Annotated in this window: 146 protein-coding genes and 3 pseudogenes (1 of these 149 running past the window's edge); 78 read left to right on the top strand and 71 right to left on the bottom strand. The window is 67.2% G+C overall.

The window, feature by feature from the left end; all coding sequences use genetic code 11:
• Both AB0L82_RS15475 and AB0L82_RS15470 read right to left on the bottom strand, forming a co-directional pair.
• Window positions 1–833, bottom strand: an 833-nt coding sequence (locus AB0L82_RS15475; protein ID WP_364635912.1) for a hypothetical protein, incomplete at its 3' end; no start/stop codon positions are given.
• A 211-nt stretch (window positions 834–1,044) separates the two neighbouring features.
• A complete protein-coding gene (locus AB0L82_RS15470; RefSeq protein WP_364635910.1) occupies window positions 1,045–2,631 on the bottom strand; it encodes an FAD-dependent monooxygenase in 1,587 nt (528 codons plus the stop codon).
• Window positions 2,632–2,721: 90 nt separating this feature from the next.
• Between AB0L82_RS15470 and AB0L82_RS15465 the strand changes: the two genes are divergently transcribed.
• Complete coding sequence (locus AB0L82_RS15465; protein WP_364635907.1) at window positions 2,722–3,327, top strand: TetR/AcrR family transcriptional regulator; 606 nt, start codon at window positions 2,722–2,724, stop codon at window positions 3,325–3,327.
• Window position 3,328: 1 nt separating this feature from the next.
• On the opposite strand, the gene AB0L82_RS15460 is transcribed toward AB0L82_RS15465, so the two are convergent.
• Window positions 3,329–4,294: a quinone oxidoreductase gene (locus AB0L82_RS15460; protein ID WP_364635904.1), complete on the bottom strand. Its 966-nt coding sequence runs from the start codon at window positions 4,292–4,294 to the stop codon at window positions 3,329–3,331.
• 80 nt (window positions 4,295–4,374) lie between these two features.
• Here AB0L82_RS15460 and AB0L82_RS15455 point away from each other — a divergent pair, with 80 nt between their 5' ends.
• Both AB0L82_RS15455 and AB0L82_RS15450 read left to right on the top strand, forming a co-directional pair.
• Window positions 4,375–4,725 carry a hypothetical protein gene (locus tag AB0L82_RS15455; protein ID WP_364635902.1) on the top strand — a complete coding sequence of 117 codons (351 nt, stop codon included), beginning with the start codon at window positions 4,375–4,377 and terminating at the stop codon, window positions 4,723–4,725.
• A gap of 60 nt (window positions 4,726–4,785) precedes the next feature.
• Complete coding sequence (locus AB0L82_RS15450; RefSeq protein WP_364635900.1) at window positions 4,786–5,481, top strand: GntR family transcriptional regulator; 696 nt, start codon at window positions 4,786–4,788, stop codon at window positions 5,479–5,481.
• Between the two features lie 64 nt (window positions 5,482–5,545).
• On the opposite strand, the gene AB0L82_RS15445 is transcribed toward AB0L82_RS15450, so the two are convergent.
• Window positions 5,546–5,995 (bottom strand): PTS glucose transporter subunit IIA, encoded by a 450-nt coding sequence (locus AB0L82_RS15445; RefSeq protein ID WP_364635897.1) that lies wholly within the window; start codon window positions 5,993–5,995, stop codon window positions 5,546–5,548.
• A gap of 5 nt (window positions 5,996–6,000) precedes the next feature.
• The gene (locus AB0L82_RS15440; protein ID WP_364635894.1) at window positions 6,001–6,231 is read right to left on the bottom strand and encodes a PTS glucose/sucrose transporter subunit IIB; all 231 of its coding nucleotides are present in this window, start codon (window positions 6,229–6,231) and stop codon (window positions 6,001–6,003) included.
• 111 nt (window positions 6,232–6,342) lie between these two features.
• Between AB0L82_RS15440 and AB0L82_RS15435 the strand changes: the two genes are divergently transcribed.
• From AB0L82_RS15435 to AB0L82_RS15405, 7 genes are all read left to right on the top strand, one after another.
• The gene (locus AB0L82_RS15435) at window positions 6,343–7,563 is read left to right on the top strand and encodes a PTS transporter subunit EIIC (RefSeq protein ID WP_364635891.1); all 1,221 of its coding nucleotides are present in this window, start codon (window positions 6,343–6,345) and stop codon (window positions 7,561–7,563) included.
• On the top strand, window positions 7,563–7,826 hold the full coding sequence (locus AB0L82_RS15430; RefSeq protein WP_364635888.1) for an HPr family phosphocarrier protein: 264 nt from the start codon (window positions 7,563–7,565) through the stop codon (window positions 7,824–7,826). Before AB0L82_RS15435 ends, AB0L82_RS15430 begins: the two co-directional genes overlap by 1 nt.
• Window positions 7,816–9,471: a phosphoenolpyruvate--protein phosphotransferase gene (ptsP, locus tag AB0L82_RS15425; protein WP_364635885.1), complete on the top strand. Its 1,656-nt coding sequence runs from the start codon at window positions 7,816–7,818 to the stop codon at window positions 9,469–9,471. The genes AB0L82_RS15430 and ptsP overlap by 11 nt, the downstream gene beginning before the upstream one ends.
• 46 nt (window positions 9,472–9,517) lie before the next feature.
• Window positions 9,518–10,684, top strand: a complete 1,167-nt coding sequence (locus AB0L82_RS15420; protein WP_364635882.1) for an amidohydrolase family protein — start codon at window positions 9,518–9,520, stop codon at window positions 10,682–10,684.
• Window positions 10,672–11,454, top strand: a complete 783-nt coding sequence (nagB, locus tag AB0L82_RS15415; protein WP_364635879.1) for a glucosamine-6-phosphate deaminase — start codon at window positions 10,672–10,674, stop codon at window positions 11,452–11,454. Before AB0L82_RS15420 ends, nagB begins: the two co-directional genes overlap by 13 nt.
• A gap of 238 nt (window positions 11,455–11,692) precedes the next feature.
• Complete coding sequence (locus AB0L82_RS15410) at window positions 11,693–12,043, top strand: serine hydrolase (RefSeq protein ID WP_364635876.1); 351 nt, start codon at window positions 11,693–11,695, stop codon at window positions 12,041–12,043.
• A 51-nt stretch (window positions 12,044–12,094) separates the two neighbouring features.
• A complete protein-coding gene (locus AB0L82_RS15405) occupies window positions 12,095–13,069 on the top strand; it encodes a tellurite resistance/C4-dicarboxylate transporter family protein (RefSeq protein WP_364635873.1) in 975 nt (324 codons plus the stop codon).
• Here the strand turns inward: AB0L82_RS15405 and AB0L82_RS15400 are convergent.
• A complete protein-coding gene (locus AB0L82_RS15400; protein ID WP_364635870.1) occupies window positions 13,002–13,373 on the bottom strand; it encodes a DoxX family protein in 372 nt (123 codons plus the stop codon). The two genes, AB0L82_RS15405 and AB0L82_RS15400, sit on opposite strands and share 68 nt — an antisense overlap.
• A gap of 125 nt (window positions 13,374–13,498) precedes the next feature.
• On the opposite strand from AB0L82_RS15400, the gene AB0L82_RS15395 reads away from it, so the two are divergent.
• The gene (locus AB0L82_RS15395; RefSeq protein ID WP_364635867.1) at window positions 13,499–14,374 is read left to right on the top strand and encodes a class I SAM-dependent methyltransferase; all 876 of its coding nucleotides are present in this window, start codon (window positions 13,499–13,501) and stop codon (window positions 14,372–14,374) included.
• A gap of 68 nt (window positions 14,375–14,442) precedes the next feature.
• On the opposite strand, the gene AB0L82_RS15390 is transcribed toward AB0L82_RS15395, so the two are convergent.
• From AB0L82_RS15390 to mptB, 4 genes are all read right to left on the bottom strand, one after another.
• Window positions 14,443–15,375 (bottom strand): heme A synthase, encoded by a 933-nt coding sequence (locus AB0L82_RS15390; RefSeq protein ID WP_364636123.1) that lies wholly within the window; start codon window positions 15,373–15,375, stop codon window positions 14,443–14,445.
• 133 nt (window positions 15,376–15,508) lie between these two features.
• Window positions 15,509–16,291, bottom strand: a complete 783-nt coding sequence (locus tag AB0L82_RS15385) for an ABC transporter permease (RefSeq protein ID WP_364635864.1) — start codon at window positions 16,289–16,291, stop codon at window positions 15,509–15,511.
• Entirely contained in the window at window positions 16,288–17,220 is a 933-nt protein-coding gene (locus tag AB0L82_RS15380; RefSeq protein WP_364635861.1) for an ABC transporter ATP-binding protein, read from the bottom strand. Before AB0L82_RS15380 ends, AB0L82_RS15385 begins: the two co-directional genes overlap by 4 nt.
• A complete protein-coding gene (gene mptB, locus AB0L82_RS15375; RefSeq protein ID WP_364636120.1) occupies window positions 17,217–18,866 on the bottom strand; it encodes a polyprenol phosphomannose-dependent alpha 1,6 mannosyltransferase MptB in 1,650 nt (549 codons plus the stop codon). The genes AB0L82_RS15380 and mptB overlap by 4 nt, the downstream gene beginning before the upstream one ends.
• A 385-nt stretch (window positions 18,867–19,251) precedes the next feature.
• Here mptB and AB0L82_RS15370 point away from each other — a divergent pair, with 385 nt between their 5' ends.
• Window positions 19,252–19,845, top strand: coding sequence for a TetR/AcrR family transcriptional regulator (locus tag AB0L82_RS15370; protein WP_364635858.1), 594 nt, complete (start codon window positions 19,252–19,254; stop codon window positions 19,843–19,845).
• Between the two features lie 168 nt (window positions 19,846–20,013).
• On the opposite strand, the gene AB0L82_RS15365 is transcribed toward AB0L82_RS15370, so the two are convergent.
• On the bottom strand, window positions 20,014–20,685 hold the full coding sequence (locus tag AB0L82_RS15365; protein ID WP_364635855.1) for a GAP family protein: 672 nt from the start codon (window positions 20,683–20,685) through the stop codon (window positions 20,014–20,016).
• Window positions 20,686–20,883: 198 nt separating this feature from the next.
• On the opposite strand from AB0L82_RS15365, the gene AB0L82_RS15360 reads away from it, so the two are divergent.
• The 8 genes from AB0L82_RS15360 to AB0L82_RS15325 all read left to right on the top strand — a co-directional run bounded on the left by AB0L82_RS15360 (window position 20,884) and on the right by AB0L82_RS15325 (window position 28,169).
• Complete coding sequence (locus tag AB0L82_RS15360; RefSeq protein WP_364636117.1) at window positions 20,884–21,663, top strand: metalloregulator ArsR/SmtB family transcription factor; 780 nt, start codon at window positions 20,884–20,886, stop codon at window positions 21,661–21,663.
• On the top strand, window positions 21,660–23,096 hold the full coding sequence (sufB, locus tag AB0L82_RS15355; protein WP_364635852.1) for a Fe-S cluster assembly protein SufB: 1,437 nt from the start codon (window positions 21,660–21,662) through the stop codon (window positions 23,094–23,096). Before AB0L82_RS15360 ends, sufB begins: the two co-directional genes overlap by 4 nt.
• Window positions 23,096–24,274, top strand: a complete 1,179-nt coding sequence (gene sufD / locus AB0L82_RS15350; RefSeq protein ID WP_364635849.1) for a Fe-S cluster assembly protein SufD — start codon at window positions 23,096–23,098, stop codon at window positions 24,272–24,274. Before sufB ends, sufD begins: the two co-directional genes overlap by 1 nt.
• A gap of 39 nt (window positions 24,275–24,313) precedes the next feature.
• On the top strand, window positions 24,314–25,084 hold the full coding sequence (sufC, locus tag AB0L82_RS15345; RefSeq protein ID WP_364635846.1) for a Fe-S cluster assembly ATPase SufC: 771 nt from the start codon (window positions 24,314–24,316) through the stop codon (window positions 25,082–25,084).
• Window positions 25,085–25,096: 12 nt separating this feature from the next.
• Entirely contained in the window at window positions 25,097–26,350 is a 1,254-nt protein-coding gene (locus AB0L82_RS15340) for a cysteine desulfurase (RefSeq protein WP_364635843.1), read from the top strand.
• A 3-nt stretch (window positions 26,351–26,353) separates the two neighbouring features.
• Window positions 26,354–26,842 (top strand): Fe-S cluster assembly sulfur transfer protein SufU, encoded by a 489-nt coding sequence (sufU, locus tag AB0L82_RS15335; protein ID WP_364635840.1) that lies wholly within the window; start codon window positions 26,354–26,356, stop codon window positions 26,840–26,842.
• On the top strand, window positions 26,835–27,251 hold the full coding sequence (locus AB0L82_RS15330) for a metal-sulfur cluster assembly factor (protein ID WP_364635837.1): 417 nt from the start codon (window positions 26,835–26,837) through the stop codon (window positions 27,249–27,251). Before sufU ends, AB0L82_RS15330 begins: the two co-directional genes overlap by 8 nt.
• A 66-nt stretch (window positions 27,252–27,317) precedes the next feature.
• Entirely contained in the window at window positions 27,318–28,169 is an 852-nt protein-coding gene (locus AB0L82_RS15325; RefSeq protein ID WP_364635834.1) for an alpha/beta hydrolase, read from the top strand.
• On the opposite strand, the gene AB0L82_RS15320 is transcribed toward AB0L82_RS15325, so the two are convergent.
• Complete coding sequence (locus AB0L82_RS15320) at window positions 28,153–29,217, bottom strand: acyl-CoA desaturase (protein ID WP_364635831.1); 1,065 nt, start codon at window positions 29,215–29,217, stop codon at window positions 28,153–28,155. The genes AB0L82_RS15325 and AB0L82_RS15320 overlap by 17 nt on opposite strands.
• A gap of 98 nt (window positions 29,218–29,315) precedes the next feature.
• Window positions 29,316–30,389: an alpha/beta hydrolase family protein gene (locus tag AB0L82_RS15315; RefSeq protein ID WP_364635828.1), complete on the bottom strand. Its 1,074-nt coding sequence runs from the start codon at window positions 30,387–30,389 to the stop codon at window positions 29,316–29,318.
• Window positions 30,390–30,563: 174 nt separating this feature from the next.
• On the opposite strand from AB0L82_RS15315, the gene AB0L82_RS15310 reads away from it, so the two are divergent.
• The gene (locus AB0L82_RS15310) at window positions 30,564–31,091 is read left to right on the top strand and encodes a hypothetical protein (RefSeq protein ID WP_364635825.1); all 528 of its coding nucleotides are present in this window, start codon (window positions 30,564–30,566) and stop codon (window positions 31,089–31,091) included.
• A 12-nt stretch (window positions 31,092–31,103) separates the two neighbouring features.
• Here AB0L82_RS15310 and AB0L82_RS15305 read toward each other — a convergent pair whose 3' ends face one another.
• On the bottom strand, window positions 31,104–31,730 hold the full coding sequence (locus tag AB0L82_RS15305; protein WP_364635821.1) for a hypothetical protein: 627 nt from the start codon (window positions 31,728–31,730) through the stop codon (window positions 31,104–31,106).
• Window positions 31,731–31,818: 88 nt separating this feature from the next.
• On the opposite strand from AB0L82_RS15305, the gene lexA reads away from it, so the two are divergent.
• The 3 genes from lexA (at window position 31,819) to AB0L82_RS15290 (ending at window position 33,774) form a co-directional block, all read left to right on the top strand.
• A complete protein-coding gene (gene lexA / locus AB0L82_RS15300; protein WP_364635818.1) occupies window positions 31,819–32,481 on the top strand; it encodes a transcriptional repressor LexA in 663 nt (220 codons plus the stop codon).
• Between the two features lie 87 nt (window positions 32,482–32,568).
• On the top strand, window positions 32,569–33,024 hold the full coding sequence (locus AB0L82_RS15295) for a DUF4189 domain-containing protein (RefSeq protein ID WP_364635815.1): 456 nt from the start codon (window positions 32,569–32,571) through the stop codon (window positions 33,022–33,024).
• 126 nt (window positions 33,025–33,150) lie between these two features.
• Window positions 33,151–33,774 carry a hypothetical protein gene (locus AB0L82_RS15290; protein ID WP_364635812.1) on the top strand — a complete coding sequence of 208 codons (624 nt, stop codon included), beginning with the start codon at window positions 33,151–33,153 and terminating at the stop codon, window positions 33,772–33,774.
• Between the two features lie 5 nt (window positions 33,775–33,779).
• On the opposite strand, the gene AB0L82_RS15285 is transcribed toward AB0L82_RS15290, so the two are convergent.
• Window positions 33,780–34,352: a GNAT family N-acetyltransferase gene (locus AB0L82_RS15285; RefSeq protein ID WP_364635809.1), complete on the bottom strand. Its 573-nt coding sequence runs from the start codon at window positions 34,350–34,352 to the stop codon at window positions 33,780–33,782.
• 44 nt (window positions 34,353–34,396) lie between these two features.
• Window positions 34,397–35,314: a Ku protein gene (locus AB0L82_RS15280; RefSeq protein WP_364635806.1), complete on the bottom strand. Its 918-nt coding sequence runs from the start codon at window positions 35,312–35,314 to the stop codon at window positions 34,397–34,399.
• A gap of 36 nt (window positions 35,315–35,350) precedes the next feature.
• Here AB0L82_RS15280 and AB0L82_RS15275 point away from each other — a divergent pair, with 36 nt between their 5' ends.
• On the top strand, window positions 35,351–36,508 hold the full coding sequence (locus AB0L82_RS15275; RefSeq protein WP_364635803.1) for an alpha/beta hydrolase: 1,158 nt from the start codon (window positions 35,351–35,353) through the stop codon (window positions 36,506–36,508).
• Window positions 36,509–36,514: 6 nt separating this feature from the next.
• Here AB0L82_RS15275 and AB0L82_RS15270 read toward each other — a convergent pair whose 3' ends face one another.
• Window positions 36,515–37,774, bottom strand: a complete 1,260-nt coding sequence (locus AB0L82_RS15270; RefSeq protein WP_364635800.1) for a hypothetical protein — start codon at window positions 37,772–37,774, stop codon at window positions 36,515–36,517.
• 78 nt (window positions 37,775–37,852) lie between these two features.
• Complete coding sequence (locus tag AB0L82_RS15265; RefSeq protein WP_364635797.1) at window positions 37,853–38,491, bottom strand: SRPBCC family protein; 639 nt, start codon at window positions 38,489–38,491, stop codon at window positions 37,853–37,855.
• Window positions 38,492–38,618: 127 nt separating this feature from the next.
• Here AB0L82_RS15265 and AB0L82_RS15260 point away from each other — a divergent pair, with 127 nt between their 5' ends.
• Together AB0L82_RS15260 and AB0L82_RS15255 are read left to right on the top strand one after the other, a co-directional pair.
• Complete coding sequence (locus AB0L82_RS15260) at window positions 38,619–39,293, top strand: TetR/AcrR family transcriptional regulator (RefSeq protein ID WP_364635794.1); 675 nt, start codon at window positions 38,619–38,621, stop codon at window positions 39,291–39,293.
• A gap of 26 nt (window positions 39,294–39,319) precedes the next feature.
• Entirely contained in the window at window positions 39,320–40,126 is an 807-nt protein-coding gene (locus AB0L82_RS15255) for a maleylpyruvate isomerase N-terminal domain-containing protein (RefSeq protein ID WP_364635791.1), read from the top strand.
• Window positions 40,127–40,132: 6 nt separating this feature from the next.
• On the opposite strand, the gene AB0L82_RS15250 is transcribed toward AB0L82_RS15255, so the two are convergent.
• The gene (locus AB0L82_RS15250; RefSeq protein WP_364635789.1) at window positions 40,133–40,552 is read right to left on the bottom strand and encodes a nitroreductase family deazaflavin-dependent oxidoreductase; all 420 of its coding nucleotides are present in this window, start codon (window positions 40,550–40,552) and stop codon (window positions 40,133–40,135) included.
• A gap of 356 nt (window positions 40,553–40,908) precedes the next feature.
• Between AB0L82_RS15250 and AB0L82_RS15245 the strand changes: the two genes are divergently transcribed.
• The gene (locus tag AB0L82_RS15245; RefSeq protein ID WP_364635786.1) at window positions 40,909–42,336 is read left to right on the top strand and encodes an amino acid permease; all 1,428 of its coding nucleotides are present in this window, start codon (window positions 40,909–40,911) and stop codon (window positions 42,334–42,336) included.
• On the opposite strand, the gene AB0L82_RS15240 is transcribed toward AB0L82_RS15245, so the two are convergent.
• From AB0L82_RS15240 to AB0L82_RS15225, 4 genes and pseudogenes are all read right to left on the bottom strand, one after another.
• Window positions 42,245–43,234, bottom strand: a complete 990-nt coding sequence (locus AB0L82_RS15240) for an EamA family transporter (protein WP_364635783.1) — start codon at window positions 43,232–43,234, stop codon at window positions 42,245–42,247. The two genes, AB0L82_RS15245 and AB0L82_RS15240, sit on opposite strands and share 92 nt — an antisense overlap.
• Before the next feature lie 159 nt (window positions 43,235–43,393).
• Entirely contained in the window at window positions 43,394–44,062 is a 669-nt protein-coding gene (locus AB0L82_RS15235; protein WP_364635780.1) for a hypothetical protein, read from the bottom strand.
• Between the two features lie 56 nt (window positions 44,063–44,118).
• Window positions 44,119–44,621, bottom strand: a pseudogene (locus tag AB0L82_RS15230) (cupin); the annotation flags it as partial.
• A gap of 27 nt (window positions 44,622–44,648) precedes the next feature.
• Window positions 44,649–45,947 (bottom strand): hypothetical protein, encoded by a 1,299-nt coding sequence (locus AB0L82_RS15225; RefSeq protein ID WP_364635778.1) that lies wholly within the window; start codon window positions 45,945–45,947, stop codon window positions 44,649–44,651.
• Between the two features lie 65 nt (window positions 45,948–46,012).
• On the opposite strand from AB0L82_RS15225, the gene AB0L82_RS15220 reads away from it, so the two are divergent.
• A complete protein-coding gene (locus AB0L82_RS15220) occupies window positions 46,013–46,555 on the top strand; it encodes a helix-turn-helix domain-containing protein (RefSeq protein WP_364635776.1) in 543 nt (180 codons plus the stop codon).
• A 3-nt stretch (window positions 46,556–46,558) separates the two neighbouring features.
• Here AB0L82_RS15220 and AB0L82_RS15215 read toward each other — a convergent pair whose 3' ends face one another.
• Together AB0L82_RS15215 and AB0L82_RS15210 are read right to left on the bottom strand one after the other, a co-directional pair.
• Window positions 46,559–48,238 (bottom strand): 5'-nucleotidase C-terminal domain-containing protein, encoded by a 1,680-nt coding sequence (locus AB0L82_RS15215; RefSeq protein ID WP_364635773.1) that lies wholly within the window; start codon window positions 48,236–48,238, stop codon window positions 46,559–46,561.
• Window positions 48,239–48,316: 78 nt separating this feature from the next.
• On the bottom strand, window positions 48,317–49,825 hold the full coding sequence (locus AB0L82_RS15210; protein WP_364635770.1) for a PucR family transcriptional regulator ligand-binding domain-containing protein: 1,509 nt from the start codon (window positions 49,823–49,825) through the stop codon (window positions 48,317–48,319).
• A 162-nt stretch (window positions 49,826–49,987) separates the two neighbouring features.
• Here AB0L82_RS15210 and uraD point away from each other — a divergent pair, with 162 nt between their 5' ends.
• From uraD to alc, 16 genes are all read left to right on the top strand, one after another.
• Window positions 49,988–50,524, top strand: a complete 537-nt coding sequence (uraD, locus tag AB0L82_RS15205; protein WP_364635767.1) for a 2-oxo-4-hydroxy-4-carboxy-5-ureidoimidazoline decarboxylase — start codon at window positions 49,988–49,990, stop codon at window positions 50,522–50,524.
• A complete protein-coding gene (uraH, locus tag AB0L82_RS15200; RefSeq protein WP_364635764.1) occupies window positions 50,521–50,820 on the top strand; it encodes a hydroxyisourate hydrolase in 300 nt (99 codons plus the stop codon). Before uraD ends, uraH begins: the two co-directional genes overlap by 4 nt.
• A 2-nt stretch (window positions 50,821–50,822) precedes the next feature.
• Window positions 50,823–51,695, top strand: a complete 873-nt coding sequence (gene pucL, locus AB0L82_RS15195) for a factor-independent urate hydroxylase (RefSeq protein ID WP_364635760.1) — start codon at window positions 50,823–50,825, stop codon at window positions 51,693–51,695.
• 15 nt (window positions 51,696–51,710) lie between these two features.
• Window positions 51,711–52,583: a xanthine dehydrogenase family protein subunit M gene (locus AB0L82_RS15190; protein WP_364635758.1), complete on the top strand. Its 873-nt coding sequence runs from the start codon at window positions 51,711–51,713 to the stop codon at window positions 52,581–52,583.
• On the top strand, window positions 52,583–53,056 hold the full coding sequence (locus AB0L82_RS15185) for a (2Fe-2S)-binding protein (RefSeq protein WP_364635755.1): 474 nt from the start codon (window positions 52,583–52,585) through the stop codon (window positions 53,054–53,056). The genes AB0L82_RS15190 and AB0L82_RS15185 overlap by 1 nt, the downstream gene beginning before the upstream one ends.
• On the top strand, window positions 53,053–54,435 hold the full coding sequence (locus AB0L82_RS15180) for an 8-oxoguanine deaminase (RefSeq protein WP_364635752.1): 1,383 nt from the start codon (window positions 53,053–53,055) through the stop codon (window positions 54,433–54,435). The genes AB0L82_RS15185 and AB0L82_RS15180 overlap by 4 nt, the downstream gene beginning before the upstream one ends.
• A complete protein-coding gene (locus tag AB0L82_RS15175; protein ID WP_364635749.1) occupies window positions 54,432–56,765 on the top strand; it encodes a molybdopterin cofactor-binding domain-containing protein in 2,334 nt (777 codons plus the stop codon). Before AB0L82_RS15180 ends, AB0L82_RS15175 begins: the two co-directional genes overlap by 4 nt.
• Window positions 56,766–56,885: 120 nt before the next feature.
• Window positions 56,886–58,331: an NCS2 family permease gene (locus AB0L82_RS15170; protein ID WP_364635747.1), complete on the top strand. Its 1,446-nt coding sequence runs from the start codon at window positions 56,886–56,888 to the stop codon at window positions 58,329–58,331.
• Between the two features lies 1 nt (window position 58,332).
• Window positions 58,333–59,541 carry an XdhC/CoxI family protein gene (locus AB0L82_RS15165; RefSeq protein WP_364635744.1) on the top strand — a complete coding sequence of 403 codons (1,209 nt, stop codon included), beginning with the start codon at window positions 58,333–58,335 and terminating at the stop codon, window positions 59,539–59,541.
• Window positions 59,459–59,839 carry a gamma-glutamylcyclotransferase gene (locus AB0L82_RS15160; protein WP_364635741.1) on the top strand — a complete coding sequence of 127 codons (381 nt, stop codon included), beginning with the start codon at window positions 59,459–59,461 and terminating at the stop codon, window positions 59,837–59,839. The genes AB0L82_RS15165 and AB0L82_RS15160 overlap by 83 nt, the downstream gene beginning before the upstream one ends.
• Window positions 59,836–60,633, top strand: coding sequence for a TIM barrel protein (locus AB0L82_RS15155; protein WP_364635738.1), 798 nt, complete (start codon window positions 59,836–59,838; stop codon window positions 60,631–60,633). The genes AB0L82_RS15160 and AB0L82_RS15155 overlap by 4 nt, the downstream gene beginning before the upstream one ends.
• Complete coding sequence (locus AB0L82_RS15150) at window positions 60,630–61,505, top strand: NAD(P)-dependent oxidoreductase (RefSeq protein WP_364635735.1); 876 nt, start codon at window positions 60,630–60,632, stop codon at window positions 61,503–61,505. Before AB0L82_RS15155 ends, AB0L82_RS15150 begins: the two co-directional genes overlap by 4 nt.
• Window positions 61,502–61,702 (top strand): hypothetical protein, encoded by a 201-nt coding sequence (locus AB0L82_RS15145; RefSeq protein ID WP_364635732.1) that lies wholly within the window; start codon window positions 61,502–61,504, stop codon window positions 61,700–61,702. The genes AB0L82_RS15150 and AB0L82_RS15145 overlap by 4 nt, the downstream gene beginning before the upstream one ends.
• Before the next feature lies 1 nt (window position 61,703).
• Window positions 61,704–63,506 (top strand): glyoxylate carboligase, encoded by a 1,803-nt coding sequence (gene gcl, locus AB0L82_RS15140; protein ID WP_364635729.1) that lies wholly within the window; start codon window positions 61,704–61,706, stop codon window positions 63,504–63,506.
• Entirely contained in the window at window positions 63,503–64,678 is a 1,176-nt protein-coding gene (locus tag AB0L82_RS15135) for a glycerate kinase (RefSeq protein WP_364635726.1), read from the top strand. Before gcl ends, AB0L82_RS15135 begins: the two co-directional genes overlap by 4 nt.
• Before the next feature lie 38 nt (window positions 64,679–64,716).
• On the top strand, window positions 64,717–65,739 hold the full coding sequence (alc, locus tag AB0L82_RS15130) for an allantoicase (RefSeq protein ID WP_364635724.1): 1,023 nt from the start codon (window positions 64,717–64,719) through the stop codon (window positions 65,737–65,739).
• Window positions 65,740–65,773: 34 nt separating this feature from the next.
• Here the strand turns inward: alc and AB0L82_RS15125 are convergent, their stop codons facing one another.
• Window positions 65,774–66,628: a glycosyltransferase family 2 protein gene (locus AB0L82_RS15125; RefSeq protein WP_364635722.1), complete on the bottom strand. Its 855-nt coding sequence runs from the start codon at window positions 66,626–66,628 to the stop codon at window positions 65,774–65,776.
• A gap of 93 nt (window positions 66,629–66,721) precedes the next feature.
• A complete protein-coding gene (locus tag AB0L82_RS15120) occupies window positions 66,722–67,822 on the bottom strand; it encodes a lycopene cyclase family protein (protein ID WP_364635719.1) in 1,101 nt (366 codons plus the stop codon).
• 93 nt (window positions 67,823–67,915) lie between these two features.
• On the opposite strand from AB0L82_RS15120, the gene AB0L82_RS15115 reads away from it, so the two are divergent.
• Window positions 67,916–68,905: a hypothetical protein gene (locus AB0L82_RS15115; protein ID WP_364635716.1), complete on the top strand. Its 990-nt coding sequence runs from the start codon at window positions 67,916–67,918 to the stop codon at window positions 68,903–68,905.
• Between the two features lies 1 nt (window position 68,906).
• On the opposite strand, the gene AB0L82_RS15110 is transcribed toward AB0L82_RS15115, so the two are convergent.
• The 20 genes from AB0L82_RS15110 to AB0L82_RS15015 all read right to left on the bottom strand — a co-directional run bounded on the left by AB0L82_RS15110 (window position 68,907) and on the right by AB0L82_RS15015 (window position 88,385).
• On the bottom strand, window positions 68,907–69,128 hold the full coding sequence (locus tag AB0L82_RS15110; RefSeq protein ID WP_364635714.1) for a hypothetical protein: 222 nt from the start codon (window positions 69,126–69,128) through the stop codon (window positions 68,907–68,909).
• A gap of 155 nt (window positions 69,129–69,283) precedes the next feature.
• Window positions 69,284–70,000: a DsbA family protein gene (locus AB0L82_RS15105; RefSeq protein WP_364635711.1), complete on the bottom strand. Its 717-nt coding sequence runs from the start codon at window positions 69,998–70,000 to the stop codon at window positions 69,284–69,286.
• 16 nt (window positions 70,001–70,016) lie between these two features.
• Window positions 70,017–70,754, bottom strand: a complete 738-nt coding sequence (gene fabG / locus AB0L82_RS15100) for a 3-oxoacyl-ACP reductase FabG (protein WP_364635708.1) — start codon at window positions 70,752–70,754, stop codon at window positions 70,017–70,019.
• Window positions 70,751–71,593: a hypothetical protein gene (locus AB0L82_RS15095; protein WP_364635705.1), complete on the bottom strand. Its 843-nt coding sequence runs from the start codon at window positions 71,591–71,593 to the stop codon at window positions 70,751–70,753. The genes fabG and AB0L82_RS15095 overlap by 4 nt, the downstream gene beginning before the upstream one ends.
• Window positions 71,590–72,579 carry a beta-ketoacyl synthase N-terminal-like domain-containing protein gene (locus AB0L82_RS15090; protein ID WP_364635702.1) on the bottom strand — a complete coding sequence of 330 codons (990 nt, stop codon included), beginning with the start codon at window positions 72,577–72,579 and terminating at the stop codon, window positions 71,590–71,592. Before AB0L82_RS15090 ends, AB0L82_RS15095 begins: the two co-directional genes overlap by 4 nt.
• 31 nt (window positions 72,580–72,610) lie before the next feature.
• Window positions 72,611–73,846 carry a beta-ketoacyl-[acyl-carrier-protein] synthase family protein gene (locus AB0L82_RS15085; protein WP_364635699.1) on the bottom strand — a complete coding sequence of 412 codons (1,236 nt, stop codon included), beginning with the start codon at window positions 73,844–73,846 and terminating at the stop codon, window positions 72,611–72,613.
• Window positions 73,843–74,103: an acyl carrier protein gene (locus tag AB0L82_RS15080; protein ID WP_364635696.1), complete on the bottom strand. Its 261-nt coding sequence runs from the start codon at window positions 74,101–74,103 to the stop codon at window positions 73,843–73,845. Before AB0L82_RS15080 ends, AB0L82_RS15085 begins: the two co-directional genes overlap by 4 nt.
• 33 nt (window positions 74,104–74,136) lie before the next feature.
• Complete coding sequence (locus AB0L82_RS15075) at window positions 74,137–74,568, bottom strand: MaoC/PaaZ C-terminal domain-containing protein (RefSeq protein WP_364635693.1); 432 nt, start codon at window positions 74,566–74,568, stop codon at window positions 74,137–74,139.
• Window positions 74,565–75,035, bottom strand: a complete 471-nt coding sequence (locus tag AB0L82_RS15070; protein WP_364635691.1) for a MaoC family dehydratase N-terminal domain-containing protein — start codon at window positions 75,033–75,035, stop codon at window positions 74,565–74,567. Before AB0L82_RS15070 ends, AB0L82_RS15075 begins: the two co-directional genes overlap by 4 nt.
• A 6-nt stretch (window positions 75,036–75,041) precedes the next feature.
• Complete coding sequence (locus AB0L82_RS15065) at window positions 75,042–75,935, bottom strand: acyltransferase domain-containing protein (protein WP_364635689.1); 894 nt, start codon at window positions 75,933–75,935, stop codon at window positions 75,042–75,044.
• Window positions 75,932–76,648: a hypothetical protein gene (locus AB0L82_RS15060; RefSeq protein ID WP_364635686.1), complete on the bottom strand. Its 717-nt coding sequence runs from the start codon at window positions 76,646–76,648 to the stop codon at window positions 75,932–75,934. The genes AB0L82_RS15065 and AB0L82_RS15060 overlap by 4 nt, the downstream gene beginning before the upstream one ends.
• Window positions 76,641–77,444, bottom strand: a complete 804-nt coding sequence (locus AB0L82_RS15055; protein WP_364635683.1) for an aminotransferase class IV — start codon at window positions 77,442–77,444, stop codon at window positions 76,641–76,643. The genes AB0L82_RS15060 and AB0L82_RS15055 overlap by 8 nt, the downstream gene beginning before the upstream one ends.
• Window positions 77,437–79,530, bottom strand: a complete 2,094-nt coding sequence (pabB, locus tag AB0L82_RS15050) for an aminodeoxychorismate synthase component I (RefSeq protein WP_364635680.1) — start codon at window positions 79,528–79,530, stop codon at window positions 77,437–77,439. The genes AB0L82_RS15055 and pabB overlap by 8 nt, the downstream gene beginning before the upstream one ends.
• A 64-nt stretch (window positions 79,531–79,594) precedes the next feature.
• Window positions 79,595–80,584, bottom strand: coding sequence for a diiron oxygenase (locus tag AB0L82_RS15045; protein ID WP_364635677.1), 990 nt, complete (start codon window positions 80,582–80,584; stop codon window positions 79,595–79,597).
• A gap of 20 nt (window positions 80,585–80,604) precedes the next feature.
• The gene (locus AB0L82_RS15040) at window positions 80,605–81,969 is read right to left on the bottom strand and encodes an aldehyde dehydrogenase family protein (RefSeq protein WP_364635674.1); all 1,365 of its coding nucleotides are present in this window, start codon (window positions 81,967–81,969) and stop codon (window positions 80,605–80,607) included.
• On the bottom strand, window positions 81,969–83,072 hold the full coding sequence (locus tag AB0L82_RS15035) for an AMP-binding protein (RefSeq protein WP_364635672.1): 1,104 nt from the start codon (window positions 83,070–83,072) through the stop codon (window positions 81,969–81,971). Before AB0L82_RS15035 ends, AB0L82_RS15040 begins: the two co-directional genes overlap by 1 nt.
• 77 nt (window positions 83,073–83,149) lie before the next feature.
• A complete protein-coding gene (locus AB0L82_RS15030; RefSeq protein ID WP_364635669.1) occupies window positions 83,150–83,512 on the bottom strand; it encodes a nuclear transport factor 2 family protein in 363 nt (120 codons plus the stop codon).
• Between the two features lie 50 nt (window positions 83,513–83,562).
• Window positions 83,563–84,471, bottom strand: coding sequence for a fumarylacetoacetate hydrolase family protein (locus AB0L82_RS15025; RefSeq protein ID WP_364635666.1), 909 nt, complete (start codon window positions 84,469–84,471; stop codon window positions 83,563–83,565).
• A gap of 72 nt (window positions 84,472–84,543) precedes the next feature.
• Window positions 84,544–87,270: an AAA family ATPase gene (locus tag AB0L82_RS15020; RefSeq protein ID WP_364635663.1), complete on the bottom strand. Its 2,727-nt coding sequence runs from the start codon at window positions 87,268–87,270 to the stop codon at window positions 84,544–84,546.
• 350 nt (window positions 87,271–87,620) lie between these two features.
• Entirely contained in the window at window positions 87,621–88,385 is a 765-nt protein-coding gene (locus AB0L82_RS15015; RefSeq protein WP_364635660.1) for an SDR family oxidoreductase, read from the bottom strand.
• Window positions 88,386–88,497: 112 nt separating this feature from the next.
• Between AB0L82_RS15015 and AB0L82_RS15010 the strand changes: the two genes are divergently transcribed.
• Both AB0L82_RS15010 and AB0L82_RS15005 read left to right on the top strand, forming a co-directional pair.
• Entirely contained in the window at window positions 88,498–90,441 is a 1,944-nt protein-coding gene (locus AB0L82_RS15010; RefSeq protein WP_364635657.1) for a KUP/HAK/KT family potassium transporter, read from the top strand.
• A 60-nt stretch (window positions 90,442–90,501) separates the two neighbouring features.
• On the top strand, window positions 90,502–90,639 hold the full coding sequence (locus tag AB0L82_RS15005) for a hypothetical protein (protein ID WP_364636129.1): 138 nt from the start codon (window positions 90,502–90,504) through the stop codon (window positions 90,637–90,639).
• Here AB0L82_RS15005 and AB0L82_RS15000 read toward each other — a convergent pair.
• The 9 genes from AB0L82_RS15000 to AB0L82_RS14960 form a co-directional block, all read right to left on the bottom strand.
• The gene (locus AB0L82_RS15000) at window positions 90,636–91,235 is read right to left on the bottom strand and encodes a hypothetical protein (protein WP_364635654.1); all 600 of its coding nucleotides are present in this window, start codon (window positions 91,233–91,235) and stop codon (window positions 90,636–90,638) included. The genes AB0L82_RS15005 and AB0L82_RS15000 overlap by 4 nt on opposite strands.
• Before the next feature lie 697 nt (window positions 91,236–91,932).
• Window positions 91,933–92,451: a helix-turn-helix domain-containing protein gene (locus AB0L82_RS14995; RefSeq protein ID WP_364635651.1), complete on the bottom strand. Its 519-nt coding sequence runs from the start codon at window positions 92,449–92,451 to the stop codon at window positions 91,933–91,935.
• Window positions 92,452–92,599: 148 nt separating this feature from the next.
• The gene (locus tag AB0L82_RS14990; protein WP_364635648.1) at window positions 92,600–93,307 is read right to left on the bottom strand and encodes a hypothetical protein; all 708 of its coding nucleotides are present in this window, start codon (window positions 93,305–93,307) and stop codon (window positions 92,600–92,602) included.
• 82 nt (window positions 93,308–93,389) lie between these two features.
• Window positions 93,390–94,070, bottom strand: a complete 681-nt coding sequence (locus AB0L82_RS14985) for a hypothetical protein (protein WP_364635645.1) — start codon at window positions 94,068–94,070, stop codon at window positions 93,390–93,392.
• Between the two features lie 374 nt (window positions 94,071–94,444).
• Complete coding sequence (locus AB0L82_RS14980) at window positions 94,445–95,188, bottom strand: anti-sigma factor (protein ID WP_364635642.1); 744 nt, start codon at window positions 95,186–95,188, stop codon at window positions 94,445–94,447.
• Window positions 95,181–95,837: an ECF RNA polymerase sigma factor SigK gene (gene sigK / locus AB0L82_RS14975; protein ID WP_364635639.1), complete on the bottom strand. Its 657-nt coding sequence runs from the start codon at window positions 95,835–95,837 to the stop codon at window positions 95,181–95,183. The genes AB0L82_RS14980 and sigK (AB0L82_RS14975) overlap by 8 nt, the downstream gene beginning before the upstream one ends.
• Window positions 95,838–96,069: 232 nt before the next feature.
• A complete protein-coding gene (locus AB0L82_RS14970; protein ID WP_364635636.1) occupies window positions 96,070–97,341 on the bottom strand; it encodes a cyclopropane-fatty-acyl-phospholipid synthase family protein in 1,272 nt (423 codons plus the stop codon).
• Entirely contained in the window at window positions 97,338–98,105 is a 768-nt protein-coding gene (locus AB0L82_RS14965) for a DUF1365 domain-containing protein (RefSeq protein WP_364636114.1), read from the bottom strand. The genes AB0L82_RS14970 and AB0L82_RS14965 overlap by 4 nt, the downstream gene beginning before the upstream one ends.
• A gap of 25 nt (window positions 98,106–98,130) precedes the next feature.
• Window positions 98,131–99,420, bottom strand: coding sequence for an FAD-dependent oxidoreductase (locus AB0L82_RS14960; protein WP_364636111.1), 1,290 nt, complete (start codon window positions 99,418–99,420; stop codon window positions 98,131–98,133).
• Between the two features lie 373 nt (window positions 99,421–99,793).
• On the opposite strand from AB0L82_RS14960, the gene AB0L82_RS14955 reads away from it, so the two are divergent.
• The 8 genes from AB0L82_RS14955 to AB0L82_RS14920 all read left to right on the top strand — a co-directional run bounded on the left by AB0L82_RS14955 (window position 99,794) and on the right by AB0L82_RS14920 (window position 128,608).
• On the top strand, window positions 99,794–100,432 hold the full coding sequence (locus tag AB0L82_RS14955; protein WP_364635633.1) for a fasciclin domain-containing protein: 639 nt from the start codon (window positions 99,794–99,796) through the stop codon (window positions 100,430–100,432).
• Window positions 100,433–100,557: 125 nt separating this feature from the next.
• Window positions 100,558–101,217, top strand: a complete 660-nt coding sequence (gene sigK / locus AB0L82_RS14950) for an ECF RNA polymerase sigma factor SigK (RefSeq protein WP_364636108.1) — start codon at window positions 100,558–100,560, stop codon at window positions 101,215–101,217.
• Window positions 101,214–101,963 (top strand): anti-sigma factor, encoded by a 750-nt coding sequence (locus AB0L82_RS14945; RefSeq protein WP_364635630.1) that lies wholly within the window; start codon window positions 101,214–101,216, stop codon window positions 101,961–101,963. Before sigK (AB0L82_RS14950) ends, AB0L82_RS14945 begins: the two co-directional genes overlap by 4 nt.
• A 33-nt stretch (window positions 101,964–101,996) precedes the next feature.
• The gene (locus AB0L82_RS14940) at window positions 101,997–103,565 is read left to right on the top strand and encodes a molybdopterin-dependent oxidoreductase (protein WP_364635627.1); all 1,569 of its coding nucleotides are present in this window, start codon (window positions 101,997–101,999) and stop codon (window positions 103,563–103,565) included.
• Window positions 103,566–103,816: 251 nt separating this feature from the next.
• Complete coding sequence (locus AB0L82_RS14935; protein ID WP_364635624.1) at window positions 103,817–127,006, top strand: non-ribosomal peptide synthase/polyketide synthase; 23,190 nt, start codon at window positions 103,817–103,819, stop codon at window positions 127,004–127,006.
• Window positions 127,003–127,215: an MbtH family protein gene (locus tag AB0L82_RS14930; RefSeq protein ID WP_364635621.1), complete on the top strand. Its 213-nt coding sequence runs from the start codon at window positions 127,003–127,005 to the stop codon at window positions 127,213–127,215. Before AB0L82_RS14935 ends, AB0L82_RS14930 begins: the two co-directional genes overlap by 4 nt.
• A complete protein-coding gene (locus AB0L82_RS14925; RefSeq protein ID WP_364635618.1) occupies window positions 127,215–127,808 on the top strand; it encodes a fasciclin domain-containing protein in 594 nt (197 codons plus the stop codon). Before AB0L82_RS14930 ends, AB0L82_RS14925 begins: the two co-directional genes overlap by 1 nt.
• Before the next feature lie 122 nt (window positions 127,809–127,930).
• Window positions 127,931–128,608 carry a hypothetical protein gene (locus tag AB0L82_RS14920; protein WP_364635615.1) on the top strand — a complete coding sequence of 226 codons (678 nt, stop codon included), beginning with the start codon at window positions 127,931–127,933 and terminating at the stop codon, window positions 128,606–128,608.
• Between the two features lie 454 nt (window positions 128,609–129,062).
• Here the strand turns inward: AB0L82_RS14920 and AB0L82_RS14915 are convergent, their stop codons facing one another.
• Together AB0L82_RS14915 and AB0L82_RS14910 are read right to left on the bottom strand one after the other, a co-directional pair.
• Window positions 129,063–131,702, bottom strand: coding sequence for an AAA family ATPase (locus AB0L82_RS14915; protein ID WP_364635612.1), 2,640 nt, complete (start codon window positions 131,700–131,702; stop codon window positions 129,063–129,065).
• A gap of 128 nt (window positions 131,703–131,830) precedes the next feature.
• Window positions 131,831–132,094, bottom strand: coding sequence for a DUF1214 domain-containing protein (locus AB0L82_RS14910; protein ID WP_364635609.1), 264 nt, complete (start codon window positions 132,092–132,094; stop codon window positions 131,831–131,833).
• Window positions 132,095–132,395: 301 nt separating this feature from the next.
• On the opposite strand from AB0L82_RS14910, the gene AB0L82_RS14905 reads away from it, so the two are divergent.
• Window positions 132,396–132,569, top strand: a complete 174-nt coding sequence (locus AB0L82_RS14905; RefSeq protein ID WP_364635606.1) for a CsbD family protein — start codon at window positions 132,396–132,398, stop codon at window positions 132,567–132,569.
• A gap of 86 nt (window positions 132,570–132,655) precedes the next feature.
• Here the strand turns inward: AB0L82_RS14905 and AB0L82_RS14900 are convergent, their stop codons facing one another.
• Together AB0L82_RS14900 and AB0L82_RS14895 are read right to left on the bottom strand one after the other, a co-directional pair.
• Window positions 132,656–133,198, bottom strand: coding sequence for a DoxX family protein (locus tag AB0L82_RS14900; protein WP_364635603.1), 543 nt, complete (start codon window positions 133,196–133,198; stop codon window positions 132,656–132,658).
• Between the two features lie 27 nt (window positions 133,199–133,225).
• Window positions 133,226–134,008 (bottom strand): class III extradiol ring-cleavage dioxygenase, encoded by a 783-nt coding sequence (locus tag AB0L82_RS14895; protein WP_364635600.1) that lies wholly within the window; start codon window positions 134,006–134,008, stop codon window positions 133,226–133,228.
• Between the two features lie 92 nt (window positions 134,009–134,100).
• Between AB0L82_RS14895 and AB0L82_RS14890 the strand changes: the two genes are divergently transcribed.
• A complete protein-coding gene (locus AB0L82_RS14890) occupies window positions 134,101–134,556 on the top strand; it encodes a MarR family transcriptional regulator (RefSeq protein WP_364635597.1) in 456 nt (151 codons plus the stop codon).
• A 10-nt stretch (window positions 134,557–134,566) separates the two neighbouring features.
• On the opposite strand, the gene AB0L82_RS14885 is transcribed toward AB0L82_RS14890, so the two are convergent.
• Complete coding sequence (locus AB0L82_RS14885; protein ID WP_364635594.1) at window positions 134,567–135,628, bottom strand: alpha/beta hydrolase family protein; 1,062 nt, start codon at window positions 135,626–135,628, stop codon at window positions 134,567–134,569.
• Between the two features lie 285 nt (window positions 135,629–135,913).
• Here AB0L82_RS14885 and AB0L82_RS14880 point away from each other — a divergent pair, with 285 nt between their 5' ends.
• On the top strand, window positions 135,914–136,156 hold the full coding sequence (locus AB0L82_RS14880) for a hypothetical protein (protein ID WP_364635591.1): 243 nt from the start codon (window positions 135,914–135,916) through the stop codon (window positions 136,154–136,156).
• Window positions 136,157–136,265: 109 nt separating this feature from the next.
• Window positions 136,266–137,081 (top strand): alpha/beta hydrolase, encoded by an 816-nt coding sequence (locus tag AB0L82_RS14875; RefSeq protein WP_364635588.1) that lies wholly within the window; start codon window positions 136,266–136,268, stop codon window positions 137,079–137,081.
• On the opposite strand, the gene AB0L82_RS14870 is transcribed toward AB0L82_RS14875, so the two are convergent.
• Complete coding sequence (locus tag AB0L82_RS14870) at window positions 137,050–137,889, bottom strand: helix-turn-helix domain-containing protein (protein ID WP_364635585.1); 840 nt, start codon at window positions 137,887–137,889, stop codon at window positions 137,050–137,052. The two genes, AB0L82_RS14875 and AB0L82_RS14870, sit on opposite strands and share 32 nt — an antisense overlap.
• Before the next feature lie 402 nt (window positions 137,890–138,291).
• Here AB0L82_RS14870 and AB0L82_RS14865 point away from each other — a divergent pair, with 402 nt between their 5' ends.
• The 4 genes from AB0L82_RS14865 to AB0L82_RS14850 all read left to right on the top strand — a co-directional run bounded on the left by AB0L82_RS14865 (window position 138,292) and on the right by AB0L82_RS14850 (window position 142,489).
• Window positions 138,292–138,900, top strand: coding sequence for a hypothetical protein (locus AB0L82_RS14865; protein ID WP_364635582.1), 609 nt, complete (start codon window positions 138,292–138,294; stop codon window positions 138,898–138,900).
• Window positions 138,901–138,990: 90 nt separating this feature from the next.
• Window positions 138,991–139,302 carry a hypothetical protein gene (locus AB0L82_RS14860; RefSeq protein ID WP_364635579.1) on the top strand — a complete coding sequence of 104 codons (312 nt, stop codon included), beginning with the start codon at window positions 138,991–138,993 and terminating at the stop codon, window positions 139,300–139,302.
• 90 nt (window positions 139,303–139,392) lie between these two features.
• On the top strand, window positions 139,393–140,997 hold the full coding sequence (locus AB0L82_RS14855; RefSeq protein WP_364635576.1) for an FMN-binding glutamate synthase family protein: 1,605 nt from the start codon (window positions 139,393–139,395) through the stop codon (window positions 140,995–140,997).
• A gap of 22 nt (window positions 140,998–141,019) precedes the next feature.
• Window positions 141,020–142,489: a hypothetical protein gene (locus tag AB0L82_RS14850; protein WP_364635573.1), complete on the top strand. Its 1,470-nt coding sequence runs from the start codon at window positions 141,020–141,022 to the stop codon at window positions 142,487–142,489.
• Here AB0L82_RS14850 and AB0L82_RS14845 read toward each other — a convergent pair.
• The 4 genes from AB0L82_RS14845 to AB0L82_RS14830 form a co-directional block, all read right to left on the bottom strand.
• Complete coding sequence (locus AB0L82_RS14845) at window positions 142,480–142,932, bottom strand: hypothetical protein (RefSeq protein ID WP_364635571.1); 453 nt, start codon at window positions 142,930–142,932, stop codon at window positions 142,480–142,482. The genes AB0L82_RS14850 and AB0L82_RS14845 overlap by 10 nt on opposite strands.
• Window positions 142,933–143,013: 81 nt before the next feature.
• Window positions 143,014–144,501 (bottom strand): DNA mismatch repair protein, encoded by a 1,488-nt coding sequence (locus AB0L82_RS14840; RefSeq protein WP_364635568.1) that lies wholly within the window; start codon window positions 144,499–144,501, stop codon window positions 143,014–143,016.
• Complete coding sequence (locus tag AB0L82_RS14835) at window positions 144,498–146,012, bottom strand: DNA mismatch repair protein MutS (protein WP_364635565.1); 1,515 nt, start codon at window positions 146,010–146,012, stop codon at window positions 144,498–144,500. Before AB0L82_RS14835 ends, AB0L82_RS14840 begins: the two co-directional genes overlap by 4 nt.
• Before the next feature lie 356 nt (window positions 146,013–146,368).
• The gene (locus tag AB0L82_RS14830; RefSeq protein WP_364635562.1) at window positions 146,369–147,523 is read right to left on the bottom strand and encodes an NAD(P)/FAD-dependent oxidoreductase; all 1,155 of its coding nucleotides are present in this window, start codon (window positions 147,521–147,523) and stop codon (window positions 146,369–146,371) included.
• 77 nt (window positions 147,524–147,600) lie between these two features.
• Between AB0L82_RS14830 and AB0L82_RS14825 the strand changes: the two genes are divergently transcribed.
• Complete coding sequence (locus AB0L82_RS14825; protein ID WP_364636105.1) at window positions 147,601–148,275, top strand: TetR family transcriptional regulator; 675 nt, start codon at window positions 147,601–147,603, stop codon at window positions 148,273–148,275.
• Between the two features lie 32 nt (window positions 148,276–148,307).
• Here AB0L82_RS14825 and AB0L82_RS14820 read toward each other — a convergent pair whose 3' ends face one another.
• Together AB0L82_RS14820 and AB0L82_RS14815 are read right to left on the bottom strand one after the other, a co-directional pair.
• Entirely contained in the window at window positions 148,308–149,087 is a 780-nt protein-coding gene (locus AB0L82_RS14820; protein ID WP_364635559.1) for an alpha/beta hydrolase, read from the bottom strand.
• 73 nt (window positions 149,088–149,160) lie between these two features.
• On the bottom strand, window positions 149,161–149,613 hold the full coding sequence (locus tag AB0L82_RS14815; RefSeq protein ID WP_364635556.1) for a VOC family protein: 453 nt from the start codon (window positions 149,611–149,613) through the stop codon (window positions 149,161–149,163).
• A gap of 135 nt (window positions 149,614–149,748) precedes the next feature.
• On the opposite strand from AB0L82_RS14815, the gene AB0L82_RS14810 reads away from it, so the two are divergent.
• From AB0L82_RS14810 to AB0L82_RS14800, 3 genes and pseudogenes are all read left to right on the top strand, one after another.
• A complete protein-coding gene (locus AB0L82_RS14810) occupies window positions 149,749–151,272 on the top strand; it encodes a HAMP domain-containing sensor histidine kinase (protein ID WP_364635553.1) in 1,524 nt (507 codons plus the stop codon).
• 132 nt (window positions 151,273–151,404) lie between these two features.
• Window positions 151,405–152,202, top strand: coding sequence for an RNA polymerase sigma factor SigF (locus AB0L82_RS14805; protein WP_364635551.1), 798 nt, complete (start codon window positions 151,405–151,407; stop codon window positions 152,200–152,202).
• A gap of 196 nt (window positions 152,203–152,398) precedes the next feature.
• A pseudogene (locus AB0L82_RS14800) lies at window positions 152,399–153,076 on the top strand (M23 family metallopeptidase); the annotation flags it as partial.
• A gap of 49 nt (window positions 153,077–153,125) precedes the next feature.
• Here AB0L82_RS14800 and AB0L82_RS14795 read toward each other — a convergent pair.
• Window positions 153,126–154,307 (bottom strand): cation:proton antiporter, encoded by a 1,182-nt coding sequence (locus tag AB0L82_RS14795; RefSeq protein ID WP_364635548.1) that lies wholly within the window; start codon window positions 154,305–154,307, stop codon window positions 153,126–153,128.
• A 161-nt stretch (window positions 154,308–154,468) separates the two neighbouring features.
• Window positions 154,469–155,698: an alpha/beta hydrolase fold domain-containing protein gene (locus AB0L82_RS14790; protein WP_364635545.1), complete on the bottom strand. Its 1,230-nt coding sequence runs from the start codon at window positions 155,696–155,698 to the stop codon at window positions 154,469–154,471.
• A gap of 109 nt (window positions 155,699–155,807) precedes the next feature.
• On the opposite strand from AB0L82_RS14790, the gene AB0L82_RS14785 reads away from it, so the two are divergent.
• The 7 genes from AB0L82_RS14785 to AB0L82_RS14755 all read left to right on the top strand — a co-directional run bounded on the left by AB0L82_RS14785 (window position 155,808) and on the right by AB0L82_RS14755 (window position 162,455).
• On the top strand, window positions 155,808–156,242 hold the full coding sequence (locus AB0L82_RS14785) for an alpha/beta hydrolase fold domain-containing protein (RefSeq protein ID WP_364635543.1): 435 nt from the start codon (window positions 155,808–155,810) through the stop codon (window positions 156,240–156,242).
• Window positions 156,243–156,251: 9 nt separating this feature from the next.
• Window positions 156,252–157,475 (top strand): FAD-dependent monooxygenase, encoded by a 1,224-nt coding sequence (locus tag AB0L82_RS14780; protein ID WP_364635540.1) that lies wholly within the window; start codon window positions 156,252–156,254, stop codon window positions 157,473–157,475.
• Window positions 157,476–157,795: 320 nt separating this feature from the next.
• Window positions 157,796–158,869, top strand: coding sequence for an ABC transporter substrate-binding protein (locus AB0L82_RS14775; RefSeq protein ID WP_364635537.1), 1,074 nt, complete (start codon window positions 157,796–157,798; stop codon window positions 158,867–158,869).
• Window positions 158,866–159,741 (top strand): ABC transporter permease subunit, encoded by an 876-nt coding sequence (locus AB0L82_RS14770; RefSeq protein ID WP_364635535.1) that lies wholly within the window; start codon window positions 158,866–158,868, stop codon window positions 159,739–159,741. The genes AB0L82_RS14775 and AB0L82_RS14770 overlap by 4 nt, the downstream gene beginning before the upstream one ends.
• Window positions 159,729–160,610, top strand: coding sequence for an ABC transporter permease subunit (locus tag AB0L82_RS14765; protein WP_364635533.1), 882 nt, complete (start codon window positions 159,729–159,731; stop codon window positions 160,608–160,610). The genes AB0L82_RS14770 and AB0L82_RS14765 overlap by 13 nt, the downstream gene beginning before the upstream one ends.
• Window positions 160,607–161,677, top strand: coding sequence for an ABC transporter ATP-binding protein (locus AB0L82_RS14760; protein WP_364635530.1), 1,071 nt, complete (start codon window positions 160,607–160,609; stop codon window positions 161,675–161,677). Before AB0L82_RS14765 ends, AB0L82_RS14760 begins: the two co-directional genes overlap by 4 nt.
• A gap of 13 nt (window positions 161,678–161,690) precedes the next feature.
• Window positions 161,691–162,455: a GntR family transcriptional regulator gene (locus tag AB0L82_RS14755; RefSeq protein WP_364635528.1), complete on the top strand. Its 765-nt coding sequence runs from the start codon at window positions 161,691–161,693 to the stop codon at window positions 162,453–162,455.
• Window positions 162,456–162,507: 52 nt separating this feature from the next.
• On the opposite strand, the pseudogene AB0L82_RS14750 reads toward AB0L82_RS14755, so the two are convergent.
• Window positions 162,508–163,640, bottom strand: a pseudogene (locus AB0L82_RS14750) (TauD/TfdA family dioxygenase).
• Between the two features lie 111 nt (window positions 163,641–163,751).
• On the opposite strand from AB0L82_RS14750, the gene AB0L82_RS14745 reads away from it, so the two are divergent.
• The 3 genes in view from AB0L82_RS14745 to AB0L82_RS14735 are tightly spaced (at most 13 nt apart) and all read left to right on the top strand, a layout consistent with a single transcriptional unit that may run on beyond the window.
• A complete protein-coding gene (locus tag AB0L82_RS14745) occupies window positions 163,752–164,936 on the top strand; it encodes an inorganic phosphate transporter (RefSeq protein WP_364635525.1) in 1,185 nt (394 codons plus the stop codon).
• A gap of 13 nt (window positions 164,937–164,949) precedes the next feature.
• A complete protein-coding gene (locus AB0L82_RS14740) occupies window positions 164,950–165,246 on the top strand; it encodes a hypothetical protein (protein ID WP_364635522.1) in 297 nt (98 codons plus the stop codon).
• 4 nt (window positions 165,247–165,250) lie between these two features.
• Window positions 165,251–165,341, top strand: the start of a protein-coding gene (locus tag AB0L82_RS14735) for a DUF3349 domain-containing protein (protein ID WP_364635519.1). It continues 218 nt past the right edge of the window; 91 of the gene's 309 nt are visible here — the first part of the coding sequence; it begins with the start codon at window positions 165,251–165,253; its stop codon lies off the right edge, out of view.

Genomic DNA, 165,341 nt, shown 5'->3' with positions numbered 1-165,341 from the left:
CCCGCCGCCGCGCCCGCGCCCGCCGCCGCACCGCGCCCGCCCGGCTGGTCGGCCGGACCGCCTTCGCGGGACCCTGATCCGGAAGTGCCGGAGCCGCTGACCGATTGGATGCCGGACGCGCCGGCGACGCGCTTCGGCAGTGCCGCCGGAGCCTCGGTCTGCACCGGCACCGAGGGCACCACGACCGTCGGCGCGGCCGACATCGGCAGCGCCGAACTCCGCGCCGATTCCGGCGGCGGGAACCCCTCCGATACGAGATCGGAATACGTTGCGGCGGCGGCGAATCCGAGCGCCCCGAGCGCCTGGCCCACCTGTGCGGCATCCCAGGACGGCGTCGCGCCCTCGGCGATCGTGGTGAAGTAGCTGCGCAGCGACGACGGCCCGTCCCCGATGAGGACGTCGATACCCGGTGGGAGAGTCCCCTTTTCGAGCTTCACCCGGCTGCCCAGCTGCGGCACCAGCAGCACCAGCCCGCTGACCGGAACATTCTCCCGTCCGGGCGCGGAGCGGAGCTGACGGGCCAGATCCATCGTCTGCCGCCGGACCCGTTCGAGCGGATCGGCGTCACCGTCGATGGGCGCGGGTTTGCCGTCGATCGTCCAGGGTTCGCCCTCGGCGCAGGTGAGTGTTCCGGTGACGCGCTCGGCGAAGGCGTGCACGCCCAGCACCACACTGGTCTGCGGCGTCCACACCACGATATCGGCGTCCTGGCATTGCACGATCGCGATTCCGGGTACCGCGTGCGGACCGCTCCAGGATTTGAGCCAGTTCACCACCGTGCGTTCGGTGCCCGACAGCCGCGACGGGTCGTCGTTGCGGACCTTCACCAACATCCAAGACCACCTCTGACCGATGCCTTCACCTGCCGGCCGCCCGAACGGTCGCCGCGACTACCTTACGGTGTTCCGCCAGGGGGTCGCGATGAATCGTCTTGCGCGGCAGCAAGATCATTCTGCACGGTTCCCGATGTTGTCGCTCCCGGGGCGGCCTACCGGCTGGTTCCGGACCAATCCGACCAACCGCCCGGGATGTCCCCGGTCCGGCTCACCGGTTCAGCGTCGCGACATAACCATCGGGCCGAACCAGCACCCGCGCACCCTCGGATACGCCGTAGGCGCGGTAGGCGTGACCATCCGGATCGACCAGCTCCACGCCGGTATCGGCGCGCGCGGACGAAAGCCCGGACCTATTTCCGGGGACGATAGCCCGCCTGTCCGGCGCGGCCTCGCCGTGATCGGGCCGCGTCACGACCACGGTCCGCGCCCGAATGCCGAACGCCTCGAGCGTGCCGGTCTCGACCGTGCTCTCACCCCCGTCCGCCGCATCCGAGTTCGCCTCGTGCGCGCCTGTGCCGAACACCAGCAGCGTCGCGTGTGGTCCCCGGAAGACCTCGAACAGACTGATCTCACGCCCGTCCGCATCGATCAGCGGCGCGTCCGGCGCGCGATCCCCGGCGACGAGATCGGCCCGGACCAGACCTCCGGACTCATTGCCCGCGACGACATCCCGATAACTGATATCGAGCTGCTGTGTGCCCTCGCGGTCCATGGCATCGGGATCGCCCTGCACGGTCTTCTCCAGCAGTGCCGCGCTCAAACCCAGCACCCGCGCCGCCACCGAACGTCGCTCGGTCTCATAGGAATCCAGCAGCGCCTCGGTTTGCGCCCCTGGATTGTGCAGTGCCGCAGCGAGTTTCCAGCCCAGATTGAACGCATCCTGGACGCCGGTGTTCAGTCCCTGCCCGCCGGTCGGCGGGTGCACGTGCGCGGCATCACCCGCGATGAACACCCGGCCGACTCGGAAGCGTTCGGCCAGGCGGATATTCGGCCGCCACACGGTCGACCAGCTCAGCTCCGACAGCACCAGATCCGTGCGCCCGGACCGCGCTTCCAGCAGCTTCTGCAAGGCCGCCAGATCGGTATCCGAATCCTGTTCCAAGGGTGCGCCGAACTGGAACTTGCCACCGCCGGGCAGCGGCGTCATGGCGATGCCGTTCATCGGATTCGCCGCATCGGCGAACCAGTACCCGAACTCGTGATCGAGTGCGTCGGCCCGCACATCGCCGAGCAGCATGCGAATCGACTCATCGGTGGTGCCCTCGAACGCGATACCGAGCGCCTTGCGCACGGTGCTCTTGCCGCCGTCCGCACCCACCAGGTAGTCCGCCCGCACGGTCTCGGTCACGCCGTCGTGCGCCAGTGTCACGGTCACCCCGTCGGCATCGGCGGCGAAATCGACCACGCCCGTGCCGAGTTCGACCCGCACCCCGAATTCGGCCAGCCGATCGCGCAGCAGTCCCTCGGTATCGGACTGCCCCAGCACCCACGGATTCGGATGCGGCACATCGGGAGTGGCCTCCCGGATCGGCGTCATGCGCCGCTCCATCACGAATTCCCCGCCCACGTGCACCCGCATCAGTGGCTGTGGCATTCCCGCCGCCAGCACCGCGTCCAGCACGCCCAGATCGTCGAAGACCTCGAGCGTGCGCGGCTGGATGCCGTCGCCGCGCGATCCGTCGAAGAAGGTTTCGGCGTGATCGACGATGCGGACCGCGACCCCGCGACGCGCCAGATCGATGGCGAGGGTGAGGCCGGTCGGACCGGCTCCGGCGATGAGTACCTGCGTTGACATCGCAACTCCAATTACTGAATCTAGATTCACTGAATGTGGATTCAGTATTGTGGGTGGTAGTTTCCGCTGTCAAGGAGGTGGTCGAAGCACATGGCAGGGCGACGTCAGGAACGGTCGACCGAGACCGAGCAGGCGCTCAAGGCGGCGGCGCGCCGCGTATTCGCCGAACGCGGATACCTCAACACCAAGATCACCGACATCACCGCGGCGGCCGATCGCGCGGCGGGCTCGTTCTACAACCATTTCGCGAGCAAGGAAGAGCTACTTCAGTCCCTGCTGAAAGACCTTGCGGTGGAGGGGGATTCCTCGGCGGAGGCACCCGAGCACAAATCGGATTTCACCGATCCCGAGGCGGTCCGGTACCACGTCGAGCAGTACTGGAGTTTCGCCCGGCGCAATTGGCCGGTACTGCGCGCCATGAATCAGGCGGCGCTGGTCAACGAGCAATTCGCGCAGATGGTGGCCGGTTACGGCGCGGAACAGCGCGCCGATATCGCCGATCACCTGGACGGCTTCCCCGCCGCCGGGCTGAAACTGCCCGGCAGCGTCGACGCCAGCCTCGCCATGATGTTCATGGCGACCACGGGCGTATTGCAGGCCATCGAGGAGGGTGGCCTGGAACTGACCGATGAACAGGCCGTCGATTCGCTGACCCTGTTCATCTATCGCGGCCTCACCGGCCGCGATATGCCCTGACTCAGGGCAGCAGCACGACCGATCCGGTCGTCTTGCGCTCCTGAAGATCCCGATGCGCCTGCTCGGCATGGGCCAGCGGATAGCTCGCCCCCACCCGCACATTCAGTGATCCGTCGGCGATGGCGTTCATGATATCGCCTGAGCGCCACAGCAATTCGGCGCGATTGCGGATGTAGTGCGCCAGCGTCGGCCGCGTCACGAACAGCGATCCGGCCGGATTGAGCCGTTGCAGATCGAACGGCGGCACCGGCCCGCTGGCCGCCCCGTACAGCGCCAGCATGCCCCGCACCCGCACCGAGGCGAGGCTGGCCTCGAAGGTGCTCTTGCCGACGCCGTCATAGGCCGCCGCCACGCCCACCCCGGCTGTGAGTTCCCTTACCCGCGCGGCGATCTCGTCGTCATAGCGCAGCACCTCGGCCGCCCCCGCGTCCCGGGACAGCTTCTCCTTGTCATCGGTCGATACGGTGGTGATCACCCGCACTCCGCGATGGGCCAGCAACTGCGTCAGGATCAGCCCGACACCGCCCGCCCCGGCGTGCACGAGCACGGTCTCATCGGGCTCCGGCTTGTAGATCGACTCAATGAGATAGTGCGCCGTCATCCCCTGCAACAGCGCCGACGCCGCGACCGGCGCGGACACCCCGGCGGGCACCGGAACCGCGAATTCGGCTGACACCAGCACCTTTTCGGCATAGCTACCCGGCGCGGTTGCCCACGCCACCCGATCCCCGACCTGGAAATCACTCACGCCCGCCCCGAGCGCGGTCACCACACCGGTGCCCTCGGCCCCCGGAATGTAGGGCAGCGGCGTGGGATAGAACCCGGTCCGGATATAGGTGTCGATGAAGTTCACACCGATCGCCTCGGTCTCCACCAGCAGCTGTCCCGGCCCGGCCTGCGGGTCCGGAACCTCGGTGAGCCGCAGTACTTCGGGACCGCCGTTTTCGGAAACCTGAATGGCGCGCATAGTCCGTTTCTACACCCGCGCCACTGTGAGCTGTACGGCGGCTCATCGACTCCGTTTTACCGATGGGTAAACTCCTGGGCATGAGCGCTACCACTGCCGAGGCACCCGCCAAGCTGTCGCCGTCCGTCGTGGATTCCGTCAAGGGATTCCTGGCTGAGCACGGTGGTTCCGCCACCGCGGTGCTGCAGCCCATCGGCCGCGTCGGCGTCCGCGTCACCCTGGTCGGCGCCGATGGCGTGCTCGGCGATCGGGTCGTTGGCGATCTGGCGACCGCCAAGAAGCTGGTCGAGACCGTCGACGGGCTCACCGAGGCCGATGAGTGGAACCGCGAGCTGGTTTCCATCGTCACCCCGGCCAAGGGCCACTGGGCCAAGATGGCGGGCTGGGTCGCCAAGCAGAAGCGATTCCCCAAGGCGCGCAACGAGAAGTAGGTCAATGAGCCCGCAATCCGCGGGGGACGTACGCACCCAGAGGACGATGTGTCGGTCCGAGTGACGAAACAGGCGCAACTGCGCTCCGCGCTGACGACGCTGTGCGCGCAGTTGCGTCCCGGTGAGATGCTGCCCAGCGAACGCCAGCTCTGCGATGACTACCGGGTCAGCCGCATGACGGTGCGAGAAGTGCTCGGGCAGCTCGAAACCGAGGGCGTCATCAACCGCATCCCGGGTAAGGGGACCTTCGTCGCCGAGCGGGTGGCGCGCTCACGCCTGCATATGGCGTCCTTCAGTGATGACATGCGCAGGCTCGGCCGCACGCCGAGCACCGTGGTGCTGCACACCGAATACGCTGTGCCGCCGCCGGCTTCGATAAACGCGCTCGCGATCGGGGCCAGCGAGAAGGCTTTTCACCTGGTGCGCCTCCGATTGGCCGACGGCCTGCCGATTTCCATCGATGACGGCTGGTACCGGGCGGATCTGCTGCCCGGCCTGCTCGATCACGATCTGACGCAATCGCTGTATTCGCTGCTGGAGAAGCAGTACGACTGCCCGATCGATCGCGCCGATCAGACCGTGCGCGCGGTCGCGGCCGATGAGCGCGGCGCGGGCTGGCTCGGCACCGATGTGGGTTCACCGCTGCTGGCGTTCGATCGCATGTCCTACTCGCGGGATCGCTGTATCGAGCACGCACATTCCTGGTATCGAGCGGACCGCTATCAGGTCTACATGACCGTCTCGGCGGCCGACTAGTACACCAATGCGACTGAGCCCCAGCCTGATTCAGGCCGGGGCTCAGTTCATTTTCGTCGCTGGTTCAGATGGCGAAAAGCTTATCGCCCACTGCGACCGTACCGGTGACGACGTCCTGCGCCGATCCGGGCGCGGTATCCATCACCACGACCGGCACCGCGGCGCTGAGCCCCAGTCGTCGAACGGCATTCGGCGAGAAGATAACCAGCGGTTCGCCCACCTCGATGCGCTCACCCTCGACGGCCTTGACCTCGAACAGATCGGGCTTGCCGACGGTATCGATGCCCACATGCAGCAGCACCCCGAGACCGTCATCGGAGACGATGACCGCGGCATGCGGATGCAGCTTCACGATCGACCCCGAGATGGGCGCGACGACCGTGATCGGCTCATCGGTATCGGGCGGTTCGATGGCGACGCCGGACCCGACCATCTCCGCCGAGAACACCGGATCGGGTACGTCGGACAGCGCCATGGCGACACCCGGCAGCGGCGCGAGAATCTGTGTGCTCATGGCGATCAGAGCAGATCGTTGATGTCTTCGGCCAGGGCGTCGGCGGTCGGCCCGACCACGACCTGCACGGCCGCGCCCGCCTTGACCACGCCGTGCGCGCCGGCGGCCTTGAGGTCCTTCTCGTTCACCAGGGAAGCGTCCTTGACCTCGACGCGAAGCCGGGTGATACACCCCTCGACCTCGACGATATTGCCGGTACCGCCGAGACCGGCGACGATCTGATCGACTTTCGACATCTTTCCTCCGTGCGTGTCGAGTGGACAAAGCTGGTTATAACCAGTTTACTGTGGTTATAACCAGTCACCATACCTCCGGGTGACCCTATTCACAGACTGAGGACCACCGCTATGGCCGATGCCGCCCAGAGCGCGCGCAAGAAAATCGACCTGTCCGGACTGCAGAAGCTCGGCCGCAGCTTGATGCTGCCGATTGCCACGCTACCTGCCGCTGGCCTGTTGCTACGACTAGGACAGGACGACATGCTCGGCCGGTGGTCGGCGCTCAAAACCGTCGCCAACGTCCTCGCCGGAGCAGGCGGCGCGCTCATCGACAATCTGCCGCTGCTGTTCGCGGTCGGCATCGCCATCGGCTGGGCCAAGAAGGCCGACGGATCCACGGCCTTGGCCGCGGTCGTCGGATACCTGGCCCTGGGTGGCGTTTTCAAAGCCATGTCCCCGGTGGTGCTCGACGGCAAGCTCGACGCCAAGGGTAGCCAGTTGATGATCAACTTCGGTGTCCTCGGCGGCATCGTCATCGGCATCACCGCGGCCATCCTCTGGACGCGCTTCCATCGCACCCAGCTGCCCGATTACCTCGGCTTCTTCTCCGGCCGCCGCATGGTCCCGATCCTGACCGCGTGCGCCGCCGTCGTCATCGGCGTGATCATGGCGTTCATCTACCCGGCCTTCAACTCCGGCCTGACCTGGCTCGGAAACACCGTGGCGGACAATGCCGTCGCCGGTGGCGGAGTATTCGGCTTCGCCAACCGCCTGCTGCTGCCGCTGGGCCTGCACCACATTCTGAACTCGGTCGTCTGGTTCGTCATCGGCGACTACAACGGCGTGCACGGCGATATCCCGCGCTTCCTGGCCGGTGACCCGAACGCCGGCACCTTCATGACCGGCTTCTTCCCGATCATGATGTTCGGCCTGCCCGCCGCCGCGCTGGCCATCTGGCGCAACGCGAAGCCGGAGAACCGCAAGATGATCGGCGGCATCATGCTGTCCACCGGTCTGACCGCCTTCGTCACCGGTATCACCGAACCGCTCGAATTCGCCTTCATCTTCGTGGCCTGGCCGCTGCTGCTCATCCACGCGATCTTCACCGGTTCCGCACTGGCGCTGACCAATTGGCTCGGCATCCACGACGGATTCACCTTCTCCGCGGGCGCCATCGACTATCTGCTGAACTTCGGCAAGGCCACCCATCCGCTGCTGCTGATCCCCATCGGCCTCGGTTACGCGGTGCTGTACTACGTCACCTTCAGCTTCATCATTCGACGCTGGAACCTGCCCACCCCGGGTCGCGAACCCGACGAAGAAGAGATCGAGAAGGAGAACGTCGCGTAATGATCAATCGCACAGCTGTAGTCGCCTCGAAGACCGGTCTGCACGCCCGCCCGGCCGCCATGTTCGCCCAGGCCGCCGCCAAATCGCCCGCCCCGGTGACCATTTCGGCCGACGGTAAGGCTCCGGTCGCCGCCGGGAGCCTGCTCCAGGTGATGACCCTGGGCGTCAAACAGGGCGACGAGGTCATCCTCTACACCGAGGAAGGTAACGAGGACACCCTGGACCAGCTGGTCAAGCTGCTGGAGACCGATCTTGACGCATGAGGTGCGCGGCGTCGCCGCCGCTCCCGGAATCGCCGTCGGACCGGTGAAGTGGCTGGCGTCCGCGCCGGTCACCAGCGCCTCCGATGCGCCCGGCAGCGACGTCGACGCCGAAATCTCCCGTGCCGAAGCGGCTTTCGAGGCGGTGGCGGCGCGGTATTCGGCACAGGCCCTGGACGCCAAGGGCCCGGCCGCCGACATCCTGTTCATGACCTCGGCGCTGGCGGCCGATCCGGCGCTGCTGGATCAGGTGCGCGCGGGCATTCGCGCCGGTGGTCCCACCGCGCATTCGGTCACCGAGGCCGTGCGGCATTTCGCCGATCAGCTGACCGCGCTCGGCGGCATGATGGCCGAACGCGCGTCCGATCTGCGCGATGTGGGCCAGCGCGTGGTCGCCGAACTACTCGGTGAGGATCCGCCCGGAATCCCGGACAGCACAGAGCCTTTCGTGCTCGCCGCACAGGATCTCGCGCCCGCCGATACCGCGACGCTGGATCCGGCCATTGTGGTCGGATTGCTCACCGTCGCGGGCGGTCCCACCTCGCACACCGCGATTCTGGCCAAGGCCCTGGGGATTCCGGCCGTGGTCGCCGCTCCCGGCGCGGCCGATATCGCCGAGAACACCGTCGTCGTGGTCGACGGGACGACCGGCGTGGTCGAGCTCGAACCGGATTCGGCGCGTCGCGAGGAAGTGGCTGCCGTGCGCGCACGGCAGGCAGACGCGCCCACCGGTCCCGGCCGCACCGCCGACGGGCATGCGGTCCCGCTGCTGGCGAATGTGGGCAGCGTGGCCGATGCCGAGCTGGCGGTGGAACTCGGCGCGGAGGGCGTGGGCCTGTTCCGCACCGAATTCCTGTTCCTGGGCAGGCAATCCGCGCCGACGGTGGCCGAGCAGACCGAGCAATACGCGGATATCTTCCGCGCCCTGGGCGACCGGCCGATCACCGTGCGCACCCTGGACGCGGGCTCGGACAAGCCGCTGCCCTTCCTCAACCTGCCGGATGAGGAGAATCCCGCGCTGGGCGTGCGCGGGCTGCGGTTGAGCAGCGTCGATGAGGGGACGCTGCTCGATCAGCTCACCGCGATCGAGGCCGCGCGCGCGGCCACCGGGGCTACCGTGAACGTCATGGCACCGATGGTCGGCACGGTCGAGGAAGCGAACTACTTCGCCGCCCGCGCGCGCGAGGCCGGGGTGCGCTCACCCGGCGTGATGATCGAGATCCCGGCCGCCGCCATTCGCTCGGAACATCTTGGCGCGGAAGTGGATTTCTTCTCCATCGGCACCAATGACCTGTCCCAGTACCTGTTCGGCGCGGACCGTATGTCCTCGACCCTGGCAGCGCTGCACAATCCGTGGCAGCCCGCGCTCGCCGCGACCATCGCCATGGTCGTCGCCGGGGCGGGCAAGAACGATGTGAAGGTCGGCGTCTGCGGCGAATCGGCCTCCAACCCCGAATTCGCCTGTGTCCTGGTCGGTCTCGGCGTCGATACGCTGTCCATGGCACCGCGCTCGCTGGCCGGTGTGCGGGCACAGCTCGCGGCGGTCACGCTGGAACAGTGCCGGGCCGCGGCGGCCGCGGTGCTGGCCGCGCGCACCGCCGATGAGGCGGTCCAGGCCGCGCGATCCGCACTGGGACAGGCGAAATGACCGCGGGAGAGCTCCGCACGACGCCGCGATCGAGGGCGATAGCGCGTTGAGGACGACACTGCGCGGCCGGGTCGTCACCCTCACCGAGGCGGGCGAACTCGCCGACGGTGTGGTGTCGTTCGACGGACCGCTGCTCGACTATGTGGGCCCGGCAACGGGATTCGACGGTGAGCTCCCCGAGAACGCGGGGGAGTCGCCGGTGATCCTGCCCGGGCTCATCGATGTGCACTGCCATGGCGGCGGCGGATTCGGTTTTCCGGAAACCGATTCCGACGGTGTCGCGGTGGCGGCGGACTTCCACCGCCGGCACGGCACCACCACGCTGATCGCCTCGCTGGTCTCGGCCACCGAGGCCGAACTGCGGGAGCGCATCGACGTGCTCGGCAAAGCCATCGATGACGGTCTGCTCGCGGGCATTCACCTCGAAGGCCCGTTCATCAGCGAACACCGCAGGGGCGCACACAATCCCGACCGGATCATCGATGGTGATCCGGCGATGCTGGCACGGCTCATCGACTATGCGAGCGGCCGCATCGTCTCGGTAACCATCGCGCCGGAGACCGCGCATTTCGACGCCCTGGCCGATGTACTCGCCGACGCGAACGTGATTCTGTCCCTGGGGCATACGGTCGCCGACTACACGCACTCCGTGCACGCCATGCGACGTGGCAGGCGGGTGTCCATCACCCACCTGTTCAACGCCATGCCCGAACTCGCGCACCGCGACGCGAACTTCCTCACCGCCGCTATGGCGGCCGCCGGTCGCGGCGATGTGGTGGCCGAAGTCATCGGCGACGGTGTGCATTTGGCCGACGGCACCGTGCGCATGGTGTTCGACACCATCGGCCCGCACAATCTTGCCCTCATCACCGATGCCATGGCCGCCGCCGGGGAACCCGACGGCCGTTATCACCTCGGCAGCCTGGATGTCGTGGTGAAGGACGGCGTATCGCGACTGTACGATCCGCACGGCGAAGGAGCCATCGCGGGCGGCACCGCCTGCGCTGCGGATGTACTGCGCCGCACCGTATTCCACGCCGGGGTCGATCTCACCGCCGCCGCGACCGCGGCCTGCGCGACCCCCGCCCGCCTGCTCGGACGCGCCGGTGAACTCGGCGCGCTCCGCCCCGGTATGCGAGCCGACCTGCTCGTCACCGATTCCCATCTGACCCCACTCACCGTGTACAAGGACGGAACCCAATGGAACTCGTGATCACCGATAACGCGGCCGAAGCCGGAGTACTGGCGGGCCGCATCATGGCCGACCACGTACGCCGCGGCGCCCGCGCCATCGGCCTGGCCACCGGCTCCTCCCCACTCGGCGCGTATCAGGAACTCATTCGCCAATACCGGGCCGGTGAGGTGAGTTTCGCGGGCGTGCAAGCCTTCCTGCTGGACGAGTACATCGGCCTGCCGCCGGGACATCCGCAGTCCTACGCGCAATTCATTCGCGACGAATTCACCGCGCACGTCGATTTCACCGACTCGAATGTGCACAGCCCCGACGGCAATGCCGCCGATATCCCCGCCGCCGCAGCCGATTACGAGCGATCGATCGCCGAAACCGGCCGCATCTCGGTGCAGATCCTCGGCATCGGCGCGAACGGCCACCTCGGCTTCAACGAGCCCGGCTCCTCCCTGCGCTCCCGCACCCGCGTCAAGACACTGACCCCCAAAACCCGCGAGGACAACGCCCGCTTCTTCGAAGACGACCTCACCCAGGTCCCCACCCACGTCCTGACCCAGGGCCTCGGAACCATCAGCGACGCAGACCATCTCCTCATGATCGCCACCGGCGAAGGCAAAGCCGACGCGGTGGCCGCCGCCGTCGAAGGCCCGGTCTCCGCCTTCTGCCCCGCCTCCATCCTGCAAATGCACCCGCACGTCACCGTCATCGTCGACCCGGCCGCCGCCGCCAACCTGAAAGCCGTCGACTACTACCGCTTCGCGGTCGAGAACAAGCCCGCCTGGCAGAGCTTCTGATTCGGACGCTCGCGACCGGGAACGCTATGCTCGTCCTCTTTGAACTGGGGGCGGAACATGGTGTACAACAGTGGATTCGGCAGGTTCGGCCGGGCTTGTGTCTACGGTGTATCCGATATTGCCACCGGTCGCGCCGCCACCGTTCACGATTCGGTCGGAATTGGAAGTGTGACAAAGACTTTCACGCCCACCGCGGTACTCCGGTCGCCGATGAGGGCAGACTCTCACGCGCGCCGGTGTGTGGGATGTCCAGAGCAGTGCCGGACTGAGCGCCCAGCTCATACAGAAGAACCTGGCCACCGAATGGCGCGAGGGCGATACCCTGCGCACCATCATCGAAAATCCGGATCGCGCCACACCGCCCGATACCCGGACCGCGTACTCGAATTCGAACTTCTTCCTGCTGGGCCTGGTGTTGGAGAAGGTGACCGGCAAACCGGTGCGCGAGGTGCTGAACGACCTTCCGTGGTCGTTCCCCTGGTCGCCGAAGACGGCCAATGGCGGATCAACTTGGGCTGGGCCTGCGTGTACGTGCGTGCCGCCCGGGACACCTCACCGGCCTGCGGCTGATCTCAGCTACGCGCGATGAGTTGCCGCGCGTTTGCTTGACTGTGCTGCGTGCTGCCGATGTGATGGGCGCATGACCCAGCGACGCGCCTGGACCGAGATGCCCCCGGCGGCGGGCGCGTTCGTCATGGCCACCGGAATCCTCTCGGTCGGACTGCATCTCACCGACTTCGAGACGCTGTCCCGAATAGCGCTCGCGATGGCGGGGCTCGTCTGGGTGCTGCTGGCCGTGGATTTCGTCACCCGGCTGCTGTGGGATCACTCGCGCTGGGAGACCGAATCCGATACCCCGCCCGCGTTGACCGCAGTCGCGGCCACCACGGTCCTCGGTACCCGAATCGCCCTGCTGGGCTGGCACGCGGCGGGCGCTGCGCTGCTCGCGCTCGCGGCTGTTGTCTGGCCGGTACTGCTGGTTTCGGTGCTCCGGCACTGGAATCGGCGGATGCCGGGTGCGGCATTCCTGGTGTGTGTATCCACCCAGGGCCTCGCGGTCCTCGGCTCGACGCTGGCACTGGCGCATATCGCCGATTGGCTCATGCCTGCCGCGCTGGTGTTCTTCATCCTCGGACTGATCTTATACGCGGCGGCATTCACGCACTTCGACTTCACCCAGATCTGGAAGGGCGCGGGGGATCAGTGGGTGGCGGCCGGTGCCGTGGCGATCTCGACGCTGGCCGCCACCAAACTCACCGCCTGGCCATACTGGACCGGCAACCCGCACAACACATTACGTGTGGTGACCGCGATCCTGCTCACCGTCACCCTGCTCGCCTACGTGATGCTGTGCGTCGCCGAGATCGTGCGCTACCGCCCGGGCTACGACATTCGCCGCTGGGCGACCGTGTTCCCACTGGGCATGACGGTTGTCGCGACGCTGTCCACCGGCGCGGTACTCGATGTACCGTGGCTGCACGCGCTCGGAAAAGCCTTGCTGGCCTTCGCGATCGCCGTCTGGATCCTGGTCGCCGTCGAATGGGCGATCAGTACGCGTACGGGCCGAATCGCCCCCACGCCACGAACACCGCCAGCGCGAACATCACCGCGTTGATCGGCAGCGCCACGTACTCCTTGCGGCGCACGTGCACGACCACCGCGAGCGCCATGATGAGGGCGATACCGCTCGCGGCGATTGGCGTGAGTATCGGAGCGATGCCGGTCCACGCGGGCAGGATGAGCCCGAGCCCGCCCAGGAATTCGGTAATCCCGATGAGCCGCAAGGTATTCGGGGAGACATCCTCCACCCACGGCATCTTCTCGTTCAGTTTCTCCTTGGACTGCGTACTCTTGGCCACGCCCGCGGCGGTGAACGCCAGCCCCAAGATGATCGCGACGATCCACAGCGCAACATTCATGGTGGTCAACCCTTTCGATCTTTCCCGCCCGGGAGAAGGCTAGGGCCGAAACCGCGTACCCGCGCGTCGGAAGGCTCGCGTGTCCGGCGACCCGCCGCCCCGGCGTCTGCTGAATAATGACCCGCATGGCCGAACGCAAGGCAAGTCGGACCGCGGTATTGGTATGTCAGGGCCGCGCGGTGGCGGATGGGCGATTGGCGGTGGGGCGCTTTTCCGATCCGATCGCGCTGGAACTGCTCACCGACAGTGAGCGGGAACTCGTGGCCACCGTGCGCGCGGGGGAGATGCCGAGCGCGCTTGGGCCGCGCATGGAGTTCGAATTGGTCGCGGGCACTTCGGAAATCCTCGCCGCGCGGACCGTCACCATCGATGACGCGGTGCGCGATCGCGGCAATCCGCAACTGGTGATTCTCGGCGCGGGCCTGGACGCGCGCGCCTGGCGGATGAAGGAGCTCGCGGACGCCGCGGTGTTCGAGGTGGATCAGCCTGCCTCACAACAGGAGAAGCGAGAACGGCTGGGGGAGCGGACCGCCCTGGCCGGTGCGGTGCACTTCGTGGCAGTGGATTTCGCCAAGGACTCGCTCGGTGCGGCGCTCGCCGCCGCGGGGCATGATGCCGCCGTCCCGACCACCTGGATCTGGGAGGGCGTCGTTCCCTACCTTACCCCGGACCAGGTGGCGGCCACCGTGGCGGTGGTCGGCGAGCACAGTGCGTCCGGCAGTCGGCTGATCGTCACCTATGCCACGCACTCGCGCCTGAATGCGTTCGGGCGCAGGGCGGTTCAGCGACTCCTGACCCTGACCGGTCGCGACAACCCGCTGGCCGATGAGCCCTTCCGATCCTCCTGGGGGCCGGAGAGCCTGGCAAAGCTGTTGGGCAGGAGCGGATTCGACGTCACCATGGACGTCGATCTGCTCACTGCGGCGCAGGGCCTGGAGATGCCGATCGAACGCACCCGGTTCCTGGGCAGCGGCAGAATCGCCGTGGCCGACACGCACTGAGCCGTGCCAACCAGGCTCGGTCATGACCTACCCGGCGAAGTTCAGCGGGCAGGCATCGAATCGTGCTGTCAGGCCGCCTGAGTCGCGGGTTCGGTGACCTCGGCCGTGACCGATTCCCGGGTGCGCATCGCGGCCCACAGCGCGGCGGTCGCGGCGACGCAGGCGGCCGCGCCACCGACGTGGATCGCCACCAGCGCGGCGGGCACATCGGTGAAGTACTGCACCAGCCCGACCAGCGCCTGACTGCACACCAGCACCAGCAGCACGATCATGCGGGTACGAATCGCCTTGTTCATACCGATCGCGGCCAGCCCGCAGGCCAGGCCAACCAGCAGCGCCAGATAGGCGACCAGCAACTCGGCGTGCAGATGCACCAGCGTCACGATTTCGACCTGGAGCCGCTCGACCGGCTTCTCGATGCTCTTGTCACCGGCGTGCGGTCCGGCGCCCGTGACGAGAGTGCCCGCGATCAGCGTTCCGGTCAGTGCGATCGCGCTCAGCCCGGTCAACAGCCGGAGTGGTTTGGGAACCCGCACCGTCTCGATTCCGGCATCCGGTTCGTTGATCTTGGCGTACAGCAACACCGACAGCCACACCATCAGCATCGACGCCAGCAGATGCAGCGACACCGTCCACCACAGCAGTCCGGTGCGCACGGTGATACCGCCGAGCACCGCCTGCAATACGGTGCCGCCCGGCATCAGCCAGGCGTACCCCTGCACCTCGCGTCGCCGCCGCGCCCGGGTGACCGCGATCACCACCGCGGCCGCGCACAACGTGACCGCGAAAGTCAGCATGCGATTACCGAACTCGACCGCCTGATGGATCGCGGGCACCTCGGCCACCGCGGTCGGCGTGAAGCTGCCGGGGAAGCACTGCGGCCAGGTGGGGCAGCCGAGCCCCGACGAGGTGACGCGAACAATGGCTCCGGTCACCGAGATTCCGGCCTGCGACAGGATCACCGCGAAGGCGATGATGCGCTGCGCCCGCAGGGACGGCATCGGGAACAGGTCGGCGAATCGCTGGAAGGCGCGAGATAGCACGGCAACGATGGTAGCCGGGTGGTGCGCGCGCTCCGCATCCGGCCTACTACAGCGTGTCGTGGAGGGAAGCGCTACCCGTGACTTCCGGGTGTCAATCGAAGCGGAAGAAGCGGGTGGCGAGCCAGCCGCTGACCGCGCTCCAGGCGGCCAGCACGGCCAAGCCGTACCAGTCGATGCTGGTGCGCAGCGCCTGTTCGAGGCATTCCGACAGCGCGCCCGAGGGGATGATCCGGGCGATCAGGCTGACCGCGTTCGGCAGATCATCGGACATGAAGACCAGGCTGGCGGTGCCGAGCATGACGAACCACAGGATATTGGCAAGCGCCAGTACGATCTCGGCCTTCAGGGTGCCGCCGAGCAGCAGTCCCAGCGCCCCGAAAGCGACTGTGCCCAAGGCGATGACGACCGCGCCGAGCGCCAAACCGGCCAGCGACGGCCGCCAGCCGAGCGCGAATCCGATGGCCCCCAACAGGATCGACTGCAACACCACCACGATCAGCACGGCCGAGCATTTGCCCGCCACAATGCCCCAGCGGGGGAGTGGTGTCGCCCCAAGGCGTTTCAGCGCGCCGTAGCGCCGATCGAAGCCCACGGCGATGGCCTGACCGGTGAACGCGGTGGACATGACCGCCACCATCATCACCGCGGGCACGACGCGATCCACCCGGTGCTCGCCCAGCCCGCTCATCGGCAGCAGCGTCAGGCCGATCAACAGCGTGATCGGAATGAACATGGTGAGCAGCAGCTGTTCGCCATTGCGCAGCAACAGGATCAGCTCCATGCGCGTCTGCGCGATGAGCATCTTGGCGCGCGTGGTGGGCTGCGGCGCGGGGGCGAACGTCCCGGGTGCAAAGCGGTTGGTGGTCTCGGTCATCCGCGGATTTCCCGTCCGGTCAGTTCCAGGAAGACATCCTCCAGGCGGCGCTGGTCGATGCGAATATCGGTGGGCAGCACATTGATTCGCGCGCACCAGGCGGTCACGGTGGCCAGCACCTGCGGGGTGATGTCGCCGTGCAGCTGATAGGAGCCGGGACTGGATTCCTTGGGCGTGAAGCCTTCCGGCAGGGCCTGGGCCAGCAGTTCGAGATCCAGATTCGGCGGGGCGGTGAAGGCCAGACGGCCTTCGGCCCCGTGCGAGGTCACCTCGGTGGGCGTGCCCTGGGCGACGATGCGGCCGTGATCGATGATGACCAGCTGATCGGCGAGCTGTTCGGCCTCATCCATGAGGTGCGTGGTGAGCAGCACGCTCACCCCGTCCCGGCGCAGCGCGTCGATCAGCTCCCACACCAAATGCCTTGCCTGCGCGTCCAATCCGGCGGTCGGCTCATCGAGGAAGACGATTTCGGGCCGTCCGACCAGGGCGCAGGCCAGGGCCAGCCGCTGCTGCTGACCGCCGGACAGGCGGCGGTACGGCGTGCGGCGCGCGTCCTGCAGACCGAGTGTCTTGAGCAGCCAGTTCGGATCGAGCGGATTCGCCGAATACGAGGCGACCAGATCCAGCATCTCCCCGGCGCGCGAACCCGGATACGCCCCGCCGCCCTGCAACATCACACCGATGCGCGGGCGCAGCTTGTCCGAATCGGCGATGGGATCGAGCCCGAGCACGCGCACGCTTCCGGCATCGGGGGCGACGAAACCTTCGCACATTTCCGTAGTGGTGGTCTTACCCGCGCCATTGGGCCCGAGCAGCGCCAGCACCTGCGCGCGTTGCAGTTCGAAGCTGAGTCCGTCGACCGCGGTGGTATCGCCGAAGCGTTTGACGACGCCGTCGACTCTGACGGCGGGTTCGGAGGCTGCGGTCACGATGAGACACCGTAAGCCGTGGGTCGCTGTGACGGAGCCGACACCCCCGGCTGATTGCGCCACGGCAGCACATTCCGGGTCAGGAAAATGAACAGCACGCCCACGAGCACGGTGGCGATGGCGGATTCGACGATCTGGAAAACATAGAAGTCCGCACCGCGCGGCATGACGATCATGCTCACCACCACCGAGAGCACCACGGCGGGCACGCGGAACGCGGGCCGGTTCGCCCAGGCGGCGAGGGGAACGATCGCCCACAGCAGATACCAGGGCTGCACCACGGGGAACAGCAGCACCAGCGCGCCGAGGCCGACGCCGAGCGCGCCGATGGGATTGAGGCGTCCGGTCCAGGTGGCCACGAGCATGCGGATGATCACGAATCCCGCCACGATCTCGGCCATCGGGCGAATGAGATCGAGCAGAGCCGTGGTGTGATCGCCGAGTCCGAGCAGTACGCCGCCGAATCCGGTGATGATGCTGACCGCGGTCGGCAGTGACAGATAGCTGCGCACGGTACTGGCTTGATTCAGCGTGTACACCCAGCCGAATCCGAGCCCGCTGAAACCACTGACGAAAGCCGTTGTGGCAATGGCGAGCGCGCCCAATATGGCACCGGCGAGCAGTACCGATCGAATGCCATTGTCCCAGCGCCGGGCGAGTGCCATTCCGACGAAACCGAGCGCGACGATCGAGGTGATTTTGATCGATGACGACAGCGTGATGACGACCGCACCGAATATCAGCATGGCCCAGGCATTCCTGTCGAATACCGGCGAATCGTCAATGGCCCGCAGGCAGAATTCCAATCCGGCCAGCATGAGCCCCAGCATGATCGCGTCATTGTGCACGCCACCGACCAGGTGGAACAGCACGAGCGGATTGGCCGCGCCCAGCCACAGCGCGCTGACCGGTGCGACTCCGCAGCGCCGGGCCAGCCGGGGCAGCGCCCATACGATCAGCGCCACGCCCGCGAGCGCCAGCAGCCGGTGCATCCAAACCCCGGCGATGATATTGCTGCCGGTCAATTCCGCGATACCGCGACCCATCCACAGGAACAGCGGTCCATAGGGCGCGGGCGTCTCGCGCCAGATATTCGGCACATTATTGGTCAGCACATTGCTGAGCCCGAGCCCGTCGACCGGACCGACCTGATAGGGATCCAAGCCCCGCGCCGCGATTTCACTCTGTGCCAGATACGAATACACGTCATTGCTGAACATGGGCGGCGCGACGCTGAGCGGAATGATCCACAGCAGCAATGTCCGATCCATCTGCGATCGGGTGAGCCGATGCCGTGGATTCCCGCCCCAGCCGCCCACCGCGAACCGCCCGAGCAGCAGCCACGCCATCACCACCAGGGTCGCGCCGATCATGCACATGGCCAGCGTCGAGGTATGCGCCCGCGCGAAGAATCCCAGCACCCGCAGTCCGGACGTCGGATTCTGATGTACCGGTTGCGCCCCCACGCCCAGCGCCGAAATCGCCATGATGACCACCCCGGTCGCCCCCAGCAACCGGATCCGCATCAGCTGCAGCGTTTCTCGCCGATCGAGCCCCGGCACCTCGGACTCATTGGTGTGCAACACCGCGATCGTGTGGTCGGACGGCCGCACGTCCAGGCCCAGCACCCGGCGACCCAGCTCCATTACCTTGCGCCCCGCGCCGTCCGCTACCGCCACGGTGGTCAAGCCTAGTAGGGCGGGTACCACCGGACTCTGATCGCCCGGCTGTGCCGAGTGGTGAACCCGCCCGCGCGGACTCGGTGCACGCCCGGAGCGGCGAGGGCGATTGTCCCGCGGCCACCACCCGGCTGTCCTTCGAACTCTCGGAACCGGAATGCCCGCGCGGCGTACCTGTCGGCGGAACCGAACGGCGGGCGGCGTATCCCACCGCCAGCCCCGCGTGGTTCGGCACGGCGGGTGATGGCGCACGGCCTGCGAAAGTGCGCATCGTGCAAAACAATTGAGTGATCTGTGCCGGTTCGGATCGATTCGCGCTGCCGGTGTCGGACCTCGCTCATACGCTTGACGCATGGTTTCCGAGTCGAAGCGGCGGATCGAGGTGGCGGCGGCCGGGCTTTTGGCGCGGCACGGCTATCACGGGTTCGGGTTGAAGAAGCTGAGCGAGGCGGCCGGGTTGCCGTACGGGTCCATCTACCACCACTTTCCGGGTGGGAAGGAGGAAATCGCGGTATCGGCCATCGCGGGGACCGGGCTGCTGGTGGGGCGCATGATCGAGGACGCCCCGGCGGATGTGTTCAGCACGGCGGCAAGCCTGTTCGACTTCATGGCCGCGAAACTCGCTGTCTCGGAATGGACCGACGGTTGTCCGGTCGGCACTCCGGCGCTCGACGGCGGCAGTGATGTGGAGGCGGTGCGCACCGCGTGCGTTTCGGCATTCGATGCCATGGCAGCGGGTTTCGCGGAGCTGCTCACCGAAATGGGCCTGCCCGAAGCGGAATCGCATGAGCTGGCGACCACGGTCGTCGCGGCCTATGAGGGGGCGACCCTGCTGGCGCGGGTGCGGCGGTCGCAGGAGCCGCTGCATACGGTGTCGGCGGCCATGGCCCGGCTCATCCGAGTGAGCCTGGCGGAAATCGCTGTAGCGGAGCAGAACTCACCCTAGGTGAGGTGTATAGAACGATCGTTCTAGGGATGATCGAAGCATGCGGCGACTCATGCTCGACGGCCCCGCCACCGGCTTAGCGGTCGCGCTGGGCGCGTCCCGCACCGTCTATCGATGCCCTCCTGCTGGAAGAGCCCGCCGAATTGGTCGCCGTCCGCGCCTGAACCGCTAGGCGAGCCCGCTGATGCCATCACCCAGTGATTTCGCGCTGAGCAGTGCGAACAGCACCGCCATGATCACGTAGTGATTGCGCACCGTCCATTCCTTCCAGCGTTCGAGGGTGCCCGTCGCGGTCTCGCGTCGTACGAAGTGCAGGGATAGCGGCACCAGCACCCCGGCCGAGGCGATGGCGATGAAAATCAGTGCCGCGCCGACCCTTCCGGCGATATGCGCGGTGGATTCGGCCGTCGTCACCGCGCCCGCGGCGATCTGCGTGACGTTCTTCGGATTGGCCAGTGCCAGCACCACACCCAGCGCCAGGCAGTTCCCGCCCCGGAACTGCTCGAGATGCGCCAGTCGCGCGGGCAGTATGCCCGCGTTCTCCGCCCGGGCCAGTCGCAATTGCCGCAGCGTCATCAGCGCCAGCAGTACGCCGAGAATGAGCCGGAACCACGCCACCCAGGTGCCGGGCTGTCCATCGTGTTCGGCTCCCGCCACGCTTCCGATCGCCAGCAGCACCACGAAAAGCCCGCTGATCGCGAGCACCCAGCCGATCATGAAGGCCACCGCGTTCGAGCGCCCGCGCGGTGTGGCGATCAGCAGAATCACCGCTATCAGCGCGAGCGGGCTGATAGCTACGCCCACCGCATGGCTGAGGAACTGGCCGACCGCGTGTCCCATGGGGTGTCTCCTGTGGGTCGATCCGACTGCTCAATCGGTCAGGTTCGAGGGTAGCCATAAGATTGCCGAACTTTGCGCCGGTCGGACCGCGTGTGGATGGTGTGCAAAGGTTCACACCCCCGGCACCCCAAAGTCAGGTGACCCTTACTGGAACGCGGGAAGTAATTCCGTCACACTGATGTTGTGAAAACCGTGGGTTTGCGGAACGCGAAGGCGGAAACCGGGCGCCAGCTGGGCGCCCGGCCTGCTGTTGTGCCCGCACCGGCCGGTGAGGGCCACACCCGCGAGGCCGTGATCAAGCTACTGCTGGAGGAGGGTCCGATCACCGCGACCGCCATCGGCAAACGGCTCGGCCTCAGCCCGGCGGGTGTCCGGCGGCATCTGGACGCACTCATCGAGTCGGGTGAGGCGCGGGCCGCGCGATCGGCGTCCTGGCAGCAGCAGGGGCGTGGTCGTCCGGCCAAGCAATACCAGTTGACGGCCACCGGTCGCGGCCGTTTGGGCCATGCCTACGATGACCTGGCCGGCGCCGCGATGCGCCAGCTGCGCGAGATCGGCGGGGATAAGGCCATCGTCGAATTCGCGCGCAAGCGGGTCGCCGCGATTGTCGCCGGTATCGGACAGTTGGAGCGGCATACGCCGGAGGCGACCACCGATAAGGCCGATGAGATCGCGGACGCGTTCTCCGAAGCCGGATTCGCCGCCTCCACCCGGAAAGTCGGTGCGGGAGTACAGATCTGCCAGCACCACTGCCCGGTTTCGCATGTCGCCGAGGAATTTCCGGAATTGTGCGCCGCCGAGTTGGAGGCGTTCAAGGAAATCCTGGGTACCCATGTACAAAGACTGGCGACCATCGCCAATGGCGATTGCGCGTGCACCACGCATGTGCCGCTGATGCTTACCCCTAAAAACGCAAAACCCCACGTTGCCCAGCCCGCAACGACTTCTACACACGACTCCGGAAGGAGTGCCGAATGACGACTACGACTGACCAGGTGCAGCCGCTGTCCCAAGAGGAGACCATTGCCTCCATTGGTACGTACGGGTACGGCTGGGCCGACAAGGATGTCGCCGGTGCCAGTGCCAAGCGCGGCCTCTCCGAGGAGGTCGTACGCGACATCTCGGCGAAGAAGAGCGAGCCCGAATGGATGCTCGACTTCCGCCTGAAGGCGCTGCGCATCTTCGAGAAGAAGCCCATGCCGAGCTGGGGTTCGGACCTGGACGGCATCGATTTCGACAACATCAAGTACTTCGTGCGGTCCAGCGAGAAGCAGGCCGCCACCTGGGATGACCTCCCCGAGGACATCAAGAACACCTACGACAAGCTGGGCATCCCGGAGGCGGAGAAGCAGCGCCTGGTGTCCGGTGTCGCCGCGCAGTACGAGTCCGAGGTCGTCTACCACTCGATCCGCGAGGACCTCGAGAAGCAGGGCGTCATCTTCCTGGACACCGATACCGCGCTCAAGGAGCACCCGGAGCTGTTCCAGCAGTACTTCGGTTCGGTCATTCCCTCGGGTGACAACAAGTTCTCCGCGCTGAATTCGGCCACCTGGTCCGGCGGTTCGTTCATCTACGTGCCGAAGGGCGTGCACGTGGATATCCCGCTGCAGGCGTACTTCCGCATCAATACCGAGAACATGGGTCAGTTCGAGCGGACGCTGATCATCGTCGACGAGGATGCCTACGTGCATTACGTCGAGGGTTGTACCGCACCGATTTACAGCTCCGATTCGCTGCACTCCGCGGTCGTCGAGATCATCGTGAAGAAGGGTGGCCGCTGCCGGTACACCACCATTCAGAACTGGTCGAACAACGTCTACAACCTGGTCACCAAGCGGGCCAAGGCCGAGGCGGGCGCGACCATGGAATGGGTCGACGGCAATATCGGCTCCAAGGTCACCATGAAGTACCCGGCCGTGTGGATGACCGGTGAGCACGCCAAGGGCGAGGTGCTGTCCATCGCGTTCGCCGGTGCGGGTCAGCACCAGGACACCGGTGCCAAGATGCTGCACCTGGCGCCGCACACCTCCTCGAACATCATCTCCAAGTCGGTGGCGCGCGGCGGCGGTCGTGCCTCGTACCGCGGCCTGGTGCAGGTGAACAAGGGTGCGTACGGCTCGAAGTCGACCGTGAAGTGCGATGCGCTGCTGGTGGACAACATCTCTCGCTCGGACACCTACCCGTACGTCGATATCCGCGAGGACGACGTGACCATGGGTCATGAGGCGACCGTGTCGAAGGTGTCGGCCGATCAGCTGTTCTACCTGATGAGCCGCGGCCTCACCGAGGACGAGGCCATGGCGATGGTGGTGCGCGGCTTCGTTGAGCCGATCGCCAAGGAACTGCCGATGGAATACGCCCTCGAGCTCAACCGCCTGATCGAACTGCAAATGGAAGGAGCCGTCGGCTGATGACGGTCGAGAATGTAGCCGTTGCTGCCGAGGCTCGTCCTCCGGCGCTGAACAAGGGCGAAGTCTTCGCCTCGTTCGACGTGAACGCGTTCGAGGTGCCTTCGGCGCACGACGAGGCGTGGCGGTTCACCCCGCTGCGCCGCCTGCGCGGGCTGCACGACGGCACCGCCGTTCGTGACGGACAGGCCGTCGTCGAGGTGAATTCCGTCGAGGGCGTCACCGTCGAGACTGTCGATCGCACCGACGCGCGCCTCGGCGTCGCCGGCACCCCGACCGATCGTGTTGCCGCACAGGCGTACTCGGGCTTCGAGCAGGCGACCATCGTGTCCGTCGGCGCGGAAACCGAAGTGGCCGAGGCGGTTACCGTCACGGTCACCGGTCCGGGCGAGGGTAAGACCGCCTTCGGTCACACCCAGATTCGCCTGGGCAATTTCGCGCACGCCAATGTGGTCATCGATCAGCGCGGCAGCGGAACCTACGCGGAGAACGTGGAATTCGTGCTCGGCGACAGCGCCAAGCTGAATGTCATCGTCATCCAGGACTGGGCCGACGATGTCGTGCACCTCACCGCGCACCACGCCAAGCTGGGTCGCGATGCCACGCTGCGGCACACCAATGTCACCCTGGGCGGCGATCTGGTGCGCCTGACCGCGACCGTCCGCTATGACGGTCCGGGCGGCGACGCCGAAATGCTCGGCGTGTACTTCGCCGATGACGGCCAGCACTTCGAGCAGCGGCTGCTCATGGATCACTCTGAGCCGAACTGCAAGTCGAATGTGCTGTACAAGGGTGCGCTGCAGGGCGATCCGACCTCGAAGAAGCCCGATGCGCGCACCGTATGGGTGGGCGATGTGCTCATTCGCGCGGCCGCCGAGGGCACCGAGACCTACGAGGCCAACCGCAACCTGGTGCTCACCGATGGCGCGCGCGCCGATTCGGTGCCGAACCTGGAGATCGAGACCGGCGAGATCGTCGGCGCCGGACATGCCTCGGCCACCGGGCGTTTCGATGATGAGCAGCTGTTCTACCTGCGCTCGCGCGGTATCCCGGAGGAGGTGGCGCGGCGACTTGTCGTGCGCGGCTTCTTCTTCGAGATCATCTCCAAGATCACGGTCCCCGAGGTCCGCGAGCGGCTCGAGGCGGCCATCGAGGCCGAACTCGCCGCCGTCGGCGTCTGATCACCCATACTTCCCATCCCGCAAAGGAATTCGAATTCGATGACCACCCTGGAAATCAAGGACCTGCACGTCGAGGTCGCCAACCCCGACGAGTCCGGCGAGCCCATCAAGATCCTCAAGGGCGTCAACCTGACCGTGCGCTCGGGCGAGACGCACGCGATCATGGGCCCCAACGGTTCGGGCAAGTCGACGCTGTCGTACGCCATCGCCGGTCACCCCAAGTACACGGTGACCTCCGGCTCGATCACCCTCGACGGTGAAGACGTGCTGGAGATGACCGTCGACGAGCGTGCCCGCGCGGGTCTGTTCCTGGCCATGCAGTACCCGGTCGAGGTTCCGGGCGTCTCGGTCTCGAACTTCCTGCGCACCGCCGCCACCGCCGTCCGCGGTGAGGCTCCCAAGCTGCGCACCTGGGTCAAGGAGCTCAAGGAGTCCATGACCGAGCTGGAGATCGAGCCCAGCTTCGTCGAGCGCTCGGTCAACGAGGGCTTCTCCGGCGGTGAGAAGAAGCGCCAGGAGATCCTGCAGCTGGGTCTGCTCAAGCCGAAGATCGCCATCCTGGACGAGACCGACTCCGGCCTGGACGTCGACGCGCTGCGCATCGTCTCCGAGGGTGTCAACAAGTACAAGGAACGGGAGAACGGCGGCATTCTGCTGATCACCCACTACACCCGCATCCTGCGCTACATCGAGCCCGATTTCGTGCACGTGTTCGTGAACGGCCGCATTGTCGCCGAGGGCGGCAAGGAGCTGGCCGAGGAACTCGACTCGAACGGTTACGTGCGCTTCACCTCCGCTGCTGCTGTTTAGGAGCCCCTGCTGATGACCACTACGGTGCCTGCTTTGGACGTCGCCCGCATCCGCGCCGACTTCCCGATCCTGAGCCGCACGGTGCGAGACGGTAAACCCCTGGTCTATTTGGACTCGGGCGCCACCTCGCAGCGGCCCGCGGCGGTGCTGGACGCGGAACACACCTTCCTGACCCAGCACAATGCGGCGGTGCACCGTGGTGCGCATCAGCTGGCCGAAGAGGCCACAGACGCTTACGAAGACGCGCGTGCGGATATCGCCCGCTTCGTCGGCGTGGACGCGCGCGAGATCGTGTTCACCAAGAACGCGACCGAATCGCTGAACCTGGTGACCTACGCGTTCTCCGATTCCCGGTTCCCGTACCACGTGGGACCGGGTGACGAGATCGTAGTCACCGAGCTCGAACATCACGCGAATCTCGTTCCGTGGCAGGAACTCGCACGCCGCACGGGCGCGACGCTCAAGTGGTACGGCATCACCGATGACGGTCGCATCGATCTCGATTCGCTCGAATTGTCGCCCGCCACCAAGGTCGTCGCGTTCACGCATCAGTCCAATGTGACCGGCGCGATCGCCGATGTGCCCGAAATGGTGCGTCGCGCAAAGGAAGTCGGCGCGCTCACGGTGCTCGACGCCTGCCAGTCGGTGCCGCATATGCCGGTGAACTTCCGGGAGCTCGGCGTGGACTTCGCCGCGTTCTCCGGTCACAAGATGCTCGGCCCCTCCGGTGTCGGCGTGCTGTACGGCCGCTACGCACTGCTGGAAGAGACCCCGCCGTTCATCACCGGCGGCTCCATGATCGAGACCGTCACCATGGAGGCCACCACCTACGCGGCCCCGCCGCAGCGGTTCGAGGCGGGCGTGCCGATGACCTCGCAGGTCGTCGGATTGGGCGCTGCCGTGCGGTATCTGGAAGCCATCGGTATGGATGCGGTTGCGGCGCACGAGCATTCGCTCGTAGCCGCTACCCTCGAAGGGCTCGCCAAGATCGATGGTGTTCGCATCGTCGGCCCGGCCGATACCCTGAATCGCGGTGGCGCAGTATCTTTCGTGGTGGACGGTATTCACGCCCACGATGTGGGCCAGATCCTCGATGACGAGGGCGTCGCGATCCGCGTCGGGCACCATTGCGCGTGGCCGCTCATGCGCCGCCTCGGCGTTCCGGCCACCGCCCGTGCCTCGTTCGCCGTCTACAACACCCTCGACGAGGTGGACGCGCTGCTGGCGGCGGTGCGGAAGGCTCAGAGCTTCTTCGGAGTTGCATAGATCATGCGCATGGAGCAGATGTACCAGGAAGTGATCCTGGACCATTACAAGCACCCGCACCACCGCGGCCTACGCGAGCCGTTCGGTGCGGAAGTGCATCACGTCAACCCGACCTGCGGTGACGAGATCACGCTGCGCGTACAGCTGGACGACAATGGCGATGTCACCGATGTGTCCTATGACGGCCAGGGCTGCTCGATCAGCCAGGCGTCCACCTCGGTGCTCACCGATCAGGTCATCGGCCTGCCGGTGCAGCAGGCGCTCAAGGTGGTCGACTCGTTCAACGAGATGATCTCCAGCCGCGGCACCCTCGAGGGTGATGAGGACATGATCGGCGACGGCATCGCCTTCGCGGGCGTGTCCAAGTACCCGGCGCGAGTGAAATGCGCGCTGCTGGGCTGGATGGCGTTCAAGGACGCGGTGGTGCAGATCGCCTCCGCCGAGGAGACCAAGCTGCCGATGTCGAACGGGGAGAAGAAGAACGATGAGTGAGACCACCGGAACTCCGGCCGACGGCTCGGTGAAAGACGCCGACGCCGTGGTCGAGACCACCGAAACCGTTGCGCCGCAGGAACTGAGCGAGGAAGACGCCGCATTCCTCGAGGACCTCGAAGAGGCCATGCGCGATGTCGTCGACCCCGAGCTCGGCATCAATGTGGTCGATCTGGGCCTGGTCTACGGTATGACCGTCACCGACGGCATCTGCAAACTGGATATGACCCTGACCTCCCCGGCCTGCCCGCTCACCGATGTGATCGAGGACCAGTCCCGCAATGCCCTGGTCCGCAGCGGCTTGGTCGAGGACCTGCAGATCAACTGGGTCTGGATGCCGCCGTGGGGCCCGGACAAGATCACCGACGACGGCCGCGAGCAGCTGCGCGCGCTCGGCTTCACCGTCTAGCCATACAGCCTGTCATCACCCCCGCCGGAATCCGGTGGGGGTGATTTCGTGTGGTAGGCATACCGTATGCGGCTTGATGAGTGGATTGCCGGTGGCGGGCATATACAGCTTGGTGGGCATGACATCTTCTACCGGCAGGACGGTCCGGTGGATGGGCGGCCCGTGACGCTGGTGCACGGATTTCCGACCTCATCGCACGACTGGGCGCCGATCGTCCCGGCGCTGGTCGAATCCGGTTGCCGGATAACGACTTTGGACCTGCTCGGGTTCGGAGCCAGTGCCAAGCCCGCACGATACGACTATCGGCTCACCGAGCAGGCCTCGATCATCGAGGAGCTGTGGGAGCGGTTCGAGATCGACAGGACCGCGCTGGTCTCGCACGACTACGGGGTGTCGGTCGCTCAGGAGCTGTTGCACCGCAACGCGAATCGCATTACTTCGGCGGCGTTCCTCAATGGCGGTCTGTATCCGGACCTGCATCGACCGATCCGGATACAACGGTTGCTCCACGGACCCGCGGGCGCGGTGCTGCAACATCTGTCGAGCGAGCCGATGTATCACCGGTCGCTGCACGAGGTGTTCGGCCGACCGGTCAGCGACGAAGCCGTGCACGATATGTGGCTGTCCACCACGATGAACAACGGTAAGCGGGTACAGCACCGGCTGCTCCGCTATATCGACGAGCGGCGCACGCATTCCGACCGCTGGCGCACGGCCCTCGAGAGCTATCCGGGTCCGGTCCAATTCATCTGGGGCCCAGCCGATCCCGTGAGCGGTGCGCATGTGCTGCCGCGGCTGCGCGAACGCCTCCCCGATGCGCACATCCTCGTCCTCGACGAGGATCCGGCGACCGGCCACTACCCCCAGGTCGAGAATCCCGGCCCGGTGGCGGCGGCCCTGGTCAGCTTTCTGCGCTGATTTCCGACTGTCGCAGTGGTGCGCCGACGTGATGCAGGTGCCGCAGCGCCTCGCGGTAGGACGAGACCAGTCCGGTCTCGTGGTACGCCACACCGATTTCGGCGCAGTAGTCGCGCACGATGAGCCGGGCATGCCGCAGATTCGGCGTCGGCATGCTCGGGAACAGGTGGTGCTCGATCTGATAGTTGAGTCCGCCCAGCGCGATATCGGTCAGCACGCCACCGCGCACATTGCGTGAGGTGAGCACCTGGCGGCGGAGGTAGTCGGGCCGTTCGTCACCGGTCAGGGTCGGCATGCCCTTGTGGTTGGGGGCGAAAATACATCCCATGTAGAGACCGAACAGACCCTGATGCACCGCGATGAACGCGAGGCCCTTATCTGCGGGCAGCACCGCGAACACCGCTATCAGGTAGAGCGCGAAATGGGTGAACAGCAGCGCACCCTCCATGCGGCGATGTTTGACCGATCGATTTCCCAGCGCGCGGACGCCCGCCAGATGCAGGTTCAGCCCTTCGAGCAGCAGCAGTGGGAAGAACAGATACGCCTGCGCGCGCCCGACGATCCGGGCGATCCCGCGACTGGACCGCGCCTGCCGCTGCGACCAGACCAGAATGTCCGGTGCGACATCGGGATCGAGGTCCTCGTGGTTCGGATTGGCGTGATGGCGGGTGTGCTTGTCCTGCCACCACCCGTACCCCAGGCCGATTCCGGCATTGCCGACAATCCGTCCCACCAGCTCGGTCGGCTTGCGCAGCCGGAAGACCTGCCGATGCGCGACATCGTGCATGACCAGCGCGACCTGCGCGAACGCCACCGCCATGAACCCGGCGACCAGCAGCGTCCACCACGAATCGCCGACGAGCAGGAACGCCGCCCATCCGCCGATGAACGCGAACCCGACGAGTCCGAAGCGGGCAACGTAGTAGGCGGGCCGCCGATCCATCAGTCCCGCATCGGAAATCCGGCGCAGTAGCCGGGCGTAATCACCATCGGCGCCGCGTCGCGATGTCCGTGAAGCTGACTCGGGTACCAAGCCGGATGTCGTCATGCCCCGAAGCTATCGGCGTATCTCTCGTTCGCCGTAACCCGTTGGTACGGCATGGAATAGCTCTCCGGAGTGATACCGGCGGGACTATCGTCCGGGATTCACGCCTCGATGTCGAGGCCCTCGGCCAGCACCGGCCAGCTCTTGATCAGCTGATCCCGCCAGTACTGCCAGGCGTGTCCGCCGTCCGGGGGTAGATCGTAGGTCACCGGAATTCCGAGCTCGAGGAGCCGATCGACCATATTGCGCGTGCAGAAGCCGGTCGCGGCCTCGGTCACGCCGTCCACGATCAGATGGTCCACCACATCCGCCGCGGTGCGGAATTCGTCGCTGTACCCATCGTAACCACCGGGAACACCGGTGCCGCTATAGAGATAGAGCCCCACACCGCGCAGCTTCTCGGCATGCACGTACGGATCGTTCTCGGCCCACAGCGGATTGTCCGGCGCACCGTACATATTGTCGAGATTGCCGCCCGCGACGAATTCGGCCACCACGCGCACGAATTCGTGCCCGATCGGATCGCTGATCTGCGGGCAGCCGCTGTAGGCCGCCACCGCGCGGAACAGTCCGGGTGCGGCGATGGCCATGTTCAATACCGCGGTTGCGGACCCGGATACGCCCGCGATCGCATTGATACCATTGGCGCCCAAGGCTTTATCGATCAGCGGTGGCAGTTCGGCGGTGAGGAAGGTCTTCCATTTGTTCACGCCCAGCACCGGATCGGGTGCGCGCCAGTCACCGTAGAAACTGGCGATACCGCCGATGGGCTGGACGACGTTCACCTCCTTGGTCGCCAGGAAATCGAAGACCTCGGGCGCGCGATCCTGCCAGCTCTTGCCGCCGTATCCGCCGGACGCGCCATTGAGCAGATACAGCGTCGGATGCGGCCGGGTCCGATCCGCGGGCCGCAGCACATCCACTCGAATCGGCTTGTCCATCGCCGCCGAATACACCTGGAATGACAGTGTGCGATCGTCGACGATGTGGACGCTCACGATCTCGGGCTGCTCGGCCCGCGCCGCCACCGGTATGACCGCCGCCGGTATCGCAAAGCACGCGGCTACCAAGATGATTCGAATCCGATGCCGCATGCCGCCTCCGCTGAGAAAGCTCGCCGGTCCCGTCATCACGATCGTAGCCGCCCAGGTGTGCCGGTCGAGGAATTCGGCCATCTCAGGGCCGTTCCGGGATCGGGATCGGAATGAGGTGTTCGTCCTCCAGATCTCGGGGTGATATCGACCCCGGCGGCGGGCGGGCGGGTGCTGTTAGGGTGTGCGCGTCGCGCCGGAAGGGGAGCCTTGTCCTACATTGTCAGCCCGTATGCCGTTGACCTGGAAGGGATCCGGTTGGTCGGATCCTATGGCCAGGAGTTCGCGGATGCCGTGGTGCGGTCGACGCCGCAGCATGTGCTGGATCGGCTCGATGAGGCCGAGGAGCTCGGGCTCACCCCGCGCGATGTGATGCGGCAATTGCTGCTGGGCGAGCCGATGGAGCAGGATTTCGGGCCGACCTACGGGCATGCGCTCGAGGTGCTGTGCCACCACTCCGGCAAGCTGCTCGGCAATGCGCACTGGGCGGGTATGCGATTCCGGTACTTCTCCATGGTGGAGCAGGCGCTGGCCGATATCGGCGTCGAGTTCGATCCGGCGGAGCTGGTGCTCGGCGGTGCGCCCATCGACCTGCCGCCCATCGATGACTTCCCGAGCATCGGCTTCGTGGAGGGCTACCGCATCGATGCCATGGCGGACACGTTGAACGCCGTCGATCTGGAGCTGCTCACCGATGACTCCATCCGCGGCTCGGTGGCGGAAATGCGCGAATGGGCGCGCACCTGCCAGGCCGAGGGCACCGGCCTGGTGTGCTTCTACTACTGAATCGCGCCGGAATCAGGGACGTTTGGTCCAGAACAGTTTGTCGAGGTTCTTGCGGCGATCATCGGCCCAGTCCCACATGTAGTCGGCGATGCGCGTCGGATTGTCCAGGGTGGTGCTGAACATATGCCCGCCGTCGCGGTACTCCAGCAGGAATTCACCGGTCGGCTGCCGGTAGGTCTGGATGAAGGTGTCCGGATCATCCGGCTCCTGGACAATCAGAAAGGGTGTGCGGGCGACCGTCGTCAATTCCGGTATCCAGGAGTGCAATTGGCGCTGGGTGAGCACATTGAAATACCGCGCACCGCCGACATTGACGCGGAAGTCCCGCATTTCCGGTCCGGCCAGACTGCCGTCGCGCGGATCGTAGAGCGCGAATTCGGTTCCGGCGATGAGTTCTTCGATCCATAGCAGTGCGCGCCAGGCCGCGTGATCGGGCACCGTCACCCGGACGCAATCGCCCACCGCGGCCAGCGTGATGCGCCCGTTCCAGACCGGGATCTCGGTATTCCAGCGCCACAGCCCGGCCAGTACCGGGCCCAGACTCACCGCCGGAATGCCGCCGCTGGCGGCTGCATACGCTTCGACCTCATCGGCGGAAGCAACGGAATCTGCCGGTAGTACGACGAATTCGCAACTCACCGCACCAAACTAGTGCACGGCGGCGACACACGCGGACCGTTGGCCGCAGTCGGCGAGCAACCGCGTCGCCGCACCGTAGGATGCGCGGGTGACCGGATACGACGACTTCGACGGGTTCGCCCACCTCGACACCTCCAGCCTGCACCCGCGCCAGCAGCAGATTCTCTGCACGATCCGCGATTGGGTACAGCGGCACGGGTATTCGCCCAGCACCCGCGAGATCGGTGACTCGGTCGGGCTCAAATCCGGTTCGTCGGTATCGAAGCATTTGAAGGCGCTCGAGGAGCGCGGTTTCCTCACCCGCAGCGAATCGGTCACCCGTCCGATGGATGTGCGGCTGTTCCTCGAGTCGGCCGCGCCGCGGCAGACCTCCGGCGATTCGGTTCCGGTGCCGGTGGTCGGCGATATCGCGGCGGGCACGCCGATCCTGGCCGAGGAGCACACCGATGACGTGCTGTCGTTGCCGCGCGAATTGGTCGGCCGCGGCACCGTCTTCGGCCTGCGCGTGCGCGGTGATTCGATGATCGACGCGGCCATCTGCGATGGCGACATCGTGGTGATCCGCAAGGAGAGCGAGGCGCACTCCGGGGAAATCGTGGCGGCCATGATCGACGGTGAAGCCACCGTCAAGGTCTATCGCCGACGTAACGGCCATGTCTATCTGGAGCCGCGCAACCCCGCCTACGACGTGATCGATGGTGACAAGGCAGTTGTGCTCGGCAAAGTCGTCTCGGTAATGCGCCGCGTTTGATTCCGTCCGGTAAGACCGGATTGGACAATATGGGGTCCCTCGACAAGGATTCGACCCGTTCCAATAATTCATCACGGGGAGTATCGAATGTCGTTGCTGCGCAAGGCCGGAATAGGCCTCGCCATCACCTCGATGGCCGCGATGGGCATCATGGCCGCCGGTCCCGCCAATGCGGCGGAAGACGCGCCGGGCTTCACGGCCGCTTCCGGTGATCTGTACGGCGCCCTGGCGCTGTCTCGGAGCACCGGAAATGTCGCATACGCGGTCAACTATGGCAGCTGGGGCGGTGCCGATGGCGCCGCCGTCAGCAAGTGCGGTGGCGGCGACTGTGAGGTCGTCGTGCACTTCGCCAACGCGTGCGGCGCTGTCGCACAGGGCGCCGACACCCGCTTCGGCTGGGCGTGGGCGGCCACCAAGGTAGACGCCGAGAAGGGCGCCATCGACGTGCTGGGTAACAGCGCGCCGAAGTTCCCGGACGTCGGTTCCGCATCGCCGCGCGGAGCCAAGGTGATTCTGTCGGCGTGCACCGATAACGCGCGTTGACACTGGCGAGGGCGCGCTAGCGCACTCGCCGCCCGTGCGCCGTACCGGATTTCCGGTGCGGCGCACTTTTGTTTGCCAGGGCCCGTTTTCCAGCAAACCACCTGTCCGGCCGGAGATGATTTCCAGGTGGACGACATCACCTATGAGGACACCCGGTTCGCGATGCACGCGGCGGCGGAACTGCTCATCGCGGGTCCGCAGTATCGGCGGTTCGGCAGTATTCGCATGCGCATCGTGCTGGGTGGTTTCACCGGCGTGAAGTGGCCGGTGTCGGTGACCGGGCCCGATCTGGTCTGGCCGCAGGGCCGAATCCGATTACACGGCAGCTATACCGAACTCGCCATCGCCGCCGGGTTCGAGGCCGACGGCCCGCCCGACGGGTTGTATTGCGAAGGTACGGGTATGGACCCGGACGAGCCCTTCGTGGTGGATACCGAGGCGGCGGTGTCGGTACACGACTGGTTCGCGGTGGGGGACACCGCATTACGGCGTTTCGCGGCCGAACAGCCGGTGCTGTGGCCGGAGCATTTCGACCTGTCGGTCGCCGTGGGCGAGGTGAATTACGGTGTGTCGCCGGGGGATTGGGAGAATCCGCAGCCATACGCCTACGTCGGCCCGTGGACGCGGCGGCACGGCGAGTTCTGGAATGCCCCGTTCGGCGCGAAACGCTCCCGGGCTGAGGCGGGCACGGTGGAGGCGCTGCTGGAATTCTTCCGGGAGGGCCGGGCCCGTGCCGCCGCCGACGCCTAGGGGAGCTAGCGGCCCACGCGCGGGCGGCCGCCCTCACCGGCGATGCGGCCCTTGCGGATGAGTTCGCGTTTGGTGCCCGGGGTCAGCGTGACCTGATCGCTGTCACCGGCGGCGACGGTCTCCTCGAGCGGGACCGGATTCGGCCGCACGAACAGTGTGACGGTGGTGCCCTCGGTGAAGCCGTTGCGCTTCATCAGTGACGCCGAGGCGGTGTTGTGGATCTCCACATCGGTGACGATCCGCCGCGCGCCGCCCTCGAAAAGGGTGTCGCAGCAGGCGGACATGAGCCGTCCGGCGATACCGCGGCCCTGCATATCCGGCGCGACCGCGATCCATTCCAGATAGCCCCAGTCATCGCGCAATTCGAATTCCATGGAACCCAGCACGAATCCCACCACCCGATCCGAATCCACCGCCACCCAGCAGGAGCGGCTGGGGCTGTCCATATGCTCGGCCACCGAGGTGAGCGACCAGGAGGTGTAGGGCTTGGTGGAGGTGTCGAAGACCTCGTAACCCAGATCCAGGACCTGGCGTAGATGTCCGAGTCCCATGGGGACGATGGCTATGGCGGGTTCCATACCCGACAGTTTGCCAGGTGGATGCGGTTCTCACCCGCCCGGTCTCACGCGCCCTTGCGGGTTTGCTTGGCGGGTGCCTTCTTCGCCGCGGTCTTCTTGGCGGGTGCCTTCTTCGCGGCGGTCGTGGCCTTGGTCGCCTTCGCGGCCTTGGCGGGGCCCGATGCGGCCTTCCCGGTGCTGCGCCCGGAAGCCTCCAGACTGCGTTGCAGTGCCGCGACCAGATCCACCACCTCGGCGTCCATCTCGGGCGCGGCCTTCTCGGGCGCGCGGGTGACCTTGCCGCTACCGCTGGCGATGGCCTCGTCCAGCATCTTCTTCAATTCGATCTGGTACTCGTCCACGTACTGCGAGGGATCGAAATCGTCCGAGAGCGTATCGACCAGGGTCTCGGCCATCTGCAATTCCTGCGGTCGCGGCTCGGATACCCCGTCGAGTTTGTCGAACGCCACCGCGCGCACCTCATCGGGCCACAGCAGCGCCTGCAACACCAGCACCCCGTCGCGCACGCGCAGCGCTCCCAGTCGTGTCTTCTGCCGCAGGGTGAAATGCACCAGTGCCACGCGATCGGTGTGTTCGAGTGTTTTCGCCAGCAGCACATAGGCTTTGGGCGTGGTCGAATCCGGTTCCAGGAAGTAGCTCTTATCGAAGAGCATGGGATCGATCTGCTCGGCCGGCACGAATTGCAATACCGGAATCTCATGCTTCTCGGCGGCGGGGAGTTTGGCGAAATCCTCATCGGTGAGAATCACGCGATCCCCCTCGGGGGATTCGTACGCCTTGTCGATATCGGCATACTGCACGGGTTGCCCGTCCACCGTGCAGACCCGCTCGTATTTGATCCGCCCCCCGTCGGCGGCGTGTACCTGATGGAATTTGATGTCATGGTCTTCCGTGGCGGTATAGACCTTCACGGGGACGTTGACCAGCCCGAACGCGATGGAGCCCTTCCAAATGGACCGCATGGTCTGATCGTAGCCAATCTCGGAAGCAGGAGTGGTATGCGAACGCGAATTCTCTTCCCGATCGTGGCCGCCGTGATCGTGGCGGCCTGCGGTACGGCCTCCGATACCGGAAAAACGACGGCGGATACTCCCGGTGCGCTGATGGCGCAGAGCCCGCTGACCAATCTGGACCCGGCATTGTCGGCGGCCGTTTCCACTGCCACCTATATCCGGTATGAATCGACCTCTCCGGCCGGGAAGCCGATCGAGGTGTCGGGTGCGGTATTCCTGCCCAAGGGTGACACGCCCGCCGGGGGCTGGCCGGTGATCGCCCTCGGGCACGGCACCTCCGGGGTGGTCAGCTCGTGCGCGCCGACCAATTCACCGAACCTGTTCGGTTCCGCGCCCGCGGTGGCGGCGATGCTGGCGGGGCATCGGGCGGTGGTGATGACCAACTATCAGGGGCTGGACGGACCGGGGGCCGCACCATATGTGGACACCCCGTCATCCGGATACGACATCGTGAACTCGGTGCGTGCGGCGCGGGCGACCGGTGCGCCGTTGGCGGGCGAGACCGTGCTGGTCGGGATCTCGCAGGGTGGACGGGCCGCTGAATCGGCGTCGGAGACGGCGAAATCCTATGCGCCGGAACTGAATATCCGGGGAGCGGTGCTGTTGTCACCGGCGTTGGAGATCAAATTCGCGGAGGCGATCCGGGCGGGCACGCTCAATGTTCCCGATCAATATCTGATCCTGCCGTATCTGGTGGAGGCCGTGCGGTACCACTATCCGAACTACGACTACGACCGGGTGATTCACGGTGATCTGCTCGGTGCCGCACCACGTTTGGCGGCGCAGTGCACCGGCGATATGACCCCGGCCGATCTCGCGCTCGCCGCCGCGGCGACGCCCGCCGATGCCCGATTCGTTGATGACGCCGCCGCACAGGCCGTCGTTGATCTGGAAGGGCGCACCAATCTGCCGAAGGTGGCGAGCGCAGTGCCCACCTATATCGCTCGCGGCGATGCGGACAAGCTGGTGAGTACCGAATGGTCGAATGCGGCTGTCGCGAAGATGTGCGCGCTGGGGACGCCGGTGCACGATGAGGTGGTCCCGGGTGGTCACGATGCGCCGGATCAGATTTCGGAGCGGTGGCTGGGATGGATCGATGACCTCTTCGCCGGCGCGTCCTTCACCTCGACCTGTCAGCGGTGATCGGGATCAGTCGACCGGGCGCGGGTTGGGCGGCCGCAGGGTCCAGCGGATGTGCGTGGTCTTCCACCGGTGCTCGGGTTCCTGTTTGACGCCCGGATCATTGTCCGGCGGTCCGAGGGGTATCCGAAGATCGTCGATCGGCTGCGGTGCGGCCGCGGCGTTGGGGCTGGCCTGATCGGCGGTGTGTTCGTGGATGATGTCGGCGGCTTCGCCTGTGGTGCCGAGGTTTTCGCTGGGCCGGTCGTTGTAGAAGTAGTCGTGGAAATCGGCGGGGACGGTTTTGCCGAGGATGCGCAGGGTGGCGTCCCAGCCGTGATCGGGACCGTTCCAGAGGTCGATGAGCGAGGTCGCCACCCGGCCCTCGACGGCATCGCCGAGATCCCAGCCGCGGGTATTCGCGTCATTGGTGAGATCGGCGGAAAAGCCCGAACCCCAGACGAATCGGTAATCGCCGACGGCGTGCATGGCGACCGCGTCGGCGAACCCCTCGGTGAACGCGCACGACGGTGACGAGGCGAGATTGATGTAGTGCGGACTGCAATTGGTGACATCGGCCCACCTGCGGTGCTGCCACAGCCATTGCAGATTGTGGCCCGCCTCGTGCAGGGTCACATGCCTGGTGTTCGCGTCGTCCTGCGTGAGATAGACGAATCCAGCCGTGGTGAAGTAGGAACTGCCGGACTGCGCGGGCCAGACGAATGACATTGGCGTGCAGTGTGATTCGGGCAGCCAGCAGTCACCGGCGGCGGCTGGACGCTGCCACCACAGCAGGTTGACGGAGTCGAGTACCTTCCACGCCCCGGCCATCTCGTCCGGAACGGCCACCGCGCCGAGATCACGAGAACCGGTGACCGCCGGGGCCGCGACGGTGAAGGTGTACGGCGCTTCGGTATCCCCGGCCTGCGGCAGCACCTGCCACAGCCCCGAACTCTCGGCGATGAACATCAGATACAGATCCGCCCCGGCCGCATGTTCGGCGCAGGCGTGGAAATTCCCGCCCCCGTCGGTCATATCCGCGGCGAGCGGCCGGTCGAACAGCCCGGGCCGAGGTGTGTCGTACAGCGCCCAATTGGCATTGCGGGCCGGGGAAGTCACCTCGGGCAATTCCGTTCCGGCTTCGGCATCCGGCCGGGTGTAACTGAGATTCCCGCTCAGACAGGCCGGTTCGCGCTGCGCGGCCGCGATACCGGGCCAGACGATCACCGTGGTCAACGCCGTCGCCGCGACGAAGGCCGCCCGCCAGGTCCCGCCGCCGCTTCGCGTCATGAATCGCAATGAAATCGGACAATTCAGATTCGCTGCGCATCGACACGCCGATGCTGCCGAACTGCGCCCGGGCGCGTTTCAGGAGTGCGCCTCGGCGGCGGCTTTGAGGTCCTTCAGCCAGGCTTCCAGCCCCGCGCTGAGGAAGGCGGTGGAGGTGGCGACGTCGGCTTCGACCTGGGAGCCGCTCCAATTCTCCTCGGTGCGGACCAGGACGCTGTCGCCCTGCTGGATGAAATTCCAGATGTGCACGCCATTGTCGATGCGCAGGCCGTCGCCGACCGCCGGACCGCTCCAGCGAATGCAGCTCTCGGGCTGGATCTGGTGCACGGTCGAGGTGATGACCAGGGTGGTGGCCGGTGTGGTGGCGGAGGCGGGAACCGGTGTGCGCCACTGGAATTGCGAGCCGTCCCGGAGTTCGCCTTGATCGAGGCGCTTATTGCTCTCGACCGGCTGCTGCCATGCCGGCCAGTTCTCGACATCGGTCTGCAGCTTCCAGATGGTGCTCAGGGGTGCCTTGATCAGGGCTTCGGTGCGGTACTTGATCTGGGCCTGCTCATCGATTCCCGCACCGCCGCAGCTCAATCCGGCCGGGGCTGCGGCGGAAGTGGCAGGGCTCGAGGTGCTGCTCGCGGCCTTGTCATCGGTGCCGCATGCGGTGACGGTCGCCAGGACGACGGCGGCCGCCAGGGGGATCAGGGTCAGGTTCCGGTGAGACATGGTCGTGCTCCCTCGTCGTTGTCTACTGCTACTTGATTTATTTAGAGGCTATAAGTGAACGCATTGAGTGTCAATCGGGAATCTGAGCTCAGGTAAATATGCTGATAGGCTCTAACCGGATCCCGGCATGGCGGGATCCGCGACGAAAGGGCTGATCGTGGCACCGAACCGGACGGGTTCCCGCGAGCGCTATCGGGCGCAGGTGCGCGAGGAGATCAAGGAGCACGCCCGCGAGCAGATCGCGACCGCGGGCGTCTCGGCGCTATCGCTGAACGCGATCGCCAAGCGCGTGGGTATGAGCGGACCGGCGCTGTACTGGTATTTCGCCAGCCGCGACGACCTCATCACCGAACTCATCCGCGACGCCTACCGCAGTCTCGCCGACATCCTGCGCGCCGAATTCGATTCCGGCGCGGACATTTCCGCGATCGCGCACGCGACCCGGGCCTGGGCGCTCGCGGATCCGCAGCGCTACTTCCTGATCTACGGAACGCCGGTGCCCGGCTATCACGCGCCCGATGACACCACCGCCATCTCCTCGGAGATCATGGCGGTGCTGATCGAGGCATTCGCCGCGCAACCGTCCGTCGTCGCGGCCACCCCGTTCGACGCCCACCTCGAGAACCATCGCGAGTGGGCGGCCGGACATGAGGTTCCGGTCGCGACCCTGCATCGCGCGGTGTCGTTCTGGACCCGCATGCACGGGGTGCTGTCCCTGGAATTGGCCGGTCATTTCGCCGGGATGGGCTTCGATCCGGCCCTGCTCTTCGAAGCGGAACTGAACACCCTGCTGGCTCACTGACAGTTGAGCGTGGCAGTGTTGACGGCGTGGTTACTTCGCGATTGAGCCGGGCCGATGCGCTGGCGGCGCTGCGTACCGAGCGGTCCGCGGTGCTCGAGTTCTATCGTGCGCTCGACGCCGGGGAGTGGGCCGCGCCCAGCGCGGCCGCCGGGTGGAACGTGCGAGATGTGCTGGTGCACATGACGGGTGCGGTGCGCGCGGCGATCACCCCGGCGGCGCTGCGTGCCATGACCACGGGGCAGATCGAGCGCGTCAACGATCGGGTGGTCGCCGAAAACGCCTCCGGCACACCGGAACAGGCGTTCGCCGACTTCGAGATCTGGAGCGCGCGCGGCATCACCGGTCTGACGGCGGCGACCATACCGGGTGTGGCCGGACTCCCGCTGCGCGTCGGTGAACTCGGCTGGTTTCCGCTACGGCTGTTCCCGGCGCTCTACGTCTTCGACTGGCACACCCATCTGCGGCATGACATCGCACCGGCACTGGAACATCCCGCGCCCGAGACCGACGCGCGCCGCATGTCCGCCATTCTCGATTGGCTGCTCGCGCTCCTGGAACAATCGCATCGCGCACCGCTGCGATGGCTGGATGCGCCTGTCGCGCTGACTCTTTCGGGTCCGGGCGGCGGAACCTGGCGGATCGAGCCCGCGCCCCGGAACCGGCTGCGGGTCGCCCCCGGTGACGAGACCGGGACCGCCGCGCGCATTCGCGCCGTCGCGCTGGAGTTCCCGCTGTGGAGCACTACGCGCCGCCCGTGGACCGACTGCGAGGTGAGCGTCGACGGTGATGCCGCGCTGGGCGCTCGATTCCTCGATTCGATCAATCTGGTGTGATCGGCGTCAGCCGACGGGGGAGAGCACTCCGTGCAGGGTCGGCGGCAATTGCGGGGAGTCCGCGGGGGTGATGCGCGGTTCGGTCATCCGGTAGCGCCTGCCCCGGTGGATGACATCGGCCGAGCCCGCGGCCTGAATATTGCGCACCCAGTCCGAATTCGCCCCGTAGTTCAGCGTTATCGCGAGCGCACCGTTTTCGATGAGCGCAACAACCGGCGTGCGATAGGTCTTACCGGAGCTGCGCCCGGTGTGCTCGACGATCGCGTAATTGGGCAGGTGCGGGGCCCACAGCCGCTGCACCGGATTCGTCACGTACTTGTTGAAGCGGGCGATCCTGCGCATGGTGTTCGGCCCCAGGAAGGCCGATATCCGCATGGCGACCGTGACCAGCGCGTTCCCGAACTTGCTCGGCATATGTTCCCCCATCCAAAGCACCTGTGCCCGAATGACTCTGCTCGGGCGGGCCGGGGGTGTCAACCGCCCAACGCGAAGCTGGCGGCCGTACTCGCCTGATGTACCACCAGATTTGGGAATCGTCCCGCCCGCCTCCCGCATCGCTGGTGGTTTGATGCAGCCGGAGCGAGGCCGACCATATCCGCAGCGCTGTACATCGGCCCTGAATCGCGGCTGCTATCGACCGGTGATGCGGCGCGGGTAGTTACCGGGCGATAACAGCGGCCGGATATCCGGACAAATGCCCGGGGTCCGTGATCGGATGGGTTGATCTCGGACGAGTCGGGCCTGCGCCGCGAAGTCGGCGCGGCGGGACGGAAGGACGCGGTATGTCCATTGCGGAATTGCGTAGTCAGATCGTGCGGCGCAAACCGATCGGTGAGGTCGAGGGCGAGACGGCCGATGATCAGCAGTTGGCGCGACATCTGGGTTTGTGGCAGCTGACCGCCATCGGGGTGGGCGGGATCATCGGGGCCGGAATCTTCTCCCTCGCCGGCTCGGTGGCGAATAAGACGGCCGGACCCGCGGTGCTCATCTCATTCCTCATCGCCGGTGTGGCCAGTGCCTGTGCGGCGCTGTGCTACGCCGAATTCGCGGGCATGGTGCCCAAGGCGGGATCGGCGTACACCTACGGCTACGTGGCGCTGGGGGAGTTGGGCGGCTGGTTCATCGGCTGGGATCTGCTGCTGGAGTACACGGCCGTGGCGGCGGTGGTCGCCATCGGCGTCTCCGGATATTTCAACTTCCTGCTCGATCAGATCGGGATAACGCTGCCGGATTGGATGCTGGGCGCGTCGGGCACCGGTGACGGGCATGTGATCGATGTGTTCGCGGTGCTGTTCTGCCTGGGCACGGCGTACATGCTGACGCGCGGGATCAAGAGCGTCGGGCGCTTCGAGACCTTCTTCGTCGGCGTCAAGGTCGCGGTGGTGCTGTTGATCATCGGCCTGGGCGTATTCCATATCGACAGTTCGAATTACACGCCGTACTTCCCGTACGGGCATGCCGCGGTGTGGACGGGCGCGGCCACGGTGTTCTTCGCGGTCTTCGGCTATGACGCCATGAGCACCGCCGCCGAGGAGTCGCACGAGGCGAAAAAGCATCTGCCCAAGGCGATCCTGTATTCCTTGGCCATCGCCATGGTGCTGTACGTGCTGGCGACCCTGGTGCTGACCGGTATGCAGAAGTACACCGAGATCAACCCCACCAGCGGATTCTCCAGCGCCTTCAAATCCGTTGGGCTGCCGGGCATCGCGAATATCATCGCGGTCGGCGCGATCGTCGGCATCGCGACGGTGGTGCTCGCGTTCATGCTGGCCGTCACCCGCGTCTGGTACGCCATGAGCCGTGACGGCCTGCTGCCCGGCTGGTTCGCCAAAACCCATCCCACCCGCAAGGTGCCGACCCGGGTCACCTGGATCGTGGGTGTCGGGTCGGCGATCCTGGCGGGTGTGCTGCCGATCAATACCGTTGCGGAACTGACGAATATCGGCATTCTGATGGCCTTCATCGTGGTGAGCGTCGCGGTGATCGTGCTGCGCTACGCCCGCCCCGAGGAGCCGCGCGAATTCCGGCTGCCGCTCATGCCGGTGGTCCCGGTGGTCGGCATCGGCTTCTCGATCTATCTGATCTGGTCGCTGCCGTGGGAGACCTGGCTGCGCTTCGCTATCTGGCTGGTCGTCGGCCTGATCGTGTATTTCGCCTATTCGCGAAAGCATTCCAAACTGGAGCGGCCCGGACCGGTGACGGCAGCGTGAGCGCCGCCAAACCCACTGCCAGCACGGCCATTCCGCACCAGGACGGCAGCGGCAGCCGCTCACCCACCACGGTGACGCCCAGCACCGCGGCCACCGCCGGTTCGGCCAGGGTCAGCGTGGTCGCGGTCTCGACCCCGGTGTGCCGCAGGCCGTAGCCGAACAGTCGATAGGCCAGGAAACAGGTGAACACCGCGAGGTGCAGCGTGACGAGCGCACCGCGCGGTGTTGCCAGCCAATCGATTCCGGCGTGCAGGACCACAGGTGCGACCAGCACCGCGGCCAGGCCGAACATGGTCCCCATGACCGCGTTCGAAGGATGCCCGCGCGCAATGAGTTTCGCGCCCGCCAGCGAGTAGACGGTGTAGGTGAACCCGGCACAGGCCGCCAGCGCGATGCCGATCGGATCGATCGGCGCACCCGCACCGGTCAGTTCCGGCCCCAGCACCAGTACGGCACAACCGATTACGGCGAGCACGGTGGCGATGAGCCAGCGGCCCGACGGTCTGCCCCGGCCGATGATCCAGGCCGTCAGTCCGGCGAATACCGGTGCGCTCCCCAGCGCGGTCACCGTCGCCACCGCCACCCCGGTGCGAGCGACGGCGGGATAGAAGGTGATCGGATAGACCGCGACGGCGATCGCGCCGACGCCGAGTAGTCCCCATTCGAACCTGTTGTGCGGTAACCGATTACCTCGCGAGGTGAGCCACAGCAGCAGCCCGCCGAACAGCAGTCCCGCCGCTCCGACCGCGCCCGCGGGCACTCCGGCGGGCGCGAAGGACGCGGCGGTTCCGGTGCTACCCCACAGCACCGCCGCGAGCAGGATGGCCGCGGTTCCGGAACCGCTGGATCGCCGTATCGGCCGCGAGGCGGACAGGCGGGTGGACAAATCTTCTGACATGGTCGTGTACTCCGTCATCGAATGCGGTGAGCAAGGATTCGAAAACGGGCGCACGACAATCCGGGCTGCCCGTTGGGGTCAGCCGGAGCGTGCGGCGAAAGTCAGCCGGTGCGCCCGCTCAGCGCGACGGCGGCGGAGTGACGCGATGCCAGTAGGTGCTCACCCGCCGATGGTATCCCCGATCCCGGGGGCCGGGTCGAGCGGTTCGGGCCGATGCAGCACGCGGGTGGCGTAGGCGGCCAAGCCGACACAGGCGAGTGCGGCCAGAATCAGCAGTTGCAATGTGAGCGGCACCTTGTAGTTGAAGCGCGTCCAGGCGGTGATCTCGCTGCCCGGCGCGCTGGGCGCGTGCGCCTGACCGTAGGTGGCCTGGGCGACGGCCCGCAGTTCGTTGGTGCTGACATCGGGGCCGCAGCCGTGTGCCTGCCAGTCCGCACCCATGGCGTGCGGTGTCGCGGCGAGCAGAATGCTCGGGCGGCCGATGGTGAATCCGGCGGCGCAGTCATTGCCGGAACTGGTGGCCACGGTGGTGGTCGAACCCACCTCACCGTGGAAGACCTCGGTCACCTGGAATTCGTACAGATCCGAATCGCGGCCGTGCAGCACGCTGGTCGGGGTGCCGATGAATACCCCGGGCGCGGCGGTGACGGCCGCGTTGGGATCGACGATCGCGCAGGAACAGGCGGTCTGCGGCGCTCCCTGTAGGAAATATCCGACCACCGCGAGCAGCGCGAGCACCAGACCCGCGAACGCGGCCCGGCGCATGAGTCGCCAAAGGCGCTGAGAACGAACATATTTCGGATCCGGCGGACCGTGGCTTGTGCTCACGCCGCAGACGGTAGCAGCGTGCGCGGTCCGGCGCGCCGGGTGTCGTACGGGCGATCCTAGGGTGCGAGCGGATTGTTCCTGGTGACGATGAGCGGATCTTCCGGGGTGAACGGGAAGTCGGGAAGGTCGGCCAGTGCCACCCCGAAGGTGGCGGCCAGCACCTTGCGCGAATAGGCGCTCATCGAGGCGCGGTATCCGATATCCCCGGGTGTGGGCTGGTCTAAGAAGATGAGCAGCTGGATATCGGGCGATTCCATGACCTCGATGTGATGCGGGTAGGCGCGCGGCACGAAGTACACCTCGCCCGGACCGGAATCTCCGGATCGCCCTCGCGGGCCACCAGCAGTTTCGCCGTGGTGTCCCGCCGAATCCGGGCGAAGTCCGAGGCGGGCAGGTCATAGGTATTGCCCAGTACCGAATCGGTCATGGCACCCAGGGCGGCGCTGAAGCCGAAATCCTCGGGCCGTTCATGCCGGAAGGCGACGATGAATTCCGCCTCGGTCTCACCGATGTTCTCCACGTGGTGCAGCGCCCCGGATTCGATATGGAACATCTCGCCCGGCCCGTGGCTTCGGCGGGCTGTCGTTCAGCGCCCGAGTTTCCGGGCCAGCCGGGCCAGTGGGCCCGGGCGGCGGCCCCCGTTGAGCCAGTCGGCGATATCGGCGACGACGGCGGCGTCGAGGTGGTTGGGAACCTGATAGCCCGCAGGGGTGGAGGGGCCGGTACCGGGAAAGAACAGGTGATCGTCGGCGTCATAGATCTTGATTTGTGCGTCGGCGTGTTCGGCCAGGCCGGACCGCCAGCCGCCCAGATCATCCTCGACCGTGACCTGATAATCGCGCCCGCCCTGTACGACCAGCACCGGTTTACCCAGTGCCGCAGCGGTTTCGACGGGGTCGTAGTCACGCAGATCGAGCCAGTACGCGGCGGGCCACCCGAACAACAGCTCCGAGGTCGCCGTCGCGGGGGACAGCAGCGGACTCTCGACCGCCGCGGCCTGGCGGCCGATCGACTCGACAGTGGCGGTGGTGTGCGGCCCGGGATCCAGTGCCGCAAGATAATTCGCCACCCGGACGGCGGCGCGCGGCAGCGGAACCGTATCTCCCGCCATGATCACCACCCCGGCGATGGACGGCTCTGCCGCCCCGACCCGGGGTGCGGCCTTCCCGCCACCGCTGTGCCCCACCACGAACACCCGCTCCGAATCCACCCTCGAATGCTGTTGCAGCGCATGCACCGCCGCGATGGTCGTGGGCAGATACTCCGCCACCATGCTGAACTCCGGTTCGCCCGCCACGTCCCCGTGCACGTAGTTCACCTTGTCGAACCGCAGCACCGCGATCCCGCGACTGGCCAACCCCCACGCCAGATCCTTGAACGGCTTATTCGGCCCAACCGTCTGATCGCGGTCGGTCGGCCCCGAAGCCAGTAGCACAGCCCCTGGAAACGGTCCTTTCCCGCGCGGCAGCGTCAGCGTCCCCGGTACGGCCGTTACCCCGTCGCCCACCGTAATCTCGTGCTCGGCAAAGCGTTTGGGCGTCGCATAGTCGGGCGGTGTCCAGCTGCCCGCCGGTGGCGCGAGCCGAAATCCGTGCAGTTGCCCCGCACCGTCGACCGAGACGATCAGCGTTAGCCCGCCCCGTTCACACTCGACGGGCACGCTCACCCGAACCAGTTCGGCGTCAATGGATTCGGTGCCGGGTGCCCCGATCTCGCGTACCGCTCCGATCCTGGCGATCTCGGTATTCCAGCCCACCCGAACCGTTTCACCCGAGACGACCGCTCGTAGTCGCGGTGCGAAGAGTTCTTCGATCGCGGTGAAGTGTTCCGCCCGTGCGAGTTCGGCCACCGTGGTGGCGATCGCCGCCGGATCTGTCCCTGCCATTGTTCCCGCCCTAACAACCATTCTCATATTTTGAGAACAATAGCAGGATGTGAGATCGTTGCGAAGTGGAATCCTTCGAGCTGCTGGCCCATCCGGTGCGGTTGCGCATGGTGCACGCCATGCGCGGGGGCCGCGTCCTGACCACCGCCGAACTGTGCGCCCGACTGCCCGATGTCTCGAAGGCGACCGCCTACCGGCATGTCGAACTGCTGGCGAACGCGGGGGTGCTGGAGGTCGCCGAGGAGCGGCGGGTGCGCGGCGCGGTCGAACGCCGCTATCGGCTGCGGCCGGAGCGGGCGGTCATCGACCAGACTGCCGAGCTGACGATCGAGGATCAGCGCGGTATCTTCGCCACCGCCATGGCGGTGCTCATGGCCGAGTTCAACACCTACCTCGATCGTGAGAACGCGGACCCGGCAACCGATCTCGTCGGTTTCCGGCAGCATGCGCTATGGCTCGACCCCGCCGAACTGCTCGAGCTGATCGATGAGCTGCGGCGCGTCATCGCGCCCCGGCTGGGCTATGCACCCACACCCGAGCGCGGCCAATATCTGCTCAGCCCAATTCTTTTCCCGATAGAGGAACGGTCCGAGCCCGATCCGGAATGACCGTCAGCGGCGTTCGATGCGAGAGGGCGCGGGGGTCACCGCACCGTGTGCGCGCAGGTAGGACTCGAAGGCGTCGAGGTCGATGGGGCCCACCTGGAGGTCGGTGGCGCGGGTGAAGGTGGTGAAGCCGTCGCCGCCGGAGGCTAGGAAGTTGTTGGTCGAGATGCGGTAGGAGGCAACGGGGTTGAGTGGTTGCCCGGCGATCCGGACCGAGTCGGCGACGACCCGGTGTCCTTTGGGGGCGGCGTCGGAGTAGGCGTAGGTCGCGCCCGCGATCGACAGCACCGCGGGCTTGCTGACGTTATCCCACTGCTGTTCGAGCAGTTCGATGATCTGCTGACCGGTCAGGCTGACGGTGACGACCTGATTGCCGAAGGGCTGGACCGTGTAGGCGCGTTCGTAGGTGATCGGACCGGAGGGCAGGCCCGCGCGCACGCCGCCCGGATTCATCACGGCGGCAACGGCTCCGGCGGGGGCCGCGGCCTCGAGCATGGTGTCGGCCAGCAGATCACCGAGGGGGGAGTCACCCGCCGGGGCCGGATCGGCGGCCAATGCGGCCGTGGCGGTGCCGATCACGCGTTCGGCGAGTGGTTTGGCCTGTGCCGCGAAGAAATCGACCAGCTGCGTCGCGGCCGGATCCGGCGTGATATCACGGGTGACAACACGATTGACGGCCTTGGCGTCGACCGTGCCGTCGTGGAACCGCAGCGTGACATCGGTGATCAGGCGGCCGTAGGAGTATGCCTGGGTGACCACCTTGCCGTTGATGGTGCAGTTGTACGGCTGATGCGTGTGCGCGGTGAGCATGACCTTGACCGCGGCATCGGTGCGGGTGGCCAGATCGGTGACCGCCGGGGTGATATCGGCGCACCCGTTGTAGTCCAGGGGCGCGCCCTTGGTGCGCTGCGCGCCGCCGTCGTGCAGCAGCGCCACGACGGTCTCCGCGCCCGTGGCCTTCATCTCCGGCACGTATTTGTTGATGGCATCGGCCTCATTGCCGAAGGTGTAGCCGCGAATGCCTTCGGGCAGAACGATATTCGCGGTATCGGCGGTAACGGTGCCGACCACGCCGATCTTGTGCCCGCCCAACTCCAGCATGGTCCAGGGCCGCAATCCGTTCGGCAGCTTGCCATTCGCGTCGGTGACATTGGCGGCCAGATAGGCGAACTTGGCCCCGGTGAACGCATCGCCGGGTACACAGCCGTCCAGGGCACAACCGCCCTGTTGCAGCCGCGCCAATTCGACGACACCGTGGTCGAATTCGTGATTGCCGACCGAGGAAGCGGACACCCCGATCGCATTCATGAAGTCGATGGTCGGCTCATCGTGGAAGAGCGCGGAGATGAGCGGGCTGGCCCCGACATCGTCACCGGCGGCGAGGATGGCACTGGCCGGATACGCCGCCTTCAATTTCGCCAGATGCGCCGCCAGATAGGCCGCGCCACCTGCCTGCACGCTGCCGACCTGCCCGTTGCCGCCCGTCGGCGGTTGCAGATTGCCGTGCAGGTCGTTGAACCCGAACAGATGCACTTCTCCGGGCTGTGCGGCGGGCAGTTCCGCGGTCGAAACCACCTGCGCCACACCGGAGCCGGTGGGCGCGGGGCTATCGCCGCCGCTGCCGCATCCGGCCACCAGCAGCACGCTGAACAGGACCCCGCAGAGTCCACGGGTGCGTCGAGTCATGGCCCCGACTGTGTCAGACGCGGTTGGCACCCGCACTACGGCCGGGTGAATTCGCCGGTGAACCCGGCGCGGGGCTGATCAGCGCAGCGCCAGTGCCAGGAAGAAGTCGACCCGATCCTCGAGCCGGGACAGATCGCGATCGGTGAGCTCCTCGATCCGCTGCACGCGATAGCGCAGCGTATTCACGTGCACGTGCAGCAGTTCGGCGCATTTGGACCAGGAGCCCGAGACCTGGAGGAAGGTCTCCAGGGTGTGCACCAGATCGGCGCGATTGTCCCGGTCGTAGACCGCGAGCGGATCCAGCAGCCGCACCCGGAACATGCGCCGCACCTCATCGGGCACGCTGGCCAGCAGCAGCATATGGGTGGCGAGTTCGTCATGGCGCACCACGCTGGTGGGCTGATTGCGCTCGGCGGCCATACGCCGGGCATAGCGCGCTTCTTCGACTGCGCCGCGCAGACTTTCACCGTCCACGCCGCCGCTGATGCCGACGGCCAGGCGGCTGCCCTGCAAGCCGGGTTCGAGCGCCTCCACGGCCCGCTGAATGCGATCGTCGAGGTTGTCGTCATCGCCGATCGGCACCAGCGCGATGGCCTCACCGTCGATCACACCCGCGGCCGGGCTTCTGCCGTAGAGGATTTCGCGCAATAGCGACCGTAATTCCCTGGGCCGCACCGCACCAGAGTCCGCGGTGGCGGCCACCGCGAGATAGCGCTCGGACAGCGCCAGTCCGGTGAGTTCGAGCCGGGACACGATCTCGGCCGGTTTCGCGTCCGAGACCACCAGTTCGATGAGTTCCTGGGCCAGCCGCCCCTCCGCGTTCTGCCGGTCGTCTTGTCGGACACGCTCGAGCGCGACGACTGCGGCGAGTTCGCCGATGATGGCGCGGTGCTCTTCCGGCCAGTCCTTGTAGTCGCTCTCGAACACCATGAACCAGTCCGCGACCCGCGAGGTGCCGTCCGCGTCGACCGCGAAAAGAGAGAATAAGCTACCGTCCAGCGAACTAGTCGCCGGTAGTCGCTGGGCCGAGAGGCACGCGGCCTGGACCTGCGCAGACAGCGGCTGCTGCGGTCCGGCCACCACCCGCCCGGTGGAGGACACCACCCAGCACGGCGTGCCCAGATTGCGATGGATGAGTTCGAGCACCGAATCGAGCCCGCCGCCGGAGACGAGCTGGCGATGCCGGTCCAGAATCGCGGCGAGATCGGCCGCGCGCCCGGTCGACAGATTGCGATTGACCTGTTCGGTGACGGTCGCGAAGGCAATGTGCTCGGGCACCCGGAACAGCGGAACCCGATGGCGGCGGCACGCTTCCACCAGATCCGCGGGTGGTTCACCGTATTTGGCGTCACCCGCCGCCACCGCCGCGACCTTGGCCCGGGCCAGTGCGGCGATGAACGCCTCGGTATCGGCGGGATCGCGCCGGAATTGCAGTCCGGTGAGGACCAGTTCCCCGCCGGAGAGGTACCGGCTAGGGTCGAGCATGTCTGTAGTAACCACCCAGCGAACGAACCTTTCGAGTTCGTCTTCCCCGGTGACGAGTTCCAGACCGGCTTCGGTGAGGGCGAGCAGAGAACGCAACCGCATGATTGCCCACGCTAACAGCCAATGACCTCCGGGTTACCGGCTTGGATGTATCTACAAAACCCGTGTTGTGAACTGGACCACAGATTCGGAGGTCTCGTCCCTGCCGCCGGCGCCGCCCGAGGGTTGTACTTACCGGGCAAGTCGCCAATGGATGGAGGTCGGATGTCGGGTCGCCTGGAATGGCTCGGGTCGCTGCCCCTGGAAGAGGCCGAGGCCCAGCTGCTCAGCTGCTGCGCCTCGCGGGAATGGGCTCGGAAGATGGTGGTCGGACGGCCGTACATCGATGAGTCCAGCCTCATGCAGGCCGCGCTCTGGGGCCTGGACGCCCTCGACTGGACGGATATCGAGGAAGCCCTCGGGGCGCACCCCCGCATCGGCGAGCGCGCGGAAACCCCACGTGCCGAAGGTGTTTCAGGGGAGGTCGCACAGCGTGAGGCGCGGTGGTCGCAGGATGAACAGTCCGGTGCGGCCGTCGCCTCCGAGCGGGTGCGCGCTCTGCTCGCGGATCGGAATGTGGCCTACGAGAACCACTTCGGTCATGTCTTCCTGATTCGCGCCACCGGCCGCACCGCCGAGGAGATGCTCGCGGAGCTGGAGCGCCGGCTGGGCAATTCGGTGGAGGCCGAACGCGCGGTGGTGCGAGCCGAATTGGCCGCCATCACCCGGCTGCGGTTGCGCAAGCTGCTGGGGTTGATATGAGTCTCTCCACTCATGTGCTGAACGCGGCCACCGGTCGCCCCGCGGACGGCGTGTCGGTTCGGCTGGAAGCCGCCGACGGCACGCTGCTCGCGCAGGGGAAAACCGACGCCGACGGCCGCATCAAGGATCTGCCCGCCCCCGAACCCGGGGTGCACCGGCTCATCTTCGACACCGGCGACCTGAGCCCGTTCTATCCCGAGGTGACCATCGCGTTCACCGTCACCGATCCGGCGCAGCACTATCACGTGCCGCTGCTGCTGAGCCCCTATTCCTTCTCCACGTATCGAGGTAGCTGACAATGTCGATCAAGCTCGGTCCCAACCGCTATGGCAAGGCGGAGACCCGCGTCGTCCGGGTCGAAAAGAACGGGACCAAACACCAGATCCGCGATCTCAATGTCAGCGTCGCGCTGTCGGGCGATATGGAGCAGGTGCACCTGACCGGAGACAACGCCACCGTGCTGCCCACCGATACACAGAAGAACACGGTGTTCGCCTTCGCCAAACAGCACGGCATCGCCTCCCCGGAGGATTTCGGCCTGAAGCTGGCCCGGCACTTCGTCGATTCGCAGCCCTCCATCGAGCACTCCCGGGTGGAGCTCGAGGAATACGAGTGGGAGCGAAATGTGGTGGGGCTCAACAGCCATCCGCATTCGTTCGTGCGCTCGGGCCGCGAAACCCGCACCGCGCTGGTGCATTACGACGGCCGCCGGGCCTGGGTGGTGAGCGGTCTCAAGGATCTGACCGTCCTGAACACCACCAAATCCGAATTCCACGGCTTCATCAAGGATCGCTACACCACGCTGCGCGAGACCCGCGAGCGCGTGCTGGCCACCGAGGTGAACGCGCAGTGGCGGCACAGCGGTGAGAACGTCGAATGGGATAAGTCCTACGAGGTCGTGAAGCGTTGTCTGCTCCAGGCTTTCGCGGACACTCACAGCCTGTCGCTGCAGCAGACCCTGTTCGAGATGGGGGAGCGGGTGCTCGAGACCTGCCCCGATATCGCCGAGGTCAAGCTGGTGCTGCCCAACAAGCATCACTTCGAGGTCGACCTGTCGCCGTTCGGCCTGGTCAATGACAACGAGGTGTACTGGGCCGCCGATCGCCCGTACGGGCTCATCGAGGGCACCGTGGTGCGCGAAGTGCCTCCCGCCGGACCGGCCTGGTCCTGAAATCGGAGTAACGCAATGGATTTCCTACGACCCGAGAGCTGGGCGGACGCACTCGCGCTCCGCGCCGAGCGCCCCGACGCCGTGCCGATTCAGGGCGGCACCGATGTGATGGTCGAACTGAACTTCGACCGCCATCGCCCGGGCGCACTGCTCGATCTGAACCCGTGCCGCGAACTCTTCGACTACGAGGAAACCGCGGATGCCCGGTTGCGCATCGGTTCGGGTGTGCCGTACGAGCGCATCATTCGCCGTCTCGGCGATCGGCTGCCCGGTTTGGCGCAGGCCTCGCGCACCGTCGGCTCCCCGCAGATTCGCAATCGCGGCACCGTGGGCGGCAATCTCGGCGGCGCCTCACCCGCCGGTGACGCGCATCCGGCCCTGCTGGCCGCGAACGCGACCGTCGAGGTGGAGTCCGCCGCGCGCGGCACCCGGATGATCCCGATCGACGATTTCTACGTCTGGGTCAAGAAGAACGCGCTCGAGCCCGATGAACTGATTCGCGCCATCTGGCTGCGGCCCGCCACCGGCCCGCAGTACTTCACCAAGGTCGGCACCCGCAATGCCATGGTCATCGCGGTCTGCTCCTTCGGTATCGCCCTGCATCCGGACACCCGGACCGTCGGCACCGGTATCGGCTCGGCCGGGCCGACCCCGCTGCGGGCGCATGACGCCCAGGATTTCCTTGCGGCACAACTGCCCTGGGAGAACCCGCGACCGTTGAGCGACAGCCTGCTGCGCGAGTTCGGCACCCTGGTGGCCGCCGCCGCCAAACCCATCGACGATGTGCGCGGCACCGCGGACTACCGCAAGCACGCGCTTTCTGTCATGGCCCGCCGCAGCCTCGGCTGGGCCTGGAACGACTACACAGCGGAGAGGAGGGCCGCCTGATGCGCGTGAGTTTCACCGTCAATGGCACCCCGGAGAACGTCGACGACGTCTGGGAGGGGGAGAGCCTGCTGTACCTGCTGCGTGAGCGGGCCGGGCTCCCCGGTTCCAAGAATGCCTGCGAGCAGGGCGAATGTGGTTCCTGCACGGTCTATTTGGATGGCACGCCGGTCTGTTCGTGTCTGGTGGCCGCCGGTCAGGTGCACGGGCGCTCGGTGCGCACCGTGGAGGGTTTGGCCGAGGGCGATCGCCTCGATCCCATGCAGCAGGCGTTCGTCGAGGCGGGCGCGGTGCAATGCGGTTTCTGCACACCGGGTCTCATCGTGCAGGCGCACGATCTGATCGAGCGCAATCCGGATCCCTCCGATGTGGAGATCCGTGAGGCGCTGGCCGGAAACCTGTGCCGCTGCACCGGATACGAGAAGATCCTGGACGCCGTGCGCCTGGCGGCACAGCGAAAGGCGGTCGCCCAGTGACCACTACGAACTTTTCCCTACCCGATGCGGGCAAGATCGTCATCGAGAATGCCTACATCGCACCGGTCGTCGGTGATGAGATCGAATCCGGATACCTCATCATCGACAATGGCCGCATCGAAGCCCTCGGCGCCGGACCGGCGCCGACGGTGGTGGGCGCCGAACGCGTCTCCGGCACCGGCTGCCTGGTAACCCCGGGCCTGGTGAACACCCACCACCACCTCTACCAGTGGGCCACCCAGGGCCTGTTCCAGGATTCGACGCTGTTCGAATGGCTCACCGGGCTCTACCGCACCTGGGCGGGTATGGACGCCGATGTCGTATACGGCGCCGCCACAGCCGGTTTGGGCTGGCTGGCGCTGACCGGCTGCACCACCTCGAGCGATCATCACTACGTATTCCCCAAGGGGCGCGGTGATCTGTTCGAAGCCGAGGTGATGGCGGCCCGCGAGATCGGCCTGCGCTTCCACCCGTGCCGCGGTTCCATGGATCGCGGGCAGTCCCAGGGCGGACTGCCGCCGGACGAGGTGGTCGAGAACCGCGAAGAGATCCTGCTGAACACCGCGGAGATCATCGATCGCTATCACGACGCCTCCTTCGATTCCATGCTGCGCGTGGCCGTCGCGCCCTGCTCGCCGTTCTCGGTGAGCGAGGGCCTGATGATCGACGCGGCCGAGCTGGCCCGCGCCAAGGGCGTACGCCTGCACACCCACCTGGCCGAAACCCTCGACGAGGAAGAGCACTGCGTCGAGCAGATGGGGTGCACCCCGGTCGAATACATGGAGAAGCTGGGCTGGCTCGGCGATGACGTGTGGTTCGCACACGCGGTGCACCTGCACGATTCCGATATCCGCCGCTTCGCCGAAACCGGTACCGGTTCGGCGCACTGCCCGAGCTCCAATGCCCGGCTCGGCGCGGGCATCGCCCGCGTCTCGGATCTGCTCGCCGCCGGCGCTCCGGTCGGCCTGGGCGTGGACGGCGCGGCCTCGAGCGAATTGACCTCGATGGCAGGCGAAATGCGCCAGGCCATGCTGTTCCAGCGTGCCGTGCACGGTCCCAAGGCCCTCACCGCCCGCCAGGCCCTGGAAATGGGCACCCTCGGCGGTGCTCGAAACCTGGGCCGCCAGAACGAGATCGGCAGCCTCGAACCCGGCAAGCTCGCCGATATCGCCATGTGGCGCGTCGACGGTTTCCGCGCCGCGGTCGCGGATCCGGTGTGCGCCTTGGTCTTCGGCCCCACCCCGCCGCTGGCCCGGCTGCTCGTCGGCGGCCGCACCGTCGTGCGGAACGACGAACTGCGCACGCTGCCGCACGATCAGGTCGGCCGCGCGGGCGTGCTCGCCCGCAAGCGCCTGCTGCGTCAGGAGGGTGGCCGATGACCACCGCACGCACCACCCGGTTCCCGGGCGAGGTGGCGGCCCCCGGTCGCGGCGGCGTCGGCGACAGCCCGCTGCGACCGGACGGCACGCTGAAGGTCAAGGGCGAGTTCGCCTATGCCTCGGATCTGTGGATCGACGGCATGCTGTGGGGCGCGACCCTGCGCAGCCCGCATCCCCGGGCCATTATCAAGCGCATCAATATCGCTCCGGCGCTGGCGCTGACCGGTGTGCACGCCGTGCTCACCCACGAGGATGTGCCGGGCCGCAAGGTGTACGGCCTGGACCACACCTGGGATCAGCCGGTCCTGGCGATCGGCGAGGTGCGCCATCACGGTGAGCCCATCGCCCTGGTCGCGGCCGATCATCCCGAGATCGCCCGGCGCGCACTGGCTCTCATCGATATCGACTGGGAGGTGCTCGAGCCGATCACCGATCCCATGGCGGTGCTGTCGGCGCCGACCAAGCTCAAGGTGCAGGAGCGCGGCGGTATCGCCCGGCATCAGCCGGTGCGGGTCGGCGATATCACCGTGGGCCGGGCGCTGGCCGCGGTGGTGGTCGAGGAGGAGTTCGAGGTCGGCATTCAGGACCAGGCGTTCCTGGGACCCGAATCCGGCATGGTGATTCCGGCCGAGGACGGCGGACTCGACTTCTACGTCGCCACCCAGTGGATGCATAACGATCTCTCGCAGATCGGGCCGTGCCTGGGCCTGGCCGATGATCAGATCCGCATGACCATGGCCGGTATCGGCGGTGCGTTCGGCGGCCGCGAGGACCTGTCCATGCAGATCCACGCGGGCATGCTGGCCATGCACACCGGTAAGCCGATCAAGATGATGTACAACCGCGAGGAATCCTTCTTCGGGCATGTGCATCGCCATCCGGCGAAGATGCTCTACGAATTCGGGGCCACCGCCGCCGGAAAGCTCACCTACGCCAAGGTTCTCATCGTCCTGGACGGTGGCGCGTACACCTCCGCGACCTTGAACGTGACCGGCAATGCCTCATCGCTGGCTGTAGGACCATACGAAATCCCGCACATCGAGATCGACGCCTACGGGGTGTACACCAACAACCCGCCCTGCGGCGCCATGCGCGGTTTCGGCGCGGTGCAGGCGTGCTTCGCGCACGAGTCGATGATGGACAAGCTCGCCGAGGCCCTGGATATGGATCCGGTGCGGGTGCGCCAGCTCAATGTCGTCTCGCAGGGGTCGAAGCTGGCCACCGGTCAGATCGTGCACGCGCCCACACCGCTGAAGGAAATGCTCACCACCCTCAGTGAGATGCCGCTCCCGGATGCCATGGACGCCAGCGATATTCGCAATCTCCCCGGCGGTGCGTCGCAGACCACCCACGGTGAGGGCGTGATGCGCGGGGTCGGCTACGGCGTCGGCATCAAGAACATCTGCTTCTCCGAGGGTTTCGACGATCTGTCCACCGCCCGGGTCCGCCTGGAGGTCATCGGCGGCGAACCGGTCGCCATGGTGCACACCGCGGCGGCCGAGGTCGGTCAGGGTCTGGTCACCGTCGAAGCGCAGATCGCGCGCACCGAACTCGGCATCGAACGGGTGGTGATCCATCCGGCCGATAACGGAGTCGGCGATTCGGGCTCCTCGTCGGCGTCGCGGCAGACCTATATGACCGGCGGTGCGGTGAAGGCCGCGTGCGGGGCGGTGCGCCAGCGCGTACTCGCTCTCGCGCAGGGCAGGCACGGCGCGCATCGCGGTCTGCAACTCATCGGCGGCAAGGTCGTGGCGGGCACCGGTGAGGTGCTCGCGGCCATCGCCGATGTGCTCGGCGACGAAATCATCGAGGAGACAAGGGAATACCACCACAAGCCCACCACGGGTATGGATCCGGTGACCGGACAGGGCAATAGCCACACCCAGCTCGCGGTCTGCGTGCACCGGGCCGTGGTCGATGTCGATGTCGAACTCGGATTGGTGAAAGTCGTTGCCCTGGACGCGGTCCAGGACGTTGGCAAGATCATGAACCGCCTGTCCCTCGAGGGCCAGATCCACGGCGGATCGATTCAAGGACTGGGTCTGGCGGTGATGGAGGAAATCCAGGTAAGCAATGGCAAGGTGCGGAACCCGTCCTTCACGGACTATCTGATCCCCACCATTCTCGACACACCCCCGCAGCGGCTGGAAATTCTGGAGAATCCGGATCCGCACGCCCCCTACGGGTTACGCGGTGCGGGGGAACCACCCACCCTCTCCTCGACACCCGCGATCGCCGCAGCCATTCGCGACGCCTGCCGCAAGCAGGGCGGTACCGGGCACATCACCCGCGTACCGGTACGACCGGAAGACATCATCCGGGGCAGTTGATCAACAGGGGCAGACCGGATCTCACCCGGTAGGGACTCCACAACGCAGCAACCGAATCCGCGGTCCGGAGGCGATGAATCCCGGACCGTAGGTCGGCTACGCCCAACAGGAGGGCATGCCATGACCCAAATCCAAGATCCGACCCCCACGGCGACCACCACAATCGCCCGGGGTTCGGCACTCGACCGGTTCTTCAAGTTGAGTGAACGACATACCACTGTCTCACGCGAAATCCGCGGCGGAATCACCACATTCGTCGCCATGGCCTACGTTATCCTGCTCGTCCCGCTGATTCTCGGCGGGGTCACCGATATCGACGGCAACCATCTGAGCATCGCCCAGCTCACCACGGCCACGGCGTTCTCCGCCGGACTCTCCACGGTCCTGATGGGATTGGTCGGCAACGTACCACTGGCCCTGGCGGCCGGTCTCGGGGTGGTCCCGGTGGTCGCCTTCCAGGCCGCCCCGCATATGACCTGGCCGCAGACCATGGGCCTGGTCGTGCTGATGGGCGTGATCATCGTGATCATGGCCGCCACCGGCCTGCGAACCATGATCATCAACGCCATTCCGACGGCGCTCAAGAACGCCATCGGCGTCGGCATCGGCATGTTCATCGCCATGATCGGCCTGGTCTCCTCCGGGGTGGTCGGGCACGGTGCGCCCGGCGGCCCGCCGGTCACGCTCGGGGTCGACGGACATCTACAGGGTTGGCCCGTGGTGGTTTTCGCGGTCGGGCTGCTGCTCATGCTGGCGCTGTACGTCCGCAAGGTGCCCGGCGCGATCCTGATCAGCATCGCGATATCGACGCTGCTGGCGATCGTGATCAACGCCATCGCCACCATCGATCCGAAGGAGTGGGGGACCGTCGTGCCCGAGCGGCCCGAGTCCCTGTTCGCCACACCGGATTTCGGACTCATGCTCAATATCGACCTGTTCGGCGGATTCGCCCGGGCGGGTGGCCTGGTGGCGAGCGTGGTGCTGTTCACGCTGGTGCTGACCGGCTTCTTCGATGCCATGGGAACGGTTTTCGGCGTCTGTGACGAGGCCAAGCTGCTCGATGAGAAGGGCACCATGCCCGGGATCGGCAAGATCCTGACCGTCGACGGTATCGCCCAGGTGATCGGCGGCGTCAGCGGTGGTGCGGGCAGCACGGTGTACGTGGAATCCGCGACGGGCGTCGGTGAGGGCGCTCGTACCGGACTCACCAGCGTGGTGACGGGCGGTTTGTTCGCCGCGGCGGTGTTCTTCACCCCGCTCGCGGCGGTGGTGCCGATCCAGGCCGCGGCTCCGGCCCTGGTGCTGGTGGGCGCGCTCATGATGACCCAGGCCCGCAAGATCGACTGGACCGATCTGGAGATCGCGGTCCCGGCCTTCGTGACCATCGCGCTCATGCCCTTCACCTACTCGATCACCAATGGCGTCGGCGCCGGCCTCATCTCGTACGTGGTGATCAAGGCGGCGCGCGGCAAGTTCAGTGAAATCCATTGGCTGGTAGCCGTGGTGAGCGTGGTCTTCGCCGCCTACTTCGGCATCAACGCCATCGAACTGGCCCTGGGAGGCTGATATGCGCGACATCGCGGCACAACTCTTGACCTGGCATGCGGCGCAGCAGGATTACGCCGTCGCCTCGATCATCGGCATCGGCGGCAGTGCGCCCCGGCCGGTGGGCGCGGCCCTCGCGGTGAACACCGAAGGCGTTGTCGTCGGGAGCATTTCCGGCGGATGCGTCGAGGGCGCGGTCTACGAGCTGTGCCGCGAGTCGTTGCGCACCGGCGAACCCGTGCGGGAAACGTTCGGGTACAGCGATTCCGACGCCTTCGCGGTCGGATTGACCTGCGGCGGCACCATCGAGGTGTTCGTGCAGCCGGTCACGGCGGCCAATCGCACCGCCTTCGAAGCACTCCTGCGTTCCGAGGAGCCCGTCGCACTGGTCCGCGACTTGAACACCGGGGCCGCCATGGCCCTGGGATCGTGGTGGACCGTCGGGGCCACCTTCGACGAGAACGTCGTGGCCGAGGCACGAGCCATGCTCGATACCGGCGCGACCGGAATCCGCGTCATCGGTTGTGACACAGCCGAATCCACCGTCTTCGTGGAATCCGAGGTACCGCCGCCGCGCATGATCGTGTTCGGGGCCATCGATTTCGCCGCCGCGGTCGCCCGCATCGGCAAATTCCTCGGCTACCACGTCACTGTCTGCGATGCCAGGCCCGTATTCGCCACGCCCGCAAGGTTTCCCGAAGCCGATGAGGTCGTGGTCGAATGGCCGAACACCTACCTCGCGAACACTCGCGTCGATGCCCGCACCGTGCTGTGCGTGCTCACCCATGACGCCAAATTCGATGTGCCGCTGCTGGAAGTGGCGCTACGCCTGCCGGTGGCCTTCGTCGGAGCCATGGGCTCGCGGCGCACCCATGACGACCGGCTCGCCCGCCTGCGGGCGAACGGTATGACCGAAGCCGAACTGGCCCGGTTGCGCTCACCGATCGGACTCGATCTGGGCGGGCGCACCCCCGAGGAGACCGCGGTCTCCATCGCCGCCGAAATCGTGGCCGTGCGCCGCGGCGGCTCCGGAATCCCCCTGGGCGTGAGCGGTGGACCCATACACCGCGACACCGTCCCCGTCCCCGACATCCACATCCCGGATGCGCTGGAACCCCCTCGAAATGACCGAAAAAGGATAGACCCCAATGCCTTTGATCTTCTTGAACGGGGGAGCCATGCGCGGCGGACCCCTGAATCACCTGCTCGACGGCGCACCGTTCGCCGGTGAGGTGACCACCGCGCCGCAGTACCGCTTCTACTCCATCGGTGACCGCTTCCCGGGCCTGCACCCCGTCCCCGACGGCGGCGCGCCCATCGCGGGCGAACTCTTCGAAGTCTCGATGGAGGTATTGCGCAAGAGTCTGCTCCCGGCCGAACCGCCCGAGCTCGAACTCGGCGTGATCGAACTCGACGACCATCGCTCGGTGCTGGCCATGCTGCTGCGCCGCCCGCCCGTCTCGTACCCGCAGCTGATCGACATCACCGAATTCGGCAGCTGGTCGACCTATCGCGAAGGAACCCGATGAAATACACCGCCGGGGGCGCGCTCCGGAAATACGACGTCAACTGCTCCATCCTGTTCACCGATCTGCCGCTGCTCGAGCGTGCGGCGGCGGCCAAGGCGGCCGGATTCGACGCGGTGGAATTCTGGTGGCCGTTCGGCGCGGATCCCACGCCCGCCGACGCCGATATCGACGCCTTCGTCGCCTCTATCGAGGACGCCGGGGTACAGCTCGTCGGCCTGAACTTCATCGATCTGATTCCGGCGGGCCGGGGCCTGGTCTCGGTCCCCGGGCAGGAGACCAGGTTCCGGGACAATATCGACATCGTGATCGGCATCGCCGAGCGCACCGGATGCAAGGCGCTGAACGCGCTGTACGGCAACAGGATCGCCGCCGAGAATCCGGAGAAGCAGGACGAGCTGGCGCTGGAGAACCTGCGCCTGGCCGCCGTCGCCGCGCAGCGCATCGGTGCGACGGTACTGCTCGAGGCGCTCAATGCCTATGAGTCGCAGGACTATCCGATCGTCTCGGCCGCGCACGCGGTGCGGATCATCGAGGCCGTCGGCGAACCCAATGTGCGGTTCCTCTGCGACCTGTACCACCTGGCCCGCATGGGCGAGAACCTGCCCGCCGTCATCGACACCTACGGCGGCGATATCGGCCACGTCCAGATCGCCGATTCACCCGGGCGCGGACGCCCCGGCACCGGCGCACTCGACTTCGCCGAGCTGTTCGCGGCACTGGACGCGAGCGGTTACGACGGCTACATCGGCCTGGAATACAAAGACCCCGAACTGAACTGGGAGTGGATCAAATGAGCACCATCGGATTCGTCGGCCTCGGCATCATGGGCGGCCCCATGGCCGGACACCTGGTCAAGGCCGGTCACGACGTCACCGGCTACGACCACAGCGCCGCCGCCGTCGAACGGCTCACCGCCGCCGGCGGCAAAGCGGGCACGGACGCCGCGGAGACGGTGCGCGACAAGGACATCGTCATCACCATGCTGCCGCAGGACGAGCATGTGGAATCGGTGTTCGCCGAGGTGCTCGAGCATGCCGCGCCCGGCACGCTCTACATCGACTTCTCCACCATCACCCCGCGCACCTCGGAGTGGACCGCCACCGAAGGCGCGAAGAAGGGGCTGCGTGTGCTGGACGCCCCCGTGAGCGGTGGCGAGCCCGGTGCCAAGAACGCCGCCCTGTCCATCATGGTCGGCGGCTCCCGCGATGACTTCGATTCCGCCCGAGCGGTTTTCGAGGCGGTAGGCAAGACCATCGCCCTGGTCGGCCCCAATGGCGCGGGCCAGGTCGTGAAGGCCGCCAACCAGCTGGTGGTCGGCGGCACCTACGCCCTGGTCGCCGAGGCCATCCTGCTCATGGAGAACCTGGGCGCGAACGCCGAGGCGGGCCTGGACGTGCTGGCCGGTGGCCTGGCGGGCAGCAAGATTCTGGAACTGAAGCGAAAGACCATGCTGGAGCGCAGCTTCCAGCCGGGCTTCCGCATCGATCTGCACCACAAGGATATGGGCATCATCCTGGCCGCCGCCCGCCAGGCCGAGGTCGCCATCCCGATGGGCGCGCTCACCGCCCAGCTCATCGCCGCCGCCCGCGCCATGGGCCACGGCTCGCTGGATCACTCCGCGCTGCTGCTGGTCGCCGAGGCGCTGTCGGGTAAGGGGACCGCGTGAGGGTCGCCGCACAGGAGCTGGAGTCCGGCTTCGGACCGAATATGGCGAACGGGCACGGCATTTGCGCCATCGGCGTTCCGGCGGGCTGGGTGGTGGAGCGCTGCACCGTCGAGCCGCGCGCACCGCACGTCCGCACCTTCGCGCCGACGGCGAATTCGACCGATCGGCCGCTGACGCTGATCCGGAAGGGGATCTGATATGACACGTATGCGGACAGTGGACGCGGCCGTCCTCATTCTCGAAAAAGAGGGCGCGACACAGGCTTTCGGGCTACCGGGCGCGGCCATCAACCCGTTCTACAGCGCCATGCGCGCCCACGGCGGGATCGGCCATATCCTGGCCCGGCATGTGGAAGCGGCCTCGCATATGGCCGAGGGCTTCACCCGCGCCGCACCCGGCAATATCGGCATCTGCATCGGCACCTCGGGTCCGGCGGGCACCGATATGATCACCGGATTGTATTCGGCCAGTGCGGATTCCATTCCGATCCTGTGCATCACCGGGCAGGCGCCGGTGGCCAAACTGCACAAGGAGGATTTCCAGGCCGTCGATATCGCCTCGATCGCCGCCCCGGTGAGCAAGTGGGCGGTGACCGTGCTCGAGCCCGCACAGGTGCCGGGCACCTTCCAGAAGGCGTTCCAGCTCATGCGATCCGGGCGTCCCGGACCGGTGCTGATCGATCTGCCGATCGATGTGCAGCTGGCCGAGATCGAATTCGATATCGAGACCTACACGCCCCTGGACGTGCATCGGCCCACCGCGACCCGGGCGCAGGCCGAGAAGGCCATCATGATGCTGAACGCGGCCGAGCGACCGCTCATCGTGGCGGGCGGCGGCATCGTGAACGCCGACTCGGCGGATCTGCTGCTCGAATTCGCCGAGCTCACCGGAATTCCGGTGGTGCCCACGCTGATGGGCTGGGGCACCATCGCCGATGACCATCCGCTGCACGCGGGCATGGTCGGATTGCAGACCTCGCACCGCTACGGCAATGCCACGCTGCTGGAATCGGATTTCGTGCTGGGCATCGGCAATCGGTGGGCCAACCGGCATACCGGTGGCGTCGAAACCTATACCAGGGACCGCACTTTCGTGCACGTGGACATCGAGCCGACCCAGATCGGGCGGGTGTTCGCGGCCGATTACGGCATCGTCTCCGACGCGGGCGCGGCCCTGGCGGCGTTCCTGGATGTCGCACACGATCTGAAGCTCACCGGACAGCTGCGCGACCGCTCCGAATGGGCCGGGAAATGCCGGGACCGCAAGCGAACCCTGCTGCGCAAGACGCATTTCGACACCGTGCCGATCAAACCGCAGCGGGTGTACGAGGAGATGAACGCGGCCTTCGGACAGGACGTCCGCTACGTCACGACCATCGGGCTGTCGCAGATCCAGGCGGCGCAGCTGCTGCACGTGTACAAGCCGCGGCACTGGATCAACGCCGGACAGGCCGGGCCGCTGGGCTGGACGCTACCCGCTGCCATCGGCGTTGCCACCGCACTGCCGGAGGAGACCGTGGTCGCGCTGTCGGGCGATTACGACTTCCAGTTCCTCATCGAGGAATTGGCGGTCGGCGCGCAGTTCAAGATCCCGTACGTGCATGTGGTGGTGAACAATTCGTACCTGGGCCTGATCCGTCAGGCGCAGCGCGCGTTCGATATGGACTACTACGTGCAGCTGTCCTTCGACAACATCAACAGTCCGGAGGTCGGCGGTTACGGCGTCGATCATGTGAAGGTCGCGGAAGGGCTGGGCTGCAAGGCCGTTCGCGTCACCGAACCCGAACAGCTGGGCTCCGCGTTCGCCGAGGCCAAGCGGCTGATGGCCGAACATCGGGTGCCGGTGCTGGTCGAGGTCATTCTCGAACGCGTCACCAATGTGTCCATGGGGCTCGAGATCGACAGCGTCAACGAGTTCGAGGAACTCGCGGAGTCGTTCTCCGATGCCCCCACCGCCATCGCCGCGCGGGCGGAGTACGAATCGGCCGGGAGCCCTTCGTGATTCACGCGCGCGGTGGTTCGGGCCGGGGCTGGCGCGATGGGCAGGTGATCATCGCCCCCGACAAATTCAAGGGGTCGCTGACCGCCGCCCAGGTCGCCGCGCATCTCGCGGCCGGACTGCGGCGGGTGCGCCCGGAACTGCCCGTGGTCTCGGTCCCCGTCGCCGATGGCGGGGACGGCACCGTGGACGCGATGGTGGCAGCGGGTTTCGCCGGCCTGCAGACCGCCGTCACCGGGCCGGTCGGGAATCGAGTGGTCGCCTCGTTGGCAATGAGGGGCGAGACGGCCATTATCGAACTCGCCGAAGCCTCCGGGCTGCGGCGTCTACCCGACCGGCCCACCCCGGTCACCGCGCGCACCGCCACCAGCGCGGGCACCGGCGAGCTGATGCGCACCGCGGTATCGCGCGGTGCCCGGCGCGTGGTGCTCGGGCTGGGCGGCAGCGCCTGCACCGACGGCGGTGCGGGCATGCTCACCGCGCTGGGCGCGCGCCTGCTGGACGCGGACGGTGCGCCGCTGCCGCCGGGAGGTGTCGCACTGCAACGACTCGAGCGCATCGACCTCGCCGATCTGCTGCGCGTGCCGGTCACGGTGGCCTCGGATGTGGACAACCCACTGCTCGGTGAGCGCGGGGCCGCCCAGGTGTACGCGCCGCAGAAGGGCGCGGGCGCGGACGATGTGGTGCAGCTGGAGCGCGGTCTGGCGCGCTTCGCCGAGATCGCGCGCCGGGATCTGGGCGTGGATCTGTCGGATCGGCCCGGGGCCGGTGCGGCGGGCGGTGTCGGATTCGCCGCCATCGCGTTCCTGGGCGCGCGCAGCGAACCCGGCATCGAATTGATCCTGCGACACCTGGATTTCGCCGATCGCCTCCAGGGCGCGCGGCTGGTGATCACCGGGGAGGGCTGCCTGGATCGGCAGACCCTGCACGGTAAAGCCCCGATGGGGGTGGCCAAAGCCGCCGCGGCGGCGGGCATTCCGGTGCTCGCGATCGCGGGGCAGCGACTGCTCACCCGGGAGATGCTGCGCCGCTTCGGATTCGAAGACGCCTACGCGCTCACCGATATCGAGCCCGATCCGCAGCGCTGTATCGACAATGCCGGGCCGCTGCTGGAACAGCTGGCCGTGCGCATCGCCGAAACCCGCCTGGCTGAATTGCTTTCCCGCAACGCCTGAACTCTCCACCGACCTGAACATCGACCGAAAGGGAAGTGATGTCGGACTTCACCAGCCTGCCGAATCTGGCGCTGCGCACCTACCGCGCGAGCGTGATCGCCGCCAGCGACGAATCCTTCGAAGAGCGCGAGAATCTCATCCAGCCGTGGGAACCGCGGTTCTCCGCCGAGACCTTCGGCACCAAGGGCCAGGAATACGACGGCTGGGAGACCCGGCGGCGGCGCGGCGCGCCCGGACACGACTGGGCGATCGTGCGGCTCGGCATGCCCGGCATCGTGCGCGGGGTGGTGATCGACACCGCCTGGTTCAAGGGCAACTATCCGCCGTTCGCATCGGTGGAGGCGTGCCGGGTCGCCGGTTATCCCGATGTGGCGCAGCTGGATTCGGCCGAGTGGGTGGAGATCGTGCCGCGTACGGCGCTACAGGGCGACGCCCGGCACGAACTGCCCGTCGACGAGGAGCGGATCTTCACCCATGTGCGCCTGAATATCCATCCGGACGGCGGTGTCGCCCGTTTCCGGGTGCACGGTGACGTGGTGCCCGATCCGGCGCTGCTGACCGGGCTGACCGTGGACCTGGCCGCACTCGAACACGGTGGCCGGGCCATCGATTGCTCGAATCTGTTCTACTCGGGCGCGGACAATATGCTCGCCCCCGGTCTGGCGCGCAATCAGGCCGAGGGCTGGGAGACCGCCCGCCGCCGCGATGACGGCAATGACTGGGCCGTGATTCGCCTTGCCGCCCAAGGTATTCCGGAGCTCATCGAAATCGACACCACCAACCTGGTGTTCAACTCCCCGGCCGAGGTGCGACTGCTCGGCATCGATCTGCCCAGCGGGGCACCACTTCCCGGTCCGGACGCACCGGACTGGTTCGACCTGCTGCCGACCGTGCCGATTCAGCCCGACACCCCGCACCGCTTCCGGGTGCAGGGTGCGCGGCCGGCCACCCACGTGCGTCTCGATATCTATCCGGACGGCGGCATTGCCCGCCTGCGGCTGCTGGGTGCTCCCACCCCGGCGGGTCTCGAGGCGCTCGTCACCCGCTGGGGCGCGGCCTGACCGGTACACCCACGCGCCCCGGCGGGTGCAACCGTCAGTGGCCGATCGACGAAATCCGGGTTCCGGTGCGGCGCAGCGTGAATCGCCGCGCCTCGAAGTCCCAGAACAGGTAGATCGGCCACTGCACGGTATGCGCCAGCCATGCGCCCACGATCACCCTGCGGTGCAGCGGCAATACCCAGAATCCCTGTCCGCGCAGCGTATTGAGGCCGGTCTGCTGGAATCGCCACCATTCGCGCGGGGTGGCGCGGCGGCGGCGGGCCGAGGTATCGGCCCGCAAATCCTTCAGCTGCTGGATCGGTAATTGTTTCTTGATCAGGCAGAGCGCCAGATCGAGATCCTCGGCGACCGGAACTCCGGTGATGGTCTGATCGCGCACTTCGAGCCATGCCGTGCGCCGGATTCCCATATTCGGCCCGTGCAGATTTCCCACCCGATTGCCGAGTGCGCCGCGCCGGTCCTGAATCCAATATCCCAGGCGCAGCAGGAATCCCACCGGCGAATCGTGATAGGTCGTGATTCCGGTGACCGCGCCGACCTCGGGATTATCGGCGAGATACGTTCTGATGGTTTCACCCCAGTTGGGAAACACCAGGGTATCGGCATCGGTACGCCCGATGAACTCGCCTCGGGCCGCATCGAAACCGGTGTTCCGGGCGAAGGGCAGACCACGTCTGGGCTCGTCGACCAGCCGCACTTTGGGGCTGGTCACAATGTATTTCTCGACTAGATCGCGGGTTTCGTCGGTGGACCCGTTGTCCACCACGATGATCTCGTCCACCGCATCCTGACCGACCAGGCGGTCGAGGGTCGCGAGAATCGATTTCTCCTCGTTCAGAGCGGGAATGACGACGGACAGGACAATGGGGCTTCGGTTACCGTCTGGCATGGTTATTCGGTACTCCGGTTAACGAGTTCTGTTATTGCGGCGCAGGAAGTCTCGCACTCGGCCGCAGCCCGACCCAGCCCGCAATAAAGGGGGCTAGGAACCGGTTGTGGCGCGAGCGAGTGTACGACGCGAACGCCACGGAAGCGCGGCGAACAGAGCCGTCATGGCGGCGGCGGTACCGGCCAGATCATCACGACCGGAGAGATATGCGCGCTGGCGTTCGGGGGTCAGCTCGAAGAATGCGTCGAAGAAAAGCGGCAAATCCTGTGGTGGGAGCGCCAATAGGGCCTGTAATCCGATGTGCCGCAGGCGATTGACCGTGCGGGATGAAATGTTCCAGATCGAATCCCCGGCGGCGAGAATATCCGCGGTGCGCAGCGCGGCCGCGACGCTGTACCCGGTGGCCGGATGGATGAGCGCGCCCGCCGCACCGAAGGCGGCGGGGTGCGCCCGGCCGCCTTCGACGGGGAATCGGACGCGTTCGATGCGCTCGGAACCGTCGAGAGTCAGTCCGCGAGAACGCAATCGGGTTGCCAGGCGATCGCGCAGCACCTCGGTGCGCAGCGCCGGGCGGCCCGCCAGACAGGTCTCCTCGAGCAGAATCGTATTGTCGCCCAAGGGAACCGCGTACAGGAACGAGCGCGGCTCATCGGGCCGTGCGCCATTGTCGATGCGCCAGTCCATGAACAGGGTGTCCGGATCGGCCCAGCGGTCGCGATCCAGCACCACACCGAACGCGGTCTGCTCGGCGAGACCGGGGGAGCGGGACACACCCCGGGCATCGATGACGCGACCGCCCGGCACATCCGTCCCCGATGCCAGCCGAGCCACCGGCAGTTCATCCTTGCGCGTGCCGAGGCGCGGCGGCACGACGATATCGATCACTCGGTCCGTGATGATCCGCGCGCCGGTCAGATCGAGGGAATCCTGCAGGGCCGCGGTATCGAAAACGCTATAGCGGCGATCCAGTTCGATACGCCGGGTGGTCCATACGGCCGGACGGTCCACGGTCGCCGCGAACACCCTGGGATCCAGCCACTCCGGAAGTTCATCGGCCCAGGCCGCGTAGGTGGCGCTCCACCGGCGTTCGGGTCGTGGATCGATGATCGTGACCGACTGTCCCCGCACCAGTGCGCGATGCGCCAGCGCTCGCCCCGCCGGACCGGCGCCGCACACCACGAGATCGGAAGTCACACCGTGATTGGATCATGATCGGCCGCCGTTCTACGCTTCGGTGACATTTCGCCGGGTCGGGAGGTCCCCGGTGCGCCGTGAAAGGTTGACTACATGAGCTATCCCCCCGGCCCGCCATCCGGATCCGGATTCGGTGGCGATCCGCACGGCCAGGGCGGACAGCCCGCGGAGGACGCGGCCGCGGCCTGGTGGGACCAACCGGCGGCGCCGACCCAGCCCGCGCAGCCCGCGCAACCGGCCTGGCCGGGGCAGCAGGGCGACACCTGGCAACAGCCCGGATTCGCGGCACAGCCGGACGGATATCAGGCGCAGCAGGGCGGGTATCAGGCACAGCAGAGCGAGCCGACCTGGCAGCAGCCCGTCGCCCAGCCGGGATGGCCTGGGCAGCAAGGATATTCGCAGCAGCCGGGCTATGGCGCGCCGCCGCCGCAGCCGCCGCGTTCGAATACCGGTCTGATCGTCGGCATCGCCCTGGCGGCGGTCGCGGTGCTTGCCGTCGGAGTCGGCGCGGTCGTGGTGCTCACGGGCGGCGACAGCTCCGATCAGGCGACGGTGACGACCAGCAGCGTCGAACCGCCTATCGAAACCACCTCCACGCGCCCGAATACCACCACCCAGGCCGCACCCGCCGGCAATCGCTTCACCTACACCGAATTCGGCGAGGCCTGGAATTTCAGGCTCGGCGATGTCGCGTTGCAGGCCGATTGGGTCCAGGGGCGCGACTACGACACCTGCGGTCCCGTCGAGGAGAACGGCAAACTCACCGGCCTGGGCTGCCAGTACGCCTCGGAACTGGTGTGGAAGTCCGAGAACGGCGGTCTCATGCTCACCCAGTTCGTGCTCACCATGAGCGATGCCGCCAAAGCCGCCGCCGCCGAGGATCATTTCGACGACGGCGATATCAACCTTCCCGCCGGGACCTACATCTCGCACTTCGAGACCGGCAAATGGCGCGACGGCAGCGAAGCCGAATTCCTGGTGATCACCCTGGCCACCGCCGACACCACCGTGGATTCGGACACCGTCGAGAAATATCTGCGCTACCGCCACACCGACACCATCGGCGCGCTGACCTTCCGCTGAGCTATCTGCGCCCGTGCACCGCGCTGTCGAATCCGGCGGTGAGCCGGCACCGCAGGCACAGCGGTTCGGCCTGATGATGCTTGTTCACCATCCACCGCGCGCACTGATGGCACCAGGTCGACGGCGGTGGATCGGTGAGGTCGGTGAAACCGACCGCCAGGATCGCGACCACCACGGTGAGAAGTAGTGCGGCCAAAGAGAAAGCCACGATGTCCAACGCCATGGGACTCAGCTCCTACTCGACTCCGGCCACCCCGGCCCCATGTTCGCCGCAACGCTCGTACCGGGTGTGATCCGAGGAGGGAGTACCCAGGCGCGAACCCGTCCGAACGTGATCGAACATCACGTTCGGACTGTCACGCCGGGTGTTCGCGCTCGTCAGCCGCAGCCACCGGCGTGGCCGATCTCCGCGGTCTCCTTGGGCACCGGTATCTCGGCGAGGCCGTCCGGCGCACCGGTGGCGGCGGTCGATTCGGGCTGGGCGATGGACGATCCCGGCAGGGCGGCGAGGAAATCCGCCAGCCGGTCGATGCCCCAGTACTTCTCGCGCCGGTGAATGAACATCGGGACGCCGAAGACATCCTCCTGACAGACCGCCTGAAGAGCGTCCAGGGCGCGCTTTTCGATCGCCGGTGAGCGCACCAGTTCGCCGACATCGGCCGGTATGGCGAGCTCGTCCAGGATCGACTGGATCACCTCGGTGCGGCAGATGTCGAGACCGGACAGCCAGCGCGCGGTGTACACGCGGTCGGCGTACTCGTGCGCCAGGCCGTGATCCGAGGCCGCGAACCACCCGAGATGCGATGGCTCCCAATGCATCTGCTCATCCAGAGGCCAGGAATTGGCGAGGCCGCGCCGACCGGCGAGGCGGCGGATGTCGCGCAGTAGATAGAAGTGTTTGGCCCGGCTCATCGGCGTATACGGGAATTCGTGACCGGTCTCGGCGAGCAGCGCGCTGAAATGCTCGTCCGGCTCCCAGAAGGGCCGCCATTCCAATGCCGAGACCAGCTCGGGATGCTCACGCCGCAGATCGTGGAAGGCCAGCCAGGAGTACGGGCTGCGGAATGAGAAGTACACGCGGGGTGCGGTTTTCATGAGTCTGCTCCCGTTGTCACAGGGTGATGCCGCCGTCGACGTGCAGTACCGCGCCGGTGATGTAGCGGGCCCGATCCGAGACCAGGAATCCCACCAGGTCCGCCACATCGGCGGGTTCGCCGAATCGTCGCAGGGCAATGGACTTTTCCAGGGCGGCGCGCTTGGGTCCGGTGAGATGTCCGGTCATATCGCTGTCGATATAGCCGGGCACCACCGCGTTGACCCGGACACCGAACCGCCCGACCTCCTTGGCGAGGGATTTGGTGAAACCGACGGTGCCCGCTTTGGCCGCACTGTAATTGGTTTGCCCGGGATTGCCGTACACCCCCGAGACCGAGGCGATGGTGACGATCGCGCCCGAACGCTGTTTGACCATTCCGAACGCGGCCCGGCGGCAGACATTGAACACACCGGTCAGATTGGTGTCGATGACCCGATGCCAACTCTCGCTCGACATGGACACCAGGGATTGATCGTCGGTGACGCCCGCCGAGGTGATGACGCAGTCGGGGCTGCCGAATTTGGCTTCGGCGGCCTCCAGGAATTCGTCGACCTGCTGCTCATCGCGCACATCGGCGCGAATGGGCAGTACGCTGCCGCCGGTCGCGGCCGCGACGACCTCCTGCGCCGCGGCGCTATCGCTGTTGTAGCAGAAGGCGACGTCGTAGCCGCCGCGCGCGAGGTCCAGGACTATCTCGCGGCCGATGCCACGGGAGCCGCCGGTGACGACGGCGACGGGACGATGATCGTTCACGAGGAACTCCGAAGCTGATCGAAGGGGCGCAAAGTGGCGGTGAGGCGGTCGATGTCGAGTACGGTGCGCTGTCCGGCTCGCGCGTAACCGGTGCAGGTGCTGGCATCGGGGAAGCGTTCGAGCAGGCGCACCGACAGTTCGAGGGTTTCGCCCATCTCGACCTCGGCGCGGGTGCGCACGGTGGCCAGACGGCTGATGAGTACCGCGGGAGTCGTGAATTCGGGCTCGAGGGTCATCATCAGCACGGCCGCGGCCTGACACCACGCTTCGAGCATGAGGGTCGCGGGCCAGATCGCGGCGGGGTCCGGACTGCTGAATGTGGTGCTGTAGCGGTGGAATTCGATGCTCTCGCGGTGGCAGTGCGCCGTCAGCCGACCGTCGCCGACGGTAATGGCCCCGTCGAGGAGCGCCATCGGCGGGCGGTGCGGCAATCGCGATACGACCGGCTCACCCGAGGGGTGCTGCGCTACTTCCCGCGTCTCCAGCGGCTCGGAGTCGTCCGGTCGCAACCGAATCGACGCGGTCTTGCGTCCACCGCTCGACACCGCGATCCGCACCTCGCCGTCCGCTCGAGTATCGGCGGTCAGCGTGACCGGTGTTCCCGGATGCACGGGCGAGGAGAACTGCGCCGAATGGATCCGCCACTGGGCACCGCCCGCCAGCTCGGTGGCGAGCAGACAGGCGATATCGATCAGCAGCACCCCGGGCACCACCGCGAGCTCCGGGTAGTGGCCCGCGAAGATCGGCGCGCCGGGATCGAAATCCACTGTGGCGGTCAGTGTTCCGCCCGAGTGTTCCGCCCGTGCGAGACGGTACGCGGCGGCGGTGGCCGATCTCACCGGAACTCACCGTGGATATGCAGCACCGCCGCGACCACGGTGTGCTCGTCGTAGGCCAGTACCAGCGCGGGGCCGGGGCGGCTCTGCCTGGACAGCAGCGCCATGGCGAAAACGCTTGCGACGGCCCCGGTATCACCGAGATGCTGTTCGGGCCGGAGCACCGGATCGGCCGCCGGGAAGGTCGCGGTGAGGCTGTCTCCGAGCTCGAGGGGTCCGGCCACCGCGACCGCGACCACGGCATCGGGGGAGATATCCGCCGCGGCGAGTGCGGCCAGCCCTTCTCGAAGTGCGACCGCACCGGCGTTCGAGTCCGATACCGCCGCGCTTCGGACCGGACCGGCGAGCTCCAGACCGGTTGCGGTGGAACCTGTTTCGTGCCGATGCAGCAGGAATACGCCCACGCCCTCGGAGAGCGGCGCACCCGTCGCGCCCGAGGTGTGCGGATCGATGCGCATCCGCTCACTGGACAGCTCCTCGGCCGCGCCGACCACGACGGTGTCCGCGCGATCGGTATCGAGCAGGCGGCGTGCGTAATTCAGGGCGAGCAGCCCGGCGGTGCGGCCGCCCGCGATTGTGGCGTTCGGCCCCCGGAGCTTATGCCAGATGGCCGATCGTCCTGCCGCGCAATTCATCACGGTGTTGGGGAAGCGCGCCGGGTCGACCAGATATGGCCGCTCCTCGGTGAGCGAATCCCGGGTGAACCGCATGGTGCTCGCGACGCTGCCCGCCGTGGTGCCGAGCACGATGGCGGTGCGGGAGCCGATTGCCTCGGCGACACCGGGCTGGGCGATGAGATCGCCGATCGCCTGCACGGCCAGCGCGGTGACCCGGTCCATACTGCGGGTCCCGGCCTTGCCGAGCGCGGTGCGGATGTCGAAGTCCGGTACCGGTCCGGCGACGAGGGTCGTTCCGCCGGAATGGAAATGGCCGCTGGTCGGACCGTACGGTGACAGCGCCGACCAATGGGTGAGACGGGTGGTGGTCATGGGTCTATCCGTTCTGCCGATTCGCGACCGGTCATGCGTTGGCGGGCACGGGTTTTCCGAAGATGACCACGGCGTTGTTACCGCCGAACGCGAGCCCGTTGTTCTGCACCACGGTGAGGGCGCGCTCGACCGCCGCATTGGGCACGCAGTCGAGCCCGCACTCCGGATCGGTCTCGATATGGTTGATCGTGGGCGGAATGAAACCGTTGTCGATGGCCAGCGCGCAGGCGATGGACGCCAGTGCGCTGGCCGCGCCCATGGTGTGCCCGATCATGGATTTGATGGAGATGGTGCTCGGTGCCGCGCCGCCGTATACCGAACGGATGGCGCGTGATTCGGTGCGATCATTGGCGACGGTGCCGGTGCCGTGCGCGGAGATCAGATCGACCGCCTCGGGTTCGAGACCGGCATCGGCCAGGGCCAGGCGCATACATTCGGCGATGCGTTCCTCATTGGGGGCCACCGGATGATCGCCATCGCAATTGAGGCCGAAACCCAGCACCTCGGCGTAGATGTGCGCACCGCGCGCCACCGCCGCGTCCCAGGGCTCGAGCATGACCACGCCCGCACCCTCGCCGGTGAGAATGCCCTTGCGGTTCACATCGAAGGGGCGGCATACATCGGGTGCGACGGTCCCCAGTCGATAGAATCCGGCGAAGGTTTTCTGGCATACCGAATCCGCACCGCCGCAGAGTGCGATATCGGCCTCGCCGAGGCGCACCGCGTCGTACCCGTACCCGATGGCGTAGTTACCCGCGGCGCAGGCCGTGGTCAGGGTGACCGCCTCGACGGACTCCAGCTCCAGTTCGGCCGCGACCGCCGCGGACAGCCGTGCGGCCGGAATCCGGTGTGCCAGTGTCGGATCGAAGGCCGATTCGCCGCCCGCGGCGACATCGCCGCGGACCAGATCATCGAGATCGCGGGATTCGCCGTCGGTGGTGCCGATCGCCACCACCGACCGCTGGGCGCGCAATGCGTCAGCGGCTAATCCGCTGTCTTCCAGCGCCATGCGCGCCGCCGCGGCCGCGAACAGGCTGGAACGCCCGTACTCCTTCGCCGAAATGCGGGTGACCGCGTCGGCCGGATCGAAATCGACCACCTCGCAGCCGATGTCATGGTCGAAGCCGGTGGTGTCGAAGGCCGTGATGGGTCGTGCGCCGGAGGCCCCGGCACGGAGTCCGGCCAGGAAAGCCTCCGACCCGGATCCGATACTGCTGATCGGCCCGATTCCGGTGATCGCGACCCGGCGCGCGTGCGGCAGGCTCACGACGGCACCCCCACCGAATCGGACTCGGCGAGCACCTCGTACACGCCGTCCATATTTCCCATGCGCGCCAGTTCGGACTGGGCGATCTTCACGCGGTACTTCTTCTCCAGTGCCGAGAGGATCTCGATCGCGAGCAGCGAATCGGCCCCGTGATCGTCGACGAAATGGCTGGTGTCGGTGACCTCGTCGGTATCGAGTTCGAGAATGTCGCAGACCAGATCCTTGATATCGGCCCGGTCGGTGTCGGTGAGCTGCACGATGGAACTCCTTCTAGTGAGAAATGTTGTCGCTCAAGCCAATCGAACGGTGACGCGCGCGCCACCCATGACCTGTTTGCCGTCCGGTGTCTTGGCGGTGATCCGAATGACGGCGCTGCGGTCCTCGCCCTTGCCCTCCACGACGGCGCGCACGATCAGGTGCCCGCCCTCATCGTCATCGGGCACCACCAGCGGGTGCGAGAACCGGGTGACCTCGTAGCCCAGTACGGCCGCGGGGTCGTCGAGCCAATCGCTCACCATCCGGGTGGTGACGGCGATATTGAGGGTGCCGTGCGAGATGACGTCCGGCAGCCCGACGGATTTTGCGATGCGCTCATTCCAGTGCGTCCCGGTGAAATCCGAGCACGCGCCGCAGTAGCGCAGTAAATCGACCCGGCGCAGCGTGATGACCTCTTCGAGGATCTGCTGGCCGACCGTCACATCGTCGTACGCGATGGCGCTCATACCGCCTCCGCCAATGCCGTGATGTGCCGGGAGATGATCGAATTGGTCACCACGGCAACGTCATTGGCGTCCGTGTCGACGATGGTGTGGGTCATGTCGAACTGGTCGTGCGGCCCCACCTCGCGGATATCGGTGACCTCGGTGGTCATCAGCAGCAGATCGCCGGGGTGGATCGGGCGCAGGGTGCGCACCGACTGTGCCCGGTGCACGCAGATCGGCTGGTGCTTCTTGCCGAATTCCGGATCGTAGAGCGGCCAGCCGCCGAATCGGAAGAACAGCATGACCGGAAAGCTCGGCGGCGCTATGACATCCGGATATCCGGCGGCCTCGGCGGCGGCGCGGTCCAGATAGAGCGGATGCGGGTCACCCGTGGCCAGGGCGTAGTCGCGGATCTTCTCCCGGCTCACCTCGTACGGGCCGACCGGGCCGAACCTGCGGCCGATGAAATCGCGATTGAAAACGGCCATGGTGGTCTACCTTTCGAAATTCCGCCGCATCTGGGCGAACATTCGGGTCAGCGTGTTGGAGTACATCTCGGTGAGGTGCACCCCGGGCGCCGCGAGCAGTGGATAGCAGGATTCGCCCCAGCGCACCGGATGATCGATCTGCATGGCCAGCAGCGTGCCGATGGTGTCCGGCTCGTAGGGGCGGGCGGTGGCATTGGCCAGGACGGTGCGGCGGGGCGGATGAAAGTCGGTGGCCGCCAACGCCTCGGTGAGTTTCATGCGCGCCGGTGTCATGTACCGGGAGTGGAACGGGCCGCTGACCCGCAGCGGGCGAACCATTTTCGCGCCCGCGGCCACCAGCGGATCGGTGGCCGCGGCGAGTTCGTCGACCGGACCGGACAGCACAACCTGCTGCGGCGTATTGAGATTGGCGATATCGAGACCGGTCAGCCGCGCCGCACCGAGGGTGTAGCCGATGGTGTCCGCGTCGAGTCCGACGACCGCCGCCATCGCACCGCCGTCGATGGCGCTCATCGCCCCGGCCCGGGCCGCGACCAGTCGCAGCCCGGTCGCGAAATCGAAGACCTCGGCGGCATGCAGGGCGTTGTACTCGCCGAGGCTGTGCCCCAGCACGATGCGCGGTGGCGGCGCGGATTCCAGGTGCGCCGCGTAATGCAGCGCGTTCACCACATACAGTGCGGGCTGAGTGAATTCGGTGCGATCGAGCCGCCCATCCGAATCATCCGAGCACAGCGCCCGCACGCTGTATCCGAGGACATCATCGGCCTGCGCCACCAGGTCGGGATAGCGGTCGAAGAGCTCACCGCCCATACCCGCCCGCTGACTGCCCTGCCCGGGGAACACCACGATATCCACCGGATCGACCGTCTCGCCGAGCGATTCGCCCGATGCGGTACTCATTTGCCCACGTCCACGAGTAGCGCCGGGCGCACCCGGGTCGATTTGATACCGCGGTCGCGTCGTCCGAGCCGATGCCGCACGGTGCCGTGCAGCACGGTGCCCGAGGCGGCCTGTTCGCCGAGCAGACCCTCACCCGGGAACAGTGAGAACGTCCAGCTGGCCCGGTTTTCGCAATCGGGCATCTCGGTGCCGCACTGCAGGGTCAGCGCTCCCCAGAGCTGGCGGATCATCAGGTCGCGGGTGTCGGTGCCCTCGACCACGTAGAAGTCCGGATCGGCGTCCTCGGTGATATCGAGGTAGCTGCCCAGCGCGAGGCCCGCTGGGCCGACCAGCGATACGGCCAGCGTCCAGTCCGCGCCGGACGTGGCGACCGAAACTCCTTCGGGAAGTTTGTCATCCACGAAATCCGGTGTGGTGACCTCGGTCTGGTCGGTGCGCACCGCCGGATCGACCGCACCGCGCACATCGAGCCGGTCCGGATCCGGAATGAGCACCGGCCCGTAATCGACGGTATCGGCGAAGCGCGCCTTGGCGAATCGATCCCGCAGCGTATCGGCCAGGCGATGCGCCTGCTTCCAATCGGCGGCGCTGAAGGCCCCGCGCAGATACTTCTCATCCGGAATCGGCAGTCCGGCCGCGTGCAGGCCGTCTCGGACGGAGGCCAGCTCATTCCAGCCCGAGGCGGCGAGATCGGTCACGAATGGTTCACGCATGTTGAATCTCCCCTGGATATGGCGTCGCACGATCGATACGGGTGGCGAACCGGCCGAGTGCGTCCTGCCACTCGTCCCGTGCTCCCTCGGTCGATGCGGGCGCGGGATTGCCGGTCCAGTGCACAGCCTCCCGGATTCCGTGCAGTGCGCTGAGTACCCACACCGGTAGACCGGTGATATCGGCCGGGCGGACCCGCTCGTATTCGACTGCGACCCCGCGCATTCCGGCGACGGCCTCGATCAGCTGACGGGTCACGCTCGGCAGCACCGGCGCATCGGGGTCGGGGAAGCACAGGGTGCCGTCCCGCCACCAGCCGATCGCGCTGAACGCGCCCTCGCGCAGATAACCGTCCGGATCCAGCAGCACCGGCTCCTCCGACCCGAAATGGGTGGCGATGCGCCGCAATTCGGCGAGGCGGCCCTGATCCGGCCCCTTGACCCGCGGTTCCGCTCGCGGATCGGGCACCGTCGCGGTCCACAGCCGGACCGTGTCCGACAACTCCGGCGCGCGGCGCACCCGCAGGCCGAGATCGCCCAGCCTGGAGCATTCGATGCGCGGGAACCAGTGCCCGCCGGTCGGGAGCATATCGCGCATGCGCAGCAGGAACGCCGCGATCGTCTCCTCGGGAATGTCGTGCCGGATCGCGACCGAGGCGGTGAAGCGTTCTTCGTGCAGTTCCAGACAGCGCACCCGGCCATCGATCAGCAGCCAGGAATCCATCACGTCCGGACCGTCCAGGCCCGGGGCCGGGACCAATTCGCCGGTATCGGGATCGAACAGTGTCAACTCATCCACGGGGACCGTCTCCTGCCGCGACGGTCTGCGCCGCTCCGAAGACCCGCACCAGCGCCGCCGCTTTGAGCAGCATCTCCTCGTATTCGGCGGTGGGATCGGAATCGAGCACGATCGCGCCGCCCGCACCGATCAGCAATTCCTCGCCGACCCGCACCGCGGTGCGAATGACGATATTGAGATCCGCCGTACCGCCCTGGCCGAGATAGCCGAGCGCACCCGAATAGACCCCCCGCGCTTCGGTTTCCAGGGTGTCGATGATGTCGGTGGTGCGCAGCTTCGGCGCACCGGTCATGGATCCGCCCGGGAAACAGGCACGCACGCAGTCCAGTGCGCTCACGCCGGCGGCCAGTTCACCGCGGACGGTGGAGACCAACTGGTGCACGGTGGCATAGGTCTCGGTGGCCATATAGCTGGGCACCGAGACCGAGCCGATGCGGCAGACCCGGCCCAGATCATTGCGCAGCAGATCGACGATCATCAGGTTCTCGGCCTGTGTCTTGGGATCCGATTGCAATGCGGCGCGCAGGGTTTCGTCCTCGTCGGCGGTGAGGCCGCGCGGAGCGGTGCCCTTGATCGGTTTGCTCTCCACCACGCCGTCGCGATTGATGCGCAGGAATCGCTCGGGCGAGGAGCAGAACACGGTGACGTCATCGGCGCGCAGGAAGGCGGCGTAGGGGGCCGGATTGATCGCGCGCAACCGCAGATACGCCTCGAGATCACTGTCCGCGTCATGTGAGATCGCGGGCAGGTGCAGCATATTGGTGAGGCAGACCTCGTAGGTGTCACCCGCGAGCAGCCGCCGGTGGATTTCGTCAAGCGCGGCCAGGTATTCGGCGCGCGGGCGGGCGTACTGTTCGACGTCGGCGAATTCGACCGCGCCCAGCACGGTGTCGAGGTCGATATCCGCACCGCGCGGGTCGATGGTGGGCGCGGACCGCAGCCGGTGCGTGGTTTCGGTCAGCCACCGCTGTGCCGCAGGGGCATTCGCGGGGGTGGCGATCGCCACGATATAGGTCTGATGCCGCTCGTGATCGATGACGACCAGGTGATCCGCGCGAATCCAGAGGGCGTCCGGGGTCCGGGCGCGGTGATCGGCGTTGAGCCCGCATTCGGATTTCAGTTCGTAGCCGAAGTAGCCGACATAGCCGCCGGTCAGATCGAAGGGCAGTTCGTCGGCTCCGGAGACGGGAATGGCCAGGCGGCGTTCGAGCGCGTCGAAGATGGTTCCCGATTCGGTATGCGATCCGGTCTCGGTGAGCACCCGGACCGAATCGTCATGCACTCGGGCACTGAGTGTTTCGCCCGCCGCGCCGAGTTGCGCGCCCAGGAAGGAGAACCGTCCCATGCCTTCCACCACTCGCGCGCTGTCCAGCCAGAACACCCGCCGCTGGGAGCCGAAGACGTCGCGCGCCACCGTGATCGGGTCGACCTCATGATCGAGCCGCAGCCAGTCCGCGTGTAATCCGTTGTCGGCGGCGGCTTCTCGGACCTCGATGGCCTCGGACGCCGATTCGCGGGCCAGGCGCAGGAAGTTCGAGATCAGCTCGCGCCCGTTCTCGGTGGAGATGGACTCCGGATGGAACTGCACGCCCCAGCGCGGCAGCGTCCGATGCCGCAGTCCCATCACCACCCCGTCCTCGGAGGTCGCCAGGCTCAGCAGCTCCGGCGGCAGCGGTTCGGGCACATGCAGCGAGTGATAGCGCACCACCTGGAACGGATTCGGAATTCCTTCGAAAAGGTCCTCCTCGCAGTGCCGGACGACGCTGATATGCCCGTGCCGGGCCCGGGGCGCGGATTCGATCCGGCCGCCGAAGAACGCGCCGATGCCCTGATGTCCGAGGCAGACGCCGAGCACCGGCAGATCCCGGCGGCGCAGTAGTGTCGCGCTATGCCCGAAATCCTCGGTGTGCTGCGGATTTCCGGGCCCGGGGGAGATCACCGCGGCATCGAATTCGTCGAGATCCAGATCGTCCCAGCGCGGATCGTCATTGGTGATGACCGTGGGCGGTACTCCGGACGTCGCCGCGATGAGCTGGAATAGGTTGTAGGTATAGGAATCGTGATTGTCGATCAACAGCGTTCGCATGGTGACCAGAAACTCCGAACCATTTTCGAGGGAGATCAGCCGAGGGAGAACAGCCGAGGGAGAACTACTGGGAAATCGTGGTGGACCAGTCGAATGGCAAGGCGTCGACTACATCCCACGACTGACAGAGTTTCCGCAGACCACGGAAGTCCTGAAGGATCCGCTGCCGGTTTCCGGCCGCACGCACATCGGCGATGATGCGGTCGGCCTCGGGAATACCCTCCCGCTGCAGGACCGCGGTCCAGGTGGTGAAGTCGGTGGCCGCGAACGCCTCCATGGCCCGGGCCATGCTGTGCAGCAGCGTCGTTCGATCCGCGGGGTCCAGATCCTCGAAGACGATGGTGGCCAGTTCGGCCGCCACCGAGGAGTGGCAGTACTCATCGCGGCTGTGCAGCTCGGCGGTGGTCCGGTTGATCGGCTGGATGGTCTTATCGCCCGCCACCAGCTCCAGGAAGGCATTGATGGAGATCTCGGCGACGGTCATATAGCCCAGCCCGGTCAGTGCCCGGTCGCGTGCTGAACCGGCCTCGTCCAGGGCTCGGGCGTGCGAGCGGACCTTATGCGCGAGCGGCAGATCGCGCTCGGGCAGATCCCAGCCGCGGCCGGCGCGGGTGGCGGCGCTGGCATTGAAATGCATCAGCGTGTGGTACTGCTCGTCCACCATGGCCTGGGTGGCGGCGACGGTGAGTCTATCGCCGAGGCCGGTGCCGAAGGCATCCTCGGCGAGCACCGCGAATCCCGGATTCACCACGTGCTGTTCGATATCCATCACATTCTTGTTGAATGCGATCCAGCCCCAGGCGTGCAGGCGGCGCTGGCTTTCCTCGGGGAGCCGCAGATAGGCGGGGTGATCCCGGAAGGGCAGCAGGGATTCGGGACAGTCGAGCCGATCGGGTTCGAAGAATTCGAGCAGATCGGATTCGGGACGTTTGACTGCGGCTCGTTTACCCCAGTTTCCGGAGAGTCTGGTGATGACCGCGTTCTCGATCGGTACGTCGGGATCGTGCAGGGGTAGATCCGGTGGGCTGATCGGCGGCCGATGTTCGATACTCACGGCCACTTCCTTTCATGAATTCATGAAATGAATTGCCGCGCCACAGCTTTGGAGCGCATGAGAAATTCGCCGAGGAATCCGTCGTGCGGGACGCCGAATTCCACTCGATAGGTCGGCACGCGGCCGAGGTAGACATTGCGAATCGAGGGATCATCGACCAGGGCGGTGATGAGATCCTCGTCATCGGTGACCGCGCTGACGACCAGACTGTCGGTCAGGACCGACGCGTCGCCCGGTGTCCACGGCAGCACCCACCCGCAGGGGTAGGGCATTTCGAGCCCGGCCTGCGGTGCGTCGGGGCGATCACAGGCGTACACGGTCGGGCGCAGCACCACGCTGCCGTCGCCGAGCGAGGTCACCGTGTCCTGGTCCGGCAGCATGGCGGTGGCGGACCCGACCTGGCTCCGAACGTACTGTGCCACGGCGTTTCCGGCCGATTCGGTCCAGCAGGGCAGCATCGCGGCCGGATCCTCCGGCGGGAGTGCGGGCAGTTCGGCGAGCAGTTCGGCGATCCGCCGGGCCACCTCGGCATGATCGTGTTCGACGTAGACGGCGGTCGCGTTCACGCACGCCGTACCGCCTTGGTACGCAATGGAATCCGCGGCGAAGCGAATATCCTCGTCGGTCACCGTGCCGGTGAGCAGCACCTTGGCCCGGCCCGGTCCCTGCGGCAGTACCGACGGATCGTCGCGATAGCGGTTGACCACATCATCGCCGCCGTAGACCAGGCCGAGATCGGCGGCCGACAGCATGGATCCGGCGATTTCCTGTCCACCGGGCAGCAGTGCGATCTCCGGACCGGTGAATCCCGCTTCCCAGAGCGCGGATACCAGGCGGTGCGGGGTGAACGGTTCACGCCGCGACGGGCGCACCGCGACGCCGTAGCCGAGTGCGAGCGCCTCCAACCAGAGCGAATGCACGCCGGGGTGATTGCCCGCGGCGTTCACCGCGAGCGAGCGGCCGCGCCTGGTCCATACGGCGCTGGCATCGGCTACCTCGCTCCAACTCGCCTGTGCCCGAGTCGGTATGGCGGCATAGGCGGTATCGACCGCGCGTATCGCGGCCTCGGCGATGACATCGGCGGCGGCGCGCACCACGCCGATCGGCAGACCGGAGACGACCGCCACCAGCTCGTGATACTCGGCGGGGGAGATTCCGGCCACGGTGCCGTCCCGGAAGAGTTCACCGGCGACCGCGAGCATCTTGGCGCGCTCATCGAGTGACCGAGCCGTGTGCGTGCCCGTCTCCGACATCGAGCGCTTCACGAAAAGGTCCGGCACCAAACCCAATTCGGCCCGCACGGTCCCGCGTACATCGGTGATCTGCTCGCGCCGGATCGGGGTGTACGCGCCCCTGCTCCCCAGCGCTCCGAGTACGGGCACCATCAGTACACGCCCTCGATGACGGTCGCCTCGTCGAACGACTGCAGCGGCTGGACATCGGCGACCGCGTCACCGGGCATTCCGGGCCGCGCCTCGAAACGCAGTGCGGTATCGCGCTCCGGATTGTTCGGCAGGAACATGCCTTTGGAGACCAGGTTCATCACGACCTGGCCGCGTTCGCCGTAGGGGACCGGTTCGCCGCTGTGCTGGTCGATGACATTGAAGGAGATGAACGGGCCCAGCGGATCGAAGACGCAGGGCTCGTCATCGGCCAGGCCGATGCGCTCCATCGAACCGCCGCACACCATGGTGCTGCCGTAACCGCCCTGGAGCGTGATGCCCGGAAACACCTCGGTGCGGAACAGATGCCGGGTGTCGGCGTCCATATGCATTCCGCCCCACTGGATGTACTCGACCTTCTCGGTGATCAACTTCGCCAGGCGCGCATCGGCGGCCAGTCGCTCCAGCAGGGCGGGCGTGGTGACCATGACGGCGATGTCCTGGGTTTCGAGCAGATAGCTCGCCTGCTCGACCAGATGCGCGGCGTACTGCCCCGCACCCTCCATATCGCCTGCGGCAATGCGCTTTTTGACCCAGCGCGGATCCATATCGATGGTGAACAGCAGTCCGCCGCCGCGATGCGCCTGCTCCTTGAGTGCCGCGCCGAAGATATGCGGGCCGGACGGCATGATGCCGAGCCAGTTTCCGCCCGGCTGCTGGCCGCGCAGCTGGAACTGCTGCTCGCTGAAAGCGATCCAGCGATCGAGCCACTCGTTCGTGCAGATGACCCGCTTGGGCGAGCCGGTGGTGCCGCCGCTCTCGTAGACGCCGTAGACATCGGCGGCGGTGAGGCCGCGCGGAATCAGATCCTCGGCGGGCACATCGCGCAGTTCATTGATCACATAGGGGAACTTCTCGAGATCCGCGAAGGTGGTGATCTCCTCGATCGGATCGAATCCCAGTCTCGGGAGGCGATCGAGCCAGAATCGGGAACCGGTCTCCGGATCGAAATGCCAGCGCACGGCTTCCCGGAGCAATTGATCCGCGTCGGGATACTCGCCGATCGGGCAGTCGAGGGCGGAGCTTTCGACTGATGAAACAGACATGAAAGTTAATCCTCTGAAGGGTATGGTTCAGCGCGGGCGCGGTCGAACCGCGTCGTTGCCGAGCATGCGAATTCAGGCTATTTGTTTGCGGCAGTGGAGAATTCGATGACCAGGTGCGGATCGTAGAACAGCTCCGCCTTGTGGATGACTCCGTCGCGCACCGTGAGCAGTTCCGCGGCGCTGGTGGTGCCCTCGACGCCGGGCAGCTCCCATTCGACGATGGTGGTCACCGCACCGGGGGCGACGAACTGCTCGCGAACCCGGAAATCGACTGCGGCGGGGCCGAATTGCGCCGCCATGGCCTGTACCTGTTCGCGGCCCTGGAGGGTGGCGACCGGGCTCACGAAGAGGAAATCGTCTGCCAGCGGGACTTTTCCGAGGTCGCCGCCGAGTTCGGTCCAGGCCTGGTAGTAGCTGTCGACTGCTTCATGATCCTGCATGAGTCTTCCTTCCATATTCGTGAATATTTCCGGTTGCCGAGCATTTTTCACTACGCGCGTTTGAATCTGGTGCATTGCCGACCGAGAGTCGTTGTCACCGCTTCGATTTCATCGCCCGGCACCAGCCAGTGCCCCCGGCGGGTGCCATTGCCCGACCGGCTTCCGGTCAGCAGCACATCGCCGGGCAGCAAACGGGTCAGATGTGAGGCGTGCGAGACGAGTTGGGCGATATCGACGCATCGGTATTCGGCGGTATGCGGCAATTCCTGTCCGTTCAAACGGACGGTCAGGCGCAGCCGCTGCGGTTCGGTGAGGAAAGCCGCCGGGACCAGGTACGGACCCAGCGGGGTGAAGCCGGGAAAGTTCTTGCGCCGCAGCCAGTCCGGATCCGGTCGGCTCGGATCGGACCGCGCGTGCGGATCGTGCGCGGTGAGGTCGTTGGCGATCGTGTAGGCGGCGATATGGTCCAGCGCCTGGTACGGCGCGACCTGGAAGGTCGGGCGGCCGATGACCACGCACAGTTCCAGTTCCCAATCCAGCTGTGCCGCCCACGCGGGGATCGCGACGACATCGAAGGGACCGGTCAGTGCCGAGGTCAATCCGGGTACCAGGGCGGGCTCGGGTACCCGGGCCCGATCGTCGTCGATCTGGAAGACCTGACGGGGTTGCACCGGCGGATACACCCGGACATCGTCGGCATCGAACCAGTCGTAGTGCGCACGGCGGTCGACTACCGCGCTCAGCAGTTCGAGCGACTCGTCCCAGCTCTCGAGCAGACCGCGGATCGACGGCCGATCGATCGCCGTCTCCCACAGTTCGGGCACGAACCGCAGATCCAGCACCGTCCCCTCGGCCAGCAGCCCCGGAAACGGGCGGTCACCGGGAAAACCGAAGGTACCCAGTGCGAATGGTCCCGCGACGTGGTCGCTGGTCCAGTTCGTATCGCCCGGGTAGGTCATACCTCGACTATTGCCGCATCGGGCGGGCGGGTCATCACCCGGACGGGTGAAAGGGGCTACGGCCCATCACCCTCACACCTTCACCCTCGCACCGCTGACCAGGCCGAGGGCGCGGCTGCGCTCGATGGCGGCGATGCGCGAGGTGACGCCGAGCTTGCGATAGACCGCCTGCAACTGCGATTTGACGGTGTTCACCGAGACGAAACGACGCGCCGCGATCTCCGCGTACGTCAGCTCCGCGGACAGATACGGGATCAGCTCCGACTCGGTCTGGGTCAGCGGTTCGATGGGCGCGGGCGGGCTCTGCGGACCACGCGCGGCGCGCGCACCCGTCTGGAGCGCGGCATTGCGGTCCAGGGCCGCGTGCACGGCTGCGACGAACGGCGCGTGCACCTCATCGGCCGCGGCATCGTGTAGCAGTTGCTCACAATCGGTGCCCGCGCCCTCGATCAGCGTGCGCACCATGAACTGTGGCGCGGCCAATTCGAGCGCGGTGCGGGTGTGCTGACGGCTCTCGTCGAGGTCGCCGGTCAGGCGTAATGCGCGAGCGATGATCAGGTGCAGTTTGAGGGTCGCCTGCAATGGGCGCTGGGGTGTGTTGTGCAGCAGATCGTTCGCGGTCTCGTGCACCAGGTGCGGGTCCGCGCCGTCCTCGCAGTCGAACCAGACCTGTAGGCCGCGGTGCATCGGGGCGTCGCCGATGAGGCGGTGCAATTCGGACAGCCAGCCGTGCGCACCGCTCAGATCGCGATTCATCAGGCGCAATCGGATCTGCTGTCCGGCGACTCGATGCCGCACGAATTCGGGCAGGCCCGCGCGGGTGTCGATGCCCATCACCTCGTGCAGCACCTCGAAGGCCTCACCGACCCGGCCCTGGAAGAACACGCTGCGGGCCAGGCCGAGCATGCCCCGGGCGCGGATCGGCACCCGATCCGGCACCGGGCCGACCGCGGCGGCGATCCGGAATTCACGCTCCGCGCCGACGAGATCGTCTCGCTCGCACTGCAATTCGCCGAGTGCCACGCGGGCCTCCAGAATGGCGGGCTCATCGGACTGCCCGGCCTGCGCGGCGGCGGACAGCGATAATTCGGCGTACTCGCGGACCTGTTCGAGGTTTCCGAGATGGCTCAACACGGCTGCCTGTTTGCCCGGCAGTGTCACGAACGCGGGCGGGTGCGCGCCCTCGCGGGAACGGTCCAGACCGTCGCGCAGAACTTCCAGCGCGGCATCGAAACGATCGATGCTGTCGTATGCCTCGGCGAGCGTTTCGAGCACGGTCAGGCGCGGCAGCGTATCGCGATGGCGGCTGGTCGCCTCCCGCTCATCGAGCACCCCTCGCGCGCGCTCACCCCAGATGATGGTCTGCTCCAGCGCGCCCAGGTTCCAGTAGGCGACCGTGCGCAGCCAGCTCGCCTGCATGGTGAAATCGCCGTCGTCACAGAGCTCTTCGGTGCGTTCGCACCACAGCAGTGCCTCGGCCGGGCGGCCCGCCCACAGTGCCGTGGAGGCCATTCGAATGGCCAGCGCGGGCTCGCGCTCGATGACATGGCGGGGCAGTTTCGCCAGCAGCGCCTCCACCTCCGAATCGGGCCAGCCGGAATCCACCGTATCGATGATCTCGGTGAGAAGTGTTGCGGCACGAGAGAAGTCGCGGGCCACCACGGCATGATCGACGGCCTCGGGTAGCCGGTGCTGATCGGCGAGCCAATCGGCCGCGCGCAGATGGGATTTGCGGGCTCGATCGGGCTCGGTGCGATGCAGTTCGCCCCTGAGGAATTCGCCGAACAGGGTATGGAAGCGGTAGGACTCCTCATCGTCGAGGGCGAGCAGGAAACCGCCCTCGGCTTCCAACTCCCGCAGGATCGCGCCGCTGTCGGCGCGGTCGGTCACGGCCTGGCAGATATCGGCGGAGAGCACATCGAGCACCGCGGTGTCGAGCAGGAAGTCCCGCACCTCCGGTGAACGGTGATCGAGGAATTCGTGGCCGAGGAAATCGGCCACATCGCGGGTGCGGCCGGTGAAGGCCAGCAGGAAGGCTTCGGGGTCCTGATGTGCGGCCAGGGCGCGCCCGGCCAGATGCAGTCCGGCGATCCAGCCCTCACACCGCTCGATGATCGATTCGGTCTGCCGCTCCGACAGCGATGGGGCTTGATCGGCGAGATAGGCGCGGGCCTCGGCCGGGGTGAAGGCCAGATCGCTCGGGGACAGTTCGGTGAGCTGTCCGCGCACGCGCAGGGTGGCCGCGCGCCGCAGTGGCGTCGAGGTCCGGCTGGTCACCAGCAGATGCATCGGGGGCGGCAGCACCTCGGCCAGATAGTCGAGCAGGGCCAGCACGTTCTCCCGGCGCAGGTGGTGCGCATCCTCGAGAATCAGCACCGAGCGTTGCGGCACATCGTCGAGGGCATCGCGCAGCGCGCGCAGGAACGCTTCCGGGGCCTCGCGGGAGGAATCGCGAATCTCCTTGTGCGCCAGTGCTTCCAGACTCGCGGTGCGACGGGGGTCCGCGCCGAGTCGCTCGACCGCCTCGATCAGATGCCTGGCGAAGCGTCCCAGATCGTCATCGCGTTCGTGCAGGGTGTGCACCACCGCGCGCGGCCGGCGCGGTTCCGGCGTCTCGAGCCACTGCGCGATGAGGGTGCTCTTGCCGTATCCGGGCGGGGCCACCACCGACGTGACGCGCCCGGCCAGCGCGGCCTGGAGTCGATTGGTCAGCCGCGAGCGCGCCACCGGCGGGGCCGCCGCGTGCCGGGGCCACCGTCGATTCGGCTCGCCCAGGGTGTGGTCGTCGGAGTCGATCATTGCGGACCAGCCCTAACCACCGCCCGCGACGTGCTCGGGCGGCTGTGTAATGGTGGGTCGTAATGGGGACGGCTGCATGGCGCCCTCGGGCAGAGCTTTTCGAGCGCGCCGGTCGCCAATGTACACGGGTAAGGCGAATTGCCGGGTTCGGGCAAAAGCGACCGTTTGTCCTGAAATCGATTGTCCAGCAGTCGAACTCCCGGAAATCTACGGCGTTTGATGCTTCGCCGTCCGGGTAAGCGGCTGCCCTGTTCGCGTGTGCGGGGGAGTGGCGGGTGCGTTCGCGCCGGGTCCGTACATGACTCCGCCCCGCACCGAATCACGGTGCGGGGCGGGAGGTTTCAGCTCTGTCAGATGCCACCGGTAGCCAGTAGCCCGCCATCCACCCGAACGGTGGTCCCGGTGATCCACGCGGACTCATTCGACGCCAGGAACCCGATCAGCCCCGCGACATCCTCCGGCGACCCGAGCCGCTTCATCGGATATACCGCCGCCGCGGCCTCCTCATCCGCCGAGTACAGCGCATCCGCAAACTTGGTCTTGATCACACCCGGTGCCACCGCATTCACCCGGATCTTCGGCCCGAGCTGCCAGGCAAGCTCTTCGGTAAGCCGAATCAACGCGGCCTTGGATGCGCCATAGGCGGCAATAACCCCGGTGGACCGCAACCCCGCGACGCTGGCCACATTGACCACCGCCCCACCGTTCTCACCCATCCAAGCCCTATAGGCTTCCTGCACATACCCCAGCGCCGCAACAACATTCACATCGAAGATCTTCCGCACCCCATCCAGGTCAGCCTCCATGAGCGACCCATACACCGGATTGATCCCGGTGTTATTGATCAGCACATCCAACGACCCGAACTGCGCCACAGCCGCCGCAACCTGCTCCGCCCGAGCCTCGGCCTCCCCGGAATTCCCCGCCACCGCGACAACCTTGCCGGAGTACCCGAGCCCCCGAAGCTGCTCGGCAGCCTCCTCCAACGGCCCCTGCTTCCGAGCGGTCACCACAACATTGGCTCCCCGCCGCAGCAACTCCGCAGCCACCGCGAACCCGATACCCCGGCTCGCCCCGGTAACCAGCGCACTCTTCCCAACCAGATCTTCGCTCATGTGAAGGCACGCTACTTCAGTCGCTTGATCTGCGTGGCTTCGGCCCGCTCCGCCGCGTATCGCGGTCCTCACGGCAGGATAGGGGGCGTATCCGTACGCGAGGAGACCGTTGATGGCCGCAGTACCCGAAGTCAGTCCGCCGATACACGCGGGGCACCGTAGTGCCGGGCCCGTGCGGGCCGCGGTGGTGGTGGGTGCGCTGGGGGTGGTGTTCGGGGATATCGGGACCAGTCCGATCTACACCATTCAGACGGTGTTCAATCCGAGTGATCCGCATCCGGTGCCGATCAGCACGGACAATGTGTATGGCGTTGTGTCGCTTATCTTCTGGTCGGTGATGATCATTGTCACGCTGACCTACATCACGCTGGTGATGCGGACCGACAATGACGGTGAGGGCGGGATCATGGCCCTGATCACCTTGCTGCGGAGGTTGGCGGGGAAGCGGGATCTGCGGGCGGCGGGGGTGTTGGCCGGGGTCGGGATCTTCGGTGCCGCACTGTTCTTCGGGGATGGGATGATCACACCGGCTATCTCGGTGTTGTCGGCGGTCGAGGGGTTGAAGATCGTATCGCCGGGGTTCGATGATCTGATCATTCCGATCACGGTGGTGATCATCGTCGGATTGTTCTCGGTGCAGCATCGGGGGACGGCCGCGGTGGGGCGATTGTTCGGGCCGGTGATGATCGCCTGGTTCACCACGATCGGGGTGCTCGGGATCAGCGGTATCGCACGGCATCCGGAGATTCTGAAGGCGCTCTCGCCCACCTATGCGCTGGGATTCATGTTCGGGCACTTCGGGATCGCGTTCTTCGCGCTGGCCGCGATCGTGCTGGCCGTGACCGGGGCCGAGGCGCTGTACGCCGATATGGGGCACTTCGGCCGCAGGGCGATCACGCGCGGCTGGCTGGGACTGGTGCTGCCCGCGTGCGCGTTGAGTTATCTCGGGCAGGGTGCGCTGATTCTCGGTGACGAGAGCGCGGTGGGCAGTCCGTTCTTTCTGCTCGCACCCGGCTGGGCTCGACTTCCGCTGGTACTGCTGGCGACCGCCGCGACGGTGATCGCCTCGCAGGCGGTGATCACGGGGGCGTTCTCGGTGGCCTCGCAGGCCGCACAATTGGGCTACCTGCCGCGCCTGCGGGTGGAGCACACCTCCGAATCGACCATCGGGCAGATCTACGTTCCGCTGATCAACCGGATCCTGATGGTCGCCGTGCTCACGCTGGTGTTCACCTTCCAGAGTTCGGCGGCACTGGCATTCGCGTTCGGAATGGCTGTGACAGCGACGATTTCGATCACCACCCTGCTGTTCTTCTATGTCGCTCGGGTCAAGTGGCATACGCCGCTGTGGCTGGTGCTGCTCGGTGCGATTCCACTGCTGGGCATCGACGCGCTGTTCGTGGCCGCGAACCTCACCAAACTGGTGCACGGGGCGTGGCTGCCCCTGCTCATCGGTCTCACCGCGTTCACCGTGATGATCACCTGGGCGCGCGGACGCGTAATCGTCACCGCCGCAAGGGAAGAGGTGGAGGGATCGCTGCGGGAGTTCGTCGACGAATTGCAGCAGCGCCGCCCGCCGCTCATTCGGGTGCCCGGCACCGCGGTATTCCTCAATCGCGGCAGCGAGACCACGCCGCTGGCCATGCGCGCCAACGTCGAGCACAACCAGGTACTGCACCAGCACGTGGTCGTCCTGTCCATCGATACGCTGCCGGTGCCCCGGGTGCCGGACGAACACCGCACCGAGATCGACGCGCTCGGCTACGCCGATGACGGCATCATCCACGTACTCGCGCACTACGGATACATGGAGCGCCCCAACGTCCCCCACGCCCTGCGCCTGCTCGACCCCGCCCGCACCGAAGGCCACCTCGATATCGACGGCGCCTCCTACTTCCTGTCGAAGATCGAATTGAGGAAAGGTAAGGCGCACACCATGGCTCGCTGGCGCAAGAGCCTGTTCATCGCCACGTCCTACATCACCACCGACGCCGCCGCGTATTTCGGCCTCCCCGGTCAGCGAACGGTGATCATGGGGGCGCAGGTCGAGGTGTAGCGCCTCGGATCGCACCGCCACCCGCCTGTCCGGCGCCTTCGTGCAGGCATATCGCGATGCGTGACGCACCGGATGCCGGGCGTGTGGGCGGCGAATCTGGTGGCCCTGCTGATGGGCATCGGCATGTACGCGAATTTCGGCTTCCTGCCGCAGTTCCTGCGGACACCGGCGTCGGCGGGCATGATCGCGCCGTGTTAGGCGAAGATCGCGGGGTCGGCGTAGCGGGGGTCGCGAATGATCCCGACATGACCGGATTCGCCGGCTTCATCGGAGGATTCGTACGCCCCGGCCAGTTTGCTCACCAGGTCGAAGAACTGGCCTTCAGCCGGTTTGAGGGCCGAGATGGTCTCCGTCAGATCGGTTTTCGTGACGAAGCGGGCGCCCGATGCGCCGACCTCCAGGGTCGACAGCCAGCCGTTCCACTTGGGTTCGCGCAGTGCGCAACTGGTTTCGGCCCAGAAGAGCACGGTGCTATCGGTGCTGCCGGAGGTGAATCGGCCCGCTGCCGCGAACATCAAAAGCGCTGTGTAGACATTCGATTCGCAAAACCCGAAGTGCATCAGATACGCCTCGAGCGCACCGTCGCGATGGGTCAGAACGTAGGTCAGCCCATCACCTTCCGCCGCGAAGCAGTCCGCGAAATACTCACGCGGTGTGACACCGATTTCGGCCTGCTCCCAATCCGCGGCCTTGCCATCCCAGTACCAGCCGGTGAACATCTCGCCAGGGTTGGCGATGACGCCGGGCTCCGGTACCGGCGTTTCGAGCCAGCGCTCGAAATCCGCTCGGCCCATAGGAATTCGAGCAGCAACCAAAAAGCTGTCCGACACAACCAACCCCTCATTCATCACGAGAACGCCCGCCGACGCGGACTCGCCGACCACCCTAGGGCCACGGTGCGACATCTCGCAGCGATGGGCCGGTCGATATCCATCGCCACGGCGGCCGATGTGATGCCTCGTCGGACTCGGCTGGCCTGCGTGGTTGTCATGCCGTCCGACTATCGTGGAGATCTGCGATGTGGTGAGGAAGGGCTGACCGGGTGATGGCGATTCTGCGAGCGGGTGGGTGTGGTGACTTCGTCGCGTGAGATTCCGGATCCGTGGTCGGATGAGCGGGGAGTTCAGCATTGGGTCCCGGCTCGGGGATTGACCAATGGGTTGCCGGCTCGGCAATGGGGGATTCTCGCGGACCTGGAGGAGGGGCAGGTTTACCGGGTGTTGTTCGCGCTGACGGATGCGGGGATCGCGGGGTACGTGATGCCCGTGCGGGCGACCGTGTTGGAGCGCGGGGATCCGGAGGTGCTGTGGCGGCTCTGGGTGGACCTCTCGCGGTTTCGGGCGGCGGAGGATTTGCTGATGGTGTTGTTGCGGTATGGGCGGCGGCGTTCGATGGCACCGGTGCAGGGGGTGCGGAAGCGGCGGCGTCGGAGGGTGGCGTTGGTTCGTAAGTCCTTGGGTGGGTAAGGATTTCGCAACGATGTGGGATCGGCTATTTGGGGAGGGCGGCGTGGTAGGCGGCGGACAGTTGGGCTAGGACGCCGGTGGTGGGGGCGGGGGTGCGGGCCAGGTGGATGGTGCGGAGTTCGGTCATGAATTCTTCCCAGAGTGGGGGGCCGCCGTCGGCCAGGAGGGTGGCGCGGACGGTTAGTTCGGGGGCGGTGTCGAGCCAGCGGGCGCCCCAGGCGCCCAGTTGGGCCATGACGGGGACCAGTTGGATGGCGGGCTCGGTGAGGTGGTATTCGACTTTTTGGCGGTGGCTGGGGTCGTCGTCTCGGGTGAGGAGACCGGCTTCGACGAGTTTGGCGAGGCGGGCGGCGAGGATGTTGGAGGCTATGCCTTCCATGGAGCGGGACAGTAGTTCGCGGAAGTGGGTGATATTGCCGAACATGATGTCGCGCAGGATGATCAGGCTCCAGCGGTCGCCGAGGAGTTCGACCGTCATGTTGATCGGGCAGCCGGATTTTCCGGCGGGGACCGGGAGCTTGTCATTAGCAACTGGTTGCGGCATGGGATCAGTTTAGGCGGGCCGCCGGTATTTCGCCCCGAGCGGGCGTGCGGACCGCGCATCCGAGCTGTACCGAATCGCGGCGGCGCGCATATGCCCGAGCTGACCGAACGCACGGCGCGGGCTACTGCTGGTACGCCAATATTGAGCGTCAGTCGATCCGTGCCGACTCATCGCCGCCTGCCCACCAGCGCTCGATCTCGTCATCCTCGATGAACCACAGCGGCGGCCGATAGTCCTCCGGCAGGTCGAAGGACACCGCACCGGTGCGAACGGCGATGTCTCGAATAGCCGCGAGAGCGGGGATTTCGGGCGCGGGCTCCAGCCAGACCTCGTCATCGAGCAGCGTCGAGTAGCCCAGTGCGTGCCAGAGTGCGATCAGTTCGATATCCCCGGAAACCGCAGCCGCGTCCACGATTTCGCGCACCACATCGAGCAGGCGCACCTTGCGCGGCGGTTCGGCATCCGTACCCGATATAGCGCCGCGCTCGATCATTTTGTGCCAGAGAGACGTTCCGGCATCGCAGTACAGATATGGCGGATCGGCATACCCCTGATCGAGCCAGGCATCGTCATCGCGGCCATCCTCATCGGGCTCGGCGAGCGCGGTGAATTCCCGCAATCCATCGAAAAACGCCAGCCGACTCTCATATTCGGGATGCGCGCTCAGCTCGAACCGAAAGCTGAACCCGTGTTCGAGCAGAATCTCCAGCACCCGGAACCGGGTGAAGGAACAGTCCTGCCCCTCCTGAAATCGATACAGCGCGGCAATGTGATCCCGCAGGCGGCGTGCACCCGCCGCATCATGCAAAGCACGGATGGACGATTCGACCAGATCCTCGATCAAGTGATTCGACATAGCCGGTATCCGCCCATCCGTGTTCAGCGTGGAATCTGTACGGGCACGTTACGGCACCCGATCACCGCCCGGGCGGTTGCCGTCAGCGGAGCGCGAGCGGTTCGTATTCCGTAGCGGCGGGTGCTGTTTCGGCCGCCACCGGTGCGGCCGCACTACCCGCCCCGAGTGCCGTGCTGCCGGTGACGATCAGGGCCGCCAGACCGGTGCCCGCACCCGCGACGACCGGTGCGGCCGCCGCGCTACCCGCCCCGAGTCCCGCGCTACCCGTACCCGCCAGCGCCGCGAACGGCGCGACGGCCGTGCCCGCCGCCGCGAGTCCGGCGCTGCCCGCCCCGAGTGCCGCACTGCCGGTGCCGAGTACGGCCAGCGGTGTGCCGAGCCCACCGGACGCCGCACTGCCCGAGGCTCCGAGCGCCGCACTGCCGGTGCCCAAAGCCAGTGCCGCCGCACCCAATAGATCGCCGACGGGTGCCGCCGCCGCACTGCCCGCGCCCAGCGCCGCACTGCCGGTACCGGCTCCGGCCGCCCACGGCGCGACCGCGACACTGCCGGTACCGAGCGCGGCGCTACCGCTCGCGAGCAGTCCGGCGAAGCCGATTCCCGCTGCCGCACTGCCGGTTCCGGCGAGCGCGACGGGAGCCGCGACCGGTTCGAGCCGAAGGGGATCGCTGGTCGCCGGTACCGCCTGCGCGGTCATCGCCGCGGCGCTGATCGCGGCCATCGAACAGGCCAGAGCGAGGATGGTGGTTCGTGCTGCCGACATGGTGAGCGCCTTTCCATCGAGAACCCGCGGGCCTCTCGTCGTGTGGGGAAGGCTGACCCTAGGGCGGATGGCGCATATCGGCAGCGCGTAAGCTACGAACCCGGCACCTGTTTGGCAACGGTAGCGGTTGGCTATATCTCAATCATGCGCGAACGAATTTCATTGCCACCGCGTGGTTTTCCAGACATTGGTACCGAATGGAAGTACAGTGACTGCTGTGGCGAACATTGAGCCAACCAAGGGTTACAGACTGGCAATCGAGACGGCGGCGCGGGCATGAGCCGCCGCCGCAGCCGCCCCGAAACATCGGCCCGCGCCGCGTGATCGCCAGGCTTATGACTTCGACCACATACGGCGCGGTTCGACGCGTGGCACTAACGCAACTGCACCGCCACCAGGGGATCGGTGGTGGGTTGCGGGGAGCCACCCGCGGGTTCGACGGAGAGCGCGAGTTTGTCGGCATCGGTCAGCGGCATGAGCATGGGGTCGCGCGCGGTGGGCAGGGTCGCCAGCACCGCGAGTGAATGAGGTTGCGCCCCAGCGGGAATCACCCATAGCTGATAGGTGCGCCCGGTGGCGGGCGGAGGCACCGCGGCGAACGATACCGCCGCGGTATTCAGATCCCGGGACGCGCTGACCGTAATGGTCCCGCCCCCTCCGACATCCACGGTGGCCGTGCGGGTGTCGGAGTGGGTCTGGACCTTCTCGGCGGTGACCGCGCCGGAATCGGGGGAGTCGGAGCGGTACACCGCCACCGTCACCCCGAGCGCGATGACGGCGATGAGCGCCGCGGCGGCTGCCAGCCACCCGACCCGCCACGATCTGCGAGCGGATGGCGATCCAGGTCCGCCTGTCCCGGAAGCGGATTCGGCCTGCTGCGCGTCGAGGGCGCGTTGCAGCGCGGTTTCCACCGCCGGTGGCGCGGGGCGCGCGTCCACCTCGGTCATGGTGGCCATGGTTTCGTGGATATCGCGGACGGTCGTCCGGAAGGCGGCCGCGGCCGCCTCATCGGCGGTGCTCAGCAGGTGCTCGACGGCGCGCCTGTCGTCATCGGACAGGGCGTCGAGGGCGTAGGGGTACGCCAGGTCGAGCAATTCGGTGTGTGGGTGCTCAGACATCGTGCGTTGATCCTGTCAAACAGTTCTGCAAGCGTTTGAGACCGTCGCGTATGCGTGTCTTGACGGTTGAGAGCGGAATGCCCAGATGTGTGGCGACCTCCGCGTAGGTGCGCCCGCCGTAGTACGCCAGCGCGAGGGTCTCACGCTGGGTGTCCGTCAGCGTGCGCAGGCAGTCCACTACCGCGCGTTCTTCCGAGCGCTGGCCGACCGTCTCGGCCACGATGTCGTGGTCGCGGCCCAATTCGCGATGCCCGTAGGCGATATCGCGGGTGTACGAGCGCGATTCGATACGCACGCGATCGACCGCGCGCCGATGGGTGAGCATCATGAGCCAGCCGATCGGGCTGGCGAGCCGCCGGTCGTACTGCGCGGCGGCGTTCCAGACGTACAGATACACCTCCTGGGTGATCTCCTCGGCCACGTTCTCCCGGCGTAGGACGCGCAATGCCAGCCCGAACACCCGGTCGTGGGTGGAGTGATAGAACCGGGTGAAGGCTTCACGGTCTCCGGCGGCGATCGCGGTGAGCAACGTGATGAGACGGTTCTGCGCCTCGGGATCCGGTGCGGGCCGCGGCGTGGGACACGACGGATCCTCGGCGGGCCCGGCGCTATCGGTATGAATGGTGTACAAGCGGTGTTCGTCCGCCATGTGGTGGATTCTCCGTGGGGTTCGGCAACTCGACGATGGATCGTGCGGTCCGGACGCTCTCCCGAAGAGTAGTTCCACTTCGTGACGCATGGAAACCATATCGGCTGAGTTCATCGCGCCGGCCTCGGGCGGCAGTGTGCGGTGCGCCGCCGCTGACCGCGATATCCGGGCCGGTCGGCCCCGGTTTGCTCGGGCCGCCGGGCGATTATCGGCAGTCCGCGATCTCGGACGCTCACGACTGTTCCTCCGGGCGATCGAGCACGATATGCCGGACATCGAGATAGCCGGAGCGGAATCCGGCCTCGGAGTAGGCGAGGTAGAACTGCCAGATGCGCCGGAAGCGACCGTCGAACCCGAGCGATTCGATATCGGCGGTCCGACTGTCGAAGCGTTCACGCCACAGCCGCAGCGTTTCCGCGTAGTGCGTTCCGAAGCCGAACTCCGAGCGCACCCGCAAACGGGTATGCCGGGCGGCGGTATCGGCGATCGCCTCCGAGGAGGGCAGGAAACCGCCCGGGAAGATGTACTTCTGAATCCAGGTGTAGGTATTGCGGGTGGCGAGCATGCGCCGATGCGGCATGGTGATGGCCTGCAACGCGATTCGCCCGCCCGGTGCGAGATAGCTTTCCAGGCATCGGAAATAGGTTTCCCAGTGCCGATATCCGACCGCCTCGATCATCTCCACCGAGACGATGGCGTCGTAGCTGCCCTGGATTTCGCGATAGTCCCGCAATTCGATGCGCACCGAATCCGCGTAGCCCGCGGCCGCGACCCGCAGCCGCGCGAGTTCCTGCTGCCGCGCGGACAGGGTCACCGAATGCACCGTTGCGCCCCGCGCGGCCGCGCGGACACACAGTTCGCCCCAGCCCGTGCCGATTTCGAGCACCCGGCTGCCCGCGCGCACCCCGGCCGCGTCCAGCAGCACATCGATCTTGCGTCGCTGCGCCCGTGCCAGCCGCTCCCAGCGCGCCGGTCCGGCGGCCATTTCGGCGGGATCGAACAACGCCGAGGAGTAGGTCATGGTCTCGTCGAGGAAGGTGTGGAACAGCTCGTTCGACAGGTCGTAATGGTGTTCGATATTGTCGCGCGCGTTATCCGCGGTGCCGATCTCACCGGCGGGCGGTGCGGGCAGCAGCGCCCGGAAGCGTTGCAGCGCAGGCGGTATCAGGCGGGTCAGATCGGTGGCGAGCACGGTGAGCACGGTCGCCGGATCCGGGGCGGTCCACTCCCCGGCGGTATAGGACTCTCCGAAACCGATCAAACCATGTCTGCCCAGCCGTGCGAAGAACGCCGACGGATTGCGAATGATGATGCGCGGCAGCGGATCCGAATCGGCGTGCGCGCCGAGCACCGTGCCATCGGGGAACTCCACGCGCAGCGGCAGTCCGGCGACCGCGCGGCGGAAGAGTATGGCCACCACCCCGGCGCTGATGCGGGCGCGAGTCCCGCTGGGCGGCAGGGGATTCCGATGTTCATCGGTGGTGGTGTGCAGGCAGGAGGTCACTGTGCTGTCCTTCGGGATGATTCGGCGAGTGGCCGCGGTGCGATCGGAAGTCCGCGCGCCCACAGCGCCACGCCGTGCTTGCGGATGCGGGCCGAGATGAGCAGGGGCGCTAAAGGTGTGCGCAGATGAGCGCGCACCACCGTGCGCGCGGTCACCGGAACGCGGTGGCCCGAGACCGATGCGGTGAAGGGCGGGCGATCCGCGCGCAGCAGCGCGATGCGCAGCGCGAGCGCGTCCTCGGGTTCGGGCAGGCGCAGCTGATAGCGGCCGTCGACCTCGTTGAAAGGTGAGACGTAGAACCGCTTATCGGTGTCCGCGCGGCCGAGTTCATCGGGCCGCACCAGGTAGGCGTGCCGTTCGCCATAGGTGTTGTGCACCTCCGCGATGACGCACCGCAGCGAACCGTCGGCCGCGTGACACCAGAAAACGGTGAGCGGATCGAAGACATAACCCAACGCCCGCGCGTTCATCAGCGCTGTGACGCGCCCGCCCGTGCAGTCGATGCCATGCTCGGCCAGGAAGTCATCGACCCGGGCACGCAGGTCATCCCGTCGCGGGGAACCCTGCGCCGCATCGGTAGTCGACCGTGGCGGTGCGAGATGGTCCGCGGCGCGGAAGTAACTGAACGGGCGCAGCGCGATCGGCAGCACCGGCGGCCGCTCGATATCGAAATACCAGCTGTACCCACGATATTCGAACGAATGCCGCACCGGTTCGACGCGCGCGTGCCGGATCCGCGTCAGGTACAGCGCGGGCTCGCTGATGTCGTTCACCACGCACCTGCCGAATTCATCGCGCACCCACCGCGTCCGCCGCGCGCCCCGGCAGCAGGATCGGCCACCAGCCGCCCAGGCGTTCGGCCGCGCGCAGACCGGACAGCGCGCCGTCCTCGTGGAAGCCCCAGCCGTGGTAGGCCCCGGCGAATGCCATTCGGTCAGTGTCGATTTCGGGTAGCCGGGCCTGCGCCGCGACCGATTCGGGGGTGTATATCGGGTGCTCATAGGTCATTTCGGCGAGCACCCGGGCGGGATCGACGAGTCCGGAACCGTTGAGGGTGACCAGGAATCGCCGATCGCGAATATGGTCGAGCCCCATCAGCCGGGTCAGATCGTAGGTGACCACCACGTCCTCGGCGCTGCCCGGCTCCCGGACCAGGTAGTTCCATGACGCGCGGGCGCGCGGCAGCGTCGGCAGCAGCGATTCGTCGGTGTGCAATTGGGCGCGATTGACCGAATACGGCATGGCTCCCAGCACCGCCTCGGCGAGTTCGCTCGGTTCGCTGAGCAGGGTCAGCGCCTGGCGCGGATGGGTGGCGACGACCGCCGCGTCGAATCGGCGCACCCCGCCGCGATCGGTCACCAGCACCCCGTCGGAGTCCTCGTGAATCGCGATTACGGCTGTGCCCGTGCGAATCTCGTCGATGGTGGCGGCGATCTTCTCCACGTAGCGGGCCGATCCGCCCACAACGGTGCGCCAGGTGGGCGAACCGAACACGGTGAGCATGCCGTGATGGTCGAGGAACCGGAACAGATACTGCGCGGGATAGTGCAGCGCGACTTCCGGATCGCAGGACCACACCGCGGCCACCAGCGGCGTCATGAAGTATTCGGTGAAGTACGCCCCGAATCGATGCCGGGTCAGGAATTCCGCGAGGGTGAGTTCGCTATCACCGTCGCGTAACAGCTCGCGCGCGGCGCGATGGAATCGCGGCACTTCGGTGAGTAACCGCAGATAGCGCGGTTTCGCCAGCATTCGCGGGGCGGGGAATAGCCCGGATACTCCGCGCGCGCCCGCGTACTGGAGTCCGCGCGCGTCCGCGCGCACCGACATGGACATATCGGTGTCGCGGGTTTCCACGCCGAGTTCGGTGAACAGGCGCTGCAGCGTGGGATAGGTGCGGTCATTGTGGACCAGGAACGCCGAGTCGACCGATACGTGTTTGCCGGGAGCGAACTCCACCTCGTGGGTATGCGCATGCCCGCCGAGTCGCGAATCGCGTTCGTACAGCGTCACCCGATCATGTTTGGCGAGCACATACGTGGCGGTGAGCCCGGCTACTCCGCTGCCGATCACGGCGATATTCCGGTCGGTATGACGGCTGTGATTCCGGCCGGTACGACGGCTGTGCGGCGCCGATCCCGAAGTGTCGTGAGCTGAACCCATACCCCGATTTCGACATGCCTCGCGGCCCGGTTTGGACGCGGCCGGAACTTTTTTACCGGATTCGGCGAGCGGGCTCTCGCGAAAGATTTTGGAATCAGACCAAACCGGAGGAGGGTGCTGGGCGAAACCCTTTCCGCGTTCATCGGATACGGATGAGCGCCGGGGCACGAGCCGCCCCGCACCGGTCACCGGCCGACCATTCGCACCCCGACCAATCGGCCGGTGACCAGTGGCGGACTCGCGGGAGTTCGCGAAAACCCCTCCCTCCCTTATGCCTGAAGGAAATGACATGACACTCATGCACCGTTCGCTCGTGTTCACCGCCGTACTAGCCGCCGCCACCGCCGGGATCGCCGGTTGTTCGAGCGACAAGTCCGATTCCAGCAGCGCCTCGACCACCTCGATGGCGGGCACCACCACCACCGCGGCGTCGGCCGCCAACCTGGTCGGTCCCGGCTGCAAGGCCTATGCCGAGCAGGTCCCGACCGGCGCCGGTTCGGTCAGCGGTATGGCACAGGATCCGGTCGCCGTGGCGGCCTCGAACAATCCGCTGCTCAAGACCCTGACCGCGGCGGTCTCGGGTCAGCTCAATCCGCAGGTGAATCTGGTCGACACCCTCGACGGCGGGCAGTTCACGGTATTCGCTCCGGTGGACGCGGCCTTCGCGAAGATTCCGGCGGCGACCGTCGACGGTCTCAAGACCGATTCGGCCACCCTCACCAAGATCCTCACCTATCACGTGGTGCCCGGCCAGATCGCGCCCGACAAGATCGCCGGTGCGCATAAGACGGTCGAAGGCGCGGACGTCACGGTCACCGGCAGCGGCGACACCCTCAAAGTCGGTGACGCATCGGTGATCTGCGGTGGTGTGCGCACCGCGAACGCGACGGTCTATCTGATCGACACCGTCCTGATGCCGCCCGCCTGAGTACTGGCCGACAGCTCATGGTCACGCACGTCCACCCCGTCCTCAGGAGGCGAGAGACAGATGTCGACGCCGCGAATCCCGTTCACCCCGGCAGGAACTGGAGGAATACCGCAGGTGCCAGCGTGATGGAGGAAGAGAATTCGCATGTCGTGCCCCTGCTCCGCGACCTCGGCGACGAGTCCGCCGCCGGACCCTCGTGTCCGGTCGGCGCACCCGAACGCGATGAGGAGCTGACCCAGCGCCTGACCGAACTGGTCATGGCGGTGGGCGGCGGTGACCGGGACGCGTTCACCGAGCTGTATCGGCTGACCAGCCACCGGGTCTTCGGTCTGGCGCTACGCATGTCGCGCAATCGCGCGACGGCCGAAGAGGTCACCCAGGAGGTTTATCTCCAGGCCTGGTCCCTGGCCGCCCGCTATGACGAGCGGATGTCCAGTCCGATGGGCTGGCTGATGATGCTCGCGCACCGGCGCTCGGTCGATCGCATCCGGGTCGAGCATTCGGCCGCCGGACGCGATATCGCCTATGGCCAACTGCATTTGGGCCGCGATCACGATGTGGTGCTGGAGGCGGTGGAACAGCGTTTCGACGAGCGCGCGGTACAGGGCTGCCTGGCGACGCTCACCCCGATCCAGCGCGAGACCATCGCGCTGGCGTACTACGGCGGCCGCACCTATGCCGAGGTCGCCGAACAGCTGGGCACCCCGGTGCCCACCGTGAAAACCCGTATCCGCGACGGTCTCAAGCGCCTAGCGGCCTGCCTGACAGGAGGTGACCTCGGATGAGCACCATCGAGCGGCCGGACATGGATCTGCTCGAGCTCGCCTACCCGTATGCGATGGACGCCGTCACCGATTCCGAGCGTGGCGCCATCGAACAGCGGCGGGATCGCGCCGATCGGCTCACGGTCGCCGAATTCGACGCCACCGTGTCCTCGATCCGCGAGACGATGGCCGAACTCAGCATTGTCGATAGTTGTCCGGCCCCGGCCGATTTGGAAGATCGGCTCATGCGCGCCCTGGATCGGGTGATGGTGGCCGCGCTGGATCGCGATGATCGGCGCCGAATCTGGGGGATGGGCCCGTTCTCCCGGCTGGATTGGCTGGCCGCGGCCGTCGTCCTGGTGGTGGCGCTCGGAATGGGCGTGGGCCTCATGGTCTTCCGGACCGGCGCGCACCCGACCGGTGATGTGCTGTCCGCGGCGATGATCGATCAGCAGCCCGATATGGCGATTCGATTCGTTCCGGTCAGCACCGGCGGGCAACTCGAAATACATGTCTCCGCGGCGCTTTCCGCCGCCTCGGTGCGCTTTCGCGCGGTACCGCAACCGCCGGACGCACACGCCTATCAGGTGTGGCTGGTTCCGCTCGGCGGTACCCCGCGCTCGGCCGCGGTGTTGTCCGGGTCCACCGGAGCACCGCTGGTGACCCCGTTCCGATCGGTGGACACCCTCGCCGTCACCGTCGAACCGGCGGGCGGCTCCCCGGAGCCGACCACACCGCCGATCGCCAGTCTCAACCTCATCACCTGAGCCGGTAAAACCGGCCTACCGGAAGTAGCCGCCATGTCCGTCCCGAGCAGTACTCTCACAGCGCCCCAGCCGAATTCACCGGTCGAGCGCGGTCATCGGGTCAGGGGCGCGGTGGCCGGACTGCTCGCGGCGGCGACCGTGCTGGGCGTGGGTCATCTGGTGGCCGTCCTCATCGATCCGGCGTCCTCACCGTTCTTCGTGCTGGGCTCGACCATGGTCGATCACACGCCACATGCGTTGAAGGACGCCGCGATTCGGCGCTTCGGCAGCAATGACAAACTGGCGCTGTTCATTTCGATGGGTGCGGTGATGGCGGCCGGTGCCGCCGTGGCGGGCATGCTGGAGCGCCGGCGGCCCGTAGGAAGTGTACTGCTGGTGGTGCTGGGCGTTGTCACCGCGGGGGCCGCACTGCAAAGGCCGACGGCGGACATCCGGTTCGTGCTGCCCACCGCGGTGGGCATCATCGCCGGAATCATCGCGTTGCGCCTGCTCGTCGGGGGCGCACCCGCCCTGCGGTCACTCGAACCGGTCGCGGTGTCGCGGCGCAGGTTCCTGGCGACCGCGGCGGGTGTGGGCGCGCTGGCACTCGTCGCGGCGGCGGCCGGGCGGCAATTGGGCGCGCGGTTGCACGATGTGGTCGCCGATCGCGCGCGGTTCCTGCTGCCTCGCCCGAATCGGCCCGCGCCCACGGTGTTCCCCGAGGTGCAGGCCCAAGTGGACGGTGTCACACCGTTCGTCACCGATGCCGCCGATTTCTACCGGGTCGACACCGCATTGCAGCTGCCCGCGCTGACCAGCGCCGACTGGCGGCTGCGGATTCACGGAATGACCGATCGCACCGTCGAATTCGATATGGATCGGCTGCGCATGCGGACCGCGGTCGAGCGCGTCATCACACTCACGTGTGTATCCAACGAGGTCGGCGGCAATCTCGCCGGGACCGCGCGCTGGCTGGGCTATCCGATCGCGGATCTGCTGGCGGAGGCCGGAATTCACTCGGACGCCGATATGCTGCTGTCCCGCAGTATCGACGGTTTCACCATCGGCACCCCGCTGGCGGCGGTGCTGGACGGGCGTGACGCCCTGCTCGCGGTCGGTATGAACGGCGCACCGCTGCCGATCGCGCACGGCTATCCCGCGCGGCTGGTGGTGCCGGGACTGTACGGGTATGTCTCGGCCACCAAATGGGTGGTGGATCTGGAACTGACCCGCTTCGATCGGGTGCGCGCCTATTGGACCGAGCGCGGCTGGGCCGATCGCGCCCCGATCAAGACGGCCTCGCGGATCGATGTGCCCGCCGCCTTCGCGACGGTCCCGGCGGGCGTGGTGATGGTGGCGGGGGTGGCCTGGGCGCAGGGGCGCGGGATCGATGGCGTCGAGGTGCAGGTGGACGATCAGCCCTGGGAGACCGCCACTCTCGCGAGCGAGTACTCGCTGGACACCTGGCGGCAGTGGACCTGGCGCTGGGATGCCGCGCCGGGCAATCACACCCTGCGGGTGCGCGCCACCGATCGTTCGGGAGAGCAGCAGACCGATCGGCGCACGCCGCCGTTTCCCAGCGGGTCCACCGGCTGGCACAGCCGGGTGGTGACGGTCCGATGAGGACCGCCGTCTAACCCTCGGAAATTCAGCTCGGCCGGGCGCTTCGCGCACCGGCCGATTCTTGCTGCGCCAGTGCAGGAATCGCGCCGTTTGCCGGAATTGACCGGCTTATCAAGAGATTTCGGACGAATACCAATCCGGCCGCCTGGTCTGGACGACTCCCTACTCGGAGCTTTGCGGATGTGTTGCTGGCTGCCTCGAGCAAGTTCGGAGAAAGTCCTGATTCCTCTATCGGCGATTGGAGTGTTTTGATGACCGCCTTGGCCTCGGAGCCCGCAGGTCGTGACGCATCGGACACCGTTAGCTCTTTCCCCTTGTCAGAGGCGCAGACTGGTATCTGGAACGCCCAGCACATCGCGCCCGGTGTCCCGCTGACGGTCGCGCAGTACGTCGAGATCCACGGCGATTTCGACATTCCTCGCCTCGGTCACGCCATGCGTCTATGTGCTGATGATTTGCAGAGTTTTCGGCTGCGCATCATCGAGGTAGCAGGCAGCCCACGGCAACTGGTCTTACCGGACGATTCCATCGATATCGACAGGCACGACTTCCGCTCCTGCGACGATCCGCGCGCCGCGGCCATGGCTTGGATGCGGCGCGACTGCGCCGAGCCCATCGCACTGCTGGACAACCGGCTCTACGCCACGGCCGTACTGCGCACCGGCGAGGCCGAATACCTCTGGTACGCCAAGATGCATCACATCGCCATCGACGGTTACGGCGCCATGCTGCTGGTGGCGCGGATCGCCGAGCACTACAACGCGCTCACCGACGGCGTCGCGCCCAGTCCGGCCGCCGCGCCCGATCTGCGCGCGCTGTACGAACACGAATCCGCCTACCGGGAATCGTCGGCCTTCGAACAGGACCGGCGCTTCTGGCGCACCCAGCTCGACGCCATCGACTCCGCGTTCACCCTCAGCGACCGCTACGGTCCCGCCGAGGCCGATCGTTGGATCGAAGGCGGCATGCTCGCACCGGCCTGCCTCGCCGAACTCGATTCGGCGCGGGAACGACTGGGCGAATCGCGCGCGACGCTGCTCACCGCGGGCGTCGCCGCGTATCTGGCCGCGGTCACCGGACGCTCGCGAGTCACGCTGAGTCTGCCGGTCACCGCGCGCACCACCCATGAGCTGCGCATGTCCGCGGGCTACGTCTCCAATGTGATTCCGCTGCACATCGATATCGCCGCCGCCCGCAGCATCGCGGACCTGGCCGCGACGGTCGGCCCGAACATTCGGGACGCGCTGCGTCACCAGCGCTACCGGCACGAGGATATGCAGCGCGATCGCGGCGGCGCGGGCGAACACCGCAGCTTCTTCGGCCCGGTGCTGAACATCATGCTGTTCCACAACGGCATTCGCTTCGGTGACGCCGCGGCGACCATGCACCTGCTGTCCACCGGTGCGGTCGAAGACCTGTCGATCAATATCTACAACGGCTCCGGCCCGGGTGAACTGCATGTCGACTTCATCGGCAATCCGGCCCGGTACACCGCCGAGGAGCTGCGCGCGCACCACCGCCGCTTCCTGGACTACCTCACCGAATTCCTCACCACCGCACCGGAATCCGGGCTCAATGAGGTGACGGTGCTGAGCCCGGCCGAACGTGAGCTGGTACTGCGGGAATGGGCGCTCACCCCGGCCCGGTCGCTGCGCGCGACCACCACCCTGGCCGAACTGTTCGACGCCGCCGTCGCCGCGCACGCCGGGGCGACCGCGGTACTGCACGGCGATTCGACCCTGACGTACGCCGAACTCGACGCCCGGGCCAATCGCCTGGCCCGGGAGCTCATCCGGCACGGGGTCGGACCCGAAACGCTGGTCGCGGTGGCACTGCCGCGCTCGATCGATCTCGTGGTCGCACTGCTCGCGGTGATCAAGTCCGGCGGCGGATATCTGCCCGTCGATCCGGACTATCCCGCCGATCGCATCCAGTACATGCTCTCCGACGCCCGCCCGGCCTGCGTGATCACCACCGCCGCACTGCCTTCGGCGCTGCCGGGCGAGCTTCCGGTGATCATGATCGAGGCGGTCGATCCGGCCGCGGACGGCTCACCCGTGACCCCGGCCGACCGGATCGGCGCGCTCACACCCGGAAATATCGCCTACGTCATCTACACCTCGGGCTCCACCGGCCGCCCCAAGGGCGTGCAGATCCCGCACGCCAATGTGGTGACCCTGTTCGCGAACACCGCCGCCGACTACGCCTTCGATCACCATGATGTGTGGACGCTGTTCCACTCCTACGCCTTCGACTTCTCGGTGTGGGAGCTGTGGGGCCCGCTGCTGCACGGCGGCGCGCTCGCGGTGGTGGACTATGAGACCTCCCGCTCGCCCGAGCTGTTCCTGGAACTGCTGCGCCGCGAACAGGTGACGGTGCTGAACCAGACCCCGTCGGCGTTCTCCCAGCTGGTCGCCGCCGACCGGGCGGCGGCGGACCTCGATCCGAGCGCACCGCCACTGGCGTTGCGCTACATCATCTTCGGTGGTGAGGCGCTCGAGCCGCGCCGCCTGGCGGACTGGTATCAGCGGCATGAGGAGACCGCGCCGCGCCTGATCAATATGTACGGCATCACCGAGACCACCGTGCACGTCACCTATCGCGCCCTCGATCGCGCGGCCGCGGCGGCGGGCGGCGGCGGTATCGGGCACGCCATCCCCGGACTCGGCATCTTCCTGCTGGACCATCGGCTGCGGCCGGTACCGATCGGCGTCGCCGGTGAAATCTATGTCAGCGGTGAACAACTCGCGCGCGGCTATCTGGGGCAGCCCGCGCTGACCGCGACCCGTTTCGTGGCGGACCCGTTCGGCGCGCCGGGCACCCGGCTGTACCGCTCCGGCGATCTGGGGCGCTGGACCCCCGCCGGAGAGCTCGAATACCTCGGCCGCGCCGACGATCAGGTCAAGGTGCGCGGCTTCCGCATCGAACTCGGTGAGATCGAGGCCGCGCTGCTGGCCCAGGACCGCATCGGCCAGGCCGCGGTGATCGTGCGCGACGACGATTCCGGCGAACCCGCCATCGTCGCCTACGTGGTCACCGAATCCGCTGCCGCACTGGATATTCCGGAACTGCGAGCGGCGCTGGGCGAACGTCTGCCGGACTATATGGTGCCCGCCGCGTGCGTGGTCATGGACGCGATCCCCTTGACCGCCAACGGCAAACTCGATCGTCGGGCCCTGCCCGCGCCCGTCGCGGCGACCGTCACCTATCGCGCACCGGTCACCTCGGCCGAGCGTGTGGTCGCGGCGGTGCTCGGCGAGGTGCTCGAGATCGAGCGCATCGGCCTGGACGACGGCTTCTTCGCCCTCGGCGGCAATTCGCTGAGCGCGACCCGGGTGGCCGCCCGCATTGGCGCGGAACTCGGTGTGGCCGTACCGGTTCGGCTGGTGCTGGAGGAGACCACGGTCACCGGTCTGGCCGCCCGGGTGGCCACGCTGCTGCCCGCACCGGCGCGTGCCGAGCTGGTCGCGCGCCCGCGTCCGGCGCATATCCCGCTCTCCCCGGCGCAGCTGCGCGTCTGGTTCATCAACCGCTTCGATCCGAGTGCCCGCACCTACAACATCCCCTTCGCGGTCCGCATGACCGGTGATCTGGATATCGCGGCACTGCGCGCGGCGGTCGCGGATCTGATCACCCGGCACGAACCGCTGCGCACCGTCTTCCCGGACAGCGCCGAGGGGCCGCACCAGCTGATCCTGGCCGCGGAGCGTGCGGTACCGGCGCTCGAACTCGCGGAGGTGAACGCCGCCGAACTCGACGATCGCCTGCGCGCCATCGCCTCTCGCGGATTCGACCTGACCACCGAGACCGCGCTGCGGATGGAACTGCTGCGCACCGGAGCCCGGGATCACGTGCTGGCCGTGGTCATTCACCACATCGCGGCCGATGGGTGGTCGCTCGCACCGTTTTTCGCGGATCTCTCGCACGCCTACACCGCGCGCACTGCCGGACGCGCCCCCGGCTGGGCTCCGCTGGCGGTGCAGTACGCCGATTACAGCCGGTGGCAGGCCGAAGCCCTCGGTGATGCCGCCGATCCGTCGAGTCTTGCGGCGGCACAACTGGATTACTGGCGCACCCGGCTCGCCGATCTGCCCGATGAACTGTCGCTGCCCTACGATCGCCCCCGCCCGGCGGTGCAATCCTTCCGAGGTGCGAAGGCGGGCGTATCGGTGCCCGCCGCCGCGCACGCGGATCTGCTGCGGCTCGCGCGCGATACCGATGCGACCCTGTTCATGGCCGTGCACGCGGCCTTCGCGGTACTGCTGTCCCGGCTGTCCGGCGGCCTCGATATCGCGGTCGGCACCCCGGTCGCCGGTCGCGGTGAAGCACAGTTGGACGCCCTGATCGGCATGTTCGTCAACACGGTGGTGTTCCGGGCGCAGCCCGATCCCGCCGAATCCTTCCGCACCTTGCTGATCCGGCAGCGCGCCCTGGATCTGGCGGCGTTCGCGCACGCGCAGTTGCCGTTCGAGCGCCTGGTGGAGGAGCTGAACCCGGTGCGCTCCACCGCCCGGCATCCGCTGGTGCAGATCGGCTTCTCCTTCCAGAACCTGGGCCGCATCGGTATCGAACTGCCCGGAGTGACGGTGTCCGGCAGTGAGATCGAGACCGGTGTCGCGCAATTCGATCTGCAATTGGTGCTCACCGACGAGTACGACGAGTCGGGCGCACCGGCCGGTATCACCGGCCACTTCGTCTATGCCACGGATCTTTTCGACGAGAGCACGGTGGCCGGAATCGCCGGTCGCCTGGAACGGCTGCTCGCCGATGTGGCCGTCTGCCCCGATCAGGTGATCGGTGAGCTGGAGCTGCTGGATCGGGCCGAGCGCCGGCGCATCCTGCAGCGCTGGAACGCCACTGGCCATCCGGTCGACCCGCGCCAGACCCTGGTCTCGCTGTTCGCCGCACAGGCCGCGCGCACACCGGGGGCGGTGGCCCTGGTGGACGCGTCCGGCCCGGCTGAGCCGGCGTCGCTGACCTATCGCGAATTCTCCGAACGGGTGAATCGCCTTGCCCGCCATCTGATCTCACTCGGCGTCGGACCGGAGGTCCGGGTCGCGCTGGCCATGCGTCGCTCGGTGGAGCTGATCGTCGGCATGTACGCGGTGTCCGCCGCGGGCGGGGCGTATGTGCCGCTGGATCCGGATCAGCCCGTCGAACGCCTGGCGGCCATCCTGGATACGGCCGCCCCGAACTGTGTGCTGACCGTGCGCGGGGACTCGGACAGCCTGCCGCACAACGGCATCGCGGTGCTCGAGATCGATGCGCTCGATCTGTCCGCGCTGCCGCCGTACCCGGTGCTCGACCATGACCGGATCACCTCGCTGCGCGCACTGAACACCGCGTACGTCATCTTCACCTCCGGCTCCACCGGCCGGCCCAAGGGCGTCGCGGTGCCGCATCGCGCGGTGGTCAACCAACTGCTTTGGAAACAAACCACTTTCGGCATCACCGGTGATGACACCGTGCTGCTCAAGACCGCCGCCACCTTCGACCTGTCGGTCTGGGAGTTCTATTCGGGCCTGCTCACCGGCGGCCGCACCGTGATCGCCGCCGCGGACGCCCAGCGCGATCCGGTCCGATTGACCGCGCTGATCCGGGAACAGCGGGTCTCGGTACTGCACCTGGTGCCGTCGCTGCTGACCGCGCTCACCGCCGGTTCGCAGGCGGAGCTATCGGATTCGGTGCGCGCGGTGCTCGCCATCGGCGAAGCGCTGCCCGCCGCGATCGCACAGCGCTTCCGCCGCGCCAATCCCGCTGTCCAGCTGTGGAACCTGTACGGCCCTACCGAGGCTGCGGTCTCGGTGACCGCGCACCTGGTCGACGACGCAGACGCGGACGGTGTGCCGATCGGCCGCCCGGAATGGAACACCCGGGTCTATGTGCTCGACGCCCGCCTGCGCCCGGTGCCCGCCGGGGTGGTCGGCGATCTGTACCTGGCGGGAATCCAGTTGGCGCACGGCTATATCGGGCTGGGCGCGCTGACCGCGGAGCGGTTCGTACCGGATCCGTTCGCGGCCACCGCGGGCGAACGCATGTACCGCACCGGCGATCTCGCGTCCTGGAGCGCGGCCGGAGAGCTGGAGTACCACGGGCGCACCGACTTCCAGGTGAAGGTGCGCGGATTCCGCATCGAACTCGGCGATATCGAGGCCGCGCTGCTGGCGCAGGACGACGTCGACGCCGCTGTCGTGCTCGCGCATACGGACGTGCGACGCGGTGAGCAGCTGGTGGCGTACCTCGCGCCCGCACCTGGCCGGGATATCGACCCGGACGCGCTGCGGACCCGGCTCGGCGCACTGCTGCCCGCCTATATGGTTCCGGCCGCGCTGATGGTGCTGCCCGAACTGCCGGTGACCGCGACCGGCAAGGTGAACCGGAACGCTTTGCCGGAACCGGTGTTCACCGTGGCCCGCTTCCGCGCGCCCGGCACCCGCACCGAACGGGCGGTGGCCGCGACTCTCGCCGAGGTGCTCGGCATCGAACAGGTCGGTCTGGACGACGACTTCTTCGCCCTCGGCGGTAATTCGCTGCTGGCGACCAAGGTCGCGGGCCGACTCGGCCTGACCCTGCGTACCCGGGTGGAAGTGCGGACGCTGTTCGACGCGCCCACCGTCGGCGCGCTCGCCGCACTGCTGGACCGTTCGATGCCCGCGGTGACGCGGCCGGTGCTGGAAGCGGGGGAGCGCCCCGCTCGGGTGCCGCTCTCGCCGGCGCAGCAGCGACTGTGGTTCCTGAATCGGTTCGACAGCACATCCGGCGCGTACAACATCGCGATCGGACTGCGACTGTCCGGAAGCCTGGAACCCGTTGCCCTGCACCGGGCCCTGACGGATGTGGTGGGCAGACACGAGGTGCTGCGTACCGTCTTCCCGGAGGACGCCACGGGGCCGCACCAGGTGGTGCGGGCGACCACGGTGGAGGTGCCCTTCGCCGCCATCGACTCGGGCGTCGGCACCGCCGATGCCGATGCGCTCGAATTCGCTTCCGCCGGTTTCGATCTCACAACGCAACTGCCGATCCGCGCCGCATTGCTGCGGCTGGGCGCGAACGAGCACCTGCTGGTGGTGGTCATTCACCACATCGCCGCCGACGGCTGGTCGCTCACCCCGCTGGCCGCGGATGTGGCGACCGCGTACGCGGCCCGCCGTTCCGGCTCCGCGCCGCAATGGTCGGCGCTGCCGGTCCAATACGCGGATTTCAGTGTGTGGCAACACGATATGCTCGGCAGCCCCGAGGATTCGGACAGTCTGGTCGCGGAACAACTCGGGTACTGGCGCGACCGGCTCGCCGAGCTGCCCGAATGCCTGGAACTGCCCGCCGATAGGCCGCGTCCCGCGGTGGCCTCGCAGCGCGGCGCGACCATCGACGCATCGCTGGACGCCGGTCTGCACACCGCGTTGACCGCGCTGTCCCAGCGCTACGGCGTCAGCGTGTTCATGGTGCTGCACGCCGCGCTGGCGGCGATGCTGGCGCGACTGGCCGCGACCGAGGACATCGCCATCGGCACACCGGTCGCGGGCCGTACGGATCCGCGCCTGGACGATCTGATCGGCATGTTCGTCGGCACGGTGGTGCTGCGCACCGCCGTCGATACCGGCGCATCGTTCGCGGATCTGCTCGGCACCGTGCGCGAAGCCGATCTGGATGCCTTCGCACACGCCGAACTGCCCTTCGAACAGCTCGTGGACGCCCTGGCCCCGACCCGTTCGGCCGCACATCATCCGCTGTTCCAGGTGATGCTGTCGCTGCACAGCTCCACCCCGGCACCGCTGCGACTGCCCGGACTGGAGGCTGTTGCCAGTGCCCTCGCCACCGGCGGGGCCCGCTGGGATCTGGAATTCACCCTCATCGAAAGGCAGACCGCACAGGGTGATCCGGCGGGCATCGACCTCGCCCTGACCTACGCCACCGATCTGTTCGAGGCGGAGTCCGCGCGCCGATTCACCGAACGGTTCACCGCGATGCTCACCGCCGCGGTGGCGGATCCGGAGCGTCCGGTCGGCGCGCTGCCGCTGCTCACCCCGGCTGAAATCGCCGCCCTCACACCGGTTTCGGGTCCGGCGGCGGCCCCGGAGCGCACGCTGGCCGATATCTTCGCGGCAGCGGCCGCGATCGACCCGGCGGCCATCGCGGTGCGCTTCGGCGACGAGCAACTGAGTTATGCCGAATTGGATCGGCGGTCGAACCGGCTCGCCCGCCTGCTCATCGCGCACGGCGTCGGCCCGGAAACGATTGTGGCACTCGGTATTCCGCGATCCATCGCCTCGGTGTGCGCCACGGTGGCGGTGGCCAAATCGGGTGCGGGATTCCTGCCCGTCGACCCCGCCTACCCGGAGCGGCGCATCGCGCACATGCTCACCGATTCGGGCACCCGCATCGGTGTGACCATGACTGCCCAGCGTGCCGCGCTGCCCGATCATGGAGTCAGCTGGCTGGTCCTGGATGATCCGGCGCTCACCGCCCGCGTCACCGCACTGCCGGACGGTCCGATCACCGATGCCGATCGCACGGCACCGCAACGGATGTCGGATATCGCCTACCTCATCTACACCTCGGGATCGACCGGTACGCCCAAGGGTGTGGCCGTCACCCATACCGGGCTCACCAATTTCACCCGCACCATGGCCGATCGGTTTGGTGTGGAATCCGGCTCCCGGACACTGCATTTCGCCTCGCCCAGTTTCGATGCCGCGGTGCTCGAACTGCTGCTGGCCTGGGGCGCGGGCGCGACGCTGGTCATTGCCCCGGCACAGCTCTACGGCGGTGCGGAACTCGCGGAACTGCTGGAGCGCGAACAGGTCACGCACGCCTTCCTCACCCCCGTCGTGCTGGCCGGACTCGATCCGGACGCGTACGCCCTGCCGGCGTTGCGCAGCCTGATCGTCGGCGGCGAGGCGGTGGGCGCGGAACTCGTCGAGCGCTGGGCGGCCGGTCGCCGGTTGTTCAACGCCTACGGTCCCTCCGAGGCGACGGTCGCCGTCGCCATCTCGAACGCCCTGGTGCCGCAGCGGCAGATCGTGCTCGGCGGCCCGATTCGGGGCACCGGCCTGGCCGTACTGGATCGTCATCTGCGACCCGTTCCGGTCGGCGTGATCGGCGAGCTGTACATCAGCGGCGCGGGCCTGGCACGCGGTTATCTCGCGCGGCCGGGGCAGAGCTCTGCCCGTTTCATCGCGGACCCGTTCGGTGCGGCCGGTGCGCGCATGTATCGCACCGGCGATCTGGTGCGCTGGACGAGCGACGGTGAACTGGTCTTCGTCGGCCGCGGCGATGACCAGGTCAAGGTGCGCGGCTTCCGGATCGAACTGGGCGAGATCACCGCGGTGGTCGCGGACCTGCCCGGGATTCGCTTCGCGCACACCGAGGTTCGGCACGATGCGGCCGGGCGCGCGCATATCGTGAGCTATGTGCTGGCCGATCCGCCGCATACGGTGGATGCCCGGGCGGTGCGTGCACACGTGGGCACCCGTTTGCCCGCGCATATGGTGCCGTCCTCGGTCACCGCGCTCGCCTCGATCCCATTGTCTCCCAGCGGAAAACTGGATCGCCGGGCCCTGCCCGATCCGGAGTGGGACGCGGGCCTGACCGCGGGCCGGGCGCCGGCGACCCCGACGGAGATCCTGGTGGCCGCGGAGATGGCCCAGTTGCTGGGCCGCGAGCAGGTCAGCGCCGATCACAGCTTCTTCGACCTCGGCGGCAACTCGCTCTCGGCGACCGGGCTGGTGTCCAGGATCGCGGCCGCGTGCGGAATCCGCCCGGCGGTCCGCGACGTCTTCGAACATCCCACGCCCGAGGGCCTGGCCCGCGTGCTGGATCAGGCTGCCGGACAGACGTTCTCGGATCGGCCGCGACTGGGCGCGCTCACCCGGCCCGCGCGGGTGCCGCTGTCCTCGGTGCAGATGCGCCTGTGGTACCTCAATCAATTCGATCCCACCTCCGGCGCGTACAACATTCCGGTGGCGCTGCGGTTGCGCGGTGCGATGGACGAGCCCGCGCTGCGCGCCGCCCTCACCGATGTCATCGCCCGGCACGAGATCCTGCGCACCCTCTACCCGCTCGACGATGAGGGCGTGCACCAGGTGGTCATGCCGATTCATGAAGCGCCACTGCCGCTGTCGGTACTGGAGACCTCCCCGCTCGAACTCGAACAGCATGTCGAGGTCGCCGCCGAACAGGGCTTCGATCTGACCGCGGAACTGCCGTTGCGAGTCGAATTGCTGCGCACCGGCAATGACGAATACGCCCTCGCGCTGGTGGTGCACCACATCGCCATGGACGGCTGGTCGCTCGCACCGCTGGCGACCGATCTGATGACCGCCTACGCGGCCCGCCGCACCGGGCGCGCGCCCGAATGGTCGCCGCTGGCGGTGCAATACGCGGACTACTCGGTCTGGCATGCCGAGCTGCTCGGCGACGAGGACGATCCGCAGAGCGTGGCCGCGCGGCAACTGGATTACTGGCGTACGCGCTTGGCCGGTATCCCGGACTGCCACGATCTGCCCACCGATCGGCCCCGGCCCACGGTGGCAACCCATTCCGGCGGTTCGGTGCGCGCCCGCGTGGACGCGGACCTGGCCGTGCGGGTGGCGGAACTGGCTCGCGCGCACGAGGTCAGCGAGTTCATGGTGCTGCACGCCGTGCTCGCGGTCCTGCTGGCCCGGCTCGGCGGCAGCTCCGATATCGCGATCGGCACCGCCATCGCGGGCCGCGCCGAACCCGAACTCGACCGGCTCATCGGCGCTTTCGTCGGCACCCTGGTGCTGCGCACCAGCGTCGACGGTGGCGCGTCCTTCACCGAGCTGCTGCGCACCGTGCGCGAGGCCGATCTGGAGGCGTTCGCGCACGCGGACCTGCCGTTCGAACGCCTGGTGAAGGCGGTCAACCCGGATCGCTCCACCGCGCACCATCCGCTGTTCCAGGTCAGCCTGTCGCTGGACAATTTCGCCGCACCGGCGCTGCGACTGCCTGACCTCGAGGTCGGCATCACCCGAATCGACCCGGCCGCGGCGAAATTCGATCTGCAATTCGCCTTCACCGAGGCGGCGGACAGCACCGGGCGGACCGGCGAGCTCGAACTGTGCCTGACCTATGCCACCGATCTGTTCGACCGCGGCACCGCGGTGGAAATGGCCCGCCGCTTCGTGCGCCTGCTGGACGCGGCGATCACCGATCCCGCTGCGGCCGTAGGTGATCTGGCACTGCTCACCCCGCTGGAGGCGCGCTCGCTGGCCCCGGTCCGCGGCGCGCTCACCGATACCGTCCGCACCCTGCCGGAGTTGTTCGCCGCCGCCGCGACCGCTCCCGATCGGATCGCACTGATCTCGCGGACGCGCACGCTGACCTACCGTGAACTCGACGAATTGTCGAATCGCCTGGCGCGCACCCTGATCGCCCACGGAGCCGGACCCGGTCAGGTGATCGCGCTGGGGTTGGCGCGCTCACTGGAATCGGTGCTGGCCACCGTGGCGGTCACCAAGACCGGTGCGGCCTATCTGCCGGTCGACGTGCGCCATCCCGAGGACCGGATCCGGCATATGCTCACCGACTCCGGGGTGCGATTGGGCCTGACCATCGCCTCGGATCGCGAGCGCCTGCCCGCCGAACCCGGCGTGTCCTGGCTACTGCTCGACGAACTGGATAACACCGGATCCGTTGCCCCGGTAACGGATTCGGAGCGTTCGCGACCGCTGCTGGCCGATGATCTGGCCTACATCATCTACACCTCGGGCTCGACCGGCGTGCCCAAGGGCGTCGCGGTGCCGCATCGCGGCCTGGCCGCCTTCGCCTTCGAACAGCGCGATCGATACGGTCTGGAATCACGCAGCCGCACCCTGCATTTCGCGTCGCCGAGTTTCGACGCCTCGGTGCTCGAACTGCTGCTGGCCTGGTCGGTGGGCGCGACCATGGTGGTCGCCGCCGCCGATATCTACGGCGGTGACGAACTGGCGGCGCTGCTGGAGGACAACGGGGTCACGCACGCCTTCATCACCCCCGCCGCGCTCGCGACCATCGATCCGGTGGCGTGGCCGCTGCGGGCATTGCGCTGCCTGGTGGTCGGCGGCGAAGCCGTCAGCCCGGATCTGGTGGCGCACTGGGCGGGCGATCGCGCCATGTTCAACGCCTACGGTCCCTCGGAAGCGACGGTGGCCCCGGCGATTTCGGAGGCGCTGGCCCCGGATCGCCCGGTGGTGCTCGGCCGCCCCATTCGAGGAGCCGCCCTCGCCGTGCTGGACACCCGGCTGCGCCCGGTGCCGGTCGGAGTGGCGGGCGAGCTGTATGTATCGGGGATGGGCCTGGCCCGAGGCTATGTCGGCCGGGCCGGGCTCACCTCGGACCGCTTCGTGGCCAATCCGTACGCCGCGGCCCCCGGTGAGCGCATGTACCGCACCGGTGATGTGGTGCGCTGGAACGGTTCGGGCGAGCTGGTGTTCGTCGGCCGCAGCGATGATCAGGTGAAGATCCGCGGCTTCCGCATCGAACTCGGCGAGATCAGCGCGGTGCTGGCCGGATATCCCGGAATCGGCTTCGCGCACACCGAGATTCGCGCCGATGACACCGGCACCCCGCGCATCGTCGGCTATGTGGTGCCGACCGGTTCGGAGCGACTGGATCGGGACGCGGTGCGCGCTCACGCCGCCACCCGGCTGCCCGGCTACATGGTGCCCGCGGCCGTCACGGTGCTCGAACGCATTCCACTCGCGCCCAGCGGCAAACTCGACCGCCGGGCGTTGCCCGACCCCGAATACGAAGTGGCGCCGGGCCGGGCGGCGGAGACCCCCGCCGAGATCATGGTCGCCACGGCGATGGCCGAGGTCATCGGCCTGGACAGCGTGTGCGCCGACCATGACTTCTTCGAACTCGGCGGCACCTCGCTGTCGGCGACCCAGCTGGTGGCGCGCATCGCTACCGTGACCGGTCGCCGCCTCGGCGTGCGCGCGGTCTTCGAACATCCGACGCCGCAGGAGCTCGCCCGCTTCGTGGACGAGCTGCTGGCGCAGGATGATCCGGCGCTGCCCGAACTCGGCCGGGCCACCCGCCCGGCCCGGGTGCCGCTGTCCCCGGCGCAGGCGCGACTGTGGTTCCTGAACCGGTTCGACACCGAGTCGGGGGCCTACAACATTCCGGTGGCGCTGCGGTTGCGCGGCACCCTGGATCGGGCGGCGCTGACCGCGGCACTGGGCGATGTGGTGCGGCGGCATGAGGCGCTGCGTACCCTCTTCCCCCAGGACGCCGAGGGTCCGCATCAGGTGGTGCTGCCCGTGGACGCGGCCGAATTCGAACTGCCGGTGCGTGATTCGGCCGCCGAATCGGTGCAGGAGTGGCTGTGCGCACTGGCCGTGCGCGGGTTCGACCTGACCACGGAGCTGCCGCTGCGCGCGGAACTGCTGTGCGTCGGCGAACACGAGCATGTGCTCGCGGTGGTCGTGCACCACATCGCGGCCGACGGCGGTTCCACCGCACCACTGGCCGGGGATCTGGCCGCGGCCTACACCGCCCGGCTGCGGGGCACCGCGCCCGACTGGGCCGAATTGCCCGTGCAGTACGCCGATTTCAGCATCTGGCAGCACGAGTTGCTCGGCGATGAGGCCGATGCCGGAAGTATCGCCACCCGCCAGCTCGGGTACTGGACCGACCGCCTGCGCGGACTGCCCGAATGCCTGGAACTGCCCGCCGACCGGAACCGCCCGGCGCAGCCGTCGCAACGCGGCGCCTCGGTGACCACGAGGCTGGAGGGTTCCTCGCACGCCGCGCTGGCACGCCTGGCCCGCGACCATGACGCGACGCTGTTCATGGTGCTGCACGCGGTGCTCGCGGTGCTGCTGGCCCGGCTGGCCGGGGTCGCCGATGTCACGGTTGGCACGCCGATCTCGGGCCGGTCCGATGCCCGGCTGCACCCGCTGATCGGCATGTTCGCCGGCACGCTGGTACTGCGCACGGAGGTCGATCGCGCGGCATCGTTCACCGAATTGCTGACTTCGGTGCGCGATCACGATCTGAATGCCTTCGCGCACGCCGATATTCCGTTCGAACGCCTGGTGGAAGCCATCGATCCGGTGCGCTCCACCGCGCATCACCCGCTGTTCCAGGTCATGCTGTCGGTGCACGACGCCATGCCGGGGCTGCCGCGCCTGGATGAGCTCGAGGTCACCGTGGCCGAGATCGAATTGGAGATCGCGAAATTCGATCTCCAGTTCACCTTCACCGAATCCCGTACCGCACAGGGGGATCCGGACGGTATCGATATCCGCCTGACCTATGCCACCGATCTGTTCGACCGGGCGACCGCCGAACGGCTCGGCGCGCGATTCATTCGATTGCTGGCCGGGGTGAGCGGCCGCCCGCATACCGCGGTCGGCGATATCGATTTGCTGTCGGTGCCCGAGCGCGCCGAACTGGTGCCCGCGCGCGGGGTGAACGGACCGGTCGCGGCGACCCTGCCCGAACTCTTCACCGCCGCCGCGGCCTCGCGCGATGCCCTCGCGGTAGTGGCGGATTCGGGATCGATGAGCTACGGCGAACTCGATCAGCGATCCAACCGGGTGGCCCGCGCGCTCATCGCGCACGGCGTCGGCCCCGGCGATATCGTCGCGCTGGGCCTGTCCCGGTCACCGGATTCGGTGCTGGCCACGGTGGCGGTCACCAAGACCGGTGCGGCTTTCGCGCCGATCGATATGCGCTATCCCACCGAGCGAATCACCCATATGCTCACCGATTCCGGTGCGCGCGTGGGTGTGACGAATGCGCCCGATGTCACGGCTTTGCCGCGGGGGCCGCGCTGGCTCACGCTGGCCGAGCTGGAGCGGACCGGCAGCGCCGCGCCGATCGGCGAGCACGATCGCGTCCGGGGCCTGGGCATCGACGATGCCGCCTATATCGTCTACACCTCCGGGTCGACCGGCGTGCCCAAGGGCGTGGCGGTGACCCATCGCGGTCTGGGCGGCTTTGCGGTCGAACAGCGCACCCGCTACGGCATCGAAGCAGACTGCCGGGCACTGCATTTCGCCTCACCCAGCTTCGACGCCGCGGTGCTCGAACTGCTGCTCGCGTGGTGCACGGGCGCGACCCTGGTGATCGCCGCGCCCGAGGTGTACGGCGGCGACGAACTGGCCGAACTGCTCGAACGCACCGGGGTGACGCACGCTTTCATCACCCCCGCCGCACTGGCCAGCATCGACGCCACCCGGTGGCGGCTGCCCGCACTGCGCTCGCTGGTGGTGGGCGGTGAGGCGGTCGGCACCGAACTGGTGGCGCGCTGGGCGGTCGGGCGATCCTTCTACAACGGATACGGCCCCACCGAAACCACCATCATGAGCGTGATCTCCGAACCGCTGGCCGCCGATACGGCCGTCGTGACGCTGGGGCGGCCGGTGCGCGGCACCGCCGTGGTCGTCCTGGACGAACGGCTGTGCCCGGTGCCGCCGGGTGTGGCCGGAGATCTGTACATCAGCGGAGATGGGCTGGCGCGCGGCTACATTCGGCGTCCCGGCCTCACCGCGCACCGCTTCGTGGCGAACCCGTTCGCGACGGTGCCGGGCGAGCGGATGTACCGCACCGGTGACGTGGTCACCTGGACCGATACCGGTGAACTGGTATTCGTCGGCCGCAGCGATGACCAGGTGAAGATCCGCGGCTTCCGCGTCGAACTGGGCGAGATCACCGCCGTGGTCACCGAGGCCGAGGGAATCGCGTTCGCGCACACCGAGATCCGCGCTGACGCCGCGGGTCGTCCGGCGATCGTCTGCTACATCGTTCCCGCCGGTCCATCCGATGCGGGCGCGGGGCAGCGTGGTGATCGGGACGGCTCCGGTGCGGCGGGCGCACGCCCGGCGATCCCGGATACCGCGCTGCTGCGCGACTTCGTCGCCGAACGCCTGCCCACCCATATGGTGCCCGCGATCTTCGTGCCATTGGCGTCGATTCCGCTGTCGCCCAATGGAAAACTGGATCGTCGCGCCCTGCCCGAGCCCACCTGGGCGGCGGGTGCGCAGGGGCGCGCACCGCGCACCCCGGGGGAGAAGCTGGTGGCGCGGGTCATGGCCGAGGTGCTCGGCCACGATCAGGTGTGCGCCGATCACGGTTTCTTCGAACTCGGCGGCAATTCGCTCTCCGCGACCCAGCTGGTCGCGCGCTTGGCGGCGGCCTCCGGACAGCAGCTCGCGGTCCGCGCGGTCTTCGAACATCCGACACCGGCGGAATTGGCGCTGCTGCTCGATGATTCGGTCGGCGCCATCGCACGTCCGGCGCTGACCGGCGGTGCGCGGCCCGCGCGCATCCCGCTGTCGCTGGCACAGCAGCGGCTGTGGTTCCTGAACCGGTTCGATACGGCCTCGGCGGCCTACAACGTTCCGGTGGGCCTGCGGCTGACCGGACGCCTGGACGCGACCGCGTTGCAGCGGGCGGTCTCGGATGTCGTCGAACGGCACGAGGTGCTGCGGACGATCTTCCCCGAGGACGCCGACGGACCGCATCAGCTGGTGCTGGACGCGGCCGAGGTGACGGTGCCGTTCACGCGCATCGTGTCCAGCCCGCACACCGTGGCCGCCGATGCGCTCGAACCCGCGCAGCCCGGATTCGATCTGGCCGCGCAGATTCCGATTCGCGCGGCACTGCTGCGCGTCGGCCTGGACGAACACGTGCTGATCCTGGTGATCCATCACATCGCCGCCGACGGCTGGTCGCTCACACCGCTGGCGGGGGATCTGGTGACCGCCTACCGGGCGCGCGGCGCCGGAGCCGCGCCCGAATGGTCGCCGCTGCCGGTGCAGTACGCGGATTTCAGTGTGTGGCAACGCGAATTGCTCGGTAGTGAGGACGATGCGGACAGCCTCGCCGCGCAGCAGCTGCACTACTGGACCGAACACCTCGCGGGCCTTCCCGAATGCCTGGAACTGCCCGGTGACCGCCCGCGCCCGCTGGTCGCCTCGCATCGCGGCGAGAGCATCGTGACCCGGATCGACGCCGAACTCCATGCGCGCGTGCTGGATTCGGCCCGGAGCCACGATGTCAGCCTCTTCATGCTGTTGCACGCGGTGCTGGCGGTGCTGATCGCCCGCACCAGCGGGACCGGTGACATCGCCATCGGCACGGCCGTGGCCGGACGCGGTGACGCGGCGCTGGACGAGCTGATCGGCATGTTCGTCGGCACCCTGGTGCTGCGCACCGAGATCGACGGCGCGGCCGCGTTCACCGAGGTGCTGGCGGCGGTGCGCGAGGGCGATCTCGATGCCTTCGCCCACGCCGACCTGCCGTTCGAGCGACTGGTCGAGGTGCTCAATCCGGTGCGCTCGACCGCGCACCACCCGCTGTTCCAGGTGAGCCTGTCGCTGACCAATATGGGGTCGCCGACCGTGCGCCTGCCCGAGGTCGCGGTGGCCGAGTTCCCGGTCGATCCCGGCCTGGCCAAATGCGATCTGCAGTTCACCTTCACCGAAAGCCATACCGCGCAGGGTGTTCCGGACGGCATCGAGATGTCGTTGACCTACGCCACCGATCTGTTCGACGCCGCGACGGCCGAACATATGGGTGGCCGCTACGTCCGGCTGCTGGCGGCGCTGGTGGCCGCTCCGCGCACCGCGGTGGGCGATGCGGATGTGCTCTCGGCGTGGGAGCGCTCGACCCTCATGCCCGCGCGCGGTGCGGCCGCCGCGGCGTCGATCACGCTGGCGGAGCTGTTCGCCCGGGCGGTCCGGGCCGATCATCCCGCGCTGGTCGCGGGCGATCGGACGCTCACCTACGGTGAACTGGACGCCTGGACGAACCGGTTGGCGCGCAAGCTGATCGGCCACGGTGTCGGCCCCGGCACCGTGGTGGCGCTCGGTCTGTCCCGCTCGGTGGAATCGGTGGCGGCCTCGCTGGCCATCGCCAAGACCGGCGCGGCCTTCCTGCCGGTGGATGTGCGGCACCCCGCCGATCGCATCCGGCATATGCTCACCGATTCCGCGGTGCGCTTCGGGCTCACCCGTGCGGCCGATCGCGGTGCGCTGCCCGCCGATTCGGGCGTCGAGTGGATGCCGGTCGACGAGGCCGCCGAGCAGTCGGGCGCGGCGCTGTCGGACCGGGAGCTGCGGCGAACCCCGAGCCTGGACGATATCGCGTATTTGATCTACACCTCCGGCTCCACCGGTTTGCCCAAGGGTGTCGCGGTCACCCATCGCGGTCTGCTCAACTGCGCCGAGGTGCAGCGGGTCCGGTTCGGTGTCGAACCCGCCTCGCGCACCATGCATCTGGCCTCGCCGAGCTTCGACGTGGCGGTGCTGGAACTGCTGCTCGCCTGGTGTGCCGGTGCGACCATGGTGATCGTCCCGACCGATGTCTACGGCGGCGATCCGCTGGCCGAGCTGATCGAGGCCAATGCGGTGACCCACGCGGTCATCACCCCGGCCGCGCTGGCCAGTATCGATTCCGCGCGCTGGCCGCTGCCGAGCCTGCGCACCATGATCGTCGGCGGTGAGGCGTTCGACCGGGATCTGGTGCAGCAGTGGGGAGTCGGCCGCGACATGGTGAACGGCTACGGCCCGTCCGAGGCCACCATCGCCACCACCTTCTCCGAGCCCATGCGCCCGGATCGGCCGATCGTGCTCGGCCGCCCGATGCGCGGGGTGACCACGGTGGTGCTGGACGCGCGCCTGCGGCCGGTGCCGCCGGGCGTGGTCGGCGAACTCTATGTCGGCGGTATCGGCCTGGCGCGCGGCTATCACCGCCGCGCGGCGCTCAGCAGTGCGCGGTTCGTGGCGAATCCGTTCGACGACAAGGGTTCCCGGATGTACCGCACCGGAGATCTGGTGCGCTGGAACGCCGAGGGTGATCTGGTGTTCGTCGGCCGCGCCGACGATCAGGTCAAGGTGCGCGGCTTCCGCGTGGAGCTCGGTGAGATCACCGCGGCCGTCGCGGCGTGCGCGGGAGTTCGATTCGCGCACACCGAGGTTCGCGATGACGAGGGCGGGCGCGCGCATATCGTATGCTGGTTCGCCGTCACGGCGGACGCGGTGGTGACCCCGAAGGAGCTGCGCGACCAGCTCGCACAGCGACTTCCGGGCCATATGGTGCCGACGGCCTTCATGCCGTTGCAGTCGATTCCGCTGTCGCCCAACGGCAAACTCGATCGCCGGGCACTGCCGGAGCCGACCCTGACGGTGGCCGACACCGGTCGCGCGCCGGTCACGCCGAGTGAGATCACCATCGCCGCGGCCATGGCCGAGGTGGTCGGTCGCGAACGCGTCTGCGCCGATCACAGCTTCTTCGACCTCGGCGGCAATTCGCTCTCGGCCACCCAGTTGGTGGCGCGTATCGCCGCGAGTTCGGGCTGCCGCCTGGAGGTGCGCGCGGTATTCGAACATCCGACACCGGAATCGCTTGCGGTGGTACTGGATCGGGCGTTGTCCGCGGGCGGTTCGCATCGCCCGGCCTTGCAGGCCCGGCCCCGGCCCGCGCGAGTGCCGCTGTCCCCGGCCCAGCAACGACTGTGGCTGCTGAACCGGTTCGACGCGGTGTCGGGCGCGTACAACATCCCGCTGGTGCTGCGCCTGCGCGGTGCGCTGGACACCGATGCGCTGCGCGCGGCCGTCGCCGATGTGGTGCACCGGCACGAGGTGCTGCGCACCGTGTACCCGGCCGATGCGAACGGTCCGCATCAGATCGTGCTGCCCGTCGCCGATCCGGCGCTGGCGGTGCCGGTGACCGAGGTCGCCGCCGCCGGGGTGCCGGAGTTCATCCGGTCCTTCGGGGCGACGGGATTCGATGTGACGCGCGAGCTTCCGATTCGCGCCCGGCTGCTGCGCCTCTCCGCGCAGGAGCATGTGCTGGTCCTGGTCGTGCATCACATCGCCGCCGACGGCGCGTCCGCCGCACCGCTGGCCGCGGATCTGGCGCTGGCGTACACGGCCCGGGAGGCGCGCCGCGCGCCCGAATGGGCTCCGCTCCCGGTGCAATACGCCGATTTCAGTCTGTGGCAGCACGAGGTGCTCGGCGGTGAGGCGGATCCGGAGAGTCCGGCCGCCCGTCAGCTCGCCTACTGGACCGGCAAGCTCGCCGGTCTGCCGGACTGCCTCACCCTGCCGACCGACCGGCCGCGTCCGCCGGTGCCGTCCCAGCGCGGGGCCACGGTGCACACCCGCATCGACGCCGAATTGCACGAGGAACTGACCGAATTGGCGCGCCGCCACGGGGTCAGCGTCTTCATGCTGCTGCACGCGGTGCTGGCGGTGGTGCTGAGCAGGCTCGGCGGCACCTCGGACGTGGTGGTCGGCACCCCGATCGGCGGTCGCGTCGATCCGCGACTGGACAGTCTGGTCGGCATGTTCGTCGGCACCCTGGTGCTGCGCACCCGGGTCGCGGGCGCGAGCTCGTTCACCGAGCTGCTCGACACCGTGCGCGAAACCGATCTGGATGCCTTCGCGCACGCCGATATTCCGTTCGAGCGGCTGGTCGAGGCGCTCGATCCGGTGCGCTCGGCGGCGCACCATCCGCTGTTCCAGGTGATGCTCTCGGTGCACAACACCGTGCCCGGATTGCCGAAGCTGGGCGCGCTGGACGTGCTGGCCGAGGATCCCGGTTTCGAGGCGGCCAAGTTCGATCTGCAATTCACGCTGACCGAAACCCAAGCCGGCGACGGGGTTCCGGACGGTATCGAACTGAGCCTGAGCTTCGCCGCCGATCTGTTCGACGCGCACACCGCCGACCAGCTGTGCGGGCGGTTCGTGCGGGTGCTCGCGGCGGCCGTGGCCGATCCGGGCGCACCCGTCGGCAATCTCGACCTGCTCGATCCGGACGAGACCCGCCGCCTGGTGCCCGCCCGCGGTCCCGCCACCCGCGGACCGGTGGCCTTCCCCGCGGTGTTCGGCAATGCCGTCGCCACCGCGCCCCGCACGGTCGCGGTGCGCGATCGGGAGATCCAGATGAGCTACCAGCAGCTGGATCTGTCCACCAACCGGCTCGCGCGGGCGCTGCTCGCACGCGGTGTCGGACCGGAAAGCTATGTCGCGGTCGGTATTCCGCGGTCGGTGGACTCGGTGCGCGCCATGCTCGCGGTGCTCAAGACCGGTGCGGCGTTCCTGCCCGTCGATCCGGCGTACCCGGCCCGGCGCAAGGAGCACATGCTCACCGATTCCCGCGCCGCGATCGGCCTGACCGTGGCGCGCTGCCGGGCGGAACTGCCGGACGGCGCGCACTGGCTGGTGCTGGACGATCCGTCCTTCGCCACCGAGATTCGCGCGTATTCCGATGCGGCGCTGGCCGATACCGAATTGCACGGCCGTCCGCATCCGGCCAATCCGGCGTATCTGATCTACACCTCCGGGTCCACCGGTCTGCCCAAGGGCGTGAGCGTCACGCACGCGGGCATCGCCGACTTCAGCGCGGAGCTGGCCGAACGCGGCGGCGTCACCGGCGAATCGCGGGTATTGCATTTCGCCTCACCGAGTTTCGACGCCGCGATCCTGGAGCTGCTGCTCGCACTGGGGTCAGCCGCGACCCTGGTGCTGGCCGACGCCACCGTGTTCGGTGGCGCGGAACTGGGCGAACTGCTGCGTTCGGAACGGATTACGCACGCCTTCATCACCCCGGCGGCACTGGCCACGATCGAACCCGAACAGCTCGAGGAACTCGAGATGATCATGGTCGGTGGCGATCGCACCGGACCGGAACTGGTCGAACGCTGGACCGCGGGCGCACCGCAGCGCACCATGCTCAATGCCTACGGGCCATCCGAGGCCACGGTGGCGGCGACCATCAGCGCACCGCTGCGCCCCGGCGCGCCGGTCACCATCGGCGCACCGCTGCGCGGTTTCGGGCTCACCGTGCTGGACGACCGGCTGCGCCCGGTACCGCTCGCCGTCCCCGGCGAGCTGTACCTGGCCGGAACCGCGTTGGCGCGTGGCTATCACGATCGGCCGAGCCTGACCAGCGAGCGGTTCGTCGCGCATCCCTTCGGCGGACCGGGCGAGCGCATGTATCGCACCGGCGATCTGGTGCGCTGGGTGCCGCGGCCCGCCGGGCTCGAGCTCGAATACCTCGGGCGCGGTGACGATCAGGTGAAGATCCGCGGCTTCCGCATCGAATTCGGCGAGATCGACGCCGCGTTCGCCGGATATCCGGGAGTGCGGGCGGCCACCACGATCGGGTACGAAATGGGCAGCGGCGCCATGATTCTGGCGGCGTACGTCAGTGGTGACGCGGGACTGAACCCCGCCGAGCTGCGCCGGCACGTCGCGTTGAGCGTGCCGGGATATATGGTGCCGCAGGCGATCACGGTGCTCGACACACTGCCGCTCACCCCGTCGGGCAAGCTCGATCGGGCCGCCCTGCCCGAACCGGTGCTGCTGTCCGCGGCCGGTTACCGGGCTCCGGCCGACGCGGCCGAGGCACTGGTGTGCGAATGCTTCGGTGCCGCACTGGGGCTCGACACCGTCGGCGCGGACGACAATTTCTTCGAGCTCGGCGGAAACTCCTTGCTGGCAACACAATTGGTGGCGGCCATCCGGGAGCGCGGCGGCATCGAAGTACCCATGCAGGCGTTGTTCCTGGATCCCACCCCGGCCGGGATCGCCGCCCGCATGGGCAGCTCGGACAGCACCGGCCCCGATCCCATCGAGGCCGCGCTGCTGCCGCTGCTGCCCATTCGCGCCGAAGGTGAACTGCCGCCGCTGTTCTGCGTGCACTCGGTGAGCGGTGTGGCCTGGAGTTACACCGGGCTGCTCCCGCATCTGGAATCCGAGCGTCCGCTGTACGGTCTGCAACTGCCGCACCTCACCGAGGACGCGAGCGGGCTGGACACCATCGAGCAAGTGGCGCAACGCTATATCCGCGAAATCCGGACGGTGCAGCCGCACGGTCCGTACCACCTGCTTGGCTGGTCGCTGGGCGGTCTGATCGCCTACGAGATCGCCATCCGGCTGCGGGCGGCGGGGGAGCGGGTGGACCTGCTGGCCATGCTGGACAGCCGGGTGCTGGCCGACGAACCCGAGATCGCCGACCCCAGCGCCGGGGAACTGCTCGCCGCGCTGCTGGGCGATGCGAGCCTGGCCGCGGAGAACGTCTCCTCCGAGCGGGCCGCCGAACTGCTGCACGAACATCAGGGCCCCTTCGGCTCGCTCGATGCCGCGCACGTGGAACGGCTGTACGCGGCATATCTGGCCGGAACCAGCATGGGTTACAGCTTCCGGCCCGGCCGCTACGACGGTGATCTGCTGTATTTCACCGCCACCGAACAGGATTCGCCGATCATCGCCAACCGCCCGCCCGAGCCGATTCCCGGCGCCGGACCCTGGCGGCGCACCGTCGGCGGTGAGATCCACGAACGCTTCATCGCCTGTTCGCATGTCGATATGGGCTCACCCCGGGCGCTCGACGAGATCGGCCCGGTGCTGTGCGACCACCTGCGCGATATCGGCGGGCGGTCGGAGGTTTCCATCCACACCGGAGCAGAAAGGGACCATCGATGAGTGCCACCAATCCGTTCGACAACCCGGAGGGCCGCTTCGCCGTACTGGTGAATGCCGAAGGCCAGCATTCGCTCTGGCCGGACTTCGCCGCGGTGCCGGACGGCTGGCAGGCGGTCTACGAGGGCGATCGGGTCGGCTGCCTGGCCTATGTCGAAATGCACTGGACCGATATGCGCCCGAACAGCCTGATCGCCGCGACCGAAGAATGATGCGGTATCCGGCCGTGGCCGCGCTGGCGCTCGCCGTCGCGGCCTCCGGCCCGTTCGGCAGCCCGCCCGAGCAGGCCGCGGGTGAGATCCCGGTCCCGCCGCTCGCCGCCGGGGCCGGTGCGGCGCATTCGGAACCGCCCGAGCTGATCGGGCCCGGCTGCGATGAATACCGCTCCGCCGCAAAGGCATCGGGAGATCCGGCGGCCTTCACACCGCATACCGCGCTGCTGGACGCGCTGCTCTACCCGCCCGCGACGCCGACCGCCCGGTCGGCGCGGGCGGGCCGCGCGCCCCGGCGCATCACCATGTTCATCCCCACCGCCACCGCGCTGTCCGAGTTGGCGCCCGAGGCGGCCGCGACCTTCCGCACCGATCCGGCCGCCGTACTCAAACTCATCGCGTACCAGACGATTCCGCTCGAGCTCACGCCCGAGGCGCTGCCCGGTACCCATCCCACGCTGGAGGGTCACAGCCTGACCATCACCCGCTCGGGTCCGGTCATCCGGATCGGTGCGGCGGGTTTGGTCTGCGGTGGTTTCCATACCCCCACCGCCACCGTATATCTCATCGATCGGGTGCTCACCCCGTCATAGAAATGGTGATTTCGTGCAATTCAGGCATTAAAGGCGAATGCATCGACATTCATGGTTTCCACGCTGAAATACCCACCGCCGGTTAACATCTGCGATTGGCCGTACTACAGTGAGGAAATCACGTGACTCAAACCGAGAACGAATCGCTGTCCTTCCCTCCGGTCGAGCCGCCACCCTTTCCGGAGCCCACCCCGCCGCCCGTCAAGGCCCCGATGTCGCGCCGAAAGCTCGCCGCACTCGCCGGGGTGCTGCCATTGAGCGCCGTCGCCGTCGGCTCGGCGTATTTCGTCGGAAATTCCGGCGATGACAATTCTTCCGCCCCCAAGCGCGCGACCGGTGCGGCGGTCAACAATGCCGGGGCCATTACGACCAGGTCCCAGCCCAACCCGGGGGTCGCGCCCGAGATCGCGAAAATCGGCAATAGACATATCGCGGCCCTGCACGCCATTCATGTGCACCTTAAAAATATCGGCACCTACGATCCGAGATCGCTCGACGCCTATTTCGCCGGAGCCATCGCCGCGTCCACCGGGCCGTACCGCAAACAATTGCAGGAAACCAATACCGCCACTCGCGCGTATCTGCTCGCGAACAACAGCACCAGCGAAGTGCTCGACTTCAATTGCGGCCTGCGCGCGATCACCGACAATGTCGCCACGGCCGTGGGATATATCAAACAGTCCACCACCACCGAGACCGCTCCCAATCCGGAAGTGGCGCTCACCGTCGCGGTCGTCACCGCCGAGGAACAACCCGACGGGCGCTGGCTCATCAGCGATATGCAACGCATCACGACCTGAGCCGGGAACCGTGGACGTCACACACTCTCGTATAGGTCGCCGTATAGGTCATGACCTGGTGGTCGCGGTGGATCGCGGGCAGCATGGCAATGTCGGTCGGTTCCCTGCAGTCCGAACGGCGCCAACGTGAGAGAGGGACCGTTCTCCATCCCAGCACAACCGCCGCCGGAGGCGGTCCGTCTCTTACGTCAGAACAGGTCCACCAGGCGCGCCCGTTCCACGGCATTGCCCCGGATATTCGCGTCGAGCTTGCTGTAGATACCGCGCAAATGCGTCTTGACCGTATCGATGGACACCCGAGATCCGCAGCGCCGACTCCAGCGCCCCGCACGCGGCGCGGGCCTGTTCACCCGAAATGCGTGAACCGCGGATGCACACGCGATGCGTGGTGTACGAGCAGGCTCGACCACCTGGCCGATTGACGTCGGCGCATACCCGCGCCCGGCCGAGGCGGTCAGGGTATGAGGCGGAAGCCGTTCTCGAAATCGACGTTCACCAGATCCCCGCGCCCGCCCAGGCCCAGCTTCGAGAAGATGTGCGAGAGATGGTTTCCCACGGTCCGGGGACTGATCAGCAGTCGCGCGGCGATCTCCCGGTTGGTGAGCCCGGTGGCCGCCAGCCGGGCCACCTGCAATTCCTGAGCGGTCAGCACGCGATCGGTATCGGGCGGAGTCGGCGCCACCGCGCTGCGGTCACCGGCCATGGCCATCTCGCGCTCGGCGCGCTCGGCCCACGGGCGCGCGCCCAGGCGCTCGAAAGTGCCGTGCGCGGAATGCAATTGTTCCAGCGCCTCGCGCCGCCGCCGCATCCGCCGCAGCCATTCGCCGAACTGCAACCGGATGCGCGCGCGGGCGAACGGCCGCTGCGCGGGTGCGGCGGCCAGCGCCGCGGCGAAGAATGACTCGGCCTCGTCGTCGGGGGCCAGCAGCGCACGCACTCGGGCGGTGTCCGCCACCGCCCAGGCGGCCGAGGTGAGTTCGGTATGCGCGATGAGCAGATCGAGGTGGCGGCGGGCGGCGTCGAACCGGCCGAGTCGCACCGCGGCCTCCGCGGCATCGGACGCACTCAGCGTCGCGACCGTCGGGTGATGGGCGAAATGGCCAGGGGTGGACAGTGTTTCGAGCCATTCGAACGCCGCGTCCGGGCGGCCCGCGCCGAGCGCGGCCAGTCCGCGCGCCCAGTGGGCGTCGGCGCTGAGCGCAAAGGTCCGGCGCGGCCGGGAGAATGTCAGGGTGCGCTCGGTGAACGCGGTCGCGCCCGCCTCGTCCCCGCGCAGCGCGGCGATGAAACCCATGGTGCCGTAGGACGAGGCCTGGGTTTGGCGGCCGCCGAAGTCATCGGCCATCACAATGGCCTCGGTGGCATCTGCGATGGCGTCATCCCACTGCCCGGCAACGAGATTCAGCATGGCCTGCTGGCACAGCGAGTAGCCGAGCCAGCTGATCGGACCCTCGGTGCGCAGCCGTTCGATGCCTTCGCGATACAGCGCCAGCGCATGGGTCTCATCGCCGAGCACGATCGCCGCATTCGCCAGTGGCAGCCGCGACGGCGGCAGATCCGCGGCGTCCGTCAGATCGCGCCCGGCCAGTTCGGCGAGCATCTGGGCGGTGAACGGCTCACCGATCGCCCAGCTCGCCCGCAACTCCAGCACCCGCAGTTCGGGCCGATAGCGTGGATCGACGGAGTCGATGTCGCGCAACAGCATGCGCCGGGCGCGTTCGGGATCGCCCTGACCGAGTTCGAGCAGTCCGCCCAGTCCGCCGGCGGCCGCGGCCACCACCTCGGGGGCTGCGCGGTCACCCGCCGCGTCCAGCAGTTCCCGGGCTGTTTCGAGATCGCCGCCGTCCCAGGCCGCGCGGGCGGCACGGGCCAAGCGCTGCCCGGCCGCGGTCGCGTCCGGTGACAGCGCGGCGGCCCGGCGATAGATGCGTGCGGCGGTGAGCGCCCCGCCCCGGCTCCAGGCGCGTTCCGCGGCGCTATCCAGGGTCGCCGCGATCGTCTCGTCCGGTTCGGTCGTGGCGGCCGCGAGATGCCAGTCGTGCCGGTCCGGATCGCGATCGGCGTACACCCGCGCCAGCGCCGCGTGCGCCGCCCGGCGCTGCTCCGGGGTCGCGGTCTCGTACAGGGCCGCGCGAATCAAGGGGTGGTCCACCGTGATTCGGCCGTCGGAGAGTCGCAGCAGGTCGGAATCCAGTGCCGCGGGCCAGTTTTCGGCCGGCACCCCCAGCGATTCGGCCGCGCGGCGCACGGTGTCGGCGTCCGCGCCGTCATCGGCGGCGGCGATGAGCGCGATGGTGCGTTCACCGTCGGGCAGGGCGCGCAACCGGGTATCGAACGAGGCGCGCAATCGCGGTCCCAGCGGAAGTCGTGACGTGGCGGCCGGACCCAGCTCGATACTCGCGGCCCGGCTCAATTCCAGCAGTGCCAGCGGGCTGCCGCCGGTGAGCCGGACGAGCTGCTTCGCGCGGCGCGGGCTCAAGGCCGGATTGTGTTCGGCCACCAGCTGTTCGGCACTGTGCTCGTCCAAACCCGCGATGGTCAGGGTCGGTGTCGGCTCGCCCGTCTCGCTGACGGTGCCCGGATGCGCCGCGATGAACATGGCGATCGGTTCCTCGGCGATGCGCCGCGAGACGAATCGCAGACACTGCCTGCTCGGCGGATCGAGCAGCTGCAAATCATCGATCTCGATGAGCATCGGCAGCTGCTCCGCCAGCTCGGAGAGCAGGGTCAGCACCGCCACCCCGATCAGCAACCGGTCTCCGGTGTGCCGTCCCAGGCCCAGCGCACCCCGCAGCACCGCCGCCTGCGCGGCGGGCAGCGCGTCGATGCGGTCGAATACCGGCCACAGCAATTCGTGCAGTCCCGCGAAGGCCAGTTCGGTTTCGCTCGGTACGCCGCGGCAGCTGAGCACCCGGAAATCGGTGGCCTGTGCCGTCGCGTAGCGCAGCAGCGCCGTCTTCCCGATTCCGGGCTCGCCGAGCAGGATCAGGGCCGACCCGTGTCCGGCCCGCGCGTCCTTCAGCCGCCGATCCAGTTCCTCGCGTTCACGTTCGCGCCCGTACAGGTGCGCTGCGGAACCAGTGTGCTGCGGCATCGGAGAGGAAAGCTCCCTTCGCGATCGGTCGACGCTGAACCGGGTCTGCCGTCGCAGCCTATCCGGGCCATCCATGGGCAACTTGTTGAACGATTTCGTCTAACAATTGCAAGATCATATCCGATGGGCTATCGCACCGGTGTGGGCTGGGGAAATGTCCACTGCCCGTTCAGTATCGAGGGCTGCGGTTCGTAGAGTCGAACCATGTAGTTCCACCCCGGCATGATCGGCAGGCAATTGCCGCGTCGCGCGTCGCAACCGCCGAAACGGATGTCGACCGAGCCACCCGGATTGGTCGCGGCGGTGACGTCGTTGATCGAATAGGCGTTCAGCGGGTTGGCTTGGAAGTAGCCCTCGGCGTTGTACCGGCTGATCGACCAGAATCCTTTCACCGGAACGTCTTTCACGTGCGGGGTGCAGTCCGTCGCGCCGTCGTTCCCGGCCGGGGTGACCGTGAGGTGGACCGCGTCCCGCAGCGGATTGCCACCCCAGCAGTACGGCGGCGGCCAGGCCGGAGATCATCATGAGTTTCTTCACGACTGCGAGCGTGGCATCGCTCCAGGTCAGGCGGCTCACCCACAGCGGGTGATCTGTCCCGTGCGGGCCTCGCCCGTTTCGTCACCGGATAGCCGGGTAGGTCCCTTTCGGGTCGATTCCCGGCTCACCGAGTTCGCTCGATGGAAGGAATGACACATGAGTGCCACCGATAAGGCCAAGAACAAGGCTGAGGAAATCGCCGGTAAGGCCAAGGAGAAGCTCGGTCAGGTGACCGGCGATCGCGAACAGGAGCGAGAGGGCAAGGCCGACCAGGTCAAGTCCGACTTCAAGGACGCGGGTGAGAAGGTCAAGGACGCTTTCAAGCACTGACCCGGGGCCCGCCCCGAAATCGTGCTGCCCGGACCCCGAAGGTGTCCGGGCACTGCGGTTTTCGGGGTAGGCGTGATCGCGATGTCCTAGGTGCGGATGAGCAGCACCAGCCCCGCCGACACCACGGCAAGCACCAGTGCGGCCAGGCCGTAGGCCAGGCGCGGTGTGCGGAGTGCGGGCAGGTATCGGTCCAGCGCGCAGGCGCCCGGGCCGGTGAGGGTCAGCGTGGCCGCCGCCGCGGTCAGCAGCAGTTCGTATTCCACGCCCTTGGGCGCGAAGAACCCGCCACCCCATTTGACCGCGAGCGCATTGAGCAGCGTGCCGACCACGGCCGCACCCGCGAGTGGGGTCAGCAAGCCCAGCGCCAAGCCCAGACCGCCGAAAGTCTCGGTGAGACCGGCGATTACGGCCATGGTGCGCGCGGCGGGGTAACCGCTCGAATCGAAGAAGGCCGCGGTGCCGTCGATACCGCCGCCGCTGAACCAGCCGAACAGTTTCTGCGCACCGTGCGCGGCCATGGTCAACCCGACCACCAGGCGCAGTATCAGCAGTCCCAGGTCGTAGGGTGCGGTGCGGGTGGTGTCGACGCCGATCGCGGCGGGTTTGGTCAGCGCGGAAATCGTGGACATGAGAACGCCTTTCGCGGAGGGCCGGGATCAGCCGAGTTGGATGGAGCGACGCGCCATGCCGAACCAGTAACCGTCGATGACGGTGCGGACGGTGTCCAGATCGGACTCGCCGGCCCCGAGGGCGACGAACAGCGGCGCGAAGTGTTCGGTGCGCGGATGCGCGAGTTCGGCTCCCGGTGCGGTGTGCCGGAAGTTCAGGAGTGCGTCGATATCGTTGGCGGCCAGCGCTTCCCGGCCCCACTGATCGAATTCGACGGTGAAGGAATAGGCGTGCTCGTCATCGCCGGTCATGGCGCGCAGATTGTGGGTGAAGAACCCGCTGCCCACGATGAGCACACCCTGTGCGCGCAGCGGTGCGAGCCTGCGGCCCACCTCCAGTAGCGTCCGCGGATCCAGGGTCGGGATCGACAGTTGCAGGATCGGCACGTCAGCGTCCGGATACATCTCCTTGAGCGGCACATAGGCCCCGTGATCCAGCCCGCGATCCGGGAAATCCTGCACGGTCGTACCGGGTCCGCTCAGCAGTGCGCGCACTTCGGCCGCGAGTTCGGGCGCGCCCGGTGCGGCGTAAGTGACGTCGTAATAACGCTTTTCGAAGCCGCCGAAGTCGTACACCAGCGGGGTCACGGTGGTGGCCCCCAGCGCGATCGGTGCGGTCTCCCAGTGCGCTGACACCACCAGCACCGCGCGCGGCCGCGGCAGCGCATCCGCCCAGGCGGCCAATTCGCCGGGCCAGCGCGGATGATCCGCCAACGGCGGTGCTCCGTGCGAGAGGTACAGCACGGGCATCGCCCGATCCTCGCCTGTCATCGCGTTCTCCTCCGCCGGTGATGTTCAAATTTGAACAACTAGTACGCTAGCAGGCTGTTCAAATTTGAACAACCGGGGCTATGCTGGCGGTTGTGCACGATCCACAATGGCTGAACGATCGCGAGATGCGGACCTGGCAGAGCTTCCTGGCAGCCGGGGCGCTGGTGGGGCGCGAGGTGGAACGACACCTCAAACAGGAGGGTTTCTCGCACACCCAGTACGAGGTGCTGGTCCGGCTGGCCGAGGCCCCCGGCGGTGCGGTCCGCATGACCGAACTCGCCGATGCCCTCTACACCTCCAAGAGCGGCCTGAACTATCAGGTCACGCTCTTGGAGAAGGCCGGTCTGGTGCGGCGCGAGAACTGCCCCACCGATGTGCGCGGGGTGCTCGCGGTGCTGACCGACGCGGGCCGGGAACGGCTGGCCGAGATCGCGCCCGGTCATGTCGACACCGTGCGCCGGGCGCTGATCGATGTGCTCACGCCCGCGCAGCAGCAGGCCATCGCCGATGGCCTGGGTGAGGTCGGCAACCGCCTCGCCGGGTCCTAGCCGGGGTGTCCTAGCCGATGCTGGCGGACAGGTCCGGGATCATCCGGTACGCCTCGTCCTGCCAGTTGTTCCAGGCGTGAATGCCGAAGGCCGGGAACGAGTACGAGACATTGCCCGCGCCGAGCGAAGCCATCCGGACCTGGAAGGCGCGAGTGTTGGCCAGTGCCAGCGCTTCCAGCGCCATACCGTTCACGGTGCCCATATTCGGGCCGTCCATGGCGGTGGGCCGTCCGCTCGCCGCGGCCACGTAGACCCGGGTGTTATTGGCGACCAGCTGCGGTGCGAAGACGAACGGATCCATCCGCAGCCACTGCGGTCCCCACGGCGGAGCCATCGAATCGACGTTGTAGCCACCGGCATCGATCATGGCCAGTCGAATGGCCTCGCGCATACCGGGCGCGGAGATATTGAGGTAGCCGGAATACGAACCGGCGAAGCTGAACTGATCCGGGTGGTAGGCGGCCAGGGTCAGGGCCGCGCTGCCGCCCATGGACAGGCCGAAGACGCCATTGCGGTTGGGGTTGAAACCCAGTCGATCGCGCAGTGCCCAGCGCAGATCATTGGTCAGGAAGGTCTCCCAGGTATAGCGGTAGCTCTTACCCGGACCACCCGACAGGGCATCGGTCGCACCGGAGCCGGTATTGGCCGAGCCGGTGCCCGCGGGGATACCCAGGAATTCGCTGGGTGCGTTCCAGTCGGTGTAGAAACTCGATTGACCACCCACGGGCATGACCACGTTGATGTTCCACGATGCCAGCGTCTCCGCGACATTGGTCTCGATTTCCCAGCCGTTCAGACCTTCGCCCGCGCGCATGCCGTCGAGGGCGTAGACCACCCGATTGGTATTGCCGTCCGCGGCGCGCAGCACGCGAGTCTTGATGGGGCCCATCGAGGGTGAGTCCACCCAGAAGTCGAACGCGGCGGGATTGAACGCCGCAGACGCTTTCGCGCCACTGCCCAAAACGGTAGTCCCCAAGGGGATGAGCAGCGCCAATGCCAGAAACAGCGCTGTTCGCCGTATCGGGCCGCCGCGTCTTTCGGTCGAATTCGTTCTACCGCGAATCGATCTCATCGATCGGGTCCTCTCGCTCGAGCGGTCATGGTGACCGCAGGGCCATTCGGATCCGGTCCCCGCACCGGGCGCGGAGCGAGCGCGGCGCCGGAGGCAGTTTCCGTCACCACGCTCGCTCGAACACCTATCGTCATGCGCCACGGAAACGTTGCTAAATAGTTGCTTAAACTTTGTGTGACGCAGCGCACGTGGCGATCGGATGAATCGGACAGGGCGCCGAGGCGCATCACGTACCGCGCGGTACGCAAGTGGTACGTGCGCACCGTTCTGTGATCGCATGTGCGAGTGGGAGACGAGATCACACCCTCCGCCGGGTCTCTGGACGGAACCGAAACGGGTAGTTGGCGTTTCAGCCCCGGCGGGCGCGTCGATGATTTCGGCACGTACCGATTCGTCTGTCCGGTGCCCGGCTGTCCATGGTTCCACGACGAGAACACCACGCAGGCGAATCCGGGCTGGCGCGATCGGGTCGGGGCCGCCGTCGACGCGCATATCGCCGCACTGCATCCGCACTGGATCATCGAGTGATTCGACTTGAGCCACTGCGGCTTTCGCATTCCACCGCGCTCACGATCCACCTCTGCACAGAGTGTGCCCGGGCCGCGACAAGCACGCACCGCCCGGCTACGCTACGGCCATGCCGTACGTAAGTACCGATGGTGCCCGTATCTTCTACACCGATTCCGGTGGTCAGGACCGGCCGGCCGTGGTGCTGGGTCACGGGTTCTTCATGGACCTGTCGATGTTCGCGCCGCAGGCCGAATACCTGGAGGCGCGCGGATTCCGGGTGCTGTGCTGGGACGCGCGCGGCCACGGTGCGACCGATTCGGACCCCGAGCAGTCCTTCACCTACTGGGATTCGGCGCGCGATATGTTCGCCGTGATGGACGCCGCGGGCGTCGAGCACGCCGTACTCGGCGGCATGTCGCAGGGCGGGTACGCGGTGCTGCGCGCCGCACTGCTGGCTCCCGAACGCGTCGACGCGCTGCTGCTGTTCGATACCGAGGCCGGTGATTCCCCGGAGGAGCAGCGGGAGGAGTATCGCGGTCTGTTCGCCGCGTGGACCAATCCCGAGGTGCCGATCGGCCAGCTGTCCGAGGGGCTGGCCGGTCAGCTCATCGGCGGTACCGTGGTCGATCAGTCGCCGTGGCGTTACAAGTGGGCCGCGAGCGACCGCACCGCGATCCGCGCCGCCGCGCAGACCCTGATCGAGCGCGAGTCGCTGCTCGATCGGCTCGCCGAGATCACCTGTCCCGCACTGGTTCTGCGTGGTGAGCACGATGGTTCCAGTACCGCGGAGAAGTCCGCGGCGCTGGCGGCTGGATTGCCCGCCTCGGGTCCGGTGGTGACCATTCCCGATGCCGGGCACGCCGCCAACTGGACCGCGCCCGACCTGGTCAACGACGCGCTGGGGGAGTTCCTCACTCGGTTAACAAGCTCGCCGGTCCGTTGAACGGCTGCCGGATGCCGATGAACCATTGAAATGGCGCGTCGACACCCGGCACATCGGTAATCCGGACGCGCACGCTGTACGGCTCGAGCGTGTCCGGATCGCGCAGATGCATGAGCGGTTGATGCCGTTCGAAATCCACCCGCTCGGCCAGGTACATGGTCCGGAACTCCTCGCACGAGCTGAGCTGGGCGAGCAGTTCCATCGCCCATTCGGGGTCCTGGTAGCGGCCCATATGCCAGCGGAACCAGTTCACCGTCAGGCGCGCCTCGTCCTCCCATTCGAGCATCACCCGGCGTGATTCGGGCACCAGGAAGAACCACACCAGGATATTGACCACATCCAGCAGCCGGGGATATGCGCGATCGTAGGTTTCATTGACCCACAGCACATTCCAGCGCTCGTCGATATAACCGGACAGGTGCGGCATGAGATCGTCCGCGGCGGCGCGCAGGTCATCGGTGATCAGGGTGAGCATGGCGGTGACGGGCATCGGGTCGTGCGTGCGCGGACCGGGGGTCTTGGGGGCCGCGAGATTGTGCATGTGCTGTCGTTCGGCCGGGGTGAGTTCCAGTGCGCGGGCGATCGCGTCCACGACCTCGGGGCTGGGTGACACCTTCTCGCGCTGCTCGATCTGGGCGATATAGCTGGCGCTGACATCGCAGCGGGCGGCCAGGGCGGGGCGGCTGAGCCCCCGCGGATGTTCGGGCGGTCGCGGAAAGGTGCGGTGGGTTCGGACGAAATCGGCAAGATTGGGGGCCAGCAGCTGGTCGGCTATGAATCCCCCCGGCGCGGAGTGGCCAGCATTCACGATCAGGACACTACCCGTTGGGCGGCCCCTCGACCGAGCGACCATCTGTTCCGGTTCATGAACCTCGCCCCGAAAGTTCGAATCTCGTTCGCCGCTCGGTGCCGCCCTGCGGCCATACCCCGCATCACCCTCTGGCCAGAGGTACCTCTTGTCAGCGTGTCTCACACACCTTTACCGGCGCGATCTCCCGTGATGGGATTGCCTGCGGTCGCGATCTCTGATCGGGGCCGAAGTGAAGGGCAATTGCACTGCAGTACAGCACATTTCGCTAGTGCCTCGGCTGTGTCGCACCTCACAGTTCGCCCGCCCGGCGCCGTGCGGGAGTTCCGGCGCGAGGGCTGCGCGAAGGGGGCGCAGTCCTCGCGAACGGGCCGTGCTGCGGCTGATCCGGGGGCCGAGAAGATGACCGTTGTTCTACCTTGTCCAGCATGGTGCGTCGAGCACGAGGATCCGGACCCGTTCGACCCCTACGACGGCGGGCGGCACGGCGGACAGGAAATGTCGGTGCTGGTCGGCCCGCAACCGCGTCCGGTATTGCCCGCTGTCTTCGTACAGCTGAACGCGCACGACTGTGACGGTCTGCGGCACAACTGGATCGATCTGGTCGCCCCCACCCGCGCACATGCCGAACTCACCGAGGATCAGGCGGTCCGGGTCGCCGATACGCTCATCGCGGTGGCCGATCTCTGGGACTACCGGGTGCTGCCCGATACGCTGCTGCTGGCCGATGAGTGCCCGCCCTGGTGTGTGCAGCATGACGGCGCCCTCGAACAGGATCCGCTGGTGGAGCTGTCGCATCACGGCCGGGCGGCCTCGATTCCGGTCGAGGGTCCGCATCGCTGGAACGCCGAGATTCGAATCCGCCTGTGTGCCAGGGATACTCGTCTCGGCAGGCGGATCGTGATCGCGCTGGTCATTCAGGACGACGAACCCACCGAGGTCACCGCGCCGGAGGCCCGCCGCATCGCCGCCGCTCTGCTCAATGCGAGCGATGAGATCTGCGTGCTCTGATCGGGGCTGCCCGCCCCAATGAAACGGCGGTGATTCCTCCGGTTATCGTCGAGGTGTTCGGATGGACAGCTCGGAGATGGAGGTAGTCAGATGGCTCGAATTCCCGCGGTACCAACGTCGTTGCTCGCGGCAGGCAGTCTGGTGGGCGGCTTCGCGCTCGCGCAGGCCACGAAACAGCGGCAACTCGGCGGCGTGGTCTTCGCCGCGGGTACCGCCGCCGCGATTCCGCAGTGGCACAAGACGATCGGCGTCGGCGGCGCGGCCGCGCTGACCGGCCTGTCTATCGGGGCGATGGGCGCCTCGCATCCGCTGGCCAAGAAGATCGGCGCCTGGCCGTCGGTGGCGGTGGTATCGAGCGCGGTCGCGCTGACCGCCTGGGCCGCGGTGGATCGCAGGGCCTGATCCGGTTTCGCCCGGCGGTTTCGGCTGCCCGCTCACAGCAACGCTCGCTACGCTGCCGGAGTACGCCAGCCCAGCGATCCGAGGACGGTCATGCTCCGATTTTTCCTGATCGGGTTTCTCGCCACGGCCGTCCTCGCGGTCGGCGTGGCCGCCGCCATCGGCTCCTGGGCCTGGTACGTCCTGCTGGTGATCCTGGTGGCGCTGCTCGTGGTGGGCGTCTACGACGTGATCCAGACGCGGCATTCGGTCCTGCGCAACTATCCGGTGCTCGGGCATATGCGCTATCTGCTGGAGAGTCTGCGGCCGGAATTGCAGCAGTACTTCATCGAGCGCAATTACGACGGCCGCCCGTACGACCGCGATGTGCGGACCATGATCTACGAGCGCGCCAAGGGCATCAATGGTGAGCTGTCCTTCGGCACCGAACGCGATGTCGAAGCGGTCGGCTACGAATACCTGGTGCACTCCATCGCCCCGGTGCCCCAGCCCGCCGAACCGCCGCGGGTGCTGATCGGCGGCCCGGACTGTACGCGGCCGTATTCCATGGCACTGCTGAATGTTTCGGCCATGAGCTTCGGCGCGCTGTCGGCCAATGCGCTGCGCGCGCTGAATCGCGGTGCGGCACTGGGCGGTTTCGCGCACGATACCGGGGAGGGCGGGCTCACGCCCTATCACCTGGACGGCGGCGGCGATCTGGTGTGGGAGATCGGCTCCGGCTATTTCGGAACCCGTACCGGCGATGGACATTTCGATCCCGCGCGGTTCAAGGACCGGGTCGCGCACGAGCGGATCAAAGCGGTATCGATCAAACTCAGCCAGGGCGCGAAGCCGGGGCTGGGTGGAGTGCTGCCCGCGGCCAAGGTGACCCCGGAGATCGCCGAATTCCGCGGCGTGCCCGTACACGAGAAATGCGTCAGCCCCGCCGCGCATTCGGCCTTCTCCACCCCGCGCGAACTGATCCGCTTCATCGCCGGATTGCGGGAACTCTCCGACGGTAAGCCGATCGGTTTCAAACTCTGCGTCGGCTCGCGCGTGGAAGTGCTCGCGCTGTGCAAGGCCATGCTCGCCGAGCGCAGCACCCCCGATTTCATCATCATCGACGGCGCCGAAGGCGGCACGGCCGCAGCGCCTTTGGAGTACGAGGACCATATCGGGCTGCCGCTCACCGATGGCCTGATGATCATGCACAACGCACTGGTCGGCGCCGGGCTGCGCGATCGAATCAAACTCGGCGCGAGCGGCAAGATCGCGCTCGGCAATGACATCGTCAAACGGCTCATCCAGGGCGCGGACTTCACCATGGCCGCGCGCGCCATGATGATGGCGGTCGGCTGCATCCAGGCCCAGCGCTGTCACACCAATGAATGCCCGGTGGGCGTGGCGACCCAGGATCCACGCCGCGCCCGCGCCCTCGACGTCGCGGACAAGAGCGAGCGGGTGTTCCACTATCAGCGGGCCACCACCATGCAGGCCGCGCAGATCATGGCTTCGCTCGGCGTCTCGGAGATCGCGCAACTGACCCCGCATCTGCTGCGCAAGCGCATCTCGCCGACCGAACAGCGCTCCTACGCGGAGCTTTACGAATGGCTCACCCCGAACCAGTTGCTGGAGGATCCGCCCGCGACGTGGGTGCTGGACTGGGTGGCCGCCGATCCGGATTCGTTCCGCCCGCAATTCGCTGGCCTGGATCGGTAGCCGGGCATGTCATTCTGAGCGGATGGCCGCCGCACACGATCGGACCCGAACGTTCGACCTGCTCGCCCGGGCCGGGGACGCCGATGCCCCGGCCTCGGATCGGGTCGATGCGCTCCAGGCGCTGGCCGCGCTCGAGGACTATCGCGCCATCGAGCCGCTGACCGCCATGGTGCTCGATACCCAAGTGCCCGAACCGATTCGGACGCGGGCCTCTGATGTGGTCGTTGCCTACGAGGATGTCTCCACGCCCGCGCTCCGCCGGACCTGGTGGGGGAGTGGGGATCCGATCGTCATGCGGCACGCGCTGTGCCTGATGGGCCGCACCGAGGCCGATCTGCTCATCCCGGTCGCCGCCGATGACTCGCATCCGCTCCAGCGGGACGCCCTGGCCGCGATGAGCTTCGGTTTCGGTGAGCCCGAATTCATGCCGGTACTGATTCGCGCCCTCGATCATCGCGATCGCGACATACGCGCGGTGGCGGCGGAAACGCTGCTCTGGGACGAGCCCGTCGCCGCCGAGGAGGGATTGCTCGCGGCGGCGCGGGATCGTTCGGCCGAACTGGCGGCGGTAGCCGTCAACACCCTGCGCTACTACCCGACCCGCCGGGTGCTGCGCGCCGTCGCCGAACTCCGGGATTCCGATGACGCGGGGGTCCGCGCCGCGGCGCTCGAGACATTCGAGGATCTGCGTGCCCAGTTCGAATCGTCCGTTCACACCGCGGACGCGAAAGAAGCTGCCGCACTGCACGAGTGGGTGCGGCCGGTGGCCGATCTGCTGCGCCCGTCGCGGCCGGACCATGCGCCGCATCCATCCACGCCCCCGCAACCACCGGCGGTGTTATCGGAGCAGGCGGTGACCGCGATCCTCGGCACTCCGGATCAGGATTGGCTGGAGATGACCGGAACCCTGCGCCGAATCGACTGGGGCGTTTACGATTCCGGCGCACGAGCAAGGCTGACCGAGCGGTTGGCGGCGCACCCCGATCCACTCGTGCGGGAGTGCGCGTGCGCGGTGCTGGTCGGCTGGTCCGATCCCGGCATACTGCTGGCACTCACCGCGGATCCCAGTTTCACGGTCCGCAAGGCCGCCATGTACTCATTGGTCCTGCTGCCGGTCGACTCCCGAATCGCCACCACCGCATGGGAATACCTCGCGACGGCCACCGGAACGGCGGCCTATGAGGCGTTGCGCACCTATGCCGCGCACGCGCCCGCGCCGGAGGCGATCGATCGCCTGGTCGAACTGGCCCGCACCGACCCCCGGGAAGTGATCCGCCACACCGCTATTCACACGCTGGGCGAACTCGAGGCCGCGGATGCCATTCGCGCACTCGCTCCTCTCCTGCACGAGCAGCCGGGCATCACCTGGTCGACGCATATCGCCCTGTTGAACGAACTCGGCGACCTCGGTGCCCCCGTCAAACCGCCCGCCTATCTGGCCACGGTCGACAATCTGGATCTGGCCTGCACTCTGGCCGAATATCAGAACTGACCGGCGATGAATCCGGCGAACAGCACCCCGAATCCGCCGACCTCGCCGATGATCAGCGCGATCATCGAGACATTGGTACCGATCTTGCCGGTCTGACCGTGGAACTGGTTGGTGGTGTCCCGCAGCAGGCCGTGCACGATATAGGCGGCGATGGCGGCGACGAAGAAGATCAGCACCACGATATCGGCGGTCAGATTCACCGCGGTCGGCCAGCTGCTGAGCTCGGTGAACACCGCGAGCAGCAGGGTGGCGAAGGAGTAGAGCAGGGTCGCGCGGTGCGCGATATCAACGTAGACATGTGCGGTCGCGTCCGGGGAGGTGCGGATCTGCTCGTACTTCCAGACCCCGAGCAGCAGCGCCAGCAGGAACAGCAGCCCGGCGGCGGCCAGGGTGATCCGGGTGTCGATACCCAGTTCGAACGCCGTCAGCTCGCTCGTGTTCATGACTCTCCTCGTATCGCCCGCACCGTCGATCGCGAATGTAACCGGTTTCGGATGCCGGGAAAAGCCATTGGTAAACGGCGTTTAGTCGCTCTCGAGGTCCGCCGCGCCGAAGACGCCCCGGAAAATATCCGTGCCGTGACTGGTGGGTTCGGGCGGACCGGCGGTCAGCCGATATGTGCGCCTGCCCTCGGCATCGCGCCGGGCACGCAGGAACAGATCGGTGCCGTGCGCGGCGAGATGGCGGCGGTGCGCGAACTCGTACAGGTGGGTGACCAGGATGATCTTGACGCCGGAATCGAGCAGTGCGGAGATGATCGGATCGGCGATGGCGGCCGCGTCGCGCTCATTGGTGGAGGCGAAGGGTTCATTGCACAGCAGCAGCGCGCCCGGGGTGAGGGCGTCGATGATCTCGCCCATGCGGGACAGCTCCTCGTCGAGGCGGCCGTGCGTCATGGTCGGATCCTCGGCGCGCACGAAATGCGAGAAGATGCCCTCGCGGACATCGGCGCGAAATGTCTTGGCGGTGACGAACATTCCGGCCTGCATCAGCAGTTGCGCGGTCCCGGCGCTGCGCAGGAAGGTCGATTTGCCGCCGCTGTTGGCTCCGGTGACGACCACCAGGGTCGAGCCGTCCGCGTCGATGTCATTGCCGATCACCTCGGACGCGTTCAGGCACAGCACCGCATCACGCAAATCCGTGGCGCGCATGAGATTCGCGCCCGCCGCGACCGGTTCCGGGAAGCAGACGGGCGTACCGGACCGGGTCAGCCGCTCGTGCAGATTCACCCCGCCGAGATAGAAGGCCAGTTCGGTGCGCAGCTGCCGGAAGAAATCCTGCACATTGTCGGTGACCCGGGAGATCACCTCGGCGACGCCGTCCAGCGGGGGTTCGATGACCGCCCGCAGCGGATCGCCGTCATGGAATTCGAAATTGTCGAAGGCCTCGAACGCGGTCCCGGAACGGCGGCCCAGCCGCAACCGTTTCGCGGCGGCCGGCGGCTCGTGCAGCATGATCCGATCGGCCTTGTTGCCGGTGCCCAGCGCCGCGCTGAAATGGATACCGTGCTCGAAATACAGTGCGGCCACATGCTGTTCGAGCCGCGCGAGATAGTCCTCGTCCAATTGCTCGGCCAGTACCCGCCGCAAGCGCCGCAGCCCGTCCGAGGTACAGGATGCGGCGTATTTCTCCAGCGTCTGCCGCAGTTGCCGCAGGTGGCCGATCAGCGCCTCCAGCGGTTGCAGCGCCAGCCCCAGTTTGCCGCGCGGTTCGCGGGTGCGCCCGGTGGTCCAGCGCCGTACCGTGGTCGCGGCGGCGGTCACCGCGTAGAGGGCGCGCGGCAGATCGGGATCGGCGCAGCAGTCCGCGAGCACACCCTGCCGGTGCCGGATGATCGCGCAATCGGTGAGGCATACGGGCACAACGGTTTTCACGACCTGGGCGATGAATTCGTCACCGGCCGCCATGGCCGCGTAGAGCTCGTCCAGGCCGAGATCATCGGTGAGCGCCGCACCATTGCGCGCACCGTGCACGATCGCGCCGGGCGGATGCAGCAGGCCGATCGGAATCATCGAATCCTCGCACGAATCTCGTGGTAGGTCAGCCCGTGTCGCTGTGCGACCGCCGCCGCGTAAGCCAGGCCGTCGGGCAGTCGGCGTTCGATTCGGAAGGTGCGCACCGGATCATCACCGGATTCCACGCCCGCGACCATGCTGACCACCTCCGGCCGGACGGTGGCGAGTTCGTCCAGGAAGGTCACGTACACCGCCATCGCGCCGCGTTCGATGATGCGCCCGACCACGTCCGCGCCGATCGCCACGGCATCGGAAGCGGTGGTGGTACTGAAGCTTTCGTTCAGCACGACCACACTGCGCGCGGTGAGCCGGTCCAGGATATCGCGCATGCGGGTGAGCTCCTGCGCCAGTGCGCCGTGCGGATCCTCGATATCGTCCGCGCGGATGAAATGCGTGAACACGCTGTCCGGCAGCATGGTTCGCGCGCGCGTCCCGGGAATCGGGCAGCCGAGCGCGGCCAGATACAGCGACTGCCCGACCATGCGGGCGAATGTGCTCTTCCCGCCCTGATTGGGGCCGGTGACCGCGAGCACGCGCTCGCGGCCGTCGAGCCGAAAACCATTGCGCACCACGGTCGCCTGCCGTTTGGCGAGGGCGAAGCCGAGCGCCGCGTCGAAACCGTCCACCACCTCGATCCCGGCGAACTCGGCCGTGACCTCCGGATAGCAGAACGGCATACCGCGGGCGCGCAGCCCGCGCACCAGGCGCAGATAGTCGAGGTAGAAGCGCACCTCGGCGTCGAACCGCGCGATGACCGGATCGATGAAATCCCGATACCGCTCGGCATGGCGGCCCAGCCGTTCGAAGACGGCCGGATGCTGATCGATGACGGCCGCGATGACCTGCTCCTCGACCTCGTTCATATCCGGCCATGGATCCACCGCGGGCGACCGGGCGGGATCACCCTCGGGCCGGAACCGTGCGAAGGCCGCCGCGATGGTCTCGCTGAAATCGGGTTGCCCGCCGTACCGGTCGATGACCAGCTGGCGGCCGGTCACCTGCACCGAATAGCGCACGGCATCGAGCTCCGCGCGCACCCCCGCCCCGTCCTCGGCGAAGCCGCGGAACGAGTCGAGATCGACGTAGCCGGACAGCCACGCCGCCCATTCCCGCAATCCGGTCGAGTGCAGCGGCAGTCCCCGCAGCGCGATGCTCATCCCGCGCACCGTCCGGCAGTACACCGCCTCGGCGTCGATCTGCCAGCGGTTGCGCTGCTGCGGATGGGTCAGCCGTCCCGCGCGCTCCAGATGCGCGCGCACCGAACGCATCCCGTCGACGAAGGCCTCGAAGACCGAACGGACCGCGTCATCCTCGAGATCACCGAATACCCGCTGCCGAAATTCGACCAGTGCGATATCGCGGAGCGGCCGGTACTGCGCCGCCCGGTGTTCCGCGCCGCCGGTGGCCGCGAAGACCTGATCGAGATTCAGATCGGTGAGCGTCGTATCCTCGGCCGTCTCCGGCCCGGCAGCATCGGCATGGCCCCACAGAATGCTGCCGAAGTCCATCGATTCGCACTCCTGTCAGGCCGTATCGTGACGGCGGTGCCGCCCCCCGGTGTCCGGTTCGATGCTGATGCGCGGTAATTCGGTGGTGGTTTCGCCATCGCCGCGAAGGCGTGAGCAGAATTCCTCGACGCTCCCGTATCTGGAGAGCACCTCGCTCAGCAACTGATGTGTATTCGTCACTGCCACTGTTGTTTTCGCCACCTCTGATCGGATGAGCTACCGAGCAATAACCGCACAGCTTGTGGACCGTCGATCACTGTAGTGGCGGGGACACGAGCGCGTGAATGGCCAGTTGATGACCATTCGTGCCAACTTGCGGTGTGGCCCGGGGTGTCGGCGACGTGCCGGGCGGCCTGTCAGGACCGGGCGGACGGTTCGGGGTCGGGCTGCGGCACACCGTTGAACAGATCGACGAGTCCGTACGGCGCGCGATCACCGAGGCAGAGGTCGAGGATCTCGTGCGCGTCCGCGTAGAACGCGGCGCTGCGCGGGAACATGCTCGCCTCGTACGCGGTCAGGGCGGCCTCGATATCGCCGGGGTGCGCGGCGATGGCGAGTGCGAGTTCCGCGCCGTCGAGCATGGCCAGGTTCGCGCCGTCGCCGGAGGGCGGCATGAGGTGGGCGGCATCGCCGATCAGCGTCACCTCGCGCGTCCGGTCCCAGTGATGTCCGTCCGGCAGGGTGTGGATCATGCGCGGCACGGGTGTGGATTCTCCCTCGGTGATGAGCGCGGTGAGTTCCGGTGCCCAGCCGTCGAATTCGGCCGCGATGCACGCGGTCGCCGCGGCGGCGTCGGTGAAATCGATATCCGCGATCCAGGCGGCCGAACGGTTGAGCTGCACATAGGTGTGCAGCGTGCCGCCCGATTCCCGGTGCGCCGTAATGCCTTTGCCGGGAGTGGCCGCGTACATCGCACCGTCGCCGACCATGGCGGCGATGGCGGGATGCCGCTGATCGGCGTCGTACAGATAGGTTTCGATGAAGGTGGTGCCGATGTACTCGGGCGTCGCGTCCGAGAGCAGCGGCCGGATCTTGGACCACGCGCCGTCCGCGCCCACGAGCAGATCGCTGATCACGGTCGAACCGTCCGCGAAGGTGAGTTCATGTCGCCCGTCGCCGAGCGGGCGCACGCCGGTGACCTTGTGACCCCACCGAATCGTGTCCTCGGGCAGTGAATCGAGCAGGATCTGCCGCAACTCCCCGCGCAGCACCTCGGGCCGGGTCGCCAGTCCGTCGTCGGCGACATCGAGCAGCAGCCGGCCGTCCCGGTCGAATACGCGCTGCGCCTCCGCGCCGGCGTGGATGATCGCCCAGAATTCGTCGGTGAGCCCGGCCGCCTCGAGCGCGAACTGCCCGTCGTCCTGATGGATGTCCAGCTGACCGCCCTGGGTGCGGGCGGCGGCGGAGGCTTCGGCCTCGTAGATGGTGGCGGTGATGCCGTGTACGCGCAGGACGCGAGCCAGGGTCAGGCCGCCCAGTCCCGCTCCGATGATGGTGATCGATGTCGTCATGACGCGCTCCCTCCGAAGCTCTCTGGAACGTTGTTCCACAAATCAGTTTGGAACAACGTTCCAGACATGTCAAGATGATGATTGTGACGACCAAGAAGCAGCGGCCCGAACGCCGCGCGGACGCACTGTCCAAGGAGCGGATCGTCGAGACCGCGATAGCGATCCTCGATACCGAGGGCGAGGCCGCGCTCACCTTCCGCGCGCTCTCGGCCCGCCTGGCCACCGGCAGCGGCGCGATCTACTGGCATGTCGCGAACAAGAACGATCTGCTCGCCGCCGCGGCGGACGACATCATCGCCCGGGTCATGACCGAGGTGCCCGCGGGCGCGGAACCGCGCGAATCCATCCGCGCCGTCGCCCTGGGCGTCTTCGATGCGATCGACGCCCACCCGTGGGTGGGAGCCCAACTCTCCAGTGAGCCATGGCATTCCGCGAATATGCGGATTCTGGAGGGTGTCGGCGGACAGCTCGAGGCACTCGGCGTGCCCGAAGCAGCGCAATTCGACGCGGCTTCCGCCCTGGTGAACTACATCCACGGCCTCGCGGGTCAGTACGCCGCGGGCGCGCGGATAGCCCGCGAAACCGATCGCGCGGCCTTTCTGACCGCGGTCGCGGAGCGCTGGACCCGGCACGATCCGGAGCGGTACCCCTTCGTGCACAGGATCGCCGCGCAACTGGCCGACCATGACGATCGGGCGCAGTTCCGCGCCGGTATCGACCTCATCCTGGCGGGTATCGACACGCTCCGATAGCCGGGTGGTCTACCGTCCCGGCATGCTCGGAATCAGCCGCGGGCGGCCTGTTCGATGACATCGGCGACCGCGAGGGGCTGCGAGACCAGGGAGGCGTGCGAGGCTGTGATCTCGCTGGTGTGCGCGTGCATGCGCTGTGCCATATAGCGCTGGGACGCGGGCGGAATGACCTGGTCCTGGCTGGAGACCAGATACCAGCTGGGCGTATTCGACCAGGCGGCGGGACCGGACGGTTCGAGATTGGCGGTCAGCGCCAGCGAGCGCTGATGCGCGATCATGTCCGCGGCCGTGGCATCGGAGACGTCCTGGGCGAACACCTCGTGGAAGTACGCCGGATCGACATAGGCGTCGAGGCCACCGTTGGCCACCTTGACCGATAGTGCGGGCGGCAGCAGTCGACTGCCCGGGAATTGCACCGGATTGATCTCCAGCAGCGCGGGCTCGCCCGGTGTCGGCGCGAATCCCGCGATATAGACCAGCGCGGTGACCTTCGGGTCGGACACATTGGTGATCACCGTGCCGCCGTAGGAGTGCCCGACCAGCACGATCGGCCCGGATAGTCCGTTCAGCGTGCGCTCGATGGCGGCCGCGTCATTGGCGGGTCCGCGTAATGGGTTGTCGGGCACCACGACTCGATATCCGTCGGCGCGCAATTTCGCGGCGACGCCGTCCCAGCTGGTGGCGTCCGCGAACGCCCCGTGCACCAGGACGACGGTCGGCAGGGCGGGTTCCGCGTGCGCGGTGACCCCGGTGAGCCCCAGGACGGCCGCCGCGCTCAATACGCCGGTCCGCAGTGTTGTCGGTATCCGCATGATCGTTCTCCTGTCCCAGCGGGCAGTTGACGAATGAAACGCTATACCTATCCGGCGCGCAATTCCGTGTCACCTAGGCGGCACAGAATTCATTGCCCTCGGGATCGCGCATGACCCACCAGTGCCCGGCTGGTCCCTGGTCGACCTCGTGCACGCGCTCGGCCCCGAGGCTCTCCAGCCGCTTGACCAGCGCTTCCAGTTCACCCGGCACACCGTGCACATCGATGTGCAGGCGATTCTTCACGGATTTGGGTTCGGGCACGTCCTGGAAGAGCAGTCGCCGGCCGTGGCCCGCGCCGCTGAGCGGATCGAACGGATCCTCGGGATGCCGGATCCCCGCCAGCCCGCGAAAAGTCTTGTGGCCATTGTGTTCTCGAACGGCCTCCGGCGGCAGGTGCCCCGCGGCGAGCAATTGTTCGATGAGCGGGCTCGGATCCTCGACCTCGTATTCCAGTGCGGCGGCCCAGAAATCGGCCAGGACCGGGGCGTCCGCGCTGTCGATGACGAGCTTCCAATTCAATGCCATACCGACTGTTATAGCGTCCCGGCGGGCGATTCACAGGAAACGCCCAGCGCACATACAGCGTCACCGAGGTTGCCAACGCCACCATCTAGCCATGATGGTGTGGCACAACGATTCGGAACCGGGGCTGAGCGGGACGTGAACCTGCGGAAGACGCTGGCTCGGCGGGCCTCCTCGGTGCCGCTCCGAATCGGCTTGGTGGTGGCGATGGTGGCGCTCGCGGCTCTGGTGCTCTTCGCCTCGGGGGTGGCGCTGACCTCCGCCCTATCGCGTTCGCTGACCTCGCGAACCGATGAGCAACTCTTCGACGCCGCGCGCGGCTGGGCGCAGCCGCGCGCGATGAAGCAGATCACCACCGAGGACGGTCGTGCGGTGTGGGTGCCCACCGATGCGCCGCGTCCGCCGCAACCGGTGAAGACGACGGGCGAACAGCCCCGCCGATTCTATGAACTGCGCAAGGGCCCGGATGGCACGGTGTATTCGGAATTCCTTGCCGGAGGCGATGATTCGACCCCCGCGCTGTCGGATCTGCACGGCGACGGCCCGGCCACGGTGCGCTCCACCGATGAGTCCATGCCGCGCTGGCGGGTGCTCACCATCGCCAACGAGTACGGCTCGACGACCATCGGCATCTCGCTGGCCGAGAACCGCGAGACCATCTCCGGCCTGATCTATTTCGAACTGGCAACCGGTATAACGGCTTTGCTGGTGCTCGGTACCGGCGGCTATCTGGTGGTGCGCCGCAGTCTGCGCCCGCTGCGCCAGGTGGAGGAGACCGCCGCGGCCATCGCGGGCGGTGATCTGCATCGCCGGGTGCCGGTGCGCAATGTCGATACCGAGGTCGATCATCTGGCCCGTTCACTCAACGAGATGCTGGCCCAGATCCAGCACGGCGTGGCCGCGACCGAGGCACAGGAGGAGGCCGCCCGGCGTTCGGAGGCGAAGATGCGCCGCTTCATCGCCGACGCCAGCCATGAACTGCGCACTCCGCTGACCACCATTCGAGGTTTCGCCGAGCTCTACCGGCAGGGCGCGAGCGCCGACGCCGCCGGAATTCTCACCAGGATCGAGGCCGAGGCCGCGCGGATGGGTCTGCTGGTCGAGGATCTGCTCATGCTGGCCCGGGTCGACGCGAACCGCCCGTTCGAGCGAAAGCCGGTGGATCTGCTGACGATCGGTTCCGACGCCGTGCACAACGCCCAGGCCATCGCCGCGCGCCAGCAGGCGACCGCCGATGCCCCCGCCCGGCCGATCAAGCTCGAGGTGTGCCCGGGGGAGGGCACCCTCCAGGTCGTCGGCGATGAGGCCCGCTTGCGGCAGGTGCTGGCGAATCTGGTCGGCAACGCCCTGACCCATACGCCCGCCCCGGCCCCGATCACGGTGCGGCTCACACCGTCTCCCGATGAGGTACGGATCGATGTCGAGGACAAGGGTCCGGGCCTTACCCCTGACGCCGCCATGCGGGTCTTCGAACGCTTCTATCGCACCGATACCTCGCGCACTCGCGCCAGCGGCGGCACCGGCCTGGGCCTGTCCATCGTGCAGGCCCTGGTGGCCGCGCACGGTGGCCGGGTGACGGTCGACACCGCCCCGGGCGCGGGTGCGACCTTCACGGTCCGGTTGCCGCGGGAGGTGCCGCCGGGCACGCCCGCCACGAGCTGACGCCGAGCCGCGATCGCGGCGTTTTCGCCCTCGGATACCCGCAGGTAGAGATCAATTCGGACTGATTACGTTTTGATAACGAACGAGTGGGTACTCGGTATCTGTCGGATTCGTAGAGAAGTGAGGAACTTCATGAACGAGGCGATAGCCACCAAGGACAGCTATGACGATATCGAGGTGCGGTTCACCGAATGGTCGCAGCTCGATCGTGCTGACCCGCACTGGGAGGTGTTGCGCGAACGCATCATCGAACTGTGCCTGCCGCTGGCCGAGCATATCGCGCGCCGGTACAAGGGCCGCGGTGAGGAATTCGACGATCTGCACCAGGTGGCGTCGATGGGATTGGTGGCGGCCGTCGACCGCTTCGATGTGACGCGCGGGAGCTCGTTCCTGTCCTTCGCGGTGCCGACGGTAATGGGTGAGGTGCGGCGGCATTTCCGCGATAACACGTGGTCGGTGCGAGTTCCGCGCAGTGCCAAGGAATTGCAGGGGCGTATCGCCCCGGCGGTCGAGGTGCTGGCGCAACGGCTGGAGCGCATGCCCACCGCGCGGGAGATCGCCGCCGAACTCGAGGTCGAATTGGCCGAGGTCACCAAGGCTTTGGTGGCCCGCAATGCGTATCAGGCGAGTTCGCTCGACGCGACCCGCGATAGCGAATCCGGGGAATCCCCGCTGGTCGCCACGCTCGGCGCGGAGGAGCCGTCCTATCGGCTGCTGGAGAACGCGCTCGCGGTGGGCCCGCTGCTGGCGAAATTGCCCGCGCGCGAACGCCAAATTCTGCACTGGCGCTTCTTCGAGAATCGGACCCAGTCCGAGATCGGCAAGCGATTGGGCGTCTCGCAAATGCAGGTTTCGCGATTGCTCACGCGCACCCTGTCCGACCTGCGTGAACAAGCACTCGGCCCGGAGGAGTTCGCGCGCACCGCGTAATCCGGCCGCCACTCACGCACGGTGCCGGCGCTCCGGTCCATATGGTTTCCTGGGAACGACTCACAGCTTCGTCTGTTACGGTCTCGCGGCCGACTCAGGGCAGAACGAGGTTGGAGGCGCAGTTCTATTGCACGGCAATACTTCCGGGATTCAGAATGGCCGGGGTGCGCACCGGCGCCAGCCCGCGATCAAGGTACTGCGCGGTCGCGCGGTGATAGCCGCGGTGGCCGCGGGCGCGGCTGTGGCCGCCACGCAGGCCGGTATGCAGCAAGCCCATGAACAACCGGTGGACACTTCGGCCACCGAGGAGTTGGCGGCCTTACAGCCGGCCACCCTGGATGGCACCGATGCGCATTTCCCGGAGATTCTCGATGCCGCCCAGGTGGAGAATCCCGAAGACTTCCAAGACATTCTGCGCAATGGCGAGCAATTCGAGGCCGATATCGCGGCCCGCGCCGCCTCGAAACTGCGCCCGCTGTTCGTGAAATTCGCCGAGGGCACCTTCACCTCGGGTTTCGGTTCGCGCTGGGGCGCGGAACATTTGGGCGTGGATATCGCCGCCCCGATCGGAACGCCGATCTACGCCGTCGAGGACGGGAAGGTGATCAGCGCGGGCCCGGCCTCGGGTTTCGGCATGTGGGTGCGGCTTCAGCACGATGACGGCACCATCACCGTCTACGGGCATGTCGATACCGCGACGGTCGATGTGGGTCAGCGGGTGCTGGCGGGTGATCAGATCGCCACGGTCGGCAATCGCGGTTTCTCCACCGGCCCGCACTGCCATTTCGAGGTGTGGCTCAATGGCGCGGACAAGGTCGATCCGCTGCCGTGGCTGGCCAGTCGCGGCATTTCGCTGGGCCCCGAACGGGATTGACCGCCCCGGTGGCCGCCCGCGTCGAGCGGGCCACCGGCGGCGATCGTGGTCAGGCGGTGCGCACGCGCAGTTGATCCGCCCACCGCAGCGCGGGTTCGATCAATCGCGCCGCGACCGGTCCCAGTACCGCCATGATCAGCACGTAGGTGGTCGCGAGCGCCGCGAACGCGGGTGGCACCGCCCCGTACGCGACCGCGAGACCCGCGATGACGATGGAGAATTCACCGCGCGCCACCAGTGCCGATCCGGCGCGAGCGCGTCCGTAGCGGGAAGCCCCGGCCCGCCCGGCCGCCCACCATCCGGTCGCGATCTTGGTTCCGGCGGTGAGCACCGCCAGCACGATCGCCCAGCCGAGCACCGGCGGAATACTCGCCGGATCGGTGCTGAGCCCGAACAGTACGAAGAACAGCGCCGCGAACAGATCGCGCAGCGGCTCCAGCAGTTTGGTGGCATTGTGCGCGGTGGAATCGGAGATGGCGATACCGAGCAGGAACGCCCCGACCGCCGCCGAAACCTGTAGCGCGGAAGCGATTCCCGCGATCAGCAGGGCGGAGCCGAGCAGTTTGAGCAGGAAGATCTCCCGGTCCTGGCTGTCGACGATCTTGGAGACGTACTTCCCGTAGCGCAGCGCGACCACCAGCACCACGGTGACCGCGGTGAGCGCGATGGCGACCGTCTTCATACCCGCCGCGAATCCGGCCCCGGCCAGGATGGCGGTGAGCACCGGCAGATATCCGGCCATCACCAGATCCTCGAACACCAGGATCGACAGAATCGTCGGGGTCTCCCGGTTGCCAAGTCGCCCAAGGTCATTGAGCACCTTGGCGACGATTCCGGAGGAGGAGATATAGGTGACGCCCGCCATGGCGACCGCCCCGGTGGCTCCCCACCCCAGGATCAGCGCCACCGCTACGCCGGGTACCGCGTTGAGTATCAGATCCACCACGCCCGCGGCCCAGGAGCTGCGCAGCCCGGTCACCAATTCGCTTGCGGTGTATTCCAATCCGAGCAGCAGGAGCAGCAGTACCACGCCGATCTCGCTGGCCAGTTCGATGAACTGGTCCACATGCTGCAATTCGATCAGCCCGCCGGTGCCGAACACCAGCCCGCCGATCAGGTACAGCGGGATCGGTGACATCCCGATCCGCGCCGCCAATCGTCCGAGCAATCCCAATCCGAAGAGCACCGCGCCCAGTTGAACCAGTGACAGTGCGGTTTCATGCGCGACCATTCAGCTCAGCCGTCCGTGAGATCGCGGCCGGCTGGGCCGGAGGTGATCATCTTCAACTCGAACAGTGCTACGAACGAGCGCAATATCTGTGTTGCTGCAATATTCACGCCCCAACCCTAATCGGGCAAAACGGGCGAGGGGTGATTGTGGTGGTAGAAGGGTTATGCGCTGGACCGGACCCGCGCCCGTCCGGTCTGCGCCCGGATGAACTTTCCGGCCTGCTCGAGCGCATCCGCGGCCTCGGGCAGGAACGACCAGAACAGGTGGAAATTATGGGTTTCCACCGGATAGAGCTCGAGCCGGGCCGTCACCCCGTGCGCCTGGGCGTGGTCGAGGAGCTGATGCGCGTCGGTGAGATGCGAGTCACCCGTGCCGGCCTGGATGAGCAGCGGCGGCAGGCCCGTCAGATCGGCCAGCAACGGGGCGACGATCGGATCATCGTCGCGATGCCCGGCCAGATAGTCGGGCACGATGCGGCGGTGGAAATGCGCCCCGGACACCGTCCCCGGCTGCGCGCTCGGTAGCTGGGCATCGAGTGTTCCGCAGTGCAGATCGATTCCGGGGCAGAGCAATACGACGCCCGCGGGCTGCGGCAGCTGTTCCTCGCGCAGTCGCAGCAGGGCCGATACGGTCAGGTGCGCGCCGACCGAATCGCCTGCGAGCGTGATGTTCTCGGCCTCGACACCGGTATCGAGCAACCAGCGGTAGGCGCTCACGGCGTCGTCGACGGCCGCCGGAAACGGATGTTCCGGCGCGAGGCGATAATCCGGGATGAGCGTGCTGCTGTTCGCGGCGACGGTGAGCGCACCGGCGAGCGAGCGGTAGCCGAACGCCGAGCCCGCGATATACCCGCCGCCGTGCAGATAGAGCACCGTGGTGTCGTTCGGTTGTTCGGTCCGCACCAGCAGACTCGGCACCCCGCCCGCGTTGGCCGGTCGCACGGTGACCTCCGGCGGCGGCGGGAATTGCGCGTGCAGGTCCTCGTAAGCCGTTCGCAGCACCCCCAATTCGGGATCCGGATCACCGAAGGGCTCCCAGTACTGCGCGATTCGCGCCAGCAGCTCCCCGCCGACCGCCCGGGTTGCCGATACCGCCTCGTCCACATCGCCGAGAATGCGCCGTGCGCGATCCAGCAGCGCTTCCCCGGCCAGCGTCAGCTCCACCCGATGCGTGGTGCGCCGCAGCAGATCACAGCCCACCAGGCGTTCCAGTGCCCGAATCTGCCTGCTCAGTGCGGGTTGCGAAACGTACAGGCGGGTGGCTGCCCGGCCGAAATTGAGCTCCTCGGCGACGGTGACGAAGGCCCGCAGGTGGCGCAACTCGATCGCATCGGGCGCCTTGGGGAGCGGGGTCGGGCTTCCGGCCGTGTTCGCACCGGTCTGGGCGTTCATGATCGTCAGTATTGCCCAGATCCGGCGCGAACGGTCATGCCGTGGACGCAAGACTGCTATGCGCATTCGGACCTTCCTTCGGTCGCGGGGCCGATGCGAATGTTCTGGCATGCCTTCCACCCCGGCCCGTCACCGGGTCGCCGACCTGCGATTGCGGTCCGCGATCGTCGACCGCGGCTCTCGTATCTACTGGCCCGGCCCCACCGGCCCGCCGCGCGCACTGCTGACGCTCTTCGAGGTCGGTGCGTCGAACCGATCGATCGATCTCGACGCGCTGTGCCGGACCTTGAGCGCCGCATGCGATTTCGTCGTCCTCGCGGTGCGATACGACCTGCTACCCGAGCAGCGCGCCGCCATCGAGCGCGATGCCATGCGCACCCTCGAATGGGCCGCCGCACACGCGGCGGACCTGCTCGCCGATCCGGACCGTCTGCTGATCGGCGGTCGCGGTGCGGGCAGCGCCCTCGCCACCGCCGTGCGCAGGCGCGCATATGAACAGGGCTGGCCACCCATCCTGCGCCAGTTGATGATTCCCACTCTTTAGGAGCACCCGATGAATACCACCGCCCGTACCGTGCTGATCTCCGGCGGCAGTATCGCCGGTCTGACCCTCGCATACTGGTTGCGCCGCTACGGATTCGAGGTCACCGTCGTCGAACGCGCACCCGCCCCGCGTCCCGGCGGGCAGGCCGTGGATCTGCGCGGCGTCGCCAAGGAGGTCGCCGAGCGCATGGGTATCCTGCCCGAGATCGAGCGGGCCCGCGTGCATGAGCGCGGTCTGGCCTATGTCGACGCCGTCGGTGACTGGTCGGCGAGTATGTCCGCCGAACTCTTCGATGGTGCGGGCGCGGTCGCCGAGATCGAGATCCTGCGTGGTGATCTCACCGATATCCTCTATGCCGCAGCGCGATCCGGTGTCGAATACCTCTTCGACGATACGATCACCGAGTTGCGCGAGACCGCGGACGGCGTGGTGGCCGACTTCGGCCGCAATGCCTCGCGCGTCTTCGATCTCGTCGTCGGCGCGGACGGTCTGCACTCCACGGTGCGCCGCCTGGCCTTCGGTCCCGAATCCGAATTCGTCCGGCATCTGGGTGCGTACCTGTCTTACTTCACGGTGCCCGTGGACGGTCTCGACCTCGAGGACTGGTTCCTGATGTACAACGCGCCCGGCGGCCTGCTCGCCGCCATCCGGCCGGAAGGACCGGCCAGTGCCAAGGCCATGTTCGGTTTCAAGGCAACGGATCTGGTGTACGACCGGCACGATCAGGCGGCGCAGCAGCGCATTCTCACCGAGCGGTTCGGCGAATTGGGCTGGCACGTACCGCGATTGCTCGAGGTGATGGATCAGGCCCCGGACTTCTTCTTCGACACCATCAGCCAGACCCGGATGGACAGCTGGTCCCGCGGCCGGGTCGCCCTGATCGGCGATGCGGGCTACTGCGGCTCCCCGCTCTCGGGCAACGGCACCGCGATGGCCATGGTCGGCGCGTACGTCCTGGCCGGTGAATTGGCCCGCTCCCGCGATGACCACCGGGCGGCCTTCGACCGCTATCAGCAGGAACTGCGCCCGTACGTGACCGAATGCCAGCAGCTGCCGCCGGGCGGTGTGAACGGTTTCCTGCCCGGTAGCCGGGCGGCCATCCGCATGCGCAATCTCTCGGTTCGGGTGATGACCTCCAAGCCCATGCGCGGCCTCATGTCGAAGTCCCTGCACAAGGCCGACGCCATCACCCTGCACGACTACTCGGGATTCGAGGCCCTGGCGCAGGGCTGATGCGCACCCGCGCGAACGCTCGGCAACGTACTTCCGGGCGGGGCGATGGGTAGGGGCGGGGCATTCGGCTGCGGCGCTTAGCGATTCAAGCGCAAGTTGGGGTGAACAGAAAGTGGACCGGACATCACATTTTCTGTTCACCTTCCGCATGTTTCGGATATCTTGGCTATACAACTTTCGGGCCGAATGTATGTACGTGTTACCGGGATCGTGATCGATTCCCGGTATTTGATCGAACGCTGGACCGGGAGTCGCTCGTGCGCATCGCATCTGCTCGCAATATTGGAATCTGTCTCGTCGCAGGGGCTTTGGTCCTGAGCATGGGAGCCTGCACCAAGAAGTCCGAGTCGGCGGCGAGCAGTGCCGCCACCGCCACCTCGGCCGCGGATCTGGGTGGGATGGACGCGTTGATCGCCGCCGCCAAGAAGGAGGGGACGCTCAATCTCATGGCGCTGCCACGGGATTGGGCGGGCTACGGCGAACTCATGGACAATTTCGCCGCCAAGTACGGCATCAAGGTCAACGATGACAACCCGGGCGCGAGCAGCGCCGATGAGATCAATGCCATCAAATCACTGAAGGGGCAGGATCGCGCGCCGGACGCGGTCGACGTGGGCACCTCGTTCGCCATCAGCGGGGCCAAGGAAGGGCTCTACGCGCCCTACAAGGTGACCGGCTGGGCCGATATCCCGGATTCCCAGAAGGCTTCGGACGGAACGTGGTTCGCCGATTACGGCGGCTACATGTCGATCGGCTGCGATGCGGCCAAGGTACAGGTGTGCCCGACCACCATCGCCGACCTGATCAAACCCCAGTACAAGGGTCAGGTCGCGCTCAGCGGCGATCCGCTCAAGAGCAATTCCGCGCTCATGGCGGTGTGGACGGCCGCGCTGGCCAACGGCGGGTCCCCGGACAATATCCAGCCCGGTATCGAGTACTTCGGAAAGCTCAAGGCCGCAGGCAATTTCGTTCCGGTCAAGGCGACCGCGGCGACCGTGCAGTCCGGTGAGACCCCGATCATCATCGACTGGGATTACCTGAACGCGGGCATCGCGCAGACCACCGCGAACACCGGCGTGAAGTGGACGGTCGCGGTCTCCACCGATGCCACCATCGGCGGCTACTACGCGCAGGCCATCAGCAAGACCGCACCGCATCCGGCCGCGGCGCGCCTGTGGCAGGAGTACCTCTACAGCGATGAGGGCCAGAACGGTCTGCTCAAGGGTTTCGCCCGGCCCGTGCGCCTGCCCGCCATGCAGAAGAACGGCAAGGTCGATCCGGCGCTGACCAAGGTGCTGCCTGCACCCAGTGACAAGGCGGTCTATCCGACCGACGATCAGGCCACCAAGGCCAAGGATGTCATGACCCAGAACTGGGCGAACACTGTCAAATGAGTTCCACGGCCCGTTCGGCCCGAGCCCTGCGCTGGCTCGGGCTCGTTCCGTTCCTCGCCTACGTCGGCGTGTTCTTCCTGCTGCCCACCGGCGTGATCGCGTATTCCGCGTTCCAGGTGGGCGATAGCGGAAATACCGGTTTCGGCACCGCGAATGTGGCGGCGGCGCTGAAGGGCGCGTACCTCACCGGTGTGAAGAACAGCGTGGTGCTGTCGCTGGTGGTCGCCGTCATCGCGGCTGTGCTGGGTATCGTTCTGGCACAGGCGATTTCGAGCGGGCGCGGGCAACTGCTGCAACGCGCGGTATCCACCTCGGCCGCCGTGCTGGCGAATTTCGGCGGTCTGCCGCTGGCGTTCCTGTTCGTCGCGGCGATCGGCAATGCCGGCGTGCTGACGAAACTGGTGCAGGATCACCTGGGCGTCTCGCTCCGCGATGATCTGCACTTCGATCTCTACTCCCAGATCGGTGTGCAGTTCGCCTACCTGTATTTCCTTGTCCCGCTGATGGTTCTGGTGATCACCCCCGCGCTGGAGGGCCTGCGCCCGGAATGGCGCGAGGCGGCCGAGAGTCTGGGCGCGCGCGGCTGGCAGTACTGGCGCTATGTCGCGGGTCCGGCACTACTGCCGCATTTCCTGGGCAGTGTGGCGCTGCTGTTCTGCACCTCGTTCTCCTCCTTCGCGACCGCCGACGCGCTCACCAACGGCACCCTGGCGATCACGCCCCTCCAGATCGAGAGCGCCGTCTCCGGCAATGTTCTTGTCGGACAGGAGAACCTGGGCGCGGCCATGGCCTTGAACATGATCGTGGTGGTGGTGCCGCTGACCCTGCTCTACCAGTACATGCAGAACAGGACCTCCCGATGGCTACAGTGACCGATCCCGCCGTGGTGCTGGGCGGCGCTGCGGGACAACCGAATTCGGGATCTCGGCGCGGTATCTCGCGTCCGACGGCGTACTGGCGGTGGATCGTGCTCGGCTTGGCCGGGCTCTATTTCATCGGCCCGTTCGCGGTGGCGTTCTGGTTCACCATCCACGACAAGAACGGGGTGAGTTTCCGCGCGTACGGGCACATCCTGTCCGCCGGTGGCCTCACCGACGCCCTGGGCACCTCATTGGCGCTGGGCCTGATCGCGGTGGCGATCACCCTGGTGCTCATGGTGCCCACCATGCTGCTGGTGCACCTGCGATTACCCGCCGCGCGCCCGCTGGTCGAACTTTTATCGCTACTGCCCCTGGTGATTCCGCCGGTCGCCCTGGTGGTGGGCGTGCGCAGTGTGCTGTCGTGGGGCAATAACAGCGATTACGTGGAAGTGACCCAGGTCTTCACCGCGCTACAGCGGCAACCGCTTTCGCTGATTCTGGCCCTGGTCTACGTGGTGATCGCGTTGCCGTTCACCTTCCGGGCGCTCGATGCGGGAATCCGCGGCTCGCGGATCGACGTGCTGGTCGAGGCCGCGCAGAATCTCGGCGCGGGCTGGTTCACGGTGCTGTGGCGGGTGGTGCTGCCCGCGCTGCGCACCTCCATCCTGAACGCGGCCTTCCTGACCTTCGCACTCGTCATGGGGGAGTACACGATCGCGAAGATCCTGATCTTCCGGACCTTCCCGGTGTGGCTGGCGCAGTCGGCCAATACCGACGGTCAGTTGCAGGTCGCGCTGTCCATCCTGAGCCTGGTGCTGACCTGGCTCGTTCTGCTCATCGTCGTCTCGATCGCCGGTCGATCCCGGAAGGAATCCCGATGACCGCCCAGACCGTTCCCGAAATCAGCAGCACCGCGGTGAGTTTCGCCGATGTGCACCGGCACTACGGTGCGGTGCGCGCGCTGGACGGGCTCACCCTCGATATCGAACCGGGTGAATTCATCGCCCTGCTCGGTCCCTCGGGCTGCGGTAAGACCACCGCGCTGCGCATTCTCGCCGGATTCGATCACCCGAGTTCGGGGCGGATCCTGGTCGGCGGCCGCGATGCCGCGTCGATCCCGGCGAACAAGCGCGATATGGGCATGGTCTTCCAGTCCTACAGCCTCTTTCCGACCATGTCCGCGCAGGACAATGTGGCGTTCGGGCTCGGCCTGCGCGGCCGGCCCGCCAAGCGGCGGCGCGAGCGGGCGCGCGAACTCCTGGACATGGTCGGCCTCGCCGAACATGTGACGAAGTATCCGCATCAGCTCTCCGGCGGACAGCAGCAGCGCGTCGCACTGGCGCGAGCCCTCGCCATCGCACCCCGGGTGCTACTGCTCGATGAGCCGCTCTCGGCCCTGGATGCCAAGGTGCGCCAGCAATTACGCGAGGAGATTCGCCGCATCCAGCGCGAACTCGGCGTGACCACCGTCTTCGTCACCCATGACCAGGAGGAGGCGCTGGCGATCGCGGACCGGGTCGCGGTCATGCGCGATGGCCGCATGGAACAGTGCGCGAGTCCCGATCAGGTGTATCAGCGGCCCGCGACGCCCTTCGTCGCCGAATTCGTCGGCACCATGAACCGGATTCCGGCGATCGCCGTGGACGCCACCCATGTCCGAGTGGGGGAGCAGGTGCTGGTGTGCGACGGTGAGTCCACGCCATCGGGTGAGGTGACCGTACTGGCCCGCCCGGAAGCGGTGCTGGTGCGCGAATCCCCGGACGGCACAACGACTGTGAAGTCCGGAACGTTCTTCGGCGCGACCACCCGCCTGCGCCTGACCCGGCCCGACGGTCTGGAACTGCTCGCCGATGTGGCCAGTCACCGTGCCGCCGAGCTGACCCCCGGCACCCGGGTCGAGGTCTCGCTGCTGGACCGGCCGGTGCTGCTGGCCGCGGATTCGCGTTGAATACAGTTGCCGGGTGACCACTGAGCATCCGAAGGTTCCCCGCTACCGGGAGATCGCCGAGCAATTGCGCGCGGCGATCGAGAACGGTGAGTTCGCCGACGGATCCGCACTACCCTCGGAACATCGCCTGAGCGAACGCTACGGGGTATCGCGCGGCACCATCCGTCATGCGTTCGCGTTCCTGCGCGCCTCCGGTGTGGTCTCCTCGCGCCAGGGCGCGCGCCGCCAGGTGCTGAGCGGGCCGCGCGCGCAGCCCATGACCGAATTGGTGAGCTTCGCGCGGTGGGCGCGCAGTATCGGTGAGACCCCGAGCAGCAGCACGGTCGGGACCGCGCGGGTGCTGCCCTCGGACGAAGTGCGCGAGAAGCTGGGATTGGCGAAGGGCGAGAACGCTTTTCACGTCGAGCGGGTGCGGCTGCTGAGCGGAACACCGACCATGCTGGAGAACACCTACTATCCCGAACGGCTCGCCGAGCCGATCCTGGCCATGGATCTGGACGCCGAATCCATCACCGATCACCTGGAGAACTACGGCATCGTCTTCGCCGACGCCGAACACTCCATCGATGCCATCGCCGCACCCGCCCGCACCGCCGGACTGCTCGGAATCCGCACCGGCACACCGCTATTGCGCACCATCCGGCGCACCACCGATCCCGCGGGTGAGGTGCTGGAGTGCTCGTTCGACACCTATGTCGGTTCGGCCGTCGCGTTCGTGGTGCGCAATTCGGTGGCCGCGGGCGCGGTCAGCCGGGTCAGGTCGCTGCTGGCGACCTGAGCGCGCGATCCAGGGCGTCGATCGCGGCGCGGAAATCCGCCAGCGCCCGAGGCTATCGCGTCTGCTCCTCGAGTCGGCGCAGGGTGCTGGTGAGCCCGTCCAGATCGGCGTACGCGCCCTGCAGGTGGCGGCCACCGGCGGCGGCGAACGCCGTGCGGGCGTGCAGTGCGCGGGTGTTGTCGAAGATCAGGCAGTCGCCGGTGTCCAGGCGGAAGTTCAGCCGTGCCGCCGGTGCGTAGAGCAGTTCGGCGAAGGCGCGATAGGCGGTGTAGAACGCGCGCACCCGGGCCGGTTCGGCGAGCGGGACCGCCATGGACCGATTGTTGAACCGGATCTCGCGAATGCGCTGTTCGGCATCGAGTCCGATGAGCGGCACCATCGCGCCGAGCCGGGTTCCGTCACCCTCGTACCGGTAGGCGACCGGGTCGAGGTGAGGACATCGAAGGCGGCGCGGTCGGTCCGGCGCAGCGTGGCGGCGGCGGCGAACCCGTCCACCAGTCCGGAATCGCCGCCCTCGGCCGCGTTGTGCAGGCAGAGCAGCAATTGCAGGGTGGGGACCGGCTCCCGATAGGGATTATCGGTATGCGGTGTGATGGCCGATCCCGTGAACGCCAGATTTACCGGATTCGGCTCGACTCGCACATCGAAAATGCGCCCGTAATTGGTCTCGCGCACATATCCGAACGTATCGGCGACCGCGGTGACCTGTCCGGCCGCGGCCGGAACACCGTGCAGCAGTGCGAATCCCCACTCCACCACCTGGCGCAGCGCGGGCGCGGGATCGTTCAGATAGCTCCCCCATGCGATCGGCTCGAGCGCGGCCGCGTCCCGGGCGTCGATCCAGAGTCGTTTGGCGCGTTCGCTGCGCAGGTCGAGATTCGCGATCCGGTCGGCGTCGCCCAGCAGCGATTCCAGGGGGAACGAGGTCTGATGGTCATCGGGGGAGAACCGCACCCGCAGACGGCCATCGGCGACGGTCGCCTCGGCGACTCGGATATCGGCGGGCAGGTCGACGATATCGAACAGTCGTTGCCCGCTCAGCACGTCCCGGCTGTCCGCGTCGGGTGCGTTGTCCCGCAACCAGATTGCGGGTATGTCGATGGTGTCGCCACCGGTTGTGAGCCGCACATCACCGCCGATCACAGTAGCCTCGACCCCGCACCCGCTCGAAGCTTGGCTATACATGTTCGGGAGTATGGCACAGCTCGGACACACTGGGGGGTCGCGTTCTGAACTTCGAGTGAACAGCTGCGCGGAGCCGTAGCCGACGGTCCGGCGGCGACTGAAAATACGTGGGTGAGTGCAGAACTGATCGTGCTTGTGATCGTGATCATCACCGCGTTGGCTTTCGATTTCACCAACGGTTTTCATGACACCGCCAATGCCATGGCGACCTCGATCGCCACCGGGGCGCTCAAACCGCGAGTGGCCGTGGCCATGTCGGCGGTCCTCAACTTGATCGGCGCTTTTCTTTCTGTCGAAGTGGCCAAGACCGTCTCGGGCGGGCTGCTCAATATCGGCAATGTCCACCATATGGAATTGCTGCACATAGTCTTCGCCGGTCTGGTCGGCGGAATTCTGTGGAATCTGTTCACCTGGCTGTTCGGTATTCCGTCCAGCTCCTCGCACGCGCTGTTCGGCGGCCTGATCGGTGCGGCCGTTGCGGCGCTGGGCGCGGGCGGGGTGATCTGGACCGGCAATGAGAAGACCGGCCTGATCAGCAAGATCATTGTTCCGGCGGCGCTGGCCCCGTTCGTCGCGGCCATGGTGGCCGCGCTGGGCACCTTCCTGATCTACCGGCTCACCCGCACCGCGAACAAGAAGAAGGTCTCCGACGGCTTCCGCTGGGGCCAGATCGGTTCCGCCGGTTTGGTTTCGCTCGCGCACGGCACCAATGACGCGCAGAAGACCATGGGCGTGATCTTCATGGCGCTGGTCGCGCACGGCACCTTCACCAATGGCGACGATATTCCGCTGTGGGTCAAGGTCTGCTGTGCGCTGGCGATTGCCGCGGGCACCTATCTCGGTGGCTGGCGGATTATCCGCACGCTTGGCAAGGGGCTGGTGGAAATCGATTCCCCGCAGGGTTTCGCGGCCGAAACATCCTCGGCGGCAATCATTCTCACCTCGGCGCAATTCGGCCTGCCGCTCTCGACCACGCAGACCGCCACCGGTTCGATTCTGGGCACCGGGCTCGGCAAGCCGGGCGCGGAGGTGCGCTGGGGTGTGATGGGACGCATGGCGCTGGCCTGGTTGTTCACCCTGCCGCTGGCGGGTCTGGTGGGCGCGCTGTGCTGGTTCATCGCCGATCTTTTCGGCGGACTCAGCGGCGTACTGGTCGATTTCGCGCTGCTGATCGCGGTATCCGGCTACATCTACCTGCGGTCCCGGCGCAATCCGGTCGGCACCGACAATGTCAATGACGAATGGGAGGGCGGGCTCGCACCGTCTCCGGAAATCAAGACCGGCGCGGCGGTCTGAGGAGTCACGATCCATGCATACAGTAACCGCCATCGCGAAATCCCTCGGCGAAGTCACCCTGATCGCGCTGCTGCTCGGTGTCGGACTGCCGCTGATCTTCTCGGTCGGCATCCGGTTCTGGGCGACCGACGAACCCGCCACCGCCGATGGCGCTCCCGCCGTGCGCAATCCGGTCGTCCAGGCGGTCGCCTACCTCTGCTTCGCGATCGTGGTGATCGCGGTCGGGCTCGGAATCCTGTATATCGCCAAGGATTTCATCAGCCACTCGTTCGATATCCAGCTCTTCGGCGCCAAACCTCCCAAGAAATGAAGCCATGACATCGAATACGTCAATCCTGGGCTCGGTGCTGCGCTGGCTGCGCGCCGGATACCCGCAGGGCGTTCCGTCCGAGGACTATCTCGCCC

Source organism: Nocardia sp. NPDC052001, assembly GCF_040680615.1.
Taxonomy (GTDB): Bacteria; Actinomycetota; Actinomycetes; order Mycobacteriales; family Mycobacteriaceae; genus Nocardia.
Note: the sequence above shows the minus strand (reverse complement) of the source record. Positions and strands in the feature narration are given on the sequence as shown.

Coding starts and splice junctions, on each gene's coding strand:
- AB0L82_RS15470 (WP_364635910.1), bottom strand. CDS start 2,631: ATGTCAACGCAGGTACTCATCGCCGGAGCCGGTCCGACCGGCCTCACC.
- AB0L82_RS15465 (WP_364635907.1), top strand. CDS start 2,722: ATGGCAGGGCGACGTCAGGAACGGTCGACCGAGACCGAGCAGGCGCTC.
- AB0L82_RS15460 (WP_364635904.1), bottom strand. CDS start 4,294: ATGCGCGCCATTCAGGTTTCCGAAAACGGCGGTCCCGAAGTACTGCGG.
- AB0L82_RS15455 (WP_364635902.1), top strand. CDS start 4,375: ATGAGCGCTACCACTGCCGAGGCACCCGCCAAGCTGTCGCCGTCCGTC.
- AB0L82_RS15445 (WP_364635897.1), bottom strand. CDS start 5,995: ATGAGCACACAGATTCTCGCGCCGCTGCCGGGTGTCGCCATGGCGCTG.
- AB0L82_RS15440 (WP_364635894.1), bottom strand. CDS start 6,231: ATGTCGAAAGTCGATCAGATCGTCGCCGGTCTCGGCGGTACCGGCAAT.
- AB0L82_RS15435 (WP_364635891.1), top strand. CDS start 6,343: ATGGCCGATGCCGCCCAGAGCGCGCGCAAGAAAATCGACCTGTCCGGA.
- AB0L82_RS15430 (WP_364635888.1), top strand. CDS start 7,563: ATGATCAATCGCACAGCTGTAGTCGCCTCGAAGACCGGTCTGCACGCC.
- nagB (WP_364635879.1), top strand. CDS start 10,672: ATGGAACTCGTGATCACCGATAACGCGGCCGAAGCCGGAGTACTGGCG.
- AB0L82_RS15405 (WP_364635873.1), top strand. CDS start 12,095: ATGACCCAGCGACGCGCCTGGACCGAGATGCCCCCGGCGGCGGGCGCG.
- AB0L82_RS15400 (WP_364635870.1), bottom strand. CDS start 13,373: ATGAATGTTGCGCTGTGGATCGTCGCGATCATCTTGGGGCTGGCGTTC.
- AB0L82_RS15395 (WP_364635867.1), top strand. CDS start 13,499: ATGGCCGAACGCAAGGCAAGTCGGACCGCGGTATTGGTATGTCAGGGC.
- AB0L82_RS15390 (WP_364636123.1), bottom strand. CDS start 15,375: ATGCCGTCCCTGCGGGCGCAGCGCATCATCGCCTTCGCGGTGATCCTG.
- AB0L82_RS15385 (WP_364635864.1), bottom strand. CDS start 16,291: ATGACCGAGACCACCAACCGCTTTGCACCCGGGACGTTCGCCCCCGCG.
- mptB (WP_364636120.1), bottom strand. CDS start 18,866: ATGGAGCTGGGTCGCCGGGTGCTGGGCCTGGACGTGCGGCCGTCCGAC.
- AB0L82_RS15370 (WP_364635858.1), top strand. CDS start 19,252: ATGGTTTCCGAGTCGAAGCGGCGGATCGAGGTGGCGGCGGCCGGGCTT.
- AB0L82_RS15365 (WP_364635855.1), bottom strand. CDS start 20,685: ATGGGACACGCGGTCGGCCAGTTCCTCAGCCATGCGGTGGGCGTAGCT.
- sufB (WP_364635852.1), top strand. CDS start 21,660: ATGACGACTACGACTGACCAGGTGCAGCCGCTGTCCCAAGAGGAGACC.
- sufD (WP_364635849.1), top strand. CDS start 23,096: ATGACGGTCGAGAATGTAGCCGTTGCTGCCGAGGCTCGTCCTCCGGCG.
- sufC (WP_364635846.1), top strand. CDS start 24,314: ATGACCACCCTGGAAATCAAGGACCTGCACGTCGAGGTCGCCAACCCC.
- AB0L82_RS15340 (WP_364635843.1), top strand. CDS start 25,097: ATGACCACTACGGTGCCTGCTTTGGACGTCGCCCGCATCCGCGCCGAC.
- sufU (WP_364635840.1), top strand. CDS start 26,354: ATGCGCATGGAGCAGATGTACCAGGAAGTGATCCTGGACCATTACAAG.
- AB0L82_RS15330 (WP_364635837.1), top strand. CDS start 26,835: ATGAGTGAGACCACCGGAACTCCGGCCGACGGCTCGGTGAAAGACGCC.
- AB0L82_RS15325 (WP_364635834.1), top strand. CDS start 27,318: ATGCGGCTTGATGAGTGGATTGCCGGTGGCGGGCATATACAGCTTGGT.
- AB0L82_RS15320 (WP_364635831.1), bottom strand. CDS start 29,217: ATGACGACATCCGGCTTGGTACCCGAGTCAGCTTCACGGACATCGCGA.
- AB0L82_RS15315 (WP_364635828.1), bottom strand. CDS start 30,389: ATGGCCGAATTCCTCGACCGGCACACCTGGGCGGCTACGATCGTGATG.
- AB0L82_RS15295 (WP_364635815.1), top strand. CDS start 32,569: ATGTCGTTGCTGCGCAAGGCCGGAATAGGCCTCGCCATCACCTCGATG.
- AB0L82_RS15285 (WP_364635809.1), bottom strand. CDS start 34,352: ATGGAACCCGCCATAGCCATCGTCCCCATGGGACTCGGACATCTACGC.
- AB0L82_RS15280 (WP_364635806.1), bottom strand. CDS start 35,314: ATGCGGTCCATTTGGAAGGGCTCCATCGCGTTCGGGCTGGTCAACGTC.
- AB0L82_RS15275 (WP_364635803.1), top strand. CDS start 35,351: ATGCGAACGCGAATTCTCTTCCCGATCGTGGCCGCCGTGATCGTGGCG.
- AB0L82_RS15270 (WP_364635800.1), bottom strand. CDS start 37,774: ATGACGCGAAGCGGCGGCGGGACCTGGCGGGCGGCCTTCGTCGCGGCG.
- AB0L82_RS15265 (WP_364635797.1), bottom strand. CDS start 38,491: ATGTCTCACCGGAACCTGACCCTGATCCCCCTGGCGGCCGCCGTCGTC.
- AB0L82_RS15260 (WP_364635794.1), top strand. CDS start 38,619: ATGGCGGGATCCGCGACGAAAGGGCTGATCGTGGCACCGAACCGGACG.
- AB0L82_RS15250 (WP_364635789.1), bottom strand. CDS start 40,552: ATGGGGGAACATATGCCGAGCAAGTTCGGGAACGCGCTGGTCACGGTC.
- AB0L82_RS15245 (WP_364635786.1), top strand. CDS start 40,909: ATGTCCATTGCGGAATTGCGTAGTCAGATCGTGCGGCGCAAACCGATC.
- AB0L82_RS15240 (WP_364635783.1), bottom strand. CDS start 43,234: ATGTCAGAAGATTTGTCCACCCGCCTGTCCGCCTCGCGGCCGATACGG.
- AB0L82_RS15225 (WP_364635778.1), bottom strand. CDS start 45,947: ATGGCAGGGACAGATCCGGCGGCGATCGCCACCACGGTGGCCGAACTC.
- AB0L82_RS15215 (WP_364635773.1), bottom strand. CDS start 48,238: ATGACTCGACGCACCCGTGGACTCTGCGGGGTCCTGTTCAGCGTGCTG.
- AB0L82_RS15210 (WP_364635770.1), bottom strand. CDS start 49,825: ATGCGGTTGCGTTCTCTGCTCGCCCTCACCGAAGCCGGTCTGGAACTC.
- uraD (WP_364635767.1), top strand. CDS start 49,988: ATGTCGGGTCGCCTGGAATGGCTCGGGTCGCTGCCCCTGGAAGAGGCC.
- uraH (WP_364635764.1), top strand. CDS start 50,521: ATGAGTCTCTCCACTCATGTGCTGAACGCGGCCACCGGTCGCCCCGCG.
- pucL (WP_364635760.1), top strand. CDS start 50,823: ATGTCGATCAAGCTCGGTCCCAACCGCTATGGCAAGGCGGAGACCCGC.
- AB0L82_RS15190 (WP_364635758.1), top strand. CDS start 51,711: ATGGATTTCCTACGACCCGAGAGCTGGGCGGACGCACTCGCGCTCCGC.
- AB0L82_RS15185 (WP_364635755.1), top strand. CDS start 52,583: ATGCGCGTGAGTTTCACCGTCAATGGCACCCCGGAGAACGTCGACGAC.
- AB0L82_RS15175 (WP_364635749.1), top strand. CDS start 54,432: ATGACCACCGCACGCACCACCCGGTTCCCGGGCGAGGTGGCGGCCCCC.
- AB0L82_RS15170 (WP_364635747.1), top strand. CDS start 56,886: ATGACCCAAATCCAAGATCCGACCCCCACGGCGACCACCACAATCGCC.
- AB0L82_RS15165 (WP_364635744.1), top strand. CDS start 58,333: ATGCGCGACATCGCGGCACAACTCTTGACCTGGCATGCGGCGCAGCAG.
- AB0L82_RS15160 (WP_364635741.1), top strand. CDS start 59,459: ATGCCTTTGATCTTCTTGAACGGGGGAGCCATGCGCGGCGGACCCCTG.
- AB0L82_RS15155 (WP_364635738.1), top strand. CDS start 59,836: ATGAAATACACCGCCGGGGGCGCGCTCCGGAAATACGACGTCAACTGC.
- AB0L82_RS15150 (WP_364635735.1), top strand. CDS start 60,630: ATGAGCACCATCGGATTCGTCGGCCTCGGCATCATGGGCGGCCCCATG.
- gcl (WP_364635729.1), top strand. CDS start 61,704: ATGACACGTATGCGGACAGTGGACGCGGCCGTCCTCATTCTCGAAAAA.
- alc (WP_364635724.1), top strand. CDS start 64,717: ATGTCGGACTTCACCAGCCTGCCGAATCTGGCGCTGCGCACCTACCGC.
- AB0L82_RS15125 (WP_364635722.1), bottom strand. CDS start 66,628: ATGCCAGACGGTAACCGAAGCCCCATTGTCCTGTCCGTCGTCATTCCC.
- AB0L82_RS15115 (WP_364635716.1), top strand. CDS start 67,916: ATGAGCTATCCCCCCGGCCCGCCATCCGGATCCGGATTCGGTGGCGAT.
- AB0L82_RS15110 (WP_364635714.1), bottom strand. CDS start 69,128: ATGGCGTTGGACATCGTGGCTTTCTCTTTGGCCGCACTACTTCTCACC.
- AB0L82_RS15105 (WP_364635711.1), bottom strand. CDS start 70,000: ATGAAAACCGCACCCCGCGTGTACTTCTCATTCCGCAGCCCGTACTCC.
- AB0L82_RS15090 (WP_364635702.1), bottom strand. CDS start 72,579: ATGACCACCACCCGTCTCACCCATTGGTCGGCGCTGTCACCGTACGGT.
- AB0L82_RS15075 (WP_364635693.1), bottom strand. CDS start 74,568: ATGAGCGCCATCGCGTACGACGATGTGACGGTCGGCCAGCAGATCCTC.
- AB0L82_RS15070 (WP_364635691.1), bottom strand. CDS start 75,035: ATGGCCGTTTTCAATCGCGATTTCATCGGCCGCAGGTTCGGCCCGGTC.
- AB0L82_RS15065 (WP_364635689.1), bottom strand. CDS start 75,935: ATGAGTACCGCATCGGGCGAATCGCTCGGCGAGACGGTCGATCCGGTG.
- AB0L82_RS15060 (WP_364635686.1), bottom strand. CDS start 76,648: ATGCGTGAACCATTCGTGACCGATCTCGCCGCCTCGGGCTGGAATGAG.
- pabB (WP_364635680.1), bottom strand. CDS start 79,530: ATGCGAACGCTGTTGATCGACAATCACGATTCCTATACCTACAACCTA.
- AB0L82_RS15040 (WP_364635674.1), bottom strand. CDS start 81,969: ATGGTGCCCGTACTCGGAGCGCTGGGGAGCAGGGGCGCGTACACCCCG.
- AB0L82_RS15035 (WP_364635672.1), bottom strand. CDS start 83,072: ATGTCTGTTTCATCAGTCGAAAGCTCCGCCCTCGACTGCCCGATCGGC.
- AB0L82_RS15030 (WP_364635669.1), bottom strand. CDS start 83,512: ATGCAGGATCATGAAGCAGTCGACAGCTACTACCAGGCCTGGACCGAA.
- AB0L82_RS15025 (WP_364635666.1), bottom strand. CDS start 84,471: ATGACCTACCCGGGCGATACGAACTGGACCAGCGACCACGTCGCGGGA.
- AB0L82_RS15020 (WP_364635663.1), bottom strand. CDS start 87,270: ATGATCGACTCCGACGACCACACCCTGGGCGAGCCGAATCGACGGTGG.
- AB0L82_RS15015 (WP_364635660.1), bottom strand. CDS start 88,385: ATGAGCGAAGATCTGGTTGGGAAGAGTGCGCTGGTTACCGGGGCGAGC.
- AB0L82_RS15010 (WP_364635657.1), top strand. CDS start 88,498: ATGGCCGCAGTACCCGAAGTCAGTCCGCCGATACACGCGGGGCACCGT.
- AB0L82_RS15000 (WP_364635654.1), bottom strand. CDS start 91,235: ATGGGCCGAGCGGATTTCGAGCGCTGGCTCGAAACGCCGGTACCGGAG.
- AB0L82_RS14995 (WP_364635651.1), bottom strand. CDS start 92,451: ATGCCGCAACCAGTTGCTAATGACAAGCTCCCGGTCCCCGCCGGAAAA.
- AB0L82_RS14990 (WP_364635648.1), bottom strand. CDS start 93,307: ATGTCGAATCACTTGATCGAGGATCTGGTCGAATCGTCCATCCGTGCT.
- AB0L82_RS14985 (WP_364635645.1), bottom strand. CDS start 94,070: ATGTCGGCAGCACGAACCACCATCCTCGCTCTGGCCTGTTCGATGGCC.
- AB0L82_RS14980 (WP_364635642.1), bottom strand. CDS start 95,188: ATGTCTGAGCACCCACACACCGAATTGCTCGACCTGGCGTACCCCTAC.
- sigK (WP_364635639.1), bottom strand. CDS start 95,837: ATGGCGGACGAACACCGCTTGTACACCATTCATACCGATAGCGCCGGG.
- AB0L82_RS14955 (WP_364635633.1), top strand. CDS start 99,794: ATGACACTCATGCACCGTTCGCTCGTGTTCACCGCCGTACTAGCCGCC.
- sigK (WP_364636108.1), top strand. CDS start 100,558: ATGGAGGAAGAGAATTCGCATGTCGTGCCCCTGCTCCGCGACCTCGGC.
- AB0L82_RS14945 (WP_364635630.1), top strand. CDS start 101,214: ATGAGCACCATCGAGCGGCCGGACATGGATCTGCTCGAGCTCGCCTAC.
- AB0L82_RS14940 (WP_364635627.1), top strand. CDS start 101,997: ATGTCCGTCCCGAGCAGTACTCTCACAGCGCCCCAGCCGAATTCACCG.
- AB0L82_RS14935 (WP_364635624.1), top strand. CDS start 103,817: ATGACCGCCTTGGCCTCGGAGCCCGCAGGTCGTGACGCATCGGACACC.
- AB0L82_RS14930 (WP_364635621.1), top strand. CDS start 127,003: ATGAGTGCCACCAATCCGTTCGACAACCCGGAGGGCCGCTTCGCCGTA.
- AB0L82_RS14925 (WP_364635618.1), top strand. CDS start 127,215: ATGCGGTATCCGGCCGTGGCCGCGCTGGCGCTCGCCGTCGCGGCCTCC.
- AB0L82_RS14915 (WP_364635612.1), bottom strand. CDS start 131,702: ATGCCGCAGCACACTGGTTCCGCAGCGCACCTGTACGGGCGCGAACGT.
- AB0L82_RS14905 (WP_364635606.1), top strand. CDS start 132,396: ATGAGTGCCACCGATAAGGCCAAGAACAAGGCTGAGGAAATCGCCGGT.
- AB0L82_RS14900 (WP_364635603.1), bottom strand. CDS start 133,198: ATGTCCACGATTTCCGCGCTGACCAAACCCGCCGCGATCGGCGTCGAC.
- AB0L82_RS14895 (WP_364635600.1), bottom strand. CDS start 134,008: ATGACAGGCGAGGATCGGGCGATGCCCGTGCTGTACCTCTCGCACGGA.
- AB0L82_RS14885 (WP_364635594.1), bottom strand. CDS start 135,628: ATGAGATCGATTCGCGGTAGAACGAATTCGACCGAAAGACGCGGCGGC.
- AB0L82_RS14875 (WP_364635588.1), top strand. CDS start 136,266: ATGCCGTACGTAAGTACCGATGGTGCCCGTATCTTCTACACCGATTCC.
- AB0L82_RS14865 (WP_364635582.1), top strand. CDS start 138,292: ATGACCGTTGTTCTACCTTGTCCAGCATGGTGCGTCGAGCACGAGGAT.
- AB0L82_RS14860 (WP_364635579.1), top strand. CDS start 138,991: ATGGCTCGAATTCCCGCGGTACCAACGTCGTTGCTCGCGGCAGGCAGT.
- AB0L82_RS14855 (WP_364635576.1), top strand. CDS start 139,393: ATGCTCCGATTTTTCCTGATCGGGTTTCTCGCCACGGCCGTCCTCGCG.
- AB0L82_RS14850 (WP_364635573.1), top strand. CDS start 141,020: ATGGCCGCCGCACACGATCGGACCCGAACGTTCGACCTGCTCGCCCGG.
- AB0L82_RS14845 (WP_364635571.1), bottom strand. CDS start 142,932: ATGAACACGAGCGAGCTGACGGCGTTCGAACTGGGTATCGACACCCGG.
- AB0L82_RS14840 (WP_364635568.1), bottom strand. CDS start 144,501: ATGATTCCGATCGGCCTGCTGCATCCGCCCGGCGCGATCGTGCACGGT.
- AB0L82_RS14835 (WP_364635565.1), bottom strand. CDS start 146,012: ATGGACTTCGGCAGCATTCTGTGGGGCCATGCCGATGCTGCCGGGCCG.
- AB0L82_RS14830 (WP_364635562.1), bottom strand. CDS start 147,523: ATGACGACATCGATCACCATCATCGGAGCGGGACTGGGCGGCCTGACC.
- AB0L82_RS14825 (WP_364636105.1), top strand. CDS start 147,601: ATGATTGTGACGACCAAGAAGCAGCGGCCCGAACGCCGCGCGGACGCA.
- AB0L82_RS14820 (WP_364635559.1), bottom strand. CDS start 149,087: ATGCGGATACCGACAACACTGCGGACCGGCGTATTGAGCGCGGCGGCC.
- AB0L82_RS14815 (WP_364635556.1), bottom strand. CDS start 149,613: ATGGCATTGAATTGGAAGCTCGTCATCGACAGCGCGGACGCCCCGGTC.
- AB0L82_RS14805 (WP_364635551.1), top strand. CDS start 151,405: ATGAACGAGGCGATAGCCACCAAGGACAGCTATGACGATATCGAGGTG.
- AB0L82_RS14795 (WP_364635548.1), bottom strand. CDS start 154,307: ATGGTCGCGCATGAAACCGCACTGTCACTGGTTCAACTGGGCGCGGTG.
- AB0L82_RS14790 (WP_364635545.1), bottom strand. CDS start 155,698: ATGAACGCCCAGACCGGTGCGAACACGGCCGGAAGCCCGACCCCGCTC.
- AB0L82_RS14785 (WP_364635543.1), top strand. CDS start 155,808: ATGCCTTCCACCCCGGCCCGTCACCGGGTCGCCGACCTGCGATTGCGG.
- AB0L82_RS14780 (WP_364635540.1), top strand. CDS start 156,252: ATGAATACCACCGCCCGTACCGTGCTGATCTCCGGCGGCAGTATCGCC.
- AB0L82_RS14775 (WP_364635537.1), top strand. CDS start 157,796: ATGGGAGCCTGCACCAAGAAGTCCGAGTCGGCGGCGAGCAGTGCCGCC.
- AB0L82_RS14770 (WP_364635535.1), top strand. CDS start 158,866: ATGAGTTCCACGGCCCGTTCGGCCCGAGCCCTGCGCTGGCTCGGGCTC.
- AB0L82_RS14765 (WP_364635533.1), top strand. CDS start 159,729: ATGGCTACAGTGACCGATCCCGCCGTGGTGCTGGGCGGCGCTGCGGGA.
- AB0L82_RS14760 (WP_364635530.1), top strand. CDS start 160,607: ATGACCGCCCAGACCGTTCCCGAAATCAGCAGCACCGCGGTGAGTTTC.
- AB0L82_RS14740 (WP_364635522.1), top strand. CDS start 164,950: ATGCATACAGTAACCGCCATCGCGAAATCCCTCGGCGAAGTCACCCTG.